This window comes from Mycobacterium sp. NGS29, from assembly GCF_059812965.1.
The window spans coordinates 168,631-371,830 of sequence record NZ_JCALDR010000004.1; the positions used below are offsets into that span (position 1 = coordinate 168,631).

Here is a 203,200-nt window from a genome sequence, read left to right on the forward strand (position 1 = left end):
AGTTGATCCCGCGCAGCCGATCGCCCGCGTCTTCGACATGGGTGTTGAGGTTGCACAGCACGGTTCCCACCGAGTTGCCGCCGCCGTCGCTGTCCTCCTTGCGCAGGCTCACCGGCACCATCGCGATCAGCGGCGCGTCGGGCAGGGCATTCTGTTCGATCAGATACGTGCGCAGTGCGCCCGCCGACATCGCCAACACCACGTCGTTGAAGCTGACGTTCGCGGCCTTCTTCACGCTGAAGATGCGTTCCAGCGGCCACGACTGCGCGGCAATGCGTCGCGCGCCGCCGATCCGCACGTTGAACATGGATTTGGGGGCCCGGAAGGGGAACGTGAGTTGCTGCTCGATCAGGGCGGCGCGCGCCAGCGTCAGGGTCGACGGCGCCAGACCCGCTGCGGAACCGATCGCACCGGTCAGCGCCTGCAGCGGCGACGAGCCGCCGCCCGAGTCCGGCTTGTGGCGCGGTTTCAGCTCCCACGGCACCCGGACCTCGTCGTCGTTCGGATCGTTGGTGAACGCGCGCTGCATCAGCCGCATCGCCGAGACACCATCCATCAGCGAGTGGTGGAATTTTGTGTAGACGGCGTAGCGCCCGTCGTTGAGGCCCTCGATGAGGTGCGCTTCCCACAGCGGGCGGTGCCGGTCGAGCAGGCTGCCGTGCCAGCGTGAACACACCTCGAGCAACTCGCGGACCCGGCCCGGACGGGGCAGGTGCGACCGGCGGAAGTGGTAGTCGAGTTCGATGTCCTTCTGCTCCGACCACGCCAGGTTGGTGACCGGACCCACGAACGCCGGGTGCTTGCGGAACGTCGGTTGGACGTCGGTGCGGCTGAGCATCGACTCGTAGGCCTCGGTCACGAAGTCTTCGTCCTTGCCATCAGGTGGCTGGAACAACTGCAGGCTGCCGACGTGCATCGGGTGCTCGCGGGATTCCCCGAGCAGGAACATCGAGTCGGCCGGCGCGATCAATTTCATGGTCCCTCGTACCCTCCAAGCGGTATTGAACCCGGTAGTAGTAGCCAACTGTGGCATCGCGCACACATTTGGTGACGTACGTCGTCGCTGAGTGTGCCCGACCGAGCAGGATTCGGTGGAGTGCGCCCGAATCGGGGTACGTTGACGCCGTGTGGTTTCAGCGTTCCGGCGGACCCGGTGACATTCCCGCCGACTACGACGAACACGCGGTAACCGTCACGCCGCGCAAGCAGGATGCGGCGGGAGTGCGCGCGGTCATGGTGTCGCTGCAGCGCGACCTGGAGCAGATGGGTGCGGTGCGCACCGCGCGGGCGCTGGCCAAGCTGAATCAGCGCAACGGTTTCGACTGTCCGGGGTGCGCCTGGCCGGAGGAACACGGTGGCCGCAAGCTGGCCGAGTTCTGCGAAAACGGCGCCAAAGCGGTCGGCGAAGAAGCCACCAAGCGGGTGGTGGACCCGGAGTTCTTCGCCCGGCATTCGATCGCCGACCTGGCAGCGAAGCCGGAATACTGGCTTTCCCAGCAGGGTCGGCTCACCCAGCCCATGGTGCTGCGGCCCGGTGACGACCACTACCGGCCGATCGGCTGGGAAGCCGCCTATCGGCTGATCGCCGACCAGCTCAACGCCCTGGACAGCCCGGATGAGGCGGTGTTCTACACCTCGGGGCGGACCAGCAATGAGGCCGCGTTCTGCTACCAGCTGATGGTGCGCAGTTTCGGCACCAACAACCTGCCCGACTGCTCCAACATGTGCCACGAATCCTCGGGTTCGGCGCTGACCGAATCCATCGGCATCGGAAAGGGTTCGGTCACCGTCGACGACGTGGTGCACGCCGACCTGATCGTCATCGCCGGACAGAACCCGGGCACCAACCATCCCCGCATGCTCTCGACTCTGGAGAAGGCGAAAGACAACGGCGCCAGGGTCATCACCGTCAACCCGCTGCCCGAGGCGGGACTGATCCGGTTCAAGGACCCGCAGAAGGTGCACGGGGTGCTCGGGCGGGGCATTCCCATCACCGACGAGTTCGTCCAGGTGCGGCTGGGCGGCGACATGGCGCTGTTCGCGGGTCTGGGCAGGTTGCTGCTCGAGGCCGACGAGCGCGCCCCGGGCACGGTGATCGACCGCGAATTCGTCGACCGGCACTGTGCCGGCTTCGATGAGTACCGCCGGCGCACCCTGGAAATCGACCTCGACGACGTGGCGGCCGCCACCGGTATCGGACGTGCGCAACTCGAGCGCGTCGCCGCGATGCTGATGGCGTCCCAACGCACCGTGGTGTGCTGGGCAATGGGCCTGACGCAGCACACGCACGCGGTTGCCACGATCGGCGAGATCACCAATGTGCTGTTGCTGCGCGGCATGATCGGCAAACCCGGCGCGGGAGTGTGCCCGGTGCGCGGACACTCCAATGTCCAGGGCGACCGCACCATGGGCATCTGGGAGCAGATGCCCGAACCGTTCCTGGCCGCTCAGGACCGTGAGTTCGGGATCACCAGCCCCCGTGCGCACGGGTATGACACGGTGGCCGCGATCCGCGCCATGCGGGACCGCCGGGCCAGCGTGTTCGTCGGCATGGGCGGCAACTTCGCCTCGGCCACGCCGGACACCGCCGTCACCGAGGCCGCGCTCCGCAATTGCGCGCTGACTGTACAGATTTCGACGAAACTTAATCGCAGCCACATCGTGCACGGCAGCACCGCGCTCATCCTGCCCACCCTGGGCCGCACCGACCGCGACATCCGCGGCGGTCGCAAACAGCTTGTATCGGTTGAGGATTCGATGTCGATGGTGCATCTGTCCCGCGGTGGCATGCAGCCGCCCAGCGACCAGTTGCGCAGCGAGGTGGAGATCGTCTGCCGGCTGGCCCGGACCCTGCTGGGCCCGGCGCACCCCGTGCCATGGGAGCGGTTCGCCGACGACTACGACACCATCCGCGACGCCATCGCCGCGGTGGTGCCCGGTTGTGCCGACTACAACCGCAAGGTGCGCCGGCCCGACGGCTTCCAGCTGCCGCATCCGCCCCGCGATTCACGCGAATTCCGTACCAGCACAGGCAAAGCCAACTTCGCCATCAATCCGCTGCAGTGGGTTCAGGTGCCACCCGGGCGGCTGGTGTTGCAGACGCTGCGCAGCCACGACCAGTTCAACACCACGATCTACGGGCTCGACGACCGCTACCGAGGGGTCAAGGGCGGCCGCCGGGTGGTGTTCGTCAACCCCGCCGATATCGAGGCGCTCGGTCTGACCCCCGGCGCCCGGGTGGATCTGGTGTCGGAGTGGACCGACAGTGCAGGCCGGCTCGAGGAGCGCCGGGCGAAAGACTTTCTGGTGGTGCAGTATTCGACGCCGGTCGGCAATGCGGCCGCTTACTACCCCGAGACGAATGCCCTGGTGCCGCTCGACCACACCGCGGCGAAATCGAACACCCCGGTGTCCAAGGCGATCGTGATCCGAGTGGAGCCGGGCGGTTAGTGGGACACGTCACCGCGCGTCGGCGCGTTCGGCATCTCGCCGCCGGCCGGGCGATCACCCGGCCGGAGACGCTGGCCGTCGAGGAGCCGTTGGAGATCCGCGTCAACGGCACCGCGGTCACCGTGACCATGCGCACCCCGGGTGCCGATTTTGAACTGGCACAAGGTTTTCTACTCACCGAAGGAGTGCTTGTCCGGCGCGAGGACGTACGCACGATTCGCTACTGCGCAGGCCAAGATGCCGACGGCGGCAACAATTACAACGTGCTCGACGTGACGCTGGCGCCGGGTGTCGACGTGCCCGATCTGGATGTGACCCGCAACTTCTACACCACGTCGTCGTGCGGGGTCTGCGGTAAGGCGTCACTGGAGGCGGTGCGGCTGATCAGCCGGCACGCGCCCGGGGATGATCCCGCCACCGTTGCCGCGGCCAGCCTGGAGGCGATGCCGGACCAATTGCGGGACGCCCAAAAGGTTTTCGCCTCCACCGGCGGGCTGCACGCCGCGGCGCTGTTCGGGGTGGACGGGACGATGCTGGCCGCACGCGAGGACATCGGCCGGCACAACGCCGTGGACAAAGTGATCGGCTGGGCGCTGGAACACGGGCGGGTGCCGTTGGCGGGCACGGTGCTGCTGGTCAGCGGGCGGGCGTCCTTCGAGTTGACCCAGAAGGCGCTGATGGCCGGGATTCCGGTGCTGGCCGCGGTTTCGGCGCCGTCGTCGTTGGCCGTCTCGTTGGCCGAAGAGTCCGGGATCACGCTGGTGGCGTTCCTGCGCGCGGATTCGATGAACGTCTACACTCGGGTGGACCGGGTCACCGTGGATTGAGACCCGGGCCGCGAGGGTAGCCGGTCCTAGCGCTTCACCGAGCTCACCTCACTCAGTCCAGGAGACGGCCATGCTGCACGAAGTCATTACCGCCGCGCAAAGCAATCCCGAGGCAGCGGGGTTCATCCTGCGCGGGATCAAAGGGATCTTCGTCATGGTCGGCAGCGTGATCGCGGCGATCGTCTGCGCGGTGATCGCGTCGATGAAGGGACGCAGCGCTGTCATCTGGGGACTGTGCGGCCTGTTCTTCAGCATCCTGACGTTGATCGTCGTGATCATCGTGCCCAGCAAGCGCGCCTGACGGCCGCGTCCGCTCGGGCTGTGGATGAATGCCCGGGTGTGGATAGGTAGCGGCGCAACCGGGTGCTGCGCATCCGCCACCACCGGCCGTGTCGGGGCCCGCCTGCAGGGTGAGCCTCATGACGACCCAAGAAACGATGACCCGGGCGCAGCTCGGAGCGTTCGGTGAACAGCTGGCCGTAGCGCACCTTACCGGCCTGGGGTTGCGCATCCTGCACCGGAACTGGCGCTGCCGCTACGGGGAACTCGACGTGATCGCTGCCGATATAGCCACTCGCACAGTGATTTTCGTCGAGGTCAAGACCCGCACGACGGACGGATACGGTGGCGTGGCGCAGGCGGTGACCGACGCCAAGGTGCGCCGGTTGCGCAGGCTCGCGGGCCTGTGGCTGGCCGGTCAGCAGCAGCGCTGGGCGGTGATCCGCATCGACGTGATCGCGGTGCGCATCGGACGCCGGCGCGTCCCGGAGCTCACCCACCTCAAGGCGGTCGGGTGATGGCGCTCGGGCACGCATTCTCGGTCGCCGTGCAAGGCCTGGACGGGCACATCGTGGAAATCGAAGCCGATATCAGCTCGGGACTTCCGGGCGTGCATCTGGTCGGCCTGCCCGACGCGGCGTTGCAGGAGTCCCGGGACCGGGTGCGCGCGGCGGTCAGCAATTGCGGCAACGACTGGCCGCAGGCCCGGCTCACGCTCGCGCTGTCACCGGCCACACTGCCGAAAATGGGATCCGTCTACGACATCGCGCTGGCGTCCGCGGTGCTCTCGGCGCAGCGCAAGCGGTCATGGCACCGGCTGGAGAAGACGGTGCTGCTCGGCGAGCTGGCGCTGGATGGCCGGGTGCGTCCGGTCCGGGGGGTGCTGCCCGCGGTGCTGGCCGCCAAGCACGACGGCTGGCCCGCCGTCGTGGTTCCCAGCGCGAATTTGCCCGAGGCCTGCCTGGTCGACGGTATCGAGGTATGGGGGGTGCGCACCCTCGGACAGCTGAAAGGCTGGCTGAACGGAAGCGGCGGCCTGGACGGCCCGGTGCTGGGGTCGGCGCCCGCCGACGAGCCGGTGGTGGATCTGGCCGACGTCGTCGGTCAGTCCCACGCCCGGTTCGCTGTCGAGGTGGCGGCCGCGGGGGCGCACCACCTGATGATGACCGGCCCACCGGGGGTGGGCAAAACGATGCTGGCACAACGTCTCCCGGGGCTGCTGCCGCCGCTGACCGACAGCGAGGCGCTGGAGGTCACCGCGATCCATTCGGTGGCCGGCCTGCTGGCCGGGGACACACCGCTGATCACCCGGCCGCCGTTCGTGGCGCCGCACCACAGCGCCACCGTGGCCGCCCTCGTCGGCGGCGGCAGCGGGATGGCCCGCCCAGGTGCGGTCAGTCGCGCGCACCGCGGCGTGTTGTTCCTCGACGAGTGCGCCGAGATCGGCGCCAGCGCCATGGACGCATTGCGGACACCGTTGGAGGACGGTGAGATTCGGCTGGCCCGCCGCGACGGCGTCGCGTGCTACCCGGCCCGGTTCCAGCTGGTGATGGCAGCGAACCTGTGTCCGTGCGCGCCGGCCGACCCGCAGGACTGCGTCTGTCCCGCCGCGGTCAGGCGGCGGTACCTGAGCAAGTTGTCCGGTCCGCTGCTCGACCGGGTGGACCTGCGGGTCCAGATGACCGTGGTGCGATCGGGAGCGTTCGCGCCTGCCGACGGTGAATCCACCGCGCAGGTCCGGCACCGGGTGGCGCAGGCCCGGGCGGCCGCAGCCGACCGGTGGCGGCCGCACGGTTGCCGTACCAACGCCGAAGTCTCTGGCGCGCTGCTGCGCCGGAAATTCCGGCTCGGCCACGCCACGATGGAGCCACTGCACACCGCATTGAGGTGCGGGGTGCTGAGCATCCGCGGGGTCGATCGGACGTTGCGGGTCGCCTGGAGTCTGGCCGACCTCGCCGGGCGCACGTCACCTGGCCGCGACGACGTCGCCACCGCGCTCAGCTTCCGGCAGGCGGGGGCGGCACGATGAGCGCCACCGATCCGCAGTCGCGGGCATGGGCCTACCTGTCGCGGGTCGTCGAACCGCCCTGCGCGGAGCTCGCCAGGCTGGTGCGATGCGTCGGGGCGCAGGAGGCGGCCGAGCGGATCAAGCGTGGGGAGGCCGGGCTACCGGGTTGTCCGGATCTGGCCCGACGCACCGAGGCCCGGCGCCACATCGACCAGGCGGCAGCGGATTTGGAGCTGCTCGAGCGGCGCGGCGGCCGGTTGATCACACCCGACGACGCGGAGTGGCCGGTGCTGGCGTTCGCCGCCTTCGACAACGCGGCGGTCACATCGCGCGGCGGGCCGCCGCTGGCGCTGTGGGCGATCGGGCCCGTCGACTTGGCCGAGGTGTCCCACCGGTCGGCCGCCATCGTCGGCACCCGGGCCGCCACCAGCTACGGCGAGCACATGGCGGCCGATCTGGCGGCCGGTCTGGTCGACCGGGAGGTGGCAACCGTTTCCGGCGGTGCCTTCGGCATCGACGGTGTGGTGCACCGGGCAACGCTGGCCGCCGAGGGCAGCACGGTGGCAGTAATGGCCGGCGGGATCGACGTGCCGTATCCGGCCGGGCACTCCGCGCTGCTGCACCGCATCAGCCGGCACGGGCTGCTGGTCACCGAGTACCCGCCCGGTACCCGGCCGGCCCGGCACCGGTTCCTCACCCGCAACCGCCTGGTGGCCGCCGTCGCCGGCGCCGCGGTCGTGGTGGAAGCGGGGCTGCGCAGCGGTGCCGCCAACACCGCAGCGTGGGCGCGCGCGCTGGGGCGGGTAGTGGCCGCGGTACCCGGGCCGGTCACGTCGTCGGCCTCAGCGGGATGTCATGTACTGCTGCGCAACGGCGCGGAGCTGGTCACCCGTGCTGACGATGTCGTCGAAATGGTGGGCCGCATCGGGGAACTGGCGCCCGAGGAGTCACGGCCCGCCACCGTGCTGGACGGTGTGAGCGAGGCCGAGCAACGGGTGCACGACGCGTTGCCGGGCCGTGGCGCGGCCACCGTCGAACAGATCGCGGTCGCGTCCGGCCTGGTTCCCGAACAGGTACTGGGGCCACTGGCGCTGCTCGAGGTTGCCGGCTTGGTCGAGTGCGACGACGGCCGGTGGCGGATCGCACGGCACGGTCGCGGCAAAACCCGACTCGTATAGTCGACTGGGGTCGGGTGTGGGTATCGCGGCGCGGGACGGGACGACCGCGGGACAGGAGGACACGGTGGCAGGTCGGCCGCTGCAGGCATTCGAGGTCGTCAGTACCGAACAGCTCACGCCGCACATGGTCAGGTTGGTGCTGGGCGCCAAGGATTTCGACGCCTTCGTGCCGAGCAAGTTCACCGACTCCTACGTCAAGTTGGTGTTCGTCCCCGACAACGTCGACATCAACGGGCTACCCCAGCCGTTGACGATCGACAGCTTCGCCGAGTTGCCCCCCGCGCACCGGCCCTCGGTGCGCACCATCACCGTGCGCCGCGTGGATGAACAGGCCGGCCAGATCACCGTCGACATCGCGGTGCACGGCGAGCACGGCGTGGCCGGACAGTGGGCGGCCGCGGCCGAACCGGGCCAGCCGATTTATCTGATGGGCCCCGGCGGCGCCTACACTCCCGACCCGGCCGCCGACTGGCATCTGCTGGCCGGAGACGAATCCGCGTTGCCCGCCATCGCCGCAGCGCTGGAGGCACTGCCCGAAACTGCGGTCGGCAAGGCCTTCATCGAGGTCGGCTTTCCCGAGGACGAAATCCCGTTGACCGCACCCGAAGGTGTGGACGTGTTCTGGATTGTGCGCGGCGGCCGCGCCGACCTGGTTCCCGAAGACCGCGCGGGCGATCACGCACCGCTGATCGAGGCGGTCACCACCTCGCCCTGGCTGCCGGGGCAGGTGCACGTCTTCATCCACGGCGAAGCACAAGCCGTCATGCACAACCTGCGGCCCTACATCCGCAAGGAACGCGGCGTCGATGCCCAGTGGGCGTCGATCTCCGGATATTGGCGGCGCGGGCGCACCGAAGAGTCGTTCCGGGAGTGGAAAAAGGAACTCGCCGAGGCGGAGGGCCCGGACCAGTAGCGCGGGCCACTGGCATCCTCTAGCTCATGGCATACGGCGACTATCAGTACGAGATCTACTTCCAAGGACTCTCCGGGATCGCTCCCAAGCTGCCGATGAGTTTCGCGGAACTGGAGCTGCGGGCCGAAATGGCCCTGCCGCCGTCAGTGTGGTCCTACGTCGTCGGGGGAGCGGGCGACGAACGCACCCAGCGGGCCAACCGGGAAGCCTTCGATCAGTGGGGCCTGATGCCGCGCATGTTCATCGGCGCCGCCGAACGCGACCTCTCCGTCGACGTGTTCGGGTTGAAACTGCCCTCGCCGCTGTTCATGGCGCCGATCGGCGTCATCGGACTGTGCGCGCAGGACGGCCACGGCGACCTGGCGACCGCACGCGCGGCGGCCCGCACCGGAGTGCCGATGGTGGTGTCCACGCTGACCGCCGACCCGCTGGAAGACGTCGCGGCCGAATTCGGCGACACCCCGGGCTTCTTCCAGCTGTACACCCCGAAGGACCGGGAACTGGCCGCCAGCCTGGTGCAGCGTGCCGAAGCGGCCGGCTACAAGGCGATCGTCGTCACGCTGGACACCTGGATTCCCGGTTGGCGACCGCGGGACCTCACCACAGCCAACTTTCCCCAGCTGCGCGGGTTGTGCCTGAGCAACTACACCAGCGACCCGGTCTTCCGCGCCAGCCTGCCGCGCCCGCCCGAGGAAGACCCGCAAGGCGCGGTGCTGCAGTGGGCCCAGACCTTCGGGAACCCGCTGACCTGGGACGACCTGCCCTGGCTGCGCTCGCTGACCGACCTGCCGCTGATCCTCAAAGGGATCTGCCATCCCGACGACGCGCGGCGCGCCAAGGACGGCGGCGTCGACGGCATCTACTGCTCGACCCACGGCGGTCGGCAGGCCAACGGTGGGCTGCCCGCCCTGGACTGCCTGCCGGACGTGGTCGAGGCGGCGGACGGGCTGCCGGTGCTGTTCGACTCGGGCATCCGCAGCGGCGCCGACATCATCAAAGCGCTGGCCCTGGGTGCGACCGCGGTCGGCGTCGGCCGGCCCTATTCCTACGGCCTCGCGCTCGGCGGCGTCGACGGCCTGGTGCACGTGCTGCGGATGCTGCTCGCCGAAGCCGACCTGATCATGGCCGTCGACGGCTATCCGACGCTGAAAGATCTCACCCCGGACACACTGCGGCGCGTCCGCTGAATCGCCGTGCCGCGTCTGCGAGCGTGGGGGAGTGCAGGCGATCCTTGACGAGTTCGACGAATATCTCGACCTGCAGTGCGGCCGGTCGGCGCATACCCGTCGGGCCTATCTGGGGGACGTGCGGGCGCTGCTGGACTTTCTCGCCGAGCGTGGATCCAGTCTGCAGACGCTGAGCCTGCCGGTGCTGCGGGCCTGGCTGGCCGCCGCGGCCGGCGCCGGCGCCGCGCGCACCACCCTGGCCCGGCGCACGTCGTCGGTCAAAGCTTTCACCGCGTGGGCGCTGCGGCGCGGCATCATCGCAAACGACCCCGCCGCCCGCCTGCAGGTCCCCAAGGCGCACCGCACCCTGCCCGCGGTGCTGCGCCAGGACCAGGCGCTGGCCGCCATGTCGGCCGCCGAATCCGGTGCGCAGCAGGGCGATCCCCTGGCCCTGCGGGACCGGCTGATCGTGGAGATGTTGTACGCGACCGGGATCCGGGTCAGCGAGCTGTGCGGGCTGGATGTCGACGACGTCGACACCGGGCATCGAGTGGTCCGGGTGCTCGGCAAGGGCAACAAGCAGCGCACCGCGCCGTTCGGGCAGCCGGCCGCCGCGGCGCTGCAGGCGTGGCTGACGCACGGGCGTCCCGAACTGGTCACCGCCGAGTCCGGTCCCGCGCTGCTGCTGGGGGCCCGCGGCCGCCGTCTGGACGTCCGGCAGGCCCGCACGGTGGTGCACCAAACCATCGCCGCCGTGGACGGCGCGCCCGACATGGGACCGCACGGACTGCGGCACAGCGCTGCCACCCACCTGCTCGAAGGTGGGGCCGACCTGCGCGTGGTCCAGGAACTGCTCGGCCATTCCAGCCTGGCCACCACCCAGCTCTACACGCACGTCGCGGTGGCCAGGCTGCGCGCGGTACACGACCAGGCTCATCCGCGCGCCTGACCCGGCAATGGTTTGAGCCGGATCGGCGTGACCGCCAGCAGGCCGAGCGGGTCCACGTAGTCGGCTCGCGACGCCGCCCCCCACATCGCGCCCCAATGCAGGCACGCCGGCGCCGGGCAACCGGCGTGCCCGGCCAGCAGCTCACCGATCGCCGTCGCCGACGTCACCGATTGTCCCGCGCGCACCGCTGACCGGACCGGTTCGTAGCTGGTGCGCAATCCGCCCGGGTGGGCCAGCGACACCACCGGCCGTCCGGCGACCGACCCGGCGAACACCACTGTCGCCTCGCCGGCGGCGTACACCGGCTGACCCGGTCGACCGGCCAGGTCCACACCGCGGTGCCCGGCCAGCCAATCCGGGCGCGGCGCGTCGAATACCCGGACCACCGTCGGCGGCGGGCGCAGCGGCCAGCTGAACCGCCCGTTGTCGGCGTCTGCCGGCGGTGCGTTCAGCAGCACCCAGCACAGGAACAACACCACTACCAGCCATCGCACCTGATCAGTGCAGCCGCACGCGCGGGATCGGACCAGTCGCTGTGGACAGCTCTGCGGCGTGGGAATTCCGGCCGCCGAGTCGGTGTAAACTTCTCGGCGCAGCTCGTGACAAGCGGGCTGACTTCGCGCGTCTGCATCGCGACCCAGTAGTCCAGGGATCCGCATCAGCATGCCGAGCGGTCCCGTGACCAGGTGTACCTGGCAGCGGGTTCGGCATCGCAGCAGGCGCCAGGGCCCGGCTTCACCCGACGCCGGGCGACAACCGAGAAAAGGACGTGGCTTCACCATGGCTGTCGTAACCATGAAGCAGCTGCTTGACAGCGGCGCGCACTTCGGGCATCAGACCCGTCGTTGGAACCCCAAGATGAAGCGGTTCATCTTCACCGACCGCAACGGCATCTACATCATCGATCTGCAGCAGACGCTGACCTTCATCGATAACGCATACGAGTTCGTCAAGGAAACCGTCGCCCACGGTGGGACGGTGCTGTTCGTCGGCACCAAGAAGCAGGCGCAGGACTCGGTCGCCAGGGAGGCGACCCGGGTCGGGATGCCGTACGTCAACCAGCGCTGGCTGGGCGGCATGCTGACCAACTTCTCCACCGTGCACAAGCGGCTGCAGCGCCTCAAGGAGCTCGAGGCGATGGAGCAGACCGGTGGCTTCGAGGGTCGCACCAAGAAGGAAATCCTGATGCTGACCCGGGAGAAGAACAAGCTGGAGCGGTCCCTGGGCGGTATCCGGGACATGGCCAAGGTGCCGTCTGCGGTCTGGGTGGTGGACACCAACAAAGAGCACATCGCCGTCGGCGAGGCCCGCAAGCTGGGCATCCCGGTCATCGCGATCCTGGACACCAACTGCGACCCCGACGAGGTCGACTACCCGATCCCCGGCAACGACGACGCGATCCGCTCGGCCGAGCTGTTGACAACGGTGATCGCCAAGGCGGTCGCCGAGGGTCTGCAGGCGCGTGCCGGCGCGGGCCGCAGCGACGGCAAGCCGGAAGCTGAGGCCGCCGAGCCGCTGCCGGAATGGGAGCAGGAACTGCTGGCCGGCGCTGCCGCCGGCACCGACGCCGCCCCCGGCGCTGACACCGCCGCCGGCGCACCAACCACAGACGCATCCTAGGAAAGGCTGAGCATTGGCGAACTACACCGCTGCCGACGTCAAGCGACTTCGCGAGCTGACCGGCGCCGGCATGCTCGATTGCAAGAACGCGCTGGTGGAGACGGACGGCGACTTCGACAAGGCGGTCGAGGCGCTGCGCATCAAGGGCGCCAAGGACGTCGGCAAGCGCGCTGAGCGGGCCACCGCCGAAGGCCTGGTCGCCACCAAGGGCGGCGCGCTGATCGAGCTGAACAGCGAGACCGACTTCGTCGCCAAGAACGCCGAGTTCCAGGAGCTGGCCGACAAGGTGGTCGAAGCCGCGGTGGCCTCCAAGGCCACCGACGTCGACGCGCTCAAGGCAGCCAGCACCGGCGACCAGACGGTCGAAGAGGCCATCGCCGCGCTGTCGGCCAAAATCGGGGAGAAGCTGGAGCTTCGCCGGGTGGCCAACTTCGACGGCACCGTCGAGGCCTACCTGCACAAGCGTGCCGCCGACCTGCCGCCCGCGGTTGGGGTGCTGGTCGAGTACACCGGTGACGGGGGCGCCGACGCGGCACATGCCGTCGCGCTGCAGATCGCCGCGCTCAAGGCGCGCTATCTGTCGCGCGAGGACGTCCCCGAGGACGTGGTGGCCAGCGAGCGCCGCATCGCCGAGGAGACCGCGAAGGCCGAGGGCAAGCCGGAACAGGCGCTGCCCAAGATCGTCGAGGGCCGGCTCAACGGGTTCTTCAAGGACGCCGTGCTGCTCGAGCAGCCGTCGGTGTCGGACAACAAGAAGACCGTCAAGGCCCTGCTCGACGAGGCCGGCGTCACCGTGACCAGGTTCGTCCGGTTCGAGGTGGGCCAGGCCTAGCGCCGGTTCCCGATGCCGCGCGTACACGCATTCGGCGACGACGCCCTGGGTGACCTGGATGCCGTCGCGCTGGCTGAGGCCCTGCGGTCCGGCCAGCTGAACCGTGCCGAGGTGCTGGAGGCTGCGATTGCGCGTGCGCACGCCGTCAACCCGGCGCTCAACGCGCTGGCCTGCGCAGGCTTCGATCAGGCGCGCGCCGCCGCCGCCGCGCGGCCGAGCACCGGCTTCTTCGCCGGCGTCCCGACCTTCATCAAGGACAACGTGGACGTCGCCGGGCTGCCGTCGCGGCACGGCACGGACGCGTGGGAACCGTATCCGGCGTCCGGCGACAGTGTGGTCACCCGGGTATTGCTGGACACCGGGCTGATCGTGCTGGGCAAAACCCAACTTTCGGAGTTCGGGTTCAGCGCTGCCGCCGAACACCCCCGATTGGGGGCCGTGCGCAACCCCTGGCACCCCGAGCACACCGCGGGCGCCTCGTCGTCGGGGTCGGCGGCATTCGTCGCCGCCGGCGTCACCCCGATCGCCCACGCCAACGATGGCGGCGGGTCGATCCGGATCCCGGCGGCGTGCACCGGGCTGGTCGGGTTGAAACCGTCCCGGGGCCGGTTGCCGCTGGACCCGGAATTGCGCCGGCTACCGGTCGGCATCGTCGCCAACGGCGTGCTCACCCGCTCGGTGCGCGATACCGCCGTTTGGTACCGCGAGGCGGAACGCAGCTTCCGCAATCACACATTGCCACCGATCGGTGACGTGAGCGGGCCGGGCCGGCAGCGGCTCAAGATCGCCGTCACGACCCGGTCCATGCATCGCGAATCCGGACCCGAGGTGCGGGACCTCACGCTGAAGACGGCGGCACTGCTCGAGGAACTCGGGCACCGGGTGGAAACCCTCGACGAGCTGCCGGTGCACGCCGGCTTCCAGGACGACTTCGTGCTGTACTGGGGTTTCCTGTCATTGGCGCAGGTCAGCGCCGGACGGCGGGTGTTCGGCAGCTCGTTCGACCGCTCCCGTCTGGATGCCTTGACGATGGGTCTGTACCGGCACACCCGGCGCCACATCCACCGGCTCCCGCTGGCCATCGCCCGGTTGCGCAGGCTGCGGCGGCGCAGCGCCCGGTTCTTTGCTGACTACGACGCCGTGCTGATGCCGACCCTGGCCGATCCGCCGCCCCCGGTCGGCTTCCTGGCGCCGACCGACTACCAGCAGGTCATCGATCGTCTGGTCGACTGGGTGGCCTTCACACCGCTGCAGAACGTCACCGGCGACCCGGCCATCTCGCTGCCGGTGGGCCAGTCCGCGAACGGCCTGCCCGTGGGCATGATGCTGTCCGCCGACTTGGGCCAGGAGTCGCGGCTGCTGGAGCTGGCCTACGAACTCGAAGCGGCGCGGCCGTGGGCGCGGATTCAGGGTTGAGCGTCAATCCGACCCGAGTTTGTCCAGCAGTCGCTTGAACTCGGCCTGCTCGGCCGCGGTCAGTTTGGCCAGGATGCGGGCGTCGGCGGTACGCACCACCGCCTCCGCACGGTGAAGCAGCTCGCGACCGGCGTCGGTCAGCGACGCCGGCAGGGCACGCCCGGAGGACACCGAGGCCGGACGGTCCACCGCGCCGAGGTCTTCCAGTTTGCGCAGCACCGTGTGCATCGCCTGTGGCGTGACGCTTGCATGACGGGCCAGTTCAGCGCTCGACGATCCCGGCGACTGGGACAGGATGCGCAGGCAGACGAATTCCGGCAGCGTCAGGCCCAGCGGATTCAGCGCCGCGGACGCCTCGGGTCGCAGTACCGATGACACTCGATACAGCAGATAACCAAGCGGGGCGTCCTCGGTGGCATCCATCTCAAGGATATTGACATAGGTATTCCTCCGGCGCGGGTGCATCCCGAGAATTTCACCTCGATCGGTCTGCCAACAATGGTGGGCAAAAAAGTATTCAATGCGCAGCGGCGGTCCGGTGCTAATCCTGGATATTTGACATTCGACGGATAGGTTTTCGGTCCGGCATTGTGAATTACGGTGGTGCCAATGTTGAAGATGTGACGAAATCATTATTGTGGCGCAGGTCAATTTGTGCGCTGTTTACGCAGCTAGCGGCCCCGCGTGTGGTAATTCTGCCAGCCCGGCGCTGTTTGAGTAGGTGTGCGGTGGGTAATGGGATGCAAGTGCGGTTGGCACAGCGAACGTAAGACGCTGACTGCTGAGAACGACACCAAACGAGAGGATTGAGCGTGAAGTTCAGCACTACCACTGCAAAAACGGTCATCGGTGCCGCCGGAATCGCGGCTGTCAGCCTGTTCGGTGCGGCAGCGGCCTCGGCTGCGCCCACCATAGTCGACGGTCTCGGGACCCCCGAAACCCTGGTTGACGGGCCGCTGAGCACCGAGTACACCGTGAGCAACCTGCAGCCCGCCACCATCACCATCCCGGGCTACACCGTCAAGGGCCAGCTCTGGCAGGCCGACGTCCAGGTGCATGCGACCAACGGAGTCGTCACGCCCGTCGTGACCAACTTCAACGCGCGTACCGCCGATGGCACGAACTACCGCGTCATCAGCACCAAGGCGACTCCTGAGGGACTGAGCCCCGCGCCGATCACGCAGGGCGGGATGACCAGCGGGAAGATCTACTTCGACGTGACTGGTGCTGCACCGACCCGCGTCGTCTACAACGACGGCATGCAGGACGCGCTGGTCTGGGAGGGTGGTTCGGCCACCGCTCCCGCGCCCAACGCCCTGCCGAACCAGGCACCCAATGGGATGCCCGGTCAGGCCCCGAACACGGTGCCCGGCCAGGCGCCGAACACGGTGCCCGGCCCGAACCAGGCGCCGAACTCGATGACCGGCCCCAACCCTGCGGCGCCGAACTCGATGACCGGCCCGAACTCGGTACCCGGCCCGAACGCCGCGGAGCCCAACCCGTCGGAACCCGCCTAATAGTCGGTACCCGTAGCTAGACGACCCTCCCCGCGCCACTCAACCGGTGCGGGGAGGTCTCGTTTATCGGAGTTTTCTATGGACATGTGGGGTATGCCACAAGCCATGACCCACACAGATCACCGATCGGAAGACGTTCTCGAGCAGGCACGCCACCACGCCGAAGAAGCCCGTTCGACCATGGCGGAAAAGCGCGACAAGCAGAGCGGCGGCGTCAGCGGCTGGGTTGCTGATCGGGCCGGGGACTGGTCCCTCGACGGCCAGGACGAAGCCACCATGCAACGGCAGAAGTTCTTCTGGAACGTGCTGGTCGACTACTGGTTCCGGATGGAGATCGACGGCTGGGAAAACGTCGGGAAGTCCCCGGTTCTGCTGATCGGCATCCACTCCGGCGCGCCATTCGTCTGGGATGCGTGGACGGTGGGCCTGCAGTGGTGGCGGCGGTTCGGTCCGGACCGCCCGCTGCACGGCACGGCGCACGACGCGTTGATGGCGATTCCCGGCATCGGGCGCTACTTCCGGTCCATGGGCGTGCTGCCGGCGGCGCCGGACGCGATCGCCACGGCGCTGGCCGAGGGGCGCGACGTGGCCCTGTGGCCCGGCGGCGAAGTGGATTCGCTGCGGCCCTGGAGCGAGCGGGACCGCGCCAACCTCGCCGGACGCAAGGGATTCGTGAAGATGGCGATCCGGGCGGGGGTGCCGATCGTGCCGATCGCCACTGTCGGCGGCGCCGACGCGATGCCGGTGCTGATTCGCGGCGACCAACTGTCAAAGACGCTGCGGCTGGACAAACTGCTGCGGCTGAAGGTCTTTCCGCTCGCGGTCTCGCTGCCCTGGGGTATCGCCCCGGCGGCCCTGCCGCAACTGCCGCTGCCGGCCAAGATCAGGACGCGATTCATGCCGCCTGTCGAGATCGACTCGGATCCCGCCCGCGCCGGCGACGATGAGTACATCGACGCGAAGTACCGGGAAGTCGAAGACAGCATTCAAGCAGGGATGGATGCGCTGGCCCGCAAACGGACGCTGCCGCTGTTCGGTTAGCGGGTCACCGCGCGACGGCGTCGGATACCGGACTCAGCACCGGTTCGCCGACAACCCAGCGTGGTTGCGGCGGGGTGGCGGCCATGTAGCCCACCCCGCGGACGGTGTCGACCATCGACTCGTGCGCGGGCCCCAGCTTGGCGCGCAGTCGACGAATGTGAACGTCCACCGTGCGGACCCGCCCGTTGCTCTCATAACCCCACACCTCGTGCATCAACCGGGTCCGGCTGAACGCGCGGCCGGCGTGCTGGACCAGGAAGTTCAACAACTTGAACTCGGTCAACGTCAGCCCGAGGTCCCGGTCCCGCAGCATCGCGGTGTAGCTGGATGGATGCAGCACCAGCTCGCCGAACTGCAGAGTGCCGCCCACGGCATTGCGACGACGGGTGATCGCCAACCGCAACCGTGCCTGCAGCTCGGCCGCCCCGGCGGAGGCCAGCAGCACGTCATCAAAGTTCCAGTCGACGTCGACGGCCACGAAGTCTGTCGGGGTCACCACGGCAATGACCGCCAGTGCCGGCGCGGTGGCGGTCAGCCAGCGGCACGCGGCCCGCGCGGCCACCAAATCGGTGCGGGCGTCGATCACTGCGACGTCGGCGCCGTCGAGCCGCCAGAAATCGCCGTCGTTCAACGGCGCGCTGCGCACCGTGAGGGCGAAAGATCCCAGCTGCAATGAGGATTCAAAATGGTTGTCGTTGGTGAGGAGCAGAACGTCCACTGGTATCTCCAGGCCTCGAGGGTGGTACCGGCGTGCCGCCGGTCCCTGCCGCAGCCCCGTGGATATCCGCCCCCAGCGCAAACTGCCTGCGCCCGCGATTATTCCAACTTTGTTACAGCGCCGGAAACCCTACCCGGAGATGTTCGATGGGCCCGGTCCGTGTACACAGACCGGGCCCATCCTTGTGACAAGTTCTACTGGTTGGCCTTCTGGCGCTCTTCGGCGACTTCGGCCGCACCGCGAGCCGCCTCGGCCTGCGCTTCCTTCTTCGCGGCGTCGCGCTGAGCTTCGGCCTTGTCCTGCTGGGCTTCGCCCTCGTTGATCAGGTCGCCGCGACCGGTCACGGTGCCAACCGCTTCTTTGGCTTTGCCTTTGACGTCCTCGACGACACCCTTGACCGCTTCCGCGGGTCCAGAGTTGCTGTCCGCCATGAATTCCTCCTTGATCGGCCGCATCGGTAGGCGTCTGTCGGGGTGGTGCCGACCGAACCAGCGGTCAACACACTGCCGGGCAACGCGATTCTTTTCTCAAGACCCCCATGTCACCCCGGCGCAAAGCGGGTTCCCACGGTGCCGCGTCGCCAAACCTGTACGACGACTCCGGGACCCCGTCCCCGTCGGTAGCGGAAGATGAGGCAGGATGAGAGGGGTCGTGCCGGGTGGTTTGCTGGGATGACACTTTATTGCGAGGAGACCGATGACAGAGCCTGCGGAGAGCAACGGCGTGTCGGCGACCGCCGCGGTTTCCGGCCCGCCGTCGAAGTTCTCTCGCGTGCTGCTCAAATTGGGCGGCGAGATGTTCGGCGGCGGTCAGGTGGGGCTGGATCCCGACGTTGTCGCGTTGGTGGCTCGGCAGATCGCCGAGGTGGTTCGCTCCGGGGTGCAGGTCGCCGTGGTGATCGGCGGGGGCAATTTCTTCCGCGGCGCGCAGCTGCAACAGCGCGGTATGGAACGCACCCGGTCGGACTACATGGGCATGCTCGGCACAGTGATGAACAGCCTTGCCTTGCAGGACTTCCTGGAGAAGGAAGGCATCGCCACGCGGGTGCAGACCGCGATCACCATGGGCCAGGTGGCCGAGCCGTACCTCCCGTTACGCGCGGTGCGGCACCTGGAAAAAGGGCGTGTGGTGATCTTCGGCGCCGGCATGGGCCTGCCGTACTTCTCCACCGACACCACGGCCGCCCAGCGGGCGTTGGAGATCGGTGCGGACGTGGTGCTGATGGCCAAAGCGGTCGATGGTGTGTTCACCGAGGATCCGCGGGACAACCCGGACGCGGAAATGCTCAGCGCGATCAGCCACCGCGAGGTGATCGACCGCGGCTTGCGCGTGGCCGATGCCACCGCGTTCAGTCTCTGTATGGACAATGGCATGCCGATCCTGGTGTTCAACCTGCTGACCGACGGCAATATCGCCCGGGCGGTCGCTGGTGAGAAGATCGGGACACTGGTCACCACCTGAGATGACGCGGACATGATGCCTGCCGACGGCGACACAACAAGCCATGCGGGGTACCACCCGCGTGCGGGGGAGAGGAGCGGTGCAGATGATTGACGAGGCTCTCTTCGACGCCGAGGAGAAAATGGAAAAGGCCGTTTCGGTGGCCCGCGACGACCTGTCGACCATTCGGACCGGCCGGGCGAACCCGAGCATGTTCTCCCGGATCGTCATCGACTACTACGGCGCAGCCACGCCCATCACCCAGCTGGCCAGCATCAACGTGCCCGAGGCGCGGCTCGTCGTCATCAAGCCCTATGAAGCCAGCCAGGTGAATGCCATCGTCACGGCGATCCGCAACTCTGACCTGGGTGTCAACCCCACCAACGACGGCACGTTGATCCGAGTGGCGATACCGCAGCTCACCGAGGAACGTCGGCGCGATCTGGTCAAGCAGGCCAAGGCCAAGGGAGAGGACGCCCGGGTCTCGATCCGCAACATCCGTCGCAAGGCGATGGAGGAACTGCACCGCATCCGTAAGGACGGCGAGGCCGGCGAGGACGAGGTCGGCCGAGCGGAGAAAGATCTGGAGAAGGCGACCCACCAGTACGTCGCCCAGATCGACGAGCTGGTCAAACACAAAGAAGGCGAGCTGCTGGAGGTCTAGCGGCCTACAGCAGTCCAGACAGTTCACCTCCGTGGCAACCACCGATGCCGAAGCCGGCAGCCCGACCGAGGAGCCGGTCGAGGCGTCCCAGCCAGCCAAGAAGAAGTCCCGCGCGGGCCGCGACCTGCCCGCTGCGATCGCGGTGGGCGTCAGCATCGGCGCGGTCCTGATTGCGACCCTGCTCTTTGTGCCGCATTTCTGGGTGCTGTACTGCGCTCTGGCCACGCTGGTGGCCAGCCACGAGGTGGTCCGGCGGTTGCGCGAGGCCGGTTACCTGATCCCGGTCATTCCGTTGCTGCTCGGCGGACAGGCGACGGTGTGGCTGACCTGGCCTTATCGTGCTGCCGGCGCGGCGGCCGGATTCGGCGGCATGGTGGTCATCTGCCTGATCTGGCGGCTGTTCATGCAGGCCAAGCCGGAGGCCGACGGGACACCGCCGCCGAGTAACTACCTGCGCGATGTGTCGGCCACCGTTTTCCTGGCCGCCTGGGTGCCGCTGTTCGCCTCGTTCGCCGCGATGCTGGTCTACGACCCGCAGCACGGCCCCGGCTGGGTGTTCTGCATGATGATCGCGGTCATCTCCTCCGACACCGGGGGTTATGCCGTCGGGGCGCTGTTCGGCAAGCATCCGATGGTTCCAGCGATCAGCCCGAAGAAATCCTGGGAAGGCTTCGCCGGCTCGTTGATCTGCGGGATCACCGCCACGATCTTGACCGCGACGCTGTTGGCCGGCGAGCGGTGGTGGGTCGGAGTGCTGCTGGGTCTGCTCTTCGTGCTGACCACCACCCTGGGCGACCTGATCGAGTCGCAGGTGAAGCGTGATCTGGGGATCAAGGACATGGGCCGGTTGCTGCCCGGCCACGGCGGGTTGATGGATCGATTGGACGGGGTGCTGCCCTCAGCAGTGGCCGCGTGGACCGTTTTGACGCTGTTGCCCTGATACTGGACTGGTCATGGTCCAAGAGTTGGTATTCGATGCGCCACGCCGCGGTAAGCCACCGCGGCACCTGGCCGACCTCGATGCGGCCGGTCGCGTGGCGGCAGTCGCGGAGCTGGGATTGCCGGCGTTTCGCGCCAAGCAACTGGCGAGCCAGTACTACGGGCGGCTGATCGCCGATCCACACCAGATGACGGATCTGCCGGCCGCGGTTCGCGACCAGGTCGCCTCGAGCATGTTCCCCGCTCTGCTGACCGCGCACCGCGAAGTTACCTGCGATTCCGGTCAGACGCGAAAGACGTTGTGGCGGTGCGCCGATGGCGCCACCGTGGAGTCGGTGCTGATGCGTTATCCGCAGCGGAACACGGTGTGCATCTCTTCGCAGGCGGGCTGCGGGATGGCCTGCCCGTTCTGCGCCACCGGCCAGGGCGGGCTGACCCGCAATCTGTCCACCGCCGAGATCCTGGAGCAGGTGCGCGCCGCAGCGGTCGCGTCGCGCGACGAATTCGGCGAGCGGTTGTCCAATGTGGTGTTCATGGGTATGGGGGAGCCGCTGGCCAACTACGCCAGAGTTGTTGCCGCCGTGCGCCGCATCACCGAGCCGCCGCCGTCCGGCTTCGGGATCTCGGCCCGGTCGGTGACGGTGTCGACGGTGGGTCTGGCTCCGGCGATCCGCAAGCTGGCCGACGAGCGGCTCGGCGTGACGCTGGCGTTGTCGTTGCACGCTCCCGATGACGAACTGCGCGACACCCTGGTTCCGGTCAACAACAGGTGGAAGGTTTCCGAGGCGCTCGAAGCCGCCCGTCACTACGCGGACGTGACGGGCCGGCGGGTGTCGGTGGAGTACGCGCTGATCCGTGCGGTCAACGATCAGCCGTGGCGGGCGGACTTGTTGGGCAAGCTGCTGCACCGGGCGTTGGGTCCGCTGGCGCACGTCAATCTGATCCCGTTGAACCCGACTCCGGGCAGCGACTGGGACGCCAGTCCCAAGCCGGTGGAGCGGGAATTCGTCAAACGTGTTCGCGCGCAAGGTGTTTCATGTACGGTGCGGGACACCCGCGGCCGCGAGATAAGCGCCGCCTGCGGACAGCTGGCCGCCGAAGGCGGGTAGCTGGAGCGCGGGCGATTGGGCTTGGGCCTGCGGACAGCTGGCCGCCGAAGGCGGGTAGCTGGAGCGCGGGCGATTGGGCTGGGGCCTGCGGACAGCTGGCCGCCGAAGGCGGGTAGCTGGAGCGCGGGCGATTGGGCTGGGGCCTGCGGACAGCTGGCCGCCGAAGGCGGGTAGCTGGAGCGGGCCCGAGGCGTGATGAACCGTCCGGCGGGGTAACCGGTGTGCTGGGTAAACCGCCGACCGAATGAGGTGTGCCGTGCTCCGATGCCTGATGTTCCCACTCAAGATCTTTGCCGCCACCGCCGTCGCGGTCGTCCTGATGACGGGCCTGGCTACCGCGCCGCGCGCGGTGGCCGCCGACGACCGGCTGAATTTCACCGGCACCACGCTGAGCGGAGCCCCGTTCGATGGGGCCAGCCTGCAGGGCAAACCGGCGGTCTTGTGGTTCTGGACCCCCTTCTGCCCGTTCTGCAACGCCGAAGCGGCCACCCTCAGCCAGGTGGCAGCAGCCAATCCGAAGGTGACTTTCGTCGGCATCGCCGCGCATTCCGACGTCGGGCAGATGCAGGACTTCGTCGCCAAGTACGGCCTGAACTTCACCAACCTCAACGACGCCGACGGTGCGATCTGGGCCCGCTACAACGTGCCCTGGCAGCCTGCCTGGGTGTTCTACCGTTCCGACGGTTCGTCCACGTTCGTGAACAACACCAGCTCGGCCATGTCCCAGCAGGACTTGTCCGCCCGGGTCGCCGCGCTGTCCTGACCGGGTGAGTCAGCCCCTGCTCGGACTGGCATTCGCCGCCGGCCTGGTGGCTGCGCTCAACCCGTGCGGTTTTGCGTTGCTGCCCGCGTACCTGCTGCTGGTGGTGCGCGGCGAACGATCCCGGCGTCCGATCGTGGCGCTCGGCCGCGCAGTGGGCGCCACGCTGGGAATGGTGCTGGGGTTTGTGGCGGTGTTCGGCGCCTTCGGGCTGCTGACCATCTCGGCCGGTGCGACGGTGCAGCGCTACCTGCCGTATGCGACGGTGCTGATCGGGCTGGTGCTGATCGGCCTCGGCGGTTGGCTGCTGGCCGGGCGGGAGCTGCCGGCACCGAACCCGTTCGGTCCGCGCTGGGCGCCGACCGCGCGGTTGGGTTCGATGTTCGGCTATGGCGTCAGCTACGCGATCGCCTCGTTGTCGTGCACCGTCGGACCTTTTCTGGCGGTCACCGGCGCCGGGCTGCGCAGCGGTTCGGTGCTCGACGGCATCGCGGTCTACGCCGCCTATGTGGCCGGGCTGTCGTTGGTGGTGGGGGTCCTGGCGGTGGGGGCGGCCACGGCGAGCGCCACGCTGGTCGAGCGCGTGCGCCGGGTTTTACCGTGTGTCAGCCGGGCCGGCGGGGTTGTGCTGATCCTGGCCGGCCTGTACGTCGGCTACTACGGCCTCTATGAGGTTCGGCTTTTCACCGCGAACGGCAGTCCCGACGACGCGGTGATCGCCGCTGCCGGACGACTGCAGGGCGCCGTCGCGGGCTGGGTGCATCAGCATGGCGGCTGGCCGTGGTTGCTGGGCTTGGCGCTGGTGGTGATTGCGGCGCTGGGCGCCGGGCGGCGCCGACGCAACCGCGCCGCACCGCACCGGCAGGGTGGTCCTGCCGGGCCCGGTTGAGGCCGGGTTACCGCAACCAGCCGCGGCGTCGTCCCCAGATGTCGCGAACCAGAATGAACAGCACGACCACGGCGAACCCGACACAGAAGATGTCCTCGACGTGTCCCACGTGGTTGCCGCGCAGGAACGCCAGCAGCAGCACGATGCTGGCGATACCGACGCCGTACCAGGTGCGGTAGTTGATCCTGCTCCAGCCCCACCGCGCGGACGGCACCTCAGCTTCGTCGACGCCGGCGTACGGCTCCACCTCAGTACTTGCCACGGCGATCCCTCCGGTTGGACTGGATTCAGACCCTGACATTCTGGCACAGCCGTCCGCCGGCGAGCAGCGAAGCACCTGTTACGACGGCGGCATCAGCACTGTGTCGATCATGTACACCTGAGCGTTGGCCGTCGAGACGCCGCCGCAGACCAGGCCGGCATTGTTGACCCGGATGTTGTTGCCTTGGCCGGTCACCATCAGGTTGGCGCCCTGCAGAGTCGGGTGGGTGCCGGCGACCCTGGCCGGACTGGCCTGACCGTTGACCACGTGGTAGGTCAGGATGCTGGTCAGCATCGGTGCGTCGGTCTTGAGCTGCTCGACGGTGGCCGCCGGCAACTTGGCGAAGGCGGCGTCGGTGGGCGCGAACACCGTGTACTGGCCGCTGTTGAGGGTGTCGACGAGGTTCACCTGCGGGTTGAGCCCGCCGGACAGCGCCGAGGTCAGCATGGTGAGCATCGGGTTGTTCGCGGCTGCCTCGGTCACCGGGACCTGCGACATGCCCTGCACCGAAGCCGGACCGGTGGGGTTCATGGCTGCATAATCCCCGCAACCCGGGCCCACCAGATCGGCCGCCGACGCGGTCGGGGACACAGCTACCGCGCAGGCCACCAGGGCGGCCGCGAAACCGGTTGCTGCGATTGAATTCTGCGTCTTCATCGTCGCTCGTTCCTTTGCTTGTCGCTATGTGCTGAGACCCCCCGACCCCAGTGATTCGGAGTGGACCGACACCTGGATGGGTTCAGCCGTAAGTGAACGAGAAAAACTGCAAGCCCTTGCTGGCGCGCACCTCGACGGTTGCGGTGGCAAGCGCCTCGCCGGCCACCATCCGATGGCTGGTCGGGGGTCCGTTGATGGCTAGCGTCGTGGTCTTGCCGTCCCGCGTCACGCTCAGGGCGCCGGTGCCGCCGACCACCACGTACACGTCCTTCGCGTGGTAGTTGAGTTTGACCGTCGAGTCGTCGCCGCCGGCGGTGGCGCCCTGATAGTCCAGTGACCAGCGGCCGCGCAGTGCGAACTTGTCGGACGCCAGGTTCGGCGGGTAGCTGAACGTCGCCGCGCCTTCGTCGTATGCGCCGCCGCCACCGAAGTTGGCGGCTTTGCCGACACCGAAGTACGTCTCCGGGGTCAGCACAGTGGTGGGTGTCAGATCCGGTGCGTCGACAGGCTCAGGAAGCCGGACACCGGGCTGGGCGTCGGCAAGCAACTGCCTGATCAGCAACTCGGTCTGCTTGTAGTCACCTTCGCCGAACTTGGTGTGCCGCACCACGCCGTCGGCGTCGATGAGGTATTCGGCCGGCCAGTACAGGTTGTGGTAGTTGGTCCACGTGGAGTAGTTGTCGTCCAATGCGACCGGGTAGGTGATGTCCAGATCGGCCGCACCCTGGGCGACGTTGGCGGGCACCTTCTCGAAGGCGTACTCGGGCGTGTGCACGCCGATCACCGCCAACCCACTGTCCCGGTAAGCCCGATACCAGCCGACCACATGCGGGATGGCGCGCTGGCAGTTGATGCACGAGTAGGCCCAGAAGTCGACCAGTACGACCTTGCCGCGCAACGAATCCAGGGCGACCGGTGCGCCGCCGGGGGTGTTCAGCCATCTGGTGATCCCTTTGAAATCCGGTGCCGCACCGCAGTTCTGGAGCTGGGTCGACGCATTGCTGCAATCGGCCAGTTGCCCGCTGGCGACGCCCCGCAACCTTTCCTGGACCTGCCGTGATCCGGCGACCTGCTGCTGCAGCGACGAGGTGTAGTCGGGAATCGCTCGCTGCAACACCGCGGGCAGGTCGAACACCAGGGCGACCGCGAGCAGAATAGTGACGATTCCCGCGCCGATCCGGATCTCGCGTTGCCGCCGTCGAAAGGCGCTGACGCGCTGGGTGATCCGCTGTCCAGCCAGTGCGAAGAACAACAATGGCACCGCAGCGCCGATAGCGAACGCCGCGGTGAGCACCACGGTGCCTACGCCGACCTTCGCGGTGGCCCCGGCTACGACGATGGCGGCCAGCACCGGGCCCGCACACGGGACGTAGAGCACGCCCAGTGCCAGGCCGAGACCGAATCCATCGGGGGCACTGCCGATGTGACGTTGCGGTAGGCGGGCGAACGGCCGTTCCAGCAGTTGTTCGAAGCGCGGGAACACCAGGCCCACACCGATCGCCAGCAATGCGATCAGTGCCGCCCACCGGAGTGCGTTCTGGGGCAGTCGCAGCGCTGACAGCAGCGCCGAGCCCAGCAGGGTGACCACGCTGAAGCTGAGCACCAGACCGCCGATCACCCGATAGGGCCGGGTCCGCTGCGCGCGGGACTGTTCTGGCTTGACCGCCACCGCGCTGTCGGATTGAGCGGTCGGCGTGCGCTGGGCTCCGGAGAAGAAGATGACCGGTAGGACCGGCAGGATGCACGGCGAGATCCCGGTGATCAGGCCACCGACGAAGCCGACTAGGGCGAGGGTCAACATGTCAGTCATTCGGTACGGTGCCCGCCGCGGACTGATTTTGGACGGTGCCTCGCGGCTCGATGATCGTCTGACGGTGCCTGGCGGCACAATGGACGGGTGACTATCGGCGATGACGGGCCGGCCGAACGCCGGTTGCGGGTGCTGGTGCTGGGCAGCACCGGCTCGATCGGTACCCAGGCGCTCGAGGTCATCGCCGCCAACCCGGACCGCTTCGAGGTGGTCGGGCTGGCCGCCGGTGGTCACAATATGGACACGCTGCTGCGGCAGCGTGCCGAGACCGGGGTGACCAACATCGCGGTGGCCGACGCGGCCGCCGCGGAGCGGGCCGGCGACATTCCCTACCGCGGCCCCGATGCCGCCACCCGGTTGGTCCAGGACACCGACGCCGACGTCGTGCTCAACGCCCTGGTCGGCGCCCTCGGGTTGGGGCCGACGCTGGCCGCACTGGAATCCGGTGCCCGCCTCGCCCTGGCCAACAAGGAATCTCTGATCGCCGGCGGACCTCTGGTGCTGGCAGCGGCGCGCCCGGGCCAGCTCGTGCCGGTGGACTCCGAACACTCCGCGCTGGCCCAGTGCCTGCGCGGGGGCACCGCCGACGAGGTCGCCAAGCTGGTGCTGACGGCCTCGGGCGGGCCGTTCCGGGGCTGGTCGGCCGACGACCTGCACGGGGTGAGCCCCGAGCAAGCCGGCGCGCATCCGACCTGGTCAATGGGGCCGATGAACACGCTCAACTCGGCCACGCTGGTCAACAAGGGGCTCGAGCTCATCGAAACCCACCTGCTTTTCGGCATCCCCTACGACCGCATCGATGTCGTCGTGCACCCGCAGTCGATCGTGCACTCGATGGTCACCTTCATCGACGGCTCGACGATCGCCCAGGCCAGTCCGCCGGACATGAAGCTGCCGATCTCGCTGGCGCTGGGCTGGCCGCACCGGGTCAGCGGTGCCGCCGCCGCGTGTGATTTCAGCACGGCGTCGACCTGGGAATTCGAGCCGCTGGACAGCGACGTCTTTCCGGCCGTGGAACTGGCCCGCGCGGCCGGCGAAACAGGCGGCTGCATGACCGCCATCTACAACGCGGCCAACGAAGAGGCGGCTGCGGCCTTCCTCGACGGCCGGATCGGATTCCCCGCGATCGTGCACACCGTCGCTGATGTGTTGCACGCCGCCGACCGGTGGGCCCCGCAATTCGGCCAGGTACCCGCTACCGTGGATGAGGTACTCGAGGCGCAGCGCTGGGCCCGCGAGCGGGCACAGCGCGCGATCGCGAAAACAAGCTCGGCGTCGGTCGGAGTCGCTGGCGTGAGAAAGGTCGTATCAGGCTGATGATGTTCGTCGTCGGCATTGTGCTGTTCGCACTTGCCATCCTCATCTCGGTCGCCCTGCACGAGTGCGGACACATGTGGGCCGCGCGCGCCACCGGCATGAAGGTGCGCCGCTACTTCGTCGGCTTCGGTCCCACGCTGTGGTCCACCCGGCGCGGCGAGACCCAGTACGGCTTCAAGGCCATTCCGGCGGGCGGCTTCTGCGATATCGCCGGGATGACGCCGGTCGAGGAACTCGCGCCTGACGAGGAGGACCGCGCGATGTACAAGCAGGCCACCTGGAAGCGGGTGGCGGTGCTGTTCGCCGGGCCGGGCATGAACTTCGTCATCTGCCTGGTGCTGATGTACGCGATCGCGCTGATCTGGGGACTGCCCAACCTGCACCCGTCCACCAAAGCCGTCGTCGGCGAAGTCAGCTGCGTGGCACCGGAAAGCAGCAAAGGCAAGCTGGACAAGTGCAACGGTCCGGGCCCCGCGGCCCAGGCCGGGATCCGGGTCGGTGACGTGGTGGTCAAGGTGGGGGACACCCCGGTGTCCTCGTTCGAGGAAATGGCCACCGCGGTGCGCAAGCTGCACGGCACCGTCCCGGTCGTCGTCGAGCGGGACGGCAGGACCATCACCACGAACGTGACCGTCGAATCCACCCAGCGCTACGTCCCCAACGCGCAGGGCAAGCAACTCGAACCCGCCACGGTCGGCGCCATCGGGGTGGGCGCCACCCGTAACGAACCCACCCATTACAACGTGCTCACCGCGGTGCCGGGAACGTTCGTCTTTGCCGGGCAGTTGACCGTCGAGGTCGGCAAATCGCTGGCCGCCATCCCGACCAAGGTCGGTGCCCTGGTCAATGCCATCGGCGGCGGAGAGCGGGACCCGCAGACCCCGATGAGCGTCGTCGGCGCCAGCATCATCGGCGGCGACACCGTCGACCACGGCCTGTGGGTGGCGTTCTGGTTCTTCCTGGCCCAGCTGAACCTCATCCTGGGCGCGATCAATCTGTTGCCGTTGTTGCCGTTCGACGGCGGCCACATCGCGGTCGCGGTGTACGAGAAGATCCGCAACACGATCCGGTCGGCGCGCGGCAAGGTGGCCGCCGCCCCGGTGAACTATCTGAAATTGATGCCGGCGACCTACGTCGTGCTGATTTTCGTGGTCGGGTACATGCTGTTGACCGTCACCGCCGACCTGGTCAACCCGATCCGCCTGTTCCAGTAAATAGAGAGAAGGCAGAACAGTGACCGTTGGCCTGGGCCTGCCGCAGCCCCCGGCGCCCACGCTGGCTCCCCGCCGTAAAACGCGTCAGCTGATGGTGCGCGACGTCGGGGTGGGCAGCGACCATCCGATAGCGGTGCAGTCGATGTGCACCACCAAAACCCATGACGTCAACACCACGTTGCAGCAGATCGCCGAGTTGACCGCGGCCGGCTGCGACATCGTCCGGGTGGCATGCCCGCGCCAAGAGGACGCCGACGCACTGGCCGAGATCGCCAAGCACAGCCAGATCCCGGTCATCGCCGACATCCACTTCCAACCGAAGTACATCTTCGCCGCCATCGACGCCGGGTGCGCGGCCGTCCGCGTCAATCCCGGCAACATCAAGGAGTTCGACGGCCGGGTCGGCGAGGTGGCCAAAGCCGCCGGCGCCGCCGGCATCCCGATCCGTATCGGCGTCAACGCGGGTTCGCTGGACAAGCGCTTCATGCAGAAGTACGGCAAGGCCACCCCGGAGGCGCTGGTCGAGTCGGCGCTGTGGGAGGCCTCGCTGTTCGAGGAGCACGGTTTCGGCAACATCAAGATCAGCGTCAAGCACAACGACCCGGTGATCATGGTCGCGGCCTACCAGCAGCTGGCCGAGCAGTGCGACTATCCGCTGCATCTCGGTGTCACCGAGGCGGGACCGGCGTTCCAGGGCACCATCAAGTCCGCCGTCGCCTTCGGTGCGCTGCTGTCCAGGGGCATCGGCGACACCATCCGGGTCTCGCTCTCCGCGCCCCCGGTCGAGGAAGTGAAAGTCGGCACCCAGATCCTGGAGTCGCTCAATCTGCGCCCGCGCGGTCTGGAGATCGTGTCCTGCCCGTCCTGCGGTCGCGCTCAGGTCGACGTCTACACCTTGGCCAACGAGGTGACCGCCGGACTGGACGGACTCGACGTGCCGCTGCGCGTCGCGGTGATGGGGTGCGTGGTCAACGGCCCCGGCGAGGCCCGCGAGGCGGACCTGGGCGTGGCTTCCGGCAACGGCAAAGGCCAGATCTTCGTCAAGGGCGAAGTGATCAAGACGGTGCCCGAATCGCAGATCGTCGAGACGCTGATCGAAGAGGCCATGCGGCTGGCCGAGCAGATGGGCTCGGAGGCCGACGCGACCGAGAATCCCGGGACGGCAGCGAGCGGTTCGCCTATTGTGACCGTAAGCTGATAGAGGCCTGACTCACCGGCCCTCGACACGCACGACAGAGAGTTTTGAGATGTCGGCTCCGCCCATCTTGCGCCTGGTTGGCGAGAGACGGGTGTCGGTGGTGCGTGATGCCGCCGCCGTATGGCGCGTCCTCAGCGAGAACCCGGTCGAATCGTGCATGGTGGCCGCGCGCGTCGCCGATTACGGCGTGGAGCCCAATTCGATCGGCGGGGAACTGTGGACGCGCGGCGGTGTGGACGAGTCGCTGTGCTTCGCCGGCGCCAACCTGATTCCGTTGCGGGGCAACCTGATCGATCTGAATGCGTTCGCCGACGAGGCCAAGAGCACGGCGCGGCGGTGTTCGTCGCTGGTCGGGCGGGCCGATCTGGTGCTGCCGATGTGGCAGCGTCTGGAACCGGCCTGGGGTCCGGCGCGTGACGTGCGCGCCGACCAGCCGCTGATGGCGCTGAACTCCCATCCCCAGTGCACGCTGGACACCGAAGTGCGCCAGGTGCGCCCGGAGGAACTCGATGCCTATCTGGTGGCCGCCGTGGACATGTTCATCGGCGAAGTCGGCGTCGATCCGCGGCTCGGCGACGGCGGCCGCGGCTATCGCCGCCGGGTGGCCAGCCTGATCGCGGCCGGACGGGCGTGGGCGCGCTTCGAAAACGGCCAGGTCGTGTTCAAGGCCGAAGTCGGATCACAGTCGCCATCGGTCGGACAGATCCAGGGTGTGTGGGTCCATCCCGAGCTGCGCGGCCGCGGAATGGGCACGGCCGGGACCGCGACGCTGGCCGCCGTGATCGTCGGCAGCGGGCGGATCGCCAGCCTGTACGTGAACGACTTCAACACGGTGGCGCGGGCCGCTTACGCCCGGATCGGGTTCAAAGAAGTCGGCACCTTCGCCACCATCTTGCTGGACTGACCGCGCCGGGCCCGACCGGGTCCAAGCCATAACGGTTCGGTCTCGGTGTGTCGGCCGCCGTCGCGCGGTCACAGCTTTAACATCAGCATCGATGGTCACAAAAACAACATTGGCAACAGCGGTGGTCGGTCTGCTGATCGTGCTGACGATCCTGCCCGGGTGCACCCCGAAACCCGAGGGCCCCGGACCGGCCGCCGAGAAGTTCCTGGCCGCGCTGTCGGTCGGCGACACCGCAACCGCCGCGCAACTCAGCGACGCGCCCAACGAGGCCCGCGAAGCACTCAACGCCGCATGGGCCGGCCTGCAGGCCACCCATCTCGACGCCCAGGTGCTGAGCTCGAAGTACGCCGAGGACACCGGCATGGTGGTGTATCGCTTCACCTGGCATCTACCCAAGAACCGGACCTGGAGCTATGACGGCCAGCTGAAAATGGCCCGCGACGAGGGACGGTGGCAGGTGCGCTGGACCCCGACCGGGCTGCACCCCAAGCTGGGCGAACACCAGACGTTCGCACTGCGCGCCGACCAGCCCCGGCGCGCCTCGGTCAACGAATTCGGCGGCACCGATGTGCTGGCCCCGGGTTATCTGTACAACTATTCGCTGGACGCCACCCAGGCCGGGCCGGAACTGAGCGCGACATCGCATGCGGTGATCGACGCGTTGCGTCCCTTCAACGACCAGCTCAACGACCCGCAATTGCTTGCCGAGACCGCCAGCTCGGCGACCCGGCCCGTCGACCTGGTCACCCTGCTGCCCGACGACAGCAACCGGGTCTTTCCGGCGATCGGCCAGCTTCCCGGCGTCGTCATCACACCACGACCCGAACTGTTGGCCACCGATCCCCACTTCGCGCCGGCAGTGATGAGCGAAGTGCGCAAGGCCGTGATCGACCAGCTCGACGGCCAGGCCGGTTGGCGCATCGTCAGCACCAACCAGAACGGTGTGGACGTCGCGGTGTTGCACGAAGTCGAGGGTTCGCCGGCGCCGTCGGTGTCGATCACCCTGGACCGAGCCGTGCAGAACGCCGCGCAGCACGCGGTGGACACCCGCGGCGGCAAGGCGATGCTGGTGGTGATCAAGCCGTCGACCGGGGAGATCCTGGCCATCGCACAGAACGCCGGGGCCAGCGCCGAGGGCCTGCCGGCCACCACCGGCCTGTATCCACCGGGTTCGACCTTCAAGATGGTCACCGCCGGCGCGGCCGTCGACCGCGACATGGCGACCCCCAACACCATGCTGGGTTGCCCCGGCCACCTGGACATCGGCCATCGCACCATCCCGAACTACGGCGGCTTCGACCTCGGCGTGGTGCCGCTGTCGCGTGCCTTCGCCAGTTCCTGCAACACCACCTTCGCCGAACTGAGCAGCAAACTCCCACCGCGCGGGCTGACCCAGGCGGCCACCCGCTACGGGATCGGACTGGACTACCAGGTCGAGGGCATCACCACGGTGACCGGCTCAGTACCGCCGACAGTGGATCTGACCGAGCGCACCGAGGACGGCTTCGGGCAGGGTCGGGTGCTGGCCAGCCCGTTCGGCATGGCCCTGGTGGCGGCCACCGTCGCCGCCGGCAAAACCCCGGTGCCGCAGCTGATCGCCGGCCGGCCGACCACGGTCAACGGCGACAACACCCCGATCAGCCCGAAGATGGTGGAGGCACTGCGGCCGATGATGCGGCTCGTCGTGACCAACGGGACCGCCAAGGAGATCGCCGGGTGCGGGGAGGTCTACGGCAAGACCGGTGAGGCCGAATTCGCGGGTGGCTCGCATTCCTGGTTCGCCGGATACCGCGGCGACCTGGCTTTCGCGGCGCTGATCGTCGGGGGCGGCAGCTCGGAATACGCGGTCCGGATGACCAAAGTGATGTTCGACTCGCTGCCGCCGGGCTACCTGGCCTGATAGCCATCGAACCCGCCGGCGGCGGTAAGTTGCGAGGGTGTGCGCGAAAGACCGGAGTAGGCCGTGACGGACGGGGACATGGCGTTGCGGGTCTCCGACGCCGACCGCAACGGCACCATGCGCCGCCTGCACAATGCCCTGGCGCTCGGGCTGATCGACATCGACGAGTTCGAGCAACGGTCCACCCAGGTGGCCTATGCGCGGACCCGCAACGAGCTCGACAGCCTGGTCGGTGACCTGCCCGGACCAGGTGCGATCGTCAGCTCCGCCACCGACCGGGTGGAACTGCGCGGCTGGGCCGGTTCGCTCAAGCGGCATGGGGAGTGGACGGTGCCGACCCGGCTCACGCTGGTGCGCAGGTTCGGCAACATCGACCTCGATCTCACCAAGGCGCGCTTCGCGGGGCCCGTGGTCGTCATTGAGATCGACATGAAGTTCGGCAACCTCGACCTGCGTCTGCCGGAGGGCGCCAGCGCCTCCATCGACAATGTCGAGGCCTACGTGGGCAGCGCGAGCGATCGTCGCAAAGACCCACCGGCGGAAGGCAATCCGCACGTCGTGCTGACCGGTCAGCTGGTGTTCGGCTCGGTGATCATTCGTGGTCCGCGCCGGGCGCTGCTGCGCCGCCCGCACCTGTTCGACGGCCGCTCGTAGCGGCAGCGCCGGGTGCGCCTCGCTAAGCTGTCTGCCATGCCCGCTCGTACCGCGCTTTCCCCCGGCGTGCTGTCCCCGACGCTGCCGGTACCCACGTGGATCGCGCGCCCGGAATACGTCGGCAAATCCACGGCCAAGGAAGGCACCGAGCCGTGGGTGCAGGAGCCCGAGGTCATCGAGAAGATGCGCGTCGCCGGCCAGATCGCGGCCCGGGCGCTGCAGGAAGCCGGCAAGGCCGTCGCCCCGGGCGTCACCACCGACCAACTCGACCGCATCGCCCACGAATACATGGTCGACAACGGGGCGTACCCGTCGACGCTGGGCTACAAGCACTTCCCGAAATCGTGCTGCACCTCGCTCAACGAGGTGATCTGCCACGGCATCCCCGACTCGACGGTGATCGAGGACGGCGACATCGTCAACATCGACGTCACCGCCTACATCAACGGCGTACACGGCGACACCAACGCGACGTTTTTGGCCGGCGACGTCTCTGAGGAGCACCGCCTGCTGGTCGAGCGCACCCACGAGGCGACGATGCGGGCGATCAAGGCCGTCAAGCCCGGCCGGGCGCTGTCGGTGATCGGACGCGTCATCGAAGCCTACGCAAATCGGTTCGGCTACAACGTGGTTCGTGACTTCACCGGGCACGGGATCGGCACCACGTTCCACAACGGGTTGGTCGTGCTGCACTACGACCAGCCCGCCGTCGACACGGTAATTCAGCCGGGGATGACGTTCACCATCGAGCCGATGATCAACCTGGGTGGGCTGGACTACGAGATCTGGGACGACGGTTGGACAGTGGTCACCCGTGATCGCAAGTGGACCGCGCAGTTCGAGCACACGCTGCTGGTCACCGAAACCGGGGCCGAAATCCTCACGCTGCCCTGAGCTGCCGTCCAGTGTCGGGGCCGGCCCACACAGCGATGCCGTCCGCTGCCCGGGGCGGCGATTTCCGGTAATTTGCGGTGGTGCCCCCGACGATGATGACCACGCACGACGGCTTCCCGGTCCTGGTGGGCGTGTCCGGCCCGGAGAAGGGCACTGTCGTGGTGGTGCTGGCCGCCGAGCAACGCGCCCCCGCCGCCTACGACCCCCTCTGCGAGCGACTGCACAACGCCTCGCTGCGCACCGTCGTGATCGGCGCCGACCCGCGCCTGACCCCGAAGTCGGTGATCGGCATCCTCGATTCGCTCGGGATCGGCTGGGCGGTGGTGGTCGGCGATCGCAGCGGCGCGGAGTTGGCGTGGGTGCTGGCCGCCACCAAGTTGGGTCGCTTCGCCGGACTGGTCGCGATCGACCGGCCACATCCGCGGATCAACGGCGGCGAGGGGCCCGAGGACACGTGCCCGCCGGTGGAAATCGCCACCACCGTGTTGGTGAGCGTGCCGACCGTGCGCGACGCCGCCCGGGACAGCCAGCGCTTCGTCTTCGGTGACTACCGGGTGGTGGAGATGCTCGGGCGGCGCAGCGCGCACGAGACGACCGCGCAGCTGGCCACCGAGATCATCCTGCGTACCAGCGGTTGGTGAGGTTTCCAGGTGGTTGACTGACGAGCATGACTGGGTTCTCCGAGGCTGACCTGGAACGGCTGGTCGCTGCCGGTGACATCGACACCGTCATCGTGGCGTTCACCGACATGCAGGGCCGGCTGGTCGGCAAGCGGGTGGCGGGCCGGTTCTTCGTCGACGAGGTGGCCGGGCACGGCGCCGAGTGTTGCAGCTATCTGCTGGCCGTCGACGTCGACATGAACACCGTTGCCGGGTATGCGATGTCGAGCTGGGAGACCGGCTACGGCGACATGACGATGACACCGGACCTGAGCACGCTGCGCCGTGTGCCGTGGCTGCCGGGCACAGCGTTGGTCCTGGCCGACCTGTCCTGGGCCGACGGCAGTCCGGTCGCGGTGTCGCCGCGGGCGGTGCTGCGCCGCCAACTCGATCGGCTGGGCGAGCGTGGGCTGGTCGCCGACGTCGCCACCGAGCTGGAATTCATCGTCTTCGACCAGTCCTACCGGCAGGCCTGGGCCGGCGGTTACCGTGACCTGACCCCGGCCAGCGACTACAACATCGACTACGCGATCGCGGCGTCCACGCGGATGGAGCCGCTGCTGCGCGATATCCGGCTGGGCATGCAGGGCGCGGGGCTGCGGGTGGAGGCCAGCAAAGGCGAATGCAATGCCGGCCAGCAGGAGATCGGCTTCCGCTACGACCAGGCGCTGGTCACCTGTGACAACCACGCGGTGTACAGGAACGGTGCCAAAGAGATCGCCGACCGGCACGGCAAGAGCCTGACGTTCATGGCGAAATACGATGCGCGCGAAGGCAACAGCTGCCATATCCATGTCTCGCTGCGCGACACCGAGGGCTCGGTTTTCTCCGATCCCGATGCGCCACAGGGTATGTCGGCCACCTTCCGGAGCTTCATCGCCGGGCTGCTGGCCACCGTGCGGGAGTTCACGCTGTTTTATGCGCCGAACATCAACTCTTACAAGCGTTTTGCCGACGGCAGCTTCGCGCCCACCGCGGTGGCCTGGGGCCTGGACAACCGCACCTGCGCGCTGCGGGTGGTCGGGCACGGACCGAGTATCCGCGTCGAGTGCCGGGTTCCCGGCGGCGACGTCAACCAGTACCTCGCCGTGGCGGCGCTCGTCGCGGGCGGGTTGTACGGTATCGAGCAGGGTCTCGAGCTCGGCGAGCCGTACCTCGGGAATGCCTACGAGGCCCAGGATGTGGAGCGACTGCCCGGCACGCTCACCGAGGCGGCCGCGGCATTCGGGGCCTCGTCACGTGCCCGTGCGGCGTTCGGCGACGAGGTGGTCGCCCACTACCTCAACAACGCGCACGTGGAACAGGCGGCGTTCAACGCGGCGGTCACCGACTGGGAGAGGATTCGTGGCTTTGAACGGCTCTAGGGACAGCGCGCGAGCTCCGGTCGTCGGGCTCACCATGTATCGGGAGCAGGTCCGCACCGGGGTCTGGGACATCCCGGCCGCCTACCTGCCCGCCGACTACTTCGAGGGCGTGGCGCTCGCCGGTGGCGTCCCGGTCCTGCTGCCGCCGCAGCCGGTGGCGCCCGACACCGTCGATGCGCTGCTCGACCGCCTGGATGCGCTGGTAATCACCGGGGGGTACGACCTGGACCCTGCCTGCTACGGCCAACAGCCGCACCCCACCACCGATGCGCCGCGCACCGACCGGGACGCCTGGGAGTTCGCGTTGCTGCGGGCCGCGCTGGACCGGCGGCTGCCGGTGCTGGGTATCTGCCGGGGCGCGCAGATCCTCAACGTCGCCTTCGGCGGCACCCTGCACCAGCATCTGCCCGAGGTGCTGGGCCACTCCGGGCACCGGGCCGGCGACGGGGTGTTCAGCAGGCTGCCGGTGCGCACGGTGGCGGGCACCCGGGTGGCGGCGTTGCTGGGTGAGTCCACCGACGTGCCGTGCTATCACCACCAGGCCATCGACAAGGTGGGCGACGGACTCGTGGTCGGTGCCTGGGACGCCGACGGGGTGGTCGAGTCCGTGGAGCTGCCCGGTGACACGTTCTGCCTTGCGGTGCAATGGCACCCGGAGAAGTCGCTGGACGACCTGCGGCTGTTCACTGCGTTGGTCGACGCGGCAAGGACGCGCCGGTGACTGCGGTACAGCTGCTCAACCCCGCCACCGCAGCAGTGCTGCGCTCGGTGGAGCACGCCGACGCGGCGGCCGTCGACGACGCGGTGGGCCGCGCCCGGGCGGCCCAGAAACGGTGGGCCAGGCTCGCGCCGGCCGACCGCGCCGCCGGCCTGCGGGCGTTCGCCGCCGCCGTCAACGCCCACCTCGACGAACTGGCCGCGCTGGAAGTGGCCAACTCCGGACACCCGATCACCTCGGCCGAATGGGAGGCCAGCAACGTCCGCGATGTGCTGCAGTATTACGCCGGCAGCCCGGAACGACTGTGCGGCAAGCAGATTCCGGTGGCGGGCGGCATCGACGTCACCTTCCACGAACCGATGGGCGTGGTCGGGGTGATCACCCCGTGGAACTTCCCGATGGTGATCGCGACCTGGGCCATCGCGCCCGCTCTGGCGGCGGGCAATGCGGTACTGGTCAAGCCTGCCGAATGGACGCCGCTGAGCACCATGCGAATCGGTGAGCTGGCCGCCGCGGCCGGATTGGACCCGGACCTGCTGCAGGTGTTGCCCGGCCAGGGTGCGGTGGTGGGGGAGCGGTTCGTCACCCACCCCGACATCCGCAAAGTGGTGTTCACCGGGTCCACCGACGTCGGCAAGAAGGTGATGGCCGGCGCGGCAGCGGCGGTCAAACGGGTGACGCTGGAACTGGGCGGCAAGAGCGCCAACATCGTCTTCGACGACTGCGATCTGGAGCGTGCGGCCGCGACCGCACCGGCCGGGGTGTTCGACAACGCTGGACAGGATTGCTGCGCCCGCAGCCGAATCCTGGTGCAGCGCAACGTCTATGAGCGGTTCATGGAACTGCTGGAGCCGGCCGTCAAAGCCGTGGTGGTCGGCGATCCCGCCCAGCGCGACACCGAGATGGGCCCGCTGGTATCGGCGGCGCACCGCGCCAGGGTGGCCTCCTACGTGCCCGACGGTGCCCCGGTCGCGTTTCAGGGCGTCGCCCCGGCCGGCCCCGGATTCTGGTTCCCACCAACGGTTCTCACCCCGCAACGCGGTGACCGCAGCGTCACCGACGAGATCTTCGGACCGGTGGTCACGGTGCTGGCCTTCGACGACGAGGCGGACGCCGTCGAGCTGGCCAACGACACCGAATACGGTCTGTCCGGGTCGATCTGGACCGACGATCTGTCCCGGGCGCTGCGGGTGTCCCGCGCGGTCGAGTCCGGCAACCTGTCGGTGAATTCGCATTCCTCGGTCCGTTACAGCACCCCGTTCGGCGGATTCAAGCAGTCGGGGCTGGGCCGCGAGCTCGGACCCGATGCGCCGCTGCACTTCACCGAGACCAAGAACGTCTTCATCGCGATCAAGGAGAGTCCGTGATCAACCTGACGCAACGGCTGGCCGGGCGGGTGGCCGTCATCACCGGCGGCGGCAGCGGCATCGGTTTGGCCACCGCCCGCCGCATGCACGCCGAGGGTGCCACCATCGTCATCGCCGACATCGACGGCGAGGCCGGCGGCGCGGCCGCCGAGCAACTATCCGGTCTGTATGTGCACGTCGACGTTTCCGACGAGGAGTCGGTGAACAAGCTGTTCGACGCCGCCGCCCACACCTGCGGTGGGGTCGACATCGCGTTCAACAACGCCGGTATCTCACCGCCGGAGGACGATCTGATCGAGCACACCGAACTGGCGGCCTGGCAGCACGTGCAGGACGTCAACTTGAAGTCGGTGTACCTGTGCTGCCGGGCGGCGTTGCGGCACATGGTGCCGGCCGGCAGGGGTGCGATCATCAACACGGCATCCTTTGTCGCAGTGCTGGGTTCGGCGACGTCACAGATCTCCTACACCGCCTCCAAGGGGGGCGTGCTGGCCATGTCACGCGAACTCGGTGTGCAGTTCGCCCGGCAGGGCATCCGCGTCAACGCGCTGTGCCCGGGTCCGGTGAATACACCGCTGCTGCAGGAACTTTTCGCCAAAGACCCGGAGCGGGCGGCGCGCCGGCTGGTGCACGTGCCGCTGGGCCGGTTCGCCGATCCGGACGAGATCGCCGCCGCGGTGGCGTTTTTGGCCAGTGACGACGCGTCGTTCATCACCGCGTCGACGTTCCTGGTCGACGGTGGCATCAGCTCGGCCTACGTGACCCCGCTCTGAGTCAGGAGCAGATCAGCCGCGCGCAGACGGCCCGCCCGCCGATCATCCGCATCCGGCGGGCAGAGGCGCGGAAGTCCACGCTGACCGGGCTGGGCGGTTCGATGTCGCTCCAGGCCGGCGGCACCGACAATCGACCTATCCGCGCCCCACCGCCCCAGCGTGCCGTCACCGGAGCCGCCGCCCGCCGGGGTCCGCGGCCCAGGAAATTCAGCAGCTGCATCGGGAATTTCACCGGCGCGGCCAACGAACCCAGCCGCACCAGCGAGGAGGACATCGACATCAGCGCGGCATCGAAGGCGGCCGACGGCGACGACGCGAGCGCCTGTAGTGCCTGCGGAAGGCTGGAGATCAGTTGCGATCCGGCCGCGATCATGTCGGGGTCGCTGACCTCGCCCGACCTGGCGAGCACCGGCAGGTCGACGGCCAGCGGCGCCGAGGTGAACGGCGTCACCCGGGAGGCCGCGGCAGCCGCGTCGGCGTAGCTGTACATGGCTTCGACGTCCCGGGCCCACATCTGTTCGTAGTCGGCGTCGACGGTGGCGATCGACTCGCTGTCCTGGCCCAGCGAATTGGTGCTGGCCATCGAGGTGCGCCGGGACCGGTTGGCGGCGACGACGGCAGGAGGCACCACCGCCGCATGCGCTTCTTCGTAAGCACTCGCGGCTGCCGCGGCATGTGCGGCCGTCTGCCGGCCTTTGGCGGCGGCGGCGCCCAGCCAGCCCAGGTAGGGCGCGGCGGCCTGGGTCATCGCGATGGCGGCGTGACCCTGCCACCCGCCGTTGAGCCGGGTGGTCACGCTCCGGAAGTCGGCTGCCGCTTCATCCAGCCCGTCGGCCAACTGGTTCCAGGCTGTCGCGGCCGCCAGCAACGATCCCGCGCCGGGACCGGCATACATTCGCGCCGAGTTGATCTCCGGTGCCAGGCAGCCGTAATCCATCGCTACATCTCCTCAGCCGTGGCCCGCGACCAGCAGATCCACGCTCTCAACCTATCCCGAGCCCGTGGTGTCAGCCACCTGACTCAACATTTGAGTTCGCTCCGAATTTCGATCAGCGGAATTGCCCGTTCCGCGGCGGTCGCCGCGCCGTGAAAGCCGACGAGACGGGCCGACTCCGGCGGTTCGTGGCCGGTCGCCAGGATTGCCGCCTCGCCGGTGCAGGTGACCACGACATCGCCGATCCGGGGCAGGTAATCGGGGCGGACCGGCCCGAAGACGCCCGATGCGACGGCCTGGGCCCGGGTGCGGACCTGCGCGCGGCCGGCGAGCAGCTCGGTCCAGGTGGCCACCACGTCGTCGGTGGCGCCGGGTTCGGTGTGCAGGTAGCGCACCCGCGGTTCGCCCGCCACCACCCGCACACCCGCCGTGAGCCGCGGGTCGGCGTCCATGTCGATGCGGGCGTCCGTGGGCACGTTGAGACCGCCGTGGTCGGCGGTGACCAGCAGCACGGCGTTCGCCGGCAGCGCCTCGGCCACGCTGCGCAGCAGGGCGTCGACCCCGCTCGCCGCTTCGTGCCAGGCTGGTGAGCCGATGCCGAACACGTGGGCGGCGGTGTCCAGGTCGGCGGTGTAGCCGTAGATCAGGCCGGGCGCCGCGCGTACCTCCGCTGCCAGCGTGGCTGCGTAGTCCGCACCGGAACGCGCCGGGACGAACGTGGCACCGCGATACGCCGCCTCGGTCAGTCCGCTGCCGCGGAACCACTCCGGCAGCACCGCGCGCGTGCCGACCCCGGCGCGGGACAGCCGCTGGAACCACGTTGGCAACGGCTGCCACTGGGCGTGCGGTGGGTCGTCGCGCCAGCGGATGTGATTGAGCACCTGCTCGGTGCCGGGCACGTTGACCGTGAAGCCCAGCACCCCGTGCTGGCCGGGCGGGGCTCCGGTGCCCAGTGACACCAGGCTGGCCGGGGTGGTGGACGGAAAGGTGCAGTCCAGGCGGCGCAGCCGTCCGGTGCCGCCGGCGAGCACCGAGGCCAGCAGCGGCGCGTCCGCGGCCAGGTCGGCCAGCAACTCCCAGCCCATCCCGTCGACCAGCACGATGCAGACGCGGTCGGTGCCGCCGACCGAATCCGCCAGCCCGAGTACGTCGACCCCGTCCGGCACCCCGAACAGTGCCGCCACGCTGGGCAGCACATCGCAGATCGAGCCGGGCACGCGGTCAGTGTGGCACGGCTGCGAGCGGGCCAGGCTGATTCACGCCAGGCCCAGCAGCGCGTTCTCGACCACTTCGGGCAACGCCGGGTGGATCCAGTACTGGCCGCGGGCCATCTGGGCAGCGGTGAGACCGAAGCTCATGCCCTGGATCAACGGCTGGATCAGTGCCGAGGCCTGGTAGCCCATGAAGTGCGCGCCCAGCAACTTGCCGGTGCCGCGTTCGGCGATCAGCTTGACGATGCTGGTGGTGTCTTCCATCGCCCAGCCGTAGGCGACGTCGCCGTACTCCTGAATCTTGACGGAAATGTCGTATCCCTCTGCCAGTGCCTGGTTTTCGGTCAGTCCGACGCTGGCCAACTGCGGGTCGGTGAAGACGGCGGACGGAACGAATCGGTGGTCGGTGACGGCCATCGACTCGGTGTCGTCCCAGTCGGTGAGCAGATTGTGCGCCACCACCCGGGCCTCGTGGTTGGCGACGTGTTTGAGCTGATGGGGCGATGAGACGTCACCGAGGGCGTAAACCCCACGCGCAGAGGTTCTTTGGTAACAGTCCACCACGATTCTGCCCAGTTCGACATCGACACCCACCTGTTCGGCGTCCAGTAGATCGGCGTTGGAGATCCGGCCGGTGGCCACCAGCAGTGTGTCGGCCTCGATGCTGGACCCGTCGTCGAGTTTGACGGTGATGCCCGAGTCCCGGTTCTCGGCGTCGACGACGTTGCGCCGCGCCCGCAGCTCCCATTTGGCGGACGCGATCCGGGTGAACTGTTCGCAGATCGCGTCGTCACAGTGCTTGAGCATGGTGCCGCCGCGCATCACGATGGTGACCCGGCTACCCAGGCTGGCGAAAATGTGCGCGAATTCCGCTGCCACGTAACCACTTCCGACGATCACCAGGTGCTGTGGCAGGGTGGGGATGCGCATCACGGTGTCACTGGTGTGGTAGGTCACACCGCTGTTCTGGATCGCGGGCGGGACCACTGGTCGCGAACCCGCCGCGATCACCACCTGCTCGGCGGTGAACTCGTCGCCGGCCTCGGTGCGCAGCAGGTAGCGGCCGTCGTCCTGGGCCGGCCCGAAACGGGTGTGGTGGCCGTACACCTCGACGTTGGGCAGCGAACGCCGATAGTCTTCGCCGCTGTTCGCGATCGGATCGATGCGGCCGAACACACGGGAGACGATGTCATCCCAGCGCACCCCGTCCAGGTGCGCGTCGATGCCGAACTTCGCCGCCCCGCGTACCGCCTCGGCGACCTCGGCGGCGTAGACGAACATCTTGGTCGGAATGCAACCCACGTTCAGACAGGTGCCGCCGAAGGTGCCCTGCTCACAGATCGCCACCCGCTTGTCGGCGTAACGCTCGTCGAGAATGGAGTTGCCCGAACCGGTTCCGATGATTGCGAGATCGTAGGTTTCCATTCAGCGGTCAGCCTTTCCGTGTGCAGAGATAATCGTCCAGCCACCGGTCGAGATGGCGGTAGGCCAACCGGCGTGGTTGCTCCAGCGACAAGAAGACGTCGTGTTTGGCGTCGGGAACCGGAACGATGCTGCTGCGGTTGCCGATACAGCCGGCCCAGCGGGCGATCTGGCGGACGTCGAGCACCGCGTCACCGCACTGCAGCGCCTGCGGGCCGGCGTCTTCGGGCACGGTGTGATCCGAGCGCAGGATCAGGTTGGGCACCCCGACGTCGAGTCCCCGGTGCAGGCGGGCCTGGCCGCTGCGCACGGCATGCAGCCAGCCGAAGGTGATGGGGAAGCCGCCCAAGGGCTTCCACCGCAGGTCGTAGTCGAACTCGCCGTGGTAGTCGCGGTGCAGGCTGGAGCCGTAGCCGCCGGCACCGCCGGCCCGCGCGATCGCCTTGCCCCGCACCCGCGACAGCGCCGCAATGGTCGCCGACGTGACGCCGAGTCGGAGGTAGGCCGGCCCGTGCAGATCGAGGAAGGGGCTGTTGAGCACCAGGCCCCCGATGCCGGCGGACCCGGTCGCGTTCCGGCGCCGCAGGCGGTCCAGCCACAGGGACACGATGAGCCCGCCCGCGGAATGCCCGTACATCACCACGGTGGGATTGCCGGACTCAGCGCGAATCAGGGTCACCGCGCGGCGAAGCTCGGTGTCGTAGCGGGCCAGGCTGGTGGTGAAGTGCGGGGTCTGCCCGGGCTGCCGCGACCGGCCGCACTTGCGCAGGTCCAGCGCGTAGAACCCGAAGCCGCGCTCGGCGAAATGGTCGGCCAGGGCGGTCTGGAAGAAGTAGTCGGTGTAGCCGTGGACGGCCAGCACCGCGTGCTCGGTAGCCGCCGGCGGCCCGCGTCGGACCAGGGTCGCGACGATGTCGCCCTCGCCGTCGGGATCGGCCCCCAGCGGGATCGAGTGCTGCCAGTAGCCGGGTAACACATCGGGCACCCAGCCAGTCACGATGGCCAGCTTAAAGAAGGTGTCCCGGTGGTGCTCACAAAGGTGCCGGGCCGTCGGGCGCTTGGGTCGTTGGGCCCGGACCCATCGGGATAACCTGGGACCGGCATACCCAGGGAAGGATCATCAGCCGGTGTCACAGCGAACCAGAACCGACGTCGTGCTGGTGGGCGCCGGGATCATGAGCGCGACGCTGGGGGCGCTGCTGCGCCGGCTGGAGCCGGACTGGTCGATCACGGTGATCGAGCGACTCGACGGCGTCGGCGCCGAAAGCAGCAGTCCCTGGAACAACGCCGGCACCGGCCACGCCGGGTTGTGTGAGATGAACTACACCCCGCAGCGGCCCGACGGCACGATCGACATCAGCAAAGCGGTGCTGGTCAACGAGCAGTTTCAGGTCACCCGCCAGTTCTGGGCGTACGCCGTGGAAAACGGCATGCTGACCGACGTCCGCGACTTCCTTAACGCCGTCCCGCACGTGAGTTACGTCCGCGGCGCCGACGGTGTCGAGTATCTGCGGCGCCGCCGTGACGCGCTGGCGTCCAACCCACTGTTCGCCGCCACCGAATTGATTCTCGACCCGGACGAATTCGCGCGCCGGCTGCCGTTGATGTCCGCCCGACGCGACTTCACCGAGCCCGTGGCGCTCAACTGGTCCGCCGACGGCACCGACGTGGACTTCGGCGAGTTGTCCCGCCAGCTCGTCGGTTACTGCGTGCGCGGCGGCGCCACGGCGTGGTTCGGTCATCAGGTGCTCAACCTGTCCCGCCGGTCCGACGGCGGCTGGACCATCACGGTCGCGAACCGCCGCACCGGCAAAAAGCGCCAGCTCACCGCCAAGTTCGTGTTCGTCGGCGCCGGTGGCGACGCGCTGCCGTTGTTGCAGAAATCGGGCATCAGGCAGATCCGGGGCCTCGCCGGGTTCCCGATCGGCGGCCGCTTCCTGCGCTGTACCAACCCGGCGCTGACCGCCGGGCACCGCGCCAAGGTGTACGGCGTGCCGTCGCCGGGCGCCCCGCCGCTCGGCGCGCTGCACCTGGATCTGCGTTTCGTGCACGGCAAGCCGTGGCTGGTGTTCGGGCCGTACGCCGGTTGGTCGCCGAAGTTCCTGAAACACGGGCACTTCAGTGACCTGGCCCGGTCGATCCGGCTGGGGAATCTGGTGCCGATGCTCGGTGTCGGCGCCACGCAGACGACCATGCTCGCCTATCTGCTCGGCCAGTTGCGGCTGTCCGAACCCGAGCGGGTCCGCGTGTTACGCCAATTCGTACCCGCCGCAACGGATTCCGACTGGGAAATGACGGTGGCGGGACAGCGGGTCCAGGTGATCCGGCGGGGCCGTCGCGGGCGCGGGGTGCTGGAGTTCGGCACCTCGCTGGTCGGTGACGCCGACGGCAGCATCATCGGCCTGCTCGGCGGCTCGCCGGGTGCCTCGACCGCGGTGCCGATCATGCTGGAAGTTCTGCAAACCTGTTTCGCCGGCCGGTATCAGTCGTGGTTGCCCCAGCTCAAAGAGATGGTGCCGTCGCTGGGGGCCACGTTGTCCGACGAACCGGTGTTGTACGAGGAGTTGCGGTCCTGGACCTCCCGGGCTCTGCAGTTGGACGCCGCGTGAGCCGCCGATGAGTGAAGCATTGCGCCGGATGTGGTCCAAAGATCTTGACGCGCAGACTCTTTACGAGCTGCTCAAACTGCGAGTGGAGGTTTTCGTGGTCGAGCAGGCGTGGCCCTACCCGGAACTCGACGGGCGCGACCTGCTCGCCGAGACCCGGCACTTCTGGCTGGAATCCCCGCAGGGAGAGGTGATCTGCACGTTGCGGCTGATGGAGGAACACCCCGGCGGAGAGAAGGCCTTCCGGCTCGGCCGGTTGTGCACCAAGCGCAGCGCCCGTGGTCAGGGCCACACCACCCGGTTGCTGCGCGCCGCGCTGGCTGAGGTGGGTGACTTTCCGTGCCGGATCGACGCGCAGACCTACCTGGTCGACATGTGGGCCCAACACGGGTTCGTCCGGGACGGCGATGATTTCATCGACGGCGGCATTCCGCACGTGCCGATGCTCAGGCCCGGTTCAGGACCCGGCGCGGGAGCTCAGCGATGAAGGCCTACCCGTTCAGCGCCATCGTCGGACACGACCAGCTGCGGCTCGCGCTGCTGTTGTGTGCGGTACGCCCGGAGATCGGCGGTGCCCTGATCCGGGGTGAGAAGGGCACCGCGAAGTCGACGGCGGTGCGCGGACTGGCCGCGCTGCTGTCGGCGGCGACGGGTGCCGAAGGTGCCGGTCTGGTCGAAATGCCTTTGGGCGCAACCGAAGACCGGGTGGTGGGCTCGCTGGACCTGCAACGGGTGTTGCGCGACGGCGAGCACGCGTTCTCGCCGGGACTGCTGGCCCGCGCCGATGGCGGGGTGCTCTACGTCGACGAGGTGAACCTGCTGCACGACCATCTTGTCGACATCCTGCTCGACGCCGCGGCGATGGGACGGGTGCACATCGAACGCGACGGCATCTCCCACTCCCACGACGCCCGCTTCGTGCTGATCGGGACGATGAATCCCGAAGAGGGCGAGCTGCGTCCGCAGTTGCTGGACCGGTTCGGACTCACCGTGGATGTCCAGGCGTCCCGCGACGTCGACGTACGGGTGGAGGTGATCCGCCAACGAATGGCCTACGAGGCCGACCCGGAGGGCTTCGCGCAGCGTTACGCGCCCGCCGATGCCGAGCTGGCCGCGCGCATCTCCGCGGCCCGCGCGTTGGTCGACGATGTGGTGTTGCCGGACAACGAGTTGCGGCGCATCGCGGCGCTGTGCGCGGCGTTCGACGTCGACGGCATGCGCGCGGATCTGGTGGTGGCCCGGACCGCCGTCGCGCACGCGGCCTGGCGCGGGGCTCACACCGTGGAGGAAGAGGACATCCGGGTGGCGGCGCAGCTGGCCCTGCCGCATCGGCGCCGGCGTGACCCGTTCGACGAGCACGGCATCGACGAAGACCAACTGGACGAAGCGCTGGCCCAGGCCGCGCAATCCCAGGACGGCGAACCGGACCCGGATCCCGATCCATCGGGCGGCGGCGTCACACCCAAGAGCGATACACCACAACCGAATTCGAACCCGGCACCGCCACGGCCCAGCGCCCCGCCGGCGAAGGTCTTCCGCGCCCGGGCACTGACCGTGCCCGGCGTCGGTGCCGGGGCCCCCGGCCGACGGTCCCGCGCGCGCAACGCCGCCGGCAGCGTGGTGGCCGCCGCACCACCGGCCGACCCCGACGCCCACGGTCTGCACCTGTTCGCCAGCCTGCTGTCGGCGGCCGAGCAGGCATCGGCCGGCGGGCGGTTGCGGTTGCGGCCCGACGACATCCGCCGCGCCGTCCGCGAGGGCCGGGAAGGCAACTTGGTGATCTTCGTCGTCGACGCGTCCGGGTCGATGGCCGCGCGCGACCGGATGGCGGCGGTCAGTGGCGCCACCCTCTCGCTCCTGCGCGATGCCTATCAGCGTCGCGACAAGGTCGCCGTCATCACGTTCCGGCAGCAGGCCGCTACCGTGTTGCTGCCGCCGACCTCGTCGGCGCACATCGCCGGCCGTCGACTGGCCCGCTTCGACACCGGTGGCAGGACGCCGCTGGCCGAGGGTCTGCTGGCCGCGCGTGAGCTGGTGCTGCGCGAGCGGGTGCGCGACCGGGGCCGGCGGCCGCTGCTGGTGGTGCTGACCGACGGACGCGCGACCTCCGGCCTAGACCCGTTGGGCCGCAGTAAAATTGCCGCAGCCCGCCTGGTTGCCGAGGATGTCGCCGCGGTGGTGGTGGACTGCGAGACGTCCTATGTGCGGCTGGGTCTGGCCGGTCAGCTCGCCACCCAGTTGGGCGCGCCGGTGCTGCGGCTCGAACAGCTGCACGCCGATCACCTCACCCACGCCGTTCGTAGCGTGGCCTGATATGCCGCAGGGCATTCCGACCGAAGTTCCCGACGACGGCCTGACCACCCGGGCGCGCCGCAACACCCCGGTACTGGCCGTGCACACCGGCGACGGCAAGGGTAAGTCGACGGCCGCGTTCGGAATGGCGTTGCGGGCCTGGAATGTCGGGCTCGGCATCGGGGTGTTCCAGTTCGTCAAAAGCGCGAAATGGAAAGTGGGCGAGGAGTCGGTGTTCCGGCGACTCGGCGAGCTGCACGACGATCACGGCGTCGGTGGCGCGGTCGAGTGGCACAAGATGGGCTCGGGCTGGTCCTGGACCCGCAAATCGGGCAGCGACGTCGACCATGCGGCGGCGGCCGCGGACGGTTGGACCGAGATCAAGCAGCGCCTGGCCACCCAGCGGCACGACTTCTACGTCCTCGACGAGTTCACCTACCCCTTGAAATGGGGTTGGCTCGACCTCGATGACGTGCTGGAGGCGCTCACTGCTCGACCCGGCCACCAGCACGTGGTAATCACCGGCCGCGACGCCCCGCCGCGGCTGATCGAGGCCGCCGACCTGGTGACCGAGATGACCAAGGTCAAGCACCCGATGGACGCCGGGCGCAAGGGTCAGAAGGGAATCGAGTGGTAGCCCCCGCGTCCGCCGTCATCATCGCCGCGCCCGCCTCCGGCAGCGGAAAGACAACGGTCGCAACGGGTTTGATCGGTGCCCTGGTTCGGGCCGGGCACCGGGTGGCGCCGTTCAAGGTGGGCCCGGACTTCATCGACCCCGGCTATCACGCGCTGGCCGCGGGCCGTCCCGGCCGCAACCTGGACCCGGTGCTGGTGGGGGAGTCGTTGATCGGCCCGCTGTTTCGGCACGGCACCGCGGGCGCCGACATCGCGGTGATCGAAGGAGTGATGGGTCTGTTCGACGGGCGGATCGGGGCGACCGTGACCGGCCCGGCGGTGGGGTCCACCGCGCACGTCGGCGCCCTGCTGGGCGCGCCGGTGATCCTGGTGGTCGATGCACGAGGCCAGAGCCACAGCATCGCCGCGCTGCTGCACGGTTTTTCCACGTTCGACCCCCAGACCCGGGTCCGCGGCGTCATCCTCAACCGCGTCGGTTCGGCCCGGCACGAACAGGTGCTGCGGCAGGCGTGCGAGCAGGCCGGCGTGCCGGTGCTGGGTGTGATTCCCCGCGTCGCCGAATTGGAGCTGCCGACCAGGTATCTGGGTTTGGTGACTGCCGTTGAATACGGTCGGCACGCCCGGTCGGCGGTGGCGGCGATGACGGATCTGGTGGCCCGTCATGTCGATCTGGCCGCCGTGGTGGCGGCCGCCGGGGGACGGGTCGACGACGCGGCGTGGGATCCGGCGGTCGCCGTCGGGCCGGTCGCAGGCGCCCGCGACGCGGTGATCGCCGTGGCTGCGGGAAAGGCGTTCAGCTTCGGCTACGCCGAACACGCCGAACTGCTGCAGGGCACCGGTGCGCAGGTCGCCGAGTTCGACCCGCTCAGTGAAACCCTGCCCGCGGGGACGACCGCCTTGTTGCTGCCGGGCGGGTTCCCCGAGCAGTTCGCCGCCGAGTTGTCCGCGAACGACGAGGTGCGCCGGCAGATCCGCGAACTGGCCGCTTCCGGTGCTCCGGTGCATGCCGAATGCGCGGGACTGATCTATCTGGTCTCCGACGTCGACGGACACCCGATGTGCGGGGTACTGGCCGGCTCGGCGCGCTTCACCCAGCACCTCACCCTGGCCTACCGCGACGCCGTCGCGCTGGCCGATTCGTCGGTGTACGCGACCGGGGAGCGGGTGTCCGGACACGAATTCCACCGGACCACAATCGCTTTCAACGACGACTACCAGCCCGCCTGGGCCTACCCGGGGGCCGGCGGGACGCGCGAAGGCGCAGTGCACGGCGGTGTGCACGCCTCGTATCTGCACACCCACGCCGCCGCGACGCCCCGGGCGGTGGCGCGCTTCGTCGCGCACGCCACGGCCTGCACCGCCGCCACACCCGCCACTAGGCTTGCCCGGTGACCGAGAGCCCCTACCTGGTGGGACTGCGACTGACCGGCAGGAAGGTCGTCGTGGTCGGCGGGGGCAGCGTGGCGCAACGACGGCTACCACTGCTCATCGCCAGCGGCGCCGACGTGCACGTCGTCTCCCGCAGCGCCACCCAGTCCGTCGAGGCGATGGACGGGATCACGCTGACGTTGCGGGAATACCGCGACGGTGACCTGCACGACGCCTGGTATGCCATCGCGGCCACCGACGATCCGCAGGTGAACGCGGCCGTCGTCGCCGAAGCGGAACGTCGCCGCATCTTCTGTGTCCGCGCGGACATCGCCGTCGAGGGCACCGCGGTCACCCCGGCGTCGTTCGAATACGCGGGCCTGTCGGTAGGCGTGCTGGCCGGTGGCGAGCACCGCCGTTCGGCGGCAATCCGGTCGGCGATCCGCGAGGCGCTGCAGCAGGGCGTCATCCTCGCCGACAGCGAGGACGCGGTGCGCGGAAGTGTGGCACTGGTCGGCGGCGGACCCGGCGATCCCGAGCTGATCACGGTGCGCGGCCGCCGCCTGCTGGCCCAGGCCGACGTCGTGGTGACCGATCGGCTCGCGCCGCCGGAGTTGCTCGCCGAGCTGGCGCCGCACGTGGAGGTGATCGACGCGGCCAAGATCCCGTACGGGCGCGCCATGGCCCAGGACGCGATCAACGCCGTGCTGATCGAACGGGCTCGGGCCGGCAAGTTCGTGGTCCGGCTCAAGGGCGGTGATCCGTTCGTGTTCGCACGGGGTTACGAGGAAGTGCTGGCGTGCGCCGAAGCGGGGATTCCGGTGACTGTGGTGCCGGGTGTGACCAGTGCCATAGCTGTACCCGCCATGGCGGGCGTTCCGGTCACCCATCGGGCCACAAATCACGAGTTTGTGGTGGTCAGCGGCCATCTGGCGCCCGACCATCCCGAATCGTTAGTGAATTGGGATGCATTGGCAGCAATGACGGGCACGATTGTTTTGCTGATGGCGGTCGAACGCATCGAACTCTTCGCGGCCGCGCTGCTGGAAGGCGGCCGACCTGCGGATACTCCCGTGTTGGTGGTCCAGCACGGCACGACGGCGGCGCAACAGACGTTGCGGGCCACCCTCGCGGAGACCCCGGAGAAGGTCCGTGCGGAGGGGATCCGACCACCCGCAATCATCGTGATCGGACCCGTCGCGGGCCTCGGGGCTTTAGACGATTCTTAAGATTACTGTAAGGTAACCTGCTATGACGGCTCTCAACGACTCAGAGCGGGTTGTCCATACTTGGACAGATGGACGCTCGCAAAGTTCGGCACAGGAGCGTCCCACGGATTCGGTGGAGACCACCTTGCAGCGCCTGAGCAGGTATTACCCGACCTGGCTGCCTTCCTACCGGTTCATCGCCGCGGTCATCGCGATCGGTGGGATGCAGCTGTTGGCCACCATGGACAGCACCGTTGCCATCGTCGCGCTTCCTAAGATTCAGGACGAGCTCAGCCTGTCCGATGCGGGCCGCAGCTGGGTGATCACCGCCTACGTGCTGACCTTCGGCGGACTGATGCTGCTCGGTGGGCGCCTCGGCGACACCATCGGGCGCAAGCGCACGTTCATCGTCGGTGTCGCGCTGTTCACCATCTCCTCGGTGCTGTGCGCGGTCGCGTGGGATGAAGTGACCCTGGTCATTGCGCGGCTCTCGCAGGGCATTGGTTCGGCGATCGCATCGCCGACCGGTTTGGCGCTGGTGGCGACGACCTTCCCGAAGGGGCCGGCGCGTAACGCCGCGACCGCCGTGTTCGCCGCGATGACCGCAATCGGTTCGGTGATGGGTCTGGTGGTCGGCGGGTTCCTGACCGAGTACTCCTGGCGGCTGGCGTTCCTGGTGAACGTGCCGATCGGGCTGGTGATGATCTACCTGGCCCGCACCGCGCTGCGGGAAACCAACCGCGAGCGGATGAAGTTGGATGCCGCAGGTGCGATGTTGGCCACCCTGGCCTGCACCGCGGCCGTCTTCGCCTTCTCGATCGGGCCGGAAAAGGGCTGGATCTCGGTGACCACCATCGGTTCGGGCGTGGTGGCACTGGCCGCCGCGATCGCCTTCGTCATCGTGGAGCGCACCGCGGAGAACCCGGTGATTCCGTTCGAGCTGTTCCGCGACCGCAACCGGCTGGTCACCTTCGGCGCGATCTTCCTGGCCGGTGGCGTCATGTTCAGCCTGACCGTGTCGATCGGCCTGTACGTGCAGGACATCCTGGGCTACAGCGCGCTACGCGCCGGCATCGGGTTCATCCCGTTCGTCATTGCGATGGGGATCGGCCTGGGCATCTCCTCACAGCTGGTGTCCCGGTTCTCGCCGCGGGTGCTGACCATCGGCGGTGGCTGGCTGTTGCTGGGCGCCATGATCTACGGCTCCCTGTGCATGCACCGCGGCGCTCCCTACTTCCCCAACCTGGTGTTGCCCATCGTCGTCGGCGGCATCGGGATCGGGATGGTCGTCGTTCCGCTGACGCTCTCGGCGATCGCCGGCGTCGGGTTCGACCAGATCGGTCCGGTCTCGGCGATGACGCTGATGCTGCAGAGCCTGGGCGGGCCGTTGGTGCTGGCGGTCATCCAGGCCGTGATCACCTCGCGCACGCTCTACAACGGCGGCACCACCGGGCCGGTGAAGTTCATGAACGAACTGCAGCTGCATGCCCTCGACAAGGGCTACACCTACGGGTTGCTGTGGGTGGCCGGCACGGCCGTCATCGTGGGGTGTGCGGCGCTGTTCATCGGTTACACGCCGGAGCAGGTCGCGCACGCGCAGGAGGTCAAGGAAGCGCTGGACGCGGGCGAGCTGTAGCCCGCCGCGCCCTTCGCGTCGCCGCGCCCTTCGCGTCGCCGAGCTCCACGCGTCGCTGAGCCCGCATTCGCCGCTACCCCCACGTGTCGCCGAGCCCGCATTCGCCGCTACCCCCACGCGTCGCCGAGCGTCACGCCAGCGTGGCAATGGCAGGTGAGCGTCGCGCTGGCGTGACGTTCGACGCGTCGAGGCCCCGCCTTCGCCGAGCCGCGGGCCTCGCTAAGTCCCCACGCGTCGCCAAGCCCCACGCTCGCCCAGCCGCGCATGTCGCCGAGCGTCACGCCAGAGTGGCGATAGCAGGTGAGCGTTGCGCTGGCGTGACGTTCGACGCGCCGAGACCCCACCTTCGCCGAGCCGCGGGCCTCGCTAAGTCCCCACGCGTCGCCAAGCCCCCACGCTCGCCCAGCCGCGCTTTTCGCCGAGCGTCACGCCAGCGTGGCGATGGCAGGTGAGCGTCGCGCTGGCGTGACGTTCGACGCGCCGAGATCCCACCTTCGCCGAGCCGCGGGCCTCGCTAAGTCCCCACGCGTCGCCAAGCCCCCACGCTCGCCCAGCCGCGCATGTCGCCGAGCGTCACGCCAGAGTGGCGATGGCAGGTGAGCGTCGCGCTGGCGTGACGTTTGATGCGCCGAGACCCCACCTTCGCCGAGCCACAGGCGTCGCCAAGCCCCACGCTCGCCCAGCCGCGCATTTCGCCGAGCGTCACGCCAGAGTGGCGATGGCAGGTGAGCGTCACGCTGGCGTGACGTTCGACGCGCCGAGACCCCACCTTCGCCGAGCCGCGGGCCTCGCTAAGCCTCCACACGTCGCCAAGTCCCACGCTCGCCCAGCCGCGCATTTCGCCGAGCGTCACGCCAGAGGGGCGATGGCAGGTGAGCGTCGCGCTGGCGTGACGTTCGACGCGCCGAGGCGCCGCGGTCGCGCTGGCGTGACGCTCGACGCACCGAGGACCCGCCGTCACGCTGGCGTGACGCTCGACGCACCGCGGACCCGCCGTCGCGCTGGCGTGACGCTCGACGCACCAATACCCCGCTCGCCCAGCGTGACGCCCGACGCACCGGGCCGCAGGCTAGGCTGCCGCCTGTGATCACCCGGATGTCCGAGCTGTTCCTGCGCACCCTGCGCGACGACCCCGCCGACGCCGAAGTGCCGAGCCATAAGCTGCTGATCCGCGCCGGCTACGTGCGGCCCATCGCGCCCGGGCTGTACAGCTGGCTCCCACTGGGCCTGCGGGTGCTGCGCAACGTCGAACGCGTCGTGCGCGAGGAGATGAACGCCATCGGTGGACAGGAGATCCTGTTCCCCGCGCTGCTGCCGCGCGCGCCCTACGAGACCACCAACCGCTGGACCGAGTACGGCGACAGCGTCTTCCGGCTCAAAGACCGCCGCGACAACGACTACCTGCTGGGGCCGACGCACGAGGAACTGTTCACCCTCACCGTGAAAGGGGAGTACAGCTCCTATAAGGACTTCCCGCTGACGCTGTATCAAATTCAGACGAAGTTCCGCGACGAGGCGCGACCCCGCGCCGGGATCCTGCGTGGCCGCGAATTCGTGATGAAGGACTCCTATTCCTTCGATGTCGACGCGGCCGGGCTCAAGACCTCCTATCACGCCCATCGCGAGGCCTACCAGCGCATGTTCGCGCGCCTGCAGGTGCGATACGTGATCGTGTCGGCGGTTTCCGGCGCGATGGGGGGCAGTGCCTCTGAAGAGTTTCTGGCCGAGAGCCCGATCGGTGAGGACACCTTCGTGCGTTGCCTGGAATCGGGCTACGCGGCCAACGTGGAAGCCGTCGTCACCGCGCGCCCCGAATCGAAACCCACCAGCGACCTGCCTCCCGCGCAGGTCTACGACACCGGCGACACCCCGACCATCGCCACCCTGGTCGACTGGGCGAACGCCGCCCTGGACCGCCCCGTCACCGCCGCCGACACCCTCAAGAACGTCCTGATCAAGGTCCGCCAGCCCGGTGGCGACTGGGAGTTGCTGGCCGTGGGCGTGCCCGGGGATCGCGAAGTGGACGACAAGCGGCTGGCCGCAGTCCTGGACCCCGCCGAGTACGCGTTGCTCGGCGACGCCGACTTCGCCCGGCACCCCTTCCTGGTGAAGGGGTATATCGGGCCGAAAGCCTTGCAGGACAACGGTGTTCGATATCTGGTGGACCCGCGGGTGGTGGACGGCACCAGCTGGATCACCGGGGCCGACGAGCCCGGACGCCACGTGGTCGGCCTGGTGGCCGGCCGCGACTTCACCGCCGACGGCACCATCGAGGCCGCGGAGGTACGCGAAGGCGATCCCTCCCCGGACGGGGCGGGCCCGCTGGTGATGGCGCGCGGCATCGAGATCGGGCACATCTTCCAGCTGGGCCGCAAATACACCGACGCGTTCACCGCCGACGTGCTCGGCGAGGACGGCAAGCCGGTGCGGCTGACCATGGGTTCCTACGGCGTCGGGGTGTCTCGCCTGGTCGCCGTCGTCGCCGAACAACACCACGACGAGTTCGGGCTGCGCTGGCCGGCGTCGATAGCGCCGTTCGGCGTGCACCTGGTGATCGCCAACAAGGACCCCGAGGCCCGGCTGGGAGCCACCAAACTGGCCGCCGATCTGGACAAGGTGGGCGTCGAGGTGCTGCTCGACGATCGCCAGGCCTCGCCCGGGGTGAAATTCAAGGACGCCGAATTGCTCGGCGTGCCCTGGATCGTCGTGGTGGGCCGGGGCTGGGCCGACGGGCGGGTGGAACTGCGTGATCGGTTCACCGGAGAGAAATCGGAGTTGGCCGTCGGCGACAGCCTCGCCACCGACCTGGTAGCTGCCATCACACGTCATTGACTCTGCGCTGCGGGCGCCGATCACCCGCACGACTGCGCCGTGGCCGCAGCGTGAGTTACTCGTTTCCGCCTGGGAACGACGTGGTGATCGGCCAGCCGCCCAGCACCTTGTTCCAGCGGGCGGCCATCACCGCACTCTGGGTCAGGGCGGTGGCGGCGAACGCGCGGTCCTCCGCGGTATCGGCGTGCTCGACGACCGCGCGCCAGGCCGTCGCACCGTCGTTCTCCATCCGCGCCGCCAGCCGGGCCGCTTCGGACGGGCTGCCCACCGGGGACGGCAGCTGATAGCCGGCCGCGGCCACCGGTGCGGTGGCCTTGCGCGCGGTCAGCATCGCGATCACGTCGTCGCGGCGTTGCCGGTGCTGATTGAGCGCCTCCACCACCAGGTCGTTGACGCTGGGCGGTGACATCGCGGACACGATGCCGTACCCGTAGATCGTGGCGTGCTCGACGGCCAGAGCTTCGCCGAACGCGGTGATATCGGCATCTTTGCCGGCCGGGGCACGTTTCGGGCCGGTCATATCGATGGTCCTCCGGGGACCAGCGCGACGGTGGCCGACGCGGTGCAGGATGCGGCGATCGAGGCGAGCAGCCCCGACCGGTAGCCCGAGGACGTCGCCAGCAACCGGCTGGCGTCCTCGGCCGACTTGCGCAACGAGTCGATCACGTCGGACACCGGCGGCGGTGGTGGCGGCTCCTGCTCGGTCGGGCTGGCGCTTGCGCTGCTGCTGCTCGTCTCACTGGTCGACGAGACCAGCTTGCCCGCGGCGCGGGCGATCTCGGTGGACAGCGCCCGGGCGTGCGCGGCGCGCTGGGTGGCGACCACGGTCAGCGCGGCCGCGATCTGCGGGGGGCTGCCGACGGCTCCGGCCGCCGCGGCCGCCAGCGCACTGTCGCGGCGGGCCTGGTCTAACGGAGCCAGCAACTCCTCGACGGCGGGGGGCTTGGGCGCCGGCTCGCTGCAGGCGGTCGATACCACCCCTAGAGCGGCAAGAGCGGCCCCACCGGCGAGTACGCCCCGCCTGCTGATGACGGGTACTGCTCTGGGCACGTCCCTCATCCTGCCATCACAGGACACCGCAGCGACGCCAGGCACGTTGCCGTCATACCCGGACGACGCGATCAGGGCGTCATTGCCGGTTCCTGGCGTATCGTGGATAGCTGGCTTGGACAACTCAAGATGAGGAGCTCGCCGTGACCACCGAGCTACCTTCGCAGACGCAGGTGATCGAGCTACTCAGTGACGAGTTCGCGCGCGCCGGCTACGAGATCGATGACGTGCTCATCGACAGCCGCACCCGCCCGCCGCGAATCACCGTGGTCGCCGACGGCGACACCGCCCTGGATCTGGACACGATCGAACAGCTGTCCCGCGTGGCGTCGACGCTGCTGGACGGCGCCGACGGTGGTCAGGGCGCGCCCTACGTCCTGGAGGTCAGTTCTCCGGGGGTGGACCGTCCGTTGACCAGCGACAAGCATTTCCGGCGCGCACGCGGACGCAAAGTGGAGCTGGCGCTGGCCGACGGCTCGCAGTTGACCGGCCGCGTGGGCCAGACCAGCGGCGACACGGTCGCGCTGGTGGTCCGAACCGGCCGCGACTTGGCCGTGCGCGAGATCCCGCTCAGCGAGATCACCAAAGCTGTTGTGCAGGTTGAGTTTTCGCCGCCGGCACCGGCAGAGTTGGAGTTGGCCCACGGGACGGAGGCCGGAGCATGAACATCGACATGGCCGCGCTGCACGCGATCGAGGTGGACCGGGGCATCTCGGTCAACGAACTGCTCGACACGATCAAGTCCGCGCTGCTCACCGCCTACCGGCACACCCAGGGGCACCAGAATGACGCCCACATCGAGATCGACCGCAAGACCGGTGTGGTCAAGGTGATGGCCCACGAGACCGACGACGAGGGCAACCTGATCGGCGAGTGGGACGACACCCCGGAGGGTTTCGGGCGCATCGCCGCCACCACGGCGCGTCAGGTGATGCTGCAGCGTTTCCGCGACGCCGAGAACGAGCGCACGTTCGGTGAGTTCTCCACCCGCGAAGGCGAGATCGTCGCCGGGGTGATTCAGCGCGACAGCCGGGCCAACGCCCGCGGGCTGATCGTGGTGCGCATGGGCACCGAAACCAAAGCCTCCGAGGGCGTGATCCCCGCCGCCGAACAGGTGCCCGGCGAGACCTACGAACACGGCAACCGGGTGCGCTGTTACGTCGTCGGGGTCAGTCGCGGTGCCCGCGAACCGGTGATCACCCTGTCGCGCACCCATCCCAACCTGGTGCGCAAGCTCTTCTCGCTGGAAGTGCCCGAGATCGCCGACGGGTCGGTGGAGATCGTGGCGGTAGCCCGGGAGGCCGGCCACCGCTCCAAGATCGCGGTCAAGTCCAACGTGGCGGGGCTGAACGCCAAGGGCGCGTGCATCGGCCCGATGGGCCAGCGGGTCCGCAACGTGATGAGCGAGCTGTCCGGGGAGAAGATCGACATCATCGACTACGACGAGGACCCGGCCCGGTTCGTGGCCAACGCGCTGTCGCCGGCGAAGGTGGTCTCCGTTTCGGTGATCGACGCGACCGCCCGCGCAGCCCGCGTGGTGGTGCCCGACTTCCAGTTGTCGTTGGCCATCGGCAAGGAGGGCCAGAACGCACGGCTGGCGGCCAGGCTCACCGGTTGGCGCATCGACATCCGGGGCGACGCGCCGGCCCAGCCCGGCAACCAACCCGAGCAGGGCGCCGCCCACGGAGTGCCGCAGGACCATTAGCCCGCCGCAGTACACCGGGCCCGCCGGGTGGTTCAGGGCACCGGTCCGGTGACGCTAAACTAAACCGTGATCCAGCGCGAGCCTTCGGTCTCGGCGCACGGAAGCCCGGATAACCCCAGCGGACCGGTGCGGACATGTGTCGGGTGCCGGAAGCGAGAGTTGGCCGGCGAACTGCTTCGAGTGGTGGCTCGGTCGGATGGGAACGGCGGCTACGCCGTGATCGTTGATCCGGCCGGACGCCTGCCGGGGCGGGGTGCGTGGCTGCATCCCGTTCCGCAGTGCCTACACCAAGCGATTCGGCGGCGGGCTTTCACCAGAGCGTTGCGCATCACCGGTTCGCCGGAAACATCCGCGGTGGTCGAGCACGTGAGTCCACCCGTAACAGAACAGGTAGCGAAGAACATGAGCACACCGTGAAGTCCCGATGACCATGTGTCATAGCTAATACCCGAGGCGCGGCCCAGCACTGTCGCCTCTTAGACAGGAGATGTAGTGGCAGGTAAGGCGCGCGTACACGAGTTAGCCAAGGAACTCGGTGTCACCAGCAAGGAAGTCCTCGCCCGACTGAACGAACAGGGCGAATTCGTCAAATCCGCATCCTCGACCGTGGAAGCGCCGGTAGCCCGGCGGTTGCGCGAGTCCTTCGGCGGCAGCAAACCCGCCGGCCAGAAGGCCCCGGCAAGCTCGCCCAGCGCCCCCGAGAAGGTGGCAGCCAAGGCGCCCGATGCGGCCCTTGATCAAGCACTCGACAAGGCGGTCGGCAACGGTGCCGCGGTCCCCGCGCCTGCCAAACCCGCAGCGCCTGGGCGCCCGGCGCCACCCGCAGCTCCGCCCACCCCGGCCGCACCGGCCGCCAGCACGCCCACTCCTGCTGCGCCGGCACGGCCGACGCCCGGGCCTCCGGCACCCACACCCGCCCCGGGCCAGCCCGGCCCGCAGGCACCCCAGCCGGGTGCAACGCCCGGACCGCGTCCGGGCCCGGCGCCCAAGCCCGGGGTCCGCACCCCGCGCGTCGGCAACAACCCATTCTCGTCGGCGCAGCCCGTCGACCGGCCCATCCCGCGGCCGCACCCGCAGGCTCCGCGGCCCGGCGCACCCCGGCCGGGTGCACCACGCCCCGGCGGCGCTTCGCCGAGCAGCATGCCGCCGCGTCCCGGCGGTGCCGCGGGCGGTCCCCGTCCGCCGCGCACCGGCGCGCCCCGGCCCGGCGGTGCCCGGCCCGGCGGTGCCGGTGGCGGACGCGACGGCGGCGGCGGTAACTACCGCGGCGGTGGCGGCGTCGGTGCCGCACCCGGCGGCGGCGGTCCCGGCGGTTTCCGCGGCCGGCCCGGCGGTGGCGGTCCCGGTGGCGGCGGTGGCCGGCCCGGCCAGCGCGGCGGTGCTGCAGGTGCGTTCGGCCGGCCCGGCGGCGCGCCGCGGCGGGGCCGCAAGTCCAAGCGGGCCAAACGCGCCGAGTACGAGAACATGCAGGCGCCGGTCGTCGGCGGCGTGCGGTTGCCGCACGGCAACGGCGAGACCATCCGGCTGGCCCGCGGGGCGTCGCTGAGCGACTTCGCCGACAAGATCAACGCCAACCCGGCCGCGCTGGTGCAGGCGCTGTTCAACCTCGGCGAGATGGTGACGGCCACCCAGTCGGTGGGCGACGAGACCCTTGAGCTGCTGGGCAGCGAGATGAACTACGTGGTCCAGGTGGTCAGCCCCGAGGACGAGGACCGTGAACTGCTGGAGTCCTTCGACCTGACCTACGGCGAGGACCAAGGCGACGAGGACGACCTGCAGACCCGGCCGCCGGTGGTGACCGTCATGGGTCACGTCGACCACGGTAAGACCCGACTGCTGGACACCATCCGTAACGCCAGCGTCCGCGAGGGCGAGGCCGGTGGCATCACCCAGCACATCGGTGCCTACCAGGTTGCCGTCGAATTCGAGGGCAGCGAGCGGCTGATCACCTTTATCGACACCCCGGGTCACGAGGCGTTCACCGCCATGCGTGCCCGCGGCGCCAAGGCCACCGACATCGCCATCCTGGTGGTCGCGGCCGACGACGGTGTGATGCCGCAGACCGTGGAGGCGATCAACCACGCCCAGGCCGCCGACGTGCCGATCGTGGTGGCGGTCAACAAGATCGACAAGGAGGGCGCCGATCCGACCAGGATCCGGTCGCAGCTCACTGAGTACGGTCTGGTGGCAGAAGACTTCGGTGGCGACACCATGTTCGTCGACATCTCCGCCAAGCAGGGCACCAACATCGCGGCACTCGAAGAGGCGGTGCTGCTTACCGCCGATGCCGCGTTGGACCTGCGGGCCAACCCCGACATGGAAGCCCAGGGTGTGGCCATCGAGGCGCACCTGGACCGCGGTCGCGGTCCGGTGGCCACCGTGCTGATTCAGCGCGGCACCCTGCGGGTCGGCGACTCGATCGTCGCCGGCGACGCCTACGGCCGCGTCCGACGCATGGTCGACGAACACGGCGAGGATGTGCACGAGGCGTTGCCGTCGCGTCCGGTGCAGGTGATCGGTTTCACGTCGGTGCCCGGCGCCGGCGACAACCTGTTGGTGGTCGACGAGGACCGCATCGCCCGGCAGATCGCCGACCGGCGCAGCGCTCGCAAGCGCAACGCGCTGGCAGCGCGCAGTCGCAAGCGGATCAGCCTGGAGGACCTGGATTCGGCGCTGAAGGAAACCAGCCAGCTGAACCTGATCCTCAAGGGCGACAACGCCGGTACCGTCGAGGCGCTGGAAGAGGCCCTGATGGGTATCGAGGTGGACGACGAGGTGGCGCTGCGCGTCATCGACCGCGGCGTCGGTGGCATCACCGAGACCAACGTCAACCTGGCGTCGGCCTCGGATGCGATCATCATCGGCTTCAACGTGCGGGCCGAGGGCAAAGCGACCGAGCTGGCCAACCGCGAGGGCGTGGAGATCCGCTACTACTCGGTGATCTACCAGGCGATCGACGAGATCGAGAAGGCCCTGCGCGGCATGCTCAAGCCGATCTACGAGGAAAACCAGCTGGGTCAGGCCGAGATCCGGGCGATCTTCCGGTCCTCCAAGGTCGGCATCATCGCCGGCTGCATGATCACCTCGGGTGTGGTGCGCCGCAACGCCAAGGCGCGGTTGCTGCGGGACAACATCGTGGTCACCGAGAACCTTTCGATCAATTCGCTGCGCCGGGAGAAGGACGACGTGACCGAGGTCCGCGAGGGCTTCGAGTGCGGTCTGACACTGGGCTATTCGGACATCAAGGAAGGCGACATCATCGAGTCCTTCGAGCTGGTCCAGAAGGAACGCGCCTGACCACGACAAGGCAGTGCGAAGCGATGAGAAGAAGGCGGTGAATTGATATGGCCGACCCGGCCCGGGCGCGCCGATTGGCCAAGCGGATCAACACGATCGTCGCCTCGGCGATCGAATACGAGATCAAAGATCCGGGGCTGGCCGGCATCACCATCGTTGACACGAAGGTGACCGCCGACCTGCACGATGCGACGGTCTACTACACCGTGATGGGCCCCACCCTCGATGACGAGCCGGACTACCCCGGCGCGGCGGCGGCGCTGGACCGGGCCCGGGGTGTGTTGCGGACCAAGGTGGGCGCCGGCACCGGGGTGCGGTTCACCCCCACCCTGACGTTCCAGCGCGACACCACCTCCGACGCCGTCAAGCGGATGGAGGAGTTGCTGGCCCGCGCCCGCGCGGCGGATGCGGATCTGGCGCGGGTCAGGGTGGGCGCGAAACCCGCCGGCGAGGCCGACCCGTACCGTGAGAGTGGGTCGACGGCCGAACCGGCGGCCTCAGGGGGACTCGGAGCTTTGGGGGTACCGCCCGTTCGCGGGGGAGACGCCGATGACGACAACCGACCGCACGATCGATCCGAAGACTGAGCTGACCGGTATGCCGCGCCTTCCCGGGGCGCGCGTCGACGCAGTCGGCGCCGCCGAACTGCTGTCGGCGGCCGACTCGGTCGCGGTGATCTGCCATGTTCACCCCGACGCCGACACCATCGGCGCCGGACTCGCGCTCGCCGCGGTGCTCGACCAAAGCGGTAAGAAGGTGCAGGTCAGCTTCGCCACGCCGGCGCAACTGCCGGAGTCGCTGCGGTCGCTGCCCGGCTGTCACCTGCTGGTCACGCCGGAAGAGTTGCGCCGCGACGTCGATCTGGTGGTGACCGTCGACGTGCCCAGCATGCACCGGCTCGGCGCGTTGCGGGATCTGGCTGCCCCCGGCCGGCAACTGCTGGTTATCGACCACCACGCGTCCAACGGTCTGTTCGGCACCGCGAATTTCGTCGACGAGTCGGCCGATTCGACGACGATGATGATCGCCGAGGTCCTCGACGCGTGGGGCAAACCGATCGACCAAGGTGTGGCGCACTGCATCTACGCCGGGTTGACCACCGACACCGGGTCGTTTCGCTGGGCCAGTGCCCGCGCCCTGCGGCTGGCCGCGCGGCTGGTCGAGATCGGTGTGGACAACGCCGCGGTCAGCCGGGCACTGATGGACACACATCCGTTCGCGTGGTTGCCGATGCTGTCGCGGGTGCTAGGGTCGGCCCAGCTGGTGCCGGAGGCGGCGGGCGGTCGCGGACTGGTCTATGCCGTCGTCGATCACCGGGATTGGTCGGGATCCCGTCCCGAGGAGGTCGAGAGCGTGGTCGACATCGTGCGCACCACGCAGCAGGCCGAGGTGGCGGCGGTGTTCAAGGAGGTCGTCCCGCAGCAGTGGTCGGTGTCGATGCGCGCCAAGACCGAGGTGGACCTGGCTACGGTCGCATCCGGTTTCGGCGGTGGCGGTCACCGGCTGGCGGCCGGCTATTCGACGGCCGGCGCCATTGAGGACGTCGTGGCGTCGTTGTGCGCGGCGCTTGGCTGAGTTTCGCCAGATCACCCGGCTGGCTCTGCCCGCGTTGGGCGTGCTGGCCGCCGAACCGCTGTATCTGTTGTTCGACACCGCGGTGGTCGGTCGGCTGGGGGCGGTGCCGCTGGCCGGACTGGCGATCGGCAGTCTGGTGTTGGGTCTGGTCAGCACTCAGCTGACGTTTCTGTCCTACGGCACCACGGCCCGCGCGGCCCGCTACTTCGGCGCCGCCGATCGTGGCGCCGCGGTCCGCGAAGGGGTGCAGGCGACCCGGCTCGGCCTGGGTTTGGGCGCGGCGATCGTCGTCGTGGTGCAGGCCGCGGCGGTGCCGGTGGTGTCGGCGATCGCCGCGGGTGGCGAGATCGCCGCTGCGGCGTTGCCCTGGTTGCGGATCGCGATCCTGGGGGTGCCGGCGATCCTGGTCTCGCTGGCCGGCAACGGCTGGCTGCGCGGCGTGCAGGACACCGGACGTCCGCTGCGTTTTGTGGTCGCCGGATTCTCGGTGTCGGCGCTGCTGTGCCCGCTGCTGGTCTACGGCTGGTTGGGTCTGCCCCGGTTGGGGTTGACCGGGTCGGCGGTGGCGAACGTGACCGGGCAGTGGCTGGCGGCGTTGCTGTTCGGCCGTGCGCTGCTCGCCGAGCGGGTGCCGCTGCAGGTCGATGGTGCCGCGCTGCGCGCCCAGGTGGTGCTCGGACGTGACCTGATCCTGCGCAGCCTGGCGTTCCAGGTGTGTTTCGTCTCGGCGGCCGCGGTGGCCGCCCGGTTCGGCGCCGCCGCGCTGGGGGCCCACCAGATCGTGTTGCAGCTCTGGACCTTTCTGGCTCTGGTGCTTGATTCGCTTGCGATCGCCGCGCAGGCCCTGGTCGGCGCCGCGCTGGGAGCCGGTGATGCGGCGCACGCGCGGTGGGTCGCGTGGCGGGTGACGTTGTTCTCGCTGCTCGCCTCCGCACTGTTGGCCGGTTTCTTCGCGGCGGGATCCGCGATGCTGCCGGACCTGTTCACCGACGACAGCTCGGTGCTGGCGGCGATCGGAGTGCCGTGGTGGTTTCTGGTGGCCCAATTACCGGTCGCCGGAATCGTTTTCGCACTGGACGGAGTGTTGCTGGGCGCCGGGGACGCCGCGTTCATGCGCACCGCGACGGTGCTCAGTGCGCTGCTGGGATTCCTGCCGCTGATCTGGTTGTCGCTGGCCTACGGCTGGGGGTTGACCGGTATCTGGTCAGGGTTGAGCACCTTCATGGTGCTGCGGCTGGTGTTCGGCGGCTGGCGCACGCTGTCGGGACGCTGGGTAGTGACCGGCACGGCCTGACGGCTCCGCCGGCATCGTGACCGGCGTATCCGGGGGGTGCGGGTGACGCGATCAGCGCACCTGCGAACGTCCGCGCTGCAGCACCGCTTCCCGGTTGGCGGCGATGTCGTCGCCGCTGGGCCGGAACTGCCGAGCCGCGGCCGCTTCCAGCCACAGCCCGCCGCCGAGCTGCGCGTCGTCGATGTGGTGGTAGGACGCCAGCAGGGCGCGCACCGCGTCCTGGTTGTTGCCGACGATGGACGCCGCGACGCCGCGCGCGGTCGCCAGCAACTTGTCGTGCGGCACCACTTCGGTGACCAGCCCGGCGCGCAGCGCGTCGGCCGCCGACAGGTAATCCCCGGTCATGCTCATCCGTCGGGCCAGGCCCACCCCCACTTTCTGCGGCAGTCGCACGCTCAAACCCCAGGTGGGCAGCAGACCCACCCGGGCGTGCGTGTCGGCGAACCGCGCCTGCTCGGAGGCGATCAGGATGTCGCAGTACAGCGCCAGCTCGAGTCCGCCGGTGACCGCGGCGCCGTTGATGGCGCCGATGACGGGTTTGGTCAGCGCCGGCCAGCGCGGCGAGATGTCGGGCAACGCGGTCTGCCCGCCCAGCTCCTTGAGGTCCAGTCCGGCGCAGAACACCGGGTCGGTGCCGGTGACGATCACGACGTCGACGCCGTCGTCGGACTCGGAATCGGCCAGGGCGCCGAAGAATTGGTCGCGCAGCGCCGCGGACAGCGCGTTGCGGGACTGCGGCCGGTTCAGGGTCAGGGTGCGTACCCGCTCGTCGGTGTCGATCAGCAGGATGTCGTCGGTCATACGGTTCACCGTAGTCACCCACGGGGTGGCGATCGGCACCCGCGGCCGATCGCGGTCTGGTAGCGCCGCACCTATCGTGGACACCATGTGTCGGAATATCACCGAGCTGCGTGGGCTGGAACCACCGGCTACCGCCGAAGAGATCGCGGCCGCGTCACGTCAGTACGTGCGCAAGGTCAGCGGCATCACGCACCCGTCCGCTGTCAACGAAGACGCCTTCGAGGCCGCCGTCGCCGAGGTCACCGCCACCACCACCCGGTTGCTCGAAGCGCTGGCACCTCGACGGCAGCCGCCCAAGACGGTGCCGCCCCTGCGCCGCCCCGAGGTTCTGGCCCGGCTCGCCAGATCGCAGTAGCGGAGAACGCTGAAAGATGTACGCGCTCAAGGAGTGGAGCGCGGCGGTGCACGCGCTGCTCGACGGGCGCCAGACCATCCTGCTGCGCAAAGGCGGCATAAGGGAGAAACGGTTCGAGGTCGCCGCCCGGGAGTTTCTGCTGTTCCCGACGGTCGCGCACAGCCACGCCGAACGTGTCCGGGCTGAACATCAAAGCCTGCTCGCACTGGCGGCCGCCGACAGCACCGAGCAGCAGGTCACGGTGCGGGCCGCCGCGAAAGTGGTTGCCGCGCTGCCGGTCAACCGCCCGGAGGGGCTCGCCGAGATCGAGGATCTGCACATCTGGACCGCCGAGTCGGTGCAAGCGGACCGGCTGGACTTCCGGCCCAAACACAAGCTGGCGGTGCTGGTCGTCCAGGCGATGCCGCTGGTCGAGCCGGTCCAGCTGACCCGTACCCCCGACTATGCGGGATGCACCAGTTGGGTGCCGCTGCCGGTCGAGCCTGCGCTGGCGGCGCCGGTGCACGACGACGGGACGCTAGCCGGGATCGGGGCCCGGGTCCGGCGCGCGGTCGGTTGAGTCTGCCTGCACCGGTAACAACAGCCGGGATTCCCCGAAGTGCACCGAGTGCGTCGCCGGGCGGATCTGACGCCCGGTCAGCACCGGCTCGTCAGTACCGAGGTTGCGCGCGTAACGCGGAAACCAGCTGCCGGTGATCAGCACCCGGATCCGGGAACCGGCCTCGAAGCGGTGCGCGATCGCGTCGAGTTCGATGGTGACCCGCCGGGTGCCGGGCTCGTCGGTGGCCAGGCGCCGGTAGCCGTCGCTGACATTCTGGGACCTGCCCTTGGCGTTGACCGTGCTGACCCGCACGAACAGGTCGACGTTGGGGTTGTCGGCGCTGTGCTCCAGTTCGATGACGGGTTGGCCGTAGACGTGCAGGTCGTGGGGGAGCGCGGCGCCGGTGAAGCTCAGCACGTCGTCGCGCGTCGCCAGATGGGTGTCGTCGCGGTAGCCGCCCTTCGGTGACAGCAGTGGACCACCGGTGGTGGGGGTCGGGTCGGCCGGGTCGTAGTGAAAATTCGCCGGTCGCGTCTTGGTGGTCGGCGGAGTGTCGCCCAGGTGTCCATAGGGCTGCAGGTACAGCGCGTGTTCGCTGGTGGCCGGTGGCCAGTCGGGCAGGTGACGCCACCCCACGCCGGCCTCGTAGATGTGCACCGGGCTGGGACGGTCCAGGGCCGGCGCGCCGCCCAGATAGGTGTCCAGCCAGTCCAGGGTTTCGCGCGCGCAGGTCGGCAGCCCCTGGACCAGCATCTGGGTGTGGGTCCACGGCCCGACGGTCAGCGCGACGTTCACCCCGCGGTCGCGCAGGTGCCGGTACTGCTGCAGGGTCTGGCGCAGGAAGATGTCCTGCCACCCGCTCAGCAGCAGCACCGGTACCTCGACGCGGTCCAGTGCGTCGGGGAAGCGCAGCCGGTCCCAGAACGGGTCGTGCGCGTCGGTGTGTTCGACCCAGGATTCGAACCACGGCGCGCCGGCGCCGAGCAGGGTCCGCGCGGCCGGCCCCAGCGGCACCTCGCGGACCGTGCGGGCCACTTTGCGCGGTGCCCGCAGCTGGCGAAGGCCGGTCCGGAGGCGTCCCGGATCCTCCTGGCGGGCGACCAGATCACTCCAGCCCAAAAAGTCGTTGACGGCGAATGTGCCGGTGCCCCACACCGAGTCGCGGAAGTCGTGCGGCCCCACCGTGATCACCGCCGCGGCCAGCTCCGGCGGCGGGTCCTGCAACAGCGCCCACTGGGTGAAGCCGAGGTAGGACAGGCCCACGGTGGCGAAGCGGCCGGTGAACCACGGCTGTTGACGCAGCCATTGCACGGTGTCCTGGCCGTCGGCGGCTTCGTGGACCATCGGCTCGAAGTCACCGGTGGAGCCGAAGGTTCCCCGCACGCTCTGCAACACGACGTGGTAGCCGCGGGCAGCGTACAACCGGGCGAAGGCCAGGGAGAACGGGAACTTACGTCCGTACGGGCCGCGGGCCAGCAGGGTGCCGGCCGGCTTGGCCGTTGCGGGCGCGTAGTGGTCGCCCACCAGTTCGACGCCGTCGCGCATCGGGATGCTCACCCGGGTGACGGTGTAGCGGGTCCTTGCCCGGGGCAGCCGCAGAGCCAGGCCGAGTGCGCCCAGAGCCGCTCGGCCGCCGGCTCCGGTGGCGCGGGTGCGGAGCTTCGGCTCGTCGTGCGGGATCGATGTGGTGCTCACGTGCCAAGCCTAGGGAAGGCCGGGCGCGCACCGCGCAACCCGGGACTAGAACTTGTACATCGGCGCGAGTTCGTTGGCGCGCTGCAGGTTGGTCGACGGGCAGTCGACGTCGGGCTCGGAGTAGACCGTGGAGTAGAACAGCGACTGCTGGATCACCCCGTAGCTGGTCTTGAACGTCACCATGCACGAGATGTACCAAAAGCTGTTGTGGTAGGTGGGTTTGAGCACCCAGTACTGCGCGGCGCGGTGACCCTGGATCGTGGTTTCGATGGCGTCCGGCGGCAGGGTCTGGGCGTAGGTGCGCCAGACGATCGGCTCCACGGCCAGCTGGTAGTTGCCCGCGTCGAACTGGCAGCGCAACCCTTCCTGCGGTTCGGGCGGGGTGAACGCCAAGCCCAGCCGCTGCACCGCCTCCAGCGGGATGTCGGTGCACGGGTCGAACGGGCTCGGATCGGTGGTGGCCACGATCGGGCTCTTCATCGTGGTTTCCATCGGCGCGGCGGTGGACCGCAGTTCGACTTTGCCACGATGGGTCGGCGGGGGACCGTCCTGCCAGCCGGCCACCCCCACCGTGACCGCTGTGACCAGCGCACCGAACGCTGCAGCCAGACGCATTTTGGCGAACACGACACCCCCTGCTCTCGGCAGCACCCTTGCCGGGAGTGTACAAGTAGCCTCTGCGCGGTCACAGGGGAACGAGCACACCGACCGCGGGTCGCTAGGCTGGTTAATCGTGGCAGGACACGAATCGACCGGACAGCCGACGCTGTGGGCTGTCTCGGACCTGCACACCGGGCATCTGGGCAACAAGCCGGTCACCGAGTCGCTGCATCCGTCGTCGCCGGATGACTGGCTGATCGTCTGTGGCGACGTCGCCGAACGCACCGACGAAATCCGCTGGGCGCTGGACTTGCTGCGCCGCCGCTTCGCGAAGGTCATCTGGGTGCCCGGCAACCACGAGTTGTGGACCACCAACCGCGATCCGATGCAGATCTTCGGGCGCGACCGCTACGACTACCTGGTCAATATGTGCGACGAGATGGGTGTCGTCACCCCCGAGCACCCCTTCCCGGTCTGGACCGAGCGGGGCGGCCCGGCCACCATCGTGCCGATGTTCCTGCTCTACGACTACAGCTTCCTGCCGGCCGGAGCCGCCACCAAAGCCGAGGGCATGGCCATCGCCAAAGAGCGCAACGTGGTGTGCACCGACGAATTCCTGCTGTCGTCCGAGCCGTACGCCACCCGCGACGCGTGGTGTCGCGACCGGGTCGCCAAGACCCGGGCCCGCCTCGAACAGCTGGACTGGATGCAGCCGACCGTGCTGGTGAACCATTTCCCGCTGGTGCGCAACCCCTGCGACGCGCTGTTCTACCCGGAGTTCTCGCTGTGGTGCGGCACCACCAAGACTGCGGACTGGCACACCCGCTACAACGCGGTGTGTTCGGTGTACGGGCACCTGCACATTCCGCGGACGACCTGGTATGACGATGTGCGCTTCGAAGAGGTGTCGGTCGGCTACCCGCGGGAGTGGCGGCGCCGCAAGCCCTACAGCTGGCTGCGTCAGGTGCTGCCGGACCCGCAGTACGCGCCGGGGTACCTGAACGACTTCGGCGGCCACTTCGTCATCACTCCGGAAATGAAGGCGCAGGCCACCCAGTTCCGGGAAAAGTTGCGGCAACGGCAGAACCGGTGACGGCGCGCACACTGGTGTCGACGTTGTTGCCCGGCACCCTGGTCGACGACATGGGTTACGCCGAGTTGTATTCCGACCCGCCCGGGCTGGTGCCGTTGCCCGAGGAGGAGCCGCTGATCGCCAAGTCGGTGGCCAAGCGGCGCAACGAATTCATCACCGTGCGGCACTGCGCGCGGATCGCGCTCGACGAACTCGGGGTAGCGCCGGTGCCAATCCTCAAGGGCGACAAGGGCGAACCCTGCTGGCCCGACGGTGTGGTCGGCAGCCTGACACACTGCACCGGGTACCGCGGCGCCGTCGTCGGCCGCAGCGAGGCGGTGCGTTCGGTGGGCATCGACGCCGAACCCCACGACGTGCTGCCCAATGGTGTGCTGGACGCGATCAGCCTGCCCGCCGAACGCACCGAGCTGCCGCTGGCGCTGCCGTCCGCGCTGCACTGGGATCGAATCCTGTTCTGCGCCAAGGAGGCAACGTACAAGGCGTGGTTCCCGCTGACCAAGCGGTGGCTGGGGTTCGAAGACGCGCACATCACCTTCTCGGCGGACACCGAGTCCAGCGGGCGGTTCGTCTCCCGCATTTTGATCGACCCGGCCGCGCTGTCGGGCCCACCGCTGACGACGCTGGCCGGACGCTGGTCGGTGGCAAATGGCTTGGTGCTGACCGCGATCGTGTTATGAGCGAGGCCGGTCTGGCGATCGTCGACAAACCGGAAGGCATGACGAGCCACGACGTGGTGGGCCGGTGCCGGCGGATCTTCGGCACCCGCCGGGTGGGTCATGCCGGCACGCTGGATCCGATGGCCACCGGCGTGCTGGTGCTCGGAATCGAGCGGGCCACCAAAATTCTGGGCCTGTTGACCATGACCTCCAAGTCGTATGCCGCGACCATCCGGCTCGGGCAGACCACCTCCACTGAGGACGCCGAAGGTGAACTGCTGCAATCGGTTCCGGCTTCGCACCTCACCGATGAGACGATCGAGGCAGCGCTGGCCCCGTTGCGCGGTGACATCGAGCAGATACCGTCGGCGGTCAGCGCGATCAAGATCGGTGGCCGGCGGGCGTACCAATTGGCCCGCGCGGGGGAGGCGGTGCACCTGCAGGCCCGACCGGTGCGCATCGACCGCTTCGAGGTGCTGGCCATCCGACGCGGAGTGGACCTGCTGGATCTCGACGTTGAGGTGGACTGCTCGTCGGGCACCTACATCCGCGCGCTGGCCCGCGACCTGGGTGAGGCGCTGGGCGTCGGTGGTCATCTGACGTCGTTGCGGCGCACTCGCGTCGGCCGCTTCGACCTGAGCCAGGCCGTGTCGCTCGAGGAACTGGCCGAGCGGCCGCGGCTGAGTCTCAGCCTGGACCAGGCCTGCCTGCTGATGTTCCCGCGCCGCGACCTCACCGCCGATGAGGCTGTGGCTACCAGCCACGGCCGCGCCCTGGCGCCGGCCGGCATCGACGGTGTCTACGCGGCCACCGACGCCGACGGGCGGGTAATTGCGCTGCTGCGCGACGAGGGTTCGCGGACCCGGTCCGCAGTGGTGCTCCGCCCGGCGACCCTGTGAGGCAGCCGGCCGTGCGCAGATGAGGAAGTACGGCGCCGAAAGCGCCGGTCAGCGGCTAAGCCACCACCCAGATCGCGCACGCGGCCGGACTGCCCAGATCCACCGTCGTCGCACCGTCCTCCGATTCGACCGCCACCGAGACCATCCCGGCGAACTCCCGGCGGGTCAGCACCCGCAGCCGTGAGTCCAGGTTGATCCCCACGCTGTCGAAATATCGCAGCATCTCCGGGTCGGCGTCGGAAATCCGGGCCACTGTGCCGGTGTCGCCGTCGCCGCACGCCCACAGTTGCCGGGCCGGCGGTGTCGGGACCTGCCCGTCGGTGGCCGGGATCGGATCGCCGTGCGGATCGCGCTGCGGGAAGCCCAGTTTGGCGTCGATGCGGGCCATCAACCGGTCCGACACCGCGTGCTCGAGTACCTCGGCCTCGTCGTGTACCTCGTCCCAGCCGTAGCCGAGCTCGTTGACCAGGAAGGTCTCCAGTAGCCGGTGCCGGCGCACCATGGCCAGCGCCGCGCGGCGGCCGGACTCGGTCAGCGTCACCGCGCCGTACTTCGCGTGGTCGACCAGGCCCTGCTCAGCGAGCTTTCGAATGGACTCCGAAGCCGTGCTGGCCGACACCCCGAGCTTCTCGGCGAGCAACTTGGTGCTCACCTTTTCCCGAGACCACTCTTGAGTTGTCCAGATGACTTTCAAATAGTCCTGGGCAACCGCGGTGAGTCCACCAGGCTCTTCGTCGGCCCTCACAAACACGAATCTTAGGCAATGCACGCCTAAACGGTTGTCCCGAGATTGCCGGGACGCTAAGCGGGACGATTAGGCTTGCGCTCGTGCAGCGGTGGCGTGGCCAGGACGAGATCCCTACAGACTGGGGCCGATGCGTGCTGACCATCGGAGTTTTCGACGGCGTGCATCGGGGACATGCGGAGTTGATTGCGCACGCGGTCAAGGCTTCCCGGGCGCGCGGGGTGCCCTCGGTGCTGATGACGTTCGACCCGCATCCGATGGAAGTCGTGCACCCCGGCAGTCACCCCGCCCAGCTGACCACGCTGACCCGCCGCGCCGAACTCGTCGAGGAACTGGGCATCGACGTCTTCCTGGTGATGCCGTTCACCACCGACTTCATGAAGCTCACCCCCGAGCGTTACGTGCACGAGTTGCTGGTGGAGAACCTGCACGTGGTGGAGGTCGTGGTCGGGGAGAACTTCACCTTCGGCAAGAAGGCGGCCGGCAACGTGGAGACGCTGCGCCGGGCCGGCGAGCGGTTCGGCTTCGCGGTGGAGTCGATGTCGCTGCTGTCCGAGCACCACAGCAACGAGACCGTGACGTTCTCGTCGACCTACATCCGCTCCTGCGTGGACGCCGGGGACATGGCGGCGGCCACCGAAGCGCTGGGGCGTCCGCACCGCGTCGAGGGCGTGGTGGTGCGCGGATACGGGCGCGGGGTCGAGTTGGGATATCCCACCGCCAATGTGGCGCCGCCGATGCACTCGGCGATCCCGGCCGACGGCGTATATGCGGCGTGGTTCACCGTGCTCGGGCACGGACCGGCCACCGGCACCGTCGTCCCCGGTGAGCGCTACCAGGCAGCAGTGTCGGTCGGCACCAATCCGACCTTCTCCGGGCGTACCCGCACCGTCGAGGCATTCGTCCTGGACGCCAAGGCTGACCTGTACGGGCAGCATGTGGCGTTGGATTTCGTCACCCGCATCCGCGGTCAGCAGAAATTCGATTCGGCCGAAGATCTGGTCGCCGAGATCGGCAATGACACCGACCGCACCCGCAAACTGCTGAGCTAGTGGACTGGCGGCCCGCCGCGCCGCGCTTGCGACCGCAGGATTGCATGGTGGCGGCCCGCCGCTGTTAAACTGCCCGACGGCATGCGCTGCGGTTCGCGGTGGCCGTGCCCGTTGACTCTGATCGCGGACCTATTGATGGAGATGTTTTCGTGGCGCTTACCGCCGAGCAGAAAAAAGAAATTCTGAATTCCTACGGTCTGCATGAGACCGACACCGGGTCGCCGGAGGCGCAGATCGCGCTGCTGACCAAGCGGATCGCGGATCTGACCGAACACCTGAAGGTGCACAAGCACGACCACCACTCGCGGCGCGGGTTGCTGCTGCTGGTGGGTCGGCGCAAGCGGCTGGTCAAGTACCTGACCCAGGTCGACGTGGAGCGTTACCGTTCGCTGATCGAACGGCTGGGTCTGCGCCGCTGATCCGTGGCGCCGTGCGCGCCGCGAGCACCGGGCTGGTCCTGGTCTCGATGGTGACGGCATCAGCGGGGTGTTCGGGGCAGGCCAGCGGGCCCGATCTCGGCGACATCAAAGTGGGGGACTGTCTCAAGCTCGGCGGCACGGCCGACCGACCGCACGCGGCCAGAGCGACGTGCGGCAGCCCCGAGTCCAACTTCAAAGTCGCCGCGCTGGCCACCGCAGGGGCGAAGTGCCCCGCCGACGTCGACTCGTCCTACACGACGCACAACTCGATCAGCGGCACCGACAACACTCTGTGTCTAGACATCGACTGGGTGATCGGCGGATGCATGAGTGTGGACCCGCACCACGTCGCGGACCCGTTCCGGGTCGACTGCAACGACCGCGCTGCACCGCACCGTCAGCGAGCTACGCAGATCCTCACCGATCTCGACCCTCCGGTCAGCGTGGACCAATGCGCCAGCGGCCTGGGTTACACCTATGCGCAGCGGCGCTTCGCTGTGTGCGTGGAAAATGTCACCGCCGGAGTGCCGAAATAGAAGTTGCGCCCTCGGGTCTGCACCGATCCGGGGAGTTAGCCAGTGTAGAGTGAGGGCGTTCTGGGCCGGTTCGGCCCGAGCAACCTGGTGCGGCTCACGCATATCCGCGGGCGCCGTTCCAGCGAGTCACTGCAAGTTCGAGGGACCCGGCCTGAATCGGGCGGTCTTCGGTAGTGGCTGCCGGGCTCCCCGGATCTGGGACAGGTCGGCCGCTTCGATCGATGGCCGTAGCCGCATCCGGGCTCGTGACCGCCCTCTGGATTCCGCGTGACGACGCGAAACAGCTGAATAACCAGAGAGGCCGCACTGACGTATGTCTGCGACTGAAATTGAAGAAGGCGTGTTCGAATCCACCGCCACCATCGACAACGGGAGCTTCGGCACCCGCACCGTGCGTTTCGAGACCGGTAGGTTGGCCCTGCAGGCCGCCGGCGCCGTCGTCGCCTACCTCGACGACGAGAACATGCTGCTGTCGGCGACCACCGCCAGCAAGAACCCCAAAGAGCACTTTGACTTCTTCCCGTTGACGGTCGACGTCGAAGAGCGCATGTACGCCGCGGGCCGCATTCCCGGCTCGTTCTTCCGGCGTGAGGGCCGGCCGTCCACCGACGCGATCCTGACCTGCCGGCTCATCGACCGGCCGCTGCGCCCGTCGTTCATCGACGGGCTGCGCAACGAGATCCAGGTGGTGGTGACCATCCTGAGCCTGGACCCCAACGACCTGTACGACGTGGTGGCGATCAACGCCGCGTCAGCCTCCACCCAGCTCAGCGGGCTGCCGTTCTCCGGCCCCATCGGCGGCGTGCGGGTGGCGCTCATCGACGGCCAGTGGGTGGCCTTCCCGACCGTCGAGCAACTCGAGCGGGCGGTGTTCGACATGGTGGTCGCCGGTCGCATAGTCGGCGAAGCTGACGACAAAGACGTGGCGATCATGATGGTGGAAGCTGAGGCTACCGAGAAGGTCATCGAGCTCGTCGAAGGCGGCGCGCAGGCGCCGACCGAGACGATCGTGGCCGAAGGTCTGGAAGCGGCCAAGCCGTTCATCGCCGCGCTGTGCACCGCGCAGCAGGAACTCGCCGACGCGGCCGCGAAGCCGACCAGCGAGTACCCGACGTTCCCCGCCTACGAGGAGGACGTGTACTACTCGGTGTCCTCGGTGGCCACCGACGAGCTGGCCAAGGCGCTGACCATCGGCGGCAAGGCCGAGCGCGACGCCCGCACCGACGAGCTCAAGGCCGAGGTCCTCGAGCGGCTGGCCGGCACCTACGAAGGCCGGGAAAAAGAGGTCAGCGCCGCGTTCCGGTCGCTGACCAAGAAGCTGGTCCGCCAGCGCATCCTGACCGACCACTTCCGCATCGACGGCCGCGGCGTCACCGACATCCGCGCGCTGTCCGCCGAGGTCGCAGTGGTGCCGCGGGCACACGGCAGTGCGCTGTTCGAGCGGGGCGAGACCCAGATCCTCGGCGTGACCACCCTGGACATGGTCAAGATGGCCCAGCAGATCGACTCGCTGGGACCCGAGACATCCAAGCGGTACATGCACCACTACAACTTCCCGCCGTTCTCCACCGGCGAGACCGGCCGGGTCGGGTCGCCCAAGCGGCGCGAGATCGGGCACGGCGCGCTGGCTGAGCGGGCGCTGATCCCGGTGCTGCCCAGTGTCGAAGAGTTCCCGTACGCGATCCGTCAGGTGTCCGAAGCGCTCGGCTCCAACGGCTCGACCTCGATGGGGTCGGTGTGCGCGTCGACGCTGGCGCTGCTCAACGCCGGTGTGCCGCTGAAGGCGCCGGTGGCCGGCATCGCGATGGGCCTGGTCTCCGACGACGTCGACGGCGAACGTCGCTTCGTGACGCTGACCGACATCCTGGGCGCCGAGGACGCATTCGGCGACATGGACTTCAAGTGCGCCGGCACCAAGGACTTCGTCACCGCACTGCAGCTGGACACCAAGCTGGACGGGATCCCGTCCCAGGTGCTCGCCGGCGCCCTGGCCCAGGCCAAAGACGCCCGCGTGACGATCCTCGAGGTCATGGCCGAAGCCATCGACCGGCCCGACGAGATGAGCCCGTACGCCCCCCGGGTCACCACCATCAAGGTGCCGGTGGACAAGATCGGCGAGGTCATCGGGCCCAAAGGCAAGGTCATCAACGCGATCACCGAGGAGACCGGCGCGCAGATCTCCATCGAGGACGACGGCACCGTGTTCGTCGGCGCCACCGACGGCCCGTCGGCGCAGGCCGCGATCGACCGGATCAACGCGATCGCCAACCCGCAGCTGCCGACCGTGGGCGAGCGGTTCCTCGGAACCGTGGTCAAGACCACCGATTTCGGTGCGTTCGTGTCGTTGCTGCCCGGTCGTGACGGCCTGGTGCACATCTCCAAGCTGGGCCGGGGCAAGCGCATCGCGAAAGTCGAGGACGTGGTCAACGTCGGAGACAAGCTGCGGGTGGAGATCGCCGACATCGACAAGCGGGGCAAGATCTCGCTGGTCCTGGTCGCTGAGGACGGCGCGGCCGCGGCACCCGCTGACGCTGCGCCGGCGGATGCCGCGCCGGTCAGCAGCTGACGTTGCGGGTGGCACGAAACGCTGAACGGTCGCCGGGGGTGCGTCGTAGCACCTTGCCGGGCGGGCTGCGGGTGGTCACCGAGTATCTACCCGCGGTCCGGTCCGCCTCCGTCGGCGTCTGGGTCGGGGTCGGCTCGCGCGACGAGGGCGCCACGGTGGCCGGGGCCGCGCACTTCCTGGAGCATCTACTGTTCAAGTCCACCCCGACCCGCACCGCGGTGGACATCGCGCAGGCGATGGATGCCGTCGGCGGTGAGCTCAACGCCTTCACCTCCAAAGAGCACACCTGCTATTACGCCCATGTGCTGGACACCGACCTGACGCTGGCGGTCGACCTGGTCGCCGACGTGGTACTCAACGGCCGGTGCGCCGCCGACGACGTCGAACTGGAACGCGACGTCGTGCTCGAGGAGATCGCGATGCGCGACGACGACCCCGAGGACGCGCTGGCCGACATGTTCATGACGGCATTGTTCGGTGACCATCCGGTGGGCCGTCCGGTGATCGGCAGCGCGCAATCGGTGTCGGCGATGACCCGGTCGCAGTTGCACTCGTTCCATCTGCGGCGTTACACCCCGGAGCGGATGGTGATTGCGGTGGCCGGCAACGTCGACCACGCCGAGGTAGTCGGCTTGGCGCGCCGGCACTTCGGGCCACGGCTGGTGCGCGGCCGGGGGCCGGTGGCGCCGCGCCGGGGTGCCGGCCGGGTGAGCGGCCGGCCCGGCCTGGTGCTGGGCAGCCGCGACGCCGAACAGACCCACGTCTCGCTGGGTGTACGCACGCCGGGCCGGGGGTGGGAGCACCGCTGGGCGCTGTCGGTGTTGCACACCGCGCTGGGCGGCGGGCTGAGCTCGCGGTTGTTCCAGGAGGTGCGCGAGGCCCGCGGGCTGGCCTACTCGGTCTATTCCGCGCTGGACCTGTTCGCCGACAGCGGGGCGCTGTCGGTGTATGCGGCCTGCCTGCCGGAACGGTTCGCCGATGTCATGAAGGTCACTACCGCGGTGCTGGAATCTGTTGCGCGGGATGGGATCACCGAGGCGGAGTGCCGGATCGCCAAGGGTTCCATGCGCGGTGGACTGGTCCTGGGGCTGGAGGATTCGGGCTCGCGGATGAGTCGCATCGGCCGCAGCGAACTGAATTACGGCGCGCACCGCAATATCGCGCACACGCTGCGGCAAATCGACAAAGTCACCGTTGACGAAGTCAACGAGGTGGCGCGGCGGCTGCTGAACAAACCGTTCGGAGCGGCTGTGCTCGGCCCGCATAAGTCGAAACGATCGCTGCCGCAACAACTTCGAGCGGTGGTAGGTTAGCCCGATGGTACTGGGTTTCTGGGACATCGCAGCGCCCATCGTGGGTGCGCCGATGGCGGGTGGCCCGGGAACGCCGGCGCTGGCGGCGGCGGTGTCCAATGCGGGCGGCCTCGGCATGGTCGCCGGTGGCTACCTCAGTGCGGACCAGTTCGCCGCGGACATCTCCGCAGCGCGCGCCGCGACCACCGGTCCGATCGGGGCCAACCTGTTCGTGCCCCAACCGAGCGTCGCCGACTGGGCGGCGCTGGAGTACTACGCCGAAGATCTCGAAGAAGTTGCCGACCACTACCGCGTGGACGTGGGTCGGCCCGTGCACGGCGACGACGACGACTGGGACCGCAAGCTCGAAGTGATCGCCGACGTGCGCCCGGAGCTGGTGTCGTTCACCTTCGGCGCTCCGCCACCGGACGTGATCCGCCGGTTCAGTGCGCTGGGACTGCTGGTGTCGGTCACGGTGACCTCGGTGTACGAAGCGGGGGTAGCCGTTGCCGCCGGCGCGGACAACCTGGTGGTCCAGGGGCCCGCCGCGGGCGGGCACCGCGGCACGTTCGCGCCGGACATGGAACCCGGTTCCGAGTCGCTGCACCAGCTGTTGGAGCAGATCGGCGCCGCGCACGAGGTGCCGTTGATCGCCGCGGGTGGGTTGGGCACCGTGGAAGACATCGCCGCGGCGTTGCGCCGGGGCGCGGTGGCCGCGCAGGTCGGCACCGCGCTGCTGCTGGCCGACGAAGCCGGCACCCACCCCGCTTACCGTGTCGCACTGAAGAATCCGTTGTTCGACGCCACCGTCGTCACCCGCGCGTTCTCCGGTCGCTACGCCCGGGGGTTGGCCAACAACTTCACCCGGTTGCTCGATCACGTGGCGCCGCTGGGCTATCCCGAGGTCAATCAGATGACCAAGCCGATCCGCGCGGCGGCGATCCAGGAAGAGGATCCGCACGGCACCAACCTGTGGGCGGGGGAGGCCTACCGGGAAGTGCAGCCCGGCCCGGCCGGCGACATCGTCACCGCGCTGGCGCCCTACGTGCGCTGATCGTCGCGGGCCAGCAAACCGGAGGGGTCGGTGTAGGGCAGGTCCAGGTCGTCGGCCACATGGTCGGCCAGCAGGGCGCCCGCGTGCGTCGAAAGCCCTTTGGCGAGCGCCGGATCCGAGCGGCACGCCGCATGCCAGCCCAGGTCGGCAATCTTGAGCACGTAGGGCATCGTCGCGTTCGTCAACGCATAGGTCGACGTCTTGGGCACCGCGCTGGGCATGTTGGCCACGCAGTAGAACAGCGTCTCGTGCACGGCGAATGTCGGCTCGTCGTGGGTCGTGGGCCGCGAATCCTCGAAGCAACCACCCTGGTCGATCGAGATGTCGACCAGCACCGCTCCCGGCTTCATCTGCGCCACAAGCGAATTGGGGATCAAGCTGGGCGCCTTCGCGCCGGGCACCAGCACCGCGCCGATCACCAGGTCGGCACGTTTGACCGCCCCCACCAACTCGTAGGTCGATGAGTAGCGGGTGCCGATGCGGCCGGCGAACTCCGCATCAAGCAGCCGAAGCTTGCCCAGACTGACGTCCAGGACCATGACCGACGCGCCCATACCGCAGGCGACCCGGGCGGCGTTGTACCCAGCGGTGCCGCCGCCGATCACCACGATGTCTGCCGGCTTCACCCCCGGCACCCCGCCCATCAACGCGCCGCGGCCGCCCTGCGTCCGCATCAGGTGGTAGGCGCCGACCTGCGCCGAAAGCCGGCCCGCGACCTCACTCATCGGGGCCAGCAACGGCAGGGCGCCGTCGGCCGTCTGCACGGTCTCGTAGGCGATCGACGTCGTGCCGGCCTTCAACAACGCGTCGGTGCACGAGCGCGATGCGGCCAGGTGCAGGTAGGTGAAAAGGGTCTGATCCGCGCGCAGGTGACCGTACTCGGCCGGCAACGGTTCCTTGACCTTGAGCACCAGGTCCGCTTCGGCCCACACCTGCGCGGCGGTGTCGGCGAGTTGTGCACCCGCCGCCGTGAATTTCTCGTCGGAGATCGCCGAACCTTCCCCGGCGCCGGTCTGGACCAGGACCTCGTGGCCGCGCTGGGTCAACGCCGCGACCCCGGCCGGGGTGATAGACACCCGGAATTCGTTGTTCTTGGTCTCGGTCGGAACTCCGACTCGCATGATCGCCTCCTGCCGAGCCTGGTGCGGGTACTTCATTGTTCCCGACAACGCCGGCGGACGCCGACCGGGCGCTGGTTAAGATCAGCGGATGACTGCCCCCTCCGCGACCGCCACCGTGCAGATCAACGCCACCCCGGACGAGGTGTACGGCCTGCTCACCGACCTGTCGACGCTGGCCGCGCTGGCCGAGGAAACGGTCGAGATGGAGTTGCGCAAGGGCGACGGGATCAGCAAGGGCGCGGTGTTCGTCGGGCACAACGAGAACAGCGGCAAGCGCTGGGCCACCAAGTGCACCGTCACCGACGCCGAGCCCGGACACCTGTTCGCCTTCGACGTGCGGCACACGGTCATTCCCATCGCCCGCTGGCAGTACGAGCTTGTCCCGACCGGCGGCGGGTGCCGTGTGACGGAAAGTACCTGGGACCGGCGGCCGGGCTGGTTCCGCAAGATCGCCGGCCTCGCCACCGGGGTATCCGACCGGGCCGCGGAGAACACCAAAAACATCGAGTTGACGCTGCAGCGGCTCAAGCAGCGGGCCGAAAAAAGGTAGTACCGCGGGTATCGCATACTGTGCTCTCGTGGCTAGACTGATCCGGGAAAAGCCGAGGCGAGGGGGCCTTGATGAGCACAGTCGACGACAGGGCAGTGGGTCCGCACTCGACGGATTCGACCGCCGCCGACCACGAACGACTGGTCCTCGAAGCACGCAACGTCGAGTTCGACTGGACGGAGCTGCCGTTTCACTACGTGCCCAATGAGCCGATGGCCACCCATGTGCTCAATGTCCTGCACCTGCTGCTGCCGGCCGGGGAAGAGTTCTTCGTCGAGGTCTTCAAGAAGACCTTGCCGCTGATCCGCGACGACCAACTGCGGCTGGACATCCAGGGATTCATCGGCCAGGAGGCCATGCACTCCCAGGCGCACTCCGGCGTGCTCGCCCATTTCGACGCCCAGGGCATCGACCTCACACCGTTCACCAACCAAATCCGCTGGCTGTTCCAGCGGCTGCTCGGCGAACGGTCCTACCGGAGCGAACGGCGGCGGCATTCCTGGCTGCTCGAGCAGGTGGCGATGATCGCCGCGGTGGAGCACTACACCGCCGTCCTGGGCGAGTGGGTGCTCGATTCGCCTGCACTCGACGCCGCCGGCGCCGATCCGGTGATGTTGGACATGCTGCGCTGGCACGGTGCCGAGGAAGTCGAGCACAAAGCCGTGGCTTTCGACACCATGAAGCACCTGCGGTCCGGGTACTGGCGGCAGGTACGCGCCCAGCTGGTGGTCGCGCCGGTGTTGCTGCTGTTGTGGATCCGCGGCGTGCGGTTCATGTTCTCAGTCGACCCGTGCGTGCCACCGGGCACCCGGGCGCGCTGGCGGGACTACCTGAAGGCCGCGCGTCGCGGACTGGTGCCGGGACCGCTACCGCTGATCCGGGCGGTCGGCTCGTACTACCGTCCGGGCTTCCATCCGTCGGAACTGGGCGGGCTGGAGCGTGCCGTCGAATATCTTGCGGTGTCGCCGGCGGCCCGCGCCTCGCACTGACCGATGAGCATTGTCGCCGCGTCCGACGGGGTCCCCCTGGCGGTTCACCGGTACAACGAATTCGACCCGGGACGCCCGTCCGTGCTGGCCGTGCACGGTTATCCCGACAACCACCGGATCTGGGACGGCGTGGCCGAAAAGCTGGTGCCGCGGTACAACGTCGCTGCCTACGATGTGCGTGGTGCCGGCGAATCAGGTTGTCCGGCAAGCAGATCCGGGTACGCGCTGGAACAGTTGGTGACCGACCTGGACTCGGTGATCGACAGCCTTGGTGTCGGGCAGGTGCACCTGCTCGCGCACGACTGGGGATCGGTTCAGGGTTGGGCCGCGGTCAGCGACCGGCGTCTGGCACGCAAGATCGCCTCGTTCACCTCGATATCGGGGCCGCACCTACCGGCTGCCGGCCGGTTTCTCAGATCGGTGCGCACACCGCGGTCCGCCGCCGAGGTTGCCGGGCAGGTGATGTCCTCGGGGTACCTGGGACTGCTGCTGTGCCCGCGGGTACCGGAGTTGGCGTTCCGTTCCGGGCTCGGCGTGAAAGTCGTTGAGGCTGCGGAGCGTATCGGCCAGACGAGCACCCTGAGCCGGCGCGTCCGCCCGCCGCGTGCGATCGGCGACTACGTCAACGGGCTGAGTCTCTACCGGGAGAACCTGCCCGGGCCGCTGGTGTCGCCGGGCGACGGACTGCCGGAAATCGAGGTCGCCGTCCAGGTGCTCGTACCGGGAAAGGACGTTTTTATCAAGCCGCCCCTGCAGCGGTACATCGGTGCGATTCCGCAGGGCGGCAGGGTGATTCCGATTCAAGGCGGCCACTGGGTGGTCACCTCGCGGCCCGATGTCGTGGCCCGACTGACGGGCGAGTGGATCGACCAGGTGGTGGAGGGTGACTCGCCCCGCGGCGCCTCAGTGGTCCGCGGCGGCCCGCGGGAGGTGCGCGGCAAACTGGCATTGGTCACCGGGGCGGGCGCGGGCCTCGGCCGGGCCGCTGCGGTGGAGTTGGCGCGCCACGGTGCCCGCGCGGTGGTGATCGTCGATCCAGACCTGGCCGCTGCCAATGAGACTGCAGACGCCGTCCGCGCGGCGTGTGCTGCGGTTGCGGTACATCGGGTCGACAGCACCGACGACGACGCGATCAACGACCTCGCCGCACGAGTGCGCGACGAGCACGGGGTGATCGACATCCTGGTGAATAACGCCGGAATCGGCAGGGCGGGCTGGTGGGGAACCAGCCGGGCGTTCGGTGCCCAGATGGTTGAACGTGGCGAGGGCGGCACGATCATCAATGTCGCCGCGGACGCGGCATACCTGCCCTCGACATCCATCAGCCCCAGCACCACCACGGCTGCGGTGCTGGACGACAGCAAATCCCTGCGCGCCGAATTCGCTGAGGAGGGCATCACCGTCACAGTCGTCCGCCTGGGTACCGCCAGCGCCGACATTGCCAAGAGCGCCAAGGCAATTGTCAAGGCCGTCCGGACCGGTGCGCCGGTGGTGCCCGTCGCCGCCGAGTCCAGACTCGGTCACGCGATGCGCCGCATCAGCGTCAGAACGCAGAAATAGGACTATGACAATGCCGGGGAGTATTTGGACGAGCAGACCCGCCGACCTGTACGGTCGCCGGGACCGGGACCGCTTCCTGACGGTGTTGTGGGGACTGCGCACCGTGATGGGCGGGTTGTCGGCGACCTCGCGGTGGACGCCGTCGCGGGTGTTGCCGGTGCGCCGGACGCACCGTGCGACGGTGACTGGACGCGAACTCGTGGCGCCGGACGTGGTGACCCTGACGCTGGCTGACCCGGACGGGGGACTGTTGCCGTCCTGGACGCCGGGTGGACATGTCGACGTTCAGCTGCCCTCGGGGCGGCGTCGGCAATATTCGCTGTGCGGTCCGCCCGGGCGGCGTACGGACTACCGCATCGCGGTGCGCCGCATCGAGGACGGTGGCGGCGGTTCGATCGAGATGCACGACGCCTTCGATGTCGGTGACACGCTGGTGTTCGAAGGACCTCGCAACGCGTTCTATCTCGGTGCGTCCGAGCGCGATGTGCTGTTCGTGATCGGCGGCATCGGCGTCACGCCTATCCTGCCGATGATGCGGGTCGCGCAGCAACGCGGAATCGATTGGCGCGCAATCTATACCGGCCGCAGTCGGGAATACATGCCGTTGCTGGACGAGGTGGTGGCGGTGGCGCCGGAACGCGTGACGGTGTGGGCCGACGACGAGCGCGGCGGTTTCGCGCCGGTCGACGATCTGCTGGCCGGTGCCGGTCGGAGAACCGCGGTGTACGTCTGCGGACCGGCCGCCATGCTCGAGGCGGTCCGGGTGGCCCGCAACGAATATGCCGATGCACCACTGCATTACGAGCGGTTCAGTCCGCCGCCGATCGTCGATGGTGCTCCGTTCGAGCTCGAACTCGCCCGATCCGGGGACGTACTGAACATTCCGGCGAACCGTTCGGCGCTCGATGTCCTGCTCGACCACGATCCCACCACTGCCTATTCCTGTCAGCAGGGCTTCTGCGGCACCTGCAAAGTCAAAGTGCTTGCCGGAAAGGTAGATCGGCGCGGCCGCACCGCGGAAGGTGACGGCGAGATGCTCGTATGCGTGTCGCGGTCGCGGGGAGACCGGGTCGTCGTCGACGTCTAGAAGACCGACGTCTGCTCGAGGGTGTCGGCGAACTGCGTCAGATCGGCGGCGAACAGTGCGGGTTGTTCGAACGCTGCGAAGTGACCACCCCGGTCTTGGACCGCATAGTGCACCAGGTTGTAACGGGCAGCCGCCCAGGCCCGTGGTGTCTGCAGCAGTTCGCCGGGGTAGACGGCGTATCCGGTGGGCACGTCGACCCGGCCGGTCCACTCGTCCAGCGCGCCGGTGCCGGCCCGTCGCGACTCGCAGTAGAGGCGCGCCGCCGACGTCGCAGTGCCGGTCAGCCAGTACATCATCAGGTTGTCGATCAGCCGGTCGGTGCTGATCGGCATGCCGGCTGTGATGTCACACCACGCGTGGAACTTCTCGAGTATCCAACCCGCCAGGCCCACCGGTGAATCGTCCAACCCGAACCCCAGCGAATGTGGCCGCGTGGACTGCAATTCCAGGTAGGCGGTGCCATCCTTGGTGCGCTCCATACTGGCCGCAATCGCGGCGAGTTCGGATTCGGAGATGTCGGCCAACAGTTTCGGATCGTTCTGATCCGGCGGCGCGAACAACATGTTGGTATGGATCGCTGCGACATGCGGCGGGTAGTGCTCACCGAGATAGCGGGTGACCAGCGCGCCCCAGTCCCCACCCTGGGCGACATAGCGTTCGTACCCGAGTTGGGCCATCACCTCGGCAACGGCGGCGGCGACGCGGGCGACGTCGACTCCCCGTTGCCGCGTCGGCCCGGAGAACCCGTACCCCGGCATCGACACGACAATGACGTGAAAACGCCGCCGCAGCAACGGCAGAGCGTCCAGAAACTCGACGATCGATCCCGGCCAGCCGTGCGTCACCACCAGCGGGATCGCATGCGGGTGTTCGGACTTCGCGTGCAGGAAGTGCACGCGCTGACCGGCCGCCTCGGTGATGAACGATCCCACCGCGTTGATCTCGGCTTCGGTGCGCCGCCAGTCGTAACGGTGCAGCCAATGCTCGATCACGTCCGTGAGAAACGTCTGGTCAGTGCCGTAATCCCAATGAGCATCGGCGATTTCGGCCGGCCAGCGGGTGCGGGCCAGCCGTTGGCGCAGGTCGTCCAATTCGGAGTCGGGCACGTCGATGACATACGGCTGTATCGGGTTGCTTGTTCGGGGCGTAATCAGGGACGCGATCGCTGACGGGCTGGCGCTGGGCACAGACGTTTCGGCGCTGGTTTCGGGCGGTGCCGAGCGGTACAAGCGGTAGCCGACGTGTGGGACGGTCACGCCGGGCAGCAGCATCATCCCGTAGGTGCGGCCGTCGAGCTGGAAACCCTTCTTCTCGTAGAAGTCGCGGGCCAACCGGTTCTGGTCAGCACACCACAGAATCACGTCGTTGTCCGGGAAGGTCTGCGTCAGCTTGTCCAACACAAGCCCACCGACACCGTGCCGTTGGTGCTGTTCGGCGACATAAAGCGCGTCGAGCTGAATGTGCTCGGGACTGCTCAGGTCCGGGCCGAACAGCGCCATCCCGATCAGCTGGCCCCGCAGCTCCACGACCCACATCCGCCAGCCGCCACGCCGCAGAGTCACCGGATAAGTGATGTCCACCCAGATCTTGGGCGTGCTGAGCATGTCCAGTACGTGCGTCGCCACGATCCCGCGCCAGGACTGCCGCCACACCGGGTATTGCATGGCAGCGACCCTGGCGAATTCTTTCGGCCTTGCTTCGCGGATCCGGATGTCGCTGGATCTCACGCGCGCACCTCCGCCGTCGGATTTGGACATCGATTCCTCAGCTTAGAGATGCGCTACGGGTGCCTGATCCCGTCGCCTCGGCCCCGGGTGTAGACATCGGGTATCCCGTCGTGGTCGGCGTCCAGCTCTTCCTCCGCGCACAGTGTCCGATAGTGGCGGTTGCGCAACCTCAGCACTACCCCCGCGACGGTAGCTGCGATCAACGACCCGCTCAGGACACCGATCTTGACGAGTTCGTCGCGCTTGGAGCCGGCGCCGTAGGCGAGTTCTCCCATCAGTAACGACACCGTGAATCCGATCCCGGCCAGCAGCGCGAGGCCGAATACGTCGACCCACCGCAGCCCGGCATCGAGGGTGGCCCGGGTAGCTGCTGCTACCAGGCGAGCGGTGCCGAAGACGCCGACGGTCTTGCCGATCACCAGCCCGGCGACGATGCCGATGGTGAGCGGGTCGGCGAGCGCGTCGAGAAATCCGTCGACCCCGCCGACCGTCACACCCGCGGCGAAGAACGCGAAGACAGGCACCGCGAAACCCGCAGACAACGGACGCAAGCGGTGCTCGAAATGTTCGGCCAGCCCCGGCCCGGCTTCGGGCCCGCCGGCATCGGTGCTGCGAACCACCGGGACGGTCAGACCCAGGAGGACGCCGGCGACGGTGGCGTGTACGCCGGATTCGTGGACGAGCGCCCAGGTCGCCAGCGCGAGTGGGATAAGCACCCACCAGGCACGCACCCGCCGCTGCACGCAGACGGCGAACAGCGCCAACGGCACCGCAGCGGTGACCAGGGCCCAGAAGCGGATCTGGTCGGTGTAAAAGACCGCGATCACGGTGATCGCCAACAAATCGTCCACGACGGCCAAGGTCAGCAGGAAGCTGCGCAGAGCCGACGGCAGGTGCGTTCCGATAACCGCCAGCACCGCGACAGCGAAAGCGATGTCGGTGGCTATCGGGATGGCCCACCCCCTCGTCACACCTGCGCCCACGTGGGCGGTGACGGCGACGAAAACCACAGCGGGCAAAACCATTCCGCCCACCGCCGCCACGATGGGCAACGCGGCACGCGCGGGGTCGCGCAGGTCTCCGGCAACGAATTCGCGCTTGAGCTCCAACCCCACGACAAAGAAGAAGATCGCGAGCAGTCCCTGGGACGCCCAGGTTCCGAGCGTCGCATTCAGATCAAGGCCGAGAACATCGGCGCCCAGTCGGTGATTCTTGAGCGAATCGTAGGCCGACGCCCAGGGGCTGTTGGCCAAGACCAACGCAATGGCGGACGCGACCAGCAGCAGCGCGCCACCCACCGTTTCCTTGCGGAGGATCGCTGAGATCCGCGATGCCTCGGACCAGGACCCGCGGGTGAGCAACAAGGTGGCACGCTTGAATGCACTTTCGGACACGGTGACCTCGATCCTTCGGCTGCGGCACGCGAACACGTTCACACCGCCGACCAGACTTCCCGGCACACCGCTTAGCGCTTTGCGGCAAATACTACGACAGGAAGCCCCGCCGCAAGGATGCGCCTACGGAGCCCTACCGACCGGTCAGAGCCCCGACAGGCGAACAGTAGGCTGCAGACCATGCGGGTAGGCGTACTGGGAGCTCGAGGCAAAGTCGGCGCGACGATGGTGCGGGCGGTCGAGGCGGCACCGGATCTGACCCTCTCGGCAGCGGTCGATGCGGAGGACGCGCTGAGCCTGTTGACCGACGGCAACACCGAGGTCGTCATCGACTTCACCCATCCCGACGTCGTGATGGGGAACCTGGAGTTCCTGATCGACAACGGAATTCACGCTGTCGTGGGTACCACCGGCTTCACTGCGGAGCGCATCGACCAGGTCGAGTCCTGGCTGGCCGCCAAGCCCGGGACCGCTGTGCTGATCGCGCCCAACTTCGCCATCGGGGCCGTGCTGTCCATGCACTTCGCCCAGCAGGCCGCACCGTTCTTCGATTCGGTCGAGGTCATCGAACTTCATCACCCGCACAAAGCCGACGCCCCGTCGGGCACGGCGACCCGCACCGCCAAGCTGATTGCCGCGGCCCGAAAAGATATGCCGCCCAACCCCGATGCCACCAGCACCAGCCTGCCCGGAGCGCGTGGCGCAGACGTCGACGGCGTGCCGGTTCATGCGGTGCGGCTGGCCGGGCTGGTCGCCCACCAGGAGGTGCTGTTCGGCACCGAGGGAGAGACGCTGACCATCCGCCACGACAGCCTCGATCGCACCTCCTTCGTGCCGGGTGTGCTGTTGGCGGTACGACGCATTCAGGAGACCCCCGGCCTGACCATAGGCATAGAGTCGCTGCTCAACCTGCAATGACGGACTCCGCCCGCACGGTACGAATTCAGCTGCTCATCACCTTCCTGTGCGTGGCGATGCTGGCGTACTTCGTCATGCTCGGCCGCGTCGCCGTGGTGATGATCCAGTCGGGTCGGCCGGCCGCCGTGGGTCTGGGACTCGCGGTGCTGGTACTGCCGTTCCTCGGGTTGTGGGCGATGGTCGCGACGCTCCGGGCCGGGTTCGCGCACCAGAAGCTGGCCCGCCAAATAGCCTACGAGGGAATGGAACTCGACGTCAGCACGTTGCCGCGACGAGCGTCCGGACGGATCCGGCGCGATGCCGCCGACGCACTGTTCGCCACCGTGCGCTCCGAGGTGGAAGACGACCCCGATGATTGGCGCCGCTGGTATCGCCTGGCGCGGGCGTACGACTACGCGGGCGACAGGCGTAGAGCTCGCGAGGCGATGAAGACCGCCGTGCAGCTGGAGGCGCGAGGATGAGCAAGAAGCTGTTGATCGTCCATCACACTCCGTCCCCGCACTGCCAGGAAATGCTCGAAGCAGTCGTCGCCGGCGCGACCGACCCCGAGATCGAGGGCGTCGAGGTCATCCGGCGCCCGGCGTTGACGGCGTCCCCGGTCGAGATGCTCGAAGCCGACGGCTACCTGTTGGGCACCCCGGCCAACCTCGGTTACATCTCGGGGGCTCTCAAGCACGCCTTCGACCAGAGCTATTACCAGCTCCTCGACTCCACCCGTGGCCGCCCTTTCGGGGTCTACCTGCACGGCAACGAAGGCACGGAGGGCGCCGAACGCGCCATCGAAGGCATCGCCGCCGGCCTGGGCTGGACGAAAGCCGCCGACCATGTGCTGGTATCGGGCAAGCCGACCAAGGCCGACCTCGAAGCGTGCTGGAACCTTGGGGCCACGGTCGCGGCAACACTCATGGAATAGCCTGCGCTGCAACAGAATCAAGCACAGCGTAGCTGTGAGGCTGAGAGTCGGCGTCGACACCGGAGGATGCCTCGGGCATGATGGCGGAATCCGCGATCGTCGACATTCAGGACCACCGAGAGCGAGGTCCGGGCATGCCCACCACTGCCCCCGTCATCGAAATCCCGCGCAGCCACAACCCATTCCCGCGAACGGGGGTGTCGGTGGATGCGCGCGGCGTCCCGCACTACGACGACCTCCCGGCCACCCTGTTGGACATGCTCGCCGAGCAGGTCGACGCCCACCCGGACAGCGAAGCCGTGATCGAACTCGGTTCGCAACGGTTGACCTATCGCCAGCTGTGGGACCGTGCGGCACGGGTAGCCGGCGGGCTGCGAGCGGGCGGTCTGAAACCAGGCGAGCGCGTCGCGGTGCGTTATCCCGCGGGGGTGAAGTGGGTGCTGGCGTTCTGGGGCACGGTGATGGCCGAAGGCGTTGCGGTGGCCGTCAATACGCGCTCTGCCCAGCCGGAGGTCGACTTCGTGTTGTCCGATGCCGGAGCCCATGTCGACCTTGCCGGGGACGCACCGTTGCCTGACGGTTCGCCCTATGTGACCGAACACCTCACCAGCACAGATGTCGCCGCGTTGTTCTACACCTCGGGCACCACCGGTCATCCCAAAGGGGTACCGACCACGCACGAGGCATTTATGACCAACACCGAGAATGCGGTCCGATGCCTGCAACAGCCCAGAGACATCGGTGCGGATCTGCGCACCTTAATTTCGGTGCCGCTGTTTCACGTAACAGGTTGCAACTCACAGCTTCTGGCCGCGACTCGGCTGGGTGGGGCGGCGGTGATCATGGCCGCTCTCAATCTCGAACAGCTGATGGACACCCTGACTGCCGAGCGGATATCGGTCCTGGTCACCGTCCCTGCCATCTACTCGCTGTTGTTGCGGCACAAAAACTTTGGCGCAACGGATGTGTCCGGTGTGCGCTGGGCCGGTTACGGCGGCGCACCGATCGCGCCCGCGTTGGTGCAGGCGGTCAAGTCGGCGTTTCCAAAAGCCAGGGTGTTCAACGGATACGGCATGACCGAGAGTGCGTCGCTGATGACCGTCCTGCCCCACGAGGAGGCGATCGAGCACGCGGACTCGGTCGGTTATGCGGTTCCCTCGGTGGATCTGGGCCTGATCCCATTCGAGGACAAGCCGGGCGGTCTCGTCGGCGAGTTGGTGACGAGGGGCGCCAACATCACCGCCGGATACTGGAACCGCCCGGAGGCCACCGCCGCCACCGTCGTGGACGGCTGGCTGCACACCGGCGACGTGGTCCGAGTTGACGACGCCGGCCGCGTGCACATCGTCGACCGGCTCAAGGACATCGTCAATCGCGGTGGGGAGAACATCTCCAGCGTCGAGGTCGAGGCGGCGTTACTGGGAGCGCCCGGTGTCCTGGACGCCTGTGTGCTCGCGGTGCCCGACGAGGTCATGGGCGAGAAGGTCGGTGCCGTGCTGTGCGGAGAACAGGTGGATGTGGCCGCGGTCCTCGACCACTGCCGCAACTCGCTGGCCGACTTCAAAATACCGCAGTACGTCAGCGTCGTGACGACGCCGCTGCCCCGCAATGCAGGTGGCAAACTGCTCAAAGGTCGACTCCGCGAGCAGGTTCAGTGGGGACCGGCGTTGCGCTGACTCGCATGAAAAGACGGCGGGATGATACCCGTCACCAGGTAATTACGGCAACCGTTGTGTTCATTAGAATTTGCCATGAGTTAGGGCCGCAGTCCGGCGACGAGACTGTCGCTGACGGAAGATTGTTGCTGACGTAGATGCCTGGGGGAGTGTCGACGGCCGCGGCCTCGACCGGGATGGGACCTGCCTAGTGGATTTTGGAGCGCTGCCGCCGGAGGTCAACTCCGCCCGCATGTACTCCGGCGCGGGCGTTTCGCCCTTGCTCGCGGCCGCTGGCGCGTGGAACGGCATCGCCTCGGAGTTGAACGCGGCAGCATCCTCCTTCGATGCGGTCATCACCCGGTTGATCACCGACGAGTGGACGGGTACTGCGTCGCTGCTGATGGCGGCCGCAGTGCAGCCCCACGTGGCGTGGCTGTCCTACACCTCCGAATGCGCGGCCTTCGCCGCGACGCAGGCGATGGCCTCCGCGGCGGCCTTCGAGCAGGCATATGCCATGACGGTGCCACCCGCCGAGGTGGCCGCAAACCGCGCGCTGCTTGCCCGACTGGTAGCGACCGACACGTTCGGGCACAACGTGGCGGCCATTGCCGCCACCGAGGCTCGCTACTGCGAAATGTGGGCCCAGGACGCTTCGGCGATGTACAGCTACGCCGCTAGCTCGGCCGCGGCGGCCAAACTGAATCCCCTCACCGACCCGGCGCCCGTCGCCGATGCGGCCGGGGCCGCTAACCAGGCCGCCGCCGTTGCGCAGGCCGCCGCGGTGGGGCAGGCCGCCGCCACCGGTCCGGCGGAGCTCCGTGGCCTGATCGCCAGCGGTCCGGAGGCAGTCACCGGTCTCGCGGCCCCCGGCGCGGCAGAGGCTTCGAACTGGATGGAGCTGCTGGTCGCATTCGATCGCGCCGACCTCTGGTGGGTCGAATCGCTCAACCACCAGCGAGCGACCTACTGGGACTACGGTGTCGGCTGGCCGATGGGCGGCGACGACGAGGAAGAGATCGAAACCATTGCCGGCGCGGCCGATTCGGGTATCCGGCCCGCGCCGTTGACGCGCTCCATGAACGCGGGCGCGCCGCCGGTGGCTCACCTGGGCAAAGCCCTGCTCGTCGGCGAATTGTCGGTGCCGGCGAACTGGCCGGTCGCCGCGCCGGTGACCACCGAGCGCCCGGCCGTGGAAGCCACCGGCTGGACGGTTGGCGACGAGGATGAAGAGCCGTCGGTAGCTCCCGGCATGGTGGCAGTCGCGCACGGATCCGGCCGCGGGTCAGTGCCGCGGTACGGCGTCAAGCCGATCGTGATGCCCACCCAGGGTGTCTTCTGAGCGGTCCGTAGGCTTGGCCCATGCGGCCACCACCGCGCGATGACCACACGACGCTGCTCATCGCCAACCGCGGCGAAATCGCCCTGCGCATCGTGCGCACCGCAATCGAATTAGGTATCCGGACGGTGGCAATTTATGCCGCCGACGACGCCGACAGTCCACACGTGCACGCCGCCGACGAAGCAATCGCTTTGCCCGGCAACGGGGTATCCGCCTACCTGGACGGGGAGTCGATCCTCGCCGCGGCAGCACGCTGTGGTGCGCGACTGATTCATCCCGGTTACGGATTCCTCAGCGAGAGCGCAGATTTCGCCCGCGCCTGCGCGTCCGCGGGGCGCACGTTCGTCGGGCCCGCCCCCGAAGTGCTGGACCTGGTCGGCAACAAGTCATCGGCACGCGCCGCCGCAACCGATGCCGGCGTGCCGGTGCTTCCGGCTACCGACGGGCCGAGCAGCATCCAGGACATCCGCGAATTCTTCGCCGCCCAGGACGGCGACATCATGATCAAGGCGCTGGCCGGAGGCGGCGGCCGCGGCATGCGCAAGGTACACAGCGTCGATGAGATCGACGCTGCCTTTCGGCAATGCGCCGCGGAGGCGCAGCTGGGCTTCGCCGATTCGAGCTTGTTCGCCGAGGCGGTGCTGCCCACCGCACGGCACATCGAAGTGCAGATCGTTGCCGCGCCGATGGGTCACCAGACGCGTGCGCTGGCCCTGGGTGACCGGGATTGCAGCATCCAGCGGCGCTTTCAGAAGCTCATCGAAATCGCTCCTGCACAACAGCTCTCCGACCAGTTGCGGCGCAGTCTGCACGAGGCAGCGGTCCGGTTGTGCGCGCGGGCGCGGCTACGTGGTGTGGCCACCGTCGAATTCCTGCTCAGCGGTGATGAATTCGTGTTCCTCGAAGTCAACCCACGGATCCAGGTGGAGCACACCGTCACCGAGGAGGTGACCGGGGTCGATCTGGTCGCAGTGCAGTTGGCCATCGCCGGCGGCGCGTCGTTCTACGAGCTGGGTCTGCCGGCCGGAATCGGCTCGGATGGCATCGAAGTGATCGGCGAGCCTGCGGCGCGGACAGGTATCGCAATTCAAACCCGGGTCAACGCAGAGACTTTCGGGGCCGACGGTTCCGTCCTCCCGGCTACCGGAACCCTGAGCGTATTCTCGCCGCCGAGCGGACCAGGGGTGCGGGTGGATACCTACGGCCGCGCGGGCCTGGTGTTGAGCCCCAGCTATGACTCGCTGCTCGCCAAGGTCGTCACCCATGTACGGAGCTCGTCGTTTTCCGCCGCGGTCCGAAAGGCGCGCACTGCGTTGGCGGAGTTCAGCATCGAAGGCGTCGGCACGAACATCGAGTTACTACGAGAACTCATGTGCGACAGCCAGTTTCAATCCGGTACGGCATCGACGAGCCTGCTCGACGACAAGCTCCCCGAGCTGACGGCCGCCGTGAAGCCACACCAGCAGCACCAGCACACCCATGTCGAGCTCTACCCGGGTGAAGAAGTGTTGCGTGCCCAACTGGCCGGCACGGTGATCGAGGTGGTTCCCGAGGGAGCGGACGTGGCAGCAGGCGGTCAGGTGGTGGTGCTCGAAGCGATGAAGATGCAGCACGCGCTGGTGGCGCCGCAGTCGCTGCGGACGGTTCGCAGCCTGGTTACGCCGGGTCAGGTCGTCGGCACCGGCGACCCGCTCGTGGTCTTCGCCGGCGCCGGAGCTGGTGCGGACAAGGGATCCAGCTCAGCCGCAGTCGATCTCGACCGCCCCCGGGCTGATCTCGACGAGGTGCGGCGGCGGCATGCGATGACTCTGGACGAGGCCCGCCACGCGGCAGTGGCCAAACGGCACAAGCAGGGCCGGCGGACCGCCCGCGAGAACATCGCCGACCTGGTCGATCCCGGCAGTTTCATCGAGTACGGTGCGCTGGCGATCGCCGCTCAGCGCAGCAGGCGTACCGAGGAGGACTTGATCGCCAACACTCCGGCGGACGGCCTGGTGGCAGGCCTGGCAACCATCGGCGCAGATACCTTCGGGCGCGAGGCCGCTGAGGCGGTGGTGGTGTCCTACGACTACACCGTGCTCGCCGGGACGCAAGGCATGCGCAATCACGCCAAAACCGACCGTGTATTCGACCTGGCAGTCCGGAAACTGTTGCCGGTGGTGCTGTTCGCCGAAGGCGGCGGCGGCAGGCCCGGAGACACCGACGTAGGCGGGCACGCCGGGCTGGATGTGCCGACGTTCCGGGTGCTGGCAGAGATGTCCGGGCGCGTCCCGCTGGTGTCGATCGTGTCCGGGCGTTGCTTCGCCGGCAACGCCGCGCTGGCCGGGGTGTGTGACGTCATCATCGCTACGCCGGATGCCAACATCGGCATGGGCGGGCCGGCGATGATCGAGGGCGGCGGGCTCGGGGTCTACCCCCCGGAGGCGATCGGACCTATCGAGGTGCAGCGGCGCAACGGCGTGGTCAGTCTGGTGGCCCGCGACGAGTCGCATGCCGTGTCGCTGGCCAAGCGTTATCTGTCGTACTTCCAGGGTGACGTCCGCGACTGGGAGGCGCCCGATCCTCGGCTTGCCCGGCAAGTGGTGCCGCAGAACCGGCTACGTGCCTACGACGTGCACCGGGCGATCGATTCGATCGCGGACGTCGGGTCGGTGCTGGAACTGCGGCCGGAGTACGGCGTCGGCATCGTCACCGCACTGGTGCGTGTCGAGGGCGTGGCATACGGGCTGATCGCCAACAGCAGCCACCACCTCGGCGGTGCCATCGACGCCGAAGCCGCCGATAAGGCCGGCGATTTTCTGTCGAGGTGCGACGCGTTCGGATTGCCGATCGTTTCGCTGTGCGACACACCGGGATTCATGGTGGGCCCGGAAGCAGAGAAGGAAGCTGCCGTGCGCCGTTTCGGCCGCATGTTCATTCTCGGCGCGCAGTTGACGGTGCCCTTCGGCATGGTCATCCTGCGCAAGGGTTACGGACTGGGTGCGATGGCCATGGCCGGCGGATCGTTCCACGCGCCGCAGTTCACGATCGCGTGGCCGACCGGGGAGATCGGCGGTATGGGGCTGGAAGGTGCTGTGCGACTTGGTTTCACCAAGGAACTCGCCGCCGCCGCTGACGACTCAGAGCGGCAAGCACTCTTCGACAAACTCGTCGCAGCCGCGTACGAACACGGCAAGGCGTTGCGTGCGGGCACCACGTTCGAACTGGACGACGTCGTCGATCCCGCGGCGACACGGGCCTGGATCACCAGGCTCCCGGGCCACCGAGGGTGAGGATGCGTTTAGCCGTGTCCAGAGCCGCAGCCGACACCGGGCAGACAGCCTTCGCCGCCGGGAATCCCGTTCGGACCGAAGAACTGGCCACCCTCGCCGCAGCCGACACCCGGAATGCAGCCCTGACCGCCAGGACCGCCACCAGGTCCGCCGTTGACGCCGCCGGAGCCGCAGTTGCCGTTCGGGTCGCAACCGCCGCCGCCGGGGTCAAGCGGGATGAAGTGGGTGATGCCGGTGCTGGGAGCGCCCGGCCCCGACGCGACAACGTCGGCGGAGGCCAGTGGCGCCGCAGCGATCGCCGTAGCGACGGCCCCGGCCACCACCAGTGGTTTCAGTGAAATGAATTTCGATAACATGCGTTTCGCATACCACGCGTGCGCAAATTCAAACCTCGCAGATCGCAACCCTACTTCCAAGCGACAGAAGGCGTTCCCACCATGACTTCAACAGACCTGACCGGCCGCACCGCTATCGTCACCGGCGCCTCCCGCGGCATCGGGTTGGCGATCGCGCAACAGCTCGCCGCGGCCGGCGCGAACGTCGTCCTCACCGCGCGCAAGCAGGAAGCGGCCGAGGCGGCGGCAGCGGAGGTCGCCGGGACTGCGCTGGGCGTCGGCGCGCACGCCGTGGACGAGGACGCCGCGCGCCGGTGCGTCGATCTCACGCTCGAGCGTTTCGGCCGGGTGGACATCCTGATCAACAACGCCGGTACCAACCCGGCCTACGGACCGCTGATCGACCAGGACCACGCTCGGTTCAGCAAGATCTTCGACGTCAACCTGTGGGCGCCGTTGTTGTGGACGTCGCTCGTCGTCAAATCGGGGATGGGTGAGCACGGCGGTGCAATCGTGAACACCGCTTCGATCGGCGGCATGCATCAGTCGCCGGCCATGGGCATGTACAACGCCACCAAAGCCGCACTGATCCACGTGACCAAGCAACTGGCACTTGAACTTTCGCCGCGGGTACGGGTCAACGCGATCTGTCCGGGCGTGGTGCGCACCAAGCTCGCCGAGGCACTGTGGAAGGACCACGAAGATCCGCTGGCCAGTTCCATCGCACTGGGCAGGATCGGTGAACCAGACGACGTCGCGGCTGCGGTGGCGTTCCTGGTGTCCGATGCCGCCAGCTGGATCACCGGCGAGACCATGGTGATCGACGGTGGTCTGCTGCTGGGCGCAGCGCAGGGATTTCAGGCCAGATGATCAGCGAGGACCTGGCCCAACGGGTGCAGGAGTTACTCGACCAGCACCCTCCCGCCAGCACCGAAACGCGGGAATTCCTCGGCGCTCAATACGACGCCGGACTGGCGTGGGTGCACCTGGCGGTGGGCTTCGGCGGGCTCGGCCTGCCCCGGGCCGCACAGGAGAAGGTCGACCTGGAACTGGCCGCGGCCGGCGCACCGGTGGGCGGCACCCCGAAGAATTACATCGGCATGGGGATGGCGGCGCCGACCATCGCGGCGTTCGGTACCGACGAGCAGAAACGAAAGTTTCTGCGCCCGTTGTTCACCGGTGAGCAGATCTACTGCCAGTTGTTCAGTGAACCGGGAGCGGGATCAGACCTGGCCGCCGCGGCCACCCGCGCGGTACGCGACGGCGATGAATGGATTGTCAACGGACAGAAGGTGTGGACGTCGCAGGCCCAGCATGCGCACATGGCCATCCTGGTCGCCCGCACCGACCCCACCGTTCCCAAACACCTTGGCCTGACATACTTTCTGTGCGATGTGACGCAACCGGGGGTGGAGATCCGGCCGCTGCGGCAGATCACCGGCGAGGCGGAGTTCAATGAAGTGTTCCTCACCGACGCCCGGGTGCCCGACGCCAACCGGTTGGGTCCGGTAGGGGGCGGATGGCGGGTTGCCACAACCACACTGAACAACGAACGCGTCGCAATCGGCACGCGGGCCGGGGTGCCGCGCGAAGGCGGTCATATCGGCAAGGTCACCGGGGCCTGGCGGGACCGGCCCGGGCTACGCAACCCCGCAATGCACGACGAACTGATGCGGTTATGGGTGGCCGCGGAAGTCTTCCGGCTCAGCGGCGAACGGCTGCGCCAGCAAGCGGTCGCCGGGCAACCCGGGCCCGAAGGCGCCGGCATGAAGGTGATGTTCGCCGAACTGGCCCAAGCGATTTCGGGTTTCGAAGTCGAGTTGCACGGTGAGCACGGGCTGCGCTACGACGATTGGACGCTGCGCCGCCCGGAAGTGGTCGACCTGACCGGCCGCGGCCCCGGATATCGCTACCTGCGGGCTCGCGGCAACTCGATCGAAGGCGGAACGTCGGAAATCCTGCGCAACACCGTCTCCGAGCGGGTACTGGGTCTGCCCGGGGAACACCGCGTCGACAAGGACGTCGCCTGGAAGGACATCCCCCGATGACAGACCTGCTGTATTCCGACACCGAGGAGGCACTGCGCGAGAACGTTCGGCAGTTGTTCGCCGAGCGGTGCCCGCCGGAAATCGTCACCAAGTCCTATGATTCTCCGCCGCAAGACTTTTCACCGGTATGGCGCACGCTGGCCGCGGAGCTGGGGGTGGCGGGCCTGCTGGTACCGGAATCGCTCGGTGGGGCGGGTGCCGGCGCACGCGAGGCCGCGGTGGTGATGGAGGAGATCGGCCGGGCCGTCGCTCCGGTGCCGTTCCTGTCCAGCGCGGTAGTCGCGACGGTGGCGCTGTTGACGGCCGGAGACACCGAGACGGTGTCCGCGCTGGCCTGCGGCGAGGTCACTGCTGCACTGGTGGTGCCGCTGACCACCGCGCCGTGGGATGCGGTCACGGGGTTGCCGGGCGCCGACGGGCTGAGCGGCGTGGTCAACACTGTCGCCGGCGCTGCTGAAGCCGACGTGCTTGTGGTGCCGGTCGCCGGGGTCGATGGCGTTGAGCTGCATACTGTTTCGCGGGATGCGACCGGCGTCGACGTGTCGCCGGTGCTGGCCCTCGACATGACCAGACCCCTTGCCGACGTGCGATTTTCCGGTGCCGCGTCCAGGCGGGTCGGCGCGGGGGCGGATGCGATCACCGCGGCGTTACAGCTGGGGGTGGCGTTGCTGGCCGCCGAGCAGCTCGGGCTGATGCAGTGGTGTTTCGACACCACACTGCGATATGTGAAGGAACGCAAGCAGTTCGGTCGTGCGATCGGGTCGTATCAGGCGATCAAGCACCGGTTGGCCGATCTGTGGTTCGAGGTGAGCTCGGCGACGTCGGCAGCCCGCTACGCTGCCGACACGAATGCCCGCGGTGATCAGGATTCGGCGGTCGCGGCGTCCGTCGCGCAGGCCTTCTGCAGCGGCGCGGTCGTGCATGCCGCCGAGGAGTGCGTGCAGTTGCACGGGGGCATCGGGATGACCTGGGAGTATCCCGCGCACCTGTACCTCAAGCGTGCCAAGAGCGACCAGTTGGCGTTCGGCACCGAGTACCGGCACCGGTCGCGCCTGGCCGAACTGGTCGACCTGCCGGTCAGCTGACTGCTAACTGAGCGCCGATTCGAAGGTCTCCCTCAACGCCGCCCAGTGCCGATCGGCGGCGGCGACGTCATAGGGGCCATTGTCGGGTACCGCGAACCCGTGGCCGGCCCGGTACCACTCGATGGTGTGCCGCACGCCCGCGGCCGTCAGTGCCTTGCCGAGCTGTTCGGCCTGATCGGCGGTGAACGACGGGTCCTTCTCGGCGCCGCCCACATACACCACCGCGTTCATCCGGTCGGCCAGCAGGTGCGGGCTGTATTCGTTGTCCGTCACCAGACCGCCGCCGTGGAACGATGCCGCCGCAGCCACCCGCTCCGGCAGCCGTCCGGCCAGCAGCACCGAGATGCGGCCACCCATGCAGTAGCCGCAGACGCCGAAGCGATCCCCGGTGACCTCGGGACGGCTCGCCAGATAGTCGAAGTAGGCGCCGGCATCCCGGGTGATCCGGTCCGGCGTCAAGGTGCCGATCATGAACATGATGCGGGCGCGTTCCTCGGCGTCGCCGAAGGCGCTCGTCATGTCGAACGGGGCCCAGTCACCCTCGCGGTAGTACACGTCGGGAAGCAGCACGGCGTAACCGAATCCGGCCAGCTTGGCCGCCATCTCGTCGAAGGTGTCGCGCACACCGCCGGCGTCGGGGAACATGATCACGCCGGGCCAGGGGCCCGTGCCGTCGGGCGTGAAGAAGCGCACCGGACAGGTGCCGTCGGGAGTGGTGACGCTATCAGTGATTTTCGGCATGGCTCCCGTTCTACTCCAGACGCTTCCACGTATCCAATGGCGTCGACCCGCGGCGCCCGGCTTCGCCGCGCTTGCGATCGCCGCGTCATCTATGGCGTCGACCCGCGGCGCCCGGCTTCGCCGCGCTTGCGATCGCCGCTATCCTGACCGCGTGCCTGTTGCGACGCCCTACGAGGATCTGTTGCGCCTAGTCCTCGAGACCGGGACGGCCAAATCCGACCGCACCGGTACCGGGACCCGCAGCCTGTTCGGCCAGCAGCTGCGATACGACCTGTCGGCCGGGTTTCCGCTGCTCACCACCAAGAAGGTGCACTTCAAGTCGGTGGTGTATGAGTTGCTGTGGTTCCTGCGCGGTGAGTCCAACATCGGCTGGCTGCACCAGCACGGCGTCACCATTTGGGACGAATGGGCAAGCGACACAGGAGAACTCGGCCCGATCTACGGTGTCCAGTGGCGGTCCTGGCCGACGCCGGATGGTGCGTACATCGACCAGATCAGTGCCGCGCTGGAGTTGCTGCGTACCGATCCGGACTCGCGGCGCATCATCGTCTCGGCCTGGAACGTCGGCGACATCCCGCAGATGGCGCTGCCGCCATGCCACGCGTTCTTCCAGTTCTATGTGGCCGACGGCCGGCTGAGCTGCCAGCTCTACCAGCGCAGCGCCGACCTGTTTCTCGGGGTGCCGTTCAACATCGCCAGCTACGCGCTGCTCACCCACATGATGGCCGCTCAAGCCGGACTGGCGGTCGGTGAGTTCGTCTGGACCGGTGGGGACTGCCACATCTACGACAATCACGTCGAACAGGTGGCGCTGCAGCTGCGCCGCGAACCTCGTCCCTATCCGAAACTTGTTCTGAAACAACGGAATTCGATCTTTGATTACACCTATGACGACGTCGTCGTGGAGAACTACGACCCGCACCCGGCAATCAAAGCACCTGTAGCTGTATGACGGCCCTGGTCTGGGCGCAATCCACGTCCGGTGTGATCGGCCGCGGTGGCGACATCCCGTGGCGCCTGCCCGAGGACCTGGCCCGGTTCAAGCAGCTGACGATGGGGCACACGGTGGTGATGGGTCGGCATACCTGGGACTCGCTGCCCGCCCGGGTGCGGCCGTTGCCGGGGCGCCGCAACATCGTGCTGTCCCGCCAGGCCGGCTTCACCGCGGACGGTGCCCAAGTGATGGGATCGTTGGACCAGGCGTTGACCGCAGACGACACGTGGATAATTGGCGGCGGGCAGATCTATGCGCTGGCGTTGCCGCTGGCCACCCGGTGTGAAGTCACCGAGGTCGATATTGAACTGCCGCGCGACGACGAAGACGCGCTGGCCCCCCTGCTCGACGAGGCGTGGGTGGGTACAACGGGGGAATGGCTGGTCAGCCGCGAAGGATTGCGGTACCGGTTCCACAGCTATATACGGCCGTAACTGCCGGCCCGCCGCGTCTGACGTGGTCGCCTCGGTAGGCCGGGAAGTGAAGAAGGGGGAATGCAAATGGTGACCGAACCCGTCAAGACATTCGCCCGCAGGTTCCGGGGCTACGACCCGGCCGCGGTCGATGCGCACATCGAGGCGCTGACCACCAGGCAGCAGCTGTTGCGCGACGACGTCGAGAGTCTCCGGACCCGGTTGACGGAATCCGGCGAGCAGGCGGCGGCGCTGCGCAACGAGGTCGACCTGCTCATCGAAACGTCGGATTCGCCGCACGCGGTGCAGCAGCGGATGGCGAAGATGCTGCGCCGTGCCGTCGACGAGGTGTCCCAGATGCAGGCCGAGGCGCAAGCCGAAGCCGACGCGCTCCTTGCCGAGGCTCGGGCCGAGGCTGAAGCGGAGCGGCGCAAGCACGAAGAGCTGGTGGCGGGCCTGGTCGCGCGGCAGCAGGAGATGGAAGCCGAGTACGCCGAGACCAAGCAGCGCCTCGAGGCCGAGCTGGCCGCCATGCGCGCCGAGACGCGATCGGCCATCGACGACGCCTGGCAGGAAAGTCAACGCGAGCGCGACCAACTCCTGGCCGACACCAAACAGGAAGCCGATCATTACCGTGAGCAGGCCCGGCGCGCTGTGGTCGAGGCGGCCCGGCAGCGGATCAAGGTGCTGGAGCAGCTGATGGGCGTCTACCGCGACCTGGAATCGATTCCGGCTGCTCTGCAGGCGGCACACGACGCCGAGGTGGCATTCGGGGAACAGGGCAACTCGGCCGACACCAACGGCGCAACAGGCCGGAAAGTCGCCGCGGGATAGCCGGCGGCAATACGGCCGTTGACTGCAACGAACCGGTAGTCTCGGCGCGGTGTCGGTCCGCATTCCCAGGCTGACCACCGCGCAGGCCAGGCGGATAGCCGTGGCGGCGCAGGGATTCGGCGCACCGCGGCCCCAGGCTCCCATCACCCGTGCGCAGCTGCGGCGGCTGATTTCGCGGATCCAGGTGCTACAGCTGGATTCCGTGTCGGTGGCGGTGCGGGCCCATTACGCCCCGGTGTTCAGCCGGCTCGGACCTTATGACCGCGATGTGCTGGATCGCGCCGCGTGGGGGCCACGAAGCGCACGGCTGTTCGCCGAATACTGGGCGCACGAAGCTGCGCTGATGGCGGTGGACGATTGGCCGTTGATGCGCTGGCGGATGCGGCAATACCAGCACGGCCGGTGGGGGGTCCATATCGTCAAAGCCAACCCACAACTCGCCGACGACGTCCTGGCCGCTGTTGCCGAACTCGGGCCCAGCACCGCCGGTGAGATCGAAACGCATCTCGAAGCGGAACCCCGCGGCGCGCGGGGACCCTGGTGGGGGCGTAGCGACACCAAGTGGGTTGCCGAGGCGCTGTTCGCCGCCGGGGTGTTGACGACGGCCACCCGGGTCGGATTCGCACGGCACTACGACCTGGTGGAACGCGTGTTGCCGGCCGACGTGCTGGCCCGCAACGTCGACGACGACGAGGCCATCCGCGAACTCGTGCTGCGGGCGGCCACCGCGTTGGGGGTGGGTACCGAAGCCGACATCCGCGACTACTTCCGGCTGTCCGCGCAGCAGGTCAAACCGGCGGTAGCCGAGTTGGTCGCCCACGGTGAGATCGAGCCGGTGGAGGTTGACGGCTGGACGGCACCGGCATATCTACGGGCGCGTTCGGTGCCTCGCTACGACCGCGGCACCGCGTTGCTGTGCCCGTTCGACCCGCTGATCTTCTTCCGGCCGCGGGTGGAGCGGCTGTTCGGCTTTCACTACCGCATCGAGATCTACACGCCGGCGGCCAAACGGCAGTACGGCTACTACGTGTGGCCCTTGCTGTTGGACGGTCAATTGGTGGCGCGGGTGGACCTCAAGGCTGACCGCGCCGCCGATGCGCTGCGGGTGCTGGGTGCGTTTGGGGAGCCCGGGATCGATCGCCGGCGGGTAGCGGGGGCGCTGGCCAAGGAGCTGGCGTCGATGGCGAGGTGGTTGGGCTTGAGCGGGGTCTCGGTGGCCGATCGGGGTGATCTGGCGGCTGAACTGGAAACGGCCTCCGGGCAGTCGGGCTGATGAACAGGACCGACACGGTGAAACTGAGCGGTCAGCTGCGACTTTCGCAAGCCGAAGCGACGGCTACCCACATCGCGTCGACCGACGATGAGATCAGCCACCTGGGGTGGCCTATCGCTGGTGGCGCGGGACTGCCCCAGCTCTCGCCAACGGTATGTGTCTATCAACACATACCGTGGTTTCTTCAGTCGGAGCCATTGGCGGAGATCGAGACGCCCGGCCGTGCATCGGTACGCCGGTCGTCGAACAGGCTGTAGAAGCCGTCGACGAGAAGGTCGCGCGATCGACGAAGGAGTTGCTTGAGGCGTTCGGCGAATCGGCGTTGAGCTGACCCACGCTGCCGACCAGGTCGAGCAACTCATCCCCGCGGTGGAGCAAACCGGCCGACGCCGGTACCGGTACCGCGGGTTAAGGTGAGCGCCGTGGCCCAGACCGCACCGCTCCGCGTGCAACTGATCGCCAAGACCGACTTCCTGGCGCCCCCGGACGTGCCCTGGACGACCGACGGCCTAGGCGGCTCGGCGCTGGTCGAGTTCGCCGGCCGGGCTTGCTATCAGAGCTGGTCCAAACCCAATCCGCGGACGGCGACCAACTCCGGCTACATCAAGCACATCATCGACGTCGGACATTTCTCGGTGCTCGAACACGCCAGTGTGTCGTTCTACATCACCGGGATCTCGCGGTCCTGCACCCATGAGCTGATCCGGCACCGGCATTTCTCCTACTCCCAGCTGTCCCAGCGCTACGTGCCCGAAAACGAGTCGCAGATCGTGGTCCCGCCCGGGATGGAGGACGACCCCGAACTGCGGGAGATCCTGCTTGCGGCAGCCGACGCCAGCCGCGCCACCTACACCGAGCTGCTGGCCAAGCTGGAAGCCAAGTTTGCCGATCAACCCAACGCCGTGCTGCGGCGCAAGCAGGCCCGCCAGGCTGCCCGTGCGGTACTGCCGAACGCCACCGAGACGCGCATCGTGGTGACTGGCAACTATCGGGCCTGGCGGCACTTCATCGCCATGCGGGCCAGCGAACACGCCGACGTGGAGATCCGCCGACTGGCCATCGCGTGCCTGCGTCAACTCGCCGACGTCGCGCCCGCGGTGTTCGCCGACTTCGAGGTGACCAGCCTGGCGGACGGCTCCGAAGTTGCGACCAGTCCTTTCGCGACCGAAGCCTGAGCCCGCGCAGCGGGGGAAGGCGCAGGTCGCCATCGGACCGGGTGACGGAAGCCTGAGTCCGCGCAGCGGGGGAAGGCGCAGGTCGCCATCGGACCGGGTGACCGAAGCCCGAGTCCGTGCAGCGGGGGAAGGCGCAGGTCGCCATCGGACCGGGTGACCGAAGCCTGAGTCCGTGCGGCGGGGGAAGGCGCAGGTCGCCATCGGACCGGGTGACCGAAGCCCGAGTCCGCGGCAATGCCAAACGGCTTGCCGTAGCCAGGTAATCTGGGGAACCGTGAGCACCGTCGGATTTGACGCCCCGGCACGTCTGGGGACCCTGCTGACCGCGATGGTGACACCGTTTGACGCCGAGGGCGCGCTGGACACCAAGGCTGCGGCCCGGGTGGCAACCCACCTGGTTGATCAGGGCTGTGACGGTCTGGTGGTCTCAGGCACCACCGGCGAGTCGCCGACCACCACTGACGACGAGAAGCGTGAGCTGTTGCGAGTGGTTCTGGACGCGGTGGGCGACCGGGCACGGATCGTGGCCGGCGCGGGCACCTATGACACCGCGCACAGCATCAAGCTGGCCAAAGCCGCGGCGGCCGAAGGTGCGCACGGACTGCTGGTGGTCACCCCGTATTACTCCAGGCCGCCGCAGAGCGGGCTCAAGGCGCATTTCACCGCCGTCGCGGACGCGACCGACCTGCCGATCGTGCTCTACGACATTCCGCCGCGCTCAATCGTGCCGATCGACCCCGATACATTGCGGGCGCTGGCGTCGCACCCGAACATCGTCGGGGTCAAGGACGCCAAGGCCGACCTGCACAGCGGGGGACAGGTCATCGCCGAGACCGGGTTGGCTTACTACTCCGGGGACGACGCCCTCAATCTGCCCTGGCTGGCCGTGGGCGCGACGGGTTTCATCAGCGTGATCTCGCATCTGGCCGCTGGTCAACTCCGAGAGTTGTTGTCCGCGTTCAACTCTGGAGATCTCGCCACCGCCCGCAAAATCAACGTCTCGGTCGCGCCCCTGTGCAACGCGATGGCCCGGCTGGGTGGGGTGACGTTGTCCAAAGCGGGTCTGCGTCTGCAGGGCATCGACGCCGGTGACCCCCGGTTGCCGCAGGTCGCCGCCACCCCGGAACAACTCGACGCACTTGCCGCCGATATGCGTGCGGCATCCGTGCTCCGGTGAGCCGCGCGTGAACTCCGAACTCGCTCCACCCGGTCCGCTGACCGCGGGCGGACTGCGGGTCACCGCGCTCGGCGGGATCAGCGAAATCGGCCGCAACATGACGGTTTTCGAGCATTTGGGTCGGCTGCTGATCATCGACTGCGGGGTCATGTTCCCCACCCATGATGAGCCGGGTGTCGACCTGATCCTGCCCGATCTGCGTCACATCGAAGACCGCCTGGACGACATCGAGGCGTTGGTGCTCACCCACGCCCACGAGGACCACATCGGGGCGATTCCGTTCCTACTCAAGCTGCGCCCGGACATCCCGGTCGTCGGCTCCAGGTTCACCCTGGCGCTGGTGTCTGCCAAGTGCCGCGAGCACCGCATCAAACCGGTGTTCGTCGAGGTCAAAGAGGGCCAGAGCAGCCGGCACGGCGTGTTCGAGTGCGAATACTTCGCCGTCAACCACTCCATTCCCGACGCGCTGGCCATCGCCGTGTACACCGGTGCGGGCACCGTGCTGCACACCGGTGACATCAAGCTCGACCAGTTGCCGCTCGACGGCCGCCCGACCGACCTGCCCGGTATGTCGCGACTGGGCGACGCCGGTGTGGATCTGTTCCTGTGCGATTCCACCAACGCCGAGCACCCCGGGGTCGGGCCGTCGGAAAGCGAAATCGGCCCCACCCTGCACCGGTTGATCCGCGGTGCAGACGGCCGGGTCATCGTGGCGTGTTTCGCCTCCAACGTTGACCGGGTGCAGCAGATCATCGATGCCGCAGTGGCATTGGGCCGCCGGGTGTCGTTCGTCGGCCGGTCCATGGTGCGTAACATGGCGATCGCGCGCGATCTCGGGTTCTTGAACGTCGCGGATTCCGACCTGGTCGACATCGCGGCAGCCGAGATGCTGCCGCCCGACCAGGTGGTGTTGGTCACCACCGGCACCCAGGGCGAGCCGATGGCGGCGCTGTCGCGGATGTCGCGCGGCGAGCACCGGAGCATCACGCTGACGGCGGGCGACCTCATCGTGCTGTCGTCCTCACTGATCCCGGGCAACGAGGAGGCGGTGTTCGGCGTCATCGATGCGCTGGCCAAGATCGGCGCCCGGGTTGTCACCAATGCTCAAGCGCGCGTGCATGTTTCGGGTCACGCCTACGCCGGGGAGTTGCTGTTCCTCTACAACGGGGTACGTCCGCGCCACGTCATGCCGGTGCACGGAACCTGGCGGCACCTGCGGGCCAACGCCAAGCTGGCCGCCAGCACCGGGGTGCCCGAGGAGTCGATTCTGGTGGCCGAGAACGGCGTCAGTGTCGACCTGGTGGCCGGCAAGGCCAGGATCGCGGGCGCGGTGCCGGTCGGGAAGATGTTCGTCGACGGCTTGATCACCGGCGACGTCGGTGACATCACGCTGGGCGAGCGGCTGATCTTGGCCCAGGGTTTCGTCGCGGTGACCGTCGTCGTCAAGCGCGGCACCGCGGTACCGGTGTTGCCGCCGCACCTGCAATCGCGCGGTTTCTCCGAAGATCCGAAGGCGCTGGAACCCGTGGTGCGCAAGGTCGAAGCTGAACTGGAAGCGTTGGCCGCCAACAACGTCGTCGACCCGATCCGGATCGCCCAGGGGGTGCGCCGCACCGTCGGCAAATGGGTGGGCGAGACCTACCGCCGCCAACCGATGATCGTGCCGACGGTCATCGAAGTCTGACGCTCGGGCCCACGCTCGGCGAGCAGGGGCGGAGGTCTGTCCGCTACATTTTCTCGGCGTATGCCGACCATTCGACCTGCGAGGTGTTCAGCTTGCGCCCGGTGGGCGCGACATAGCGCTGCATGAGTTCGTCGGGTCCGAGTTGCTCCCTGAGTCGCCAGCCGTACTCGGCCAGGAACGGCGCCACTTCCTCTGGTTCAAGACCGAAGTGCCACAATGGCTTTCGCCCGCGGACCGAGCGGTACAAGGTCCGGGTGCCGTATCGGTCGGTGCCGTCGATGAAGTCGCGACGGACATAGGTGAACACCAGGCGACTGCCCGGCGCCGTCGGCCGCAGGCCCTTCAGTGTGGTGCGCACCGCGTCCTCGGTGAGGTACTGGGTGACGCCTTCCCAAACGAAGAACACCCGGTAGTCGGGCAGGTAGCCGTGCTCGGCCAGCGCGGTCAGCAGATCGTCGCGTTCGAAGTTCAACGCCACCAACCGAACTGAGAGCGGCAGCTCGCCCAGCACCCGTCGTACCGTCTTGGCTTTGCGGGCGATGTTGACCGGCAGGTCCACCTCGAAGAAGAGTTTGCGAGTCTGCCGGTTCAGTCGGTAGGCGCGAGTGTCCAAGCCCGCGCCGAGCACCACCACGGCGTCGATCTGGTCGCGCACCTCGTCCAGCTTCTCGTCGATGAATCGTTTGCGGCAGGCCAGATTGGCCCACAGGCCGCGACCGGTCCGTTCTGACGTGCGGATCAGCGCGCGACGGACGGCAGGCCACCGGGTGGTGGCGACGAGCAGACGCATCGGTATCGGTAGGAAGAGTTCGGCGAGGTCGTCGTCCACCAACCTGCGGTCGGCAGGCTCGTTCTGCTCGACAGCCGTCAGCACCATGGGGCCAAAGGCAGTGCGTGCAGCGGAGTTTCGGGACATGTGCCTACCTCTTGTTGACGCAGCCCGCATCCACCGGCATGGCGATGCCGGTGATGTAGCGAGCCTGGTCAGATACCAGCCACGCCACGGCGTTGGCGATGTCTTCGGGCTGCATGATCTGCACGGGAAGCGCATTGCCGGCGCCCGCAGCAAATCCGGACGAAGCCATATCCGCCAGCCACTTCAGGGTGAACTCATTGTTGATCATCGGCGTTGCTACCCCGCTCGGATGGATCGAATTCACTCGAATATTGTGCGGGGCAAGCAGATTGGCATACACCCGCATCAAACCGACCAGCCCGTGTTTGGCGGCCGCGTAGCCGATCGCGCCGGCGTCGGCGCTGGCCACGCCGATCAGACCCGCCGACGAACTGATCAACACGATCGACCCGCCGTCTTCCCGCATTTTCAGCGCCGGTATCGCGACCTCGATCGTGTAGTACACGCCGGTCAGGTTGACGTCGATGACGTCGCGCCACCCGTCGTCGCCGGACTGCATCGGGGCGATACCGGCGTTGGCGACGACGATGTCGAGCCGGCCGAAGCGGTCGATGCCGGCCTGCAATGCGGCCTGCAGCGCGGCTCGGTCCCGGACATCGGCCTGCTGTGCCACGATTCCGGCGCCGGTGTCTTCGACCAACTGGGCAGTGGTCGCCAATTCTTCGGCGGAACCCAGCGGATAGCGGACGCTGTCGATCTGATCGCACAGGTCGACAGCGATGATGTCTGCGCCGTCAGCGGCCAGTCGCACCGCATGGGCGCGGCCCTGGCCACGTGCGGCGCCGGTGATGAAGGCAACTCGGCCCTCCAGCGGGCGGGGCATCAGGCGCGGATTTGCCCTTTATCAGGGTCGCCGGCCGGAACGGGCTGCAACATCTTGATGTCGGGTGCTCCGGCCAGGTGCTCGCCCGCGGCGCTGAACATCTTGCCGATGGCGGGTGACGTGCTGTGCGTCTTGAGGGCTTCCTCATCGGCCCACTGCTCCACGAACACGAAGGTCTCGCCAGTCTGGTGCAGCGAGTACAACTGGCAGCCGGGTTCGTCGTGCACCTCGCCGACCGCGGTGGTGAGGATCTCGCGGACGGTGTCGACCGATTCGGGCTTGACGGCGAGGGTGGCGACGACGACGACGGGCATGCTGGGGACTCCTGACGACTCTGGCGGGATGTGACGGGTGCAACTCGGCGACCGATTGTCACCCTACTCAGCCCGCCTGGTCACGAAACGGGGCACAGCTGCGGGGCAGCCAGAGATGCTTTTGTTACTAGTGTGGCGGTTGGTGCAGATGAGACTTTTGCGACTAGGCTTGCGGGCATGGCTAGTAAGACCGCGGCCCGCTCCGGAGCCCGAACGACCAGGTCAAAGGCGGCTTCCGGGGCTGGTGCGCGAAACGCCCGGTCGGGCGCACCGTCCCAGGCGCCCAGGAAACGTCCGAACAAGCCGGTCAAGCGGGCGACCAGGCCGGCGCGGCGCCGAAACCGGTCGCTGCTGGTCTCGGCGGGGCTCACTTGCGGCCGGGCGGCACGCGCGTCCTGGATGATGGCCGCCAGGGGCACCGGGAGCGCGGCGCGTTCGATCGGCCAAGCGCGCCATATCGAGCCCGGACATCGTCGCGACGGCATCGCGCTCGCGCTGTTCGCGGTCGCCGTAATCGTCGCCGCCAGTTCGTGGTTCGGCGCCGCCCGGCCGGTTGGCGCGTGGGTGGACGCGGGGCTGCGGATGTTCATCGGTTCGGCGGTGCTGCTCCTGCCGCTAGTCGCCGCCGCCGTGGCGATCGTGCTGATGCGCACGGCGCCCGACCCCGATGCGCGGCCCCGCCTCATTCTCGGCTCGAGCATGATCACCCTGTCGTTCCTGGGATTGCGACACCTGTGGTCAGGATCGCCCGAGCTTCCCGAGATGCGTAGGCGGGCAGCGGGATTCGTCGGGTTCGCCATCGGTGGCCCGCTCTCCGATGGCCTGACGCCGTGGATCGCGGCGCCGCTGCTGTTCATCGGTGCCCTGTTCGGACTGTTGCTGCTGACCGGCATCACCATGCGTGAAGTACCCGATGCGCTCCGAAACATGTTCGGTACCCGGCTGTTTCACCGCGACTACGACGAGTACGACGACGAGGACGACCAGGACTTCGCCGGGGACGACGCCGACACCGAGGAAGTCACACCGGCCGAGGACTTCTCCGACGGCTATTACGACCAGTCGATCGATGACGTGCCGAGGGCGTGGCCGTCAGCCAAGGAACCGGTACCGGCCGAGCCGGTCGCCGACGACACGCCGACCGTTCCGGAACCCCGCCGGAAAAGTGCCAAGGCCGCGAAACGCGACACCGAGGTACTGGACCGGGTTGTCGAGGGCCCCTACACCCTGCCGTCGCTCGAGCTGCTCGTGGCCGGCGACCCGCCGAAAAAACGCAGTGCCGCCAACACGCACATGTCCGACGCCATCGGGGACGTGCTGACCCAGTTCAAGGTCGACGCAGCCGTCACCGGCTGCACCCGCGGTCCCACCGTCACCCGCTACGAGGTCGAACTGGGCCCCGGGGTCAAGGTGGAGAAGATCACCGCACTGCAGAAGAACATCGCCTACGCGGTGGCCACCGAAAGCGTCCGCATGCTGGCCCCGATCCCCGGCAAGTCCGCGGTCGGCATCGAGGTGCCCAACACCGACCGCGAAATGGTGCGCCTGTCCGACGTCCTGACCGCACCGTCGACCCGGCGTGACCACCACCCGCTGGTGATCGGGCTGGGCAAGGACATCGAAGGTGACTTCATCTCGGCCAACCTGGCCAAGATGCCGCACCTGCTGGTCGCCGGGTCCACCGGATCGGGCAAGTCCAGCTTCGTCAACTCGATGTTGGTCTCGCTGCTGACCCGGGCCACCCCGGAAGAAGTCAGGATGATCCTGATCGACCCGAAGATGGTGGAGCTGACGCCCTACGAAGGCATTCCGCACCTGATCACCCCGATCATCACCCAGCCGAAGAAGGCGGCGGCGGCGTTGGCGTGGCTGGTCGAGGAGATGGAGCAGCGCTACCAGGACATGCAGGCGTCCCGGGTGCGCCACATCGACGACTTCAACGCCAAGGTGCGTTCCGGTGCGATCACCACCCCACTGGGCAGCCAGCGGGAGTACCGGCCCTACCCCTACGTGCTGGCGATCGTCGACGAGCTGGCCGACCTGATGATGACCGCACCACGCGACGTGGAGGACGCGATCGTGCGGATCACCCAGAAGGCGCGCGCGGCCGGCATCCACCTGGTGCTGGCCACCCAGCGCCCGTCCGTCGACGTCGTCACGGGGCTGATCAAGACCAACGTGCCGTCGCGGCTGGCGTTCGCCACCTCCTCACTGACCGACAGCCGGGTGATCCTGGACCAGGCCGGCGCCGAGAAACTCATCGGCATGGGCGACGGGTTGTTCCTGCCCATGGGTGCGAGCAAACCGGTGCGCCTGCAGGGCGCCTACATCAGCGACGAAGAGATCCAAGCCGTCGTCGCAGCCTGCAAGGACCAGGCCGAACCCGAATACACCGAGGGCGTCACCGCCGCCAAGTCCACCGGCGAACGCACCGACGTGGACCCCGACATCGGCGACGACATGGACGTGTTCCTGCAGGCCGTGGAGCTGGTGGTATCCAGCCAGTTCGGCTCGACGTCCATGCTGCAGCGCAAGCTGCGGGTCGGCTTCGCCAAGGCCGGCCGGCTGATGGACCTGATGGAGACCCGCGGCATCGTCGGGCCGTCCGAGGGGTCCAAGGCGCGCGAGGTGCTGGTCAAGCCCGACGAGCTGGCCGGCACGCTGGCCTTGATCCGGGGCGGCAGCAACGCCGACGGATCCGAATAGGCCGCTCGCGCGCCTACAAGACCAGCAGCATGCGGGAGTTCCCCAGCGTGTTGGGTTTGACGTAGCTCAGGTCGAGGAACTCGGCGACACCGATGTCATAAGAGCGGCACATCTCCTCGAATACCTCGGCGGTGACCGGAGTGCCCTCGATCTCGGTAAATCCGTGCCGGCTGAAGAATTCGGTCTCGAAGGTCAGCACGAAGAGTCGCCGCAACTCCAGCTCGCGCGCGACTTCCAGAAGCTGCGCGACGATCGCGTGCCCGATGCCGTGGCCGGTCAGCGCGGGATCGACCGCCACGGTCCGGATTTCGCCGAGATCGGACCACAGCACATGCAATGCTCCGCAGCCCACGACCTTGCCGGAACCGTCAGGGTGTTCGGCGACCCAGAATTCCTGGACGGCCTCATAGAGCGTGACGAGATTCTTTTCCAGCAGGATGCGTCCGGAATAAGTGTCGACGAGTTGTTTGATCGCGGGCACATCGGACGTGCGCGCGCGCCGCACCACCGGCCCAGAATCCGGTCGACTTTCGTTCACGCCGCCACAGTATCGACGTCGAGGTTCGCTTGAGCTGGTCAACAGCTATTCTGTTGCCGTGTCGGGGCAGCCGGAAACCGGTGAGATAGCTGGTCCTGCCAGCATTGCCAACCTGGCCAATGTGCTCACGCTGCTCCGCCTGGTATTGGTCCCGATCTTCTTGTACGCCTTGTTCTACGGCGACGGTCACCACACCTACGCGCGGATCGTCGCGTGGGCGATTTTCGCCGTCGCCTGCATCACTGATCGGTTTGACGGCCAGCTGGCCCGCAATTACGGGATGGCGACGGAATTCGGCGCCTTCATCGATCCGATCGCGGACAAGACCCTGATCGGCGCGGCGCTGATCGGTCTGTCGATGCTGGGCGAGCTGCCATGGTGGATCACCGTGCTGATCATGAGCCGTGAAATCGCGATCACCGTGTTGCGGCTGGCCGTCATCCGGCGTGGTGTCATTCCCGCCAGCTGGGGCGGCAAGGTGAAAACACTGGTCCAAGCGGTGGCGATCGGGTTGTTCGTCCTGCCGTTGTCAGGTTTCCTGCACACGGCGGCGCAGGTGGTGATGGGACTGGCGATCCTGTTGACGGTGGTGACCGGCATCGACTACGTGGCTTCGACGGTCCGCGAAATCCGGCACACCAAACCCGCAGCCTAGATTTCAGCGCGTCGCCGGGAACCATCGCCGCCCGCAGCTGCGTTGACCTGAAGTCCCATGTTTTTTGGGGGATCCGGCGGATGAAGGAGAGCGCAATGGCGGCACTGGTGCGCGAGGTCATTGGCGACGTGCTGCGGGGAGCCCGGACGGCACAGGGCCGCACGCTGCGCGAGGTGTCCGATTCGGCGCGGGTCAGCCTCGGGTATCTCTCCGAAGTCGAACGCGGCCGCAAAGAGCCGTCCAGCGAACTGCTGACCGCGATCTGTGAAGCGCTGCAGGTCCCGCTGTCGCAAGTCCTCATCGACGCCGGCGAGCGGCTGGCCGGTGAGGACCGTGCCGCCCGCAGCGCGATTCCGGGCATCGACGCCGGCACCAAGGTGGTTATTCCGCCGGTTGCCCGGCTGGCCGTGGCCTGAGTGCTGCAGCGGCACTGAGGGTGGGGCTGAGCGCGCTCACCTACTAAGTTGAGCGGCAAGGGTAGCGTTGCGGCCCAACCGGCACACAAGAAGCGAAGGCGGAGCTCACCGATGGCCAATCCGTTCGTCAAAGCGTGGAAATACGTCATGGCGTTGTTCAACTCCAAGATCGACGAGCACGCCGACCCCAAGGTGCAGATTCAGCAGGCCATCGAGGAGGCCCAGCGCACCCACCAGGCGCTGACCCAGCAGGCCGCGCAGGTGATCGGCAATCAGCGCCAGCTGGAGATGCGGTTGAACCGGCAGCTGGCGGACATCGAGAAGCTGCAGGTCAACGTGCGTCAGGCGCTGACCCTGGCGGACCAGGCCGTCGCCAGCGGAGATGCCGCCAAGGCGACCGAGTACAACAACGCGGCAGAGGCGTTCGCTGCCCAGCTGGTCACCGCCGAGCAGAGCGTCGAGGACCTCAAGACCCTGCACGACCAAGCCCTGCAGGCGGCCGGACAGGCCAAGAAGGCCGTCGAACGCAACGCGATGGTGCTGCAGCAGAAGATCGCCGAACGCACCAAGCTGCTCAGCCAGCTCGAGCAGGCCAAGATGCAGGAGCAGGTGAGCGCGTCGCTGCGCTCGATGAGCGATCTCGCCGCGCCGGGCAACACCCCGAGCCTCGACGAGGTCCGCGACAAGATCGAGCGGCGCTACGCCAACGCGGTCGGTTCGGCCGAACTGGCGCAGAGCTCGGTGCAGGGCCGGATGCTCGAGGTCGAGCAGGCGGGCGTCCAGATGGCCGGGCATTCCCGGCTGGAGCAGATCCGCGCCTCGATGCGCGGCGACGCGCTGCCGGCCGGTGGCGCGGCCGCGCCGGGGATCAACACCACCAAGCCGGTGACCGAGACCGGCGGCGCGGTTCCCGAGAAACCCTTCGGCCAGTAGGAGAGTGGACTGATGGTGGCGAGGTCGAATCAGCGCGGGTTGTGGCGGGGATTGCTGCAGCGTGGATTCGACACCCTCGCCGACGCGACCGACCTGCTGGCCAGAAAGGTCACCGCCATCTCCGACCCCCGCGCGCGCCAGCTGCGGCGGCGTCGACGCGCGCTGCGCTGGGCCTGGATCTTCACCGCCGGAGTGGCGTTCTGGGGGCTGGTGACCGCGGTGCTGGCGGCGTGGGGCTGGTTTGCGCTGCTGCTGCAGATCACCGGCGCCGTGGCGGTGCTGATGGTGATTCCGGCGACGCTGCTGTTCTTCCGCTACCGATGGTTGAAAGCCGAGCCCCTTCCCGCGCAGCGACCGGCCGGCGTGCGACGACTGCCGCCGTCCGGTTCGGCGGCGCGCCCGGCGATGTATGCGCTGGGTGCCTCCGAACGGGGATTCTTCTCGCTGCTCGGGGTGATCGAGCGCGGCGCGATGCTGCCGGCCGAGGAAATCGGGGACCTGACCGACGCGGCGAAACGTAGCTCGGCGGCAATGGCGGCCACCGCGGCCGAGGTGGTGTCGATGGAACGCGCCGCGCATTCGTCGGCGTCCTCGCGCTCATACCTGGTGCCGACCATCAACGCCTATACCGCACAGCTGGGCGCCGGTGTCCGCCAATACAACGAGATGGTGACCGCGGCGGCGCATCTGGTCTCGTCGGCCAACGGCGACAACGGCGGCGGCGTGGTGATGCTCACCCAGCAGCGATACCGCGACGAGCTCGTCGGCGCCACCGACCGGTTACTCGGATGGGCGCAGGCTTTCGACGAACTCGGCGGTCTCAGAAAGGCCCAGTAGGGACCTCTTACAGCGTTTTGCGCAGGGACGGGATGACGACTCCGACCAGCCCGCGCACGATCGCCTTGAGGAAGTCGAAGCTGTCGAAATAGTCCCGCCACAGCGTGATCCGGCCGTCGTGCACCTCGAAGATCCCGCACACCCAGAATTGCAGCCGCAGCGGACCGAAGATCAGCGCGTCGGTGCGCTCGGTGAGTACCGCGTTTCCGTCTGCCGCCACCCGGTGGAACTTCACCTCGAAGCCGATCCGGCCTTGCATCTTGCGGAACATCTTGCCCACTGTGCGTCCGCCGCGGATCTTTGAGTAGCCGACGTTCTCGTAGAGCAGGTCGTCGGCCAGGGCGGCCTCCGCAGTGTCGAAATCCTCATCCTGCAGTGCGTACAGAAATCCCTCCACTGTGCGGATGTTGTCGTCTGTCCGGGTCTTGTCGTCCGTCTGAGTCAGCTCAGTCATGGTTGCCAGCCTAGGCGAGTGCCGCTGTGGCAGGGTAGGGCCGATGCGCGTCGCCGTGGTCGCCGGGCCGGACCCCGGACACTCGTTTCCCGCGATCGCGCTGTGCCAACGCTTCCTGGCCGCCGGTGACACACCCACGTTGTTCACCGGGGTGGAATGGCTGGAAGCGGCCCGCAACGTCGGCGTCGACGCTGTCGAGTTGGACGGGTTGACGGCCACCGACGAGGATGTCGACGCCGGAGCCAGAATTCATCGCCGAGCTGCGCGGATGGCGGTGCTGATCGCGCCGACGTTGCGTCATCTGGGGCCGGATCTGGTGGTTTCCGACGTCATCACCTCCGGAGGCGGGCTGGCCGCCGAACTGCTCGGGATTCCCTGGGTCGAGCTGTGTCCGCATCCGCTGTACCTGCCGTCCAGAGGACTGCCGCCGATCGGCAGCGGACTGGCGCCTGGGGTGGGGCTGCGCGGCCGCCTGCGCGACACAGTAATGCGGCAGCTGACGGCCCGTTCCGTGCGGGCGGGTCTGCGTCAACGCGCCGCGGTTCGGGTCGACATCGGGTTGCCGGCGCGCGATCCCGGCCCGGTGCGGCGGCTCATCGCCACGCTGCCCGCCCTGGAAGTACCGCGCCCGGACTGGCCGGCCGAGGCCGTCGTAGTGGGGCCGTTGCACTTCGAGCCGACCGACCAGGTGCTAGACGTCCCGCCGGGGCCGGGACCGGTGGTGATGATCGCGCCGTCGACCGCGGCCACCGGCACCGTCGGGCTGGCGGAGCTGGCGCTGGAATGCCTGAAACCGGGGGAGACGCTGCCGTCCGGTGCCCGGCTGGCGGTGTCGCGGCTCGGCGGCGACGAGCTGACGGTGCCACCGTGGGCGGTGGTGGGGTTGGGGCGCCAGGACGAACTGCTGACGCATGCCGATGTGGTGATCGGCGGCGGTGGTCACGGATTGGTGGCCAAGACGCTGCTGGCCGGGGTGCCGCTGGTGGTGGTGCCGGGCGGTGGCGATCAGTGGGAGATGGCCAATCGGGTGGTGCGCCAGGGCAGTGGTGAACTGATTCGTCCCCTGACCGCCGAATCGCTGGTGGCCGCGGTGGGCAAGGTGCTGTCCTCGCCCGGGTATCGCGCGGCAGCCCAGCGGGCCGCCGGCAGCGTTGCCGGGGTGGCCGATCCGGTGCGGGTGTGCCGGGAAGCTTTGGCCGGGTGACTGGCTGGGTATTTTGGCTGCGTGCGGCTGACGGAGTTCAACGAGCGGGTGGTGCTGCGCTTCGGTGCGGCTTATGGGTCGTCGGTGCTGGCTGATCACGTGCTGAGTGGTTTCGGTGGCCGGACCGCCGCGCAGGCGATCGAGGACGGCGTCGAGCCGCGCGACGTGTGGCGGGCGTTATGCGCCGACTTCGACGTGCCCCGCGACCAGTGGTGATCGTCTCGCCCTTGGCGTCGAGGCTGTGGTGGCGTCGAGCCTGTACTGGTGGCGTCGGCCTGTACTGAGGACGCCGGTTGGCCGAAAATCCCGCCGCCAGTACAGGCTCGTTGCGCTGCGCACCGCAGTCCCGATGGACTAGATGCCGCAGTCGCCGCACTTCCCGCCGCCGGGCAGGCGGTAGTAGAGGCAACAGCTGTTGCGCCGGAAGCCCAGGTTGTCGCTGATCTGGCCTGCTCCGACCAGTGCGCCAGTGTCCAACAGCTCACCAGTGGTACGCGCGATCGTGTCGCGCAGGTCTGGCCGCGCCGCGAGCAGCATGCGGGCGGTGCCGGTGAGCGCGGATGCGATGTTGCCGTAGAGCAGGCCGGGCGCCAGGTTGATGTCCAGTCCGGCCGCGAACCGCTCCATGTGGTCCTGCACGACGACGCGATACAGGAGTTCCGGGGACGGCGCGACGGGTTCGCCGGCGGGGGCGGGCAGCCGTAACTGTGCGCCGTCGTCGGCTCGCTGCAGGCCGCTCAGGTCGGGCAGGACGCCGTGGGCGAGTACGCAGGCCAGCACCGGGGACCACAGCCGGGCGGCGTGGCCGAGCTGCACCAGGGAAGCACCGATGCGCGGCTCGGAGCTGGCCAGGCGGGCGTTGGTGGCGTCGATCAGGTCGGCGAAGCCGTCGGCATAGGACGCGGTCACCGGATGCCATCCCGCCGGGTCGCCGCCCACTGTGACTGCGAAAAAACCGCCATACGCGGAGATGTCGACGAGCGGTGCGGAGATGTCCATGTGTCTTTGCGGGTGTCTTTCCGGCGATATTGCCATACACCGCGTGTCGAACTTGAGTCGAACAGGTGTTCGGCTACTGTGGGTGACATTCGGTGATCTCGACTTGTCGGTGGCCTTCTCTAGTGTCACAGCCAACCGACCGATCCCGGTCACCGAACACCGACTACAGGAGAGGCACCATGGCACAAGCCCCTGACCGCGAGAAGGCTCTCGAACTGGCGATGGCCCAGATCGAGAAGAGTTACGGCAAAGGCTCGGTGATGCGCCTCGGTGACGAGGTGCGCCAGCCGATATCGGTGATTCCCACCGGATCCATCGCGCTGGACGTCGCACTGGGCATCGGCGGGTTGCCGCGTGGCCGGGTCATCGAGATCTATGGCCCGGAATCCTCGGGTAAGACCACTGTGGCGCTGCACGCGGTGGCCAACGCCCAGGCCGCCGGGGGTGTCGCGGCGTTCATCGACGCCGAACACGCGCTGGATCCGGATTACGCCAAGAAACTCGGCGTCGACACCGATTCCCTGCTGGTCAGCCAGCCGGACACCGGTGAGCAGGCCCTCGAGATCGCCGACATGCTGATCCGTTCGGGCGCGTTGGACATCGTGGTCATCGACTCGGTGGCGGCCCTGGTGCCACGCGCCGAGCTCGAGGGCGAGATGGGCGACAGTCACGTCGGACTGCAGGCCCGGCTGATGAGCCAAGCGCTGCGGAAAATGACTGGCGCACTGAATAATTCGGGCACTACCGCGATCTTCATCAACCAGTTGCGGGAAAAGATCGGAGTGATGTTCGGCAGTCCAGAGACCACCACCGGCGGTAAGGCGCTGAAGTTCTACGCGTCGGTGCGGATGGACGTGCGTCGGATCGAGACGCTCAAAGACGGGACCAACGCGGTCGGCAACCGCACCCGGGTCAAGGTCGTCAAGAACAAGGTGTCGCCGCCGTTCAAGCAGGCCGAGTTCGACATTCTCTACGGCCGGGGAATCAGCCGGGAAGGCTCGCTGATCGACATGGGTGTTGATCAGGGCTTCATCCGCAAGTCCGGCTCCTGGTTCACCTACGAGGGCGAACAGCTTGGCCAGGGCAAGGAAAACGCCCGCACCTTCTTGTTGGAGAACGCCGAAGTGGCCAACGAGATCGAGAAGAAGATCAAGGAAAAACTCGGCATTGGCGCAGTGGTGACTGATGACGGCGTCCTGCCCGCCCCCGTCGACTTCTGAGCGTCGCGATGAGCAGGCGCGGGCGCTGTGCCTGCGCCTGCTCACCGCACGGGCGCGCACCCGGGCCGAATTGGCCGGGAAGCTGGCCCAAAAGGGCTATCCCGACGATGTCAGCAAACGGGTTCTGGATCGGTTGGCTGCCGTCGGGCTAGTGGACGACGAGGATTTCGCCGAGCAGTGGGTGCGGTCGCGGCGGGCGAACGCGGGCAAGAGCAAGCGCGCGCTGGCTGCCGAGTTGCACACCCGAGGGGTGGACAACGAGGTGATCAGCACCGTGCTGGCCGGGATCGATGCCGGCGCTGAGCGTGCCCGAGCCGAGCAACTGGTGCGCACTCGCCTGCGCCGGGAGGAGCTGGGCGAAGACGACACCAAGGTGACGCGCAGGTTGATCGCAATCCTGGCGCGGCGCGGGTACAGCCAGGCGGTGGCGTGCGAGGTGGTGTTGGGCGAGATGGCTGCGGAACGGGAGCGGCGCCAGGTGTAGGGGTGAAGACGGCCGACACGGCACCGGTGTGCCGGCCGCCAGTACCATGGCCCAGTGACTTCGACGGTGGCTCCGGACGTGGCGGGCGACGCTGCGCCGCTGTCGGCGCGCACTTACCAGGTCCGCACCTACGGCTGCCAGATGAACGTCCACGACTCCGAACGCCTGGCGGGCCTGCTGGAGGCGGCCGGCTACCGGCGCGCAGCAGACGGGACCGATGCCGACATCGTCGTGTTCAACACCTGCGCCGTCCGGGAGAACGCCGACAACAAGCTCTACGGCAACCTCAGCCACCTCGCCCCGCGCAAGCGCAGCAACCCCGACATGCAGATCGCGGTCGGCGGCTGTCTGGCCCAGAAGGACCGCGACCTGGTGCTTCGCCGGGCACCGTGGGTCGACGTCGTCTTCGGCACCCACAACATCGGCTCGCTGCCCACGTTGCTGGAACGGGCCCGGCACAACAACGCCGCCCAGGTGGAGATCGCCGAGGCCCTGCAGGAGTTTCCGTCGTCGCTGCCCAGCGCCCGCGAATCCGCTTATGCCGCTTGGGTTTCCATCTCCGTCGGGTGCAACAACAGTTGCACGTTCTGCATCGTGCCGTCGTTGCGGGGCAAGGAAGTCGACCGCAGCCCGGCCGACATCCTGGCCGAGGTGCGGTCGCTGGTGGACACCGGCGTGCTCGAAATCACGCTGCTGGGCCAGAACGTGAATGCCTACGGCGTTTCGTTCGCCGATCCCGCACTACCCCGCAACCGCGGCGCTTTCGCCGACCTGTTGCGGGCCTGCGGCCACATCGACGGTCTGGAACGCGTCCGGTTCACCTCGCCGCACCCGGCCGAGTTCACCGACGACGTGATCGAGGCGATGGCGCAGACGCCGAACGTCTGCCCGGCGCTGCACATGCCGCTGCAGTCCGGGTCGGACCGCGTCCTGCGGGCGATGCGCCGGTCCTACCGCGCCGAGCGCTACCTGGGCATCATCGAACGCGTCCGAGCGGCCATGCCGCACGCGGCCATCACCACCGACCTGATCGTGGGTTTTCCCGGTGAGACCGAGGAGGACTTCGCGGCCACCCTCGACGTGGTGCGGCAGGCGCGCTTTGCGGCCGCGTTCACTTTTCAGTACTCCCAGCGCCCCGGCACGCCGGCCGCGGCGCTCGCCGACCAGCTGCCCAAAGCCGTGGTGCAGGAGCGGTACGAGCGGCTCGTCGAACTGCAGGAACGCATCTCTCTCAAGCACAACCGGGCGCTGGTCGGCCAGCCGGTCGAGTTGCTGGTCGCCACCGGTGAGGGGCGCAAGGACGCCAGCACTGCGCGCATGAGTGGCCGCGCCCGCGACGGGCGACTGGTGCATTTCGCCGCCGGTGACGCGCGGATCCGTCCCGGCGACATCATCACCGTGCAACTCACCGACGCCGCACCGCATCACCTCATCGCCGACGCCGGCATCTTGACCCACCGCCGTACCCGGGCCGGCGACGCGCACGCCGCCGGCCAGGGCCGTCGCGGCGTCGGTCTGGGGATGCCCGCCGTCGGGCAGCCCGCCGCCGCAACCCAGCCAATCGGGTGCGGCGGATAGGCTCGGAAGGCATGAGCAGAAAAGCGGACGGCGCGGATTTCGACGCCTACCGGTCCGAGATCGAGGCGGCTGAACGGCGCGTCGCCCGTGAAATCGACCCCGGCGCGCGAGCTTTGGCCGTGGCGATCCTGGTTTTCGTGCTGTTGGGGTCGTTCGTGCTGCCGCACACCGGCAGCGTGCGCGGCTGGGACATGCTGTTCAACACCCACGACGCACCGGGGGCCGCCGTGGCGCTGCCGTTGCGGGTTTTCGTCTGGTTGACGCTGGTGTTCGGCGTCGGGTTCTCCATGCTGGCGTTGCTGACCCGGCGCTGGGCGGTGGCGTGGGTGGCGCTGGCCGGATCTGCACTGGCCAGCGGCACCGGATTGCTGGCCGTCTGGTCGCGGCAGACCGTGCCGGCCGGCCACCCCGGTCCGGGCGTCGGGTTGTTCGTCTCGTGGCTGACGGTGATCGTGCTGACGTTCCACTGGGCCCGGGTGGTGTGGCAGCGCACCGTGGTGCAGTTGGCCGCCGAGGAAGAACGTCGCCGCGTTGTGGCCCAACATCAATCCAAGACTCTGCTGGACGGCCTGCAGCCCGACGAGCCACCGGCCGACCCCGGCGACCGCTAGGACCGCCGGGTCAGCGCCTTCGCAGCCGCGTCCGCCCACTGCCGCCATTGTTCGGCGTTCGCTTTGGCTTCCTCGGCTTCCTTGGTCTTTCCGGCCGCCGCAGCCTTGGCGGCCTGCTGTTCGTACTGCTCGGCGCGCGACCGGAACTGCTCGGCGCGCGCCTGAGCCTGCGGATCGGCGCGATTGGACTCACCGGCGTCGCGAACCTTCTTCTCCACCGCGCGCAGCCGTCGCTCCAAATCGGCGGACCGCTCCCGGGGCACCTTGCCGATCGCGTCCCACTTGTCTCCGATCGTGCGCAGCGCGGCCCGGGCGGCGTCCTGGTTGCTCGGGTCGATCTTCTCGGCTTCAGCCAGCAGCGCCTCTTTGGCCGCGGCGTTGGCGCGGAACTCCGCGTCCTTTTCCGCGGTGGCGGCATTGCGCGCCGTGAAGAACGAGTCCTGCGCGGCCTTGAAGCGGCGCCACAGGGCGTCGTCGACATCTTTGCTGGCCCGGCCGGCCGTCTTCCATTCGGTCAGCAGCTTGCGGAACTCCGCGCTGGTGGTGCCCCAGTCCGTCGAATCCGACAACGCCTCGGCGCGTTCGCACAGCCGCTCCTTGGCCTGGCGCACCCCCGAACGCTCCCGGTCCAGTTCGGCGAAATGGGACCCGCGCCGCCGGTTGAACGTCTCGCGGGCCGCGGAGTAGCGCTTCCACAGCGCGTCGTCGACCTTGCGGTCGAGTCCGCTGATGGTCTTCCACTCGTCGAGGATGGCCCGCAGCCGGTCGCCGGCCACCTTCCAATGCGTGGAGTTCGCAGCCAGATCCTCGGCCTCGGCGGCCAGCGCCTCCTTGCGGGCGGTCTGCGCGGCCCGGTGCTCCTCGCGTCGGGAACGGTGCGCGGTGACATAGACGTCGATACGGGCCTGGATGTCGGACAACCGGCGTTCCAGCGCGTCGATGTCGCCCAGCACCGCCGCGGTCGGCAAGGTCGCGGCCAGCGCCGCGGCGTTGGCGTTGATCTTGCGCGGATCTCCCGTGCCCGACACCAACCGCTCTTCCATCAGGGTGACTTCGGTGCTGAGGTCGTCGAACCGCCGGCCGAAGTGGGCAAACGCCGCCTCGCGGTCGCCGGCCTGCCAGGATCCCACGACGCGCTCACCGGAGCCGGTGACCAGCCACACGGTGCCGTCGTCGTCGACGCGGCCGAATTTGTGCGGGTCACTGTGCGGGGCCTTGACCAGGTGAGCCGCCGCCGGGCGGGGCCCGGGGCCGGGTACGCCGGGACGGGGGCCCGGTCCGGGGCGAGGCCCCGGACGAGGTGCGGGCACCGGCTTCGCGGTCGGATTGATCGACTCCGCGGAGTCATTGCTACCGGGCTGGTCACCCGTCATTGTGCTCGTCACCTGTCCTTCTCCGATCGCGCGGTCGACTTCCCGCGCAGCGGCCGCGCGCAGCGGCACCTCGACGGTCGGCAGTTCTGGTGCGGTGCCGACCGGTTTCCCACAAGTATTGAAGCAGTTCGGCGAGCGGTGTGCCGCCACCTTCGGCTATCGCTGCTTTTCAGCGCCGCCGCCCGGGTAACGAATCGGTTCCCGTTCGATTGCGCCGGATAGGCCCTATCCGCAGGCGGGTACCGTGACTTTGGGCATTGCGACAACACGCAGGGCAGGTGTTTTTCACAGCTTCTGCATAGCCGGCCCTGGGTGGCGCTCAGCTTGATGAGCGAGGCTTTGGGGTCGCACCAGCGGGTATCGAAGGCGTCGCGAACGTGCTGGATCACTGTTCACAGCGCCTTGCAGAGCCATAGAGTGTTCGGTTAACTGCCAGCGACAATCAGGTGTACGTGCACCTGACGGGGGGAAACTGGCGGCGGAGTTCGGGAATTGAGGGTCGCCCATGTCAATGGTTGGGATCGCCGGGATCATCGCTTTGTTCGCGGCGCTGGCATCGGCAACCGGTGATGTGATCCGGCAGCGCTCGGCTCACGAGATCACCGACAAGGAGGTCGGCCACCTCCAGCTGTTCGGCATGTCCTTGCGCGACGCCCGGTGGTGGACGGGCGGTCTGTGCGCGATCCTGAACTACAGCCTGCAGGCTGTGGCGTTGATCTGGGCATCGGTCATGCTGGTGACCACGCTTCAGGTGACGGCTCTGCTGTTCGCGTTGCCCATCTATTCGCGCCTCACCCATCACAAGATCACCCGATCGGAATGGATGTGGGCCGTCACCCTCGCCGCGGCCCTCGCCGTGGTGATCAAGGTCGGCGACCCGTTGGCCGGCCACGACCGCGCGCCCCTGCTGACCTGGATCATCGTCGCCGCGGTGATGGGCCCCCTGCTGGTGTCGTGTCTGGTGGCGGCCAGGATCTGGCACGGACGTCCGCAGGCTGCGGTGTTGCTGGCGGTCGTGGCAGGCTCGTCGCTGGCGTTGTTCGCGGTGCTGACCAAGGGCGTGGTGGAAGTCGTGCACAAAGACGGACTCGGCGGCGCGGTCACCTCGCCGGAGTTCATTCCCTGGTTGGTCACGATGTTGTGCGGGATGATCTTCCAGCAGTCCGCGTTCCGGGCCGGTGCGTTGACCGCCTCTTTGCCGACGATGACAGTCGCTAAACCCGTGGTGGCTGCGACACTGGGCACCCTGGTGCTCGGCGAGACGATCTCGGCCAACGGCCCGGAGGCATTCGTGCTGATCGCGGCGGTCGCGATGGTGATCGTCGCGACCGTGGCGCTGGCCCGCGGCGAAGCTGCGCAGATCGTCGCCGACGCCGGCGGCGACGCCCCGCACGTCGACGAATCAACCCCGCCTCCGACGGGCACCGTCAGCGCGGCCGACGGCTCGGCGCTGGGGTCGACCTCCGGGTAGACCGGTCGGGGCCGCCTGGAGAAGTTAGTTTTAGGGCGTGCTGAGCGCAATCGCGATTGTTCCGTCCGCGCCGGTGCTGGTCCCCGAACTGGCCGGCGCGGCCGCCGCAGAAATCGCCGACCTGAGCGCTGCGGTGAGCGCGGCCGCGGCAGTCCTGCCCGATAGCTGGGTCGCCCTGGGCATCGGCAGCGCCGACGCGGTGCTGGGTCCGGAATGCACCGGCAGCTTCGCAGGATTCGGGGTCGACGTGCGGGCTCAGTTGGGGCCGGACGGCACGATGCCGGTGACGATGCCGCTGTGCGGGCTGATCGCGGCCTGGCTTCGCGGCCAAGTCCGGCCCGACGGCAGCGCCTCGGTCTGGGTGTGCGCGGCGGGCCAGGACTCCGGCGCCGCGGTGGCCCGCGGCCGCCGGCTGCGTGCTGAGATCGACCGCGCGACCGAACCGACCGGCGTGCTGCTGGTCGCCGACGGCGTCAACACCCTGACGCCGCGCGCGCCCGGCGGGTACGACCCCGCCAGCACCGACATGCAGCTGGCCCTCGACGACGCACTGGCCGGCGGCGACGTCGGCGCCCTGACCCGGCTGCCGGATCAGGTCTTGGGCCGGGCGGCGTTCGCGACATTGGCCGGCCTGATGCTCACCGCACCGCGGACGGTCAAGGAGCTCTACCGGGGGGCACCCTACGGGGTGGGCTATTTCGCCGGTGTCTGGCAGCCGTGAGACCGCTGGCCATCATCGGACCGACCGGCACCGGCAAATCGCAACTGGCACTCGACGTCGTCGAACGGCTCGGCGGTCCGGCCGAGATCGTCAACGCCGACGCGATGCAGCTTTACCGCGGCATGGATATCGGGACCGCCAAGCTGCCCGTCGCGCAGCGCCGCGGTATCCCGCACCACCAGCTCGACGTCCTCGACGTCACCGAGACAGCGACTGTGGCGAACTATCAGCAGGCCGCGGCCATCGACGTCGAGGCGATCCGGCGCCGGTCAGCGGTGCCGGTGGTGGTCGGCGGGTCGATGCTCTATCTCCAGTCGTTGCTCGACGACTGGTCTTTTCCCGCAACCGATCCCGTGGTGCGCGCCCGATGGGAGCAAAGGCTCGTCGAACTCGGGGTCGGCGGCTTGCACGCCGAACTGGCGCAGCGTGATCCGGCCGCTGCCGCGACAATTCTGCCCACCGACGGCCGGCGCATCGTGCGTGCGTTGGAAGTCGTCGAGCTCACCGGCCAGCCGTTCGCCGCGTCCGCGCCGCGCATCGGTGCCCCCCGCTGGGGCACGGTGATCATCGGATTAGATTGTGAGACAACGATTCTCGATCAGCGACTGGCGAAGCGCACCGAGGCGATGTTTACCGACGGGCTGGTCGAAGAAGTGCGCGGGCTGCTGGATCGCGGCCTGCGCGACGGTGTCACCGCGTCCCGTGCGCTGGGGTATGCCCAAGTGCTTGCGGCGCTGGATGCCGGCGGGACGCCCGCGTTGCTCGACGACGCCCGCGAGCAGACGTTCGTCGGTACCCGCCGCTATGTACGACGACAGCGGTCCTGGTTCCGTCGCGACCACCGGGTGCAGTGGATCGACGGGACCGCCGAGGGTGCCGTCGATGAGGCGTTGCGGGCCTGGCGGCACGTAACCTGATCTGGTGCGTTTCGCCAAAGGTCACGGCACCGAGAATGACTTCGTGCTGCTGCACGACGTGCAGAGCCGAGCGGACCTGTCCGCCTTCCGGGTTGCTGCGTTGTGCGACCGGCGCCGGGGCCTGGGCGCCGACGGGGTCCTGCGGGTCACCACCGGTGGCGCCGCTGTGGCGGCCGGCGCGCTGGCACGCCTGCCCGACGGAGTGGGCGCCGACGACTGGTACATGGACTACCGCAACGCCGACGGCTCGACCGCGCAGATGTGCGGCAACGGCGTGCGGGTCTTCGCCCACTATCTGCGGGCCAGCGGGCTGGAATCGCGCGACGAGTTCGTCGTCGGGTCACTGGCCGGCCCCCGGCAGGTGAGCCTGCACAGTGTCGATGCCACCAACGCCGACATCACCGTTGACACGGGCAAGGCCAACCGGACCGGCGCGGGGGAGGCGCTCGTCGGGGAGCGACGTTTCACCGGGGTAGCTGTCGACGTCGGCAACCCGCACCTGGCCTGCGTCGACCCGCAGCTGACGCCGGCGACCCTGGCGGCGCTGGACGTGGCGGCCCCGGTCGGCTTCGACGCCGAACAATTCCCCGACGGCGTGAACGTCGAGATCCTGACCGCTCCCGCGGACGGGGTGGTCTGCATGCGGGTGCACGAACGGGGTGTCGGCGAAACCCGTTCCTGCGGAACCGGAACGGTGGCCGCGGTGGTCGCCGCGTTGGCAGCCGAGGGCCTCGACACCGGGACGTTGACGGTCCGGGTGCCCGGCGGCGACGTCGTCGTCACCCTCACCGAGGCCACCAGCTTCCTGCGGGGCCCTTCGGTACTGGTGGCCCACGGCGAGCTCGACGACGGCTGGTGGGACTCGCCGGTCTGATATTCGGGTGCGTCAGCCGCCGCGACGTGCCACCATCGAAAGCGCTTATGACATATCCAGATTCGCCCGAGACGGGCATTCCAGAACCCAGCCTCGGTGAGCTGGCGCTCGAAGACCGATCGGCGCTGCGCCGTATCGCCGGGTTGTCGACCGAACTCACCGATATCTCCGAGGTCGAGTACCGCCAGCTGCGGCTGGAACGAGTGGTGCTGGTCGGTGTGTGGACCGAGGGCAGCGCGTCGGACAACCAGGCCAGTCTGGCCGAACTGGCCGCCCTGGCCGAGACCGCCGGATCCGAGGTGCTCGAGGGTCTGATCCAGCGCCGCGACCGTCCCGACCCGTCCACCTACATCGGGTCGGGCAAAGCGCAGGAGTTGCGTGAAGTGGTGGTCGCAACCGGCGCCGACACGGTGATCTGTGACGGCGAGCTGTCGCCCGCCCAGCTCACCGCGCTGGAGAAGGCCGTCAAGGTCAAGGTCATCGACCGCACCGCGCTGATCCTGGACATCTTCGCCCAGCACGCGACCAGCCGGGAGGGCAAGGCGCAGGTGGCGCTGGCCCAGATGGAATACATGCTGCCGCGACTGCGCGGGTGGGGTGAGTCGATGTCACGGCAGGCCGGTGGCCGGGCCGGTGGCAGTGGCGGCGGCGTGGGGTTGCGTGGCCCCGGCGAGACCAAGATCGAGACCGACCGGCGGCGCATCCGTGAGCGCATGTCCAAGCTGCGCCGCGACATCAGGGCGATGAAGCAGGTCCGCGACACCCAACGCAGCCGTCGGTTGCAGGCCGACATGCCTTCGATCGCCATCGTCGGCTACACCAACGCCGGGAAATCCAGTGTGCTCAACGCCTTGACCGGCGCCGGCGTCCTGGTCCAGGACGCGCTGTTCGCCACCCTGGAACCCACCACCCGCCGCGCCGAATGGGACGACGGTCGCCCGTTCGTGCTCACCGACACGGTCGGGTTCGTCCGTCACCTGCCCACCCAGTTGGTCGAGGCGTTTCGCTCCACCTTGGAGGAGGTGGTCGACGCCGACCTGCTGGTGCACGTGGTCGACGGCTCCGATGTCAATCCGTTTGCCCAGATCAGTGCGGTGCGACAGGTCATCTCGGACGTGGTCGCGGATCATCACGGCGATGCGCCGCCAGAACTGCTGGTAGTGAACAAGATTGACGCGGCCGGCGACCTGATGCTGGCCAGGTTGCGGCACGAACTGCCCGGCGCGATGTTCGTCTCGGCCCGCACCGGCGACGGGATCGACGCTTTGCGGAGCCGGATGGCCGAACTCGCGGTGCCGACCGACACCGCGGTGGACGTGGTGATCCCCTACAGCCGCGGCGATCTGGTGGCGCGGGTGCACTCCGACGGGCGGGTGCAGCAGGCCGAGCACCAGACCGACGGCACCCGTATCCAGGCCAGGGTCCCGGTGGCGCTGGCCGCCGCCCTTGCGGAGTTCGCGGCACGCGGCTGACGACCTCCGGCACCGACCAACCACCCGGTTGGTATATGTTGGGGAAAGAGACACACATCTTTCCGACATCCGGAGGCCATACGCATGGGTAGCGCCGTCAAATACCAGCGCACGCTTTTCGAACCCGAGCACGACTTGTTCCGGGAGTCTTACCGGGCCTTCCTGGACCGCCACGTCGCTCCCTACCACGAGGAATGGGAGAAGGCCAAGATCGTCGACCGCGGCGTCTGGCTGGAGGCCGGCAAGCAGGGCTTCCTGGGTATGGCGGTGCCGGAGGAGTACGGCGGCGGTGGCAACCCCGACTACCGCTACAACACGATCGTTACCGAGGAGACCGTGGCCGGGCGCTACAGCGGTCTCGGATTCGGCCTGCACAACGACGTGGTGGCGCCCTATCTGCTGAAATTGACCAACGAAGAGCAGAAGCAGCGGTGGCTGCCCAAGTTCTGCACCGGCGAGCTGATCACCGCGATCGCGATGACCGAGCCGGGCACCGGCAGCGACCTGCAGGGCATCAAGACCCGCGCCGTCAAAGAGGGTGACCACTACATCCTGAACGGGTCGAAGACGTTCATCACCAATGGAATCAACTCCGACCTGGTGATCGTGGTCGCCCAGACCGACCCGGAGAAGGGCGCCCAGGGATTCAGCCTGCTGGTCGTCGAGCGCGGCATGGAGGGCTTCGAGCGGGGCCGCCACCTGGACAAGATCGGTCTGGACGCGCAGGACACCGCCGAACTGTCCTTCACCGACGTCAAGGTGCCGGTGGAGAATCTGCTGGGCGAAGAGGGTCTGGGTTTCATCTATCTGATGCAGAACCTGCCGCAGGAGCGGATCAACATCGCCATCATGGCCGCTGCGGCGATGGAGGCGGTGCTGGAGGACACCGTGCAGTACGCGAAGGAGCGCAAAGCATTCGGCAAGCCGATCGGCAGCTTCCAGAACACGCGGTTCCTGCTGGCCGAACTGGCCACCGAGGCCACCGTGGTGCGCATGATGGTGGACAACTTCCTGGCCCTGCACCTGGAGGAGAAGCTGACGGTCGAGCAGGCCGCGATGGCCAAGTGGTATTCCACCGAGAAGCAGGTTCACCTGATCGACCGGTGCCTGCAGCTGCACGGCGGATACGGTTACATGCGCGAATACCCGGTTGCCCGTGCGTATCTCGATGCTCGCGTGCAGACCATTTACGGTGGCACGACCGAGATCATGAAAGAGATCATCGGCCGCAGCCTCGGCGTCTGACGGTCGGCGGCCGCAGGCCGCAATTTCGATGTGGAACGTTGACCGGATCGAGCCCTGACGTAGCGTCGGTCCGTGCGAAATGCGTATCCGCTGCGCTCGGTTGAGGCGCAGGTGCCGCTCTCCCATCTCTCGCGACACGGGCGCGGCCCGGCATCATTTCGACGTCGGGTCGATAACCGTTTCCGTAATATCTACAATTTGACTTCGCATTTCTCGTTCGCTAGAGCAAAGTTATGCGAGCCCGGCAACGATGCAGGTCGTAGCTGGGGAATGGCCCACGGCGGGCGATCCGCCGGCTCGCCAGGTGGGCAGGGGCATCGGCTGGGAGGCTTGGTGGACGGGCGGAGAGGGCAATTGAGCAAGCTGGTCGGTCGGGCGCTGCTCGGCTTGGCGGCTACCGCGCTGGCTGTGACGCTGCTGGCGCCGACCGCTGCGGCGTCCCCGATCGGCGACGCCGAGGCGGCCATGATGGCCGCGTGGGAGAAAGCCGGTGGCGACACCTCGACGCTGGGCGCCCGCAAAGGCGACGTCTATCCGATCGGGGACGGCTTCGGGCTGGACTTCGACGGCGGCAAGATGTACTTCACGCCTGCCTCCGGCGCGAAGTTCATGTTCGGCCCGATCCTGGAGAAATACGAATCGCTGGGTGGTCCCGCGGGTAGTGACCTGGGTTTTCCCACCATCAATGAAGTGCCCGGCCTCGCCGGACCGGACAGCCGGGTCAGTACCTTCGCCGCCAGCGACAACCCGGTGATCTTCTGGACGCCCGACCACGGTGCGTTCGTGGTGCGCGGCGCCCTGAACGCGGCGTGGGACAAGCTGGGCAGCTCCGGCGGCGTGCTGGGCGCCCCGATCAGCGATGAGACCTACGAGGGCGAGGTGACCTCGCAGAAGTTCACCGGCGGTGAGGTGTCCTGGAACCGCAAGACCAAGGAGTTCACCACCAATCCGGCGAACCTGGCCGAACAGCTCAAGGGTCTGCAGGTGGCGATCGACCCCACTGCCGCCATCAACATGGCGTGGCGCGCCGCAGGTGGCGCTGCCGGACCGCTGGGCGCCAAGAAGGGTAGTCAGTCGCCGATCGGCGGGGACGGCATCGCCCAGGAGTTCGACGGCGGCAAGATCTTCTTCAGCCCGGCCACCGGCGCCAACGCGGTCGAGGGGCCGATCCTGCAGAAGTACGAAGCAGTCGGTGGTCCGGTGAGCAGCGACCTGGGCTTTCCGGTCGCCAACGAGGCCGACGGCGGCATCACGCCCGCCAGCCGTGTCGCTGTGTTCTCCGCAGCTGACAAGCCGGTGATCTTCTGGACGCCCGAACACGGCGCTTTCGTCGTGCGCGGAGCCATGAAAGCCGCCTGGGACAAGCTCAAGGGGGCCACCGGCAAGCTCGGCGCCCCGGTCGCTGACCAGACGGTGGACGGCGACGTGGTGTCGCAGAAGTTCACCGGCGGCAAGATCTCGTGGAACCGCGCCAAGAACACGTTCACTACCGACCCGGCCAACCTCGCGCCGCTGCTGTCCGGCCTGCAGGTGTCGGGGCAGAACACCCCGAGTAATTCGGCGTCGGCGCCCGCGGGCAAGAAGTTCACCTTCCACTGGTGGTGGCTGATCGCGGCCATTCCTTTGCTGCTGCTGGTGCTGATGACGGTGTTGGTGGTGTCGGGTTTGCGTCGGCGCCGCGCCGCAGTACCGGATGCGCCGGTGTACGACCGCGACCGGGACCTCGGTGTGGAATACGACCCCGGTGCCGATGACCGCTGGCCGCATGAGGAAATCGATTACGGTTCCGAGCGTTTCCCGCCCGTCGACCAGCATGTCGAGGCAGAGGCGGACGCAGACCCCACCGCCGGCCGGGTCAGCTGGTCCAGAGCGGGGGCCGTCCCGCAGGCCGGCTCCGAGCAGGGTGTTGACGACGACGAATACGGCCACGTCGCCGAAGAGCATTTCAATCCGGACGGGTCGGCGGAGTTCGAGGAGGAAGACCCCGACGCGGTGGGCACCACGCCCATCCCCGTCGTGTCGCGCGGCGCTCTTGGTGAACTCGCCGAGGAGGAGCCGGTCGTGCCGGAGACAGTCGCGCCGGACGATTTCGCGCCGGAGGTGTCGGTGCCGCAGACGAATGCGCCGTACCTGCCGGTCCCGGACGTGCCGGAGTTCGAGGAAGTGCCCGAACCCCTGGACGTTCAGGAGAGCCCGGAACCCCCGGAGTTCGTGGAGTACCAGGAAACGGAGCCGGCCCGGCCGTCCAGCGAGGATTATGCGGACGCGTTTTACCCGGTGACCGAGCCGGGGCGCAATGCGGACGACGAGTCACCCGATCTCGCCTCACCGCCGGATGCCGTCGCGGTTCCCGAGCTGCGAAAGGGTCGACATGCCGCAGCGGACCCGGCCGGGTATGCCGTGGAACCTGACACGCCGTTCGGGGCCGCCCCGCAGGTCCAAGCGCCGACCGCCGCGCCAGCAGGCAGCGCCGCGGTGCGCCCGACCATCCATCTGCCGCTCGACGACGACCCGTACCGGGCGCCGGACGGCTATCCCATCAAGGCCAGTGCCCGGTTCGGGCTGTACTACACGCCCACCAGCGCGCTGTACCACGACACCCTGGCCGAGATCTGGTTCGCCAACGAAGACGCCGCGCGCGCCAACGGCTTCGTCAGAGCCGATTGAGGATGCGCGCTACACCTTGCGAATCACGGTGACGACCTTGCCGAGCACGATCGCATCGTTGCCGGGAATCGGATCGAACGCGGGGTTGTGCGGCATCAGCCACACTTGACCGCCCGCTCGCTTGAACGTCTTCACAGTGGCCTCGCCGTCGATCATCGCCGCGACGATGTCGCCGTTGTCAGCGACATTCTGCTGGCGGACGACGACCCAGTCGCCGTCGCAGATGGCGGCCTCGACCATCGACTCACCCACCACCTTGAGCAGGAACAGCGTCCCTTCGCCCACCAGCTCGCGGGGCAACGGGAACACGTCTTCGACGGCTTCCTCGGCCAGGATCGGGCCGCCGGCGGCAATGCGCCCCAAGACCGGGACGAAAGTGGGTTCCGGCAGGGCGTCCGAGCCGATGACATCGGTACGGGGCACTGCCGCATCGTCGGCACCGCGCACGTCGACGGCGCGCGGGCGATTCGGGTCGCGCCGCAGATAGCCTTTGCGCTCCAGGGTGCGTAACTGGTGGGCGACCGACGAGGTGGACGTCAGACCCACCGCGTCGCCGATCTCGCGGATACTCGGCGGATAGCCCCGCGTTGTCACCGAGGTACGGATGACCTCGAGGATGGTGCGCTGCCGCTCGGTCAGCGCTACATCGGCCGCAGGTGGCCGGCCTTGTGTCGCTTTCGCACTACCCGGGCCGAAACCGGCCGCGGTGTCGTTGCTGTCGCTCATGGATCTGAATGTAACCGCACCAGGCTCAAAATTCAAACATGTGTTCGACCGGGCGTGTCATCGCCCAGGCCACAGCCGGGATCTGCGGAAATAAAGTGAATCACAAGTGTGTAACTCCGGCGTGGTTGGGGTATCTGATAGTCACCCAGCTGGTTGCACCGACAAATCCTTGTCGGTGGTGAGGTCTACCGTTTTGCTCGTGCGACACGCGTCGCTCAAATGTTCGGGTTTCGAACACGTGAGCGACTATGGTCGAACACACGAGCGATAAGTAGTCGACCGGAGGGAACGGCATGACACTCATCTACGCGGGTCCGCATCGCAGCGGGAACACGCAGGGCCACCTGAACAGGCCTGTTGGGCGGCCGGTGCGCCAATATCCCTCGTACCGCGCCGGCCAGGGTGGATCCAGCAGACCGGGGCCCGCACGCCCGGGTGTGGCGCCCGTTCGCTACTACGGCACCGGCGTCACGCGCTCGACGGTCGCACATCGCAGACGCCCGGTGAGCATGGCCACCACGATCGGACTGGCCCTGCTCGCGGGCGTCATCACCGTGTGGCTGGGGCTGATGGCGAACTTCGGCAGCATGGTCAACGACGGCACGGCCGAGTCGGCGCCGCAGGTGCCCGCCGCCCTGGCGGTCGTGCGGGTGGAACCGGGGGAGTCGTTGCAAGACCTCGCTGCCCGGGTGGCGCCCGGCGCGCCGGTGCGCGACGTCGTGGAACGGATTCGCGACCTGAACGCACTGGATTCCAGTGCGGTCTCGGCGGGTCAGACCCTGATCGCCCCGATCGGCTGAGCGAGCACCCGCCCGGTCGGTGGTTGCCCGGGTCAGCGTTGGCCCGCTACGGAGCACGCGGGTACTGTCGGGGTGTTCTTCTACCCGGATACCAGTCGGTACGGCAAAGGAGCGGCTCTTGCACTGCCCGTTCTGCCGGCATCCCGATTCGCGGGTGATCGACTCGCGAGAAACCGATGAGGGCCAGGCGATCCGCCGTCGTCGCTCGTGCCCGGAATGCGGACGCCGGTTCACGACGGTGGAGACCGCGGTGTTGGCCGTGGTCAAGCGCAGCGGCGTCACCGAGCCCTTCAGTCGCGAGAAGGTGATCAGTGGCGTCCGCCGGGCCTGTCAGGGGCGCCAGGTTGACGACGATGCGTTGAATTTACTTGCCCAGCAGGTGGAAGACGCGGTGCGTGCCGCCGGCCCCGAGGTCCCCAGCAACGAGGTCGGCCTGGCCATTCTGGGACCGCTGCGCGACCTCGACGAGGTTGCCTACCTGCGGTTCGCCTCCGTCTACCGGTCCTTCTCGTCGGCCGACGATTTCGAGCGCGAGATCGAGGCGCTGCGCGCGCACCGCAACGTTTCGACGTCCGGCTGACCGCACCCCGATGGGCGCCGAACTACATCCTGATCTGCATGCGCTGGCGCCGTTGTTGGGTACCTGGGTGGGCCGAGGCGCGGGGGAGTATCCGACGATCCAGCCTTTCGAATACCTCGAAGAGGTTGTCTTCGCCCACGTCGGCAAGCCCTTCCTGAGCTATGGACAGAAGACCAAGGCCCCCGCCGACGGCAAGCCGTTGCATGCCGAGACGGGCTATCTTCGGGTACCGCAGCCCGGTCACGTGGAGCTGGTGCTGGCCCATCCCAGCGGCATCACCGAAATAGCGGTCGGCACCTACTCGGTGACCGGTGACGTCATCGAAATCGATGTGGCGACAACCAGTATCGGACTGACGCCGACGGCCAAAGAGGTCAGCGCCCTGGGGCGGTCGTTGCGGATCGCGGGGGACGAGCTGTCGTACTCGCTGCAGATGGGTGCGGTCGGGCAACCCCTGCAACACCATCTGTCCGCCACGCTGCGCCGACAGCTGTGACAGCCGCGCCGGCTCGCGGACGCGAACTCAGGTGGCGCTGCGCTCGTCGGCACCCATCGCGTTGAGCACGGCCACCCGGGTGTCAGTCGGACCGCTCACGGTTCCCTCGCCGCCGCCGGTGCGAAGCAACTCGCGCAGCGCGGCCTGGTCGTAGTCGGGGGGCGCGGTGGTGTCGATGAAGCGCTGGACGAGGTCGAGGAAGCGGGCCGGGTCGTCGTGAAACGGAAAGTGCGCGGCGTTCTCGAAGATTTCGAGTTGGGACCCCGGCATTGCGGCGTGCGCCATGTACGCGTGCTGGACCGGGATGACCGAGTCCTTGCGGCCCCAGATGATCTGCACCGGAATCGCCTGGGTCAAATAACATCGGTCCAGCATGGTGACGATCTGGCCGCGCCAGTCGACGACCGCCCGCAGGGTGCGGGTGAACGCCGCCGAAGCGGTCGGCTCCGGGAGATCGTCCAATATCCGCAGCATGTTCGGCAGATCCTGGCCGATAGCCGTCGACCCGAGCGCCAGACCCGCCAACCGGCCCAGCAACTGCACCGCCGGCAGCACCAGCGGCAGGCGCAGCAGCGCCAGCGCCTCGGCGCCCATCGGCAGCGACGCGAACCGCAACGCGATGTTGACGTCCTTGGTGACGCCCCCGGCGCCCACCAGGATCAGGCGCTCGACCAGATGAGGGAACTGGTAGGCGAACTGCATGGCCACCCCACCGCCCAGCGAGTGGCCGATGATGGTGACCCGCTCGATGTCCAGCACGCTGAGCAGGTCGCGCATGCCGTTGGCGTACGCCGCGGCTGAGTAGTCGGCGCGCGGTTTGTCAGATTTGCCGTGGCCCAACAGATCTGGGGCGATGACGGTGAACCGCTGGGCCAGTTTGGCGTGGATACCGGTCCACGTCGTGGAGTTGTCGCCGATGCCGTGGATCAGCAGGATCGCCGGGCCGGATCCGGCGATCCGGAACGCCCGCTTGTAGCCGTGGATGGTGCGGAACTGCAGCGACGGGGTGGTCACTTCCCGCACCGGGCGAAGATTGCGTTTTCGCTCGGTCATGTCGCCAACCTCGTCGTCGGGCCGTTAAGGCGTTCGGGACTAACTCGAATCGTCGTCGTCGTGCTTCTTCTCCGCCTGCTGAGCCAGAAAGCGCTCGAACTCGGCGCCCAGCTCGTCGCCGCTGGGCAGTTCCTCGTCACGTGCCAGCAAGGATCTGTTTTCCTGAGCGTCGATGAACGCATCGTACTGGCGCTCGAGCGCGGTCACCACTTGAGCGACTTCCGCGCTCGCCTGGACCTGTTCGTCGATCTTGGTCCGGATCTCAGCGGCCGCCTCGGCCAGCGCCTCCACCGGCAGATCCAGCGATCCCGTCTTCGCCACCTGCTCGAGCAGAGCCTGCGCGGCGGCCGGGTAATCGGTCTGGGTGAGGTAGTGCGGGACGTGCACGGTGAAGCCGACCACCTCGTGGCCGTGTTGCGCCATCCGGTATTCCAGCAGGTTGGACGCGCTGCCCGGGACCTGGATCTCGGAAATCCACGGCTGGAAGTCGGCGATCAGCTCGGCGTTGTTGGAGTGTGCGGTCATCGTGACGGGCCGGGTGTGGGGGACGGCCATCGGAACAGTGCCCAGGCCGATCGTCTGCCGCACGCCCAGGCGTTCGGCCAGCAGTCGCACCGCGGTGATGAACCGCTCCCACTTCAGGTCCGGTTCCATGCCGGCCAGCAGCAGAAACGGGGTCCCGACGCTGTCGCGCAGCGCGTACAGGCTCAATTCGGGATCGTCGTACTTGGTGAAGTGGTCGGTCTTGAAGGTCATCATCGGCCGCCGGGAGCGGTAGTCCAGCAGCTCGTCGATCGCGAATGATGCGACCAGTTCGGTGTCCAGCACCTCTTTGAGGTGGGCGGCGGCAAGCCGAATCGCGTGACCGGCGTCGGAGAACCCCTCCAGGGCGTGGACCAGCACCGGACCGCGGCCGTCGGATGCCGATAACTGAGGTGCCGGGAACTCCAGCTCGTACATGCCGGGTTGTCCGGGCTGGTATTCCTGCGCCTCGCCTGGGTCGTGATGGTCGGACATTGAGCGTGCCTCCTTCCGGGGATCGCGCGCGGGCCTCTCTAGGTTGCCCTAACCAGTCTCCCTCAATCGACGCCGCATCTCTCAGAACGCAGTCGGACCGGTTTCTATTCGCTTGCCGGTCCCCTCCGGTCGGGCAGGATGGGACCGATGCGCGCAGTGACGGCAACGATCAGCCTGGCGGTGATTCTTGCGTCCTGCGCCGCGCACGAGGGCGCTCATGTGGCGCCGGACCCGCGGGTGGGTGCGGTTTTCCGGGACGGCGGCAATCGGCACGGGTGCAGCGGTTCGGTACTGCACTCGGCGAGCGGTGACCTCGTGCTGACCGCTGCGCATTGCCTGCTGGGCCCGGCGAAGACGACCTTCGTTCCGGGTTTCAGTGGTGCCGCCGGGCCCGCCGACGTCTGGACGGTCGACGCGGTGTACTTCGACCGACGCTGGACTGGCAGCCGGGACCCGCGCGCGGACTACGCGATCGCCCGGGTGAGCGGTGCACGCGGGACGGTGGAGGGCCGTGCCGGCGCGGCCCTGAGCCTGGGGACCTCCCCGCCGCCGGGCACCCGGGTGAGTGTCACGGGCTATCCCGCGGGCGTGGGTGGCGGTCCCATCGGCTGCCAGGGCACCTCCGGCGTCACCGGGAGCGGATTCCCCTCGTTGCCGTGTGCCGGGCTGGTCGGCGGAACGAGCGGCGCGCCCTGGGTCGACGGGTCGAAGGTCGTCGGGGTGGTCGGCGGTCTGGAGGGTGGCGGATGCACCGAAAACCTCTCCTACAGCGCGCCTTTCGACGAGAACATCGCACAACTGCTCGCCCGCGCCGAAGCCCGCGGTCCCGGCGACGTCGCACCAACCGACTACGACGACCACTGCTGAGATTTACCGCAAGAACTGGCTGAGCGCGCGCATTTTGTTGGTCACGTCCAGCGCGGCGACCTTGTAGGCCTCGGAGAACGTCGGGTAGTTGAAGACGGCGTCGACCAGGTAGTCGACGGTTCCACCGCACCCCATGACCGCCTGCCCGATGTGCACCATCTCGGTGGCGCTGGTGCCGAAGATGTGCGCGCCGAGAATCTTGCGGTCGCGGGTGGACACCAGCAACTTGAGCATGCCGTAGGAGTCGCCGGCGATCTGGCCGCGAGCCAGTTCGCGGTACCGGCACACACCTACCTCGTAGGGGATGGATTCCTTGGTCAGGTCCACCTCGGTGGCGCCGACGTAGGAGATCTCCGGGATGGAATAGATCCCGATCGGCTGCAGCGCAGTGATGCCGTCGGTCGGTTCCCCGAACGCGTGGTAGGCGGCCAGCCGACCCTGGTCCATCGAGGTCGCCGCCAGCGCCGGGAAGCCGATCACATCGCCCACCGCATAGATGTGTTCGACCTTCGTCTGGAACTGGTCGTCGACGAAAATCCTTCCGCGATGGTCGGTTTCGAGTCCCGCGTTCTCCAGGCCGAGGCTGGCGGTCTGTCCTTCCCGGCCGGCGGAATACATCACGGTCTCGGCGGGTATCTGCTTGCCGCTGCCCAGGGTGGTGACTGTGCCCGAGGAGCCGACGTCGACGGCGGTGACCTCCTCGCCGAAGCGGAAGGTGACCGCCAGGTCGCGCAGATGGAACTTCAGCGCTTCGACGATCTCCGGGTCGCAGAAGTCCAGCATGGTGTCGCGCTTCTCCACCACCGTCACCTTGGTGCCCAGCGCCGCGAACATCGACGCGTACTCGATGCCGATCACGCCGGCGCCGACGACCACCATGGAGGCGGGCAGCGAACGCAGATCGAGGATGCCGTCGGAGTCCAGCACCCGGCTCTCGTCGAACTCGACCCCGGACGGGCGCACCGGTTTGGTGCCGGTGGCGATGACGATGTAGTCGCCGCTGACCGTGACCCGCTCGCCCTGCGCGTCTTCCTCCACCAGCACGGTGTGCGGGTCGATGAATCGGCCGTGGCCCAGAACCAGGTCGATACGGTTGCGCATCAGCTGCGAGCGGACCACGTCGACCTGCTTGGTGATCACGTGCTGGGTTCGCGCGAGCAGGTCGGCCGGGGTGATCTTGTCCTTGACCCGGTAGCTGGCGCCGTAGAGTTCGCGCTGGCTCATGCCGGTGAGGTAGACTACGGCCTCCCGCAAGGTTTTCGACGGGATGGTGCCGGTGTTGACGCAGACTCCGCCGACCATGCGCCCGCGTTCCACGATCGCCACGGACTTGCCCAGCTTGGCCGCCGCGATGGCGGCTTTCTGTCCGCCGGGTCCGGAGCCGATAACGACCAGGTCGTATTCGCGCATGGAGGTCATGGGATAGACGATAAGGCCCACAGTCCAGACTTTCTCCACAAGCGCGGCGCTGAATCACGTTGCGCGAGCGCGGACTGACGGTGTCAGTCGTCAGCGTTGTGGTCATGACGAAGCATCGAGAAGACTTTCAACTGAATCGGCCCGGCGCGTTGATCGCGGCCCTACCCGCCATCCTCGGTTTCGTGCCGGAGAACTCGTTGGTGTTGGTGTCGCTGGAAGACGGGGGACTGGGTGCGGTGATGCGTGCCGACCTGGCCGACGACCTGATCGAGCGGGTCGATCAGCTTGCGGAGGTTGCCGCCGCGGCGCGCCCGGACGCCGCGATCGCGGTGATCGTCGACGACGAGGGTGCGCATTGCGCGGTGTGCAACGAGGAGCATCAGCGGCTCTGTGCAGCGGTCGCCGCGGCCTTGGCCCGTTACGACATCGACCTGTACGCGGCGCACGTGGTCGACGAGATCGCGCGCGGCGGACGCTGGCACTGCGTCGATTCCTGCGGCAAAGGCGGCGAGATCGACGATCCCTCGGCGTCGCCGCTGGCGGTGGCGGCGGTGGTGGACGGCCGGCGGCTGTACCGGAGGCGTGCCGATCTGCAGGCGGTGATCGCCCCGGACGTAGCGCGCGGTGCGACGCTGCTCGCGGCCCTGAAAGACGCGGAGAGCGTGCGCGAGAAGGCGGTTCGAACCGATGCGGCCGCCTGTTGCCGAGCCGAGGTGGAGAAAGCACTGGCGGCCGCGGCCCAGGTGCTCGACGGCGAACTGCTCTCGGATGCCCAGGTCGCCGAGCTCGGTTGCGCCTTGAGCGATACCCGGGTGCGGGACACGCTGTATGCCCTCGCTGTTGCGGAGAGCGCCGACGCGGCCGAGTCGTTGTGGTCGGTGCTGGCACGGCTGCTGCCGCCACCTTGGCGGGTGGAGGCCCTGGTGCTGCTGGCCTTCAGTGCCTACGTGCGCGGTGACGGGCCGCTGGCGGGTTTGTCGCTGGAGGCGGCACTGCGCTGCGACCCGGACCATCGGATGGCGGGCATGCTGGACACCGCCTTGCAATCGGGGTTGCGGCCCAACGACATTCGCAGATTGGCAGGCACCGGTTACCAGCTGGCCGAGCAACTCGGGGTACGGCTGCCGCCGCGCCAAGGCAGGAGCGCCGGGTGACGGCGCGGAACGAGGCGGGTCAGACCTTTTCGACCTTCACCGCGTGGGCCATCTCGTGCGGCAGGGTGACGTTCTCGTGTCCGGGGATGACGATTGTGACTCCACCACCCGGGCCGGTCTCGACCGTGACGCGGGCGTTGGGCACCACTCCGGCGTCCTTGAGTCGGCTGATCAGGTCGATGTCGCCCTGCACGTGCTCGGTGAGTTGACGCACGACGACGGCGACCGGCGATCCGCCCGGCAGCTCGGTCAGCCGGACCAGGTTGGCGTCGTCGGCGCCGGATTCGGCGGTCAGGCCCAGGTCCAGCAGGCCGGGGATCGGGTTGCCGAACGGCGAGGTCGTCGGGTTGTTGAGCACTTTGACCAACCGGCGTTCGACGTCCTCGCTCATCACGTGCTCCCACCGGCAGGCTTCGGCGTGCACTTCCTCCCACGGCAGGCCGATCACGTCGACCAGCAGACGTTCGGCCAGCCGGTGCTTGCGCATCACTGCCACGGCCAGCGTGCGGCCCTTGTCGGTGAGCTCGAGATGCCGGTCGCCGGCCACCCGCAACAGTCCGTCGCGTTCCATCCGGGAGACGGTCTGGCTGACGGTGGGGCCGCTCTGCTCGAGCCGTTCGGCGATCCGGGCGCGCAGCGGCGTCACGCCCTCTTCCTCGAGGTCGTAAATAGTCCGCAGGTACATCTCGGTGGTATCAACCAAGTCGTTCATTCAGCATCCTCCGTTGCCGCCGAGTCTACTTCGCCAGCCCTGCGGGTGTTCGCGCAAAACACCCCACCGCAGCAGTATGCCCGCCGCGTAACCGCGGCGGGCACACCGTCTCCAGTAAAGCTTGCCAAACGAGCGAATTCGTACCTCAGCTGGCGTACGACCGCAGCCGATCAGCTCGTTCGCCGTGACGCAGCTTGCACATCACATCCCGCTCGATTTGCCGGACCCGCTCGCGGGACAGGCCGAACAACTTGCCGATCTGGTCCAGCGTGCGGGGCTGGCCGTCATCGAGTCCGAAGCGCAACCTGATGACCTGGTGCTCGCGCTCGTCGAGAGTGGCCAGCACACTGCGGATGTCGGTGTGCAGCAATTCGGCGATCACCGCGTTCTCGGCGGACATAGCCTCGGCGTCCTCGATGAAATCACCAAGCGGGGCTTCCTCTTCCGACCCGACCGGCATGTCCAGGCTCACCGGGTCGCGGCTGTGCTCGAGCAGGTCGTTGATCTTTTCAACGGCAATGCCGGACTCGGCGGCCAGTTCCTCGTCGGTCGCCTCACGACCCAGATTCTGGTGCATCTCCCGCTTGATCCGCGCCAACTTGTTGACCTGCTCCACCAGGTGAACCGGCAGCCTGATGGTGCGGCTCTGGTCGGCCATGCCGCGGGTGATCGCCTGACGGATCCACCAGGTGGCGTACGTCGAGAACTTGAAACCCTTTGTGTAGTCGAACTTTTCCATCGCGCGGATCAGGCCGAGGTTGCCTTCCTGGATGAGGTCCAGCAGCGGCATTCCCCGACCGGTGTAGCGCTTGGCCAGCGAAACCACCAGCCGCAGGTTCGCTTCCAACAGGTGGCGCCGAGCCGCCTGCCCGTCCCGCACCACCGCAGCCAGATCGCGTTTTCGGTTCTCGCCCAGGCGCTTCCGAGTTGCCAGCAGGTGCTCGGCGTACAGTCCGGCCTCGATGCGCTTGGCCAACTCGACTTCGTCGGCGGCGTTGAGCAACGCCGTCTTGCCGATGCCGTTCAGATATACACGCACCAGGTCCGCAGCTGGGCTCTGAGCATCCAAATCGCCGTCAAATCGGCCTGTGGTGGCATGTGCCATTGCGCCCTCCCGGTTGGCTTGTCTTGTTCATGTGGTTAACGAGAAGCCCGCATCGAGAGTTCCCACGAGGTCGTCATCTCACACCCCGTGACGTGCGGGAATGCGCTTGTGACCTGAGAATGTCCTGAGAAGTGGCGCGAGTGGACGGTTACTCGGAACCGTCGGGCTCGACCGTCCGCCAGTCCGGTTCCGGCGTCGGGTGCGGCCGTGGCGCCAGAGCCGGCCGCTCGGCAGTCGGGAACAACGGCGTACGGCGCCGCGTCTGTTCGAAGCGGCGGGGTTCGTCCGGGCTGCGCGGCGGCCGGTCGTTGGCGATCAGGACTGCCATCCACGGCAGCGGTATGGAAGCGGCGACGATCAGCAGCGAGATCAGACCGTTGTGCCAGGCGCCGTAGGCGAGGGCGGCCAGGATCAGCGCCGGAATCCGAAACGACATGATCGTCAGGTATTTCCGCACACGCGCCCGGTGCTGCACCTCGTAGGAGGGTGCAGCAGCGGTGATAAGTACCGGGCGACCGTGTTCATCGAAGTCGTCGAAACTCAGCTCGGGGCCGCGCTTCATTCCTCCACTGTGGCACACCTGAGCCGATCGCGGTTTTCCCGGTGTCCCGCTGCGGGTCAGGATGCACAATGTAGGTCATGGAGACCCAGACGATTGAGCGCACTGACGCCGACGAACGCGCCGATGACGGGACCGGCAGCGATACGCCGAAGTTCTTCCACTACGTCAAGAAGGACAAGATCGCTGAGAGCGCGGTCATGGGCAATCATGTTGTGGCGTTGTGCGGCGAGGTGTTTCCGGTGACCAAGGCGGCCAAGCCGGGTTCGCCGGTGTGCCCCGACTGCAAGCAGATCTACGAGCGGCTCAAGAAGGGCTGACCCCTGCGTCGTCCGCGGACTGTGGCGGCGCCGCATCGGTGGTGCCGGTCATGGACGAAGTGCGATGGACCAGCCACTTGCGCAGCCGGTGGGCGTGCGTCGCAGGCGCCGGCCATTCCTCCTGCAGCGCGGCGTTGAGTTCGGCCCCGATCATGATCGAGAAGCCCCCGAAGAACGCGAACAGCAGGAACGCGATCGGTGTGGCGAGTGCGCCGTAGGTGTAGCCGGTGCTGCCGATCCAACTGAGATACAGCCGTAGGCCCAGGGTGGCGACCGCGAAAACCACTGTCGCCAGCACTGTTCCGGGTATCAGCCGGTGTGTCGGCAGCGGGACCGGCAGTGCCACCCGATACAGCACCGTCACCCCGGCCATCAGGCCCAGAATCAGGGCCGGGTAGTAGCCGTAGTGCAATAGATTCTGGGTGCCTTCCGGAATATGTTCACTGACTTTGCGGGGGCCGACGACCGCGACCGGCGCGGTCACCACCACGAACAGCAACATCATCAGGTACAGAAACAGCGCGAAGAACCGCTGTCGGACGGGATGACGCAACGGGGTCTGGTCGTGCGCCTCCACGATGGCGTCGACGAACGACGAGATCGCCGACGATCCCGCCCACAACGAGATCAGAAATCCGACGGAGGCCACCTCGCCGCCGGCGATACCCGTGATATCGCGGATGGTCGGTTCGATGATCTGGTCTACGACGTTGGGGGAGAAGAAGTTCCGGGCTGTGGACAGAATGCTCTTGATGATCGAGGACAAGGTGTCCTCCCCGAAGAGGGGAGCCACCCAGGCCAAGGTGCCCAAGATGCCCAGCAGCAGTGGCGGCGTCGAGAGACAGGTCCAGAAGCCGGCTTCGGCGGATTCCGAGAAAATCGAGTCATCCCAAGCCTTGGACAGTGTCCTACGGCTTATTTGCCAGACGTGATGGCGGGCGTGCGTGGAACCCTGCTCACTCATATCCGTCCAGCATTACCGATGACCCCTCGCCCGGTCGGCATTAGGCCGGGCGAGTTCGACGGCAAATTACTGGCCGCTGACCTCGAGCACCGCGGCAAGCTCAGCCAACTTGGCTTCGTGCTTGTTGGCGTGGTGCTGGCAAAAGAGGAGCTCAGCCCCCGAAGGAAGCTTGGCGCGCACCCGAGCCGCGGCACCGCAGCGATCGCAGCGGTCTGCCCGAGTGAGCTCGGGACTGGTCAGAGTTGCGTTCATGGCTCCTCCGTTCTGGCGATAAATTCACTCTGTCAGACGTTCGGAGTTTTTGCCTTGTTCCCCGACCGTTATTGGGTGTGTCGTTTCTCACGCATATTTGCCCCAAAATCGGGCACCGTAATCAACGTGTTTCACCAGGCCAACGAACGGCTGGTGCGGTTGTGTTCCGCAGCGGAGTGGACGGCCGCCCGCGAGCAGGGGGCGATCCTTCCGGATCCCGCCGACGGCTTCGTCCACCTGTCCAGAATCGATCAAGTGCACCTGCCGGCGACCCGCCTCTATCGCGGTCGTCGCGACCTCGTCCTGCTCCACCTCGATGCCGCGTCGCTGGACGCGCCGGTGCGGTGGGAGCCGGGGGTCCCGACCGATCCAGAGTCGATGCTTTTTCCACATCTGTACGGCCCGCTGCCGGTGCAATCCGTGCTTCGGGTCGTGCCGTACCCGCCCGGAGAAGACGGCGCGTTCGCCGCCCTACCGAGTCAAGTAGACCGCACTCGATGGTGCAATTGAGATAAGCGCCGATTCGCCAACGCGTAACAACGCTCGAGAATGTAAATCAGCTGTGATTGTTTTGGCGATTTCGAGGGCTTGAGCTCCACGAGGCGGATAACTTCACCGCATCTACGAATCGCATGAGTCTCCTACCTGCCTCGTGTGCCGCCACCGCAAGCGGTGGCGCGGGCGGCGCGGGCGGCACCGCTTCGATCAACGCGACCGACGCTTCAGCGACGATCACCGGCGGCACTGCTCACGGCGGTAACGGCGGAGCGGGGAACACTAACACCGCGCAGGGTGGCAATGGCGGAAATGCGTTGATGCAAGCCAGCGGCGGCAGAATTGGTGATGGCAGCGTAGCCACTGGCGGTGCGGGCGGGAACGGCTTTGACGGCGGCCACGGTGGATCTGGGCAGAGCGGATCGATTGAAGTCTTGGATTCAACCGGCACCGTAACGGGGACCGCCGAAGGCGGCGCCGGGGGTGAGGCGACTGGCGTCGGCAGCGTCGGCGGCGACGGCGGGGCTGTCCGCGTCCATGCGGCAACTGGCGGCACCGTCACCGTCACAGGTACCGTCACCGGCGGAAACGGTGGATTGGCCACCGGAGGCGGCACCGGCGGCGGCGGCGGCGACGTTCGCTTCTTCGCGTACACCTTCGGCAGTGCCAGTGGAACCGCGGCCGGCGGGGCGGGTGGCGCCCTTGATTCCTATGCCACCGGCGGAAATGGCGGCACCGGCACCAATATCGGCAACACCGGCGGCCCAGGGCAGAGCGTTTCCATTATGAATCAGGACGGCCGAACAACTATCGGCCACGACGGCCTCGATCGCCCCTAGACCTCCAGGCGATACCACCTTCGGGCTGCATACCGTCCGGGCATTGTTGGCCGGGAGTCAATGATCAGCGGCGCCGACATATCACCGAACCCCGACGTATGCCCGATTCCGGCATTTGCCCTGGTTACGGCATATGTCGAATGTGCTTGTAACACTTGGCAATTGGCGTTTCAGTGGATTAGCTTGACCGCATGACAACCACCACCAGCACCCCGCCCGCCAACCTCGAGACTGCCGCGCTTGACCTTCTCTGTCAGATCGCGGAAGCCGTTCCTGAGGCAACTGCGCTGCACGCCCTGGTGCGCGAGCTGGCCGGCGCGCTCCACATCGACGGGACGCTCGCCGGCCTCACCACGATGGCCGACGCCCGTATCGCGGCCGCGACGATCGTCGAGGCCGCGGTGACGGCGGACGATCCCGTTGCTGTTCTTCGGATCCGTGCTGCATTGGTGCGGGCCGGCTGCCGGGACTGCGACGCCCCGGACAGCCTCGCCCAGGTGCTCGACGGCGCGGCGAGCGCATGGGACCGGTTCTGATGGGCGCCCAGCGGATCGTCCGGCGTCAGGGCGCGACGCGCGGGCCGGCACCCAAACCGGTCCCGACGCTGTGGGCGGGGTTGATCGAGCGGTACATCGACAGCGAGTTCAACATCGGCCGCGCGGCCACGACGCTTGCGACCCGGCGGGCGCACTTGGAGCAGCTGGCACGTCAAATCCGGTGTGCGCCAGCCAACGTTGAGCCGAGGAAGCTCGTCGCGTGGTTCGATCGTCAGGACCATTGGGCCGTCGAGACGCGCCGCGGGGTGCGCAATACCCTGCTGTCGTTCTTTGGCTGGTGCCTGCAATCTGGCGTGACGACGGCGAATCCGGCGACCGCGATTCCGCGGGTCAAGCAGGTGTTGCCGCCGCCGCGGCCGGCGCCCGACGACGCATGGCGGCTCGCGCTGGCGACGGCAGACCGGCGCACGCTGCTGATGCTCCGTCTCGCCGGCGAAGCGGGATTGCGTCGCGCCGAGATCGCCCAGCTACACACCCGCGACCTGACTGATGGTGCGTCGGGGCCGCAGCTGGCCGTTCACGGCAAGGGCAACAAGTGGCGGGTCATCCCTGTCAGCGAGTCCCTCGCGGCCAGCGTGCGGGCCGGCGCGGCCGGGCACACGATGGGTTGTGCGGAGGTCGGGTGGCTGTTCCCATCACTATCGGGTGGTGGTCACGTGTCGGCGCGGTGGGTGGGCAAGCTGATGACGCGGGTGCTACCCGACAGCTGGTCAGCCCACACTTTGCGGCACCGGTTCGCCACGCGCGCGTATCAGGGGACCAAGGACATTCGCGCCGTTCAGCAGTTGATCGGGCATTCGTCGGTGTCGACGACCGAGCGATACACCCTCGTCGGCGACCAGCAGCTACGCGCCGCGATGATGGCGGCACTTCTGTAGACCTGCCTACGTCATGTCATCCGGCAACCACGGACAAATCAGCGGCGACTCGTCGGCTGGCACTGCCTGCCCGCGGTAACGCGCCATCGCCGGCCCGGTGTCGATGCGGACCCGCAGCATCCGCTGGTAACCCCGCCGCCACAGCTGCGCGAGCACCAGCGACCGGCCGGCGTATGGGTTGCTGTCGCCCGGTTCAGCCAGGGAGCCGGAGTAGAGCGCATAGGTGTACTCGGCGCGCTTCGACATCTCGCCATCATGCAGGTGAGACGGCCGGCCGCAGCGGATCCCACGCCGACACCGGGGACCGGGCTGCGACGGGTGTGCGGGGCGCATGCCGACGTGAAACGCCGGGGCCACCCCGCACAACTCAGAATCATACGAGAGTGCGGAGCGCCAATCCCCTGTGAAACAGGGGGACGCCCCGCAGCAACAACTCTACTGGTTACAGCAACACGACTTCGCGCCGTTCGCCTGCGCTGCGCCGGCCGGGTCGCGCCGGCCGGACACATGTCACGCCCCACAGCGCGAGCGACGCCGCGATCAGCGCCGACGATCCCGGCGCCTTGCGGTCCCAGCCGAACGCCTGCCCGCCCAGCATCGGCCGCTGCTTCGCGCCCAGGACGCCGCGGGAGGCGAGCCCTCCCTGTCGGGGAGTGCCCTTGAATACCGGCGCCGTGGTCGGCGAACGTGCGGGGTCCATGCTGCCCAGCTCAGGCGGAATCGACGTCGAACGGCCGACCCGCAATGGCGATCCTAGAACAGCGTGCGGACGATCTGCGAGTACAGCGCTCTTGTAGCGTGTCGCCGGGTCGGTTCGTCGAGAGTGTCAAGCTGGGCCAAACGGGCGCCGTGTATCGACACAATGCGCTTGAGGTCGTCGACGTCAAGCTCGTGCTGCTCAACTTGGCGAAGAGCTTCGCAGACGTGAAAAATCATGTCGCGGTACAGGATTAGGCCCTTGGTGATGCCCTCCGGAAATTCGAGCGGCGAAGAGTTATCGTCCGGGCGGATCGCAGCGCCGAGGGCTGAGAATGATTGCCCGGTCACCCGACGGGATGCGCTTCATGCCGCGCTGCGCGCTCCCGATGCCACTCCCGCCATACCCGCCACCGTCCCGTCAGCGCGTCGGAGTCGGGATCGACCAGATCAATTGAGTAAAGGGTCCGTTGTCGGCCAGACCGCGTCTGCGCAGTAATGGTGACGCGGTAGCCATCCTCGCCGGCCGTCACAGATCGCCGAGTCCGAGCCCGCGCGCTTCGGCCGCAGCGCGGTCCGCAGCCGTCGATCGGGTGTAGCGGTCGATCATGTCGCGCGTCGACCAACCCGCCACCGCCATCAGACCGCCCTCGGATCCGCCGGCAGCCAGCCACCGCGACGCCGCGGTGTGCCGCAGCAGGTGCGGATGGAAACCCTTCAACCCGGCAAGCTCGGCGCGGTACTTCAGCGTTTTGTGCAGCCCGTAGTACTCAAGGCTGTTGGAGCGATCGCCGAGCCACAGGGCTGGGGCGCCGGCGAGGGCGTGTCCACGGCGGGCGCGAAGGTAGCGGTCGATCGCCATTCCGGTCTGAGCGCCGAACGGGGCGATGCGGCCCTTGCCGCCCTTGCCCCGCCGCACCGTCACCAGACCGCGATCAAGGTCGACGTCATCGACGGTTAGCCCACACACCTCGCCGGCGCGCATACCCGTCTCGGCCATCAGGCGCACGATGGCAGCGTCGCGGCGGTCGCGGAACTCTCGACCGTCACAAGCCTTGACGAGCCGCTTGAGTTCGGACTCAGACAGCGACTCGGTCACCTTCGTGTCCAGCTTGGGCGCCTTGAGCCCGAGCAGCGGATCATCGACAATCTCGCCCTCTTCTTCTAGCCAAGCCGAGAACCGTCGCATGGCGAGCTGGCGTGATCGGGCCGTAGAAGGCTCGGCGCCGGCGTCGAGAAGGTCGGCGACGAATGACTTCATCAGGTCGCGGTCCAGGGCGGGGGAGTGCCCACGGTCGGCGCACCATTTCAGGAAGGCACGCACGCCGTCGCCGTAGACCTTGATGGTCGCTGCGGACTTGCGTTCGGAGCGCAGCGACAGCAGCCATGAGGGCAGCAGCGCGGCCAGGTCGAGAGCCAGGGGTTCGCGGCGGCGCGACCTCGATGCGGGTGCGCTCATCGTCGGCTGCGCGGTATTCGCAGCGGTTCGACCCCCGGCATCAGCACTCACCGGCATGCACAAGACCGCACTCGGTGCAAGGACGTTCACGGCGCTGAGCGCGCGCCTCAACCGGACTCAGAACGCGCAGAGTGGCCTTATTGTGGGCAACGCAGAGTTGGTAGGCGTCGCTGGCGTTCAGGCGGGCGCCGATCTTCTCCGACAGGTCCTGCTGGTCGCGCCGGGTCCGGTAGAACACATCAAAGGGCCCGTTACCGATCACGTGATACGAGCCGTGTACCCCAGTCGCCACCGCCGGCATACTGCCGACTGGACTCCAACTCAGTCTCAGTTCGTACGGGGTGTTCACAGCAGCCATAACGACTCCTCGGCTCATTCAGTCCAGCAGAGAACCTTCGCTGATATCTTGACTGATAGCGCTGTGCTTGTCGACTATCTCTGGACTAGACGCTAAAAGTGCAGCTCAGAGTATTTGTCTAGCGTGTCGTCTAGTCCAGGTAGTCGCGCAGGACCTGCGAGCGACTCGGGTGGCGCAGCTTGGACATCGTCTTGGACTCGATCTGGCGGATCCGCTCGCGGGTGACGCCGTAGACCTGCCCGATCTCGTCCAACGTGCGCGGCTGGCCGTCGGTGAGACCGAACCGCAGCCGCACCACGCCTGCCTCGCGCTCGGACAGCGTGTCCAGCACCGACTGCAGCTGGTCCTGCAGCAGCGTGAACGACACCGCGTCCACGGCCACCACGGCCTCACTGTCCTCGATGAAGTCGCCGAGCTGGCTGTCGCCCTCGTCACCGATGGTCTGGTCCAGCGAGATCGGCTCACGCGCGTACTGCTGGATCTCCAGCACCTTCTCCGGCGTGATGTCCATTTCCTTGGCCAGCTCTTCAGGGGTGGGCTCGCGGCCCAGGTCCTGCAGCAGCTCGCGCTGGATACGGCCCAGCTTGTTGATCACCTCGACCATGTGCACCGGGATACGGATGGTGCGGGCCTGGTCGGCCATGGCGCGGGTGATGGCCTGGCGGATCCACCACGTCGCGTAGGTGGAGAACTTGTAGCCCTTGGTGTAGTCGAACTTCTCCACCGCGCGGATCAAGCCCAGGTTGCCTTCCTGGATGAGGTCCAGGAAAGCCATGCCGCGGCCGGTGTAACGCTTGGCCAGCGACACCACCAGACGGAGGTTGGCTTCCAGCAGATGGTTTTTCGCGCGGTCGCCGTCGCGACAGATCCACATCATGTCGCGGCGCTGGGCGGCGGGCAGCTTTTCGCCGCGGTCGGTCAACTCCACCATCAACTGGGTGGCGTACAGACCGGCCTCGATGCGCTTGGCCAGCTCGACTTCTTCCTCAGCGTTCAGCAGCGCTACTTTGCCGATCTGCTTGAGGTAGGCGCGGACCGAGTCGGCGGACGCGGTGAGCTCGGCATCTTTGCGCGCCTGCCGCAGCGCCTCGGACTCGTCTTCGTCCCAGACGAAATCCCCCGACGCCTTGTCCTTCTCGGTGGGTTCGGCGATGTCTTCTTCGTCCTCGGCGGCCGCCGCGGTGGACTCGACCACGACTACGGGCTCGCCGTCCTCGGCCTCGGCGTCGGCCGGGTCGATCACGGCGTCCTCTTCTTCGGGCGTCTCGTCGACTTCCAGCTCGTCGAGAACGAGGTCGGCGGCATCGAGTTCGAGGTCTTCGCCGGGTTCGACGTCGATGTCGGTGTCGAGTTCCTCAGCGGCCTCGGAGCCGACGGTGTCGGTCGAGACGTCGTCGGCGTCTTTCGCCTTCGCCGCACCGCGGGCCGGGGCTTTCGCAGCGGCCTTGGCCCGGGCCTTCTTGGGGGCATCACCGTCTGTTTCGTGCGCGCCGGCCTTGGTGGCCCGCTTGGCGGGCGCGGTTCCGTTGGCGGCCTTGGCCGCGGTGCGCTTGGCGGGAGCCTTCGTGGCGGTGCGTTTCACCGGCTCATCAGTCGCCGGAGTAGCCTTCGTCGCTGCCACATACACCCCTTCGGTCGGACGCACTTCCGGTGGGTCTGGGCATGGTTGACCGAAAGTGTCTGCTATGTCGAATGTCGGCGTTTGATATCAGCGTGAGTATCGCGCGCTATCGGTTTGGGCGGCCGCCGACGACCATTGTAACTTCACCGGGACCTGCTACTTGCCCGGCAGCGAAAATCAGTGTGTCACGTCCCTGGTCGCTGCCATGGCCGCGCCGACGATCCCGGCGGTGTTCTGCAGGGTGGCGGGCACCACCGGGGTGCGGTTCTCCAGCAGATGCACCCATTTGTCGGCCTTACGGCTGATCCCGCCGCCGGCGATGAACAGGTCGGGCCAGATGGCGTTCTCGATGGCGACCAAGACTCTGGTCACCTGTTTGGTCCACTTCTCGTAGGTCCACCCGTTCTTTTCCTTGACCGACGACGCAGCCCGCTGTTCGGCCTCTTTCCCACCGACCTCGAGATGACCGAATTCGGTATTCGGGATCAGTTTCCCGTTGTGGATCACCGCTGAACCGATACCTGTTCCGAAGGTGAGCAACACGACCAGGCCCTCGTGGCCCCGACCGGCGCCGTAGCGTTCCTCGGCCAGACCTGCCGCGTCGGCGTCGTTGAGGATGGTGACGTCCTGGCCGTCGAGCGCGGCGCTGATCACGTCGCGCGCGTTGGTCCCGATCCAGGCTTTGTCCACATTGGCCGCGGTCTGCACGATCCCGTGCGTGACCACTCCGGGGTAGGTCACCCCGAGCGGGCCGGTCCACCCGAATCCGTTGACGACCTCCGCGATGGTCTTGGCGACCGCCGCGGGGGTGGCCGGTTGCGGGGTGAGCAATTTGATCCGGTCGCCGATCAACGCGCCGGTGTCCAGATCGACCACCGCACCCTTGATGCCACTGCCACCGACGTCGACCCCGAACCCTCGACGTTGTCCGGTGGCGGTGTCGGTCCCAGGGACGGTGCTGGTCATCGGATCTCCTCGGCGAGACTGGGTGGTTCGCTCACCTTAGCGACCATCCGGGGCCGGCGCGGTGAGGCGGGTTGGGGCAGTGGGGAAGTCGCCTCAGAGCGGCGAGAAGTCACTGTGTGATGCGATAGAGCGGTGACTCCGCCCGATTTGGCCCTCGATGAGATCGCAGAGCTGCGCTCGGTGGCCGCAGCGCTGGCGGCCGAGGCGGCCGCGTTCGTGCGCCGTCGACGGGTCGAGGTGTTCGGCGGCGGATCGGGCGCCGGCCGTGGCACCGTACGCGCCAAGACCACTCCGACCGACCCGGTCACCGTCGCCGACACCGACACTGAACGGCTGCTGCGGGAACGGCTGGCACAGCTGCGGCCCGGTGACCCGATTCTCGGGGAGGAGGGCGGCGGGCCGGCGGATCTGAGCGCTGCCCCGGCCGACGCGGTCACCTGGGTGCTGGACCCGATCGACGGGACGGTGAATTTCGTCTACGGCATCCCGGCTTACGCCGTCTCGGTCGCCGCTCAGGTGGGCGGCGTGTCGGTGGCCGGTGCGGTCGCCGATGTCGTTGCGGGACAAGTGTATTCGGCGGGCCGGGGCCTCGGGGCGCACGTCACTGGCGAGGGTGGGGTGCGCGCACTGCGATGCACCGATGTCGGCGACCTGTCGATGGCGCTGCTGGGGACCGGGTTCGGGTACTCGCCCCGGCGACGGGTCCGACAAGCCGCGTTGCTCGCCCAGATACTGCCGGTGGTGCGCGACGTGCGTCGGGTCGGTTCGGCGGCGCTGGACCTGTGCATGGTCGCCTCAGGCCGGTTGGACGCCTACTACGAACACGGGCTGCAGGTGTGGGACCAGGCCGCGGGTGCGTTGATCGCCGCGGAGGCCGGCGCGCGGGTGGTGTTGCCGGCGCCCGACGTCAGCGGTGCCGGCGCGGTGGTCGCGGCCGCGCCCGGGATCGCCGAGGCCCTGCTGGGGGCGCTGGGACAGGCGGGCGGACTGGAACCGCTGGACTGAGGGCTCAGCAGCTGTTGGAGTGAATCTTGGCCAGCAGCGTGTGATCCGCCGGTTCGGTGGCCCCGGGGCGCAAGGTCGCCAGCACGGCGTCGATGTCGTCGTTGTGGGCCAGCGAGTTGAAGTCGGTGCCCAGGGCGAGGTCGACGGAGTCGTCGCCGCGGCTGTCGCGGAACAACTCGGTGCAGGGCGCGACCAGCCAGAGCGCAGCCGCGGTGGCCTGCCCGGCGGTGCCGAATCGAATCTGACCCTGACAGGTCAGGCGGGTGCCCGCGTAGATCGGATCGTTGCTCGCGGCTGGTTGCGCGAAGCCGAGATCCTGCAGTGCCCCCGCGATGTCGCCGGCCTGACCGCCACGTCCACTCGCGTTGAGCACGCGCACCTTGGTTTCGGCGAGTTTGGCCGGTGCCACATCGATCATGTCGGTCCGGGACACCTGCTCACCGAGCTTGGTCGGACCGGCGGTGGCTGCCGTGCCCGTCGGCTCCGGGGGCGGGTTGCACACGGTCGCCTCACGGACGTCGGTCGGGCGGGTCAGCGCGACCGTCCACACCACGCCCGTCACCACTACCAGGAAGATCACCGCGATGATGGCAGGGCGGGGGTTGCGGCGCCGGAACGGCCGGCCGTGCTTATCGAAGGCGGTGCCTTCGGTAATGTGTGCAACCACACATGCACTCTAATCGCACCGGGAACGCACCCGTTTAAGGCCGACTACCCGGGTTAATCCCTCGGTGTGACGCATATCACACTCTATTCCGTCGCAATACGGGCACGAATCATTTGGTGCACGCGTTCGACGCTGGTACAAAGCGTTGCTTGAACTTTGTGAGAGCTCCGAGGGGACAGGACGGGGAGAAGACCATGCCTACCGACTACGACGCTCCACGACGCACCGAGACCGACGACGTCTCTGAGGACTCGCTGGAGGAACTCAAAGCGCGACGGAACGAGGCCGCGTCGGCGGTGGTCGACGTCGACGAATCCGAGTCCGCCGAGTCCTTCGAACTGCCTGGCGCCGATTTGTCCGGCGAAGAGTTGTCGGTGCGCGTGGTACCCAAGCAGGCCGACGAGTTCACTTGCTCGAGTTGCTTTTTGGTGCAGCACCGCAGCCGTCTCGCCAGCGAGAAGAACGGCGTGATGATCTGTACCGACTGCGCGGCCTGACGGTTCAGCTCCGCAGGGCCGAGAGGACCCGCTCGGGGTGACGACAACTCACCAACCAATACGGCGTCGGGTCGTCGGGATCGTCGAGAACCAACAGGACCATGGGGCCAATCCAGGCCCGGTGCACCACGTAAGCCGCCGGATCGAGTTGGCGGCCCAATGCCGCCGACTTGGCGCTACGCGCAATCGCCGCGGATCGGCAGATCACGGTGACCGGCAGGTGGGCGTCGCCGGCCCACAGCTCGACCCCGTCGGCCCCGGCGACGATGCGCACCTCGACGCGGCCCAGCCACAGCAGCGTTCCGACGGCCACCGCGAACAGCGTGACGAAGGGCAGCCAGTCGGGCAGGGACCGCACACCGACGTTGACTTCGGCTGCGATGAGCGCCGCCAGCGCGAAACCCGGTGGCCACCACCACCACGGCACCCACAGCCGCTCGCGATACCGCACGCTCTGCGGCGCGACGTGGCGGGTATCGGACACGCGGTCAAGGGTAATCTGTGCCCCCGTGTCGAACACTCTGGCCATCGTCCGTCTCGACCGGGGGCTCCCGTTGCCCAGCCGTGCCCACGAGGGCGACGCCGGCGTGGATTTGTTCAGCGCCGAGGACGTCGAGCTGGCCCCCGGACACCGGGCGCTGGTACCGACGGGCGTGGCGGTCGCGATCCCGCTCGGCATGGTCGGGTTGGTGCACCCGCGGTCCGGGCTGGCCTCGCGGGTGGGACTTTCCATCGTGAACAGTCCCGGGACCATCGACGCGGGCTATCGTGGCGAAATCAAGGTCGCGCTGATCAACCTGGACCCCACCACGCCGATCGTGGTGCACCGAGGCGACCGCATCGCGCAGTTGTTGGTGCAGCGGGTCGAGCTGGTCGAGTTGGTCGAGGTGTCGTCGTTCGACGAGGCCGGGCTGGCCGCCACCTCACGTGGCGAAGGCGGCCACGGTTCGTCGGGCGGACATGCGAGTCTGTGACAGCGGGGACGTGGCGATGAGAAGGGGCGGCGCAGATGGCTGCATTCGGTAGACGCAAGGGCGCCACGGCGGGCGGGCCGGCCGACGAGGACACCGTCGCGGTCGACGATCTCGTCGCCGACGACGAGTCCGGCGAGGAACTCGAGGGTCCGTTCGACATCGAGGACTTCGACGACCCGGCCGCGGCCGAGGTGGCCCGGTTGGACCTGGGCTCGGTGCTGATCCCGATGCCGGCGGCGGGCCAGGTGCAGGTCGAGCTCACCGAGACCGGGGTGCCCAGCGCTGTGTGGGTCGTCACGCCCAACGGGCGTTTCACCATCGCGGCCTACGCGGCGCCGAAAAGCCCCGGGCTGTGGCGTGAAGTGGCCGCCGAACTCGCCGAATCCCTCCGCAAAGACTCGGCGAAGGTCTCCATCAAGGACGGCCCGTGGGGCCGCGAGGTGGTCGGCACCGCCTCCGGGGTGGTCCGTTTCATCGGCGTGGACGGATACCGCTGGATGATCCGGTGCGTGGTCAACGGACCGCACGAAACCATCGATGCGCTGACCGACGAGGCACGTGCGGCGTTGACCGACACGGTGGTTCGCCGCGGGGACACGCCGCTGCCGGTGCGCACGCCGCTGCCGGTGCAACTGCCCGAACCGATGGTGGAGCAGCTGCGGGAGGCCGCCGCCGCGGCCCAGCAGCCGGCACCCGACCCGGCGCCGGATGACACGCCGTCCGACGAGCCGGTGGCGCGTCGTAGCGCTGAAGGGTCCGCGATGCAGCAGCTGCGCAGCACGATCACCGGCGGCTAGCGCCCCACCGCGACGAGCGCGGCCAGGCAGGCCGTACCCAGCGCGGCCGTGTCGGCCCCCATCTCCTGCAGGGTCACTGTGCGCAGCGCCGCGCGCGGGGCCGCGCTGACCCAGTCGGCGGCCACCTGCAGCGGGTGGATCGGGTCGTCGACTGCGGCCGCCACACCCAGCGGCGGGACCAGGCGGGCCAACTCCGCGGTGCTGGGCGCTGTGTAGCCGGCCGCCTCCTCCATCGCGTCGGGCAGCGCCGGCCACTGCGCCCGCCAGGACCGGGCCAGTTCATCGGCCAACCACGCCGGGCTGGACGCGCGCATCTGCGCCGTCGTCGCCGCCAGACCGTCGCGGCGCAACTGCGCGGCGGTGTAGCGCGCGGCGTGTGCGGCCGGTGCCGAGCTGGAGTCCCCGTTCCACGGCGGCAACGCGGCCAGCACCGCCACCGTGCGCTGCGGGTGGGCCAGCGCCCAGGCGGCCGCCACCGCAGCGCCGATGGACACGCCGCCGACCCCTATCGCCCGGCCGCCGGCAGCCGCGGAGTCCAGGGCGGCCAGGTAACCCTCGACCAGCCGGTGCGGCTGCGGCGCAGGTGTGACCAACACCGCACCGGCGCGTCGCAGCGGACCGGAAAAGGCCCGGTCGACGTAGTTATCGTCGGACCCGGTGCCAGGCAGCAACACGGTGGTGACACCGCGCAGATCGACAGCCACCTCCTCATAGTGCCCGGTGCCGACTGGTGACCGGATATCGGTGGTTTCATCCATGTGGCGTGCGGGAACCAACAGGTCTACGGTGACCGTTGGCATAGTGGAATGTTGTCGGCAAGAGGCATCCCTAACGACGTCGAATTGTCAGGAGTGGCCATGGGGGCCCAAGGGTATCTACGCCGGCTCACCCGTCGGTTGACGGAGGACCCGGAGCAACGCGACGTCGAAGAACTCTCCGACGAAGTCCTCAATACCGGCGCGCAGCGCGCCATCGACTGCCAGCGCGGCCAGGAGGTCACCATGGTGGGCACGCTGCGCAGCGTCGAGACCAACGGCAAGGGCTGCTCGGGCGGAGTCCGCGCGGAACTGTTCGACGGCAGCGACACGGTGACGCTGGTGTGGCTGGGTCAGCGACGCATCCCCGGCATCGACTCCGGACGCACCCTGCGGGTACGTGGTCGCCTGGGCAAGCTGGAGAACGGGACGAAAGCAATTTACAACCCGCACTACGAAATTCAGCGGTGACGCGGCCGCCCCACGCCGCGACGCCCCGATCTCCCGTGAGCGACAACAAGGCCGCGCGCCTGCTGGTACAGGCCGGTGGCATCAGCGGTCTGATCTACTCGTCCCTGCCGGTGCTGACGTTCGTGATCGTATCCAGCATCGCCGGGCTACTGCCCGCGATCTGCGCCGCGCTGGGAGCCGCTGTTCTGATCCTGGGTTGGCGGCTGCTTCGCCGGGATTCGGTGCAACCGGCCCTGTCCGGCTTTTTCGGGGTCGCCATCTGCGCGCTGATCGCCTATCTGGTCGGCCAGTCCAAGGGCTATTTCCTGCTCGGCATCTGGATGTCGCTGGCGTGGGCGGTGGTGTTCGCGGTGTCGATCCTGATCCGGCGGCCCGTGGTGGGTTATCTGTGGAGCTGGGCCAGCGGTCGCGACAACAGGTGGCGTGCGGTGCCGCGAGCGGTTCACGCGTTCGACCTGGCCACCCTGTGCTGGACGGTGGTGTTCGTCGCGCGGTTCGGCGTGCAGGGGCATCTCTACGAACTGGGCAAGACCGGCTGGCTCGGGGCGACCCGCATCGCGATGGGCTGGCCGCTGACCGGGCTGGCGGCGCTGGTGACCTACGTGGCGATCAAGGCCGTGCTGCGGGCCACCGGGCAGGGCGGCAGCACGCAGGACGACGTGGACGCAGCCGCGATCGACAAAGCCGTCCTGGACTAATCGACGCGATCACTCGCCGGCAGCAACAGCGACCGCAGTTCCTCCTCGACCTCGGTGACCGCGACGAACAGCAGCTCGTCCCCGCCTTCCAGGGGTTCGTCGCCCTGCGGCACGATCACCCGCGGTCCGCGCAGGATGGTCACCAGCGCGGCGTCGCGGGGTAGTTGCAACTTACGCACCGCCTTGCCGCCCCAGGGGGTGTCGTCGGGCAGGGTGATCTCGACCAGGTTGGCCTGGCCTTTGCGGAACTCCATCAGCCGCACCAGATCGCCGACGGCGACGGCCTCCTCGATCAGCGAGGCCAGCATGCGCGGAGTGGACACCGCCACGTCCACACCCCAGGCGTCGGTGAACAGCCACTCGTTGCGCGGGTCGTTGACCCGCGCCACCACCCGGGGCACCGCGAACTCGGTCTTGGCCAGCAGGCTGAGCACCACGTTGACCTTGTCGTCGCCGGTCGCGGCGACCACGACGTCGAAGTCTTCGAGGTGCATCTGCTCGAGCAGGCTCAGTTCGCAGGCGTCACCCAGCAGCCAGTGCGCGGCCGGGATGGCGTCGGTGTCCAGATGGTCCACGTTGCGTTCGATCAGGGTCACGTCGTGCGAGTTGGCGACGAGTTCGCGGGTGACCGAACGGCCGACGGCACCCGCTCCGGCGACGGCGACTTTCACTTGTCCAGATCCTCACTCGGTGGCAGCGCCGCAATGGCCACCGCTTCGGCGGCGCGACCGGAGATCGCGGCCACATAGACCTGGTCACCGGCCTGCAGCACCGTCTTGGGTTCGGGCAGCACGCCGGTGCCGAAGCGGATCAGGAACGCGACCCGCGCGCCGGTGGCCTGCTCCAGATCGGTGGCGCGATGACCCACCCAGTCTTCGTGCAGGACCACCTGGGCGACGGCGACGGTGCCGGTGGGATCTCGCCACTTGGCGGTCTCGGTCTCCTGCGTCAAGGCGTTGAGCAGTCGATCGGTGGTCCACGGCACGGTGGCGATCGTCGGGATGCCGAGGCGCTCGTAGACCTCGGCGCGTTTGGCGTCGTAGATCCGGGCGACCACCCGTCGTACCCCGAAGGTCTCGCGGGCCAGCCGCGCCGAAATGATGTTCGAGTTGTCACCGGAGGACACCGCCGCGAACGCGTCGGCCCCCTCGATGCCCGCGCGCAGCAGCACATCCCGGTCGAAACCCTGGCCGAGCACCCGCTCGCCGGCGAATTCGGGACTGAGCCTGTTGAACGCGGCACTGTCGCGGTCGATGACCGCGACATCATGGCCGATGCGGGACAGGCCGTCTGCCACCGAAGAGCCCACCCGGCCGCACCCCATCACAACCACCCGCACTCCGAGGTCCTTTCGGTTGAGTACTGCGTGTCGCAACTGATCGGTGACCGACGTCGGCAACCGATTCGGGTCCTAGGGAACGCTACCGCCAAACCCGCGTGGGCTTACTCTTGGCTCTCGTGTCCAAACTTTCAACCGCTGCGCGCCGATTGCTGATCGGCCGGCCGTTTCGCAGCGACCGGCTGAGCCACACGCTGCTGCCGAAGCGGATCGCGCTGCCGGTGTTCGCCTCGGACGCGCTGTCGTCGGTGGCATACGCCCCCGAAGAGGTCTTTCTGATGCTTTCGGTGGGCGGTCTGGCGGCGTACTCGCTGTCGCCGTGGATCGGGCTCGCGGTGGCCGCGGTCATGCTGGTCGTGGTGGCCAGCTACCGGCAGAACGTGCACGCCTACCCCTCCGGTGGCGGCGACTACGAGGTGGTCACCACCAATCTGGGCCGCAACGCCGGCTTGACCGTGGCGAGTGCTCTGATGGTGGATTATGTTCTGACCGTTGCGGTTTCGACGGCATCGGCGATCTCGAACATCGGCTCGGCGGTGCCGATGGTGGCGCAGAACAAGGTGTGGTTCTGCGTCGCCGCGATCTTGTTCGTGACGGCGCTGAACCTGCGCGGGGTGCGGGAATCCGGACTCGCCTTCGCCATTCCGACCTACGCGTTCATCATCGGTATGACCGGCATGCTCGGGTACGGGCTGTTCCGGATCTTCGTGCTGGGTAACCCGTTGCGCGCCGAGTCCGCCGGGTTCCAGATGCATTCCGAGCACGGCAAAGTCGCCGGATTCGCGCTGGTATTCCTGATGGCGCGGGCATTCTCCTCCGGTTGTGCGGCGCTGACCGGGGTGGAGGCCATCAGCAACGGGGTGCCCGCATTCGAGAAACCGAAGTCGAAGAACGCGGCGACCACGCTGCTGATGCTGGGCGCCATCGCCGTCGCGCTGCTGATGGGCATCATCGTGCTGGCCAAGAAGATCGGCGTCCAACTGGTCAGCGACCCCGCAGAACAGCTGTCCGGCGCGCCGGCCGGCTACTACCAGAAGACGCTGGTCACCCAACTCGCGGAAACGGTTTTCGGTAACTTCCACATCGGCTTCGTGGTGATCACCGCTGTCACCGCGCTCATCCTGGTGCTGGCGGCCAACACCGCGTTCAACGGGTTCCCGGTGCTCGGTTCGGTGCTGGCCCAGCACAGCTACCTGCCGCGCCAGTTCCACACCCGCGGGGACCGGCTCGCGTTCTCCAACGGGATCGGGTTTCTCACCATTTCAGCGCTGCTGGCGATCGTCGCGTTTCGTGCCGAGCTGAGTGCGCTGATCCAGCTCTACATCGTCGGGGTGTTCATTTCCTTCACGTTGAGTCAGATCGGCATGGTGCGGCACTGGACAAGGTTGCTGCGCACCGAAACCGACGCGGCGGCGCGCCGACGGATGATGCGCTCGCGGGTGGTCAACACCATCGGGTTCATCGCCACCGGCACGGTGCTGCTGGTGGTGATGGTCACCAAATTCCTGGCCGGGGCCTGGATCGCGCTGGTCACTATGGCGTTGCTGTTCATGCTGATGAAGCTGATCCGCCGCCACTACGACGGGGTCACCCGCGAACTCGCCGAAGAAGCCGCCGAGCACGGCGACGAGATCGTGTTGCCCAGCCGCAACCACGCCCTGGTGCTGGTGTCGAAGTTGCACCTGCCCACATTGCGCGCGGTGGCCTACGCGCGGGCGACCCGGCCCGACGTGCTTGAAGCCGTCACGGTCAGCGTCGACGACAACGAGACCCGCGAGCTCAAGCGCGAGTGGGAGGAGAGCGACATCAGCGTTCCGCTGAAGGTGATCGCCTCTCCTTATCGTGAAATCACCGGCCCGGTGTTGGAATACGTCAAACGGGTCAGCAAGGAGTCGCCGCGCACGGTGGTGACGGTGTTCATCCCGGAGTACGTGGTGGGGCGCTGGTGGGAACAGTTGCTGCACAACCAGAGTGCGCTACGACTCAAGGGCCGGTTGCTGTTCATGCCCGGCGTCATGGTGACGTCGGTGCCCTGGCAATTGACGTCGTCGGAGCGGATCAAAGCGTTGCAGCCGCAGTCGGCACCCGGGGATGCGCGCCGGGGCATTTTCGATTGAGCACCGAATCGGCCTGCGGGGAGTTGGTTCTGGTCACCGGGGCACCCGCGAACGGCGGCAGCTGCATCGCGCACCATGAGGGCCGGGTGGTGTTCGTCCGCTACGCGTTGCCGGGGGAGCGGGTTCGGGTGCGGGTCACTGCGGATCGCGGAAGTTATTGTCACGCAGCGGTTGTCGAGGTGCTCGAGCCGTCGGCGGACCGCATCGGGTCGCTGTGCCCGATCGCCGGGGCCGACGGGGCGGGTTGTTGCGACCTGGCATTCGTGCAGCCGGCGGTGGCCCGATCGCTGAAGGCGGCCGTGGTGGCCAATCAGCTCGAACGCCTCGGCGGGCAGCACTGGTCGGGTGCGGCCGAACCGGTCTCCGATGCCGATGTCACCGGCTGGCGCACCAGGGTCCGGCTCGACGTCGGCGCGGACGGTCGACCCGGCTTCCACCGCTATCACAGCGACGAACTCATCACCGATCTGCGATGCGGGCAACTGAGCGAGGGGATGCTGGCCGGACTGGCCGAGTCGCACTGGCCGCCGGCCGCTCACCTGCACGTGGCCGTCGACGACGACGGACAGCGTCACCTGGTGCGCACCGCGCGGAAGGGCAAACACACCGTTTCGAAGGTGATCGAAGGCGACTATCACGCGGTGCAGCGCGTGGGCGGCCGGCACTGGCGGGTGCCGGTGACGGCGTTCTGGCAGTCCCACCGCGACGCCGCGCAGGTGTACAGCGACCTGGTCGCTGAGTGGGCGGCGGCCGCTGCAGGGATGACCGCCTGGGATCTGTACGGCGGCGCCGGGATCTTCGCGGCGGTGCTAGCCGAGGGAGTGGGGGAGTCGGGCCGGGTGCTGAGCGTCGACACGTCGCGGGGAGCCACGGGCGCGGCGCGGGCCGCGCTGGCCGACCTGCCGCAGGTCGAGGTCGTCACCGATTCGGTGCGACGGGCTCTTGCCGCGCAGCAGTTGCGCGCCGACGTTGCTGTGCTGGATCCGCCGCGCGCGGGTGCCGGGCGCGAGGTGATCGACCTGCTGGCCGCGGCCGCCGTGCCGCGCATCGTGCACATCGGTTGCGAGGCTGCGTCTTTCGCGCGTGACATCGGTCTGTACCGGGGGCACGGATATGCCGTCGAGAAGATCAAGGTGTTCGACGCGTTTCCGTTGACCCATCATGTGGAGTGCATCGCCCTGGTGACCCGGCGAGCGTCGTGACCTCGCTTTGGGCGCGGTACCGGCGCTCGGGCGCAGCGGGTCAGCGCCAGTTCTGCGTAGACTGGCCGGATGCTGGAAAAGATCCGCGGGCCCGCTGATCTGCAGCACCTCTCCCAACAGCAGCTGAGTGAGCTGGCGCAGGAAATCCGCGAGTTCCTGATCCACAAGGTCGCTGCCACCGGGGGACACCTTGGCCCGAACCTCGGCGTCGTCGAGTTGACCCTGGCGTTGCACCGGGTTTTCGACTCCCCGCACGATCCGATCATCTTCGACACCGGCCACCAGGCCTACGTGCACAAGATGCTGACCGGGCGGGCCCAGGATTTCGAGAGCCTGCGCAAAAAGGACGGGCTGTCGGGTTATCCCTGCCGTGCCGAGAGTGAACACGACTGGGTGGAGTCCAGCCACGCCAGCGCCGCGTTGTCCTATGCCGACGGCCTGGCCAAGGCTTTCGAGCTGACCGGACACCGTAACCGGCACGTGGTCGCGATCGTCGGCGACGGCGCGCTGACCGGCGGCATGTGCTGGGAGGCGCTGAACAACATCGCCGCCTCGAACCGGCCGGTGGTCATCGTCGTCAACGACAATGGGCGCAGCTACGCACCGACCATCGGTGGCGTGGCCGATCACCTGGCCACCCTGCGGCTGCAGCCGGCTTACGAACAGCTGCTCGAGCGCGGTCGCAACGCCATGCGGTCGGTGCCGCTGGTCGGCGAGGTCGCCTATCACTTCATGCACAGCGTCAAAGCCGGCATCAAGGACTCGCTGGCCCCGCAACTGTTGTTCACCGACCTCGGGTTGAAGTACGTCGGACCGGTCGACGGTCACGACGAGCGGGCGGTGGAGGTCGCGCTGCGCAGTGCCCGCGGTTTCGGCGGCCCGGTGATCGTGCACGTCGTCACCCGCAAAGGCATGGGCTACGGTCCGGCGGAGGCCGACGAAGCCGAGCAGATGCATTCCACGGTCCCGATCGACCCCATTACCGGGGTGGCCACCAAGATCGCCGGCCCCGGCTGGACCGCGACGTTCGCCGAGGCACTGATCGCGATCGGCCACCGGCGCCGCGACGTCGTCGCCATCACCGCGGCGATGCCCGGTCCCACCGGGCTGAGAGCTTTCGGGGAGGCTTTCCCGGACCGGTTGTTCGACGTCGGGATCGCCGAGCAGCACGCCATGACGTCGGCGGCCGGGTTGGCGATGGGCGGTATCCACCCCGTGGTGGCGATCTATTCGACGTTCCTCAACCGCGCGTTCGACCAGATCATGATGGACGTGGCGTTGCACAAGCTGCCCGTCACCATGGTGCTCGACCGCGCCGGTGTCACCGGCAACGACGGTCCGAGCCACAACGGCATGTGGGACCTGTCGATCCTGGGCATCGTGCCCGGCATGCGGGTGGCTGCCCCGCGCGATGCCACCCGGCTGCGCGAAGAACTCGCCGAGGCACTCGACATCGACGACGGTCCGACCGCCCTGAGGTTCCCCAAAGGTGATGTGGGCGAAGACATTCCGGCCCTCGAGCGACGGGACGGGGTGGATGTGCTGGCCGTGCCGTCGGCAGGCTTGCACACCGATGTGCTGCTGGTTGCGGTGGGCGCGTTCGCGTCGATGGCACTGTCGGTGGCCAAGCGTCTGCACAAGCAGGGCATCGGCGTGACGGTGATCGATCCCCGCTGGGTGTTGCCGGTGCCCGAGGTGGTGCACGAACTGGCGACCCAGCACAAGCTGCTGGTGACGTTGGAGGACAACGGAGTGGCCGGCGGAGTCGGTTCGGCGGTGTCGGCGGCGTTGCGCCGTGCCGATGTCGACGTGCCGTGCCGCGACGTCGGGCTGCCGCAGAACTTTTACGACCACGCCTCCCGCGGCGAGGTACTGGCCGAGCTGGGGCTCACCGACCAGGATGTGGCCCGGCGCATCACGGGTTGGGTTGCCGCGCTTGCGGTTTCGCCGGTGGAGCAGAGCGAGATCAGCGAGCGTCTGGACTAGTCGGGGTTTGTGCGGCCCGCAGTACGGCTGCGGCGAGCACCGGGACCACCAGTTCGCGTTGCCACGGGCGTGCCTGCCCGGTCCGCAGAAATTCTTCGGTGATCGCCACCGCGTCAGCGCTGGTCGGTCCCAGGGTGTCCCACTCCCAGCACAGGCGCCGCACCAGATCGGGCGCGACGAGATTCTCCGCCGGTATCGCCACCCGCTGCGACAACTCCGCCAACGCGGCGCGGGCTGCCTCCAGTCGGGCGGCGGCTTCCGGTTTGCGCCTGCTCCACCGCGCCGGCGGCGGCGGCCCGTACGGCGGTTCGCCCTGCTCCGGCAGATCCTGGTTGCGCCGTGCATTCTGCAGCGCGGACAACCACATCGGGGCGCTGCGACGTTGGTTGCGTCCGCCGAACACGGGTAGCGCGACGAGTTCGTCGACCGTCGTCGGATCGGCGATCGCGGCCTCGATGATCGCCGAATCCGGCAGGATTCGCCGTGGCGCGATGTCGCGGCGCTGGGCGATCCGGTCGCGTGTCGTCCACAGTTCGCGTACCGCCGCCAGCGCGCGACGGTCGTGCACCTTGTGGATGCCCGAGGTGCGCCGCCAGCGGTCGGTGCGCGCGGCCGGAGCGGCACGCGTCTCGAAGGTGCGCAGGTACTCGAATTCCTGTGCGGCCCAATCGGTTTTGCCCTGCTGAGCCAGAATCTCGGAGATCGCGGCACGCAGCTCGATCAGCAGTTCGACGTCCAGGGCGGCGTAGTTGAGCCACGCCGACGGCAACGGCCGCTTCGACCAGTCCGCCGCGCCGTGGCCCTTGGCCAGCCCCTGGTGCAGCAGCCGTTCGACCATGGTCGCCAGGTTCACCCGTTCCAAGCCGGCCAGCCGTCCGGCCAGTTCGGTGTCGTACAACGCGGGCGGCCGCATGCCGACCTCGGCCAGGCACGGCAGGTCCTGGTCGGCGGAGTGCAGTATCCATTCGTCCTGGCCAAGCACCTCGGCGACGGGTTGCAGCACGGTCAGCGGGTCACCGCCGTGGCTGACCGGATCTATCAGCACGGTGCCGGCGCCGGACCGCCGGATCTGGATCAGGTAGGCCCGGTTAGAGTACCGGAAACCCGAGGCCCGCTCGGCGTCCACTGCGAACGGTCCGTGCCCGCGGTCGAGTTGCGCTGCGGCTGAGGCGATTTCGTCTGCATAGACGGAAAGGTTCGGCATGCCGTCGGCTGGGTGCAGCAGCATGGGGACTTCGGGTTCCGCGCTGCCCGGCGCAGCTGCCTCCGCAGGAGACGGGTCGGGGCACATGTCAGGCGCGGGACCGTGAGCTCAGGTCGGTGACTCCCGCCGGCGGCAGGCCGGCCGCGTGCTCGAGCACATCGCAGAACGCTTTGACGTGGCTGCCCACTTCGGGTGTGGTGGCCGTCCACGACGCCCGCAGTTCCAGCTGGTGCGCGCGCGGCGGACCGGAGATGTCACCGTAGCGAACCGACGTGGTGGCGGTGACCGTCCCGCCGAGCGCCGTCATGTGCTGGGTGTGCGAATCCAGCGCCTCGGAGAGCCAACTCCACGCCACTTCCGGCAGCAACGGGTCGATCGCCTCGTGCGAGTCCAGATCCGCCTGAATGTAGGCGACCAGGCGCAGGGTGCCGTCCCAGGCGTCGGAGCCTTCCGGGTCGTACAGCAGTATCAGCCGGCCGAAAGCGTCACCTTCGGAACGTTCGGGCACGATGTCGAGGTCGGGGTGTTTGACCTCGGCGCCCAGCGCATAGCTGTAGGGCGCCAGGCGCTGCGGCGGACGAATGGGACCGAGCTCGATCTCCGAGCGCACGGTGACGGTGTTCATCGCCGCGACCGCCTCGCGGAACGGTTCGGGTTCGGCGGCTGACGTCATGAGCGCCGCTCCTCCGCATCGCTGCGCTCTGCATCGTCGTCGTCGCGCGTCACAGCTTCCGACGGTAGACCTATCGTCCAACCGGCGAAATCAGGCGCGCCGACGCGCGGTCAGTCGATGAAACGGGCGGGTCGCTTTTCGCGGTGTGCCGCCAGGCCTTCGCGCACGTCGGGGCCGGCGAAGCCGATGAATTCCAGGCCGAGCGACGTTTCGAAGGCGGGGGCGAACATCCGGTACCAGTGATTCAGGCTGTGCTTCGTCCAGCGGATCGCATTCTGGGCGCCGGCGGCCAGATTCTCCGCCAGACGCGTCGCGGTGGACAGCACATCATCGTCGTCGACGCAGGTGGAGACCAGGCCGATGCGCTCGGCCTCTTCGCCGGACAGCGTCTCGCAGGTGAGCAGGTAGTACTTGGCCTTGGCCATGCCGGCCAGCAACGGCCAGCAGATCGCCGCGTGGTCACCGGCGGCCACGCCCAGTTTGGTGTGCCCGTCGATGATCTTCGCCGAGCGGCCCGCCACCGAGATGTCGGCGAGCAGGGCCACCACCAGGCCGGCACCGACGGCCGGGCCGGTGATCGCCGAGACCAGCGGCTTGCTGAAGTTGACCAGGTGCAGCACCAGGTCGCGGGCCTCACGCATGATGCGCAACCGGCCTTCGTAGTCGTTGATGGTCTCGTCGATCAGGTCGAAGCTGCCGCCGGAGGAGAACGCCTTGCCTTCGCCGCGGACCAGGACCGCCCGCACCGCGGGGTCGCGGTCGATCACCGGCCAGATGTCGGCGAGGTCGCGGTGCATCTGCGGGCCGACCGAATTCAGGCCCGGTGCGTCGAGGACCAGATTCAGCACGCCGTCACGCTCGGATTCGCAGCGCAGGCTGGGGAAGTCGTCGTAGGTGAGGGGCATTGGCGTGATGGTACGCGGGTGGACCGTCGCAACCCCGTGGCAGCATGGGAGCCGATGAGTACCCGTCGTGACCTCCCGCAGTCGCCCTATCTGGCCACGGTCGCCGGGCGCAAACCCAGCCGCATCCCGGTCTGGTTCATGCGCCAGGCCGGCCGATCCCTGCCCGAATACCGCGCGCTGCGCGAACGGCACAGCATGCTGGCGGCCTGCTTCGAGCCGGAAGTGGCCTGCGAGATCACCCTGCAGCCGATTCGTCGCTACAACACCGACGCGGCGATCCTGTTCTCCGACATCGTGGTGCCGCTGCGAGCGGCGGGCATCGATCTGGACATCGTCCCCGACGTCGGACCGGTTATCGCCCAGCCGATCCGCACCGCTGCAGACGTCGCAGCCATGAAACCGCTTGACCCGCAATCTATTCAGCCCATCCTGGATGCTATCGGCCTGCTGGTGGCCGCATTGGGCGAGGTGCCGCTGATCGGATTCGCCGGGGCGCCGTTCACGCTGGCCTCCTACCTGGTGGAGGGCGGCCCGAGTCGCAACCACGCGCGCACCAAGGCGATGATGCTCGCCGAACCGGCGAGCTGGCATGCGCTGATGACCAAGCTGACCGACCTCACCATCGAGTTCCTGCGCGGTCAGATCGGCGCCGGGGCGGATGCGATCCAGTTGTTCGACTCCTGGGCCGGGACGCTGTCATTGGCCGACTACCGCCAGTACGTGCTGCCGCACACCGCGCGGGTGTTCGCCACGCTCGCCGAGCACGACGTGCCGATGACGCATTTCGGTGTCGGCACCGCCGAATTGCTCGGCGCCATGTCGGAGGCCGTGCAGCCGGCGCGCGCCCGCATGGTCGGGGTGGACTGGCGGACCTCGCTGACCGATGCCGCCACCCGGGTGGCGCCGGGTACGGCACTGCAGGGGAATCTGGACCCGGTGGTGGTGCTCGCGGGCTGGCCGGTGACGGAGAAAGTAGCTCGCGCCGTCGTCGACGACGGGCGCCGTGCCGTTGACGCCGGAGCCGCCGGACACGTCTTCAACCTGGGTCACGGTGTGCTGCCGGAGACCGATCCCGGTGTGCTGACCGAGCTGGTGTCGCTGGTCCACTCGCTATGACCGCCCGCTCGTATTGCGTTGTGGGCGGCGGTATTTCGGGCCTGACCGCGGCGTACCGGTTGCGGCAGGCCGCGCCGGAAGCGGCCATCACGCTGTTCGACCCGGCCGATCGGCTCGGCGGCGTGCTGCGCACCGAGTCGCTGGGCGGGCAGCCGATGGACCTCGGCGCTGAGGCGTTCGTGCTGCGCCGTCCTGAGATGCCGGCGCTGCTGGCCGAATTGGGCCTGGCTCACCACCAACGGGCCACCACCGGCGTGCGTCCGCTGATCTACAGCGGCCGACGGCTGCACGCGATGCCGTCGGACACCGTGGCGGGCATTCCGTCGTCGGCGGCATCGATGGCCGGTCTGGTCGACGAGGCCACGATCGTGCGGATCGAATCCGAGCCGGGGCGGGCACTGGACTGGACCCCCGGCAGCGACCCCACGGTGGCCGATTTGGTGGCCGAGCGGTTCGGCGCGCAAGTGGTGGCCCGGTCGGTGGATCCGCTGCTGGGTGGGGTGTACGCGGGATCGGCGGCCACCATCGGATTGCGTGCGGCCGTGCCCACGGTGGCGGCGGCCCTGGACCGCGGCGCGGCCAGCCTGACCGAGGCGATCCTGAGCGTGTTGCCGCCGACCGGGGGCGGGCCGGTGTTCGGCTCGCTGCAGGGCGGCTACCAGGTGCTGCTCGACGAACTCGTCGCGCGCAGCCGGATCCGGTGGGTCCGGGCCAGGATCGACGCGCTCGAACCTGGTTGGACACTGCGTGACGAGACCGGCGTGCAGTGGCAGGCCGACGGCGTGGTGCTGGCGGTCCCGGCGGTGCAGGTCGCCCAGCTGGTGCAGACACTGGCGCCGGCGACGGCGGTGGCCGCCGGTCGGATCGTGACGGCATCTTCGGTGGTGGTGGCGCTTGCGGTGCCGGCCGACACGCCGTTTCCGCAGTCGTCGGGCGTACTGGTGGCCAGCGGGGAACCGTTGCATGCCAAAGCGATTACGTTGTCGTCGCGCAAATGGGGGCTCGATGGCGATGTCCAGCAGGTGCGGCTGTCCATCGGGCGGTTCGGTGACGACGTCGCGAAGGGGACGCCGGAGGGCGACCTGCTTGGCTGGGCGCTGGAGGACCTGGCCGACGTGTTCGGGGTAGACCTCGAGCCGGTGGATGTGCGGGTGCAGCGCTGGATCGACGCCATGCCGCAGTACGGTCCGCAGCACGCGAACCTGGTGGCCACCTTGCGGGCCGGCCTGCCGCCCACGCTGGTCGTCGCGGGCAGCTACCTCGACGGCATCGGGGTACCGGCCTGTATCGGCGCGGCCGGAAAGGCCGCGGCCAGTGTGGTCTCGGCCGTGTCGGGACGAGTGGCACGATAGGTGCCATGGCACGCCTGGACTTCGACGCCCTCAACTCCACCATCCGCTACCTGATGTTTTCGGTGTTCTCCGTGCGGGCCGGGGAGCTCGGGGAGGAACGCGGTGCCGTCGTCGACGAGACCGCGACCTTCCTCAAGCAGCAGGAGGAACGCGGGGTGGTGGTGCGCGGCCTCTACGACGTCGCCGGCCTGCGCGCGGATGCCGACTTCATGATCTGGACGCACGCCGAGCGGGTCGAGGCCCTGCAGGCGACCTACGCCGACTTCCGGCGCGCCACCGCGCTGGGCCGCGCGTGCACGCCGGTGTGGAGCAGCGTGGCGTTGCACCGGCCGGCCGAGTTCAACAAGAGCCATGTCCCGGCTTTCATCGCCGGGGAAGACCCCGGCAACTACGTCTGCGTGTATCCCTTCGTGCGGTCCTACGAGTGGTACCTGCTGCCCGACGAGGAGCGTCGCCGCATGCTCGCCGAGCACGGCATGGCGGCGCGGGAGTACAAAGACGTGCGCGCCAACACGGTGCCGGCCTTCGCGCTGGGCGACTACGAGTGGATTCTGGCCTTCGAGGCGCCCGAGCTGGACCGCATCGTGGACCTGATGCGCGAACTGCGCGCCACCGACGCCCGCCGGCACACCCGCGAGGAGACGCCGTTCTTCACCGGCCCGCGGGTGGGGGTCGAGCAGCTGGTGAGCGCGCTGCCCTGAGCGCGGGTTGGCTCTGCGCTGAGGGCGGGGTTAGTCGCACTTTGCCGCCGTGGACGCAGGGTCAACGCCCAGCGGGTCAGCCCTCGTCGGGGACCAGGCGCAGCGAGATCGAGTTGATGCAGTAGCGCTGGTCGGTGGGCGTGGGATATCCCTCACCGGAGAACACATGCCCCAGGTGGCTGTGGCAGTTCGCGCATAACACCTCGGTGCGAATCGCACCCATCGAGTGGTCGGGCCGCAGGATGACCGCATCCGAACTCGACGGATCGAAGAAGGACGGCCAGCCGCAGTGCGACTCGAATTTCTCTGTGCTGCGGAACAATTCGGCACCGCAGGCCCGGCACTGGTAGCTGCCCTGGGTCTTGGTGTCGGTGTACTCGCCGGTGAACGGTCGTTCGGTGCCGGCCTGGCGCAGCACAGCGAACTCCTGCGGGTTGAGCTTCTTGCGCCACTCGTCGTCGGTGAGTTGCAGTTTCGGACGGGCGATGTCAGTCACGTTGCCCCACTCCTTCCCAAGTCTGGTGTGGGTGAACTTCCCACGCTAGCGCGGTCCGGTTCGGGCGTCAGCCACGCCGGGTCGATGCCGTCGTCGAGGCGGTTCTCCGCCTTGGCATCCAGATAGCGGAAGTACAGCACCGTGAACGTCACGATCAGCAGCAGGGACCAACCGTAGGTGATCTTCAGGTATTCCATCGCCCGCCCCCACCGCATCCAGTTGAACAACAGCCAGCGATCCAGGGTCATGAAACCGTAGATCCCCAGCCACGCCGGCCAGTTGCGGATCACCGAGTTGGGCAGCACCACCGTCATCAGGAACGGGAACAGCATCATCGAGTAGTAGCCCTGGGCCAGCGACAACGCCAGCCACGACCACAGCAGCAGCACGCCCGATGAGGTGGTGAACCAGAACAGCGGATCCCGGGTGCGGTAGTAGCGGTAGAGCAGCCATATCGCGCCAATGGCGATGGCGGTGAACAGCAGCCGCAGCCCGATGATCAACCAGGTGGGCAGCCCGAAGTACACGCCGTTGCCCTCGATGGAACTGTTGAAGTAGTCGCGGGTGCCCAGGATGTAGGGCAGGGTGCGGGTGAAGAAGTCCATCGCGCGGGGCACCACCGGCAGCGCGGCCAGGTTGACCACCAGCGGCACCAGCAATGCGGTCGCCAGGGCCCGCCACTGCCGGTTGAGCAGCGGCAGCAGTAGCAGCGGGCCGAGCAGCGGTTTGAGGACCAGCGTCAGCCCGATCGCCAGCCCGGCCCACCACTGCCGACTCGCGCGGCCGTCCAGCAGCCACTTCAGGAACAGCACCTCCAGCAGCAGGATGCAGCCGTTGATGTTGGTGAAGACCAGGGTGTTGGTCACCGTCTCGGTGCAGAACATGGCCAGGATCAGCGCCGGCGCGGCCACCGAGGACAACGTGAAGTGGAACATCCGCAGCAACAGATAGGCGGCGACGAGGATGGCCACGGTGTTGATCGAGATGAACAGGTAGCGCGACGGCGCGAAGGGCAGGTACCCGAACGGCGCCATCAACAACGTGCCACCCGGCGGGTACAGGTAGTGCGGGTCGACGTAGTCGAAATGCTCGTTGTAGAGCTCCAGGCCGTGCCGGAAGTTCAGCGCCGCCCGGTACACCGGTTTGAAGTCGTCGGTGATGTTGCCGTTGGTGGTCAGCACGATGCTGCGATGCAGCACCGACAGGATGGCGATCGGCCACAACACCGTCCGAACGATGGCTGCGGTGCTGCGGGGGCCGGGACGCAATGCGCCCTGCACGTATTCGCGGAGGCCGGTTCTGGTCGAGTCAGCTGCCGTCACCAGCGCACCGTACACCGGCGTTGGGGGCGCGGCGTCGGGCGGTCCGGGCCGATTATCAGGCGGGACAGTACGTGTCGGTGCCGGGCAGTTTGCCGGTGTCGAGGTAGGCCCCCAGCGGCGTGACCGCGCAGGACGAGTAGATACTGGCGCCGTGCCCGATGCCTTGCCACATCACCCGCTTGCTGGCGGCGTTGGCGTTGATGACCGCGGCTGAGGTGGCCGCAACTCCTTCGTTGCCGGCGATCGGGTCGTTCTGCACACCCAGCAGCAGCACGTCGAGCTTGAGTTGTTTCGGTGGCTGCGGGGTGGCACCGGTCGGCCAGTGCACGCACTTGATCAGGTTGAGCGCCGCGACGGCGCCGAACTGGGGGTACAGCTTGCCCCAGGCCACCACCAGCTCGCGCACCCGGTCCGGGGTGGGGCGGTTCACCGAGTCGCTGCAGTTGTTGACGAATTGCCCGTCGCTGTGCTGAATGGTTTCGGCGCGGTTGATCAGGTTGTTCAGCGCATTGAAGTCCCCGGAACGCGCCGCGGCCAAGGCGTTGGCCAGGTTCGTCGTGTTGCCCACCCGGTCGCCGGTCGGAAAGCCCAACGCGGTAGTGATGGCCATCGTGATCGACGCCACCGAAGTGCGGCCCAAGCCGTAGCTGCGCGCCGACGTCAACAACGCGCTGATCGCGCCCTTCGGGTCCGGACCCAGCGCACAGTTGATCGCCACGCACTGCGCCGCGAACGCGTCCAGCGCGGCCTGCTGGCCTTTGACCTGCTGCTCGGCGGCCGCTTCGGCGCTGGCCCCCAGCGCCACCGGGGAGTCCAGGATCAGGCGGGCCACCTTGTCCGGGCGTGATCCGGCGTACGTCAGCGCGACCTGCGCTCCGTTGCCGACCCCGACCAGCGCGACCGCGGGGACGTCCCAGAGGTTGCGCAGCCGCTCGATGTCGGATGCGGCATGGGCGTTGTCGTAGGCGGAGTCGCCGGGCGCGATGGCATCGGTGCAGTTGGTGGTGGCGGTGTTGGAGATTTCGGAGAGGTTGGCTACCGGGTCGTCACCGGTCTCGAACTGGGTCTGGTCGCGCATCTCTTCGCGGTCGAGGCGGTCGCGGCAGTCGATGGGGCTGGACATGCCGATGCCGCGGCGGTCGACGGCGACGATGGGGTGGGTACGCAGCACGTCGGCCCCGGCGTGGGACAGCCAGACCGGCAGCTGCGTGGACGACGCGATATCCGAGCCGGTGGTGAACACCAGCGGCCCGGCATCTTTCGGGGTCTGACCGGAGCGGGCACGCACCACGCCGATGCTCACCGAGCCCGATCCGCCGTTGAGCGAGTCCAGGTCCGCGTCGTAGGTGGCGCATTCCAGCTTGACGCCGGGTGCGCCGGGGACGCCGGCGTCGGCGTTGAGCTTGGAGGTGCAGTCGCGCCATGACAGATCGTTCTTGGGTGCCGCGATCGGCGGTGGACCGCTGGGCGGTGGTTTGGTGGTCGACACTCCCTGCGGGCGGGCGCCGGAGTCGGTGGCGTAGCGGGGGTCGGCGCCGAAGACCGGGACGCAGCCGGCCAGCACGGTGGTGACCACCAACAAGATCGTGGCGGGCAGGATGCGCCGATTCATGCCGACCACAGTAGCCGGGCTACACCCTGACGTAGCGCGTGTACAGATAGCCGGCGTCGTCGGTGAGCACATGCGCGCAGCGCATCCGGGTCTGCAGCTGGCCCAGACCCGAGACGATGCGGTGCGCGGCGCCGCCGACGACGACGGGCGCGATGGTCAGGCACAGCTCGTCGAGTAATTCGCGGTCGAGGAAGGCGCCGAGCAGCGTCGGTCCGCCCTCGGTCAGGACGCGCGACAGTCCACGCCCCTGCAGGGTGCTCAGCACGGTGCCTACGTCGACCTCGCCGGGATCGTCGGCCGAACAGGCGATGACGTCGTCGACCACACCCGACAGCAGGCGGCGGGCATCGTCGGCGGCGGCGGCGCAGGTGAGTACCAGTGGCGCCACCTCGGTGCGGGTGAAGACCGCCAGGTCGTGGTCGAGGTGACCGGTTCGGGTGACGATCGCTATCGGCGGCACCTCGCCTTGACCGCGGGCCTGCCGCTGTTGGCGCTGCGCGACGCTGAGTTGGGCACCCGCGTAACCCTCCGAGCGCACCGTTCCCGCCCCGACCACGATCACGTCGGCCAGTTCCCGCAGCACGACGAAGACCGCCCGGTCACCGGGGCTGCCCAGGGCGCCGCTGAGACCCTGGACGGTGGCGCCGCCGTCCAGGCTGGTGATGAAGTTCGCGCGCACCCACCCGAGGTCGGGCGGATAACCGTAGAGCCGGGGGAGTTCGGCGGGATCCAGGTCGCGCGTGGCGCCGAGCAGCGTCAGAGACGTCTCGCCAGGCATGAGGTCGATTGCAGCACGTCGCTACAGTTCGTGCATGCACGGGGCCAGTTCGGCGCAGGTCGGTCACCTGGTGGATCGGCATCCGTCGGTGTCGCCGGAGCGGCTGATCGGCCAGTTGCGGCCGCCGCCGACGTTCGCCGACGTCAGCTTCGCGACGTATCGGCCGGACCCTGCCGAACCCACCCAGGCCGCCGCCGTCGAATCCTGCCGGGAGTTCTGCCGGCAGGCAGAGCAGCGCCGGGCGGGCCGCAAGAAGTTGTTCGGCCGCCGCGAGGTCCTGCCGGGCGTCGGGTTGTATCTGGACGGTGGGTTCGGCGTCGGCAAGACCCACCTGCTGGCCTCGGCCTATTACCAGTTGTCCGACGCCGCGCCGAAGGCGTTCGCGACGTTCGGCGAGCTGACCCAGCTGGCCGGGGTGTTCGGCTTCGCCGAATGCATCGAGCTGCTGGCCGACTACACCGCGGTGTGCATCGATGAGTTCGAGTTGGACGACCCGGGCAACACCACGCTGGTCTCCCGGTTGCTGTCGTCGCTGGTCCAGCGGGGGGTCTCGGTGGCCGCCACCTCCAACACGCTGCCCGAGCAACTGGGCGAGGGACGGTTCGCGGCGCAGGACTTCCTCCGCGAAATCAACACGCTGGCAAGCATTTTCACCACGGTTCGCATCGAGGGACCCGACTACCGGCACCGCGACCTGCCGCCGGCGCCGCCACCGCTGTCCGACGAGGAGGTCGCCGCGCGCGCCGCCGAGGTCGCCGGGGCGACGCTGGACGACTTCGACGCGCTGTGCGCCCATCTGGCCACCATGCACCCGTCGCGGTATCTGACGTTGATCGAAGGCGTGACCGCGGTGTTCCTGACCGGCGTGCACGGGGTGGACGACCAGAACGTGGCATTGCGGTTGGTGGCGCTGACCGACCGGCTCTACGACGCCGGTGTGCCGGTGGTGGCCTCGGGCGCGAAACTGGACACCGTCTTCAGCGAGGAGATGCTGGCCGGCGGTTACCGCAAGAAGTATCTGCGGGCCACGTCGCGGCTGCTGGCGCTCACGCTGATGTCGGGGAGGCGAGCGCCCGGACCATGACGTGGTCGTCCTCGACGAAGTCGCCCATCTGAAATGTCCTGCTGCCGTTGATCGTGAAGTCGAACTTGGCGTAAAAGCGCAGTGCGCGAACGTTTTTCTCGTTGGTGCCCAGCCACATGCAGCGTGCACCCCACCGCGTCGCGGTATCCAGCGCGGCACTCATCAGCGCCGCCGAGACGCCGTGCCCGTGGAAGTCGGGCAGCACATACAACTTCGACAGTTCCACCGCCGGGCGCAGCGGGACGGCGCGCTGGATGTCCGCGTCGTCCGGCACACCGCGAATCAGCATGGCGTAACCTACAATTCGGCCGTCGTGCCGGGCTACGAAGACCGCACGTCGCTGGTCGGTGAGGTACTGCGCGAAACGTGGCGCCGACAGGTTCGTGTCGATGAAAGCGGCGATGTCCTCGGCGCGCGACCACGGCGGGCACGCCAGTGGAAAGGTGCGCGCCGCGACGTCGGCCAGGTCTTCGGCGTCGCCGAGGGTGGCGAGTTCGATATTCAGTTCAAAGATTCCACTGCGCGAGGTGAACTCCGGTCTTGCGGTCCAGCAGGACGACCACCGACACCGGATCGCGGTAAGCGTCCCAATACACTCCGCCGCGCACCACCGTACCTGTCGGGGCGTTGCCCAACTGGGCGTCCAGCCAGTCGGGTGCGTCGCACGGCCGCGGCTTGTAGGCGTCGGCGAACGGCGTGACACCGTCGAAACTGAAGTTCGACGCCATGATGTAGGAGTTCGGTACTCGGACGGCACGGACCACCACGTCGGCCCGGGCCACCGTGCTGTCGGGGAAACTCTTGACCGGCACGCCACTTCGCGTGTAGCCGAAGCCCGGTGGCGGTTCGACCGGCACCACACTGGTGACGGTGACGTCGGCGACGTAGGTGCCGGTGTCCACCCGCAACGTGTCACCGAGATGACCGATGGGTGCGTCACCCGCCCGCGCGGCCGGCAGCGCGGCGTCAACCGGCAGCGTCCCGGCCGTGACGACGAGGAACGCGGAAAGGGCGATCAGCCAGCGGCGCATCCTCGCATGATGACATATGCGCAAACGTCGCGGGAGGGGTTGATCGGCTCAGGTATCGGTCGGTTCCGCGGTGGTGAGCGATTCCAGTGCGGCGCGCAGATCAGCCTCCACCCGATCTTTCTCGACACCGGCCCGGTGCAGTGGCCCGGCGCCGTCCTCGAGCTCCAGCAGCGCCAGGAGCAGGTGTTCGGTGCCGATGTAGTTGTGGCCCAGGCGAAGTGCTTCACGGAAGGTGAGTTCGAGCACCTTGCGGGCCGGGCCGCTGAACGGGATCAGCGCGGGCGGTTCGCCGGTGCGCGGCGGGAGTTCAACGGACTGGCCCAGTGTGACGGTGTCGATCTGTTGCAGCCGCAGCAGAGTGGTGGCCAGTGCGGCCGGATCGTTGAGCACGCCGAGCAAGAGGTGGTCGGGGGTGATGTGGCTGTTGCCGGCCTGGTGCGCGACGTTCTGGGCGGCGACCACCGCATTGCGCGCCCGCGGCGTGAATCGGCTGAAACCCTGCTCGGGATCCAACGGGGTGGCTTCGGCTTTGGGCACGAATCGCTTCTGCGCGGCTTGTTTGGTGACGCCCATGGCTTTGCCGATCTCAGTCCAGGAGGCCCCGGAGCGGCGGGCCTGGTCGACGAAGTGTCCAATCAGATGGTCGGCGATCTCGCCGAGGCTCTCCGCCGCCAGTACCGCATCGGTCAACTGGTCCAGGGCGCCGGTGTGCACCGTTTTGATCACCGCGATCAGGTCGTCAAGGCGGACCGGGTAGGCGATTTTGGTGGATTCGACCATGTCGTCAACTTTAGGTTGACGGTCTGGATGCGTCAACCTCATGTTGACGATTTGCGTTCGAGATGCAGGGTTGCCGAGCCTCTGGAACCATCACAGAGCTATGAGACTTCTGCTGGTGCTCACCGGTTTAGCCGCCTTCACCGGCCTCGCCGCCCCGGCACACGCCAGTCCTGACGAAGACCAGGCGCTGCTGGTCTCGCTCAATGCGGCGGGCATCAAGTACAAGGACACCGCGAGCGTCATCACGACGGGCAAAGCGGTGTGCGAGATGGCGGCCGCCGGCAAGTCCGGCGTCGAAGTGGTTCAGGTGCTGCAGAGCGCGAATCCCGGGCTGACGCAGGAGAATGCCGCCAGGTTCACCGCGATCGCGGCGGGGGTCTACTGTCCGGCGCGGCTGCCTGCACAGACGGGCTCTTGAGCGACGTGTCCCGATAGCAGCCGGGTGCTGCCGTGCCCGGCCAGGCATGCGGGACGTACGCCTGCCTCTCGGGCGAGTCGATCAGTCGGACCAGCAGCACGATCACGGCGGCGGTGACGCCGAGTCCGCCGAGTGCCAGCACGATCAGGATCAGCAGACTCGCCATGACTGACATTGAACCAGCGGCCGGCACGCCAATGCGGCGGGAACTGTTTCGTGCAGTGCGAGCCCGGGTAGCTCACACGCAAACATCCAACGCGTAGACGGAGGAGCCGTGACGACCGCTGAACAGCCGCCGCCAGAAGGTGACAAGCAACCCCCGCAGGCCACTTCGGTCAACAACACCAAGGACGGTGCCGGGGACGCAGAAGTCGAAGGCGACGACGCCACGGACCAGTGAGCCGCGCTGGAGGCCAGAATCTGTAGTGCGGGTTGGTTTTTAGGTACGTCGGAGACCGTGTGCGGTCGACTCCGGACGGCACTCGATAGCCTGTGAGCTATCGAATCTTCGGAGGTCGGGTTGAGAACAGGGTTGCTGGCGGGTACGGCACTGGTGGCGGGCTGGGCCGGGTTGCGCGGATTGGTCGCGTGGATCGAACGCAACCCGGATCCGCTTACGCGCGAACAACTTCTGGCCGAACCGCACGGCGCGGAGGTATCGATCACCCGGCCGGACGGCACGGTGTTGCGTGCTGTGTCTGCGGGGGAGGGGCCGACGGTGGTCCTGGTGCACGGTTATTCGGTGACCCTTGCGGAGTGGAACATCGTTTGGGATGAGTTGCTGGGCAAAGGATTTCGGGTTATCGCGTTCGATCAACGCGGTCACGGTCGCTCGACGCTGGGCGCGGACGGCATCGGATCGGAAGTGATGGCGGCCGATCTCGCCGCGGTGTTGAAGCACTTCGATGTCAGCGATGCGGTGCTCGTCGGGCATTCGATGGGTGGATTCGTCACTATCCGCGCCTTGCTGGAGCGGCCTGATCTGGTGTCGCGCCTGCGCGGCGTGGTGCTGTTCGCCACCTGGGCGGGCCGGGTGCTGGACGGGGCTCCGCAGAACAGGTTGCAGATCCCGCTACTGGAGTGGGGCGTATTGCAGCGGCTGATCAAGAACGAGACCGTTGCGACGCTGTTCGGGGCCGCGCAGTGCGGCACGCGGCCGTCGCCGGCGATGGTGAAGGTGTTCGTGGAGGGGTTCCAGGAGCATGTGGACCAGCACGGGCCGCACGTGGCGATCGTGCAGGCGTTCTCGCGGGAGGATCGTTACCCGCGGCTGGGGGAGATCACGGTGCCGACGGTGGTGATGGTCGGTTCGGCCGACCGAACCACGCCGCCCAATCACTCACGCCGGCTCGCCGACGGTATTCCCGGAGCGCGGCTGGTGACCGTACCGGCTGCGGGGCATGCGCTGAACTGGGAGGCGCCCGGCGAATTGGTGAAAGTCATCGAATCCTTTGGGAGATAGCGGCTTTCGGTTTCCTTTGCCCAATGTATTCCCAGCGGGTCGACGATGGGCTATGTTGCGCGATACGGCCGCTGTCCAATTTCCGAAAAAGGGAGTCAATGGCGACAAACGTATCGACGGCGGGAGCCGCGTTCGCGGTGGCCGCCCTGGTAGTGGGTGCAGCGGTCACGGGGTGCGGGAGCGACAACTCGCCAAGCCCGTCGTCTTCGGCTTCTTCGTCCGCGGCGTCCTCGTCGACGGCGCCGTCGGGCACCGCCACCGGGCAGCCCGGCGACTACACCGGTCTATTGATCCCGGCCACCGACATCGTCGTACCGGGGGACACCTTTGTGCAGACCCAGTCCCTGCCCATCGCCACTCCGGCCGGAGTCGAAGGGGTGTTCAACAACCAGGCCAACACTCGCAAAGTCGAGATCTCGATCTACGTTTACAACAACCCGGACGAGGCGAACCAGGCGCTGGACACCACCTCGAAATCCATTCAGGAGCTGAGCGTCAAGGCGCCGACGACGCCGGCCGAGGTGGGCATACGGGGCGTCATGGCAATCGGTCCATCACCTGACGGCACCAAAGCCAAAGGTGTGGTGATCTTTCGGGGGCCGCAACCAACCGCCACTCGGCGCAATCGCACTTGGCTCGCATTAGGGGGCCAGACAACCAATGCCATCAAGTCGGACTCCGTACCTCGCGGGCTCGACGCAGTTGCCGATCCGAGGTTCGATACGCCGTGGGCACTCCGGCTAGATGTGGTGCCCGCACTAGTGTGGTAGAGCAGCCCGGCAGGGTTGCCAGGGCCAGCAGGCGAGGATAGGGGCGACAGGACCAGGGCCGCAGGTACGGGACCGCACCCCGTCTGCGGCCTCTGATCTGTCGACCGTCCCGTCGTTACGCGATGAGTCGGTGAGCAGCGGTTGCGATGGCGCAGCCCGCGGTTATGGCCGCAATCGGGCCGCCCGAGAAGTATGCGACTGTCGAGCCGGCCAACGTGAGCAGGCCGATCACTACCCAGCGCAGCGGCAGCCCTTCGGGGTCGCGGCGCCGGGGGTTCCGGCGCTGGGGCTCCCTCGGTTGCTCATTCGGCGTTACAGTTGTCATGTCAGTCCTCCGTGGAATGGCATCCTCGCGACCTCCGGGCTGTTACCCCGGGGGTCGCGACTTACTGCTTAAGGCGGATTTCGTCCGACCCGCGCAGGCCGCTGATCTGCGGCTACGTTCTTTCTACGGCGAATTCGTCAGCGCCGTGATAACCTGAATTAACGTCTTGACCCGCCAGAAACGCTGACACTGTGATCGACGGCGGAGCCGTTTTTCTGGCGGGTCAAGACGTTCAGGGAAGGAATCCGGATGGACGCCGAAGATCTTTCCGTGGGCCAAGGCGGGCGGAACTGGACCGAAGTCAAGCTTGATTTTTCGCGCGCCCCGAACGAGAAGGAACGCATCGCACTCGAGCGCCGACGCAAGCGGTTGGCGCACATGGACGACTTGCGAACGGTCGACGAAGCCTGCGATCAGCTCAGTCAGCTAGTGGCCTCGGGGCCAGTCGGCCCACTGGAAGAACTTCGGCTGCTTGATGGCTTCGTCCGCCTGGATGTTGCGCTGGCTCCCGATGCCTCCGATCGCTCGGCGCCGAAGCCCGAACACCGCCCATCATCGACGCGTTTGATATCGCCCAACGGGATTGCACTGTCGTTCGAGTTGATAGCGCTGCTTGAAGCACAGACTCGAACAGCGCCTGGTGACAGAGCGGTCGGAACCGAAATGCCGTTGCGTCGAGCGACAGGTACGAACGTTGGATGGTGTGACTACATCGCATCGACGGCCACGGCTTCGGGCAGCGGCAAGCACCGCATGGGAGTACTGGACAAGAAGCTGCGGCAGCTGCAGCAGACGTTAGACCGCCTGGCGGCCGAGAACCTCGTGCAGCTGCCCAACCGGGACGCTGGGCAGGGCAAGCATGAGGGCTTCATTCTGCTCAGCGAGGATGGCGTGCGTCACAGGACGAACGCGCTGTACAGCGTGCCCGTCGCGGGTTTCTTCACCGTTCCAGTGTCGTTGTTCACCAACGGATGGATCCACGTGCTGGAAGACAGCGAGCTTGCGCTGCTGCTCATCGCGGCTAGGTTGAGACAAAAGCACGGTGATGCGATCGTGCCTCTGGAGGCTGCACCGCGGTTGCTCAATTACGGTCTGAGCCGAGACGCATTTGAGGCCCACAGCATGCTTAACTGGCTGAATTTGCTTGATGTAGAAGAGGATTCGGAACGCCACGCCGACGGCAAAGTGCGAAAGTACTCTACCCGTGGCGCTCGGCCACATGGGCTCCGGTTCCTGCCGGCCGGTTTGGATAAGCGCGCCCTGCCATCCGTAGCAGAGGAAGTACAACGTCGACTCGACCGCACTGGTAGTGAACTGGTAGCGCTCCCCGCCGGTCACTAAAGAACTCCCTAATTAGTCAAAGCCGCGTGGTCAACTCGCGGGACGCAGGGAGGAATCAGCCCACACGAGGGACTGTCACCCTACTACTGCGGTGGCAGGTTCTGATTGACCCAGAGGTCGACGCTCGGCGGCATTGCCCACCAGCGTCCGCCGGAATTGTTGGCCGACTCACGGATCGCAATTTCGTACATGTCGGCTATCGCCTTCGCGATGTCAGGATCACCGACACCCGGAAGCAATCGTTGGCGAATGCTCGCATCGGCGACGAGTCGCTGCGCCATTGGTTTCGCGCGTTCCTCGTCGAACGCCACTGACGAGGGGTACGCCGAGCCGTGGTCGGTGCCCATGGCGGCGACGATGATGCAATACGCGATGTCGAACTCGCACAACGAATTTAAGGCGATGTCGTGACCGGTGATGTCGTCGGCCGGCACCTGGCTATCGGTGAGATCAGGCCGCATCGCCGCGTGCTCGACCATCAGGTCGCGTGCCGCTGAGAGGATGAAACCGGCGCGGCCCTGCTGGCTCGGATCGTCAGGATCTGCGTTGAGGTTCGCTCTGGCGACGAACACGGTGGAGTTGCGAATCCATGACGAATAGATGTAATCGGGGTAGCTAGTGCTGCTCGGCACTTGTTGCAATGAAAGAGATTTCACGGTCTCCCATGCTTCTAGACGCACGGCGAGCGAGCCGAGCACATAGATGCGGATCACCACCGCGAACCGCTTGCGTATCGCGGTCTCATCTTCGCCGAACGACTTGAAGACGCCGCGGAGTTTGTCGATCGCTTCGTCGACGAGGTCGCGGCGCTCGTAGTGCAGAGCTTGAGCGCAGAAGATGGTCCACTTGTCGAGCGCAGCGGTGAAGTCGTCAAGGCTGGCGGCCGGTCCGGTCGTGGCGGTGAGCGACCTAATGAACTGCCTGAGCAGAACGTCGTTGCCTGACTGAAGCAGCGATACGGTCGCGGCGGCGAAGGTGGCTTCGTCCATGTCGAACAGCAACGGCACATCGGGCGCGACGCCTGCGGTCTGCTGCCGCGCGGCGATGACCTCGTTCAGCAGGTTGGTCGTGGCGGCACCGGCTTCACTACGGATCTTCCCCGCGTACGCAGATAGAAGGTCTTGCCAATGCGCGTACCGGATCGGCACGTTCTCGGCACCTTCGCGAACGAAAATCTCGCCTTTGCGGAACACGGTCACGGTCTTGCCGGCGTCGCCTTGGTACTGGCCGTCCTTGCTGAACGGCACTGGCAGGCGGTCACGGTTCTGTTGCACGTAGACCATGACGATTTCGTTGCCGTTGACTTCGTGAATCTGAATGAGAACGTGTACTTCGCCTTCGATGTAGCCGCGTATGAGTGCACCGATCCGTGAGCCGTCGAATCGGCTTCGGTCGGTGATCGTGCCGACCGGCATACATGGCTTGCCGTCGTCGTCTACGCCGATGAGGATGTAACCCCCTGGAGGGCGCTGAGACATCGTCACCGCGTCCTTGACGAACTTCAGCTTGTCTTCGGCAACGGTCAGGTCGACCTTGGCCTTGAGGTCAAGATGTGTCTCCTCAGGGTTGCCGAGGAGTTCGTCCAGCTTCTCTGGATCGGTTCGCCCGTCAGGAACGATCATCGGTTGGAGTTTCCCCGCCGCAGGTCTAGGTCTGGTGTGCTTGCCCCGTCGAGCTACGTTACCTTTCGCCTTGGCCAACACGCCGCAGCTGGAGTGTTCTTCAGCCAATCGCTGGCATCCGCTGCCCAAGGCGTCCATCCTCTACGCCAACGGGGTCGTGCGACGTGGAAAGTGGGCAGGTCTCGTCAAGCCGTGATCAGCCAGGCATATTCCGCACCAGTTCGGCAAGTTCAGCGAACCTGTCGTCGAACTGCTTCGCGATCGAGCGACACTCACCAAGCAACTCGTTCACCTGGGATTTGTAGCACTCCTTCGATCCGAAATCACCGCCAAAGGCTTCGACCTCCATCACTTTGTTCCGGATGCGGTCGTTATAGGCGGTGATCGGATCGGTATCCATCACCATTCCGATATGACGAGCAAAATATTGCTTTTCTCCCATCGGCCGGTCGGCACAGGTGTGCACAGCGGGTACGACGCACCGCTGCTCAGCTAGTTTTGCAAGCGCCTGGCAATACTTCTGGCAGAGGGCTGCGGTTGAGATGGCGGGCTGCTCTAGTGGCAGGGATGCCGAGGGTGTTTGCCCTCGGTCTTCTGATGAGCAGCCGAACAACGAGAGGCCGAGAGCGGCCACAACGAATACGAGTCTCTTCCTCATGTCGCCAGTGTCTAATGTCAACGGGGTAACGGGGGCCGCCACACGGGAAGTGATCGAGGCGACGAGGAACGCTGCGTCATACCGCTGACGTGTATTTCAGCCAGTCGCTGCCACCCCACCTGCTCAATAACGTTCTGCGGGTGGCGCGATCACCAAGACCCCGACGGCACGGGAATTGGAGTGTTGACTGCGGTAATCCCGTCAGGTCCCATTGAGGTCCCCGGCGTGCCTGGGGAGCCTAAAAGTGCAGGTAGAATGTGGTGCGCGATACTGGGATTGAACCAGTTCACACAGTTTGCTAGCGTGGACATCTGACCAGCCAGAACGGGTGTGTTACCTGCTCTAACGCTGGTCAGTGTAGCGGATAGTTCCGGAAAGTTGTAGCGGAGTTGATACGGTCTCGTTAGCTCATGAAGAGTTCACGGACGCTCAGGGAGTTCACGTTGGTCCGAGGCGAAGGGCGCAAGCCACAGAAGCGCGGAGCGTTCGGCACCGCACACAAGCTCCCCAGCGGCCGCTACCGCGCCATGTACTTCGGATCGGACGGGCGGCGCTACGCAGCGGACAAGACGTTCCTCACCGAGAAGGACGCTCGCGGCTGGCTCTCGCTGCGCCAGGCCGAGATCATCGCAAAATCGTGGATGCCGCCCGAAGTGCACGCGGCGCAGAATCACCTGACTCTCAAGGCCTACGCCGACAGCTGGCTCGAGCACCGCGATCTCAAATCGCGCACCCGCGAGCACTACCGCAAGTTGCTCGACGAGCACATCCTTCCCGAGCTCGGCAGCCGCCCGATCGGCTCCATCACGATCGACGACGTCCGAGAATGGCACACCGGGCTAGGGGCCAAGACGCCGACGCTGCGCGCGCACTGCTACGGACTGCTGCGCACCATCATGGGCACGGCCACCAGCGACGGGAAGATTCCGGCCAACCCCTGCGTGATCAGGGGAGCCGGCAGCGCCCGCCGAGTGCACAAGATTCGGCCGGCGACCCTCGACGAGATCGCCACGATCACCGAGGAGATGCCCGCCCAATATCAGGGCATGGTGTTGCTGGCGGCGTGGTGCGCGCTGCGGTTCGGCGAGCTGACCGAGCTGCGCCGCCGCGACATCATCATCGTCGAACCCACCGACGAGCAACTGGCCACCGCGGTGAACAATTCGCAGGACGCACCCGAGTCGTACGGCGTTGTCCGCGTCGAGCGCGCGGTGGTCCGCACCGACGAGGGTTTTCAGGTCACCACTCCCAAGAGCGACGCCGGGCGCCGCGACGTCGAAATCCCACCGCACCTGCTCCCGGCCATCAAGGCGCACCTGGAAACTCACGTTCAAGCCGGACGTGACTCCCTGCTGTTCCCCGCCGTCCAAGGTGGGCACATGGCACCGGCGAGCCTGTACCGCCACTTCTACAAAGCCCGATCGGAAGCCAAGCGGGATGACTTGCGCTGGCACGACTTACGGCATTCCGGCGCCGTGCTGGCCGCGGCGACGGGTGCGACGTTAGCGGAACTCATGGCGCGCCTTGGCCATTCGACACCACAGGCCGCGATGCGCTACCAGCACGCCGCACAAGGCCGCGATCGGCAAATCGCCAAACTCTTGTCGAAACTCGCCGACAAATGACCGAACACACTTTCGGAACTGTGTGGTACAACTGAGGCAGCTTTCGGAAGTCGCAGCTCGATTTCTTGCGTAAAGCCCGACATGGGTGGCAGGCGGGACGGGTTCCGTTAACGGTCGTAAGTCCTGCTAGAGGCAGCCGAGTCGAAACCACCAACAAGCTCGGCTTGCCATTGGACGACTCGCACTGAAGCACCTCCTGCCCAGCGGTAAGCCAACTTCACCTGGAAGTGGAGATCATGGCCAACCTAGATGCCTCAACCCTCGACCACGGTCGCGCACCGACTGAAAATCGCGCTTCAAAACGCGCCGCTCAACGCGGCCGTAATATTCAATCGCCAGCTCAAAGACGTTGGGCCTCAATGCAGCAAGCGGCGGAATACGCCGGTGTACGTCTGCGCACACTCCGCGGGTGGGTCGCCTCCGGCAAAATCACCGGGTACCGGATCAACTCCCGCGTCATCCGAGTCGACCTCAACGAAGTAGACGCTGCTTTCGAGCCGTTCGCAGGCTGGGAGAGGTAAATGACTCAGCAGCGGAATGGTCCGCCTGAAAGCGATATGCCGGCTCCCGAAAGAACCGGCACTCACCACGACCGCCACGTCGATACCAGCAAGAATACCAGTCACGGCACCGATCTTCTTGCCGACTTGCGTCGCCGGCGCGAGGCGGCAGTCAGGCTGGACGGTCGCGAAAATCCAGACCCTGTCTTTCCGGGGCGCCGGTTCCATCCTGGCTCAACAGGTTTGGTGGCGTCGGGGTACCGCCAAGGCTATGCGGCTGCATTGCGCTATGTCTTACGTGAATTCGGCGAACATCTCGGTGAGACAGCCCAGGCCAAACTCACTGCGATCGTCAATCGGAGCGGCGAGTGATGACCGATTCTGATGACAAGAAGCCTCGGAGGTCGCAGTCGGCTCAGCTAGTGGATCTTGCACTGTCCCAGTACAAGCTGGGCATGTCCGACCAGGAAGAACCGTTCGGAACGCTTGCGGTACAACCGCATATCGCTCTCCCGCTCCGCGGTGGCCGCACCGGCCTTCGAGCTGAACTTTCCCGCAGATTTTTCGAGATCCACAACGCAGTGGCCTCACAGCAGGCTCTAGCCGATGCGTGCATGGTCCTCGAAGGCCGGTCGGCTCAACAGGATCGAGTGCAACTGCACTTACGGGTCGCACAAGCGCGGAGCGGTGCCGTTTACCTCGACTTGGGGGACAGCACAGGCCGCATCATTGAGATCAGCGACGGCAGTTGGAAGATCGTCGCTACCGCTCCGGTGATGTTCAGACGCACGAAATTGACAGATCGAATGCCATTGCCCCATCAGGGAAATGGTGACTTGGACCGTCTGTGGCAGTTCGTCCCTATCGACGAGGCGGACCGCCCAATCGTTCTGGCCTACCTGGTCGCCGCCTGGATCACACCCGATGCGCCGCACCCGATCTTGGCTTTGATGGCCGAGCAGGGCAGCGCGAAATCCTCGGTGACCCGCACCCTGGTAGATCTGATCGACCCCTCACCGGTGCCGTTGCGGAAGCCCCCCCGAGACCCCGATAGCTGGGTCACAGCCGCAGCAGCCAGCTGGGTTGTCGCACTGGACAATCTGAGCGGAACTCCGCAGCAATGGCTGTCCGACTCACTGTGCAGAGCATCAACGGGGGACGGTGATGTCCGCCGAGCTCTCTACACCGACGCCGACGTCGCCGTTCTGAAGTTCAGGCGGTGCCTGATCGTCAACGGGGTCGACCTCTCGATCGACCAGGGCGACCTTGGGGAGCGGATCGCCGCGGTAGATCTGGGTCGAATATCGTCTCGGCGTCGGCGCACCGAGGAAGACCTAGCTGGTGCCTGGGAAGACAACCGGCGCAGGGTGTTTACCGGTTTGCTTGATTTGGCCGCCAAAGTGCATCAGCGGCTGCCTGCGGTACGGATGGATGATCTGCCACGTATGGCTGACTTCGGGCGTGTCCTTCAGGCGGTTGACGAAATTCACCACACGGATGGGCTGACCCGGTATCGGGAACGGATGCGACGTGTCGCCGCCGACACCCTCGGAGACCCGTTTATCGCAGCGTTGATAGACCGCAACCAGTCCGTCGATGATCACTCGTCCGCGGATCTGCTCCGCCTACTGGAATCAAGCAAAGATTCTGAGTGGAGGCGGCCGCGGGAGTGGCCCAAACGCGCCCGGACCGTCACCGGATTATTGACCCGTCACGCCCCCGCGCTCCGGACACAAGGGTGGGTGGTGGAGAACGACGGTGGCCGCAACAAGCGCAACGTGACGCTCTGGAAACTCACGCCTCCTGAGAAGCACCCAGAAGATACCTCGCCACCCTCGCCTAACTCGCCTTCGCAGGTCAACGGCTATCCAGTGGCGAGTCAGGCGAGGCAAGGCGAGTTAGGCGAGGTAGGCAAATTTCCTCTCCGCAGCTCTACCTCGCCAGATTTTGTACCGCTGAGCAGCGAAAACGAGACAGCGAGGCAGGCGAGGGAAGAAGCCGGGCAATCTCTGGATGCTCTCACATTGTGCGCGTGTGGCGCCGAACTTTCGCCTACCAACCAGACCGGTCTCTGTGCCGAATGTCGGCTCTCGCAGCAAGGGCAGGGATCATGAGCGCGCCGTGGGTTGATCTAGCGGCGGCGATTCTTCGTGGGACACCGCGGCTCCCCGACGCGTTGTGTCGTGGCCGTCCCGGCTTGTTCGACGGCGACGACGAGCAGACCGCAACCCGCGCGATCGAGATCTGCCGCCGCTGCCCCGACCGTCAGCCATGCGCTGCGTGGGCCGACACCCTGCGCCACAACCAAGCCAACGGCGTCCTAGCCGGCCAACTCCGGCCCTGGGTCAGCCACCCCTCAGAACTGAAACGACTCCAACCGAAAGGAACCACACCAGAATGACCACCCTCACCCTGACCGTGAAAGTCATCAACGGCGAACCGATGATCGACTGCACCGCGCTGTCGCTGCTGCTCGGCGTCGACGAGCAGTTGATTGAGGCGCAGCAGCGCAGAGACACCATCGGCGGATATTCCACCTTCCCGCCCGAATGGCTGCGCGCTGGCCGGCACCGAGCCCCGCGAATCGAGTCCCGGAAGGCTAGCGGGCTGTCCGAAGGGTGGGTCTGGGCGATCGCCTACGAAGGTGGCAACCCCTTCGAAGGTGGCACCGAAGGTGGCGAAGGTGGCGAAGGTGGCAATACACCCCTAGGCCGCCACCTTCACCCGGCCGACGAAGGTGGCAACCAAGGTGGCATGTCACAAACTGTGCCACCTTCGCCACCTTCGGGAAACTTGCCACCTTCGGGACTCGCCGGTTTCAATCCGCGGATTCCACGCATCCGCGGTGAAGGGCGCTGCGATGAATGCAGCTTCCACATAGCGACGCAAGGCCACCGAGACACCTGCTCAGCAAACACCAAAGGGCAGCCCGCATGACGACTCGCACTGACCCTTTGGTGTCGCTGAAGTTCGGCCTCACCGCCCGCTACGTCTTGCGCACCGCCAACCAACCCGATCGGCCGGTCACGCAGCCGGCGGTCCGCTCGTCGGCCGAACGGCGGCAAGACGCCGCGTCGCGCAGCCGCGCCCGCGCACCCAAACACACCTGTTAAGGAAAGGCATCCGATCATGACCAATCCCACCAACAACGATGACCAGATCGTGGCCTCTGCAACCGACCTGTTGCGGCGGCGGATCGATGAGATGGAGCGCGCGAAGGAAACTCAGCCTGAGCGTTTGGCGAAGGCCCGCTCGGATGCTGAAGAGGCCCGAGGCTGGGCGGTGATCGAGGAACCCTGGGAAGAGCACGTGGCGGCAGTTCCGCTGTGCGACAGCGCCGGCCAGCGCAACGGTGACGCAGTGACGCTGCCGAACTTCACCGCGAAGGAAATGTACGGCGCGAGACTCTGTTTCGACATGCTCGATTGCGGCGACGACCCGGACCGCATTGACGAAGTTCGGTCCCGCTACTTCAACATGGTCGGCGGTGACCCCGGGCAGATGTTCCTCATCGCCATGTCGGCGCTCTCGATCTGCGCCACGCTCGTGGTGCCGCAGCTCCTCGCCGAGATCGAACTGAGCGGGTCCAACTACGACCTGCGGGTGACCCTGGCTGAAGCGAGAGCGAAGGCGTGGAGCGATCGCGTCGCGAAACTGCGCGCCGCCAACGACGATGCTGCCGCGGCCGGCGTCAAGCCAGTCGACGGCTACGACATCGGCGCCACCGCACTGGACCCCGAAAGCGACCAGCCGTGATGAACCGGATCCTGTTGTGTGAGTTCGTCAACGGGGCAACACGGCTGACCGCAGACGGGGCCGCGCTGCTGGTCGGGGTTTCCCGTGAGCATCTGCTGGAGAGTTGGGATCCGGCGTCGGGCGTGGATCGGTTGCCGACGGAGTTCAAACGCAGGGGGATGAAGCGGTCGCGGCACGCCCGGGACGCGATCGGCTCGAATGCGGCCAGCGCGGTGTTGGCGTTCTTGGCGGTCCGGGACTGGGGCGCGCGTGTCGACGTCAACGAAGCCGCCGGCCAAATGTGGGCTGTCGTGGACGAGGTGACGTGATGCAGGTCAGTGACAGCCAGGCCAGGCTGATCAGGGATTTGGTGACCGAGGCGGTGCTGAATCGGCAGCGGTACGGTCAGCCGATCCCAGACCGCGTCCGCAACCTTCTGAGATACGTGTCCGCGCACGGACATCCGATCGCGACGGTTGCGCCACCATTAGGTCAGGACCAGGACGACCCGATCAACAGCGACCAGGCCGCCGAAATCCTCGACTGCAGTACCCGCCACGTCCGGCGCATCGCAGCATCGGACCTCAACGGCCAAAACATTGGCCGCCGTTGGGTATTCAGCCGCCGCACCGTGACCGACTACGCGAAAGCGAAGACAGCATGAGCGAAGGCAGCATGAGCGAAACCGACCGAGTGTTGGGCGACGCCTTCAAGGCGTGGCTCAGCGAGCTCCCTGAAGACGAACGCGACGCTTTCCTCACCGAAGTCACCGGGGACAGCTCCCCCGGGGCCGTCGGCCGCGCCGCGGCGGAAAAGCGATTCGGCAAGCGGGCCAACTGACTGACATGGCCACGATGAGCGAGCGACTCAACGCGATCGAACAGGATCTGTTGCCCCCCGACTACCACGCCGCAGAGAAGCTGATCGCTCAGGCGCGGAACCTGATCGCCTCGCCGCCGGCCAGCCCCGCGGCCGTGAAGGCCCAGCAGCTGGATCCGTTCGCTTCCGGCGAGATCCGCGAAGAGTGGATCGATGCGCTGATCGACCGGAAGGATGCTGAGGATCGGCACAAGCGGCGCGCCGCGGTCCTGACCGAGTTCGTTTCCGCTGCCGAGGGGCAAGCCCGGGCCGCGGTGGCGTCCGTCAACTCCCGGGTGCTGGCCGCGCTGCACTCCGAGCTCGAGGCCCTCATGGATGAGGTGGTGGAGCTCGCCGACGAACTCGGCGGGGTGCGCAGCGCGGACAAGGCCATTGCTGCGGACCGCGGGCCGCAGTGGAAGCGCCTGCTGCAGCTGGTCGACGACTACACAACCCTGCGTAGCTTCCAGATCGCGCGCACGAGCCAAGACTTGGTCATCAAGGCCCGGCCGGCGTCAGGTGGTGAGGACCACGCCTCGGATCTGTATATCCGCAACCTCGACGACTTGTGGCCTGAGTGGCGCACCGGCCGCGGCGCGATGCAGCACGTCAATGCCAACGGCGCCCAGCACCGCTACGAGCCCTGGCCCGCCGATCCGGCGCGACTGCTGCTGTGGCTAGCCACCAGCCGCGCGCAGCCGTGGATTCCGACAGAGCGGCAACTAAACCAACTCTGGGCCGAGCGGCAGAGCCGTGCAAACCCGATGCCGCCCGGGCCGATACAGACGGGCAGCCGGCCGCGCCAAACGTTCGGCCGCATCATCCCTCAAATAGGCGGCAAGCCGCCCACCGTCAAACCGATCCGATAAAAGGGAGTTTCCTCGATGCCACCGATCAAGACTGGTCAGGAGTTATTCGACAGCGACGCAGAAGATTTGCCGCCGCTCACACGGTCGATCCGGGACACATGGAGTCCGCACAGCGGCAACCCGGTCGCGTCAGCGTCTGCGGTCGCGGCCCTGTTCGCCGCGGTCTATGAACTCGAAACGCGGCTGATCACGCTGGAAGGCGGGTAACCCGATGGCTTGCGGCGGCGCACAGCGTCAAGGCCGGGACCTTTCGCCGGGTAAGCGCGATCATGACGGGCTCTTCCTTAGTCAAGCCCTAGTCGTTAGCTGCGCTGTCCGCCGCCGCGAACAATCAACGGCGAGAGGATAATTCACGTGCCGTCAATCGCAGATTTATACGTCGAAGTGATGCCGAGCACCGCGCGTTTAGCCGACGGCATTGTTCGGGGCCTGCGTGAGGCGGATCCGAAGGTCGCGGAGGCGGGACGGCGTTGGGGTAACGAGATTCAACGTTCGATCGGCGACATCAAGGTCAATGTCCAGGCTGATACCGCGAAGGCTAAGGCTGAGATCGATGCGTTGACCCGTGACCGGCACATGACGGTTCACGTCCAGGTCGATAAGGACAAGCTGAAGGCGGAGCTGTCGTCTGCGTTATCGGGGCTGTCGTTGCACGGGTTGGGCAACAATTTCAGCTCGCAGATCTTCAACCAGATGAACGTGCATATGGTTCAGACGTTCAATCAGGGTGCGTCGCAGATGGCTTCGTCTGCCGGGCAGCAGGGTTCGCAGATCGGTTCGGTGCTGGGTAGTTCGATAGCCGGGACGATGATGCCGATTTTGATCGGCTCGTTGGCGGGTGTGGCGTCGGCGCTGTCGGGGGTGGTGGGGCTCGCCCCGGCGGGTTTGGCGGGGGCGGGCACGCTGCTGGGGAGCCTGGTTGTCGGTTTGGATGGGGTGAAGGAAGCGTGGGATGCGGCGGGGAAGGCCGCGGACTCAGCGACTAAGGATCAGGAGTCTAAGACGAAGGCGATGGCGTCGGCGCAGCGGTCGCTGCACGATGCGGTGGTTGAGGAAGCTAACGCGCAGAAGGATGTGGCGAACGCGCGCCGCGATGCTCGACAGCAGTTGGAGGACTTGAACATTCAGCTGCGCGGCGGTGTGCTGGACGAGAAGTCCGCCATTCTGGCGGCCCAGGCCGCGCGCCGGGATTTGGCGACCGGCCGCTACAAGGACTCGATCGAGTATGAGGAAGCGCAGCTGCGGGTGGAGCAGGCCGATCAGCGGGTTCTGGAAGCCCACGAGCGGAATGTGCAGTTGCAGCAGAAGGCGACTGAGGCGAACGCGAAGGGTGTCGATCAGTCCGATCAGGTGGTGGCGGCCAACCAGCGGTTGGTGAAGGCGCAGGAGGCGGTTGCTGCGGCGCAGCAGGGTGTGGCTGATGCGTCGAAGGCGTCGTCGAACGTGGATGCGTTTACCCAGGCGATGGGGAAGTTGTCGCCGGCCGCCGGTCAGTTCCTCACGACGCTGGTGGGGATGAAGCCGCAGTTCGAGGAATTCAAGAAGAGCGTGCAGGACGCGTTGTTCACGGGGCTCGCGCCGCAGTTCCAGCAGCTCGCAGGAGTGTATATGCCGATGCTGCAGGGGTCGCTGACCACGATGGCCGGGCTGGTGAACCAGGTTGCGTCGGGATTCATGGCGTTTATGCAGCAGCCCGCGACGCAGGCGGGGATGCAGCAGCTGCTGAACAATTTGACGGAGTCGTTCCGGCTGTTCCGGCCCGTCATTGACACGCTGACGCAGGCGTTCTTCCAGATGACCGTCACGGGTTCGAATTTTCTGCCGCAGCTGGGGGAGATTATCGGGCGGATTGCGACGATGTTCTCGCAGTTCGCGAATTCGCCGCAGTTCGCGACGTGGATCCAAACCGGTTTGGCCGCGTTAGGGCAGTTGACGGACATGCTGGGTCCGTTGATGACGATGCTGGGTGATTTGGCGCCCATCGGGACGGCGACGCTGGGCGCTCTGGGGCAGATTCTGACGGCGTTGCAGCCGGCGATCGCCCCTTTGGCATCCCTGTTCGGGGCGTGGATCACCAATTGGATAGGCCCGATGCTGACGCTGCTGAGTCAACTCGCGACAACCATCGTCACTGCGTTGGCGCCAGCGATGACCCAGTGGTTGCAGGCATTAGGGCCACTGATGAACACGGTCATCGGGGCGTTCCAGCCGGTGTTGCAGCAGCTCGGTGGGACGTTGGCGCAGACCGCGCAGATCTTCATCAACGCGATGATTCCGGCGGTGCAGCAGCTCACTCCGCAGGTGGGTCCGCTAGTGGGGGCGATGCTGCAGTTCTGGTCGGTGTTGGAGCCGCTGCTTCCGGCGTTGATGGAGTTGGCGGTCTCCACCGTGCCGGGTCTGGTTGAGGTGTTGAAGCTGCTGTTGCCGATTCAGGTGCAGATCACCACCATGTTCACGCAGTTGTTGGAGATGGCGATCAAGCCGCTGATCGGTGGTTTGCATTTCCTGGCGGATGCTTTCCGCACAACGTTCGGCTCGATTAAAGGCTATCTGGACGATGCCTGGAATTTTATGAAGCCGATTTTCAAGATGATCAAGGATGCGATCAAAGACCTGGGTTTGGATAAGGTCGCGGATTTTCTGAAGGGGATGCCGGGGTTCGGATTCCACATGCCAGGCGCAACCCAGGCCGCCCCGGGCGCCCCGGCGGGTGGGGTGCCGACACCTTCGCCGTCGGCGCCGGCTGGTGTTCCGGGCGCACCGGGCGTGGATACCGGGGGGTTGAATTGGGATGCCCTGGCCAATGCCGAGGCTGGCGGGAATTGGCACATCAACACCGGTAATGGTTTCTTCGGTGGTTTGCAGTTCGACCAGCCGACGTGGGACGCGTACAAGCCGCCCGGCGCGCCCGCCCGCGCGGACCTGGCCACGCGGGACGAGCAGATCCAAGCGGGAATGAATGCGATCAAGGCCCGCGGTGGGCCGCAATCGTTGTGGCCGCAGAACTTCGGGAAGCTGAACGCCAGCACTATGCCAGGCCTACCTGGGCAGCATGGGGTGGGTTCGTCGTGGCCTTTGGTTCCTGCGAAACCACCGCCAGGGACATGGTTTGCGCAGCCGAACGCTGCGACGGTCCCTGGTGCTGCCGCGGTCCCCGCGGTGCCCGGCGCGGCCGCTGTTCCCGCCGCGCCGACGACCGTGCCCGGCGCGTTGCCGAATGTGCGTGGGGCGCACCCGCAACTGGCCTACGTGCTCGCCCAACTGCAGCAGCTGTTCCCCAACGTCAAGCTCAACGCAGGCAAAGATGACCACGGAGTGGACAAGGGTTGGCACCCCCGCGGCCAAGCTATTGACATCGGCGCCCCGGGTGACGATCCGCAGCAGCTGGCGGCTATCGCGAAGTATCTATTGCAGTTCGCCCCGAACATTGAAGAACTGATCTTCCAAGGGCCGGGAATCACGCAGAACGTCAAGTCCGGCAAGCTCGGTCCCGCGATCGACATGCCCGGCTCGGTCTACAACACCCAGCAAGCCGGATATCACGGCGACCACGTCCACTTGGCGGTCACCGATCAGATGGGGCAGGCCCTCATCGCCGCGATGACCGGCGGTCAGGGCGGATTGTCAACCCCCGGCTACTATCCGTCGCTGCAGCAGCCGACAATCGCTGCGCCATACGGGCTTTCAGCGAATGGAACCATGCCGCTCGGTACGCAAGGCTCACCGCTGTACGTGTCCCCGGCATCCAGTGGCGGGCAGCAGCTCGGCCAGGACATCCTGGGCGGGTTCCTCGAAATCTTCGGGATCGACGGGTCAGTCCTCAAAAACCCCTTGGGCACACCGCTATTCGCAGGCTTCAAAGGTTTGATGTCGATGCTGACCGGTGGCGGTAAAGGTGGTGGGCTCCCGGCGTCCGCCTACGCCGCCGGCGGCGGAGTCGCGGGTGACGGCGGAGCTAGTAGCGGTGACATGTTCAGCGGACTGCTTCAAGGGCTCCTCGGCGGCGCACTCGGCGCAGCCAACGGCGGCCTCGACGGCTTCACTCCCCAGCCCTACGGGCCAGTAGGCGTCGGCAACCAACCCCACGTCGCCGACGGCATCAACCCCGGCGTCCCCGGCCCGGCCGGAACGAGCGGCCCCCTCGGCACCCCCGGCACGCTTGGCCTGGGCAAGGTCGCAAACCCCGCACCCGCAGGAAACCAGACCCAGGACTTCAGCGTCACCGTCAACAACCCAATGGGAAACAAAGACCTCGAAGGCATGATGCACAACGTCATGTCCAGCAGCCTCAACCTGCAGCGCGCCCACGCCATGATAGGCGGCGGAGCAGCCGGAGGAATCAGCGTCTAGACATGCCCCGCGCACACCGCCACTGTCCTGGTGACCACGGCACCCGCAAAGGGGGGCAAGGGGCCCGGTGCCCCTGGGGCGGGACGCCGCTTCGGTACTGCTAAATCCTCTGGCTGCACGCATAAAACGCACCGTTTTCGCGGTGGGGAAGGGGTTCTGAACCGTGGCTAGGTCGGTTGAGGCGCGAAAGTTGTTGGCGGAGTTGGATGTTTATCTTGCGGCGGCGTCGAGCCGTCATGGCCGGAAGGTGTCTTTTACTCCTCCGGAGGCGGCGAATGTGGCCATGATTGTGGACGAAATGGACCGGAAAGCGGGCCTGAAACGGCTTTACAGCAAGGCCGAGACTGTCAAGGAGAAGTTGAAGATCTCGACCGAGATTCGGTTGCTCGAGGCGTCGATCAGTCGGATGCTGCGGCAGGTGAAGGTGGACATGCCGGCGGTGCAGTCGCAGAAGAGCCGCAAGGCGCAGCACGCCGCGAATACCCGGTGGGGAATGGGTTCCTGATGCCGTGGTTCAGCGATGACGACGCCGCCGGCCCGGGCGGTGGTGTCTGCGGGCCCGGAGTTCGGGTGCCGGGTCTGTATCAGCGGATCGTGGAGTATGAGCGGGTGCCGCGGCCGGATCCGCGGTGGTCGCGGACCGATGGGGGTAGGCGTGGTGAGCCGTGCCCGGAGCATCTGCTGCGGCACTCCCGGCTGGCGGCCGCGGTGGAACAGGGCCAGCCGATCCAGCTACCCGGGTGGTGCCATCACCTTGGCAGTCCCATGTTCCCGCAGCTGGGTGAGGATCTGCCCGGGTTGCGGGAGGCAATCGAGGAAATGCAGGGCGAGCACGGCAAGTGGGTGGTGCTCATGGTGCATGCCAACGACATGATGGTGCCGGTAAAGCGGCAGCGTTGAAGGTGCCAGAAAATCATTCCAGTTGGAATGATTTGCCGAGATCGGTAGGCGCTCTCTACGAGTTGTCTCGCCTTGATCGCGAAGAGCAGTGGGGGGGTCAGATCTGAAATCCGACCCCCCCACTGCTCTTCGTCAACTTAGTCGCTGAGTGACTTCATTCGCTGCCACACCTGACTTGCCGCCTCGCTGAGAACCGTTCGTAACCCGTCGATTTCGACAGCGGTCAGCTGGTCAGCATTCCTGTAATACCAGAGGATCAACCCGGCAAGGTGGTCGCGCGCCTTCGCTGTTCGCCGCTCGTTGGAGACCCGGAGGCAGTTCACGCAATCCATGTCGACCCACCACAAACCCGTCTCGTGGTCTTCGAACTCGGTGTCCCAGTCGATGCGATCGGGGGGCTCGGCGCTGCTCTCCACTGGCCCTTCCTTGAATCCGCGCGGGATGGGGGTGGTTGCGCCGCAGATCGCCTGCATGTGTGTTTCGCCCCGGGCCCGCGCCTCGGTGGCCTCGCCCCGGTTGAACCAATGCTTCAACTGGGGGTTGCGGGGGAACTGCTTGAAGTACCGCTCGCGCAGCTTTTCGCGGTCGGGCGGATATCGGTCTTCCCATTCGCCGCCGAGCACATACCGTTGGTACTTCTCGACGTAGTCGGCGTACCGGTCCGGGGCGCGCAGCAGTGCGTGCCGAGTCCGCCGGCCGCACGGCGCGCATTTCAGCGTGCCGGTGGCGAGCCAGCCGCGCGGATCGTCACCGAACCCCCCGATTTCGCGGTTCTCGTCGTTGCGGTCGAAGTAATAGTTGTTGCTGACGGTCCGCAGCTGCCCGCACTCGCAGCACAACGCCGAGCGCGGCTGTACTGGCTGTACTGGGGGCCTGTCGATACGGACCCGCCGCGAGTGTGGCCATTTCAGCTCCTGGTTCCCGTTGCGGGTCACGCATGGTGTGCCGGGGTCTGCCCCGCAGAACGGGCAACGGTGGGTCAGGGCGGCGTGATCGGTCACTGGTCCCGCTCCAAGCCGCGGAAATCGTTCAAATTTGAACGATCTGCCCAGCCACCGGTGCCGTCAGAGCTGATGGCGTAGCTGATCGGCCGATGCTCGTCGGCCAGTTCGTAGTCGATTGGGTGGTCTTCTGTTTTCGTGCGCACTGAAGTAAGCTCCTGTTGCTGAGAGTTTGAAGCCCCTTGAGTAAGGGCTGAGAGTTCCTTGAAGGCGGTTCCCCTGCCAGGGAGCCGCCTTCAGTCATTTGCGAGGTAGTTCGGCTACCGCACAAAGCAAAGACGACAAAAGGTCAGGGACACGATGTCCCCGACCTCGATCCCGCATGGCGGTGCGCGCGGGCGGCCTTCACGATGAAGGTCAGCTGATGAAGGTGGCAATTGCGGCTAGCTCCCGTCTGTCGGGGTTGCTAGCGTGCTGCTGTCACCAGTTCACATGTAGTTCATCCAGTCTGAGATTTTGGATGAATGTGCAGGTGAATCCTGGTGCGCGATACTGGGATTGAACCAGTGACCTCTTCCGTGTCAGGGAAGCGCTCTCCCGCTGAGCTAATCGCGCTGGGGTCAAAAGTCGGAGGTGGAGACGGGAATCGAACCCGTGTGCACGGCTTTGCAGGCCGTTGCCTCACCACTCGGCCACTCCACCGCTGGATTGATGCCATTTGCACCTTCGAGCGGATGACGGGATTCGAACCCGCGACCCTCACCTTGGCAAGGTGATGCGCTACCAACTGCGCTACATCCGCGCGCAACGAGCGAGATCGTCGCTCGGTGCGAAGCACGACGATAGTCCAGTGCGCGAGCGCACACAAATTCCTTGGTACCGAGCGTGTCCAATCCGGGGGTGGACGGTTCGCGCCGCACGTCCGCTCAGCGGATCGTGATAATCTTCGACGTCGTTCGCCTCTCGGCGCCGGTCCCGTGGCTCAGTGGAAGAGCGTCCGCTTCACACGCGGAAGGTCGCTGGTTCGATCCCAGCCGGGACCACAAGTACGCATCCCGATCCGGGGGAGATGAGATGGGCTTCGGGCAGGCCGTCGCGACCGGGTTCACCAAGTACGTCACCTTCAGCGGTCGCGCCTGCCGGTCCGAGTTCTGGTACTGGGTCCTCTTCACCGTCCTGGGCGGCATCGCGTCCACCCTGGTCGACGCCAGCATGGACACGCAGATCGTCTCGGTCATATTCAACCTCCTCACCGCGATCCCGAGCCTGGCCGTCAGTGTCCGACGCCTGCACGACGTGGACGCCTCGGGCTGGTGGGTGCTGCTCAGCCTCATCCCGGTCATCGGGGCCATCGCGCTGCTGGTCTGGGTTGTCGCGAGGGGCACCGAGGGGCCGAATCGCTTCGGTCCGGATCCGCTGGCCGCGACGCCTGGCCTGCCCAACGAGCAGTACGGCGCGCCGGCATAGCTACCGCCCCGCCGCCCGGAGTCCGGGTAAGGCATTCGGTGCGACCGCTGGCCAGTGCCCACGAAGTACCATTCCCCTGACCGCACGCGCCGCGGCAGAACAGGAGACGACGATGCCGGTCACGGTGATTCTCGAGCTGCGATTCAAGCCCGATCAGGTATCGGCCGGGCGAGAACTGATGGGCCGGGCCCTGCAGGACACCCGCGCGTTCGACGGCAACCTGCAGACCGACGTGTGGGTCGACGAGCAGGACGAGGCGCACTGGCTGATCTACGAGGTGTGGGAATCGGTGGACCACGACGAGGCCTACCGCCGGTTCAGGGCCGGGGAAGGCAAGCTGACGCAGCTTCCGCCGTTGCTGGCCGCGCCCCCGGTCAAGACCCGGTATCTCACCAGCGACATCTAGCAATGAGCTTCTCCGAAGGCATCGGCACGCTGAAACTCGAATGCCCACAGCAACATCCGGTCGGAAGGATCCTGCGCGAGAGCGCGCATCAAGCCGTTCAGTACGACCCGGGAGCCACGGTGGGGCCACGCCGATTCTGGCCCGGTGAGGACGAGCACGCCCGGTTCGTGGCCCGGTGCCGCTTCTGCGACAAGCCGGTTGGAGACGCGACGGCAACCCTGCAGGCCAAGTTCGCCGAACTGCTCGCGGACACCGTGGAGACCTACCGGACTACGACGCTTCCCTACCTCGCGGAAAGCATGCGTTGATGCTGATATCGACGGGTCTTTATTGATTTCGTAAGGTTCATGAGGAAACGTCTACGAAAGCGCACGACACCGAGTTCTTCTAGGTCCCAATTAGCTGTCCCTACCAGTACGGAGTTCTCATGACGCTAACCCGCAGGCACCCGTTGGGCGTCCTCGTCGCGATACTGGCGGCCGTCGCAGCCGTCGTATCCTTCGGCGCGCCGACGGCTCAGGCGTTCTACGTCAAGTACCACGAGACGATCACGCGCAACGCGCTTCCCGCTGACCAGGTCAGCCAGCTAGCGGTCAACCAGATCCTGGTGGGGCCGCCGCCGGGCGGCGGCGCGCTGGGCAGCGATGCCTTCGCCACCGACGAGTTCCGGCACCTGGACAACTCGATCAACCCCACCGACATCTGCAATCGAGCGCGAGTCGCCTGGGACACCTTCTCGCCGATCATCCTGAGCGGATCGGTGCTCAACGGCAACGTCGAGGCTGACGGGCCCGGTGCCCGCGCCGCGTTCGGTGCCCTGCTGCACACCCTGCAGGACTTCTACTCCCACTCCAACTGGGTCGACGACAACATCGCCATCGGCCAGCTGGACCGGCTCGCCCCGCCGATCTTCCCCGTCTGCAACCCGGCCGACTTCCCGGCCGACCTGCACACCGGTTACTACAGCATCGACTTCGCGCAGCAGTTCCCCCTCGAGGGTTGCCCTGCGGGCGGACCGCCGCCGGGATTCCAGGAGTGCCACACGCTGCTGAACAAGGACGGCCCGCACACCCCGCGCGGTGGTACGCCCGTCCCGGGCACCAACCTCAATGAGTACGACGTCGCCGCGCAACTGGCCACCCGGGCCAGCACCGATCTGTTCTTCACCATCCGCGACTGGGTTGCCAACGCGAACGGGCAGGACGCTGCGGTGCAGCTGTTCCAGCAGGGCGGCCCGCTGCCCAACTGGCACAACATCCCCAACCTGCCCGGCGTTCCCTACCTAGGTTCCTAACACAGGGCTACGCCGTCAGACCGGATCAGCGGGTGCTCGGGTAACCCCCGGGCGCCCGCTGAATTTCGGTGTCGTCACTAGACTTTCGGGGTTCTCGGGGTGTCGGTTCACCACCTGCTCCTGATCGGGCTGGCTGGACTCGGGGCCGGTGCGATCAACGCGCTCGTCGGCTCGGGCACCCTGATCACGTTTCCGACGTTGGTTGCCCTCGGCTATCCGCCGGTCACGGCCACCATGTCCAACGCGGTCGGTCTGGTGGCCGGGGGAGTGTCCAGCACCTGGGGTTACCGCGCCGAGTTACGCGGTCAGTGGGATCGGTTGCGCTGGCAGATTCCTGCTTCGCTGGCCGGCGGGGTGCTGGGCGCCTACCTGCTGCTGCATCTGCCCGAGCAGGTGTTCACCCGGATCGTGCCGGCGCTGCTGGTGCTGGCTCTGGTGCTGGTGGTGCTCGGGCCGTGGTTGCAATCCTGGGCGCGGCGGCGGGCCGAACAGGAGGGCCGCTCGGTCGAGCGGATCACCTCCGCCCGGATGGTCGCACTTGTGGTGGGGACCTTCGCGGTCGGCGTCTACGGCGGGTATTTCACTGCCGCGCAGGGCATTCTGTTGGTCGGGATGATGGGTGCATTGCTGCCGGAGTCCGTCCAGCGCATGAACGCCGCCAAGAACCTGCTCACGCTGGTGGTGAATGTTGTTGCCGCCGTTGGCTATACGTTGGTGGCGTGGGATCGCATCAGCTGGCCGGCGGCAGGTGTGATCGCAGTGGGCTCGTCGATCGGCGGGCTGGTCGGAGCCCGGTACGGCCGACGGTTGTCGCCGAATGCATTGCGCGCCACCATCGTTGTGGTGGGATTGATCGGGTTGTACCGACTGCTTTCCCTGTGAGCCGAGTCAGTGAGCCCAGTCAGTGAGCCGACAGTGTGGCCGCGGCAGCCGCTTCGATGACGTCCATCACCTCGCCGCGCTCGCGCCACGCCCGCAACTGACGCATCGCCCCGTTGCCCTGCGTGGCAACTCGGTCGACTTCCTCGACCACCCGGACGTACTCGCCGAGTGCGTCCAGCGCCGGGCGTACCCGCTGCACCAGCGCAAAAAGCTGCTCGCGGGCCGGTACCGAGCCGCGGCCGCTGATCAGATCCAGCGTGTTGCCGGCCAGTCCATCGTGCGCGGCCTGCCAGTACGCGGCGCGCAAGACCGCCGGGGGCAGCCGGTCGGCACCTGCCGGTGCTTCGTCGACGGCGGTGATCACCGCGGCCCTGATCAGGGTGGCCAGCAACACCGTCTCGTCAACCGTCGCCGGCACGTCGGCGACCCGCACCTCGACCGTCGGGAACACCGCAGACGGGCGCACGTCCCAATAGACCATGCCCTGATCCAGCAACACCCCGGTGTCGACCAGCATCTGCACGGTGCGGTCGTACTCGTCGGGCGAGGCGAAATACGGCGGAGCGCCCGCCACCGGCCAACGCCGCCACAGCACGCTGCGCCAGCTCGCATAGCCGGTGTCACAACTGCGGTACACCGCCGAATTCGCTGACAGCGCAAGCAGTGTCGGCAACCACGGCCGCAGCCAATTGCTCGCGTGGACGGCGGCCGCCCGATCGGGAACCTCGACATGCACATGAGCGCCGCAGATGCCCTGCTCGTGTGCGACCATCCCGAACCGCTCACCGATCTGCTTGTACCGCGGGGTGTCGGTGACCGGGAAATCGTGCG

208 protein-coding genes, 4 tRNA genes and 3 pseudogenes (1 of these 215 cut by a window edge) are annotated in these 203,200 nt (G+C 67.6%); 146 read left to right on the forward strand and 69 right to left on the reverse strand.

The features are described 5' to 3' along the window. Nucleotides 1-976 carry the 5' portion of a WS/DGAT/MGAT family O-acyltransferase gene (locus tag AC5Y5Z_RS07355; RefSeq protein ID WP_463827018.1) on the reverse strand. The gene continues 380 nt to the left of window position 1, outside the view, so the window shows 976 of its 1,356 coding nt (coding positions 1-976); it begins with the start codon at nt 974-976; the stop codon falls past the left edge of the window. A 110-nt stretch (nt 977-1,086) separates the two neighbouring features. Here AC5Y5Z_RS07355 and AC5Y5Z_RS07360 point away from each other — a divergent pair, with 110 nt between their 5' ends. The 9 genes from AC5Y5Z_RS07360 to AC5Y5Z_RS07400 all read left to right on the forward strand — a co-directional run bounded on the left by AC5Y5Z_RS07360 (nt 1,087) and on the right by AC5Y5Z_RS07400 (nt 10,770). Beyond that, nucleotides 1,087-3,450, forward strand: coding sequence for an FdhF/YdeP family oxidoreductase (locus AC5Y5Z_RS07360; protein WP_499924588.1), 2,364 nt, complete (start codon nt 1,087-1,089; stop codon nt 3,448-3,450). After that, on the forward strand, nt 3,450-4,277 hold the full coding sequence (gene fdhD, locus AC5Y5Z_RS07365; RefSeq protein WP_473139960.1) for a formate dehydrogenase accessory sulfurtransferase FdhD: 828 nt from the start codon (nt 3,450-3,452) through the stop codon (nt 4,275-4,277). Before AC5Y5Z_RS07360 ends, fdhD begins: the two co-directional genes overlap by 1 nt. 70 nt (nt 4,278-4,347) lie before the next feature. Continuing rightward, nucleotides 4,348-4,578 (forward strand): deoxyribodipyrimidine photolyase, encoded by a 231-nt coding sequence (locus tag AC5Y5Z_RS07370; RefSeq protein WP_463827016.1) that lies wholly within the window; start codon nt 4,348-4,350, stop codon nt 4,576-4,578. A 118-nt stretch (nt 4,579-4,696) separates the two neighbouring features. Further along, nucleotides 4,697-5,074 carry a YraN family protein gene (locus AC5Y5Z_RS07375; RefSeq protein WP_499924292.1) on the forward strand — a complete coding sequence of 126 codons (378 nt, stop codon included), beginning with the start codon at nt 4,697-4,699 and terminating at the stop codon, nt 5,072-5,074. Further along, nucleotides 5,074-6,585: a YifB family Mg chelatase-like AAA ATPase gene (locus AC5Y5Z_RS07380; protein WP_499924294.1), complete on the forward strand. Its 1,512-nt coding sequence runs from the start codon at nt 5,074-5,076 to the stop codon at nt 6,583-6,585. The genes AC5Y5Z_RS07375 and AC5Y5Z_RS07380 overlap by 1 nt, the downstream gene beginning before the upstream one ends. Beyond that, the gene (dprA, locus tag AC5Y5Z_RS07385; RefSeq protein WP_499924296.1) at nt 6,582-7,742 is read left to right on the forward strand and encodes a DNA-processing protein DprA; all 1,161 of its coding nucleotides are present in this window, start codon (nt 6,582-6,584) and stop codon (nt 7,740-7,742) included. Before AC5Y5Z_RS07380 ends, dprA begins: the two co-directional genes overlap by 4 nt. Before the next feature lie 64 nt (nt 7,743-7,806). After that, complete coding sequence (locus tag AC5Y5Z_RS07390) at nt 7,807-8,655, forward strand: siderophore-interacting protein (protein ID WP_463827012.1); 849 nt, start codon at nt 7,807-7,809, stop codon at nt 8,653-8,655. 26 nt (nt 8,656-8,681) lie between these two features. After that, nucleotides 8,682-9,842 carry a lactate 2-monooxygenase gene (locus tag AC5Y5Z_RS07395; protein WP_463827011.1) on the forward strand — a complete coding sequence of 387 codons (1,161 nt, stop codon included), beginning with the start codon at nt 8,682-8,684 and terminating at the stop codon, nt 9,840-9,842. Between the two features lie 31 nt (nt 9,843-9,873). Next, the gene (locus tag AC5Y5Z_RS07400; protein WP_499924300.1) at nt 9,874-10,770 is read left to right on the forward strand and encodes a tyrosine recombinase XerC; all 897 of its coding nucleotides are present in this window, start codon (nt 9,874-9,876) and stop codon (nt 10,768-10,770) included. On the opposite strand, the gene AC5Y5Z_RS07405 is transcribed toward AC5Y5Z_RS07400, so the two are convergent. Beyond that, on the reverse strand, nt 10,755-11,264 hold the full coding sequence (locus tag AC5Y5Z_RS07405; protein WP_499924303.1) for a M23 family metallopeptidase: 510 nt from the start codon (nt 11,262-11,264) through the stop codon (nt 10,755-10,757). The two genes, AC5Y5Z_RS07400 and AC5Y5Z_RS07405, sit on opposite strands and share 16 nt — an antisense overlap. 286 nt (nt 11,265-11,550) lie before the next feature. Between AC5Y5Z_RS07405 and rpsB the strand changes: the two genes are divergently transcribed. The 3 genes from rpsB to AC5Y5Z_RS07420 are packed head-to-tail and all read left to right on the forward strand — an operon-like array spanning nt 11,551 to nt 14,638. Then, nucleotides 11,551-12,390, forward strand: a complete 840-nt coding sequence (gene rpsB, locus AC5Y5Z_RS07410; RefSeq protein WP_463827008.1) for a 30S ribosomal protein S2 — start codon at nt 11,551-11,553, stop codon at nt 12,388-12,390. A gap of 13 nt (nt 12,391-12,403) precedes the next feature. After that, entirely contained in the window at nt 12,404-13,222 is an 819-nt protein-coding gene (gene tsf / locus AC5Y5Z_RS07415) for a translation elongation factor Ts (RefSeq protein WP_463827007.1), read from the forward strand. Nucleotides 13,223-13,234: 12 nt separating this feature from the next. Beyond that, complete coding sequence (locus AC5Y5Z_RS07420) at nt 13,235-14,638, forward strand: amidase (protein ID WP_473139955.1); 1,404 nt, start codon at nt 13,235-13,237, stop codon at nt 14,636-14,638. Between the two features lie 3 nt (nt 14,639-14,641). Here the strand turns inward: AC5Y5Z_RS07420 and AC5Y5Z_RS07425 are convergent, their stop codons facing one another. Then, nucleotides 14,642-15,061, reverse strand: coding sequence for a MarR family winged helix-turn-helix transcriptional regulator (locus AC5Y5Z_RS07425; protein WP_473139954.1), 420 nt, complete (start codon nt 15,059-15,061; stop codon nt 14,642-14,644). 389 nt (nt 15,062-15,450) lie between these two features. On the opposite strand from AC5Y5Z_RS07425, the pseudogene AC5Y5Z_RS07430 reads away from it, so the two are divergent. Beyond that, nucleotides 15,451-16,002 (forward strand): annotated as a pseudogene (locus AC5Y5Z_RS07430) (MPT63 family protein); the annotation flags it as partial. Nucleotides 16,003-16,260: 258 nt separating this feature from the next. Continuing rightward, nucleotides 16,261-17,196 carry a lysophospholipid acyltransferase family protein gene (locus AC5Y5Z_RS07435; RefSeq protein WP_499924306.1) on the forward strand — a complete coding sequence of 312 codons (936 nt, stop codon included), beginning with the start codon at nt 16,261-16,263 and terminating at the stop codon, nt 17,194-17,196. 4 nt (nt 17,197-17,200) lie between these two features. On the opposite strand, the gene AC5Y5Z_RS07440 is transcribed toward AC5Y5Z_RS07435, so the two are convergent. Continuing rightward, nucleotides 17,201-17,920, reverse strand: a complete 720-nt coding sequence (locus tag AC5Y5Z_RS07440; RefSeq protein WP_463827179.1) for a winged helix-turn-helix domain-containing protein — start codon at nt 17,918-17,920, stop codon at nt 17,201-17,203. Nucleotides 17,921-18,108: 188 nt separating this feature from the next. Further along, nucleotides 18,109-18,345, reverse strand: coding sequence for a microaggregate-binding protein 1 (gene mbp1 / locus AC5Y5Z_RS07445; protein WP_463827003.1), 237 nt, complete (start codon nt 18,343-18,345; stop codon nt 18,109-18,111). A 265-nt stretch (nt 18,346-18,610) separates the two neighbouring features. On the opposite strand from mbp1, the gene pyrH reads away from it, so the two are divergent. The 6 genes from pyrH to AC5Y5Z_RS07475 all read left to right on the forward strand — a co-directional run bounded on the left by pyrH (nt 18,611) and on the right by AC5Y5Z_RS07475 (nt 23,715). Continuing rightward, the gene (pyrH, locus tag AC5Y5Z_RS07450) at nt 18,611-19,375 is read left to right on the forward strand and encodes a UMP kinase (protein ID WP_463827002.1); all 765 of its coding nucleotides are present in this window, start codon (nt 18,611-18,613) and stop codon (nt 19,373-19,375) included. An 85-nt stretch (nt 19,376-19,460) separates the two neighbouring features. Next, entirely contained in the window at nt 19,461-20,018 is a 558-nt protein-coding gene (frr, locus tag AC5Y5Z_RS07455; RefSeq protein WP_463827001.1) for a ribosome recycling factor, read from the forward strand. Between the two features lie 31 nt (nt 20,019-20,049). Then, entirely contained in the window at nt 20,050-20,958 is a 909-nt protein-coding gene (locus tag AC5Y5Z_RS07460) for a phosphatidate cytidylyltransferase (protein WP_463827000.1), read from the forward strand. Between the two features lie 13 nt (nt 20,959-20,971). Further along, complete coding sequence (gene rlmN, locus AC5Y5Z_RS07465; RefSeq protein ID WP_499924309.1) at nt 20,972-22,066, forward strand: dual-specificity RNA methyltransferase RlmN; 1,095 nt, start codon at nt 20,972-20,974, stop codon at nt 22,064-22,066. 244 nt (nt 22,067-22,310) lie between these two features. Then, nucleotides 22,311-22,829 carry a disulfide bond-forming protein DsbE gene (gene dsbE / locus AC5Y5Z_RS07470; protein ID WP_499924311.1) on the forward strand — a complete coding sequence of 173 codons (519 nt, stop codon included), beginning with the start codon at nt 22,311-22,313 and terminating at the stop codon, nt 22,827-22,829. A gap of 4 nt (nt 22,830-22,833) precedes the next feature. Then, entirely contained in the window at nt 22,834-23,715 is an 882-nt protein-coding gene (locus AC5Y5Z_RS07475; RefSeq protein ID WP_499924313.1) for a cytochrome c biogenesis CcdA family protein, read from the forward strand. Between the two features lie 7 nt (nt 23,716-23,722). Here the strand turns inward: AC5Y5Z_RS07475 and AC5Y5Z_RS07480 are convergent, their stop codons facing one another. The 3 genes from AC5Y5Z_RS07480 to AC5Y5Z_RS07490 all read right to left on the reverse strand — a co-directional run bounded on the left by AC5Y5Z_RS07480 (nt 23,723) and on the right by AC5Y5Z_RS07490 (nt 26,435). Next, nucleotides 23,723-23,977 carry a DUF2631 domain-containing protein gene (locus AC5Y5Z_RS07480; RefSeq protein WP_463826997.1) on the reverse strand — a complete coding sequence of 85 codons (255 nt, stop codon included), beginning with the start codon at nt 23,975-23,977 and terminating at the stop codon, nt 23,723-23,725. A gap of 78 nt (nt 23,978-24,055) precedes the next feature. Then, nucleotides 24,056-24,634, reverse strand: coding sequence for a fasciclin domain-containing protein (locus tag AC5Y5Z_RS07485; protein WP_499924315.1), 579 nt, complete (start codon nt 24,632-24,634; stop codon nt 24,056-24,058). Nucleotides 24,635-24,716: 82 nt separating this feature from the next. Continuing rightward, complete coding sequence (locus tag AC5Y5Z_RS07490; RefSeq protein ID WP_499924590.1) at nt 24,717-26,435, reverse strand: cytochrome c biogenesis protein DipZ; 1,719 nt, start codon at nt 26,433-26,435, stop codon at nt 24,717-24,719. Nucleotides 26,436-26,531: 96 nt separating this feature from the next. Here AC5Y5Z_RS07490 and dxr point away from each other — a divergent pair, with 96 nt between their 5' ends. The 12 genes from dxr (at nt 26,532) to AC5Y5Z_RS07550 (ending at nt 39,406) form a co-directional block, all read left to right on the forward strand. Beyond that, on the forward strand, nt 26,532-27,761 hold the full coding sequence (gene dxr / locus AC5Y5Z_RS07495) for a 1-deoxy-D-xylulose-5-phosphate reductoisomerase (protein WP_499924317.1): 1,230 nt from the start codon (nt 26,532-26,534) through the stop codon (nt 27,759-27,761). Continuing rightward, nucleotides 27,761-28,975 carry a M50 family metallopeptidase gene (locus AC5Y5Z_RS07500; protein WP_499924319.1) on the forward strand — a complete coding sequence of 405 codons (1,215 nt, stop codon included), beginning with the start codon at nt 27,761-27,763 and terminating at the stop codon, nt 28,973-28,975. The genes dxr and AC5Y5Z_RS07500 overlap by 1 nt, the downstream gene beginning before the upstream one ends. A gap of 19 nt (nt 28,976-28,994) precedes the next feature. Then, nucleotides 28,995-30,173, forward strand: coding sequence for a flavodoxin-dependent (E)-4-hydroxy-3-methylbut-2-enyl-diphosphate synthase (gene ispG, locus AC5Y5Z_RS07505; protein WP_463826993.1), 1,179 nt, complete (start codon nt 28,995-28,997; stop codon nt 30,171-30,173). Nucleotides 30,174-30,222: 49 nt separating this feature from the next. After that, on the forward strand, nt 30,223-31,077 hold the full coding sequence (locus AC5Y5Z_RS07510; protein WP_499924322.1) for a GNAT family N-acetyltransferase: 855 nt from the start codon (nt 30,223-30,225) through the stop codon (nt 31,075-31,077). A gap of 91 nt (nt 31,078-31,168) precedes the next feature. Continuing rightward, the gene (locus tag AC5Y5Z_RS07515) at nt 31,169-32,977 is read left to right on the forward strand and encodes a penicillin-binding transpeptidase domain-containing protein (protein ID WP_499924325.1); all 1,809 of its coding nucleotides are present in this window, start codon (nt 31,169-31,171) and stop codon (nt 32,975-32,977) included. Between the two features lie 78 nt (nt 32,978-33,055). Then, nucleotides 33,056-33,631 carry a DUF1707 SHOCT-like domain-containing protein gene (locus tag AC5Y5Z_RS07520; protein WP_463827176.1) on the forward strand — a complete coding sequence of 192 codons (576 nt, stop codon included), beginning with the start codon at nt 33,056-33,058 and terminating at the stop codon, nt 33,629-33,631. 36 nt (nt 33,632-33,667) lie between these two features. Beyond that, on the forward strand, nt 33,668-34,525 hold the full coding sequence (gene map / locus AC5Y5Z_RS07525) for a type I methionyl aminopeptidase (protein ID WP_463826990.1): 858 nt from the start codon (nt 33,668-33,670) through the stop codon (nt 34,523-34,525). Between the two features lie 92 nt (nt 34,526-34,617). Then, complete coding sequence (locus tag AC5Y5Z_RS07530; RefSeq protein WP_499924591.1) at nt 34,618-35,166, forward strand: alpha/beta hydrolase; 549 nt, start codon at nt 34,618-34,620, stop codon at nt 35,164-35,166. Between the two features lie 26 nt (nt 35,167-35,192). After that, complete coding sequence (locus AC5Y5Z_RS07535; protein ID WP_499924327.1) at nt 35,193-36,548, forward strand: glutamine synthetase family protein; 1,356 nt, start codon at nt 35,193-35,195, stop codon at nt 36,546-36,548. Beyond that, entirely contained in the window at nt 36,529-37,269 is a 741-nt protein-coding gene (locus AC5Y5Z_RS07540; RefSeq protein ID WP_499924331.1) for a gamma-glutamyl-gamma-aminobutyrate hydrolase family protein, read from the forward strand. The genes AC5Y5Z_RS07535 and AC5Y5Z_RS07540 overlap by 20 nt, the downstream gene beginning before the upstream one ends. Continuing rightward, the gene (locus AC5Y5Z_RS07545; protein ID WP_499924334.1) at nt 37,266-38,633 is read left to right on the forward strand and encodes an aldehyde dehydrogenase family protein; all 1,368 of its coding nucleotides are present in this window, start codon (nt 37,266-37,268) and stop codon (nt 38,631-38,633) included. The genes AC5Y5Z_RS07540 and AC5Y5Z_RS07545 overlap by 4 nt, the downstream gene beginning before the upstream one ends. Beyond that, a complete protein-coding gene (locus AC5Y5Z_RS07550) occupies nt 38,630-39,406 on the forward strand; it encodes a 3-oxoacyl-ACP reductase (RefSeq protein ID WP_463826986.1) in 777 nt (258 codons plus the stop codon). The genes AC5Y5Z_RS07545 and AC5Y5Z_RS07550 overlap by 4 nt, the downstream gene beginning before the upstream one ends. Before the next feature lies 1 nt (nt 39,407). On the opposite strand, the gene AC5Y5Z_RS07555 is transcribed toward AC5Y5Z_RS07550, so the two are convergent. The 4 genes from AC5Y5Z_RS07555 to AC5Y5Z_RS07570 all read right to left on the reverse strand — a co-directional run bounded on the left by AC5Y5Z_RS07555 (nt 39,408) and on the right by AC5Y5Z_RS07570 (nt 43,970). Then, entirely contained in the window at nt 39,408-40,343 is a 936-nt protein-coding gene (locus tag AC5Y5Z_RS07555) for a PPE family protein (RefSeq protein WP_499924336.1), read from the reverse strand. 83 nt (nt 40,344-40,426) lie between these two features. Next, the gene (locus AC5Y5Z_RS07560) at nt 40,427-41,557 is read right to left on the reverse strand and encodes an alkaline phosphatase family protein (RefSeq protein ID WP_499924341.1); all 1,131 of its coding nucleotides are present in this window, start codon (nt 41,555-41,557) and stop codon (nt 40,427-40,429) included. Nucleotides 41,558-41,596: 39 nt separating this feature from the next. After that, nucleotides 41,597-42,976: a mycothione reductase gene (gene mtr / locus AC5Y5Z_RS07565; protein ID WP_473139943.1), complete on the reverse strand. Its 1,380-nt coding sequence runs from the start codon at nt 42,974-42,976 to the stop codon at nt 41,597-41,599. A gap of 7 nt (nt 42,977-42,983) precedes the next feature. Beyond that, nucleotides 42,984-43,970 carry an alpha/beta hydrolase gene (locus AC5Y5Z_RS07570; RefSeq protein WP_463826982.1) on the reverse strand — a complete coding sequence of 329 codons (987 nt, stop codon included), beginning with the start codon at nt 43,968-43,970 and terminating at the stop codon, nt 42,984-42,986. Nucleotides 43,971-44,100: 130 nt separating this feature from the next. Between AC5Y5Z_RS07570 and mqo the strand changes: the two genes are divergently transcribed. The 8 genes from mqo (at nt 44,101) to AC5Y5Z_RS07610 (ending at nt 55,551) form a co-directional block, all read left to right on the forward strand. Further along, complete coding sequence (mqo, locus tag AC5Y5Z_RS07575) at nt 44,101-45,582, forward strand: malate dehydrogenase (quinone) (RefSeq protein WP_499924349.1); 1,482 nt, start codon at nt 44,101-44,103, stop codon at nt 45,580-45,582. Between the two features lie 7 nt (nt 45,583-45,589). After that, a complete protein-coding gene (locus AC5Y5Z_RS07580) occupies nt 45,590-46,066 on the forward strand; it encodes a GNAT family N-acetyltransferase (RefSeq protein ID WP_463826980.1) in 477 nt (158 codons plus the stop codon). Next, nucleotides 46,063-47,892, forward strand: coding sequence for a magnesium chelatase subunit D family protein (locus AC5Y5Z_RS07585; protein WP_499924354.1), 1,830 nt, complete (start codon nt 46,063-46,065; stop codon nt 47,890-47,892). Before AC5Y5Z_RS07580 ends, AC5Y5Z_RS07585 begins: the two co-directional genes overlap by 4 nt. A gap of 1 nt (nt 47,893) precedes the next feature. Beyond that, entirely contained in the window at nt 47,894-48,508 is a 615-nt protein-coding gene (cobO, locus tag AC5Y5Z_RS07590; protein WP_463826978.1) for a cob(I)yrinic acid a,c-diamide adenosyltransferase, read from the forward strand. Further along, entirely contained in the window at nt 48,502-49,899 is a 1,398-nt protein-coding gene (locus tag AC5Y5Z_RS07595; protein WP_499924361.1) for a cobyrinic acid a,c-diamide synthase CobB, read from the forward strand. Before cobO ends, AC5Y5Z_RS07595 begins: the two co-directional genes overlap by 7 nt. Further along, nucleotides 49,896-51,104 (forward strand): uroporphyrinogen-III C-methyltransferase, encoded by a 1,209-nt coding sequence (cobA, locus tag AC5Y5Z_RS07600; RefSeq protein WP_473139938.1) that lies wholly within the window; start codon nt 49,896-49,898, stop codon nt 51,102-51,104. The genes AC5Y5Z_RS07595 and cobA overlap by 4 nt, the downstream gene beginning before the upstream one ends. A 22-nt stretch (nt 51,105-51,126) precedes the next feature. Then, on the forward strand, nt 51,127-52,719 hold the full coding sequence (locus AC5Y5Z_RS07605; protein ID WP_463826975.1) for an MFS transporter: 1,593 nt from the start codon (nt 51,127-51,129) through the stop codon (nt 52,717-52,719). A gap of 1,083 nt (nt 52,720-53,802) precedes the next feature. Continuing rightward, a complete protein-coding gene (locus tag AC5Y5Z_RS07610) occupies nt 53,803-55,551 on the forward strand; it encodes a proline--tRNA ligase (RefSeq protein WP_463826974.1) in 1,749 nt (582 codons plus the stop codon). Nucleotides 55,552-55,606: 55 nt separating this feature from the next. Here the strand turns inward: AC5Y5Z_RS07610 and AC5Y5Z_RS07615 are convergent, their stop codons facing one another. Both AC5Y5Z_RS07615 and AC5Y5Z_RS07620 read right to left on the reverse strand, forming a co-directional pair. Further along, entirely contained in the window at nt 55,607-56,071 is a 465-nt protein-coding gene (locus AC5Y5Z_RS07615) for a ferritin-like domain-containing protein (protein ID WP_463826973.1), read from the reverse strand. Next, nucleotides 56,068-56,601 carry a hypothetical protein gene (locus AC5Y5Z_RS07620; protein ID WP_473139937.1) on the reverse strand — a complete coding sequence of 178 codons (534 nt, stop codon included), beginning with the start codon at nt 56,599-56,601 and terminating at the stop codon, nt 56,068-56,070. The genes AC5Y5Z_RS07615 and AC5Y5Z_RS07620 overlap by 4 nt, the downstream gene beginning before the upstream one ends. A 143-nt stretch (nt 56,602-56,744) precedes the next feature. Here AC5Y5Z_RS07620 and rimP point away from each other — a divergent pair, with 143 nt between their 5' ends. The 7 genes from rimP (at nt 56,745) to AC5Y5Z_RS07655 (ending at nt 64,472) form a co-directional block, all read left to right on the forward strand. Beyond that, the gene (rimP, locus tag AC5Y5Z_RS07625) at nt 56,745-57,266 is read left to right on the forward strand and encodes a ribosome maturation factor RimP (protein ID WP_463826971.1); all 522 of its coding nucleotides are present in this window, start codon (nt 56,745-56,747) and stop codon (nt 57,264-57,266) included. After that, nucleotides 57,263-58,306: a transcription termination factor NusA gene (nusA, locus tag AC5Y5Z_RS07630; protein WP_463826970.1), complete on the forward strand. Its 1,044-nt coding sequence runs from the start codon at nt 57,263-57,265 to the stop codon at nt 58,304-58,306. The genes rimP and nusA overlap by 4 nt, the downstream gene beginning before the upstream one ends. Nucleotides 58,307-58,489: 183 nt before the next feature. Then, nucleotides 58,490-58,723 carry a YlxR family protein gene (locus AC5Y5Z_RS07635; protein ID WP_499918412.1) on the forward strand — a complete coding sequence of 78 codons (234 nt, stop codon included), beginning with the start codon at nt 58,490-58,492 and terminating at the stop codon, nt 58,721-58,723. Nucleotides 58,724-58,798: 75 nt separating this feature from the next. Beyond that, nucleotides 58,799-61,603 (forward strand): translation initiation factor IF-2, encoded by a 2,805-nt coding sequence (gene infB, locus AC5Y5Z_RS07640; protein WP_463826968.1) that lies wholly within the window; start codon nt 58,799-58,801, stop codon nt 61,601-61,603. 47 nt (nt 61,604-61,650) lie between these two features. Beyond that, nucleotides 61,651-62,190, forward strand: coding sequence for a 30S ribosome-binding factor RbfA (gene rbfA / locus AC5Y5Z_RS07645; protein ID WP_499924385.1), 540 nt, complete (start codon nt 61,651-61,653; stop codon nt 62,188-62,190). Next, nucleotides 62,153-63,178 carry a DHH family phosphoesterase gene (locus AC5Y5Z_RS07650; RefSeq protein ID WP_473139935.1) on the forward strand — a complete coding sequence of 342 codons (1,026 nt, stop codon included), beginning with the start codon at nt 62,153-62,155 and terminating at the stop codon, nt 63,176-63,178. Before rbfA ends, AC5Y5Z_RS07650 begins: the two co-directional genes overlap by 38 nt. Next, nucleotides 63,171-64,472: an MATE family efflux transporter gene (locus tag AC5Y5Z_RS07655; RefSeq protein WP_499924387.1), complete on the forward strand. Its 1,302-nt coding sequence runs from the start codon at nt 63,171-63,173 to the stop codon at nt 64,470-64,472. Before AC5Y5Z_RS07650 ends, AC5Y5Z_RS07655 begins: the two co-directional genes overlap by 8 nt. Before the next feature lie 51 nt (nt 64,473-64,523). Here AC5Y5Z_RS07655 and AC5Y5Z_RS07660 read toward each other — a convergent pair whose 3' ends face one another. Further along, nucleotides 64,524-65,273, reverse strand: a complete 750-nt coding sequence (locus tag AC5Y5Z_RS07660) for an enoyl-CoA hydratase (protein ID WP_463826964.1) — start codon at nt 65,271-65,273, stop codon at nt 64,524-64,526. An 85-nt stretch (nt 65,274-65,358) separates the two neighbouring features. Between AC5Y5Z_RS07660 and AC5Y5Z_RS07665 the strand changes: the two genes are divergently transcribed. Together AC5Y5Z_RS07665 and AC5Y5Z_RS07670 are read left to right on the forward strand one after the other, a co-directional pair. Continuing rightward, the gene (locus tag AC5Y5Z_RS07665; RefSeq protein ID WP_463826963.1) at nt 65,359-65,628 is read left to right on the forward strand and encodes a DUF2277 domain-containing protein; all 270 of its coding nucleotides are present in this window, start codon (nt 65,359-65,361) and stop codon (nt 65,626-65,628) included. A gap of 16 nt (nt 65,629-65,644) precedes the next feature. Continuing rightward, the gene (locus AC5Y5Z_RS07670; RefSeq protein ID WP_499924394.1) at nt 65,645-66,187 is read left to right on the forward strand and encodes a DUF1802 family protein; all 543 of its coding nucleotides are present in this window, start codon (nt 65,645-65,647) and stop codon (nt 66,185-66,187) included. Here AC5Y5Z_RS07670 and AC5Y5Z_RS07675 read toward each other — a convergent pair. Then, nucleotides 66,146-67,864 carry a CocE/NonD family hydrolase gene (locus tag AC5Y5Z_RS07675; RefSeq protein ID WP_499924397.1) on the reverse strand — a complete coding sequence of 573 codons (1,719 nt, stop codon included), beginning with the start codon at nt 67,862-67,864 and terminating at the stop codon, nt 66,146-66,148. The two genes, AC5Y5Z_RS07670 and AC5Y5Z_RS07675, sit on opposite strands and share 42 nt — an antisense overlap. A 45-nt stretch (nt 67,865-67,909) precedes the next feature. Continuing rightward, nucleotides 67,910-68,491 (reverse strand): DUF3558 domain-containing protein, encoded by a 582-nt coding sequence (locus tag AC5Y5Z_RS07680; RefSeq protein ID WP_463826960.1) that lies wholly within the window; start codon nt 68,489-68,491, stop codon nt 67,910-67,912. A gap of 106 nt (nt 68,492-68,597) precedes the next feature. On the opposite strand from AC5Y5Z_RS07680, the gene pptH reads away from it, so the two are divergent. From pptH to truB, 3 genes are read left to right on the forward strand one after another with little or no spacing between them, the layout of a single operon-like run. Then, the gene (pptH, locus tag AC5Y5Z_RS07685; RefSeq protein WP_463826959.1) at nt 68,598-69,557 is read left to right on the forward strand and encodes an ACP phosphodiesterase PptH; all 960 of its coding nucleotides are present in this window, start codon (nt 68,598-68,600) and stop codon (nt 69,555-69,557) included. After that, the gene (gene pptT / locus AC5Y5Z_RS07690) at nt 69,554-70,234 is read left to right on the forward strand and encodes a 4'-phosphopantetheinyl transferase PptT (protein ID WP_463826958.1); all 681 of its coding nucleotides are present in this window, start codon (nt 69,554-69,556) and stop codon (nt 70,232-70,234) included. The genes pptH and pptT overlap by 4 nt, the downstream gene beginning before the upstream one ends. After that, the gene (gene truB, locus AC5Y5Z_RS07695) at nt 70,231-71,112 is read left to right on the forward strand and encodes a tRNA pseudouridine(55) synthase TruB (protein ID WP_499924404.1); all 882 of its coding nucleotides are present in this window, start codon (nt 70,231-70,233) and stop codon (nt 71,110-71,112) included. Before pptT ends, truB begins: the two co-directional genes overlap by 4 nt. A gap of 55 nt (nt 71,113-71,167) precedes the next feature. Here truB and mntR read toward each other — a convergent pair whose 3' ends face one another. After that, a complete protein-coding gene (mntR, locus tag AC5Y5Z_RS07700; protein WP_463826956.1) occupies nt 71,168-71,857 on the reverse strand; it encodes a manganese-binding transcriptional regulator MntR in 690 nt (229 codons plus the stop codon). A gap of 83 nt (nt 71,858-71,940) precedes the next feature. On the opposite strand from mntR, the gene AC5Y5Z_RS07705 reads away from it, so the two are divergent. From AC5Y5Z_RS07705 to AC5Y5Z_RS07730, 6 genes are all read left to right on the forward strand, one after another. Continuing rightward, nucleotides 71,941-72,909: a bifunctional riboflavin kinase/FAD synthetase gene (locus tag AC5Y5Z_RS07705; protein ID WP_463826955.1), complete on the forward strand. Its 969-nt coding sequence runs from the start codon at nt 71,941-71,943 to the stop codon at nt 72,907-72,909. A gap of 149 nt (nt 72,910-73,058) precedes the next feature. After that, a complete protein-coding gene (rpsO, locus tag AC5Y5Z_RS07710; RefSeq protein WP_065161293.1) occupies nt 73,059-73,328 on the forward strand; it encodes a 30S ribosomal protein S15 in 270 nt (89 codons plus the stop codon). After that, entirely contained in the window at nt 73,328-73,864 is a 537-nt protein-coding gene (gene lppU / locus AC5Y5Z_RS07715) for an LppU family putative lipoprotein (RefSeq protein WP_499924593.1), read from the forward strand. The genes rpsO and lppU overlap by 1 nt, the downstream gene beginning before the upstream one ends. Before the next feature lie 313 nt (nt 73,865-74,177). Continuing rightward, nucleotides 74,178-76,430: a polyribonucleotide nucleotidyltransferase gene (locus tag AC5Y5Z_RS07720; protein ID WP_463826954.1), complete on the forward strand. Its 2,253-nt coding sequence runs from the start codon at nt 74,178-74,180 to the stop codon at nt 76,428-76,430. Then, nucleotides 76,427-77,743, forward strand: coding sequence for a M16 family metallopeptidase (locus tag AC5Y5Z_RS07725; RefSeq protein ID WP_463827173.1), 1,317 nt, complete (start codon nt 76,427-76,429; stop codon nt 77,741-77,743). Before AC5Y5Z_RS07720 ends, AC5Y5Z_RS07725 begins: the two co-directional genes overlap by 4 nt. A gap of 4 nt (nt 77,744-77,747) precedes the next feature. After that, nucleotides 77,748-78,776, forward strand: a complete 1,029-nt coding sequence (locus AC5Y5Z_RS07730) for a nitronate monooxygenase (protein WP_463826953.1) — start codon at nt 77,748-77,750, stop codon at nt 78,774-78,776. Here the strand turns inward: AC5Y5Z_RS07730 and ald are convergent. Continuing rightward, on the reverse strand, nt 78,764-79,897 hold the full coding sequence (ald, locus tag AC5Y5Z_RS07735; RefSeq protein WP_499924407.1) for an alanine dehydrogenase: 1,134 nt from the start codon (nt 79,895-79,897) through the stop codon (nt 78,764-78,766). The two genes, AC5Y5Z_RS07730 and ald, sit on opposite strands and share 13 nt — an antisense overlap. Nucleotides 79,898-79,985: 88 nt before the next feature. Between ald and AC5Y5Z_RS07740 the strand changes: the two genes are divergently transcribed. The 4 genes from AC5Y5Z_RS07740 to AC5Y5Z_RS07755 all read left to right on the forward strand — a co-directional run bounded on the left by AC5Y5Z_RS07740 (nt 79,986) and on the right by AC5Y5Z_RS07755 (nt 84,083). Beyond that, entirely contained in the window at nt 79,986-80,447 is a 462-nt protein-coding gene (locus tag AC5Y5Z_RS07740) for an SRPBCC family protein (protein WP_473139930.1), read from the forward strand. A gap of 71 nt (nt 80,448-80,518) precedes the next feature. Next, on the forward strand, nt 80,519-81,436 hold the full coding sequence (locus AC5Y5Z_RS07745; RefSeq protein WP_463826950.1) for a metal-dependent hydrolase: 918 nt from the start codon (nt 80,519-80,521) through the stop codon (nt 81,434-81,436). A 3-nt stretch (nt 81,437-81,439) separates the two neighbouring features. Continuing rightward, nucleotides 81,440-82,996, forward strand: a complete 1,557-nt coding sequence (locus tag AC5Y5Z_RS07750) for an SDR family NAD(P)-dependent oxidoreductase (protein WP_499924410.1) — start codon at nt 81,440-81,442, stop codon at nt 82,994-82,996. Nucleotides 82,997-83,000: 4 nt separating this feature from the next. Beyond that, nucleotides 83,001-84,083 carry a PDR/VanB family oxidoreductase gene (locus AC5Y5Z_RS07755; RefSeq protein ID WP_499924411.1) on the forward strand — a complete coding sequence of 361 codons (1,083 nt, stop codon included), beginning with the start codon at nt 83,001-83,003 and terminating at the stop codon, nt 84,081-84,083. Here the strand turns inward: AC5Y5Z_RS07755 and AC5Y5Z_RS07760 are convergent. Both AC5Y5Z_RS07760 and nhaA read right to left on the reverse strand, forming a co-directional pair. Continuing rightward, nucleotides 84,080-85,810 carry an alpha/beta fold hydrolase gene (locus tag AC5Y5Z_RS07760; protein WP_499924414.1) on the reverse strand — a complete coding sequence of 577 codons (1,731 nt, stop codon included), beginning with the start codon at nt 85,808-85,810 and terminating at the stop codon, nt 84,080-84,082. The two genes, AC5Y5Z_RS07755 and AC5Y5Z_RS07760, sit on opposite strands and share 4 nt — an antisense overlap. 53 nt (nt 85,811-85,863) lie before the next feature. Further along, nucleotides 85,864-87,204 (reverse strand): Na+/H+ antiporter NhaA, encoded by a 1,341-nt coding sequence (gene nhaA, locus AC5Y5Z_RS07765; RefSeq protein ID WP_499924417.1) that lies wholly within the window; start codon nt 87,202-87,204, stop codon nt 85,864-85,866. A gap of 180 nt (nt 87,205-87,384) precedes the next feature. On the opposite strand from nhaA, the gene dapB reads away from it, so the two are divergent. The 6 genes from dapB to AC5Y5Z_RS07795 all read left to right on the forward strand — a co-directional run bounded on the left by dapB (nt 87,385) and on the right by AC5Y5Z_RS07795 (nt 95,304). Then, the gene (dapB, locus tag AC5Y5Z_RS07770) at nt 87,385-88,122 is read left to right on the forward strand and encodes a 4-hydroxy-tetrahydrodipicolinate reductase (protein ID WP_463826945.1); all 738 of its coding nucleotides are present in this window, start codon (nt 87,385-87,387) and stop codon (nt 88,120-88,122) included. Further along, nucleotides 88,119-88,583: a tetratricopeptide repeat protein gene (locus tag AC5Y5Z_RS07775; RefSeq protein ID WP_473139925.1), complete on the forward strand. Its 465-nt coding sequence runs from the start codon at nt 88,119-88,121 to the stop codon at nt 88,581-88,583. Before dapB ends, AC5Y5Z_RS07775 begins: the two co-directional genes overlap by 4 nt. Beyond that, on the forward strand, nt 88,580-89,035 hold the full coding sequence (locus AC5Y5Z_RS07780) for a flavodoxin family protein (RefSeq protein WP_499924421.1): 456 nt from the start codon (nt 88,580-88,582) through the stop codon (nt 89,033-89,035). The genes AC5Y5Z_RS07775 and AC5Y5Z_RS07780 overlap by 4 nt, the downstream gene beginning before the upstream one ends. Before the next feature lie 134 nt (nt 89,036-89,169). Further along, nucleotides 89,170-90,711, forward strand: a complete 1,542-nt coding sequence (locus AC5Y5Z_RS07785; RefSeq protein WP_499924423.1) for a class I adenylate-forming enzyme family protein — start codon at nt 89,170-89,172, stop codon at nt 90,709-90,711. A gap of 190 nt (nt 90,712-90,901) precedes the next feature. Beyond that, a complete protein-coding gene (locus AC5Y5Z_RS07790; protein ID WP_499924424.1) occupies nt 90,902-92,032 on the forward strand; it encodes a PPE family protein in 1,131 nt (376 codons plus the stop codon). A gap of 20 nt (nt 92,033-92,052) precedes the next feature. After that, entirely contained in the window at nt 92,053-95,304 is a 3,252-nt protein-coding gene (locus AC5Y5Z_RS07795; protein ID WP_499924426.1) for an acetyl-CoA carboxylase family protein, read from the forward strand. Between the two features lie 8 nt (nt 95,305-95,312). Here AC5Y5Z_RS07795 and AC5Y5Z_RS07800 read toward each other — a convergent pair whose 3' ends face one another. Further along, nucleotides 95,313-95,639, reverse strand: coding sequence for a PE-PGRS family protein (locus AC5Y5Z_RS07800; RefSeq protein ID WP_463827171.1), 327 nt, complete (start codon nt 95,637-95,639; stop codon nt 95,313-95,315). Between the two features lie 102 nt (nt 95,640-95,741). Here AC5Y5Z_RS07800 and AC5Y5Z_RS07805 point away from each other — a divergent pair, with 102 nt between their 5' ends. The 3 genes from AC5Y5Z_RS07805 to AC5Y5Z_RS07815 are packed head-to-tail and all read left to right on the forward strand — an operon-like array spanning nt 95,742 to nt 98,772. Then, entirely contained in the window at nt 95,742-96,509 is a 768-nt protein-coding gene (locus AC5Y5Z_RS07805) for an SDR family oxidoreductase (protein ID WP_463826940.1), read from the forward strand. Continuing rightward, the gene (locus AC5Y5Z_RS07810; protein WP_499924427.1) at nt 96,506-97,687 is read left to right on the forward strand and encodes an acyl-CoA dehydrogenase family protein; all 1,182 of its coding nucleotides are present in this window, start codon (nt 96,506-96,508) and stop codon (nt 97,685-97,687) included. The genes AC5Y5Z_RS07805 and AC5Y5Z_RS07810 overlap by 4 nt, the downstream gene beginning before the upstream one ends. After that, the gene (locus AC5Y5Z_RS07815) at nt 97,684-98,772 is read left to right on the forward strand and encodes an acyl-CoA dehydrogenase family protein (protein WP_499924429.1); all 1,089 of its coding nucleotides are present in this window, start codon (nt 97,684-97,686) and stop codon (nt 98,770-98,772) included. The genes AC5Y5Z_RS07810 and AC5Y5Z_RS07815 overlap by 4 nt, the downstream gene beginning before the upstream one ends. Before the next feature lie 3 nt (nt 98,773-98,775). On the opposite strand, the gene AC5Y5Z_RS07820 is transcribed toward AC5Y5Z_RS07815, so the two are convergent. After that, nucleotides 98,776-99,513, reverse strand: a complete 738-nt coding sequence (locus AC5Y5Z_RS07820) for a dienelactone hydrolase family protein (protein WP_473139918.1) — start codon at nt 99,511-99,513, stop codon at nt 98,776-98,778. 151 nt (nt 99,514-99,664) lie between these two features. Between AC5Y5Z_RS07820 and AC5Y5Z_RS07825 the strand changes: the two genes are divergently transcribed. The 7 genes from AC5Y5Z_RS07825 to AC5Y5Z_RS07855 all read left to right on the forward strand — a co-directional run bounded on the left by AC5Y5Z_RS07825 (nt 99,665) and on the right by AC5Y5Z_RS07855 (nt 107,063). Then, the gene (locus AC5Y5Z_RS07825) at nt 99,665-100,465 is read left to right on the forward strand and encodes a thymidylate synthase (RefSeq protein ID WP_463826936.1); all 801 of its coding nucleotides are present in this window, start codon (nt 99,665-99,667) and stop codon (nt 100,463-100,465) included. Continuing rightward, nucleotides 100,462-100,941, forward strand: coding sequence for a dihydrofolate reductase (locus AC5Y5Z_RS07830; protein ID WP_463826935.1), 480 nt, complete (start codon nt 100,462-100,464; stop codon nt 100,939-100,941). Before AC5Y5Z_RS07825 ends, AC5Y5Z_RS07830 begins: the two co-directional genes overlap by 4 nt. Nucleotides 100,942-101,007: 66 nt before the next feature. Then, nucleotides 101,008-101,754: an ATP synthase subunit B family protein gene (locus AC5Y5Z_RS07835; protein ID WP_499924433.1), complete on the forward strand. Its 747-nt coding sequence runs from the start codon at nt 101,008-101,010 to the stop codon at nt 101,752-101,754. 61 nt (nt 101,755-101,815) lie between these two features. After that, the gene (locus AC5Y5Z_RS07840; protein WP_499924595.1) at nt 101,816-103,027 is read left to right on the forward strand and encodes a winged helix-turn-helix domain-containing protein; all 1,212 of its coding nucleotides are present in this window, start codon (nt 101,816-101,818) and stop codon (nt 103,025-103,027) included. 422 nt (nt 103,028-103,449) lie between these two features. Further along, nucleotides 103,450-104,202 carry an FAD-dependent thymidylate synthase gene (gene thyX / locus AC5Y5Z_RS07845; RefSeq protein ID WP_499924434.1) on the forward strand — a complete coding sequence of 251 codons (753 nt, stop codon included), beginning with the start codon at nt 103,450-103,452 and terminating at the stop codon, nt 104,200-104,202. A gap of 274 nt (nt 104,203-104,476) precedes the next feature. Further along, on the forward strand, nt 104,477-105,379 hold the full coding sequence (gene dapA, locus AC5Y5Z_RS07850; RefSeq protein WP_473140075.1) for a 4-hydroxy-tetrahydrodipicolinate synthase: 903 nt from the start codon (nt 104,477-104,479) through the stop codon (nt 105,377-105,379). 7 nt (nt 105,380-105,386) lie between these two features. Next, nucleotides 105,387-107,063 (forward strand): ribonuclease J, encoded by a 1,677-nt coding sequence (locus tag AC5Y5Z_RS07855; RefSeq protein WP_463826930.1) that lies wholly within the window; start codon nt 105,387-105,389, stop codon nt 107,061-107,063. 43 nt (nt 107,064-107,106) lie between these two features. Here AC5Y5Z_RS07855 and AC5Y5Z_RS07860 read toward each other — a convergent pair whose 3' ends face one another. The 3 genes from AC5Y5Z_RS07860 to AC5Y5Z_RS07870 are packed head-to-tail and all read right to left on the reverse strand — an operon-like array spanning nt 107,107 to nt 109,116. Continuing rightward, the gene (locus AC5Y5Z_RS07860; RefSeq protein ID WP_473140073.1) at nt 107,107-107,979 is read right to left on the reverse strand and encodes an SAM-dependent methyltransferase; all 873 of its coding nucleotides are present in this window, start codon (nt 107,977-107,979) and stop codon (nt 107,107-107,109) included. A 4-nt stretch (nt 107,980-107,983) separates the two neighbouring features. Then, nucleotides 107,984-108,805, reverse strand: coding sequence for a mycofactocin-coupled SDR family oxidoreductase (locus AC5Y5Z_RS07865; RefSeq protein WP_463827169.1), 822 nt, complete (start codon nt 108,803-108,805; stop codon nt 107,984-107,986). Further along, entirely contained in the window at nt 108,802-109,116 is a 315-nt protein-coding gene (locus tag AC5Y5Z_RS07870; RefSeq protein ID WP_499924437.1) for a putative quinol monooxygenase, read from the reverse strand. Before AC5Y5Z_RS07870 ends, AC5Y5Z_RS07865 begins: the two co-directional genes overlap by 4 nt. Nucleotides 109,117-109,293: 177 nt before the next feature. Here AC5Y5Z_RS07870 and AC5Y5Z_RS07875 point away from each other — a divergent pair, with 177 nt between their 5' ends. Further along, nucleotides 109,294-111,822 (forward strand): FtsK/SpoIIIE family DNA translocase, encoded by a 2,529-nt coding sequence (locus AC5Y5Z_RS07875; protein WP_463826927.1) that lies wholly within the window; start codon nt 109,294-109,296, stop codon nt 111,820-111,822. Nucleotides 111,823-111,835: 13 nt separating this feature from the next. Here the strand turns inward: AC5Y5Z_RS07875 and AC5Y5Z_RS07880 are convergent, their stop codons facing one another. Continuing rightward, nucleotides 111,836-112,360, reverse strand: coding sequence for an amino-acid N-acetyltransferase (locus AC5Y5Z_RS07880; RefSeq protein ID WP_463826926.1), 525 nt, complete (start codon nt 112,358-112,360; stop codon nt 111,836-111,838). Nucleotides 112,361-112,418: 58 nt separating this feature from the next. Between AC5Y5Z_RS07880 and pgsA the strand changes: the two genes are divergently transcribed. The 4 genes from pgsA to pspM all read left to right on the forward strand — a co-directional run bounded on the left by pgsA (nt 112,419) and on the right by pspM (nt 115,201). After that, entirely contained in the window at nt 112,419-113,015 is a 597-nt protein-coding gene (gene pgsA, locus AC5Y5Z_RS07885) for a CDP-diacylglycerol--glycerol-3-phosphate 3-phosphatidyltransferase (protein ID WP_463826925.1), read from the forward strand. A gap of 95 nt (nt 113,016-113,110) precedes the next feature. After that, the gene (clgR, locus tag AC5Y5Z_RS07890) at nt 113,111-113,431 is read left to right on the forward strand and encodes a transcriptional regulator ClgR (protein ID WP_463827168.1); all 321 of its coding nucleotides are present in this window, start codon (nt 113,111-113,113) and stop codon (nt 113,429-113,431) included. A 111-nt stretch (nt 113,432-113,542) separates the two neighbouring features. Then, nucleotides 113,543-114,364, forward strand: coding sequence for a phage shock protein PspA (gene pspA, locus AC5Y5Z_RS07895; protein ID WP_463826924.1), 822 nt, complete (start codon nt 113,543-113,545; stop codon nt 114,362-114,364). A 12-nt stretch (nt 114,365-114,376) separates the two neighbouring features. Then, a complete protein-coding gene (gene pspM / locus AC5Y5Z_RS07900) occupies nt 114,377-115,201 on the forward strand; it encodes a phage shock envelope stress response protein PspM (RefSeq protein ID WP_463826923.1) in 825 nt (274 codons plus the stop codon). A gap of 7 nt (nt 115,202-115,208) precedes the next feature. Here the strand turns inward: pspM and AC5Y5Z_RS07905 are convergent, their stop codons facing one another. Continuing rightward, nucleotides 115,209-115,655, reverse strand: coding sequence for a limonene-1,2-epoxide hydrolase family protein (locus AC5Y5Z_RS07905; RefSeq protein ID WP_463826922.1), 447 nt, complete (start codon nt 115,653-115,655; stop codon nt 115,209-115,211). 43 nt (nt 115,656-115,698) lie between these two features. Between AC5Y5Z_RS07905 and AC5Y5Z_RS07910 the strand changes: the two genes are divergently transcribed. Beyond that, entirely contained in the window at nt 115,699-116,859 is a 1,161-nt protein-coding gene (locus tag AC5Y5Z_RS07910) for a glycosyltransferase (protein WP_499924443.1), read from the forward strand. A 21-nt stretch (nt 116,860-116,880) separates the two neighbouring features. Further along, nucleotides 116,881-117,075 carry a DUF3046 domain-containing protein gene (locus AC5Y5Z_RS07915; protein WP_463826920.1) on the forward strand — a complete coding sequence of 65 codons (195 nt, stop codon included), beginning with the start codon at nt 116,881-116,883 and terminating at the stop codon, nt 117,073-117,075. Between the two features lie 138 nt (nt 117,076-117,213). Here AC5Y5Z_RS07915 and AC5Y5Z_RS07920 read toward each other — a convergent pair whose 3' ends face one another. Next, on the reverse strand, nt 117,214-117,858 hold the full coding sequence (locus tag AC5Y5Z_RS07920) for a (2Fe-2S)-binding protein (protein WP_499924444.1): 645 nt from the start codon (nt 117,856-117,858) through the stop codon (nt 117,214-117,216). 179 nt (nt 117,859-118,037) lie between these two features. Here AC5Y5Z_RS07920 and recA point away from each other — a divergent pair, with 179 nt between their 5' ends. From recA to AC5Y5Z_RS07940, 4 genes are read left to right on the forward strand one after another with little or no spacing between them, the layout of a single operon-like run. Then, a complete protein-coding gene (recA, locus tag AC5Y5Z_RS07925; protein ID WP_463826918.1) occupies nt 118,038-119,078 on the forward strand; it encodes a recombinase RecA in 1,041 nt (346 codons plus the stop codon). Next, nucleotides 119,044-119,562: a recombination regulator RecX gene (recX, locus tag AC5Y5Z_RS07930; RefSeq protein WP_499924445.1), complete on the forward strand. Its 519-nt coding sequence runs from the start codon at nt 119,044-119,046 to the stop codon at nt 119,560-119,562. The genes recA and recX overlap by 35 nt, the downstream gene beginning before the upstream one ends. A 54-nt stretch (nt 119,563-119,616) precedes the next feature. Next, on the forward strand, nt 119,617-121,140 hold the full coding sequence (gene miaB, locus AC5Y5Z_RS07935) for a tRNA (N6-isopentenyl adenosine(37)-C2)-methylthiotransferase MiaB (RefSeq protein ID WP_499924447.1): 1,524 nt from the start codon (nt 119,617-119,619) through the stop codon (nt 121,138-121,140). Nucleotides 121,141-121,151: 11 nt separating this feature from the next. After that, on the forward strand, nt 121,152-121,751 hold the full coding sequence (locus tag AC5Y5Z_RS07940; RefSeq protein ID WP_463826915.1) for an Rv2732c family membrane protein: 600 nt from the start codon (nt 121,152-121,154) through the stop codon (nt 121,749-121,751). Here AC5Y5Z_RS07940 and AC5Y5Z_RS07945 read toward each other — a convergent pair. After that, nucleotides 121,748-123,124 (reverse strand): DUF349 domain-containing protein, encoded by a 1,377-nt coding sequence (locus tag AC5Y5Z_RS07945; protein ID WP_499924596.1) that lies wholly within the window; start codon nt 123,122-123,124, stop codon nt 121,748-121,750. The genes AC5Y5Z_RS07940 and AC5Y5Z_RS07945 overlap by 4 nt on opposite strands. A gap of 505 nt (nt 123,125-123,629) precedes the next feature. Here AC5Y5Z_RS07945 and AC5Y5Z_RS07950 point away from each other — a divergent pair. From AC5Y5Z_RS07950 to AC5Y5Z_RS07980, 7 genes are all read left to right on the forward strand, one after another. Beyond that, entirely contained in the window at nt 123,630-124,595 is a 966-nt protein-coding gene (locus tag AC5Y5Z_RS07950; protein WP_499924448.1) for a DMT family transporter, read from the forward strand. Nucleotides 124,596-124,632: 37 nt separating this feature from the next. Beyond that, nucleotides 124,633-125,316 (forward strand): class III extradiol ring-cleavage dioxygenase family protein, encoded by a 684-nt coding sequence (locus AC5Y5Z_RS07955; RefSeq protein WP_499924449.1) that lies wholly within the window; start codon nt 124,633-124,635, stop codon nt 125,314-125,316. Then, nucleotides 125,313-126,233, forward strand: a complete 921-nt coding sequence (gene miaA, locus AC5Y5Z_RS07960; RefSeq protein ID WP_463826912.1) for a tRNA (adenosine(37)-N6)-dimethylallyltransferase MiaA — start codon at nt 125,313-125,315, stop codon at nt 126,231-126,233. Before AC5Y5Z_RS07955 ends, miaA begins: the two co-directional genes overlap by 4 nt. A 4-nt stretch (nt 126,234-126,237) precedes the next feature. Continuing rightward, nucleotides 126,238-127,107 carry a diaminopimelate epimerase gene (gene dapF / locus AC5Y5Z_RS07965; RefSeq protein WP_499924451.1) on the forward strand — a complete coding sequence of 290 codons (870 nt, stop codon included), beginning with the start codon at nt 126,238-126,240 and terminating at the stop codon, nt 127,105-127,107. 47 nt (nt 127,108-127,154) lie between these two features. After that, complete coding sequence (hflX, locus tag AC5Y5Z_RS07970) at nt 127,155-128,579, forward strand: GTPase HflX (protein WP_499924452.1); 1,425 nt, start codon at nt 127,155-127,157, stop codon at nt 128,577-128,579. Between the two features lie 84 nt (nt 128,580-128,663). Further along, on the forward strand, nt 128,664-129,824 hold the full coding sequence (locus tag AC5Y5Z_RS07975) for an acyl-CoA dehydrogenase family protein (RefSeq protein WP_463826909.1): 1,161 nt from the start codon (nt 128,664-128,666) through the stop codon (nt 129,822-129,824). Nucleotides 129,825-130,157: 333 nt separating this feature from the next. Further along, entirely contained in the window at nt 130,158-132,491 is a 2,334-nt protein-coding gene (locus AC5Y5Z_RS07980; RefSeq protein ID WP_499924453.1) for an LGFP repeat-containing protein, read from the forward strand. 9 nt (nt 132,492-132,500) lie between these two features. On the opposite strand, the gene lexA is transcribed toward AC5Y5Z_RS07980, so the two are convergent. Then, on the reverse strand, nt 132,501-133,217 hold the full coding sequence (gene lexA, locus AC5Y5Z_RS07985; protein WP_499924455.1) for a transcriptional repressor LexA: 717 nt from the start codon (nt 133,215-133,217) through the stop codon (nt 132,501-132,503). A 293-nt stretch (nt 133,218-133,510) separates the two neighbouring features. Here lexA and AC5Y5Z_RS07990 point away from each other — a divergent pair, with 293 nt between their 5' ends. From AC5Y5Z_RS07990 to AC5Y5Z_RS08000, 3 genes are all read left to right on the forward strand, one after another. Then, nucleotides 133,511-134,017 (forward strand): LysM peptidoglycan-binding domain-containing protein, encoded by a 507-nt coding sequence (locus tag AC5Y5Z_RS07990; RefSeq protein ID WP_499924457.1) that lies wholly within the window; start codon nt 133,511-133,513, stop codon nt 134,015-134,017. 118 nt (nt 134,018-134,135) lie between these two features. Further along, a complete protein-coding gene (gene nrdR / locus AC5Y5Z_RS07995) occupies nt 134,136-134,597 on the forward strand; it encodes a transcriptional regulator NrdR (protein ID WP_463826905.1) in 462 nt (153 codons plus the stop codon). Between the two features lie 10 nt (nt 134,598-134,607). After that, nucleotides 134,608-135,093, forward strand: coding sequence for a peroxynitrite isomerase (locus AC5Y5Z_RS08000; RefSeq protein WP_473140063.1), 486 nt, complete (start codon nt 134,608-134,610; stop codon nt 135,091-135,093). A 27-nt stretch (nt 135,094-135,120) separates the two neighbouring features. Here the strand turns inward: AC5Y5Z_RS08000 and AC5Y5Z_RS08005 are convergent, their stop codons facing one another. Next, nucleotides 135,121-136,146, reverse strand: coding sequence for an alpha/beta fold hydrolase (locus tag AC5Y5Z_RS08005; RefSeq protein ID WP_463826903.1), 1,026 nt, complete (start codon nt 136,144-136,146; stop codon nt 135,121-135,123). A 39-nt stretch (nt 136,147-136,185) separates the two neighbouring features. Beyond that, entirely contained in the window at nt 136,186-137,163 is a 978-nt protein-coding gene (locus AC5Y5Z_RS08010) for a proteasome assembly chaperone family protein (protein ID WP_463826902.1), read from the reverse strand. A 147-nt stretch (nt 137,164-137,310) separates the two neighbouring features. Between AC5Y5Z_RS08010 and AC5Y5Z_RS08015 the strand changes: the two genes are divergently transcribed. Further along, entirely contained in the window at nt 137,311-138,030 is a 720-nt protein-coding gene (locus AC5Y5Z_RS08015; RefSeq protein WP_499924463.1) for a trypsin-like serine peptidase, read from the forward strand. A 3-nt stretch (nt 138,031-138,033) separates the two neighbouring features. On the opposite strand, the gene sthA is transcribed toward AC5Y5Z_RS08015, so the two are convergent. Continuing rightward, nucleotides 138,034-139,440, reverse strand: a complete 1,407-nt coding sequence (sthA, locus tag AC5Y5Z_RS08020) for a Si-specific NAD(P)(+) transhydrogenase (RefSeq protein ID WP_463827166.1) — start codon at nt 139,438-139,440, stop codon at nt 138,034-138,036. 113 nt (nt 139,441-139,553) lie between these two features. Between sthA and AC5Y5Z_RS08025 the strand changes: the two genes are divergently transcribed. After that, entirely contained in the window at nt 139,554-140,603 is a 1,050-nt protein-coding gene (locus AC5Y5Z_RS08025; RefSeq protein ID WP_499924465.1) for a DUF4192 domain-containing protein, read from the forward strand. A gap of 19 nt (nt 140,604-140,622) precedes the next feature. Here AC5Y5Z_RS08025 and AC5Y5Z_RS08030 read toward each other — a convergent pair whose 3' ends face one another. The 3 genes and pseudogenes from AC5Y5Z_RS08030 to AC5Y5Z_RS08040 all read right to left on the reverse strand — a co-directional run bounded on the left by AC5Y5Z_RS08030 (nt 140,623) and on the right by AC5Y5Z_RS08040 (nt 142,982). Beyond that, nucleotides 140,623-141,315: an iron-dependent transcriptional repressor DtxR gene (locus AC5Y5Z_RS08030; protein ID WP_463826899.1), complete on the reverse strand. Its 693-nt coding sequence runs from the start codon at nt 141,313-141,315 to the stop codon at nt 140,623-140,625. A 145-nt stretch (nt 141,316-141,460) separates the two neighbouring features. Next, nucleotides 141,461-142,423: pseudogene (locus tag AC5Y5Z_RS08035) on the reverse strand (sigma-70 family RNA polymerase sigma factor); the annotation flags it as partial. 145 nt (nt 142,424-142,568) lie between these two features. Next, entirely contained in the window at nt 142,569-142,982 is a 414-nt protein-coding gene (locus AC5Y5Z_RS08040; protein WP_463826898.1) for a DUF3099 domain-containing protein, read from the reverse strand. Between the two features lie 77 nt (nt 142,983-143,059). Between AC5Y5Z_RS08040 and AC5Y5Z_RS08045 the strand changes: the two genes are divergently transcribed. Next, complete coding sequence (locus AC5Y5Z_RS08045) at nt 143,060-143,299, forward strand: DUF3039 domain-containing protein (RefSeq protein ID WP_463826897.1); 240 nt, start codon at nt 143,060-143,062, stop codon at nt 143,297-143,299. Here the strand turns inward: AC5Y5Z_RS08045 and AC5Y5Z_RS08050 are convergent. After that, complete coding sequence (locus tag AC5Y5Z_RS08050; protein WP_473140060.1) at nt 143,286-144,263, reverse strand: YihY/virulence factor BrkB family protein; 978 nt, start codon at nt 144,261-144,263, stop codon at nt 143,286-143,288. The two genes, AC5Y5Z_RS08045 and AC5Y5Z_RS08050, sit on opposite strands and share 14 nt — an antisense overlap. Before the next feature lie 66 nt (nt 144,264-144,329). Beyond that, nucleotides 144,330-144,515, reverse strand: a complete 186-nt coding sequence (locus tag AC5Y5Z_RS08055; RefSeq protein ID WP_055578419.1) for a DUF7455 domain-containing protein — start codon at nt 144,513-144,515, stop codon at nt 144,330-144,332. 126 nt (nt 144,516-144,641) lie between these two features. Between AC5Y5Z_RS08055 and AC5Y5Z_RS08060 the strand changes: the two genes are divergently transcribed. From AC5Y5Z_RS08060 to AC5Y5Z_RS08075, 4 genes are all read left to right on the forward strand, one after another. Beyond that, nucleotides 144,642-145,025, forward strand: coding sequence for a DUF952 domain-containing protein (locus tag AC5Y5Z_RS08060; protein WP_499924469.1), 384 nt, complete (start codon nt 144,642-144,644; stop codon nt 145,023-145,025). 122 nt (nt 145,026-145,147) lie between these two features. Continuing rightward, nucleotides 145,148-145,849: a hypothetical protein gene (locus AC5Y5Z_RS08065; protein WP_499924471.1), complete on the forward strand. Its 702-nt coding sequence runs from the start codon at nt 145,148-145,150 to the stop codon at nt 145,847-145,849. A gap of 191 nt (nt 145,850-146,040) precedes the next feature. Continuing rightward, nucleotides 146,041-146,385, forward strand: coding sequence for an amino acid aminotransferase (locus AC5Y5Z_RS08070; protein WP_499924473.1), 345 nt, complete (start codon nt 146,041-146,043; stop codon nt 146,383-146,385). Then, entirely contained in the window at nt 146,370-147,284 is a 915-nt protein-coding gene (locus AC5Y5Z_RS08075) for a tyrosine-type recombinase/integrase (RefSeq protein ID WP_499924476.1), read from the forward strand. The genes AC5Y5Z_RS08070 and AC5Y5Z_RS08075 overlap by 16 nt, the downstream gene beginning before the upstream one ends. Nucleotides 147,285-147,290: 6 nt before the next feature. Here AC5Y5Z_RS08075 and AC5Y5Z_RS08080 read toward each other — a convergent pair whose 3' ends face one another. From AC5Y5Z_RS08080 to ppgK, 7 genes are all read right to left on the reverse strand, one after another. After that, a complete protein-coding gene (locus tag AC5Y5Z_RS08080) occupies nt 147,291-147,530 on the reverse strand; it encodes a ribosome modulation factor (RefSeq protein WP_499924477.1) in 240 nt (79 codons plus the stop codon). A 196-nt stretch (nt 147,531-147,726) separates the two neighbouring features. Beyond that, the gene (locus AC5Y5Z_RS08085) at nt 147,727-147,882 is read right to left on the reverse strand and encodes a hypothetical protein (RefSeq protein ID WP_499924478.1); all 156 of its coding nucleotides are present in this window, start codon (nt 147,880-147,882) and stop codon (nt 147,727-147,729) included. Nucleotides 147,883-148,037: 155 nt separating this feature from the next. Further along, nucleotides 148,038-148,331 carry a hypothetical protein gene (locus tag AC5Y5Z_RS08090; RefSeq protein WP_499924480.1) on the reverse strand — a complete coding sequence of 98 codons (294 nt, stop codon included), beginning with the start codon at nt 148,329-148,331 and terminating at the stop codon, nt 148,038-148,040. 178 nt (nt 148,332-148,509) lie between these two features. After that, nucleotides 148,510-149,439: a tyrosine-type recombinase/integrase gene (locus tag AC5Y5Z_RS08095; RefSeq protein ID WP_499924482.1), complete on the reverse strand. Its 930-nt coding sequence runs from the start codon at nt 149,437-149,439 to the stop codon at nt 148,510-148,512. A 40-nt stretch (nt 149,440-149,479) separates the two neighbouring features. Beyond that, complete coding sequence (locus tag AC5Y5Z_RS08100; protein WP_499924483.1) at nt 149,480-149,731, reverse strand: hypothetical protein; 252 nt, start codon at nt 149,729-149,731, stop codon at nt 149,480-149,482. A gap of 196 nt (nt 149,732-149,927) precedes the next feature. Then, entirely contained in the window at nt 149,928-151,418 is a 1,491-nt protein-coding gene (locus AC5Y5Z_RS08105; RefSeq protein ID WP_499924484.1) for an RNA polymerase sigma factor, read from the reverse strand. A 177-nt stretch (nt 151,419-151,595) separates the two neighbouring features. Next, nucleotides 151,596-152,384, reverse strand: coding sequence for a polyphosphate--glucose phosphotransferase (gene ppgK, locus AC5Y5Z_RS08110; RefSeq protein ID WP_463826892.1), 789 nt, complete (start codon nt 152,382-152,384; stop codon nt 151,596-151,598). Nucleotides 152,385-152,516: 132 nt separating this feature from the next. Between ppgK and AC5Y5Z_RS08115 the strand changes: the two genes are divergently transcribed. Next, nucleotides 152,517-153,389: an inositol monophosphatase family protein gene (locus AC5Y5Z_RS08115; protein WP_499924487.1), complete on the forward strand. Its 873-nt coding sequence runs from the start codon at nt 152,517-152,519 to the stop codon at nt 153,387-153,389. Nucleotides 153,390-153,393: 4 nt separating this feature from the next. Here the strand turns inward: AC5Y5Z_RS08115 and cei are convergent, their stop codons facing one another. Then, on the reverse strand, nt 153,394-154,056 hold the full coding sequence (cei, locus tag AC5Y5Z_RS08120; RefSeq protein ID WP_463826890.1) for an envelope integrity protein Cei: 663 nt from the start codon (nt 154,054-154,056) through the stop codon (nt 153,394-153,396). Between the two features lie 194 nt (nt 154,057-154,250). Here cei and AC5Y5Z_RS08125 point away from each other — a divergent pair, with 194 nt between their 5' ends. Then, nucleotides 154,251-154,553: a DUF4193 domain-containing protein gene (locus tag AC5Y5Z_RS08125; RefSeq protein ID WP_003899437.1), complete on the forward strand. Its 303-nt coding sequence runs from the start codon at nt 154,251-154,253 to the stop codon at nt 154,551-154,553. Between the two features lie 4 nt (nt 154,554-154,557). Here AC5Y5Z_RS08125 and AC5Y5Z_RS08130 read toward each other — a convergent pair whose 3' ends face one another. Beyond that, nucleotides 154,558-155,037, reverse strand: coding sequence for a DUF3093 domain-containing protein (locus AC5Y5Z_RS08130; protein WP_463826889.1), 480 nt, complete (start codon nt 155,035-155,037; stop codon nt 154,558-154,560). 25 nt (nt 155,038-155,062) lie between these two features. Here AC5Y5Z_RS08130 and dut point away from each other — a divergent pair, with 25 nt between their 5' ends. Then, complete coding sequence (gene dut / locus AC5Y5Z_RS08135) at nt 155,063-155,527, forward strand: dUTP diphosphatase (RefSeq protein WP_463826888.1); 465 nt, start codon at nt 155,063-155,065, stop codon at nt 155,525-155,527. A gap of 35 nt (nt 155,528-155,562) precedes the next feature. After that, entirely contained in the window at nt 155,563-156,324 is a 762-nt protein-coding gene (locus AC5Y5Z_RS08140) for a DUF3710 domain-containing protein (RefSeq protein ID WP_463826887.1), read from the forward strand. Here AC5Y5Z_RS08140 and AC5Y5Z_RS08145 read toward each other — a convergent pair. Then, a complete protein-coding gene (locus AC5Y5Z_RS08145) occupies nt 156,321-157,028 on the reverse strand; it encodes an alpha/beta hydrolase (protein ID WP_499924599.1) in 708 nt (235 codons plus the stop codon). The genes AC5Y5Z_RS08140 and AC5Y5Z_RS08145 overlap by 4 nt on opposite strands. A gap of 153 nt (nt 157,029-157,181) precedes the next feature. Between AC5Y5Z_RS08145 and AC5Y5Z_RS08150 the strand changes: the two genes are divergently transcribed. Both AC5Y5Z_RS08150 and AC5Y5Z_RS08155 read left to right on the forward strand, forming a co-directional pair. Next, nucleotides 157,182-157,550: an OB-fold nucleic acid binding domain-containing protein gene (locus tag AC5Y5Z_RS08150; RefSeq protein ID WP_180918088.1), complete on the forward strand. Its 369-nt coding sequence runs from the start codon at nt 157,182-157,184 to the stop codon at nt 157,548-157,550. 35 nt (nt 157,551-157,585) lie between these two features. Further along, nucleotides 157,586-158,248, forward strand: a complete 663-nt coding sequence (locus AC5Y5Z_RS08155) for a DUF3159 domain-containing protein (protein ID WP_499924497.1) — start codon at nt 157,586-157,588, stop codon at nt 158,246-158,248. Here the strand turns inward: AC5Y5Z_RS08155 and AC5Y5Z_RS08160 are convergent. Together AC5Y5Z_RS08160 and AC5Y5Z_RS08165 are read right to left on the reverse strand one after the other, a co-directional pair. Beyond that, on the reverse strand, nt 158,245-158,919 hold the full coding sequence (locus tag AC5Y5Z_RS08160) for a potassium channel family protein (RefSeq protein ID WP_463826885.1): 675 nt from the start codon (nt 158,917-158,919) through the stop codon (nt 158,245-158,247). The genes AC5Y5Z_RS08155 and AC5Y5Z_RS08160 overlap by 4 nt on opposite strands. Further along, entirely contained in the window at nt 158,916-159,587 is a 672-nt protein-coding gene (locus tag AC5Y5Z_RS08165) for a potassium channel family protein (RefSeq protein WP_463826884.1), read from the reverse strand. Before AC5Y5Z_RS08165 ends, AC5Y5Z_RS08160 begins: the two co-directional genes overlap by 4 nt. A 119-nt stretch (nt 159,588-159,706) precedes the next feature. Between AC5Y5Z_RS08165 and AC5Y5Z_RS08170 the strand changes: the two genes are divergently transcribed. The 3 genes from AC5Y5Z_RS08170 (at nt 159,707) to dxs (ending at nt 164,892) form a co-directional block, all read left to right on the forward strand. Continuing rightward, entirely contained in the window at nt 159,707-161,704 is a 1,998-nt protein-coding gene (locus AC5Y5Z_RS08170) for an APC family permease (RefSeq protein WP_463826883.1), read from the forward strand. After that, on the forward strand, nt 161,701-162,906 hold the full coding sequence (locus tag AC5Y5Z_RS08175) for a class I SAM-dependent RNA methyltransferase (protein ID WP_473140056.1): 1,206 nt from the start codon (nt 161,701-161,703) through the stop codon (nt 162,904-162,906). The genes AC5Y5Z_RS08170 and AC5Y5Z_RS08175 overlap by 4 nt, the downstream gene beginning before the upstream one ends. A 69-nt stretch (nt 162,907-162,975) precedes the next feature. Then, the gene (dxs, locus tag AC5Y5Z_RS08180; protein ID WP_499924504.1) at nt 162,976-164,892 is read left to right on the forward strand and encodes a 1-deoxy-D-xylulose-5-phosphate synthase; all 1,917 of its coding nucleotides are present in this window, start codon (nt 162,976-162,978) and stop codon (nt 164,890-164,892) included. On the opposite strand, the gene AC5Y5Z_RS08185 is transcribed toward dxs, so the two are convergent. The 3 genes and pseudogenes from AC5Y5Z_RS08185 to AC5Y5Z_RS08195 form a co-directional block, all read right to left on the reverse strand. Beyond that, nucleotides 164,873-166,183: an HRDC domain-containing protein gene (locus tag AC5Y5Z_RS08185; protein WP_499924506.1), complete on the reverse strand. Its 1,311-nt coding sequence runs from the start codon at nt 166,181-166,183 to the stop codon at nt 164,873-164,875. The two genes, dxs and AC5Y5Z_RS08185, sit on opposite strands and share 20 nt — an antisense overlap. 1 nt (nt 166,184) lies before the next feature. Next, a pseudogene (locus AC5Y5Z_RS08190) lies at nt 166,185-166,822 on the reverse strand (DUF3000 domain-containing protein). 57 nt (nt 166,823-166,879) lie between these two features. Beyond that, nucleotides 166,880-167,674, reverse strand: coding sequence for an enoyl-CoA hydratase/isomerase family protein (locus AC5Y5Z_RS08195; RefSeq protein WP_499924508.1), 795 nt, complete (start codon nt 167,672-167,674; stop codon nt 166,880-166,882). 54 nt (nt 167,675-167,728) lie between these two features. Here AC5Y5Z_RS08195 and hemE point away from each other — a divergent pair, with 54 nt between their 5' ends. Genes hemE through hemQ form a run of 3 tightly spaced genes read left to right on the forward strand, consistent with a single transcriptional unit; the run spans nt 167,729 to nt 170,843 of the window. Further along, complete coding sequence (gene hemE / locus AC5Y5Z_RS08200) at nt 167,729-168,790, forward strand: uroporphyrinogen decarboxylase (protein WP_499924510.1); 1,062 nt, start codon at nt 167,729-167,731, stop codon at nt 168,788-168,790. Next, nucleotides 168,787-170,142, forward strand: coding sequence for a protoporphyrinogen oxidase (locus tag AC5Y5Z_RS08205; protein ID WP_499924512.1), 1,356 nt, complete (start codon nt 168,787-168,789; stop codon nt 170,140-170,142). The genes hemE and AC5Y5Z_RS08205 overlap by 4 nt, the downstream gene beginning before the upstream one ends. A 5-nt stretch (nt 170,143-170,147) precedes the next feature. Beyond that, complete coding sequence (gene hemQ / locus AC5Y5Z_RS08210; RefSeq protein WP_463826876.1) at nt 170,148-170,843, forward strand: hydrogen peroxide-dependent heme synthase; 696 nt, start codon at nt 170,148-170,150, stop codon at nt 170,841-170,843. Nucleotides 170,844-170,919: 76 nt separating this feature from the next. Here the strand turns inward: hemQ and msrB are convergent, their stop codons facing one another. Genes msrB through AC5Y5Z_RS08230 form a run of 4 tightly spaced genes read right to left on the reverse strand, consistent with a single transcriptional unit; the run spans nt 170,920 to nt 175,051 of the window. Continuing rightward, nucleotides 170,920-171,330, reverse strand: a complete 411-nt coding sequence (gene msrB, locus AC5Y5Z_RS08215) for a peptide-methionine (R)-S-oxide reductase MsrB (protein ID WP_463827164.1) — start codon at nt 171,328-171,330, stop codon at nt 170,920-170,922. Nucleotides 171,331-171,335: 5 nt separating this feature from the next. Then, a complete protein-coding gene (aftC, locus tag AC5Y5Z_RS08220; protein ID WP_499924514.1) occupies nt 171,336-172,676 on the reverse strand; it encodes an arabinofuranan 3-O-arabinosyltransferase in 1,341 nt (446 codons plus the stop codon). Nucleotides 172,677-172,716: 40 nt separating this feature from the next. After that, nucleotides 172,717-174,273: an alpha/beta hydrolase gene (locus tag AC5Y5Z_RS08225; protein ID WP_499924516.1), complete on the reverse strand. Its 1,557-nt coding sequence runs from the start codon at nt 174,271-174,273 to the stop codon at nt 172,717-172,719. 19 nt (nt 174,274-174,292) lie between these two features. Then, a complete protein-coding gene (locus AC5Y5Z_RS08230) occupies nt 174,293-175,051 on the reverse strand; it encodes a pyrimidine reductase family protein (protein WP_499924518.1) in 759 nt (252 codons plus the stop codon). Here AC5Y5Z_RS08230 and zapE point away from each other — a divergent pair. Further along, nucleotides 175,050-176,135, forward strand: a complete 1,086-nt coding sequence (zapE, locus tag AC5Y5Z_RS08235) for a cell division protein ZapE (protein WP_499924520.1) — start codon at nt 175,050-175,052, stop codon at nt 176,133-176,135. The genes AC5Y5Z_RS08230 and zapE overlap by 2 nt on opposite strands. Here zapE and AC5Y5Z_RS08240 read toward each other — a convergent pair. Genes AC5Y5Z_RS08240 through AC5Y5Z_RS08250 form a run of 3 tightly spaced genes read right to left on the reverse strand, consistent with a single transcriptional unit; the run spans nt 176,098 to nt 177,946 of the window. Beyond that, complete coding sequence (locus tag AC5Y5Z_RS08240; protein WP_499924600.1) at nt 176,098-176,640, reverse strand: GNAT family N-acetyltransferase; 543 nt, start codon at nt 176,638-176,640, stop codon at nt 176,098-176,100. The two genes, zapE and AC5Y5Z_RS08240, sit on opposite strands and share 38 nt — an antisense overlap. A 1-nt stretch (nt 176,641) precedes the next feature. After that, complete coding sequence (locus AC5Y5Z_RS08245; protein ID WP_499924522.1) at nt 176,642-177,166, reverse strand: hypothetical protein; 525 nt, start codon at nt 177,164-177,166, stop codon at nt 176,642-176,644. Nucleotides 177,167-177,214: 48 nt separating this feature from the next. Then, nucleotides 177,215-177,946, reverse strand: coding sequence for a Clp protease N-terminal domain-containing protein (locus AC5Y5Z_RS08250; RefSeq protein ID WP_463826870.1), 732 nt, complete (start codon nt 177,944-177,946; stop codon nt 177,215-177,217). A gap of 100 nt (nt 177,947-178,046) precedes the next feature. Between AC5Y5Z_RS08250 and AC5Y5Z_RS08255 the strand changes: the two genes are divergently transcribed. The 5 genes from AC5Y5Z_RS08255 to AC5Y5Z_RS08275 all read left to right on the forward strand — a co-directional run bounded on the left by AC5Y5Z_RS08255 (nt 178,047) and on the right by AC5Y5Z_RS08275 (nt 182,262). Further along, entirely contained in the window at nt 178,047-178,364 is a 318-nt protein-coding gene (locus tag AC5Y5Z_RS08255) for a DUF732 domain-containing protein (RefSeq protein WP_473140045.1), read from the forward strand. 274 nt (nt 178,365-178,638) lie between these two features. Beyond that, on the forward strand, nt 178,639-178,764 hold the full coding sequence (locus tag AC5Y5Z_RS08260; protein ID WP_463826867.1) for a hypothetical protein: 126 nt from the start codon (nt 178,639-178,641) through the stop codon (nt 178,762-178,764). Nucleotides 178,765-178,884: 120 nt separating this feature from the next. Next, nucleotides 178,885-179,826 carry an alpha/beta fold hydrolase gene (locus AC5Y5Z_RS08265; protein ID WP_499924524.1) on the forward strand — a complete coding sequence of 314 codons (942 nt, stop codon included), beginning with the start codon at nt 178,885-178,887 and terminating at the stop codon, nt 179,824-179,826. Between the two features lie 98 nt (nt 179,827-179,924). Continuing rightward, the gene (locus tag AC5Y5Z_RS08270) at nt 179,925-180,596 is read left to right on the forward strand and encodes a hypothetical protein (protein WP_499924526.1); all 672 of its coding nucleotides are present in this window, start codon (nt 179,925-179,927) and stop codon (nt 180,594-180,596) included. 574 nt (nt 180,597-181,170) lie between these two features. Further along, nucleotides 181,171-182,262 (forward strand): hypothetical protein, encoded by a 1,092-nt coding sequence (locus AC5Y5Z_RS08275; RefSeq protein WP_499924528.1) that lies wholly within the window; start codon nt 181,171-181,173, stop codon nt 182,260-182,262. A gap of 83 nt (nt 182,263-182,345) precedes the next feature. Here AC5Y5Z_RS08275 and AC5Y5Z_RS08280 read toward each other — a convergent pair whose 3' ends face one another. Further along, the gene (locus tag AC5Y5Z_RS08280) at nt 182,346-183,884 is read right to left on the reverse strand and encodes an AlbA family DNA-binding domain-containing protein (protein ID WP_499924530.1); all 1,539 of its coding nucleotides are present in this window, start codon (nt 183,882-183,884) and stop codon (nt 182,346-182,348) included. A 196-nt stretch (nt 183,885-184,080) separates the two neighbouring features. Further along, entirely contained in the window at nt 184,081-184,542 is a 462-nt protein-coding gene (locus tag AC5Y5Z_RS08285; RefSeq protein WP_499924532.1) for a hypothetical protein, read from the reverse strand. A 410-nt stretch (nt 184,543-184,952) separates the two neighbouring features. Between AC5Y5Z_RS08285 and AC5Y5Z_RS08290 the strand changes: the two genes are divergently transcribed. The 16 genes from AC5Y5Z_RS08290 (at nt 184,953) to AC5Y5Z_RS08365 (ending at nt 197,379) form a co-directional block, all read left to right on the forward strand. After that, nucleotides 184,953-186,167: a tyrosine-type recombinase/integrase gene (locus AC5Y5Z_RS08290; RefSeq protein WP_499924534.1), complete on the forward strand. Its 1,215-nt coding sequence runs from the start codon at nt 184,953-184,955 to the stop codon at nt 186,165-186,167. Nucleotides 186,168-186,526: 359 nt separating this feature from the next. Beyond that, a complete protein-coding gene (locus AC5Y5Z_RS08295; RefSeq protein WP_499924602.1) occupies nt 186,527-186,688 on the forward strand; it encodes an excisionase family DNA-binding protein in 162 nt (53 codons plus the stop codon). Further along, complete coding sequence (locus tag AC5Y5Z_RS08300) at nt 186,689-187,039, forward strand: hypothetical protein (protein WP_499924536.1); 351 nt, start codon at nt 186,689-186,691, stop codon at nt 187,037-187,039. It abuts the gene before it with no gap. Then, nucleotides 187,039-188,781, forward strand: coding sequence for an AICE element replication initiation protein (locus AC5Y5Z_RS08305; protein ID WP_499924538.1), 1,743 nt, complete (start codon nt 187,039-187,041; stop codon nt 188,779-188,781). Before AC5Y5Z_RS08300 ends, AC5Y5Z_RS08305 begins: the two co-directional genes overlap by 1 nt. After that, nucleotides 188,778-189,068 (forward strand): WhiB family transcriptional regulator, encoded by a 291-nt coding sequence (locus tag AC5Y5Z_RS08310; RefSeq protein WP_499924541.1) that lies wholly within the window; start codon nt 188,778-188,780, stop codon nt 189,066-189,068. The genes AC5Y5Z_RS08305 and AC5Y5Z_RS08310 overlap by 4 nt, the downstream gene beginning before the upstream one ends. Continuing rightward, the gene (locus AC5Y5Z_RS08315) at nt 189,065-189,604 is read left to right on the forward strand and encodes a hypothetical protein (RefSeq protein WP_499924543.1); all 540 of its coding nucleotides are present in this window, start codon (nt 189,065-189,067) and stop codon (nt 189,602-189,604) included. The genes AC5Y5Z_RS08310 and AC5Y5Z_RS08315 overlap by 4 nt, the downstream gene beginning before the upstream one ends. After that, nucleotides 189,601-189,780 carry a hypothetical protein gene (locus AC5Y5Z_RS08320; RefSeq protein ID WP_499924544.1) on the forward strand — a complete coding sequence of 60 codons (180 nt, stop codon included), beginning with the start codon at nt 189,601-189,603 and terminating at the stop codon, nt 189,778-189,780. Before AC5Y5Z_RS08315 ends, AC5Y5Z_RS08320 begins: the two co-directional genes overlap by 4 nt. Before the next feature lie 16 nt (nt 189,781-189,796). Beyond that, nucleotides 189,797-190,423: a hypothetical protein gene (locus AC5Y5Z_RS08325; protein WP_499924546.1), complete on the forward strand. Its 627-nt coding sequence runs from the start codon at nt 189,797-189,799 to the stop codon at nt 190,421-190,423. Beyond that, the gene (locus AC5Y5Z_RS08330) at nt 190,423-190,731 is read left to right on the forward strand and encodes a hypothetical protein (protein WP_499924548.1); all 309 of its coding nucleotides are present in this window, start codon (nt 190,423-190,425) and stop codon (nt 190,729-190,731) included. Before AC5Y5Z_RS08325 ends, AC5Y5Z_RS08330 begins: the two co-directional genes overlap by 1 nt. A gap of 41 nt (nt 190,732-190,772) precedes the next feature. Next, nucleotides 190,773-191,066 carry a helix-turn-helix domain-containing protein gene (locus AC5Y5Z_RS08335; protein ID WP_499924550.1) on the forward strand — a complete coding sequence of 98 codons (294 nt, stop codon included), beginning with the start codon at nt 190,773-190,775 and terminating at the stop codon, nt 191,064-191,066. 11 nt (nt 191,067-191,077) lie between these two features. Then, nucleotides 191,078-191,242 carry a hypothetical protein gene (locus AC5Y5Z_RS08340; RefSeq protein WP_499924552.1) on the forward strand — a complete coding sequence of 55 codons (165 nt, stop codon included), beginning with the start codon at nt 191,078-191,080 and terminating at the stop codon, nt 191,240-191,242. Between the two features lie 14 nt (nt 191,243-191,256). Continuing rightward, nucleotides 191,257-192,129 (forward strand): hypothetical protein, encoded by an 873-nt coding sequence (locus tag AC5Y5Z_RS08345; protein ID WP_499924554.1) that lies wholly within the window; start codon nt 191,257-191,259, stop codon nt 192,127-192,129. A 15-nt stretch (nt 192,130-192,144) separates the two neighbouring features. Then, on the forward strand, nt 192,145-192,336 hold the full coding sequence (locus AC5Y5Z_RS08350) for a hypothetical protein (RefSeq protein ID WP_499924555.1): 192 nt from the start codon (nt 192,145-192,147) through the stop codon (nt 192,334-192,336). 147 nt (nt 192,337-192,483) lie between these two features. After that, complete coding sequence (locus AC5Y5Z_RS08355) at nt 192,484-196,479, forward strand: transglycosylase family protein (protein WP_499924556.1); 3,996 nt, start codon at nt 192,484-192,486, stop codon at nt 196,477-196,479. A gap of 193 nt (nt 196,480-196,672) precedes the next feature. Beyond that, entirely contained in the window at nt 196,673-196,984 is a 312-nt protein-coding gene (locus AC5Y5Z_RS08360) for a hypothetical protein (RefSeq protein WP_499924558.1), read from the forward strand. Then, nucleotides 196,984-197,379, forward strand: a complete 396-nt coding sequence (locus tag AC5Y5Z_RS08365) for a hypothetical protein (protein ID WP_499924560.1) — start codon at nt 196,984-196,986, stop codon at nt 197,377-197,379. The genes AC5Y5Z_RS08360 and AC5Y5Z_RS08365 overlap by 1 nt, the downstream gene beginning before the upstream one ends. Before the next feature lie 137 nt (nt 197,380-197,516). Here the strand turns inward: AC5Y5Z_RS08365 and AC5Y5Z_RS08370 are convergent, their stop codons facing one another. From AC5Y5Z_RS08370 to AC5Y5Z_RS08390, 5 genes are all read right to left on the reverse strand, one after another. After that, nucleotides 197,517-198,380: a zinc finger domain-containing protein gene (locus tag AC5Y5Z_RS08370; protein ID WP_499924562.1), complete on the reverse strand. Its 864-nt coding sequence runs from the start codon at nt 198,378-198,380 to the stop codon at nt 197,517-197,519. Then, entirely contained in the window at nt 198,377-198,526 is a 150-nt protein-coding gene (locus AC5Y5Z_RS08375) for a hypothetical protein (RefSeq protein ID WP_499924564.1), read from the reverse strand. Before AC5Y5Z_RS08375 ends, AC5Y5Z_RS08370 begins: the two co-directional genes overlap by 4 nt. Before the next feature lie 334 nt (nt 198,527-198,860). Continuing rightward, nucleotides 198,861-198,935: transfer RNA gene (locus AC5Y5Z_RS08380), tRNA-Val, on the reverse strand. A gap of 16 nt (nt 198,936-198,951) precedes the next feature. Next, nucleotides 198,952-199,022, reverse strand: a tRNA-Cys gene (locus AC5Y5Z_RS08385). Nucleotides 199,023-199,049: 27 nt separating this feature from the next. Then, nucleotides 199,050-199,122, reverse strand: a tRNA-Gly gene (locus tag AC5Y5Z_RS08390). A 169-nt stretch (nt 199,123-199,291) separates the two neighbouring features. Here AC5Y5Z_RS08390 and AC5Y5Z_RS08395 point away from each other — a divergent pair. From AC5Y5Z_RS08395 to AC5Y5Z_RS08420, 6 genes are all read left to right on the forward strand, one after another. Further along, nucleotides 199,292-199,363: transfer RNA gene (locus tag AC5Y5Z_RS08395), tRNA-Val, on the forward strand. Nucleotides 199,364-199,394: 31 nt separating this feature from the next. Further along, on the forward strand, nt 199,395-199,787 hold the full coding sequence (locus AC5Y5Z_RS08400; RefSeq protein ID WP_463826863.1) for a DUF805 domain-containing protein: 393 nt from the start codon (nt 199,395-199,397) through the stop codon (nt 199,785-199,787). Between the two features lie 112 nt (nt 199,788-199,899). Beyond that, nucleotides 199,900-200,193 (forward strand): putative quinol monooxygenase, encoded by a 294-nt coding sequence (locus AC5Y5Z_RS08405; protein ID WP_463826862.1) that lies wholly within the window; start codon nt 199,900-199,902, stop codon nt 200,191-200,193. A 2-nt stretch (nt 200,194-200,195) separates the two neighbouring features. Continuing rightward, nucleotides 200,196-200,501 carry a hypothetical protein gene (locus AC5Y5Z_RS08410; RefSeq protein WP_499924567.1) on the forward strand — a complete coding sequence of 102 codons (306 nt, stop codon included), beginning with the start codon at nt 200,196-200,198 and terminating at the stop codon, nt 200,499-200,501. 119 nt (nt 200,502-200,620) lie between these two features. After that, a complete protein-coding gene (locus tag AC5Y5Z_RS08415; protein WP_463826860.1) occupies nt 200,621-201,487 on the forward strand; it encodes a hypothetical protein in 867 nt (288 codons plus the stop codon). Nucleotides 201,488-201,601: 114 nt separating this feature from the next. Further along, complete coding sequence (locus AC5Y5Z_RS08420) at nt 201,602-202,369, forward strand: sulfite exporter TauE/SafE family protein (protein ID WP_463827162.1); 768 nt, start codon at nt 201,602-201,604, stop codon at nt 202,367-202,369. Between the two features lie 19 nt (nt 202,370-202,388). On the opposite strand, the gene AC5Y5Z_RS08425 is transcribed toward AC5Y5Z_RS08420, so the two are convergent. Further along, nucleotides 202,389-203,200: carboxylate-amine ligase (locus tag AC5Y5Z_RS08425; protein WP_499924569.1), on the reverse strand; the 812-nt coding region annotated here is incomplete at its 5' end.

What these genes read in the sequence shown, in the direction of transcription:
- AC5Y5Z_RS07490 (WP_499924590.1), bottom strand. Translation starts at nt 26,435, where the DNA reads ATGTTGACCCTCGCCCTAGTCGGCTTCGTCGGTGGCCTGATCACCGGG.
- AC5Y5Z_RS07905 (WP_463826922.1), bottom strand. Translation starts at nt 115,655, where the DNA reads ATGACTGAGCTGACTCAGACGGACGACAAGACCCGGACAGACGACAAC.
- AC5Y5Z_RS08025 (WP_499924465.1), top strand. Translation starts at nt 139,554, where the DNA reads ATGACGAAGCATCGAGAAGACTTTCAACTGAATCGGCCCGGCGCGTTG.
- AC5Y5Z_RS08255 (WP_473140045.1), top strand. Translation starts at nt 178,047, where the DNA reads ATGAGACTTCTGCTGGTGCTCACCGGTTTAGCCGCCTTCACCGGCCTC.
- AC5Y5Z_RS08055 (WP_055578419.1), bottom strand. Translation starts at nt 144,515, where the DNA reads ATGAACGCAACTCTGACCAGTCCCGAGCTCACTCGGGCAGACCGCTGC.
- AC5Y5Z_RS08310 (WP_499924541.1), top strand. Translation starts at nt 188,778, where the DNA reads ATGAGCGCGCCGTGGGTTGATCTAGCGGCGGCGATTCTTCGTGGGACA.
- AC5Y5Z_RS07945 (WP_499924596.1), bottom strand. Translation starts at nt 123,124, where the DNA reads ATGACGGGTGACCAGCCCGGTAGCAATGACTCCGCGGAGTCGATCAAT.
- AC5Y5Z_RS08300 (WP_499924536.1), top strand. Translation starts at nt 186,689, where the DNA reads ATGACTCAGCAGCGGAATGGTCCGCCTGAAAGCGATATGCCGGCTCCC.
- AC5Y5Z_RS07805 (WP_463826940.1), top strand. Translation starts at nt 95,742, where the DNA reads ATGACTTCAACAGACCTGACCGGCCGCACCGCTATCGTCACCGGCGCC.
- AC5Y5Z_RS07370 (WP_463827016.1), top strand. Translation starts at nt 4,348, where the DNA reads ATGCTGCACGAAGTCATTACCGCCGCGCAAAGCAATCCCGAGGCAGCG.
- AC5Y5Z_RS07870 (WP_499924437.1), bottom strand. Translation starts at nt 109,116, where the DNA reads ATGCCCGTCGTCGTCGTCGCCACCCTCGCCGTCAAGCCCGAATCGGTC.
- recA (WP_463826918.1), top strand. Translation starts at nt 118,038, where the DNA reads ATGGCACAAGCCCCTGACCGCGAGAAGGCTCTCGAACTGGCGATGGCC.
- AC5Y5Z_RS07950 (WP_499924448.1), top strand. Translation starts at nt 123,630, where the DNA reads ATGTCAATGGTTGGGATCGCCGGGATCATCGCTTTGTTCGCGGCGCTG.
- cobO (WP_463826978.1), top strand. Translation starts at nt 47,894, where the DNA reads ATGCCGCAGGGCATTCCGACCGAAGTTCCCGACGACGGCCTGACCACC.
- AC5Y5Z_RS07585 (WP_499924354.1), top strand. Translation starts at nt 46,063, where the DNA reads ATGAAGGCCTACCCGTTCAGCGCCATCGTCGGACACGACCAGCTGCGG.
- AC5Y5Z_RS08330 (WP_499924548.1), top strand. Translation starts at nt 190,423, where the DNA reads ATGAACCGGATCCTGTTGTGTGAGTTCGTCAACGGGGCAACACGGCTG.
- AC5Y5Z_RS08065 (WP_499924471.1), top strand. Translation starts at nt 145,148, where the DNA reads ATGAGTCTCCTACCTGCCTCGTGTGCCGCCACCGCAAGCGGTGGCGCG.
- AC5Y5Z_RS08050 (WP_473140060.1), bottom strand. Translation starts at nt 144,263, where the DNA reads ATGAGTGAGCAGGGTTCCACGCACGCCCGCCATCACGTCTGGCAAATA.
- AC5Y5Z_RS07500 (WP_499924319.1), top strand. Translation starts at nt 27,761, where the DNA reads ATGATGTTCGTCGTCGGCATTGTGCTGTTCGCACTTGCCATCCTCATC.
- AC5Y5Z_RS08230 (WP_499924518.1), bottom strand. Translation starts at nt 175,051, where the DNA reads ATGCCTGGCGAGACGTCTCTGACGCTGCTCGGCGCCACGCGCGACCTG.
- AC5Y5Z_RS08070 (WP_499924473.1), top strand. Translation starts at nt 146,041, where the DNA reads ATGACAACCACCACCAGCACCCCGCCCGCCAACCTCGAGACTGCCGCG.
- recX (WP_499924445.1), top strand. Translation starts at nt 119,044, where the DNA reads ATGACGGCGTCCTGCCCGCCCCCGTCGACTTCTGAGCGTCGCGATGAG.
- clgR (WP_463827168.1), top strand. Translation starts at nt 113,111, where the DNA reads ATGGCGGCACTGGTGCGCGAGGTCATTGGCGACGTGCTGCGGGGAGCC.
- AC5Y5Z_RS08075 (WP_499924476.1), top strand. Translation starts at nt 146,370, where the DNA reads ATGGGACCGGTTCTGATGGGCGCCCAGCGGATCGTCCGGCGTCAGGGC.
- ppgK (WP_463826892.1), bottom strand. Translation starts at nt 152,384, where the DNA reads ATGACCAGCACCGTCCCTGGGACCGACACCGCCACCGGACAACGTCGA.
- AC5Y5Z_RS07665 (WP_463826963.1), top strand. Translation starts at nt 65,359, where the DNA reads ATGTGTCGGAATATCACCGAGCTGCGTGGGCTGGAACCACCGGCTACC.
- AC5Y5Z_RS07910 (WP_499924443.1), top strand. Translation starts at nt 115,699, where the DNA reads ATGCGCGTCGCCGTGGTCGCCGGGCCGGACCCCGGACACTCGTTTCCC.
- AC5Y5Z_RS08040 (WP_463826898.1), bottom strand. Translation starts at nt 142,982, where the DNA reads ATGAAGCGCGGCCCCGAGCTGAGTTTCGACGACTTCGATGAACACGGT.
- hflX (WP_499924452.1), top strand. Translation starts at nt 127,155, where the DNA reads ATGACATATCCAGATTCGCCCGAGACGGGCATTCCAGAACCCAGCCTC.
- AC5Y5Z_RS08150 (WP_180918088.1), top strand. Translation starts at nt 157,182, where the DNA reads ATGGGGGCCCAAGGGTATCTACGCCGGCTCACCCGTCGGTTGACGGAG.
- rlmN (WP_499924309.1), top strand. Translation starts at nt 20,972, where the DNA reads ATGGTCCAAGAGTTGGTATTCGATGCGCCACGCCGCGGTAAGCCACCG.
- AC5Y5Z_RS07940 (WP_463826915.1), top strand. Translation starts at nt 121,152, where the DNA reads ATGAGCAGAAAAGCGGACGGCGCGGATTTCGACGCCTACCGGTCCGAG.
- AC5Y5Z_RS07785 (WP_499924423.1), top strand. Translation starts at nt 89,170, where the DNA reads ATGCCCACCACTGCCCCCGTCATCGAAATCCCGCGCAGCCACAACCCA.
- AC5Y5Z_RS07580 (WP_463826980.1), top strand. Translation starts at nt 45,590, where the DNA reads ATGAGTGAAGCATTGCGCCGGATGTGGTCCAAAGATCTTGACGCGCAG.
- AC5Y5Z_RS08015 (WP_499924463.1), top strand. Translation starts at nt 137,311, where the DNA reads ATGCGCGCAGTGACGGCAACGATCAGCCTGGCGGTGATTCTTGCGTCC.
- AC5Y5Z_RS08340 (WP_499924552.1), top strand. Translation starts at nt 191,078, where the DNA reads ATGAGCGAAACCGACCGAGTGTTGGGCGACGCCTTCAAGGCGTGGCTC.
- map (WP_463826990.1), top strand. Translation starts at nt 33,668, where the DNA reads ATGCCCGCTCGTACCGCGCTTTCCCCCGGCGTGCTGTCCCCGACGCTG.
- AC5Y5Z_RS08365 (WP_499924560.1), top strand. Translation starts at nt 196,984, where the DNA reads ATGCCGTGGTTCAGCGATGACGACGCCGCCGGCCCGGGCGGTGGTGTC.
- dapB (WP_463826945.1), top strand. Translation starts at nt 87,385, where the DNA reads ATGCGGGTAGGCGTACTGGGAGCTCGAGGCAAAGTCGGCGCGACGATG.
- AC5Y5Z_RS07530 (WP_499924591.1), top strand. Translation starts at nt 34,618, where the DNA reads ATGATGACCACGCACGACGGCTTCCCGGTCCTGGTGGGCGTGTCCGGC.
- AC5Y5Z_RS07380 (WP_499924294.1), top strand. Translation starts at nt 5,074, where the DNA reads ATGGCGCTCGGGCACGCATTCTCGGTCGCCGTGCAAGGCCTGGACGGG.
- AC5Y5Z_RS08085 (WP_499924478.1), bottom strand. Translation starts at nt 147,882, where the DNA reads ATGCTGGGCGGGCAGGCGTTCGGCTGGGACCGCAAGGCGCCGGGATCG.
- AC5Y5Z_RS07740 (WP_473139930.1), top strand. Translation starts at nt 79,986, where the DNA reads ATGACTGCCCCCTCCGCGACCGCCACCGTGCAGATCAACGCCACCCCG.
- mbp1 (WP_463827003.1), bottom strand. Translation starts at nt 18,345, where the DNA reads ATGGCGGACAGCAACTCTGGACCCGCGGAAGCGGTCAAGGGTGTCGTC.
- AC5Y5Z_RS08400 (WP_463826863.1), top strand. Translation starts at nt 199,395, where the DNA reads ATGGGCTTCGGGCAGGCCGTCGCGACCGGGTTCACCAAGTACGTCACC.
- AC5Y5Z_RS07860 (WP_473140073.1), bottom strand. Translation starts at nt 107,979, where the DNA reads ATGTCCCGAAACTCCGCTGCACGCACTGCCTTTGGCCCCATGGTGCTG.
- AC5Y5Z_RS08250 (WP_463826870.1), bottom strand. Translation starts at nt 177,946, where the DNA reads ATGGTCGAATCCACCAAAATCGCCTACCCGGTCCGCCTTGACGACCTG.
- lexA (WP_499924455.1), bottom strand. Translation starts at nt 133,217, where the DNA reads ATGAGCGACAGCAACGACACCGCGGCCGGTTTCGGCCCGGGTAGTGCG.
- AC5Y5Z_RS07835 (WP_499924433.1), top strand. Translation starts at nt 101,008, where the DNA reads ATGGTGACCGAACCCGTCAAGACATTCGCCCGCAGGTTCCGGGGCTAC.
- AC5Y5Z_RS07820 (WP_473139918.1), bottom strand. Translation starts at nt 99,513, where the DNA reads ATGCCGAAAATCACTGATAGCGTCACCACTCCCGACGGCACCTGTCCG.
- AC5Y5Z_RS07875 (WP_463826927.1), top strand. Translation starts at nt 109,294, where the DNA reads ATGGCTAGTAAGACCGCGGCCCGCTCCGGAGCCCGAACGACCAGGTCA.
- AC5Y5Z_RS08345 (WP_499924554.1), top strand. Translation starts at nt 191,257, where the DNA reads ATGAGCGAGCGACTCAACGCGATCGAACAGGATCTGTTGCCCCCCGAC.
- AC5Y5Z_RS08010 (WP_463826902.1), bottom strand. Translation starts at nt 137,163, where the DNA reads ATGTCCGACCATCACGACCCAGGCGAGGCGCAGGAATACCAGCCCGGA.
- AC5Y5Z_RS07510 (WP_499924322.1), top strand. Translation starts at nt 30,223, where the DNA reads ATGTCGGCTCCGCCCATCTTGCGCCTGGTTGGCGAGAGACGGGTGTCG.
- ald (WP_499924407.1), bottom strand. Translation starts at nt 79,897, where the DNA reads ATGCGAGTCGGAGTTCCGACCGAGACCAAGAACAACGAATTCCGGGTG.
- AC5Y5Z_RS08000 (WP_473140063.1), top strand. Translation starts at nt 134,608, where the DNA reads ATGGGCGCCGAACTACATCCTGATCTGCATGCGCTGGCGCCGTTGTTG.
- AC5Y5Z_RS07420 (WP_473139955.1), top strand. Translation starts at nt 13,235, where the DNA reads ATGCCGCGCGTACACGCATTCGGCGACGACGCCCTGGGTGACCTGGAT.
- AC5Y5Z_RS07750 (WP_499924410.1), top strand. Translation starts at nt 81,440, where the DNA reads ATGAGCATTGTCGCCGCGTCCGACGGGGTCCCCCTGGCGGTTCACCGG.
- AC5Y5Z_RS07795 (WP_499924426.1), top strand. Translation starts at nt 92,053, where the DNA reads ATGCGGCCACCACCGCGCGATGACCACACGACGCTGCTCATCGCCAAC.
- dxs (WP_499924504.1), top strand. Translation starts at nt 162,976, where the DNA reads ATGCTGGAAAAGATCCGCGGGCCCGCTGATCTGCAGCACCTCTCCCAA.
- AC5Y5Z_RS08410 (WP_499924567.1), top strand. Translation starts at nt 200,196, where the DNA reads ATGAGCTTCTCCGAAGGCATCGGCACGCTGAAACTCGAATGCCCACAG.
- AC5Y5Z_RS07520 (WP_463827176.1), top strand. Translation starts at nt 33,056, where the DNA reads ATGGCGTTGCGGGTCTCCGACGCCGACCGCAACGGCACCATGCGCCGC.
- AC5Y5Z_RS07425 (WP_473139954.1), bottom strand. Translation starts at nt 15,061, where the DNA reads ATGGATGCCACCGAGGACGCCCCGCTTGGTTATCTGCTGTATCGAGTG.
- AC5Y5Z_RS07830 (WP_463826935.1), top strand. Translation starts at nt 100,462, where the DNA reads ATGACGGCCCTGGTCTGGGCGCAATCCACGTCCGGTGTGATCGGCCGC.
- AC5Y5Z_RS08125 (WP_003899437.1), top strand. Translation starts at nt 154,251, where the DNA reads ATGCCTACCGACTACGACGCTCCACGACGCACCGAGACCGACGACGTC.
- AC5Y5Z_RS07670 (WP_499924394.1), top strand. Translation starts at nt 65,645, where the DNA reads ATGTACGCGCTCAAGGAGTGGAGCGCGGCGGTGCACGCGCTGCTCGAC.
- AC5Y5Z_RS08080 (WP_499924477.1), bottom strand. Translation starts at nt 147,530, where the DNA reads ATGTCGAAGCGCGCCGAGTACACCTATGCGCTCTACTCCGGCTCCCTG.
- AC5Y5Z_RS07435 (WP_499924306.1), top strand. Translation starts at nt 16,261, where the DNA reads ATGACCCACACAGATCACCGATCGGAAGACGTTCTCGAGCAGGCACGC.
- AC5Y5Z_RS08185 (WP_499924506.1), bottom strand. Translation starts at nt 166,183, where the DNA reads ATGTGCCCCGACCCGTCTCCTGCGGAGGCAGCTGCGCCGGGCAGCGCG.
- AC5Y5Z_RS08405 (WP_463826862.1), top strand. Translation starts at nt 199,900, where the DNA reads ATGCCGGTCACGGTGATTCTCGAGCTGCGATTCAAGCCCGATCAGGTA.
- AC5Y5Z_RS07660 (WP_463826964.1), bottom strand. Translation starts at nt 65,273, where the DNA reads ATGACCGACGACATCCTGCTGATCGACACCGACGAGCGGGTACGCACC.
- nusA (WP_463826970.1), top strand. Translation starts at nt 57,263, where the DNA reads ATGAACATCGACATGGCCGCGCTGCACGCGATCGAGGTGGACCGGGGC.
- AC5Y5Z_RS07485 (WP_499924315.1), bottom strand. Translation starts at nt 24,634, where the DNA reads ATGAAGACGCAGAATTCAATCGCAGCAACCGGTTTCGCGGCCGCCCTG.
- AC5Y5Z_RS08225 (WP_499924516.1), bottom strand. Translation starts at nt 174,273, where the DNA reads ATGAATCGGCGCATCCTGCCCGCCACGATCTTGTTGGTGGTCACCACC.
- AC5Y5Z_RS08320 (WP_499924544.1), top strand. Translation starts at nt 189,601, where the DNA reads ATGACGACTCGCACTGACCCTTTGGTGTCGCTGAAGTTCGGCCTCACC.
- AC5Y5Z_RS07730 (WP_463826953.1), top strand. Translation starts at nt 77,748, where the DNA reads ATGGTACTGGGTTTCTGGGACATCGCAGCGCCCATCGTGGGTGCGCCG.
- AC5Y5Z_RS07395 (WP_463827011.1), top strand. Translation starts at nt 8,682, where the DNA reads ATGGCATACGGCGACTATCAGTACGAGATCTACTTCCAAGGACTCTCC.
- hemE (WP_499924510.1), top strand. Translation starts at nt 167,729, where the DNA reads ATGAGTACCCGTCGTGACCTCCCGCAGTCGCCCTATCTGGCCACGGTC.
- AC5Y5Z_RS08140 (WP_463826887.1), top strand. Translation starts at nt 155,563, where the DNA reads ATGGCTGCATTCGGTAGACGCAAGGGCGCCACGGCGGGCGGGCCGGCC.
- AC5Y5Z_RS08030 (WP_463826899.1), bottom strand. Translation starts at nt 141,315, where the DNA reads ATGAACGACTTGGTTGATACCACCGAGATGTACCTGCGGACTATTTAC.
- hemQ (WP_463826876.1), top strand. Translation starts at nt 170,148, where the DNA reads ATGGCACGCCTGGACTTCGACGCCCTCAACTCCACCATCCGCTACCTG.
- dsbE (WP_499924311.1), top strand. Translation starts at nt 22,311, where the DNA reads ATGAGGTGTGCCGTGCTCCGATGCCTGATGTTCCCACTCAAGATCTTT.
- AC5Y5Z_RS07605 (WP_463826975.1), top strand. Translation starts at nt 51,127, where the DNA reads ATGACGGCTCTCAACGACTCAGAGCGGGTTGTCCATACTTGGACAGAT.
- rpsB (WP_463827008.1), top strand. Translation starts at nt 11,551, where the DNA reads ATGGCTGTCGTAACCATGAAGCAGCTGCTTGACAGCGGCGCGCACTTC.
- AC5Y5Z_RS07375 (WP_499924292.1), top strand. Translation starts at nt 4,697, where the DNA reads ATGACGACCCAAGAAACGATGACCCGGGCGCAGCTCGGAGCGTTCGGT.
- AC5Y5Z_RS08005 (WP_463826903.1), bottom strand. Translation starts at nt 136,146, where the DNA reads ATGACCGAGCGAAAACGCAATCTTCGCCCGGTGCGGGAAGTGACCACC.
- frr (WP_463827001.1), top strand. Translation starts at nt 19,461, where the DNA reads ATGATTGACGAGGCTCTCTTCGACGCCGAGGAGAAAATGGAAAAGGCC.
- AC5Y5Z_RS07990 (WP_499924457.1), top strand. Translation starts at nt 133,511, where the DNA reads ATGACACTCATCTACGCGGGTCCGCATCGCAGCGGGAACACGCAGGGC.
- mtr (WP_473139943.1), bottom strand. Translation starts at nt 42,976, where the DNA reads ATGGAAACCTACGATCTCGCAATCATCGGAACCGGTTCGGGCAACTCC.
- AC5Y5Z_RS08315 (WP_499924543.1), top strand. Translation starts at nt 189,065, where the DNA reads ATGACCACCCTCACCCTGACCGTGAAAGTCATCAACGGCGAACCGATG.
- AC5Y5Z_RS08290 (WP_499924534.1), top strand. Translation starts at nt 184,953, where the DNA reads ATGAAGAGTTCACGGACGCTCAGGGAGTTCACGTTGGTCCGAGGCGAA.
- AC5Y5Z_RS08350 (WP_499924555.1), top strand. Translation starts at nt 192,145, where the DNA reads ATGCCACCGATCAAGACTGGTCAGGAGTTATTCGACAGCGACGCAGAA.
- pspM (WP_463826923.1), top strand. Translation starts at nt 114,377, where the DNA reads ATGGTGGCGAGGTCGAATCAGCGCGGGTTGTGGCGGGGATTGCTGCAG.
- AC5Y5Z_RS08095 (WP_499924482.1), bottom strand. Translation starts at nt 149,439, where the DNA reads ATGAGCGCACCCGCATCGAGGTCGCGCCGCCGCGAACCCCTGGCTCTC.
- AC5Y5Z_RS08245 (WP_499924522.1), bottom strand. Translation starts at nt 177,166, where the DNA reads ATGCGCCGCTGGCTGATCGCCCTTTCCGCGTTCCTCGTCGTCACGGCC.
- AC5Y5Z_RS08275 (WP_499924528.1), top strand. Translation starts at nt 181,171, where the DNA reads ATGGACGCCGAAGATCTTTCCGTGGGCCAAGGCGGGCGGAACTGGACC.
- AC5Y5Z_RS08205 (WP_499924512.1), top strand. Translation starts at nt 168,787, where the DNA reads ATGACCGCCCGCTCGTATTGCGTTGTGGGCGGCGGTATTTCGGGCCTG.
- AC5Y5Z_RS07775 (WP_473139925.1), top strand. Translation starts at nt 88,119, where the DNA reads ATGACGGACTCCGCCCGCACGGTACGAATTCAGCTGCTCATCACCTTC.
- AC5Y5Z_RS07515 (WP_499924325.1), top strand. Translation starts at nt 31,169, where the DNA reads ATGGTCACAAAAACAACATTGGCAACAGCGGTGGTCGGTCTGCTGATC.
- AC5Y5Z_RS07745 (WP_463826950.1), top strand. Translation starts at nt 80,519, where the DNA reads ATGAGCACAGTCGACGACAGGGCAGTGGGTCCGCACTCGACGGATTCG.
- zapE (WP_499924520.1), top strand. Translation starts at nt 175,050, where the DNA reads ATGAGGTCGATTGCAGCACGTCGCTACAGTTCGTGCATGCACGGGGCC.
- sthA (WP_463827166.1), bottom strand. Translation starts at nt 139,440, where the DNA reads ATGCGCGAATACGACCTGGTCGTTATCGGCTCCGGACCCGGCGGACAG.
- AC5Y5Z_RS07615 (WP_463826973.1), bottom strand. Translation starts at nt 56,071, where the DNA reads ATGACCGGCCCGAAACGTGCCCCGGCCGGCAAAGATGCCGATATCACC.
- AC5Y5Z_RS08295 (WP_499924602.1), top strand. Translation starts at nt 186,527, where the DNA reads ATGCAGCAAGCGGCGGAATACGCCGGTGTACGTCTGCGCACACTCCGC.
- AC5Y5Z_RS07535 (WP_499924327.1), top strand. Translation starts at nt 35,193, where the DNA reads ATGACTGGGTTCTCCGAGGCTGACCTGGAACGGCTGGTCGCTGCCGGT.
- AC5Y5Z_RS07810 (WP_499924427.1), top strand. Translation starts at nt 96,506, where the DNA reads ATGATCAGCGAGGACCTGGCCCAACGGGTGCAGGAGTTACTCGACCAG.
- AC5Y5Z_RS07555 (WP_499924336.1), bottom strand. Translation starts at nt 40,343, where the DNA reads ATGGATTACGGCTGCCTGGCACCGGAGATCAACTCGGCGCGAATGTAT.
- AC5Y5Z_RS07720 (WP_463826954.1), top strand. Translation starts at nt 74,178, where the DNA reads ATGTCTGCGACTGAAATTGAAGAAGGCGTGTTCGAATCCACCGCCACC.
- AC5Y5Z_RS07755 (WP_499924411.1), top strand. Translation starts at nt 83,001, where the DNA reads ATGACAATGCCGGGGAGTATTTGGACGAGCAGACCCGCCGACCTGTAC.
- rbfA (WP_499924385.1), top strand. Translation starts at nt 61,651, where the DNA reads ATGGCCGACCCGGCCCGGGCGCGCCGATTGGCCAAGCGGATCAACACG.
- AC5Y5Z_RS08045 (WP_463826897.1), top strand. Translation starts at nt 143,060, where the DNA reads ATGGAGACCCAGACGATTGAGCGCACTGACGCCGACGAACGCGCCGAT.
- pspA (WP_463826924.1), top strand. Translation starts at nt 113,543, where the DNA reads ATGGCCAATCCGTTCGTCAAAGCGTGGAAATACGTCATGGCGTTGTTC.
- AC5Y5Z_RS07975 (WP_463826909.1), top strand. Translation starts at nt 128,664, where the DNA reads ATGGGTAGCGCCGTCAAATACCAGCGCACGCTTTTCGAACCCGAGCAC.
- AC5Y5Z_RS07650 (WP_473139935.1), top strand. Translation starts at nt 62,153, where the DNA reads ATGACGACAACCGACCGCACGATCGATCCGAAGACTGAGCTGACCGGT.
- AC5Y5Z_RS08270 (WP_499924526.1), top strand. Translation starts at nt 179,925, where the DNA reads ATGGCGACAAACGTATCGACGGCGGGAGCCGCGTTCGCGGTGGCCGCC.
- AC5Y5Z_RS08325 (WP_499924546.1), top strand. Translation starts at nt 189,797, where the DNA reads ATGACCAATCCCACCAACAACGATGACCAGATCGTGGCCTCTGCAACC.
- truB (WP_499924404.1), top strand. Translation starts at nt 70,231, where the DNA reads ATGAGCGAGGCCGGTCTGGCGATCGTCGACAAACCGGAAGGCATGACG.
- dprA (WP_499924296.1), top strand. Translation starts at nt 6,582, where the DNA reads ATGAGCGCCACCGATCCGCAGTCGCGGGCATGGGCCTACCTGTCGCGG.
- AC5Y5Z_RS07920 (WP_499924444.1), bottom strand. Translation starts at nt 117,858, where the DNA reads ATGGACATCTCCGCACCGCTCGTCGACATCTCCGCGTATGGCGGTTTT.
- AC5Y5Z_RS07780 (WP_499924421.1), top strand. Translation starts at nt 88,580, where the DNA reads ATGAGCAAGAAGCTGTTGATCGTCCATCACACTCCGTCCCCGCACTGC.
- AC5Y5Z_RS08305 (WP_499924538.1), top strand. Translation starts at nt 187,039, where the DNA reads ATGACCGATTCTGATGACAAGAAGCCTCGGAGGTCGCAGTCGGCTCAG.
- AC5Y5Z_RS08195 (WP_499924508.1), bottom strand. Translation starts at nt 167,674, where the DNA reads ATGCCCCTCACCTACGACGACTTCCCCAGCCTGCGCTGCGAATCCGAG.
- pyrH (WP_463827002.1), top strand. Translation starts at nt 18,611, where the DNA reads ATGACAGAGCCTGCGGAGAGCAACGGCGTGTCGGCGACCGCCGCGGTT.
- AC5Y5Z_RS08415 (WP_463826860.1), top strand. Translation starts at nt 200,621, where the DNA reads ATGACGCTAACCCGCAGGCACCCGTTGGGCGTCCTCGTCGCGATACTG.
- AC5Y5Z_RS08285 (WP_499924532.1), bottom strand. Translation starts at nt 184,542, where the DNA reads ATGAGGAAGAGACTCGTATTCGTTGTGGCCGCTCTCGGCCTCTCGTTG.
- AC5Y5Z_RS08280 (WP_499924530.1), bottom strand. Translation starts at nt 183,884, where the DNA reads ATGATCGTTCCTGACGGGCGAACCGATCCAGAGAAGCTGGACGAACTC.
- AC5Y5Z_RS07815 (WP_499924429.1), top strand. Translation starts at nt 97,684, where the DNA reads ATGACAGACCTGCTGTATTCCGACACCGAGGAGGCACTGCGCGAGAAC.